Origin of the sequence: Mycobacterium uberis (genome assembly GCF_003408705.1) — a bacterium.
In the GTDB taxonomy this organism is placed as follows: domain Bacteria; phylum Actinomycetota; class Actinomycetes; order Mycobacteriales; family Mycobacteriaceae; genus Mycobacterium; species Mycobacterium uberis.
This window is the reverse complement of sequence record NZ_QAYL01000001.1, coordinates 57,672-288,357: the sequence shown is the minus strand read 5'-3', so window position 1 is coordinate 288,357 and position 230,686 is coordinate 57,672. Positions and strand designations below refer to the sequence as shown.

158 protein-coding genes, 6 tRNA genes and 16 pseudogenes (1 of these 180 running past the window's edge) are annotated in these 230,686 nt (G+C 56.0%); 80 read left to right on the top strand and 100 right to left on the bottom strand.

Features of this window, described 5'->3' with window-relative positions; genetic code table 11:
• Together MUBE_RS01210 and groL are read left to right on the top strand one after the other, a co-directional pair.
• Positions 1-62: the final stretch of a hypothetical protein gene (locus MUBE_RS01210; protein ID WP_116539158.1), read on the top strand. Its footprint begins 253 nt before the window's first position; 62 of the gene's 315 nt are visible here — the last part of the coding sequence; its start codon lies beyond the left edge, outside the window; its stop codon occupies positions 60-62.
• Between the two features lie 285 nt (positions 63-347).
• On the top strand, positions 348-1,973 hold the full coding sequence (gene groL / locus MUBE_RS01205; protein ID WP_116539157.1) for a chaperonin GroEL: 1,626 nt from the start codon (positions 348-350) through the stop codon (positions 1,971-1,973).
• Here the strand turns inward: groL and MUBE_RS01200 are convergent.
• From MUBE_RS01200 to espB, 4 genes are all read right to left on the bottom strand, one after another.
• The gene (locus tag MUBE_RS01200; RefSeq protein ID WP_424399004.1) at positions 1,970-2,404 is read right to left on the bottom strand and encodes a hypothetical protein; all 435 of its coding nucleotides are present in this window, start codon (positions 2,402-2,404) and stop codon (positions 1,970-1,972) included. The genes groL and MUBE_RS01200 overlap by 4 nt on opposite strands.
• 501 nt (positions 2,405-2,905) lie before the next feature.
• Positions 2,906-5,023, bottom strand: a complete 2,118-nt coding sequence (locus tag MUBE_RS01195; protein WP_116539296.1) for a secretion protein EspK — start codon at positions 5,021-5,023, stop codon at positions 2,906-2,908.
• 501 nt (positions 5,024-5,524) lie between these two features.
• The gene (locus tag MUBE_RS01190; protein ID WP_116539156.1) at positions 5,525-5,866 is read right to left on the bottom strand and encodes a YbaB/EbfC family nucleoid-associated protein; all 342 of its coding nucleotides are present in this window, start codon (positions 5,864-5,866) and stop codon (positions 5,525-5,527) included.
• The gene (espB, locus tag MUBE_RS01185; protein ID WP_116539155.1) at positions 5,866-7,257 is read right to left on the bottom strand and encodes an EspB family ESX-1 secretion system-associated protein; all 1,392 of its coding nucleotides are present in this window, start codon (positions 7,255-7,257) and stop codon (positions 5,866-5,868) included. Before espB ends, MUBE_RS01190 begins: the two co-directional genes overlap by 1 nt.
• Before the next feature lie 1,805 nt (positions 7,258-9,062).
• Between espB and MUBE_RS01175 the strand changes: the two genes are divergently transcribed.
• Complete coding sequence (locus MUBE_RS01175; protein ID WP_116539153.1) at positions 9,063-9,266, top strand: hypothetical protein; 204 nt, start codon at positions 9,063-9,065, stop codon at positions 9,264-9,266.
• Positions 9,267-10,433: 1,167 nt separating this feature from the next.
• Positions 10,434-10,710 (top strand): annotated as a pseudogene (locus MUBE_RS16560) (integrase core domain-containing protein); the annotation flags it as partial.
• Positions 10,711-11,222: 512 nt separating this feature from the next.
• Here the strand turns inward: MUBE_RS16560 and eccE are convergent.
• The 3 genes from eccE to MUBE_RS01160 all read right to left on the bottom strand — a co-directional run bounded on the left by eccE (position 11,223) and on the right by MUBE_RS01160 (position 18,073).
• Complete coding sequence (gene eccE / locus MUBE_RS01170) at positions 11,223-12,611, bottom strand: type VII secretion protein EccE (RefSeq protein ID WP_116539152.1); 1,389 nt, start codon at positions 12,609-12,611, stop codon at positions 11,223-11,225.
• Positions 12,611-13,948 (bottom strand): type VII secretion-associated serine protease mycosin, encoded by a 1,338-nt coding sequence (mycP, locus tag MUBE_RS01165; RefSeq protein ID WP_116539151.1) that lies wholly within the window; start codon positions 13,946-13,948, stop codon positions 12,611-12,613. Before mycP ends, eccE begins: the two co-directional genes overlap by 1 nt.
• Before the next feature lie 2,682 nt (positions 13,949-16,630).
• Positions 16,631-18,073 carry a CCA tRNA nucleotidyltransferase gene (locus tag MUBE_RS01160; protein ID WP_116539150.1) on the bottom strand — a complete coding sequence of 481 codons (1,443 nt, stop codon included), beginning with the start codon at positions 18,071-18,073 and terminating at the stop codon, positions 16,631-16,633.
• Between the two features lie 155 nt (positions 18,074-18,228).
• On the opposite strand from MUBE_RS01160, the gene MUBE_RS01155 reads away from it, so the two are divergent.
• The 6 genes and pseudogenes from MUBE_RS01155 (at position 18,229) to MUBE_RS01130 (ending at position 28,981) form a co-directional block, all read left to right on the top strand.
• Positions 18,229-18,963, top strand: coding sequence for an NUDIX hydrolase (locus MUBE_RS01155; RefSeq protein ID WP_116539295.1), 735 nt, complete (start codon positions 18,229-18,231; stop codon positions 18,961-18,963).
• Positions 18,960-21,353 carry a hypothetical protein gene (locus MUBE_RS01150; RefSeq protein ID WP_116539149.1) on the top strand — a complete coding sequence of 798 codons (2,394 nt, stop codon included), beginning with the start codon at positions 18,960-18,962 and terminating at the stop codon, positions 21,351-21,353. Before MUBE_RS01155 ends, MUBE_RS01150 begins: the two co-directional genes overlap by 4 nt.
• Positions 21,350-24,919 (top strand): murein biosynthesis integral membrane protein MurJ, encoded by a 3,570-nt coding sequence (locus tag MUBE_RS01145; RefSeq protein WP_116539148.1) that lies wholly within the window; start codon positions 21,350-21,352, stop codon positions 24,917-24,919. The genes MUBE_RS01150 and MUBE_RS01145 overlap by 4 nt, the downstream gene beginning before the upstream one ends.
• 1,314 nt (positions 24,920-26,233) lie before the next feature.
• A complete protein-coding gene (gene trxB / locus MUBE_RS01140) occupies positions 26,234-27,184 on the top strand; it encodes a thioredoxin-disulfide reductase (protein WP_116539147.1) in 951 nt (316 codons plus the stop codon).
• A gap of 133 nt (positions 27,185-27,317) precedes the next feature.
• A pseudogene (locus MUBE_RS01135) lies at positions 27,318-27,613 on the top strand (thioredoxin domain-containing protein).
• A gap of 147 nt (positions 27,614-27,760) precedes the next feature.
• Positions 27,761-28,981 (top strand): N-acetylmuramoyl-L-alanine amidase, encoded by a 1,221-nt coding sequence (locus MUBE_RS01130; RefSeq protein WP_116539146.1) that lies wholly within the window; start codon positions 27,761-27,763, stop codon positions 28,979-28,981.
• Here the strand turns inward: MUBE_RS01130 and MUBE_RS01125 are convergent.
• The 8 genes from MUBE_RS01125 to rpmH all read right to left on the bottom strand — a co-directional run bounded on the left by MUBE_RS01125 (position 28,978) and on the right by rpmH (position 35,597).
• Entirely contained in the window at positions 28,978-29,757 is a 780-nt protein-coding gene (locus tag MUBE_RS01125; protein WP_116539145.1) for an acetyltransferase, read from the bottom strand. The two genes, MUBE_RS01130 and MUBE_RS01125, sit on opposite strands and share 4 nt — an antisense overlap.
• A 344-nt stretch (positions 29,758-30,101) precedes the next feature.
• Positions 30,102-31,091 carry a ParB/RepB/Spo0J family partition protein gene (locus MUBE_RS01120; RefSeq protein WP_116539144.1) on the bottom strand — a complete coding sequence of 330 codons (990 nt, stop codon included), beginning with the start codon at positions 31,089-31,091 and terminating at the stop codon, positions 30,102-30,104.
• Positions 31,088-31,996 carry a ParA family protein gene (locus MUBE_RS01115; protein WP_243632750.1) on the bottom strand — a complete coding sequence of 303 codons (909 nt, stop codon included), beginning with the start codon at positions 31,994-31,996 and terminating at the stop codon, positions 31,088-31,090. Before MUBE_RS01115 ends, MUBE_RS01120 begins: the two co-directional genes overlap by 4 nt.
• 947 nt (positions 31,997-32,943) lie before the next feature.
• Positions 32,944-33,528: a Jag family protein gene (locus MUBE_RS01110; RefSeq protein WP_116539142.1), complete on the bottom strand. Its 585-nt coding sequence runs from the start codon at positions 33,526-33,528 to the stop codon at positions 32,944-32,946.
• A gap of 94 nt (positions 33,529-33,622) precedes the next feature.
• Positions 33,623-34,702, bottom strand: coding sequence for a membrane protein insertase YidC (yidC, locus tag MUBE_RS01105; RefSeq protein ID WP_424399010.1), 1,080 nt, complete (start codon positions 34,700-34,702; stop codon positions 33,623-33,625).
• Positions 34,703-34,761: 59 nt separating this feature from the next.
• Positions 34,762-35,070, bottom strand: a complete 309-nt coding sequence (gene yidD / locus MUBE_RS01100; protein ID WP_116539140.1) for a membrane protein insertion efficiency factor YidD — start codon at positions 35,068-35,070, stop codon at positions 34,762-34,764.
• A complete protein-coding gene (gene rnpA / locus MUBE_RS01095; protein WP_116539139.1) occupies positions 35,067-35,429 on the bottom strand; it encodes a ribonuclease P protein component in 363 nt (120 codons plus the stop codon). Before rnpA ends, yidD begins: the two co-directional genes overlap by 4 nt.
• Positions 35,430-35,453: 24 nt before the next feature.
• Positions 35,454-35,597 carry a 50S ribosomal protein L34 gene (gene rpmH, locus MUBE_RS01090; RefSeq protein WP_082082461.1) on the bottom strand — a complete coding sequence of 48 codons (144 nt, stop codon included), beginning with the start codon at positions 35,595-35,597 and terminating at the stop codon, positions 35,454-35,456.
• 612 nt (positions 35,598-36,209) lie between these two features.
• Between rpmH and dnaA the strand changes: the two genes are divergently transcribed.
• The 9 genes from dnaA to MUBE_RS01045 all read left to right on the top strand — a co-directional run bounded on the left by dnaA (position 36,210) and on the right by MUBE_RS01045 (position 48,640).
• Positions 36,210-37,739: a chromosomal replication initiator protein DnaA gene (dnaA, locus tag MUBE_RS01085; protein WP_116539138.1), complete on the top strand. Its 1,530-nt coding sequence runs from the start codon at positions 36,210-36,212 to the stop codon at positions 37,737-37,739.
• Positions 37,740-38,266: 527 nt separating this feature from the next.
• Positions 38,267-39,466, top strand: a complete 1,200-nt coding sequence (gene dnaN, locus MUBE_RS01080) for a DNA polymerase III subunit beta (protein ID WP_116539137.1) — start codon at positions 38,267-38,269, stop codon at positions 39,464-39,466.
• Positions 39,467-40,624: a DNA replication/repair protein RecF gene (gene recF / locus MUBE_RS01075; RefSeq protein ID WP_116539136.1), complete on the top strand. Its 1,158-nt coding sequence runs from the start codon at positions 39,467-39,469 to the stop codon at positions 40,622-40,624. It begins immediately after the preceding gene.
• Positions 40,621-41,184 (top strand): DUF721 family protein, encoded by a 564-nt coding sequence (locus tag MUBE_RS01070; RefSeq protein WP_116539135.1) that lies wholly within the window; start codon positions 40,621-40,623, stop codon positions 41,182-41,184. The genes recF and MUBE_RS01070 overlap by 4 nt, the downstream gene beginning before the upstream one ends.
• A gap of 225 nt (positions 41,185-41,409) precedes the next feature.
• Entirely contained in the window at positions 41,410-43,440 is a 2,031-nt protein-coding gene (gene gyrB, locus MUBE_RS01065) for a DNA topoisomerase (ATP-hydrolyzing) subunit B (RefSeq protein ID WP_116539294.1), read from the top strand.
• 42 nt (positions 43,441-43,482) lie between these two features.
• Positions 43,483-47,256 (top strand): intein-containing DNA gyrase subunit A, encoded by a 3,774-nt coding sequence (gene gyrA, locus MUBE_RS01060; protein WP_116539134.1) that lies wholly within the window; start codon positions 43,483-43,485, stop codon positions 47,254-47,256.
• Between the two features lie 102 nt (positions 47,257-47,358).
• Positions 47,359-48,270, top strand: coding sequence for a DUF3566 domain-containing protein (locus MUBE_RS01055; RefSeq protein WP_116539133.1), 912 nt, complete (start codon positions 47,359-47,361; stop codon positions 48,268-48,270).
• 84 nt (positions 48,271-48,354) lie between these two features.
• Positions 48,355-48,428: transfer RNA gene (locus MUBE_RS01050), tRNA-Ile, on the top strand.
• 139 nt (positions 48,429-48,567) lie between these two features.
• Positions 48,568-48,640: transfer RNA gene (locus MUBE_RS01045), tRNA-Ala, on the top strand.
• Positions 48,641-50,209: 1,569 nt separating this feature from the next.
• Here MUBE_RS01045 and cwsA read toward each other — a convergent pair.
• From cwsA to crgA, 3 genes are all read right to left on the bottom strand, one after another.
• Positions 50,210-50,638 (bottom strand): cell wall synthesis protein CwsA, encoded by a 429-nt coding sequence (gene cwsA, locus MUBE_RS01040; protein ID WP_116539132.1) that lies wholly within the window; start codon positions 50,636-50,638, stop codon positions 50,210-50,212.
• Positions 50,639-51,349: 711 nt separating this feature from the next.
• Positions 51,350-51,775, bottom strand: a complete 426-nt coding sequence (locus MUBE_RS01030; protein ID WP_116539131.1) for a PH domain-containing protein — start codon at positions 51,773-51,775, stop codon at positions 51,350-51,352.
• Between the two features lie 154 nt (positions 51,776-51,929).
• Entirely contained in the window at positions 51,930-52,211 is a 282-nt protein-coding gene (gene crgA / locus MUBE_RS01025) for a cell division protein CrgA (protein ID WP_116539130.1), read from the bottom strand.
• A 158-nt stretch (positions 52,212-52,369) separates the two neighbouring features.
• Between crgA and MUBE_RS01020 the strand changes: the two genes are divergently transcribed.
• Together MUBE_RS01020 and MUBE_RS01015 are read left to right on the top strand one after the other, a co-directional pair.
• Positions 52,370-53,113: a DUF881 domain-containing protein gene (locus MUBE_RS01020; protein ID WP_116539129.1), complete on the top strand. Its 744-nt coding sequence runs from the start codon at positions 52,370-52,372 to the stop codon at positions 53,111-53,113.
• 38 nt (positions 53,114-53,151) lie between these two features.
• Positions 53,152-53,850 (top strand): aminodeoxychorismate/anthranilate synthase component II, encoded by a 699-nt coding sequence (locus MUBE_RS01015; RefSeq protein ID WP_116539128.1) that lies wholly within the window; start codon positions 53,152-53,154, stop codon positions 53,848-53,850.
• Here the strand turns inward: MUBE_RS01015 and pknB are convergent.
• From pknB to MUBE_RS00980, 7 genes are all read right to left on the bottom strand, one after another.
• Complete coding sequence (gene pknB / locus MUBE_RS01010; protein WP_116539127.1) at positions 53,828-55,696, bottom strand: Stk1 family PASTA domain-containing Ser/Thr kinase; 1,869 nt, start codon at positions 55,694-55,696, stop codon at positions 53,828-53,830. The genes MUBE_RS01015 and pknB overlap by 23 nt on opposite strands.
• A complete protein-coding gene (locus tag MUBE_RS01005; RefSeq protein WP_116539126.1) occupies positions 55,693-57,015 on the bottom strand; it encodes a serine/threonine-protein kinase in 1,323 nt (440 codons plus the stop codon). The genes pknB and MUBE_RS01005 overlap by 4 nt, the downstream gene beginning before the upstream one ends.
• Positions 57,012-58,490 (bottom strand): D,D-transpeptidase PbpA, encoded by a 1,479-nt coding sequence (pbpA, locus tag MUBE_RS01000; protein ID WP_116539125.1) that lies wholly within the window; start codon positions 58,488-58,490, stop codon positions 57,012-57,014. Before pbpA ends, MUBE_RS01005 begins: the two co-directional genes overlap by 4 nt.
• Positions 58,487-59,896 (bottom strand): FtsW/RodA/SpoVE family cell cycle protein, encoded by a 1,410-nt coding sequence (locus MUBE_RS00995; RefSeq protein WP_116539124.1) that lies wholly within the window; start codon positions 59,894-59,896, stop codon positions 58,487-58,489. The genes pbpA and MUBE_RS00995 overlap by 4 nt, the downstream gene beginning before the upstream one ends.
• Positions 59,893-61,422, bottom strand: a complete 1,530-nt coding sequence (locus MUBE_RS00990) for a PP2C family protein-serine/threonine phosphatase (RefSeq protein ID WP_116539123.1) — start codon at positions 61,420-61,422, stop codon at positions 59,893-59,895. Before MUBE_RS00990 ends, MUBE_RS00995 begins: the two co-directional genes overlap by 4 nt.
• Positions 61,419-61,886, bottom strand: a complete 468-nt coding sequence (locus MUBE_RS00985; RefSeq protein ID WP_054879035.1) for an FHA domain-containing protein FhaB/FipA — start codon at positions 61,884-61,886, stop codon at positions 61,419-61,421. Before MUBE_RS00985 ends, MUBE_RS00990 begins: the two co-directional genes overlap by 4 nt.
• A gap of 122 nt (positions 61,887-62,008) precedes the next feature.
• The gene (locus MUBE_RS00980; protein ID WP_116539122.1) at positions 62,009-63,478 is read right to left on the bottom strand and encodes a DUF3662 and FHA domain-containing protein; all 1,470 of its coding nucleotides are present in this window, start codon (positions 63,476-63,478) and stop codon (positions 62,009-62,011) included.
• Positions 63,479-63,731: 253 nt separating this feature from the next.
• Here MUBE_RS00980 and MUBE_RS00975 point away from each other — a divergent pair.
• Positions 63,732-63,814, top strand: a tRNA-Leu gene (locus MUBE_RS00975).
• A gap of 793 nt (positions 63,815-64,607) precedes the next feature.
• On the opposite strand, the gene MUBE_RS18785 is transcribed toward MUBE_RS00975, so the two are convergent.
• On the bottom strand, positions 64,608-64,742 hold the full coding sequence (locus MUBE_RS18785) for a hypothetical protein (RefSeq protein ID WP_279386647.1): 135 nt from the start codon (positions 64,740-64,742) through the stop codon (positions 64,608-64,610).
• A gap of 2,175 nt (positions 64,743-66,917) precedes the next feature.
• Positions 66,918-67,598, bottom strand: coding sequence for a FadR/GntR family transcriptional regulator (locus MUBE_RS00955; protein WP_243632712.1), 681 nt, complete (start codon positions 67,596-67,598; stop codon positions 66,918-66,920).
• Positions 67,599-67,681: 83 nt separating this feature from the next.
• Here MUBE_RS00955 and MUBE_RS00950 point away from each other — a divergent pair.
• Positions 67,682-68,938, top strand: a pseudogene (locus MUBE_RS00950) (MFS transporter); the annotation flags it as partial.
• A gap of 396 nt (positions 68,939-69,334) precedes the next feature.
• Here MUBE_RS00950 and dnaB read toward each other — a convergent pair.
• From dnaB to MUBE_RS00905, 9 genes and pseudogenes are all read right to left on the bottom strand, one after another.
• Positions 69,335-71,149, bottom strand: a complete 1,815-nt coding sequence (gene dnaB / locus MUBE_RS00945; protein ID WP_116539117.1) for a replicative DNA helicase — start codon at positions 71,147-71,149, stop codon at positions 69,335-69,337.
• Between the two features lie 535 nt (positions 71,150-71,684).
• On the bottom strand, positions 71,685-72,143 hold the full coding sequence (rplI, locus tag MUBE_RS00940) for a 50S ribosomal protein L9 (protein ID WP_116539116.1): 459 nt from the start codon (positions 72,141-72,143) through the stop codon (positions 71,685-71,687).
• A gap of 31 nt (positions 72,144-72,174) precedes the next feature.
• Entirely contained in the window at positions 72,175-72,429 is a 255-nt protein-coding gene (rpsR, locus tag MUBE_RS00935; protein WP_116539115.1) for a 30S ribosomal protein S18, read from the bottom strand.
• A gap of 25 nt (positions 72,430-72,454) precedes the next feature.
• A complete protein-coding gene (locus tag MUBE_RS00930) occupies positions 72,455-72,952 on the bottom strand; it encodes a single-stranded DNA-binding protein (RefSeq protein WP_116539114.1) in 498 nt (165 codons plus the stop codon).
• A gap of 183 nt (positions 72,953-73,135) precedes the next feature.
• Entirely contained in the window at positions 73,136-73,426 is a 291-nt protein-coding gene (gene rpsF, locus MUBE_RS00925) for a 30S ribosomal protein S6 (protein WP_116539113.1), read from the bottom strand.
• A 121-nt stretch (positions 73,427-73,547) separates the two neighbouring features.
• A pseudogene (locus MUBE_RS00920) lies at positions 73,548-74,185 on the bottom strand (DJ-1/PfpI family protein).
• Complete coding sequence (locus MUBE_RS00915; RefSeq protein WP_116539112.1) at positions 74,185-75,858, bottom strand: glycosyltransferase family 87 protein; 1,674 nt, start codon at positions 75,856-75,858, stop codon at positions 74,185-74,187. Before MUBE_RS00915 ends, MUBE_RS00920 begins: the two are co-directional and overlap by 1 nt.
• On the bottom strand, positions 75,855-78,401 hold the full coding sequence (locus tag MUBE_RS00910; RefSeq protein WP_424399003.1) for a transglycosylase domain-containing protein: 2,547 nt from the start codon (positions 78,399-78,401) through the stop codon (positions 75,855-75,857). The genes MUBE_RS00915 and MUBE_RS00910 overlap by 4 nt, the downstream gene beginning before the upstream one ends.
• Entirely contained in the window at positions 78,394-78,828 is a 435-nt protein-coding gene (locus MUBE_RS00905; protein WP_165849638.1) for a DUF5318 family protein, read from the bottom strand. The genes MUBE_RS00910 and MUBE_RS00905 overlap by 8 nt, the downstream gene beginning before the upstream one ends.
• A 592-nt stretch (positions 78,829-79,420) precedes the next feature.
• On the opposite strand from MUBE_RS00905, the gene MUBE_RS18780 reads away from it, so the two are divergent.
• The 9 genes and pseudogenes from MUBE_RS18780 (at position 79,421) to MUBE_RS18775 (ending at position 87,023) form a co-directional block, all read left to right on the top strand.
• Positions 79,421-79,543, top strand: a complete 123-nt coding sequence (locus MUBE_RS18780; protein WP_279386646.1) for a hypothetical protein — start codon at positions 79,421-79,423, stop codon at positions 79,541-79,543.
• Positions 79,544-79,942: 399 nt separating this feature from the next.
• A complete protein-coding gene (locus tag MUBE_RS00895) occupies positions 79,943-80,485 on the top strand; it encodes a PadR family transcriptional regulator (RefSeq protein ID WP_116539110.1) in 543 nt (180 codons plus the stop codon).
• A gap of 97 nt (positions 80,486-80,582) precedes the next feature.
• Positions 80,583-81,698, top strand: a complete 1,116-nt coding sequence (locus tag MUBE_RS00890; RefSeq protein ID WP_116539109.1) for an inositol-3-phosphate synthase — start codon at positions 80,583-80,585, stop codon at positions 81,696-81,698.
• Positions 81,699-81,773: 75 nt separating this feature from the next.
• Complete coding sequence (locus MUBE_RS00885) at positions 81,774-82,676, top strand: alpha/beta fold hydrolase (protein WP_116539108.1); 903 nt, start codon at positions 81,774-81,776, stop codon at positions 82,674-82,676.
• Between the two features lie 41 nt (positions 82,677-82,717).
• Positions 82,718-83,330 (top strand): annotated as a pseudogene (locus MUBE_RS16555) (LLM class F420-dependent oxidoreductase); the annotation flags it as partial.
• A gap of 854 nt (positions 83,331-84,184) precedes the next feature.
• Positions 84,185-85,276 (top strand): annotated as a pseudogene (locus MUBE_RS19635) (transporter substrate-binding domain-containing protein); the annotation flags it as partial.
• Between the two features lie 450 nt (positions 85,277-85,726).
• Positions 85,727-85,942, top strand: coding sequence for an ATP-binding cassette domain-containing protein (locus MUBE_RS15000; RefSeq protein WP_133297011.1), 216 nt, complete (start codon positions 85,727-85,729; stop codon positions 85,940-85,942).
• A gap of 156 nt (positions 85,943-86,098) precedes the next feature.
• Positions 86,099-86,602, top strand: a complete 504-nt coding sequence (locus tag MUBE_RS00865) for a MarR family winged helix-turn-helix transcriptional regulator (RefSeq protein WP_116539106.1) — start codon at positions 86,099-86,101, stop codon at positions 86,600-86,602.
• Between the two features lie 292 nt (positions 86,603-86,894).
• Positions 86,895-87,023, top strand: coding sequence for a hypothetical protein (locus MUBE_RS18775; RefSeq protein WP_279386645.1), 129 nt, complete (start codon positions 86,895-86,897; stop codon positions 87,021-87,023).
• A gap of 133 nt (positions 87,024-87,156) precedes the next feature.
• Here the strand turns inward: MUBE_RS18775 and leuS are convergent, their stop codons facing one another.
• On the bottom strand, positions 87,157-90,066 hold the full coding sequence (gene leuS, locus MUBE_RS00860; protein WP_424399002.1) for a leucine--tRNA ligase: 2,910 nt from the start codon (positions 90,064-90,066) through the stop codon (positions 87,157-87,159).
• Between the two features lie 192 nt (positions 90,067-90,258).
• Between leuS and MUBE_RS00855 the strand changes: the two genes are divergently transcribed.
• Complete coding sequence (locus MUBE_RS00855; RefSeq protein WP_116539104.1) at positions 90,259-91,212, top strand: LpqN/LpqT family lipoprotein; 954 nt, start codon at positions 90,259-90,261, stop codon at positions 91,210-91,212.
• A 462-nt stretch (positions 91,213-91,674) separates the two neighbouring features.
• On the opposite strand, the gene MUBE_RS18770 is transcribed toward MUBE_RS00855, so the two are convergent.
• A complete protein-coding gene (locus tag MUBE_RS18770) occupies positions 91,675-91,803 on the bottom strand; it encodes a hypothetical protein (protein ID WP_279386644.1) in 129 nt (42 codons plus the stop codon).
• Between the two features lie 11 nt (positions 91,804-91,814).
• On the opposite strand from MUBE_RS18770, the gene MUBE_RS16550 reads away from it, so the two are divergent.
• Both MUBE_RS16550 and MUBE_RS19630 read left to right on the top strand, forming a co-directional pair.
• Positions 91,815-92,066: a hypothetical protein gene (locus MUBE_RS16550; RefSeq protein WP_243632711.1), complete on the top strand. Its 252-nt coding sequence runs from the start codon at positions 91,815-91,817 to the stop codon at positions 92,064-92,066.
• Between the two features lie 186 nt (positions 92,067-92,252).
• The gene (locus tag MUBE_RS19630) at positions 92,253-92,429 is read left to right on the top strand and encodes a bile acid:sodium symporter (protein WP_116539103.1); all 177 of its coding nucleotides are present in this window, start codon (positions 92,253-92,255) and stop codon (positions 92,427-92,429) included.
• A gap of 201 nt (positions 92,430-92,630) precedes the next feature.
• On the opposite strand, the gene MUBE_RS00835 is transcribed toward MUBE_RS19630, so the two are convergent.
• Complete coding sequence (locus tag MUBE_RS00835; protein ID WP_116539102.1) at positions 92,631-93,239, bottom strand: YqgE/AlgH family protein; 609 nt, start codon at positions 93,237-93,239, stop codon at positions 92,631-92,633.
• A gap of 1,354 nt (positions 93,240-94,593) precedes the next feature.
• Positions 94,594-94,701: a hypothetical protein gene (locus tag MUBE_RS19625; protein ID WP_424399009.1), complete on the bottom strand. Its 108-nt coding sequence runs from the start codon at positions 94,699-94,701 to the stop codon at positions 94,594-94,596.
• On the opposite strand from MUBE_RS19625, the gene MUBE_RS16545 reads away from it, so the two are divergent.
• On the top strand, positions 94,648-94,908 hold the full coding sequence (locus MUBE_RS16545) for a hypothetical protein (RefSeq protein WP_243632710.1): 261 nt from the start codon (positions 94,648-94,650) through the stop codon (positions 94,906-94,908). The two genes, MUBE_RS19625 and MUBE_RS16545, sit on opposite strands and share 54 nt — an antisense overlap.
• Before the next feature lie 336 nt (positions 94,909-95,244).
• On the opposite strand, the gene MUBE_RS19620 is transcribed toward MUBE_RS16545, so the two are convergent.
• A complete protein-coding gene (locus MUBE_RS19620) occupies positions 95,245-95,361 on the bottom strand; it encodes a hypothetical protein (RefSeq protein ID WP_116539100.1) in 117 nt (38 codons plus the stop codon).
• A 6-nt stretch (positions 95,362-95,367) separates the two neighbouring features.
• On the opposite strand from MUBE_RS19620, the gene MUBE_RS14995 reads away from it, so the two are divergent.
• On the top strand, positions 95,368-95,577 hold the full coding sequence (locus tag MUBE_RS14995) for a hypothetical protein (protein WP_165849620.1): 210 nt from the start codon (positions 95,368-95,370) through the stop codon (positions 95,575-95,577).
• A gap of 1 nt (position 95,578) precedes the next feature.
• On the opposite strand, the gene MUBE_RS00820 is transcribed toward MUBE_RS14995, so the two are convergent.
• Complete coding sequence (locus MUBE_RS00820; protein ID WP_116539099.1) at positions 95,579-95,917, bottom strand: UGSC family (seleno)protein; 339 nt, start codon at positions 95,915-95,917, stop codon at positions 95,579-95,581.
• A 1,526-nt stretch (positions 95,918-97,443) separates the two neighbouring features.
• Between MUBE_RS00820 and MUBE_RS15320 the strand changes: the two genes are divergently transcribed.
• Positions 97,444-97,599, top strand: coding sequence for a hypothetical protein (locus MUBE_RS15320; RefSeq protein WP_165849619.1), 156 nt, complete (start codon positions 97,444-97,446; stop codon positions 97,597-97,599).
• A 64-nt stretch (positions 97,600-97,663) separates the two neighbouring features.
• On the opposite strand, the gene MUBE_RS00810 is transcribed toward MUBE_RS15320, so the two are convergent.
• From MUBE_RS00810 to espM, 16 genes are all read right to left on the bottom strand, one after another.
• Positions 97,664-97,903, bottom strand: coding sequence for a hypothetical protein (locus tag MUBE_RS00810; RefSeq protein ID WP_116539097.1), 240 nt, complete (start codon positions 97,901-97,903; stop codon positions 97,664-97,666).
• A 532-nt stretch (positions 97,904-98,435) separates the two neighbouring features.
• Entirely contained in the window at positions 98,436-99,371 is a 936-nt protein-coding gene (locus MUBE_RS00805; protein ID WP_116539096.1) for a hypothetical protein, read from the bottom strand.
• Between the two features lie 100 nt (positions 99,372-99,471).
• Positions 99,472-101,010, bottom strand: a complete 1,539-nt coding sequence (eccD, locus tag MUBE_RS00800) for a type VII secretion integral membrane protein EccD (protein WP_116539095.1) — start codon at positions 101,008-101,010, stop codon at positions 99,472-99,474.
• Positions 101,007-102,761 carry a MinD/ParA family ATP-binding protein gene (locus MUBE_RS00795; RefSeq protein ID WP_116539094.1) on the bottom strand — a complete coding sequence of 585 codons (1,755 nt, stop codon included), beginning with the start codon at positions 102,759-102,761 and terminating at the stop codon, positions 101,007-101,009. The genes eccD and MUBE_RS00795 overlap by 4 nt, the downstream gene beginning before the upstream one ends.
• A gap of 90 nt (positions 102,762-102,851) precedes the next feature.
• On the bottom strand, positions 102,852-103,139 hold the full coding sequence (locus MUBE_RS00790) for a WXG100 family type VII secretion target (protein ID WP_116539093.1): 288 nt from the start codon (positions 103,137-103,139) through the stop codon (positions 102,852-102,854).
• A 31-nt stretch (positions 103,140-103,170) separates the two neighbouring features.
• Positions 103,171-103,473: a WXG100 family type VII secretion target gene (locus tag MUBE_RS00785; RefSeq protein WP_116539092.1), complete on the bottom strand. Its 303-nt coding sequence runs from the start codon at positions 103,471-103,473 to the stop codon at positions 103,171-103,173.
• A gap of 88 nt (positions 103,474-103,561) precedes the next feature.
• Positions 103,562-104,701, bottom strand: coding sequence for a PPE family protein (locus MUBE_RS00780; protein WP_116539291.1), 1,140 nt, complete (start codon positions 104,699-104,701; stop codon positions 103,562-103,564).
• 201 nt (positions 104,702-104,902) lie between these two features.
• Positions 104,903-106,681 (bottom strand): type VII secretion protein EccCb, encoded by a 1,779-nt coding sequence (gene eccCb / locus MUBE_RS00775; protein ID WP_116539091.1) that lies wholly within the window; start codon positions 106,679-106,681, stop codon positions 104,903-104,905.
• A 49-nt stretch (positions 106,682-106,730) separates the two neighbouring features.
• Positions 106,731-108,971 (bottom strand): type VII secretion protein EccCa, encoded by a 2,241-nt coding sequence (gene eccCa / locus MUBE_RS00770; RefSeq protein WP_116539090.1) that lies wholly within the window; start codon positions 108,969-108,971, stop codon positions 106,731-106,733.
• Entirely contained in the window at positions 108,968-110,413 is a 1,446-nt protein-coding gene (eccB, locus tag MUBE_RS00765) for a type VII secretion protein EccB (RefSeq protein ID WP_116539089.1), read from the bottom strand. Before eccB ends, eccCa begins: the two co-directional genes overlap by 4 nt.
• A gap of 3 nt (positions 110,414-110,416) precedes the next feature.
• Complete coding sequence (gene eccA / locus MUBE_RS00760) at positions 110,417-112,138, bottom strand: type VII secretion AAA-ATPase EccA (protein ID WP_116539088.1); 1,722 nt, start codon at positions 112,136-112,138, stop codon at positions 110,417-110,419.
• Positions 112,131-112,640 (bottom strand): hypothetical protein, encoded by a 510-nt coding sequence (locus MUBE_RS00755; RefSeq protein WP_116539087.1) that lies wholly within the window; start codon positions 112,638-112,640, stop codon positions 112,131-112,133. Before MUBE_RS00755 ends, eccA begins: the two co-directional genes overlap by 8 nt.
• A 45-nt stretch (positions 112,641-112,685) precedes the next feature.
• On the bottom strand, positions 112,686-113,525 hold the full coding sequence (locus MUBE_RS00750; RefSeq protein ID WP_116539086.1) for an ESX secretion-associated protein EspG: 840 nt from the start codon (positions 113,523-113,525) through the stop codon (positions 112,686-112,688).
• Between the two features lie 2 nt (positions 113,526-113,527).
• Positions 113,528-113,842, bottom strand: a complete 315-nt coding sequence (locus tag MUBE_RS00745; protein WP_116539085.1) for an ESX-1 secretion-associated protein — start codon at positions 113,840-113,842, stop codon at positions 113,528-113,530.
• 54 nt (positions 113,843-113,896) lie between these two features.
• On the bottom strand, positions 113,897-115,129 hold the full coding sequence (locus MUBE_RS00740) for an EspA/EspE family type VII secretion system effector (RefSeq protein WP_243632709.1): 1,233 nt from the start codon (positions 115,127-115,129) through the stop codon (positions 113,897-113,899).
• A 234-nt stretch (positions 115,130-115,363) separates the two neighbouring features.
• Positions 115,364-116,473: an ESX-1 type VII secretion system transcriptional regulator EspM gene (gene espM, locus MUBE_RS00735; protein ID WP_116539084.1), complete on the bottom strand. Its 1,110-nt coding sequence runs from the start codon at positions 116,471-116,473 to the stop codon at positions 115,364-115,366.
• Positions 116,474-116,932: 459 nt separating this feature from the next.
• Between espM and MUBE_RS00730 the strand changes: the two genes are divergently transcribed.
• The 4 genes from MUBE_RS00730 to MUBE_RS00705 all read left to right on the top strand — a co-directional run bounded on the left by MUBE_RS00730 (position 116,933) and on the right by MUBE_RS00705 (position 125,385).
• A complete protein-coding gene (locus MUBE_RS00730; RefSeq protein WP_116539083.1) occupies positions 116,933-117,214 on the top strand; it encodes a WhiB family transcriptional regulator in 282 nt (93 codons plus the stop codon).
• Between the two features lie 1,319 nt (positions 117,215-118,533).
• Positions 118,534-118,737, top strand: a complete 204-nt coding sequence (locus MUBE_RS00720; RefSeq protein WP_133297008.1) for a hypothetical protein — start codon at positions 118,534-118,536, stop codon at positions 118,735-118,737.
• A 605-nt stretch (positions 118,738-119,342) separates the two neighbouring features.
• Complete coding sequence (gene gltB, locus MUBE_RS00710; RefSeq protein ID WP_116539080.1) at positions 119,343-123,926, top strand: glutamate synthase large subunit; 4,584 nt, start codon at positions 119,343-119,345, stop codon at positions 123,924-123,926.
• Entirely contained in the window at positions 123,919-125,385 is a 1,467-nt protein-coding gene (locus MUBE_RS00705; RefSeq protein WP_116539079.1) for a glutamate synthase subunit beta, read from the top strand. The genes gltB and MUBE_RS00705 overlap by 8 nt, the downstream gene beginning before the upstream one ends.
• 901 nt (positions 125,386-126,286) lie before the next feature.
• Here the strand turns inward: MUBE_RS00705 and MUBE_RS19615 are convergent.
• The gene (locus MUBE_RS19615; RefSeq protein WP_116539290.1) at positions 126,287-126,418 is read right to left on the bottom strand and encodes an LLM class flavin-dependent oxidoreductase; all 132 of its coding nucleotides are present in this window, start codon (positions 126,416-126,418) and stop codon (positions 126,287-126,289) included.
• Between the two features lie 120 nt (positions 126,419-126,538).
• Between MUBE_RS19615 and MUBE_RS00695 the strand changes: the two are divergent.
• Positions 126,539-126,868, top strand: a pseudogene (locus tag MUBE_RS00695) (hypothetical protein); the annotation flags it as partial.
• 98 nt (positions 126,869-126,966) lie between these two features.
• Here MUBE_RS00695 and MUBE_RS00690 read toward each other — a convergent pair.
• On the bottom strand, positions 126,967-127,611 hold the full coding sequence (locus MUBE_RS00690; protein WP_116539077.1) for a TetR/AcrR family transcriptional regulator: 645 nt from the start codon (positions 127,609-127,611) through the stop codon (positions 126,967-126,969).
• A gap of 77 nt (positions 127,612-127,688) precedes the next feature.
• Between MUBE_RS00690 and MUBE_RS00685 the strand changes: the two genes are divergently transcribed.
• Positions 127,689-129,164 (top strand): flavin-containing monooxygenase, encoded by a 1,476-nt coding sequence (locus MUBE_RS00685; protein WP_116539076.1) that lies wholly within the window; start codon positions 127,689-127,691, stop codon positions 129,162-129,164.
• Positions 129,165-129,275: 111 nt separating this feature from the next.
• On the opposite strand, the pseudogene rraA reads toward MUBE_RS00685, so the two are convergent.
• The 6 genes and pseudogenes from rraA to MUBE_RS00655 all read right to left on the bottom strand — a co-directional run bounded on the left by rraA (position 129,276) and on the right by MUBE_RS00655 (position 134,533).
• Positions 129,276-129,713: pseudogene (rraA, locus tag MUBE_RS20685) on the bottom strand (ribonuclease E activity regulator RraA).
• 24 nt (positions 129,714-129,737) lie between these two features.
• On the bottom strand, positions 129,738-130,118 hold the full coding sequence (locus tag MUBE_RS00675) for an Rv3852 family protein (RefSeq protein ID WP_116539075.1): 381 nt from the start codon (positions 130,116-130,118) through the stop codon (positions 129,738-129,740).
• A gap of 552 nt (positions 130,119-130,670) precedes the next feature.
• Complete coding sequence (locus MUBE_RS00670) at positions 130,671-131,327, bottom strand: DUF6474 family protein (protein WP_116539074.1); 657 nt, start codon at positions 131,325-131,327, stop codon at positions 130,671-130,673.
• Between the two features lie 178 nt (positions 131,328-131,505).
• The gene (locus tag MUBE_RS00665) at positions 131,506-131,904 is read right to left on the bottom strand and encodes a transcriptional regulator (RefSeq protein ID WP_116539289.1); all 399 of its coding nucleotides are present in this window, start codon (positions 131,902-131,904) and stop codon (positions 131,506-131,508) included.
• Positions 131,905-133,171: 1,267 nt separating this feature from the next.
• Positions 133,172-133,705 (bottom strand): peptidase, encoded by a 534-nt coding sequence (locus MUBE_RS00660; protein WP_116539073.1) that lies wholly within the window; start codon positions 133,703-133,705, stop codon positions 133,172-133,174.
• 222 nt (positions 133,706-133,927) lie between these two features.
• Positions 133,928-134,533 carry a superoxide dismutase gene (locus MUBE_RS00655; RefSeq protein WP_116539072.1) on the bottom strand — a complete coding sequence of 202 codons (606 nt, stop codon included), beginning with the start codon at positions 134,531-134,533 and terminating at the stop codon, positions 133,928-133,930.
• A gap of 734 nt (positions 134,534-135,267) precedes the next feature.
• On the opposite strand from MUBE_RS00655, the gene MUBE_RS00650 reads away from it, so the two are divergent.
• On the top strand, positions 135,268-136,317 hold the full coding sequence (locus MUBE_RS00650) for a DUF4328 domain-containing protein (RefSeq protein WP_116539071.1): 1,050 nt from the start codon (positions 135,268-135,270) through the stop codon (positions 136,315-136,317).
• 102 nt (positions 136,318-136,419) lie between these two features.
• Positions 136,420-136,891: pseudogene (locus MUBE_RS00645) on the top strand (glycerophosphodiester phosphodiesterase family protein); the annotation flags it as partial.
• On the opposite strand, the gene MUBE_RS00640 reads toward MUBE_RS00645, so the two are convergent.
• Positions 136,888-137,442, bottom strand: a complete 555-nt coding sequence (locus MUBE_RS00640) for a ferritin (RefSeq protein WP_116539070.1) — start codon at positions 137,440-137,442, stop codon at positions 136,888-136,890. The pseudogene MUBE_RS00645 and the gene MUBE_RS00640 overlap by 4 nt on opposite strands.
• A 203-nt stretch (positions 137,443-137,645) precedes the next feature.
• Complete coding sequence (locus MUBE_RS00635) at positions 137,646-138,827, bottom strand: LCP family protein (protein WP_243632707.1); 1,182 nt, start codon at positions 138,825-138,827, stop codon at positions 137,646-137,648.
• Between the two features lie 537 nt (positions 138,828-139,364).
• Here MUBE_RS00635 and pheA point away from each other — a divergent pair.
• Both pheA and MUBE_RS00620 read left to right on the top strand, forming a co-directional pair.
• Positions 139,365-140,330, top strand: a complete 966-nt coding sequence (pheA, locus tag MUBE_RS00625) for a prephenate dehydratase (protein ID WP_165849637.1) — start codon at positions 139,365-139,367, stop codon at positions 140,328-140,330.
• Positions 140,327-141,022 (top strand): histidine phosphatase family protein, encoded by a 696-nt coding sequence (locus MUBE_RS00620; protein ID WP_116539067.1) that lies wholly within the window; start codon positions 140,327-140,329, stop codon positions 141,020-141,022. The genes pheA and MUBE_RS00620 overlap by 4 nt, the downstream gene beginning before the upstream one ends.
• Positions 141,023-141,288: 266 nt before the next feature.
• On the opposite strand, the pseudogene MUBE_RS00610 reads toward MUBE_RS00620, so the two are convergent.
• Positions 141,289-141,627: pseudogene (locus MUBE_RS00610) on the bottom strand (metallopeptidase family protein).
• Between the two features lie 4 nt (positions 141,628-141,631).
• On the bottom strand, positions 141,632-142,990 hold the full coding sequence (locus MUBE_RS00605) for a septum formation family protein (RefSeq protein ID WP_116539287.1): 1,359 nt from the start codon (positions 142,988-142,990) through the stop codon (positions 141,632-141,634).
• Between the two features lie 128 nt (positions 142,991-143,118).
• On the opposite strand from MUBE_RS00605, the gene serS reads away from it, so the two are divergent.
• The 3 genes from serS (at position 143,119) to MUBE_RS00590 (ending at position 145,719) form a co-directional block, all read left to right on the top strand.
• The gene (serS, locus tag MUBE_RS00600) at positions 143,119-144,372 is read left to right on the top strand and encodes a serine--tRNA ligase (protein WP_116539066.1); all 1,254 of its coding nucleotides are present in this window, start codon (positions 143,119-143,121) and stop codon (positions 144,370-144,372) included.
• A gap of 487 nt (positions 144,373-144,859) precedes the next feature.
• Positions 144,860-145,153, top strand: a complete 294-nt coding sequence (locus MUBE_RS14990; protein WP_133297007.1) for a hypothetical protein — start codon at positions 144,860-144,862, stop codon at positions 145,151-145,153.
• A gap of 53 nt (positions 145,154-145,206) precedes the next feature.
• Positions 145,207-145,719 (top strand): phytoene desaturase family protein, encoded by a 513-nt coding sequence (locus MUBE_RS00590; protein ID WP_116539064.1) that lies wholly within the window; start codon positions 145,207-145,209, stop codon positions 145,717-145,719.
• 125 nt (positions 145,720-145,844) lie between these two features.
• Here the strand turns inward: MUBE_RS00590 and MUBE_RS00585 are convergent, their stop codons facing one another.
• From MUBE_RS00585 to MUBE_RS00575, 3 genes and pseudogenes are all read right to left on the bottom strand, one after another.
• A complete protein-coding gene (locus MUBE_RS00585) occupies positions 145,845-146,090 on the bottom strand; it encodes a hypothetical protein (protein WP_116539063.1) in 246 nt (81 codons plus the stop codon).
• Between the two features lie 186 nt (positions 146,091-146,276).
• A pseudogene (locus tag MUBE_RS16535) lies at positions 146,277-146,566 on the bottom strand (hypothetical protein).
• A gap of 41 nt (positions 146,567-146,607) precedes the next feature.
• Positions 146,608-148,158, bottom strand: a complete 1,551-nt coding sequence (locus MUBE_RS00575; protein WP_116539286.1) for an MBL fold metallo-hydrolase — start codon at positions 148,156-148,158, stop codon at positions 146,608-146,610.
• A gap of 878 nt (positions 148,159-149,036) precedes the next feature.
• On the opposite strand from MUBE_RS00575, the gene MUBE_RS00565 reads away from it, so the two are divergent.
• Positions 149,037-149,813, top strand: coding sequence for a lysophospholipid acyltransferase family protein (locus MUBE_RS00565; RefSeq protein ID WP_116539285.1), 777 nt, complete (start codon positions 149,037-149,039; stop codon positions 149,811-149,813).
• 840 nt (positions 149,814-150,653) lie between these two features.
• Entirely contained in the window at positions 150,654-151,490 is an 837-nt protein-coding gene (locus tag MUBE_RS00555; protein WP_424399008.1) for an HAD family hydrolase, read from the top strand.
• An 84-nt stretch (positions 151,491-151,574) separates the two neighbouring features.
• Here the strand turns inward: MUBE_RS00555 and MUBE_RS00550 are convergent, their stop codons facing one another.
• Complete coding sequence (locus MUBE_RS00550) at positions 151,575-153,236, bottom strand: N-acetylmuramoyl-L-alanine amidase (RefSeq protein ID WP_424399001.1); 1,662 nt, start codon at positions 153,234-153,236, stop codon at positions 151,575-151,577.
• Between the two features lie 167 nt (positions 153,237-153,403).
• Positions 153,404-154,018 (bottom strand): hypothetical protein, encoded by a 615-nt coding sequence (locus MUBE_RS00545; RefSeq protein WP_116539061.1) that lies wholly within the window; start codon positions 154,016-154,018, stop codon positions 153,404-153,406.
• Between the two features lie 265 nt (positions 154,019-154,283).
• On the opposite strand from MUBE_RS00545, the gene glf reads away from it, so the two are divergent.
• The 11 genes from glf to MUBE_RS00490 all read left to right on the top strand — a co-directional run bounded on the left by glf (position 154,284) and on the right by MUBE_RS00490 (position 173,656).
• Positions 154,284-155,531, top strand: coding sequence for a UDP-galactopyranose mutase (gene glf / locus MUBE_RS00540; RefSeq protein WP_116539060.1), 1,248 nt, complete (start codon positions 154,284-154,286; stop codon positions 155,529-155,531).
• Positions 155,531-157,450: a glycosyltransferase gene (locus MUBE_RS00535; protein ID WP_116539059.1), complete on the top strand. Its 1,920-nt coding sequence runs from the start codon at positions 155,531-155,533 to the stop codon at positions 157,448-157,450. The genes glf and MUBE_RS00535 overlap by 1 nt, the downstream gene beginning before the upstream one ends.
• Positions 157,443-158,033, top strand: a complete 591-nt coding sequence (locus MUBE_RS00530) for a phosphatase PAP2 family protein (protein ID WP_116539058.1) — start codon at positions 157,443-157,445, stop codon at positions 158,031-158,033. Before MUBE_RS00535 ends, MUBE_RS00530 begins: the two co-directional genes overlap by 8 nt.
• Complete coding sequence (locus MUBE_RS00525; protein ID WP_116539057.1) at positions 158,030-158,938, top strand: decaprenyl-phosphate phosphoribosyltransferase; 909 nt, start codon at positions 158,030-158,032, stop codon at positions 158,936-158,938. The genes MUBE_RS00530 and MUBE_RS00525 overlap by 4 nt, the downstream gene beginning before the upstream one ends.
• On the top strand, positions 158,913-160,943 hold the full coding sequence (gene aftB, locus MUBE_RS00520; RefSeq protein WP_207801617.1) for a terminal beta-(1->2)-arabinofuranosyltransferase: 2,031 nt from the start codon (positions 158,913-158,915) through the stop codon (positions 160,941-160,943). Before MUBE_RS00525 ends, aftB begins: the two co-directional genes overlap by 26 nt.
• Before the next feature lie 379 nt (positions 160,944-161,322).
• Complete coding sequence (ag85A, locus tag MUBE_RS00515) at positions 161,323-162,339, top strand: diacylglycerol acyltransferase/mycolyltransferase Ag85A (protein WP_116539056.1); 1,017 nt, start codon at positions 161,323-161,325, stop codon at positions 162,337-162,339.
• A 152-nt stretch (positions 162,340-162,491) separates the two neighbouring features.
• The gene (locus tag MUBE_RS00510) at positions 162,492-163,400 is read left to right on the top strand and encodes an alpha/beta hydrolase-fold protein (protein ID WP_116539281.1); all 909 of its coding nucleotides are present in this window, start codon (positions 162,492-162,494) and stop codon (positions 163,398-163,400) included.
• Between the two features lie 222 nt (positions 163,401-163,622).
• The gene (gene culp6 / locus MUBE_RS00505; RefSeq protein ID WP_116539055.1) at positions 163,623-164,642 is read left to right on the top strand and encodes a carboxylesterase Culp6; all 1,020 of its coding nucleotides are present in this window, start codon (positions 163,623-163,625) and stop codon (positions 164,640-164,642) included.
• Between the two features lie 241 nt (positions 164,643-164,883).
• Complete coding sequence (gene fadD32 / locus MUBE_RS00500; protein WP_165849617.1) at positions 164,884-166,773, top strand: long-chain-fatty-acid--AMP ligase FadD32; 1,890 nt, start codon at positions 164,884-164,886, stop codon at positions 166,771-166,773.
• A gap of 11 nt (positions 166,774-166,784) precedes the next feature.
• Positions 166,785-172,106: a polyketide synthase Pks13 gene (pks13, locus tag MUBE_RS00495; protein WP_133297006.1), complete on the top strand. Its 5,322-nt coding sequence runs from the start codon at positions 166,785-166,787 to the stop codon at positions 172,104-172,106.
• A complete protein-coding gene (locus tag MUBE_RS00490; RefSeq protein WP_116539054.1) occupies positions 172,103-173,656 on the top strand; it encodes an acyl-CoA carboxylase subunit beta in 1,554 nt (517 codons plus the stop codon). Before pks13 ends, MUBE_RS00490 begins: the two co-directional genes overlap by 4 nt.
• A gap of 273 nt (positions 173,657-173,929) precedes the next feature.
• Here MUBE_RS00490 and MUBE_RS00485 read toward each other — a convergent pair whose 3' ends face one another.
• On the bottom strand, positions 173,930-174,112 hold the full coding sequence (locus tag MUBE_RS00485) for a hypothetical protein (protein WP_165849616.1): 183 nt from the start codon (positions 174,110-174,112) through the stop codon (positions 173,930-173,932).
• 659 nt (positions 174,113-174,771) lie between these two features.
• Between MUBE_RS00485 and MUBE_RS00480 the strand changes: the two genes are divergently transcribed.
• Together MUBE_RS00480 and MUBE_RS14980 are read left to right on the top strand one after the other, a co-directional pair.
• The gene (locus MUBE_RS00480; protein ID WP_116539052.1) at positions 174,772-175,005 is read left to right on the top strand and encodes a hypothetical protein; all 234 of its coding nucleotides are present in this window, start codon (positions 174,772-174,774) and stop codon (positions 175,003-175,005) included.
• Positions 175,006-176,488: 1,483 nt separating this feature from the next.
• Positions 176,489-176,683: a hypothetical protein gene (locus tag MUBE_RS14980; RefSeq protein ID WP_133297004.1), complete on the top strand. Its 195-nt coding sequence runs from the start codon at positions 176,489-176,491 to the stop codon at positions 176,681-176,683.
• A 276-nt stretch (positions 176,684-176,959) separates the two neighbouring features.
• Here the strand turns inward: MUBE_RS14980 and MUBE_RS00470 are convergent, their stop codons facing one another.
• The 14 genes and pseudogenes from MUBE_RS00470 to MUBE_RS00395 all read right to left on the bottom strand — a co-directional run bounded on the left by MUBE_RS00470 (position 176,960) and on the right by MUBE_RS00395 (position 199,270).
• Positions 176,960-180,145 (bottom strand): arabinosyltransferase domain-containing protein, encoded by a 3,186-nt coding sequence (locus tag MUBE_RS00470; RefSeq protein ID WP_116539278.1) that lies wholly within the window; start codon positions 180,143-180,145, stop codon positions 176,960-176,962.
• Positions 180,146-180,207: 62 nt separating this feature from the next.
• Positions 180,208-183,525 carry an arabinosyltransferase domain-containing protein gene (locus MUBE_RS00465; RefSeq protein ID WP_116539050.1) on the bottom strand — a complete coding sequence of 1,106 codons (3,318 nt, stop codon included), beginning with the start codon at positions 183,523-183,525 and terminating at the stop codon, positions 180,208-180,210.
• 1,276 nt (positions 183,526-184,801) lie between these two features.
• Positions 184,802-185,078, bottom strand: a pseudogene (locus MUBE_RS00450) (ArsR/SmtB family transcription factor).
• A gap of 107 nt (positions 185,079-185,185) precedes the next feature.
• On the bottom strand, positions 185,186-188,401 hold the full coding sequence (locus MUBE_RS00445) for an arabinosyltransferase domain-containing protein (RefSeq protein ID WP_116539277.1): 3,216 nt from the start codon (positions 188,399-188,401) through the stop codon (positions 185,186-185,188).
• 131 nt (positions 188,402-188,532) lie between these two features.
• Positions 188,533-190,440 (bottom strand): galactan 5-O-arabinofuranosyltransferase, encoded by a 1,908-nt coding sequence (locus MUBE_RS00440; RefSeq protein WP_116539048.1) that lies wholly within the window; start codon positions 190,438-190,440, stop codon positions 188,533-188,535.
• A 2-nt stretch (positions 190,441-190,442) separates the two neighbouring features.
• Positions 190,443-191,207, bottom strand: coding sequence for a decaprenylphospho-beta-D-erythro-pentofuranosid-2-ulose 2-reductase (dprE2, locus tag MUBE_RS00435; RefSeq protein ID WP_116539047.1), 765 nt, complete (start codon positions 191,205-191,207; stop codon positions 190,443-190,445).
• Positions 191,208-192,590 carry a decaprenylphosphoryl-beta-D-ribose oxidase gene (gene dprE1 / locus MUBE_RS00430; RefSeq protein WP_116539046.1) on the bottom strand — a complete coding sequence of 461 codons (1,383 nt, stop codon included), beginning with the start codon at positions 192,588-192,590 and terminating at the stop codon, positions 191,208-191,210.
• A gap of 66 nt (positions 192,591-192,656) precedes the next feature.
• Positions 192,657-193,028: a GtrA family protein gene (locus tag MUBE_RS00425; RefSeq protein ID WP_116539045.1), complete on the bottom strand. Its 372-nt coding sequence runs from the start codon at positions 193,026-193,028 to the stop codon at positions 192,657-192,659.
• 133 nt (positions 193,029-193,161) lie between these two features.
• Positions 193,162-193,647: pseudogene (locus MUBE_RS19210) on the bottom strand (GreA/GreB family elongation factor).
• Between the two features lie 411 nt (positions 193,648-194,058).
• On the bottom strand, positions 194,059-194,889 hold the full coding sequence (gene wzm / locus MUBE_RS00415) for a galactan export ABC transporter permease subunit Wzm/RfbD (RefSeq protein WP_116539276.1): 831 nt from the start codon (positions 194,887-194,889) through the stop codon (positions 194,059-194,061).
• An 87-nt stretch (positions 194,890-194,976) separates the two neighbouring features.
• The gene (glfT1, locus tag MUBE_RS00410) at positions 194,977-195,897 is read right to left on the bottom strand and encodes a galactofuranosyltransferase GlfT1 (RefSeq protein WP_116539044.1); all 921 of its coding nucleotides are present in this window, start codon (positions 195,895-195,897) and stop codon (positions 194,977-194,979) included.
• Entirely contained in the window at positions 195,890-196,732 is an 843-nt protein-coding gene (wzt, locus tag MUBE_RS00405; protein ID WP_116539043.1) for a galactan export ABC transporter ATP-binding subunit Wzt/RfbE, read from the bottom strand. Before wzt ends, glfT1 begins: the two co-directional genes overlap by 8 nt.
• An 18-nt stretch (positions 196,733-196,750) precedes the next feature.
• Complete coding sequence (locus MUBE_RS00400; RefSeq protein WP_116539042.1) at positions 196,751-197,290, bottom strand: bacterial proteasome activator family protein; 540 nt, start codon at positions 197,288-197,290, stop codon at positions 196,751-196,753.
• Positions 197,291-197,305: 15 nt separating this feature from the next.
• Complete coding sequence (locus MUBE_RS00395; RefSeq protein ID WP_116539041.1) at positions 197,306-199,270, bottom strand: DUF6541 family protein; 1,965 nt, start codon at positions 199,268-199,270, stop codon at positions 197,306-197,308.
• 125 nt (positions 199,271-199,395) lie between these two features.
• Here MUBE_RS00395 and MUBE_RS00390 point away from each other — a divergent pair, with 125 nt between their 5' ends.
• Positions 199,396-200,592: a cysteine desulfurase-like protein gene (locus MUBE_RS00390; protein WP_116539275.1), complete on the top strand. Its 1,197-nt coding sequence runs from the start codon at positions 199,396-199,398 to the stop codon at positions 200,590-200,592.
• Here MUBE_RS00390 and MUBE_RS00385 read toward each other — a convergent pair.
• Complete coding sequence (locus tag MUBE_RS00385; RefSeq protein ID WP_116539040.1) at positions 200,589-201,575, bottom strand: NAD(P)H-quinone oxidoreductase; 987 nt, start codon at positions 201,573-201,575, stop codon at positions 200,589-200,591. The genes MUBE_RS00390 and MUBE_RS00385 overlap by 4 nt on opposite strands.
• A 44-nt stretch (positions 201,576-201,619) precedes the next feature.
• Here MUBE_RS00385 and MUBE_RS00380 point away from each other — a divergent pair.
• Positions 201,620-201,706 (top strand) — tRNA-Ser (locus tag MUBE_RS00380).
• An 87-nt stretch (positions 201,707-201,793) separates the two neighbouring features.
• Here MUBE_RS00380 and lipE read toward each other — a convergent pair.
• The 5 genes and pseudogenes from lipE to hisC form a co-directional block, all read right to left on the bottom strand.
• Complete coding sequence (lipE, locus tag MUBE_RS00375) at positions 201,794-203,029, bottom strand: lipase LipE (protein ID WP_116539039.1); 1,236 nt, start codon at positions 203,027-203,029, stop codon at positions 201,794-201,796.
• Between the two features lie 9 nt (positions 203,030-203,038).
• Positions 203,039-203,863 carry a crotonase/enoyl-CoA hydratase family protein gene (locus tag MUBE_RS00370; protein WP_116539274.1) on the bottom strand — a complete coding sequence of 275 codons (825 nt, stop codon included), beginning with the start codon at positions 203,861-203,863 and terminating at the stop codon, positions 203,039-203,041.
• Between the two features lie 47 nt (positions 203,864-203,910).
• A complete protein-coding gene (locus MUBE_RS00365; RefSeq protein WP_116539038.1) occupies positions 203,911-204,096 on the bottom strand; it encodes a hypothetical protein in 186 nt (61 codons plus the stop codon).
• 1,038 nt (positions 204,097-205,134) lie between these two features.
• Positions 205,135-205,514, bottom strand: a pseudogene (locus MUBE_RS00350) (GXWXG domain-containing protein).
• The gene (gene hisC, locus MUBE_RS00345; RefSeq protein WP_116539035.1) at positions 205,511-206,602 is read right to left on the bottom strand and encodes a histidinol-phosphate transaminase; all 1,092 of its coding nucleotides are present in this window, start codon (positions 206,600-206,602) and stop codon (positions 205,511-205,513) included. Before hisC ends, MUBE_RS00350 begins: the two are co-directional and overlap by 4 nt.
• An 87-nt stretch (positions 206,603-206,689) precedes the next feature.
• Here hisC and MUBE_RS00340 point away from each other — a divergent pair.
• Positions 206,690-206,780, top strand: a tRNA-Ser gene (locus tag MUBE_RS00340).
• 19 nt (positions 206,781-206,799) lie between these two features.
• Positions 206,800-206,872, top strand: a tRNA-Arg gene (locus MUBE_RS00335).
• 747 nt (positions 206,873-207,619) lie between these two features.
• Here the strand turns inward: MUBE_RS00335 and MUBE_RS16530 are convergent.
• Together MUBE_RS16530 and MUBE_RS00325 are read right to left on the bottom strand one after the other, a co-directional pair.
• Positions 207,620-207,949 (bottom strand): annotated as a pseudogene (locus MUBE_RS16530) (nuclear transport factor 2 family protein).
• 1,140 nt (positions 207,950-209,089) lie between these two features.
• Positions 209,090-209,530, bottom strand: a complete 441-nt coding sequence (locus MUBE_RS00325; RefSeq protein WP_116539273.1) for an SRPBCC family protein — start codon at positions 209,528-209,530, stop codon at positions 209,090-209,092.
• 189 nt (positions 209,531-209,719) lie between these two features.
• On the opposite strand from MUBE_RS00325, the gene MUBE_RS00320 reads away from it, so the two are divergent.
• From MUBE_RS00320 to MUBE_RS00300, 4 genes are all read left to right on the top strand, one after another.
• Entirely contained in the window at positions 209,720-210,994 is a 1,275-nt protein-coding gene (locus MUBE_RS00320; RefSeq protein ID WP_165849614.1) for a glycosyltransferase, read from the top strand.
• Between the two features lie 602 nt (positions 210,995-211,596).
• Positions 211,597-212,283, top strand: a complete 687-nt coding sequence (locus MUBE_RS00315; RefSeq protein WP_424399000.1) for a rhamnosyl O-methyltransferase — start codon at positions 211,597-211,599, stop codon at positions 212,281-212,283.
• Between the two features lie 197 nt (positions 212,284-212,480).
• On the top strand, positions 212,481-213,407 hold the full coding sequence (locus tag MUBE_RS14975) for an acyl esterase (RefSeq protein WP_133297003.1): 927 nt from the start codon (positions 212,481-212,483) through the stop codon (positions 213,405-213,407).
• Between the two features lie 133 nt (positions 213,408-213,540).
• Positions 213,541-214,362 carry a class I SAM-dependent methyltransferase gene (locus MUBE_RS00300; RefSeq protein ID WP_116539030.1) on the top strand — a complete coding sequence of 274 codons (822 nt, stop codon included), beginning with the start codon at positions 213,541-213,543 and terminating at the stop codon, positions 214,360-214,362.
• Between the two features lie 236 nt (positions 214,363-214,598).
• Here the strand turns inward: MUBE_RS00300 and MUBE_RS00295 are convergent, their stop codons facing one another.
• Complete coding sequence (locus MUBE_RS00295) at positions 214,599-215,855, bottom strand: saccharopine dehydrogenase family protein (protein WP_116539029.1); 1,257 nt, start codon at positions 215,853-215,855, stop codon at positions 214,599-214,601.
• 95 nt (positions 215,856-215,950) lie between these two features.
• Positions 215,951-216,672, bottom strand: a pseudogene (locus MUBE_RS16525) (SAM-dependent methyltransferase).
• A gap of 115 nt (positions 216,673-216,787) precedes the next feature.
• On the opposite strand from MUBE_RS16525, the gene MUBE_RS19605 reads away from it, so the two are divergent.
• The 6 genes from MUBE_RS19605 (at position 216,788) to MUBE_RS00260 (ending at position 230,364) form a co-directional block, all read left to right on the top strand.
• On the top strand, positions 216,788-217,051 hold the full coding sequence (locus MUBE_RS19605) for an LLM class flavin-dependent oxidoreductase (protein ID WP_116539028.1): 264 nt from the start codon (positions 216,788-216,790) through the stop codon (positions 217,049-217,051).
• Positions 217,052-218,553: 1,502 nt separating this feature from the next.
• Complete coding sequence (locus tag MUBE_RS00280; protein ID WP_207801624.1) at positions 218,554-220,350, top strand: AMP-binding protein; 1,797 nt, start codon at positions 218,554-218,556, stop codon at positions 220,348-220,350.
• Positions 220,347-220,979 carry a chorismate--pyruvate lyase family protein gene (locus MUBE_RS00275; RefSeq protein ID WP_116539026.1) on the top strand — a complete coding sequence of 211 codons (633 nt, stop codon included), beginning with the start codon at positions 220,347-220,349 and terminating at the stop codon, positions 220,977-220,979. Before MUBE_RS00280 ends, MUBE_RS00275 begins: the two co-directional genes overlap by 4 nt.
• 138 nt (positions 220,980-221,117) lie before the next feature.
• Complete coding sequence (locus MUBE_RS00270) at positions 221,118-223,235, top strand: p-hydroxybenzoic acid--AMP ligase FadD22 (RefSeq protein ID WP_116539025.1); 2,118 nt, start codon at positions 221,118-221,120, stop codon at positions 223,233-223,235.
• 22 nt (positions 223,236-223,257) lie between these two features.
• The gene (locus MUBE_RS00265; protein WP_116539024.1) at positions 223,258-229,542 is read left to right on the top strand and encodes a type I polyketide synthase; all 6,285 of its coding nucleotides are present in this window, start codon (positions 223,258-223,260) and stop codon (positions 229,540-229,542) included.
• Between the two features lie 117 nt (positions 229,543-229,659).
• A complete protein-coding gene (locus MUBE_RS00260; RefSeq protein ID WP_116539023.1) occupies positions 229,660-230,364 on the top strand; it encodes an LppX_LprAFG lipoprotein in 705 nt (234 codons plus the stop codon).
• Positions 230,365-230,686: the final 322 nt, after the last annotated feature.

Genomic DNA, 230,686 nt, shown 5'->3' with positions numbered 1-230,686 from the left:
ACTCGGTACAGGCTGTAGTTGCCGCCGGCGGCCTGTTGGTCGGCCAAGTTAGTGGTCCCTGACTCCGGAGGCGTGCAACTTGGCGTTGAGCGGGTCACTGGTGTCATTGACAAGGGTTTGCGCGCGGCGTGGTAGTCCTCCCAGGGGTGTTCTTGCACTCGGCATAGGCGAGTGCTAAAAATGACGTTGGCACTCGCGACCGGCGAGTGCTAGGTCGGGACGGTGAGACCCAGCCAGGAAGTTGGGGTCGTCCGTCGCGGGCACTGCACCCGGCCAGCATAAGTAACGGGGTTGTCGTCATTCGGTAACTCTAAGTTTCATTCCCAATCCGGAGGAATAACTTCGCAATGGCTAAGACAATTGCGTACGACGAAGAGGCCCGTCGTGGTCTCGAGCGGGGCCTGAACAGCCTCGCCGACGCGGTAAGGGTGACGTTGGGTCCCAAGGGCCGCAACGTCGTCCTAGAGAAGAAGTGGGGTGCTCCCACGATCACCAACGATGGTGTGTCCATCGCCAAGGAGATCGAGCTGGAGGACCCGTACGAGAAGATCGGTGCCGAGCTAGTCAAAGAAGTCGCCAAGAAGACCGACGACGTCGCCGGTGATGGCACCACTACGGCTACTGTGCTGGCTCAGGCGCTGGTTAAAGAGGGCCTGCGCAACGTCGCGGCTGGCGCCAACCCGCTGGGCCTCAAGCGCGGCATCGAAAAGGCCGTCGAGAAAATCACCGAGACCCTGCTTAAGGGTGCTAAGGAGGTCGAAACCAAGGACCAAATTGCGGCCACTGCAGCGATTTCGGCGGGTGACCAGTCGATCGGCGACCTGATCGCCGAGGCGATGGACAAGGTTGGCAACGAGGGCGTCATCACTGTCGAGGAGTCCAACACTTTCGGCCTGCAGCTCGAGCTCACCGAAGGTATGCGGTTTGACAAGGGCTACATCTCGGGTTACTTCGTCACTGACGCTGAGCGTCAGGAAGCTGTCCTGGAGGATCCTTATATCCTGCTGGTCAGCTCCAAGGTGTCTACCGTCAAGGATTTGCTGCCGCTGCTGGAAAAGGTCATCGGGGCTGGCAAGCCGCTGCTGGTCATCGCTGAAGATGTCGAGGGCGAGGCGCTGTCCACCCTGGTCGTCAACAAAATCCGCGGCACTTTCAAGTCGGTGGCGGTCAAGGCTCCTGGTTTTGGGGACCGTCGCAAGGCGATGCTGCAGGATATGGCTATCCTCACTGGCGGTCAGGTCATCAGTGAGGAGGTCGGCCTTACGTTGGAGAACGCTGACCTGTCGCTGTTGGGCAAGGCCCGCAAGGTGGTCATTACCAAGGACGAGACCACCCTCGTCGAGGGTGCCGGTGATACCAACGCTATCGCCGGGCGGGTGACCCAGATCCGCACCGAGATCGAGAACAGCGACTCCGACTATGACCGTGAGAAATTGCAGGAGCGGCTAGCCAAGCTGGCTGGCGGTGTTGCGGTGATCAAGGCCGGTGCTGCCACCGAGGTGGAGCTCAAGGAGCGCAAGCACCGTATTGAGGATGCGGTCCGCAACGCCAAGGCGGCTGTGGAAGAGGGTATCGTTGCCGGCGGTGGTGTGGCCTTGTTGCAGGCAGCTCCGACCTTGGACAAGCTGAAACTGAGCGGTGACGAGGCGACCGGCACCAACATCGTCAAGGTGGCGTTAGAAGCTCCGCTGAAGCAGATCGCTTTCAACTCCGGGCTGGAGGCCGGCGTGGTGGCCGAAAAGGTGCGCAACCTTCCGGCAGGCCACGGCCTGAACGCCGCTACCGGTGACTACGAGGACCTGCTCAAGGCCGGTGTTGCCGACCCGGTGAAGGTGACTCGTTCTGCACTGCAGAACGCGGCTTCCATCGCTGGTCTGTTCCTAACCACGGAGGCCGTCGTCGCCGAGAAACCGGAGAAGCCGGCTGCTCCGGCGGGCGATCCGACCGGCGGTATGGGTGGTATGGACTTTTAAATCCCAGTCCAAGCACGAAAGAGCCCGGTCCCCTTTATTTTGAGACCGGGCTCTTTCGTGCGCGTAGGCGGGTTAGGTCTGAAGTGAGAACAGCACGCAGTCGTGCTTGTGGTCTTTGGCGGTTTCGGTAAGGTCAGGTTCGGCTTCGCGGTGCAGTAGCCGAGCGAGTCAGTCGGAACGATACCGTACCGGGCGGTCTCGTTGTCGGGGTTCGCCTCGGCGTGGCCGTCGACGATCAGTGAGTACTTGCTGGGCTCGGGCGGAGGCCACAGCAGCGTGACGACGTTGCTGTGTTGGGTGAAGTTTGCGTGGGGGTGCCCGCCGATCAAGCTGACATCGATCACTATTCCGGGCACCTCGAGGCTCCCAGGGTCTTCGGTAAGGATGCACAGCGTCGGTTCGACCGTCACAGTGTGCACGGTGCACGCCATAGCCGTTATCGACGGCGATCAGATAGGTGAAGGGGCAGTGGGTAAGAACTGTAGCTAGCCACTTAAATTCTATCTTAAACCCGACAAGAAAAAGAGACGCGAAACGATGGTCAAGCTCATCGTATCCGTACGCTACGCAGTCCCCAAGACGCTCAGGGAGGTTATAACCCTCGGACAGATCTTGAAAAGAATGTCACTCTCTTCGACCGACCAAAAGCTATCAACGGACGACTCGAACACTTCCAAGGCTCCGCCCTCGGGTTCCGCAACCTCACCCATTACATCGCCAGATCACTACTGGACACCGACAGCCTCAGACCCCGACTACATCCCCAAATGTATATATAGAGTCTCATAAAGTGTGACCTAGTCCTGCTCGGACAAGACGGAGCCGACAGCGCGATAGCGGAGAGCTAGTATAGCGTATGTCACCACGGTTCTCATGACCTGCTGCGGCTGAGGCAACCGGAGTTCATCGTCGCGACTGTTGCCTGCCTTGGCTTAGACCATGTCCGACATTGCATTGCCAAGTAACACAACGACGTATTGCCAGTACAGCCAATCAGCCACGGCCGGACGCAGAGCTTGCGCATCGGCCGCACTATACGCCTGGTGCAGTGCGATCTCTCTGGCGTGGGTAGCGTAGGTGCGGAACGCCTTCAGGTGTGCAACCTCGCGGCCAGCGGCGGTGCTAGTCATGAACTTCATCAGGTCGAACCACATCATGGTTCGCCTATCTTCTGGTGGATTGGCATCAGCCGGAGCCGGGGGCAACAGATCAAGCAAACGCACATCACTGGTGTCTGCCAGCCGAGTCGCCATCTCTGGATCCACCACTTCCAGCCGAGACCGGCCAATCATTCTACCGCTCTCGGGGATATCATCCCGCTCTAGCATGATCTTGGCTGCGCCAGGATCAGAGTCAGCTAACTGCTCTTTAGTACCGATTACCGCCCGCAACTTGGTCGCGTAATGGGTCGCCCAGTCCTGGACAGCCATTACTGGGTAGGTAGCAGAACGAGCCCGCTCTTCGGCAGGGATCGCATCATCAGCGCTGGCCATATACACTGCGTTCGGTAACTCCACCCCGCTGGGGATATAGGCCAGCCCGTAGCTGTTGGCCACCACGATCTTTCTGTCAGTGGTCACCGCGGTTATCCAGAAGAATCCGAAGTCACCCAGACCAGGACTGTCAGACGCGTTTAGCGCAGCTAGTATACGTCGTGCCAACACGACTGGATCAGACTTAGCGCTGCGACGAGTGGCTGCGGTCGCAGCGTCGCGCGCGGCCCGCACCGCCGAAACCGGGACCGATACGGCCGCCGCCAAATCAGACGTCTCGGCGTCATGCGTGTCGTTCCTCAGCGCCGCATGACGGGTGAGACGCGTCGACACGTGCTCAGTACTTGGCACCACTACCGTTGACTTGATCGATCCCAACGGCGCCCGGCCAACTCCACCACGCTGGGTCGCGTTCGATGCCGTGGCCGAACCCGCATCCAAGCCTCCGCCCGATTTCGAGCCGCCACCACCCATCGACGGGGCTGGTGCCGACGCCAACCTCGCTGCGGGTACACCTACTCCACTAGCTGCGGTGCGCGCCACCTCGGTTGATGTATCTGATGTGTCGTCTGCTCCTGCCCCAGATTGCAGTTGATGGTCGACATGCTTACCCGAAACTGGCGCATCGGTCGTCGCCGCCACCGGTTTCATATAAGCAGCATCGTACCCAGAGGTGTCTGGCGTCATAGGATGAGATTTTCCAAGGTCCGCCGGCATTAAGAGCTGACTAGGTGAAGGAGATGGGCTTGGGACTGGCTGGGTGCCAGGTGCCGAAAACGGCATGTTGGGTGCTAAGTGTGGCGGTGCCACGAGAGCTGACGTCAGCGTCACCGGGACCGGAGTTACCGGCGTAGGTGTTACAGGTCTGACTGGGGGCGGTGTAACCGGGATGCCGAGCTTGCTCGGGATTACCGGCGAAACTGGCATTGGGATGAAAGATACAGAGGTTGATTTCAGTATGTTCAGCGTAGTGCCCGGGGTCTCGACCACCAGCATCGGTACGTCTGGGTGCGGCGATTTCTGATCAAGCAATTCTTTCAAGGCACTATTCGGCGGTTTCCAGTTCTTGGATGCCAAGACTCGTTCAGCGGCGTCGGAAACCACGCTGACATTGGCCACATATGTCGAGTTGACCAATTGATTAATTACAGTGGCACGCTCGTCAGCGTTCATCTTAGCGTCATTCTCTAGGACTATGATATCTCTATGGGCCTCGTCGACATTATTTCCGATATCCGACTTAGCTTGCGCAATTAACCCAGCGATATGCCTATGCCAGGTAATCGCCGTTGTGAGATAATCCTGCAACATCATTAATTGATTGACATTCATGCCGAGCGCGCCGCTGGCGGCATTGGCGGCACCACCTGACCAAATACCGCTGTCGAAGACTAGGCTCTTCTGATACCGAGTTGTCTCCAAAACATCGGTGACCTTCCACAAAACCTGGCTGAACTCTTGTGCTCGGTCATAGAAGGTGTCTTCATTGGCATCTGGCCACCCACCTGGATCGAGCATCCGCTCGGCATACTCACCCGTTGGCCTTAAAATACCCAACTGTATATTCACCTCCCAGCAACTCGCCCGACCACATCGATCACGTCTATCGACGAACCCCATACCACGATGTCCGGTTGGCTGAGCATCTATCGACGTCCGGAGTAATCTCGCGTTAAATTGGCACACGTGTTGCACAGCTTGAACCATCGGTCAAGGTGTTACCTCCCAAATACGCTGGCGGCCGCTCGGTGTGGATATCGCGCAGATCATACAATTATTAAGCGTAACCAACATTAAGGGCAGCCAACTGCGGCATTTAGCAATCAAAGCGGCGACCTTCTCATACCGCGGTTGTCACTGTGTAACCATAAACGTGCAAAGCCACCAGCGACGGAGTGTCTGCTCACACCACCATGGTTGGACCGTAACCAATTCGTACTCAACGGCCAATAAATGGCCTGCCGATACCGCACCATGACAACTAACTAATCACCAATATCCAGCAATGTCGCTGAAATGCATACTACACCGCTAGACCTTTGCCGTCACAACAAGGCGTTAAGCTAACGGCGGTTCACTGATCGCACGGGAGAGGGCGGACAACTTTGTGGCGAGCTGCTCCCCCGCGACTTCGTTGTAGGCGGTTGCCGCGCCCTGCGCATTCTGTAAAGCTTCGTTGATCCGAGCGGCGACTACTTCGTGGCCCAGCTCACGCAAAGCGCCACTTTCGATACGAATGCCAGTTAGCCACTGATATCCATTGATCGTTACTTCGACGGTCTTTTCTCGATCCGAGGCTTTGAAAACTCCGTCGTTCATTCGGTTGAACTGTCCGTCCAAGGCCGACTGAAATTGCCCTAGCAGAGCTAATGTCCGAGCTTGCGTCGGGTCCAAATCCATTATTTTAACTCCTTGCTGTCTCGGCGACGGCGATTACCGATGACGGCCTCAGTCCACGCCCGATCCTCGGTGTAAAGCGCTTCGTCGTCTTGCTGAGTTCCCTTAGTTTTGGAACTTCCGTACCCCGCACCATAAGCGCCCATCGGCATTCCCATACCACCGCCACCTACCGCACCGACGGTGGAGCCAGCACCACGACCCACCTCTGCGACATCGGACGTTGCAGCGGGCCGCGCCGAGTCCGCGTAGACCTTGGGCACTAGCGGCGACACCGAAGCACCTCCTATTCCACCGCCGCTGAACGACATCGGCTTCATCCCGGCACTTGCTGCCGCCGGCGCATGCGCCACATCGTGTACAGCATTTGTCGACTGTACGCCCGTGGCAGTCGGCACAGAACCACTAGACTCACTCATGGAAGACGAAGACATCGTGGGCGGCATCATGGGCAGCGTAAGGCTACCGCCGGTACCGCTCTTCAAATTTTTCATCACATAACTGGGTATCAGACTCTGTTGGCTCGAGTCTGGCGGCAAATCGATTTTGACTGCGACGGCAGGTTTCGGTGGCTGCACTGCCTCGAGGATACAGCTGCTGCTGTACTGGGACAGGACGTCATCAGACTTTTGCTGGTAGATCGCATAGGTCTGCATGAGTTGCTGTCTGACGTTCTGGTCAGTGGTCGAATTGTATTTCGCTTCGAGTGCCTGTATGTCATATAGCTTCGGGTGGTTTACATAGGCCGTGCGCTGCGAATCCGCTACGAAGTCACCCTGCTTAGCCATCGCGACACTCGTTTTCGCCATCCGATCCAACCATTCACTTTGTTGCTCCATTGAAACCGTAACCGCGGCCGCCGCGTCACCTGTCCAATCCCGGAAGGGCCGGAAAAGCTTTTTCATTTCTTGCAACTTAAGGTTATACTTAATCCAGGCATCCCTAAAGCTTGCGGCTGATGCCCCTTGGTCTGGCTGTTCGATTTGGGTGGCCGCCGTTTTAAGGTCGATGAAATCAGGTCTGCCTAATTTCACGGTCGGAGTACCGCCTAACGCGACCACACTCCCATTCTCTGTCCCGGCCGAATGAGCCGACACGGAACCTTGGCCGTCGTTGTTCATGACTTGCGCCGAATCCTCATCAACCTCCCCATAAGCCTTGGCCGCGTTCCGCATGGACTGCGCCAGCTTCTGCCACTCCTGATAGCCTGCCGCAAGGTAGATCCGCATGTTGTAGGCGTTCAAATTGAGTTGTTGAGCCGCGTTGACTGCGACCTGAAGAGCGCACGCGTTGGCAACTATGTTGGTGGGTGCTGCCGTCATCGCTGACTCTATCTCGGCGGCCCTCGCCAGGATTTCGGTCTGCTCCACCGTCATTGTCTGTGATTGTGTCATGTCGCATCAGCCTCCTTACTGCTACAAAGCATTATCGTCGCTAAAGTCGGTGGTTCTCGCACTAAAATTCTTAGAGCTACCGCGTCATACCTGGTGCAGCGTTAGCTCACCTGGCTTGAGCCACTTTTTCGGTGATCGTCATAGCCATGGACCTTGAACTAGGGGTTTCCGGTGGTGGCGGATAGCACAATGTACGTACTAACTGAAGCCCTTTAGTGTGCGATGGCGGTGTATGTGTGCACTGTGATGACTACCTCAGGAACAACGGCGGTACCGATCGTGTAGTCCTCGCGGAAGAGACCTCGCTAGATCGAGCATTTCGGATCGGCACATAACCAGGCTCGATTGAAGGCACTGAAAGCAGTGACCCAACGCCTGGCTGCCAGCCAGCAGAATCTGGATCCTGAGCACACGGGTATCCGGCGACAACAGATTCCTAGAAATCGTGTCCTCTTGCTTGCAACACTCACGAGAGATGTTGTGCCATGCCCACCGAATACTCAGCTTTGAAGTCACCACCGATGGTGATGGGGGCGTTCCGTGATTTGCTTACTGCACGGATCATCAAACCGATTAGCAGAGTCGGGGCGCCGCACGTGCTTTCCGACACCAATGTGGATTTCCCCGCTTACGGACGCTCAAGCAACACTCACCAATATTCACCAAACCTGAACTTCGAAAATCTATTTCGGATTTCCGGGTGTCACACGGACATCTGGGACTGTCCTGGTGCTTTAAGACGTCGGCACACTCGACAGAACAGGATCTCAGTTCAGTTCGAAGAAAAGACCTACGAAAAGCATTGCGGTCCTGCGTTAAGACGTTGATCGTCATCAAAATCGCAAGCATATATCTGATAGCTTAACTTCGAGACGAGGAATCCAGGTAGTCCCATTACCCTTGCAGAGCAATAGTTTGGTGTAGCCTGCCTTAGACAGTAGTCCCGGTAGTGTTGGCTTGATAGACGCATATGCAACTGTGCCTAGTGATGGCTTCGCCACACCAACAACGTCCGCGATGCTAACCGACACATGAAAGTTGTTAGGTTTTACGTTACCGACCTCGTTGAAAAAGTGGAATTAGAATATCTTTATGTGTCCGTAAACCTCGAGACGTTGAAGATGGTGGCTTTCGCGTTGGCGGAGATTGCTACTGACATGAAGGGGTTCGGTGTTGCAACGTACCCCGCAACGACACATGTTCAGCACCCGGGTAGGCACGTAGTGCCGGAATCGGCAGTAGCATACTTTGCTCGGCACGCAACACAGTGTCACAAAAATCTATCAAGCCTCGGCAACCTTTGAGGGGTATACAGTCGATTTGGGACTTAACTGCCGCAGCATATTCGAGCACCGAAGCAAACAGCGCCAAAACCGCTCAATCAACCTAGATGACGCCAATGTCCACACCGCAAACACTGACACGTGCAACAATAATCATTTCCAGCTATAAAAAATATAAAGATGCTCTACAACGAACCATCACCGCAGAGCAACTCTGACGATTCACTCTCTAGTTGGACACACATGTACAGCAAACTTCCATCAGAGAAGAACTCTGGCAATATGTATATATGACCCTGATAGTGATTCGCTACTAACCGCAATGTGACTGTCGAGCAGCTTGGGACCAGGACTGAAGCACATAGTTGACTCGCTCAAAAACTGACGTACGGAACCGGGAAACGTCTGGTCGAGTCCAACCGCGACACGGATAGCCGAAGCGGCCGAATAGTAGCTCCAGCGCTTCGCAACCTAGGTTGGACAGGAAACCAAACAGAACAACAACGTCAGCGGACGCAGCAGGTGGCGACGAACAAGATCGGGCAATACGCTGCGGAGATCACGGAACTCGATGAGATGTATGACCAGTACACGGCTACAGACGTCGAGGCGATGCAGTGCTGTGAACAGAGCGTGCATGATGTGCTGAGGGCATTGCTTTCGCGGGATGAGCCGCCAAAAGTGAATGTTGGGCTCATGATTGAGGTCGCCTGGCATGATCAATAGAACAGTATCTCGTTCAACAGCCAAGAATAAAACCTCCGAAAAGCATTGTGTGCCTTCACTAAATGTTGACCTTACTCGAAACCGCAAAAATAGATTCGATGACCCGACTTTATCGATTGATCCACGAGATCTGTACCCGTGTTGTTGGTACACGGTTTTGAGAGTCGAGGGCAGGGTAACCATCAGGAGGTCACATGCCCAGTACGTACTTATCATCGGTGCGCCGGTAATTGTTGCTTGATTGCGACCGAGTAAAACGGTTGTCGCAGTAACGGCCGAAATCGGGGATCTGCCAGACCACGCTTTCCCAGTAGATTAAGGTCAAGTGTTAATCGACGCCAGGGTCATCGATGGCACTCCAAGCGTCAAGAGAGACGAACCTGACACCTGCCCGCAATGGGATTGCTTAGCTTGAAGCTAAGCTGGGGTTGCCCTGGGATTCCTCCCAGCTCTTCGATACATAGGAGATGATACTTCCGGAACGCCGGCACGTGATCGCTGAAAGGCTGATCAAATAACAATATACAGCACGATCCTCCTGCCAAGTAACAGGATTGGCACGTTCTCTGTTGCGATATTATCGACGACAGCCCGGGTCGGACGGCGAGATCTGGCTCCTTAACTATGGCCGACACCATCACCGAGATCCACCAACGCTTCCGCAACGTGTGTAGTCGTCGACATGTCCGCACCGCTCTGCTAGCCGACTATGGCATGAACACAACCGTAAATTGGTCACAAAGCGATCGTGTCCAAGCGAGGTCTCTACGGACTACCACGACCAGGACGTTGCATAGATACACCCCACGGACCTGATCACTCGGCAGTTCACCATGACTCACCCAACGAGCTGTGATGTACCGCCATCACCGAGCATCCCGCATGCGACGGCAAATTAGGCCACTGTGCCATCTTGGGTTGCTGCTCCCGAGTGATCGTGGCATGCGCGTTTTCTACAACGCCAGACACGGCTAGCAGACACCGGTGGTATAAGCTGGATCAGATCATCCACAAACTCGCCGGGGTAACAAACTCCTCATGGCCAGGCAAGAATTCAACGAGGTGTGCCGTATCTGGATATCACTAATACGAGTTCACTCGTGAAGCCTTTGCTATCTACGTCGATAGAGCACGTGGTTCTGCACCGAGAAACGGTACACTAAATTCGCTTTTGACAACAGCCCTGAATTCGTAGCACACGCGGTGAGTGATTGGTGTTGATTAAATAACACCAGTTAACTTTTCATCGATCCAGGCTCGCCGTAGCAAAACACCTGGATCGAGTCCTTCAACGGCCAGCTACACGATAGACCGCTCAACTCATGGGGCTCCGGCTCGCTGCTGGAAACCCAAGGTGATCATCGAAGACTGGTGCCGCGACTACAACGCCAATAGACCCAACTCCGTCTACTGTGAACTCACCCCAACGGAATTCACCCTGTAGTGGACCACGACCCACCAACCCCATACCGCATAGCAATTAGACCACAAAATAGGTACCCTTGGGCAAATTGTTTGACGGTTGCGATCGGATGAACTCATCGCAGACGAGATCAGGATAGCTCAGGCCACTCTTTCCAGTGAAAACGTCAGGCGCTGATCAACGCTAACGTCAGTTGAGTAAACTGTCACACAGAACTACAAGGTAAGATAGGTTTTTTCGATGCACGTAGAGACACGGTGCTCCTGCTGCAGATAAGAGTGAATCGCCGTGCGCTAGATCAGCTGGTGGCGTCAAAATGGTTCCGGAAAGACAATGCGTAGATCGCGAACCTCGATGGAACTATGAACAATACTGCACTATATTGCATAGTGCAGTTATTATCTGTCGTTTAAATCAATGGTCCTCAAGCCAAATCCTTGTATCACTATGCTATACCCGATGCAGTTATAGCCCACAACATCGAGGTCGACATCCAGATCATACTGCACAGCAGTGGCTATCACAGCTCATCGTTACTTCGGCAGCGTCATCTGGTAATGGTTTTCCTCGGGTGGAGAAATCCGGCGGATCGGCAACTTGCGATGCCGCGGAGTGCTGATAGTGTCGTGCCCAAGTATCACTCGCTCACTGCCGGGGTGGGGGCCCAGATAGGTCGTCGCATTCGGCCATGTCACTTTCGCCACCGACCCGATATATCCGCCGATCAGCCCAGTAAATTTCTCGAATTGCTGCCCGAGAGTAACTATGCCACCTGCAGCTGCTGCACGTACAGCGAACTGCGTGAACGTTTGAGCGTCACCCAAGCTGATACTTACGTCGACATCGTCGAACGGCATGTAGACTGGGCACCGGTTCACCGTCTCGCCGATAAGCACACCCGCTGATCCGATCGGCAGCTGGCAATGCTGGTAGGCGACGAAGCTGCGGCCCAACAACGCCGGCTGTTGGCCACCGAGCAGGCAATAAAACCCGCGTGGCGTTTTCGGTTTTCCGAGTGTTGTCAGCACCACCATGGCCCGCGGCGTCTTCCCAGGAGTCACCTGGACCCTGGTGATCGTGTGGTCGGCCCGCACCGACCACCATGCATCCGGACCAGCGGGCGCGATATAGGCGACACTATAGGCGTCTCGCCCCTCGATCATCGACCACTTTTCCCGCACGAAGCCAACATCAGTAGCGTGGTCGATGTCATCGAAGCTGCGGCCACAGACCGCGTCCATACCGTGACTAGCCAACTGATCTGCGATACGCGTCGTGGACGCGACCAAATACCGGGCTAGCCCTGCGACGCCGGCGTCACGCCGCTGCGCGGACTTGCGGGTGCACACTGGGTCGGCACGCAGCAGGATCCAGGTCCGGCGATGCGCGGGCGCCGGGTCAGCACCGATTACCTGCTGGTACAGGTTCACAACGTCCGGCGACGCGACATGGCCAACACGATAACCCGCCGACACAACAACCGCCTCCAAATCTGGGCAGTGCACCGACAACAGGTGCTCCAACAGCCGGGTTTCCAGGAAGTCGTCGGTCTGTGCCTCTCCATCCACGATGACTGTTGGCGTAAATGGTCTGGGAATCAGTTCGACAACTGAGACTAGAAACCCGTCTTGCCAACGCACGGCAACGTGGTCTGCTGGTTTCACGGTGGCACCGACTACCGGCTCCGATGGGGTGTCCAGCGGCTTATGACGACGCCGGAAAAATAAATAGAGTGCCATCAGCCAGCCGCTTAACCGGCGTCCGGAAAATTGAACTAAGGTCAGGATCACGACCAGCGCCACCAGCGAAATACCGACCCACCAATATTGCGTTCGGAAAAACAACATGACGCATGACGGGGCCAATACCGCGGCGAGTAATGCACACCCTGTGCTGAAACATAACTGTATCGGATTTCTCATTAGCGTCGTAACGCCCACCCAACCAGTACACCCAGTCCCAACGCCATAAATAAGCCCAAGATCCCCAGCGCCACAAACATGATCGGCCTACGATCAGGGCTCGGCGTGATTACCGGCGGCGGAATTCTTCTGACATTGAACGGCTCTGACACGGGACCCGGCGGAATATCCCAGGTAAGCGCTGCCACGGCATTGACGACACCTGCGCCGACGGCGTCGTCGACTCCACCTCCGGGATGGCGCGCGGTGGCAGTGATCCGGTTGATGATCTGAGTCGGCGTTAAGTCAGGAAATCGCTGTCGCAGCAGGGCCGCCAGACCCGAAACATATGCGGCGGCGAACGAAGTGCCGGCGATTGGGATCGGCCCTTCCTTGCCTTGCAGCGCATTCACCGGCTCACCTTTATAACCCAATGCGACAATGTCTTCCGCCGGTGCTGCGACGCCTACCCATGGCCCGTGTACCGAAAACTGACTCGGCATTCCGTTCTGTGCGACACCGCCGACGGCGAGTACCAACGGTGCATACCACGCTGGTGTGACAATTGTCTGCACCTTATCCCAGCCACGTGGGTCGTTGGGTATTGACGCATCAGGCATCGGGTTCTGCGTGCAATCCCCGCCGATGTTACCTGCCGCGACGATGATCACCACACCCTTGGCGTTGACAGCGTAGTTGATCGCTGCACCCAACGTCGATTCATCGATCAACCTATTCGCCTTATAGCAGGCTGCTTCGCTGATATTGATCACGCTCGCACCAAGATTGGCGGCGTGCATCACCGCGCGAGCCAGGCTGCGAACAGAACCAGCCGCTGGTGTCGAGTTGGGATCATTGGCGTTGAGTTGCGCGTTGATTGGTTGAAAAGCCTCTGAGGTTTGTCGCAACGAGAGCAAACGCACGTCGGGCGCGACACCGATGAACCCGTCGGTGGGTGCGGGTCGACCACCGATGATGGAAGCGGTTAGCGTTCCATGCGCATCACAATCGGATAGTCCATTACCGGCTTGATCGACGAAATCGCCACCGGGTTCCGCTGGGACCTGTGGCGAGGCCTCAACGCCAGTGTCGATCACGGCCACTGTCACCCCAGTCCCGATTGCGAACTTGTGTGCATCACTAACACCTATATATGTGTTGCTCCGGGGTGGATCGTGGAAATTGGAATCCGGCAGCGTTGTGGGCGCCGAACACAGCACCTTCTGCTCGGCGGGCAGATCAGGTCCTGTCACATCGGGCGGCACCGCGCCCGGGTCGATTGAGGGTGGGCTGATCGCCAGCGCGGGAGGCGCGAACAGCAATGTTAGCGCCACCGTCATCAGCAAGATACGGTGCACCCCCGATTACTCCATTCATGTCGCTAGCTGTTGCGCTAGTCTGGCTTATTACGCCTAGCTGCTTGAAACGATCTGCTCGAGCACTGAATCTACGTGACACACCTGAGTGCATTTTAGACTTAAATGTAGTTAAGCGGTCCCTTGTAGTCTTAGCGACGATCTACCGAACTATATGGGACCAACCCACACAGTTCGGGGCGCAACATTTCAATCCGGCATGCATACTACATCCACCATGGGAAATCCTAAATTATGATGTGAGGTGAGCTAGCGTCAACCAGCTGGGTGGTGTCAGTGATGTAAAGGGCCCATTGGAAGCGAAGATAAGCGGGTGATCGTTAAGTACTCCAGTGCCATCAGGGACGAAAACCCGCACGCGGCTCCCCTAAATGGGTTGGTAACAACATCGAGAGATCGTAGGTACTGTTTGTGGCTCGTAGATTGCCGTGGTGTCGCCCCAGACCGATGATCCCACCAACTCTCGTTGGAGAGGTCAATATTTCGCGCAGTGCCACCGTGATTTCTAGTCGAGCTAACGTGGGACCCACGCAACAGTACATAGTGTAGCCGAACGTCAAGGGTGTTAGGTCGGGGCGGCCCAGCCGGAATTTGCTCAGCTCATCAAAGACGGCGGGATCACGGTTGACGGTCGGTAAGACGACGACTGTTTGTTAGCCCCGTGTGATGTCGACGACGCCGATGACATGATCCTGGATAGCGGTTGCGTCCTGCAGTGTGTACGGATGCATTAAGCCTCACGAGCTCGGTGACCAATGGCGGATCGGCAGAGTTAACGTTATCGGCTGATACGGTCACCGTCGCATTGGGGTGTAAGCAGTCGAACCATTGCCGCTCCTAACAGGTTAGCGGTGGTTTTTTCGGCTTGCGACGGCAATGAGCATTATCATGATGGCGACGTCATCAAGCTCGGGATCGGAAGCGACAAGATCGAATAAGTTTCTCATCCTAATAAAATCGACGATCGGCGGCCAGCAGAAGAAAATCCATGCCAACAGAACCGAAAATGGTTGTGCTGTTGGTAACTTTCTCGTCATCAGCGAGGACCTGGGTATTTGGATGTTAGTCGGGACTTGTCATTGTACAAAAACCTCGAGGTACCAGTGTCCAAATCTATCCATTCCTAGCAACAGCTGCTGACATGAGCATGGCGACGTCAGTCATGAAGTCAAATACCAGTGTTAAGTGCAAGATAGTCGATCAGTGCCAATGCGATAATCTTGACTCCAGGGTGCATCCCAGCGACGAATGACAGCATGAAGATATTGTGCACCATCCCACGCAAGCGGGCGTGATGAGTACCTATCGGCGAATAGTAGGAACCGGTTGAGCATCTCGTGTTAAACAGAGAGCGAAATCACTTCGCGTGCAGTGGGATTAACCAGTACATTGCTCGTCCAACCCGACCAGTTGAGTATTTCGCAGGCAGTGTGAAAACCAAGAACAAAAAACTTACAGGTCGTTCTCCCAGATAACACCATATTCACAGCGTTACTGCTCGTAATACGGGTAAGGTTTGGCAGCATCCCATACGACACGTAGAGATTATGCCGATGTCAGCGGTGTTCATTGGAGCTCCAAACCCATATAGCAAACCACGTCCACGTATCTGCTGCTTACCCAAGATTGTGCTTGTTCCGTAGACGCCATCCATTTTATTTACCATTGACCGGACGTTGACGGTGACCTGCAGTGCCGTGCATATTGCGTTGATACTGGGGTTGACTCGCGTCGTGAATATCATGTCTCCAGGCACTGATATATGGTGGAAAACACGATTGTGCGAACGGACATCGATCAGATTACGAATGGCCTGACTCGTAGTGTCTGAAGTGTATGTAACAGGCTGAGGTGTCCGCACTTCAAAATGATCTCGGCGTACCACTCAATGTCTTTTCACTACTGGTGGTGGAATCACGGCTAAAGAAACCAATATCCGCCATCCGGTTACGCAACTCGCTCTTGTGCCCTGTCACCCCCGCGCGAAACAGTGCAACCTCGTTGCAGTGCAATTGATCATGTCTCTCATTGCTCTCGCTGAGCCTAAACAATTAGCGAAGCCACCGGGACGGCAGCCCTAATCACGTCGGCTAATACCCACACCATATTGTGAACGCGGCGATTGTGAGGTGGCGGAAATATTGTCGGCTTGAGCACGCGAACTACAACCGCTACCGGAAGTCGTTTTCCCATAAACACAGTAGTGAGCGCAGCTACTGAGCCTACCACACCACAGACTGACTTTGTTGTTGACTCCGCGTGGCGTATTGTTTGCCATCTACAAAATTCGATTGATCGCCTGCTGGGCAAACAGTACCGGATACTTAGCCCACACTAGCGCTGTGACTTCGTTGACGTAAACCGCTAAAAGCTGATCTTCAGATCGGCATGTTAACCTCACCCGGGTGAATTGGTGGGTAAGCATTCACCGATCCTATTGTTTCGGGTGACCATCCTATTATCCCAATGCCGAGTGCCGTGGCTGCTACCCAAGACCCGATCAAACTCTTGCTGCGTGGTGCGCCCATGCTGTACACGGTAGCCACCGATAGCACGTAATTAAAAACCTGAGACGATGATGACACGATTTTGACTTGATGCCAGTTACGAGGATCCGACGCGCTTAACGACTATTCCGACACTTCGAAAGTGTTACGGATTCCCCTACGACTGCCGGGTTTTCCACCAAGACAGCAGCTCCGCAGTGGCCTCTTCGTTGGTCAACGGCCCGCGGTCTAGTCGCAGTTCCTTGAGAAAACGCCACGCTTCACCAACTTGCGGGCCTGCCGAGATGTCCAGTAACGCCATGATCTGGTTGCCGTCTAGATCGGGGCGCACCCGGGCTAGATTCTCCTGCACAGCCAACTCAGCGATCCGGGCTTCTAATCGATCATAGCTGGCCTGTAGTCGGGCGGCTCGGCGTTGGTTGCGGGTCGTACAGTCAGCACGCACCAGCTTATGCAGCCGCGACAATAGCGGCCCAGCATCAGTGACGTAGCGACGCACCGCAGAATCAGTCCACTTCCCTTCGCCGTAACCGTGAAACCGCAGATGCATATACACCAACTGCGAGACATCGTAAACCAGCTGCTTAGCGTACTTCAATGCGCGCATCCGTTTCCGGACCATCTTGGCACCAACCACCTCATGATGGTGGAAGCTCACGCCGCCGTTTGACTCGTGGCGTCGAGTGGCAGGCTTACCGATATCATGTAACAGTGCCGCCCAACGCAGCACCAAGTCCGGGCCGTCATCTTCTAGCGCGATCGCCTGGCGCAGCACCGTCAGCGAATGCTGGTAGACATCCTTGTGTTGGTGGTGTTCATCGATAGCCATCCGCATGCCCCCGATTTCGGGCAACACTACCTCACCCATCCCGGTCTGCACTAGCAAGTCGATACCAGCCACTGGGTCGTTGGCAAGCAACAGTTTGTCCAGTTCGGCAGACACCCGCTCTGCACTGATGCGGGCCAGCTGCGGGGCCATCTCTTCGATCGCCGTGTACACCTGCGGGGCAACAGCGAAACCGAGTTGGGAGACGAATCGCGCGGCGCGCAGCATCCGCAATGGGTCGTCGCCGAACGATACCGACGGTGCAGCCGGGGTCTCCAACACTCGGGCCCGCAGCGCGGCCAAACCACCCAGCGGATCAAGGAATTCGCCCGGACCATCAGAGGTGATGCGCACAGCCATCGCGTTCACTGTGAAGTCTCGGCGCACTAAATCGTCGTCGAGATGGTCGCCGAACCGTACCTTTGGATTGCGTGACAATTGGTCGTAACAGTCGGTGCGAAATGTGGTGATCTCCAAGCGATAATCGTCCTTGCCGACCCCGATGGTGCCGAATTCAATGCCCACCTCCCACATATTGTCGGCCCATTGCCGCACAATTTGTTGCACCTGTTCAGGGTGGGCGTCAGTGGCGAAATCAAAATCAGGTGAGTTCAACCTACCCAGCAGAGCATCTCGCACCGAACCGCCCACGAGGTATAATTCGTGACCTGCCCCAGCGAACGCCGAGCCAAGGGCACACAACACAGGGGTGTGCCGATTTAGAGCGACCGCTGCTACGGTCAGCAAGTCAGCATCCTGGATGGCTTCAGGCACGTTCGATCAGCCTAGTCGGACGACGATGAGGACTGACACGGAGACCCTGCCCGGTCGTCTAAGCGATCCAACCATGAGCCTGGTGCGCCGCAGTGCATCTGTACTTAGTGACGCGCATGTCCCGAAGATCGGCTCGTGCCAGCTACTATCGCTTGGTGTCGGATGGCGAACAAGCCAAACCGCGTCAGCACCAAGGGCGGCGGCGCGGTCGTAATGCCGCGCGTTTAGCCGAAAACCATACAAACCGGCAAACAGCTAGTGGCACAACTGCGGCAAAACCGCGCCGCAACCGTTCACCACGTCACGTGTCTGAACAGTTACGGACGGTGCACGAAACGTCCGCCGGAGGTCTAGTTATCGATGGTATTGACGGGCCACGCGACACTCAGATTGCGGCTCTGATTGGTCGCATCGATCGGCGGGGACGGATGCTGTGGTCACTACCTAAGGGCCATATTGAGCAAGGGGAGACCGCCGAGCAGACCGCCATCCGTGAGGTCGCCGAGGAGACTGGAATCCGTGGCAGCGTTCTCGCCGCGCTGGGGCGCATCGACTACTGGTTCGTTACTGACGGCTGTCGGGTACACAAGACGGTGCACCACTATCTGATGCGTTTTTCTGGTGGCGAGCTGTCGGATGACGACCTCGAAGTCACCGAGGTTGCTTGGGTGCCGATGCAAGAACTGCCGTCCCGTCTGGCCTATGCCGACGAACGTCGCCTGGCTGAGGTTGCCAACAAACTGATTGACAAGCTGCAAACCGGCGGTCCAGCTGCGCTTCCGCCGCTGCCGCCTAGCTTACCTCGGCGACGGCCGCAAACGCATTCCCGCACCCGTCATTCCAACAACTCCGCAGTCAACCGGAAAAACAGTCACGGACCGGGACCGTGACTGCACCAAGACTTTGGTTGGCCAGTTTGCTGCACATTGCCGTAGTGGTCGGCATGGTGGCTAGTTTTGCGGTGCTGCTCATCGCACCCGCTGCCACACCGCAGGCAGCAGCCGACGAACCTAATTCAACCCCGTTTGTCCGTGTCCGCATCGACAAAGTAACCCCGGACGTCGTCACCACCTCAAGCGAACCCGTCGTCACCGTTAGCGGCATAGTCACCAATGTCGGCGATCGCCCAGTTCGCGACGTGATGGTCAGGCTTGAACACGCATCGGCCGTAAACTCGTCGGTGGCGTTGCGCACTTCCCTGGATGGTGACACCGACCAGTTTCAGCCTGCCGCGGACTTCGTCACGGTAGCTGAGGAATTGCAGCGCGGACAAGAAACCGGTTTTACCCTCTCAGCCTTCACACGCTCGACCACCAAGCCGTCGATGGCCATCGATCAGCCTGGGGTCTACCCAGTCCTGGTCAACGTCAATGGAACGCCCGACTATGGCACACCGGCCCGGCTCGACAACGCGCGGTTTCTGTTGCCCGTTGTCGGCGTGCCCCCTACCAAACCCGATACGTTGGACTCCGCCGTCGCGCCAGACACCACGAAACCCGTGTGGATCACCATGCTGTGGCCATTGGCCGACCGGCCTCGATTATCTCCTGGCATACCCGGTGGAACCATTCCGGTCCGGCTAGTCGATGATGACTTGGCGAGTTCACTGGCTCCCGGAGGCCGGTTGGACATTCTGTTGACCACGGCCGAGACCGCCACCGGCCACGATGTTGACCCTGACGGTGTTGTCAGCAGGGCACTGTGCCTGGCTGTCGATCCAGATCTGCTCATCACTGTCAACGCGATGGCCGGCGGCTACGTCGTGTCCGACTCGCCTGACGGCCCAGCGCAGCAACCTGGCACCCCGACACACCCGGGCACCGGTCAAACTGCCGCGGTCATCTGGCTGAACCGGTTGCGTACACTGGCACACCGGATATGCGTGGCGTCGCTTCCCTACGCACAAGCCGACCTGGATGCCTTACAACGCGTTAACGATCCAAGACTTAACGCGGCGGCCACCACCAACGTTGGGGACATCGTCGATCACATTTTGGATGTCACTTCTATCCGTGACGTCATCATGCTGCCCGACGGCCCGTTGACCAGCCGTGTGGTCGACCTGCTGAACGCCAACAATAACGCTGTCGCGATAGCAGCCGCCAATTTTCCGACCCAAGACTTCACCAACGAGTCCGTCATCGATGTCGACACCACACCTCGACGGTTGTCTCCGCGGGTGGTGATCGCGCCATTCGACCCGGCCGTCGGTGCCGCGCTGGCTGCCGCGGGAACCAACCCCATCGTTCCGACCTATCTGAACTATTCGCTAAACGTTCGGATCGTCCATGATTCGGACACCGCTCGCCGCCAAGATGCTCTGGGCTCCATGCTGTGGCGCGCCTTAGAGCGAGATGCCACACCGCGCAGCCAGATACTGGTGCCACCGGCGTCGTGGCAGCTGCAGGCTGACGACGCCCAGACCATGCTGACGACGCTGGGGACTGCAATCCGCTCCGGTCTGGCAGTGGCACGACCGTTGCCAGCGGTAATCGCCGACGCTGTGACACGCACCGAGCCACCCGAGCCAGTAGGCTCCTACTCGTCGGTACGAGGCCGGTTCAGTGACGACATCACCGCCGACATCGCCGGCCAAGTTGACCGACTGTGGGGACTAACCTCGGCATTGACCGCTGACGACCGTACCGGGCTAACCGGCGTCCAATACACCGCACCGCTACGCGAGGACATGCTGCGTGCCTTGAGCCAGTCTGAACCCCCCGACACTCGCAACGGATTAGCTCAACAACGGCTGGCTGTCGTCAACAAGACGATCAATGATTTCGTTGAGGCAGTAACAATCGTCAACCCGGGCGGGTCTTACACTCTGGCCACCGAACACAGTCCCCTCCCCCTGGCGCTGCACAACGGTCTGGCTGTTCCTATCCGAGTCCGGCTACAGGTCGACGCACCACCCGGTATGACCGTTGCTGACGTCGGTAAAATCGAACTGCCGCCTGGATACTTACCGCTGCGGGTACCGATCGAAGTCAACTTCACCCAACGGGTCGCTGTCGACGTCACGTTACGCACCCCGGAAGGCATGCGACTAGGCGAGCCTGTGCGTTTGTCGATACACTCCAATGCCTATGGTAGAGTGCTTTTTGCGATCACTCTGACCGCGACCACGGTGTTGATGATATTGGCCGGAAGACGGCTGTGGCACCGCTTCCGCGGACAGCCCGATCGCGCAGACTTGGACCGACCCACCCCGCCCGCCGCAGACACCCACCTACGGCACCGGAATGACGACCAAGTCGATGAAGAGAATCAAGTATGAAACCCGCTCCCCAGTGGACTCAATCACAACCGGCGCAGCAACTCCCCCCTGCAGTGCGTCCGGGTTGGGAACTGTCCACGCGACAGCCCGAACTGTCTGACGCTGCACTGGTTTCGAGGTCGTGGGCGATAGCATTCGCAACATTGATCAGCCGGATCACCGGCTTCGCCCGGATTGTGCTGCTAGCAGCCATCCTGGGCGCCGCGCTGTCCAGCGCCTTCTCAGTGGCGAATCAGTTGCCAAATCTAGTCGCAGCACTAGTGCTAGAAGCAACGTTCACCGCGATCTTTGTTCCTGTGCTGGCCCGCGCCGAGCGGGGCGACCCCGACGGCGGCGTGGCGTTCGTGCGGCGGCTAGTAACCTTGACTACCACGCTGTTGCTGCTTGTCACGGCACTCTCAGTGCTGGCCGCACCACTGTTGGTGCGGCTGATGCTCGGCAAAAACCCACAGGTCAACGAGCCTTTAACCACCGCTTTCGCTTACCTGCTGCTGCCGCAGGTGCTCGCCTATGGTCTGTCGTCAGTGTTCATGGCAATCTTGAACACCCGCAACGTATTTGGGCCGCCGGCATGGGCACCCGTCATCAATAATATCGTCGCGATCGCAACCCTAGCAGTATATCTGGCGGCCCCCGGTGAGCTTTCGGTCGATCCCGTCCGAATGAGTAACGCCAAGCTGTTGGTGCTAGGGATCGGAACCACCGCAGGAGTGTTCGCACAGACCGTGGTGCTGATGGTGGCGCTTGGCCGCGAGCACATCAGCCTGAGCCCACTATGGGGATTCGATCAGCGGCTCAAACGTTTCGGTGCGATGGCCGTTGCGATGGTGCTTTACGTGCTGATCAGTCAACTCGGCCTGGTGGTCACTAATCAAATCGCCAGCACGGCAGCGGCTTCCGGCCCCGCGATCTACAACTATACCTGGCTAGTCCTGATGCTGCCGTTCGGCATGATCGGAGTAACAGTGCTGACTGTCGTGATGCCACGACTAAGCCGCAACGCGGCCGCCAACGACACATCCGCCATGCTTGCCGACCTGTCGTTGGCTACCCGACTGACGTTGATCACACTAATCCCGACGGTAGCATTCATGACCGCCGGTGGGCCGGCGATGGGTAGCGCATTATTCGCATACGGCCATTTCGGCAAAATCGACGCTGGGCACCTCGGTACCGCAATCGCGTTGTCGGCGTTCACTTTAATCCCGTACGGGCTGGTACTGTTACAGTTACGTGTATTTTATGCTCGGGAACAACCCTGGACACCGATCACGATCATCGTTGTCATCACGACCGTTAAAATCATCGGTTCAATAGTAGCACCTTATGTTACCAGTAACCCTGAGCTGATCGCCGGTTACCTCGGGATAGCAAACGGCCTCGGATTTGCAGCCGGCGCGATCGTCGGTTATTATTTGCTGCGGCGCGCACTCTTACCCACCGGTGGGCACCTGGTCGGTGTCCAGGAAGTGCGGACTGTCTTGGTGACGATCGCTGCTTCGTTACTGGCCGGTTTGGTTACCCATGTAACCGATCGGATTCTGCGGCTCGACGAGTTGACTATGCATAGTGGCAGTGCGGGCTCGTTGCTGCGATTAACGATGCTAGCAAGCATTATGCTGTCAATCGTAGCCGCGGTGATGCTTACCGGACGCGTACCCGAAGCTTATGCAGTACTGAACACCGTCAAGGATCAGATCACGAGCTGGACGGTACGGCTACGAAAAGCAACTGTGCCAGATAAGTCTTCTCCATCCATCTTAGTCACGTACTCTGGAGAGAACAATGTATTACTGCCGGGGGTAAATGCAATCCAGGAGCCGATCCGCAGACCTCCGGAGTGGGTAGCCAACGCCCAGATAGTGAAAGGACCGGAGGTGACCGACCACCCTGTGGAGAGCGCCTCATCACGTTCTGTGTCAGACACCGAGCTATCCTCTGAGCTGCCCAGACTGGCTGCTGACAACTTCCAGTCCAATATTTCACCTACCCTCGAACCTGAGCATGTCACACCATCACATCCGTCCAACCAGCCAAATGCCGATTTTCCGGCTGATCCTACTCGCGGGCCAATTCAGAAGCTCGATGACGTTCACTTGGTACCTGGTGCCCGCATCGCCGGTGGCCGCTACCGGCTGTTGGTTTTCCACGGCAGCGCGCCTCCCCTACAGTTCTGGCAGGCGCTAGACACTACGCTAGATCGGCAGGTAGCGCTAACTTTCGTTGATCCGGACAGAGCTCTGCCCGACGACGTCCTTCAGGAAACTCTTTCCCGTACCTTGCGGCTCAGCCGAATCGACAAGCCCGGTGTCGCCCGAGTGCTCGACGTCATTCACACCAGTTCCGGCGGCTTGGTGATCTCAGAGTGGATCCGCGGCGGTTCGTTGCAAGAAGTTGCCGACACCTCACCGTCGCCCGTCGGTGCCATTCGGGCGATGCAATCATTAGCTGCCGCCGCTGACGCGGCGCACCGCGCTGGTGTCGCTCTGTCGATTGACCACCCCAGCAGGGTGCGTGTCAGCATCGAGGGCGACGTCGTGTTGGCCTACCCAGCGACCATGCCCGACGCTAACCCGCAGGCCGACATTCGCGGAATCGGGGCTACATTATATGCCTTGTTGGTTAACCGGTGGCCACTGCCAGAGACCGGGGTGTGCAGCGGCCTGGCGCCAGCCCAACGAGATGTCACTGGCCAACCAGTCGAACCCGCTGTGATCGATCAAGATATTCCCTTCCAGATCTCCGCATTTGCTGTCCGCGCGGTTCAAGAGGATGGTAGGATACGCAGTGCATCAACACTTTTGAACCTGCTGCAGCAGGCGGCAGCAGTAGCTGATCGCACTGAAGTGCTCGGTCTGACTGACGACGAATACTCGCCACCAACCGCTTCCCACCCCACCTCCCCACAGGACTCTGTGGTTTTTGCCCAACGTCGTCGCAATCTGCTGATCGGTATCGGCGCGGGAGTCGCTATCTTGGTGGTGGCCCTGCTGGTGATAACATTAGTAGTCAGCAAAGTCTTCGGCCATCTTGGTGATGGCTTCAATAATGATAAACTTGGTCTGAACACGTCGACATCGTCGGCATCGTCGCCCACTGATTCGGCACCAGCAAGCAACATGGTCAAGCCCACGAAAGCGACAGTCTTCTCTCCTGACGGCGAAGCTGACAATCCGAATGACGCCGGATTGGCAATTGATGACAACCCGGCCACTTCGTGGCAGACCGATATCTACAGTGATGCTGTTCCATTCCCCGACTTTAAGAACGGAGTCGGATTGATGCTGCAGTTGCCTAAACCCACGGTGGTCGGCGCAGTCACCATAGATATTGCAAGTATCGGGACCAAGATAGAGATTCGCTCGGCCGCCACGCCTACACCGGCAAAACTGGAAGATACCACCGTACTGACTCCGGCCACCGCACTCAAACCCTGCCATAACGTTATCGAGATCAACCCCGGCTCGCCGACGTCAAATCTGCTGGTATGGATTTCGACGTTGGGAAGCACCGACGGCAAAAATCGCGCCGCAATTTCGGAGATCACAGTTCAGGCGGCATCTTAACAAAGTCGTGACCTAAAGTCAGGCCAGCCCAACCGGGTGAAGTGCCGTATCAGGATCGATCAATACCTCTGGCGTAGCTGTTTTAGTCATCATCGACGGCAGTTACACCAGTTCGCGTGGCTCAACCAGAAAACACCAGCCCATATGTCGAAAACACGCTGGAGGACGCAATGCTGTCAGTGCATCCCTCCGCCAATATTTTTCTATACGATGCCACAGTGCATAGTTTGCTATGTTATATTATATTATGGTAATATACTTGCTTGAAATGATCGTAACATTCTCAAGCCTATCCGACTAATCACTAGACGACGTCTATCTGGTGAGTTAACCAAATCGTGATATGAATACAACGATTGTTGTGTAATAGACACTAATGTGGTTATCAATTGAGCAGTGCGCTGTGTTAGTCATTATCGGTATGTAAGGACTACTCGACCGCAGACACCGCCTAAATTCTAGGTGTTACTGTGTCCGCGGAAATAATGGCTGTTTTCGCGGACACATCTGCCTTGTCAAACTACTAGACTACCTCGATACCGGTTGTCCACGTCAGGATTGACGGCTCCGCCAATTACGACCGGCCCAAAATTAAATCTCCCCAGTCAAACGTGCACTAAACTGGACTTGTAATAATCTTGCCCCGTTAAGCACTGACTTTAGCATCAACGCCGGACCCTCCCCAGACCGCAACCGCCGACATCTCCGTGGCATTTAAATAACTCAGTATACACAGGCGACACGTCGATGTGTGTCGCTCTACCCAGTACAATCACATTTCGGCCACACGAAATTGATCGTGCCCGTCATCAGTTTGAGTACAAGGGTTGCTACAATCAGTATCGGTGTGATAACTCCATTGACGTGTCTACATTTACCCATAAAGAACCGACATTACATACTACCACAGTACTGGCCTCTCCACATTGATACCGTTATCGGAATCACAGGACCTTGACCTGCCTCCGAAGCGCCCTCAAATTTGGTTCTTTCGGTAACGTTACACGAGATGCATTATACCTCAATAGTCTTAGTTATCCAGCGTTCGTATCGATATGGGGCGTAAGCCAGATCAAGATCAAACCCATGTCCTGCCGTACTGTCGGTACTCTACCGGCGATACGCTCGATAACCTGGCTATTTTCACGGTGACATTATACTACAAATACGGTGGATACTGGACTACTGGTCATCACCGAAATCTCGCGACTATAGCGGATACATATAGCGTTGGAACGCGCACAGAAATAGCGATGCTTACGCTAATGTTCATAACCACCTATCAGACCCACTTGATATACGTGAAAGGCTTGTATGGTCGCCGTCTCCTCTGCTCATGATACCGTCCACGAAGTAATCATCATTGGTTCCGGTCCAGCCGGCTATACTGCTGCTATCTATGCTGCTCGCGCACAGCTGAGACCGCTAGTGTTTGAGGGCACCTCGTTCGGCGGAGCTCTGATGACCACCACTGAGGTTGAAAACTACCCTGGCTTCCGCAACGGCATTACAGGCCCGGAGTTGATGGGCGAGATGCGCGAGCAAGCGCTACGGTTCGGCGCAGACTTGCGGACCGAAGACGTCGAATCGGTATCGTTGCGTGACCCAGTCAAATCGATCGCTACCACTGAAGGACAGACTTATCAAGCTCGCGTTGTCATTCTCACCATGGGTGCTACGGCGCGTTATCTACAGGTCCCTGGTGAGCAAGAATTGCTGGGCCGTGGTGTGAGTTCGTGCGCAACCTGCGACGGGTTCTTCTTCCGTGATCAAGACGTTGCCGTCATTGGCGGGGGTGACTCAGCAATGGAAGAAGCCCTCTTTTTGACCCGGTTCGCCCGCAACGTCACACTCGTGCACCGCCGCGACGAATTCCGAGCTTCCAAAATTATGCTTAATCGCGCCCGCGACAACAACAAGATAAAATTTATCACCAACTATAATGTGGTCGCGGTAAAGGGAGACACAACAGTGACCGGATTGCGGTTGTGCGATACCGTAACGGGATCAGAAATCACATTATCGGTAACCGGTGTTTTCGTCGCAATTGGTCATAAGCCACGTTCAGCACTGGTACGCGATGTCGTTGACGTCGATCCAGACGGTTACGTTCTGGTAAAAGGACATACAACGAGTACATCACTCGACGGGGTCTTCGCGGCCGGTGACCTGGTGGACCGTACCTACCGACAGGCGGCCACAGCCGTGGGTAGTGGTTGTGCCGCAGCGATTGACGCCGAGCATTGGTTGGCGGAGCATACTTGATCAGAAGCCGATGCTGCAACAACAGCGACAACCAAAAAACATTGACGGTACCGACACGTTGATTAAAACACCACGATGACTGACACCGAGGACATCGGGGCCATAATGGAAGTTTTCCGATGCATCCTTCTCCATAAACGTCTTATCTAGCAATAATCCTGTGTTAGTTAACTTTTAGACAACATGGCGTGGACCCTGCAAAATAGTAGCGCCGATACTCGAAGAAGTTGCTGCTGAACAGCGGAACTGGTTAACCGCCGCCAAGTTAGATGTAGATACCAACCCAGAAACGGTACACAAATTCCAGACCGTATCAATACCTACAATAATCCCGTTCAAGGATGGTTAGCCCGTGAAGCGCATCGTCGGTACTAAGAGTAAGGCACTTTACTGCGTGAACTTTCCAGCGTGGCGCCTAACCTCAATTAGCCTTATATAGTTCGTTACAAAACACAGTTCGTTGCAAAACGGCTGCGACTAGCCTGGGGTTTCCCGAAATCTACAAAGATCTGCGACAATACTGATTAATTGTTGTGCATCTGTCAACATGTCAGTTAGCCTCGGAGGGCCTTTGGTATGTCGAGTCTGCGCCGCAAAGACGACGACGCGTTGCGCTATGGTGACCGAAGCGCCGCTGTCACCGAGATTCGGACCACGCTGACTGCTCTGGGGCTCCTGGACAGTGCCAACGACGACCTGACAATTAGCAAGCATGTAGCACTCGATTTGTTCGATGCGCAGCTCGATCGTGCAGTGCGTGCCTTCCAACAACATCGTGGGCTACTGGTGGACGGCGTTGTTGGCAATGCCACCTACCGAGCGTTGAAAGAGGCTTCCTACCGACTTGGTGCTCGCACGTTGTATCATCAATTTGGCGCTCCATTGTACGGCGATGATGTTGCCACGCTGCAGGCCCGACTACAGGACCTCGGTTTCTATACCGGTATGGTCGACGGACACTTTGGATTACAAACTCACAACGCATTAGTTTCCTATCAGCGTGAATATGGGCTTGCTTCCGACGGAATTTGCGGCCCAGAAACCTTGCGTTCCTTGTATTTTCTGAGTTCGCGGGTTACCGGTGGTTCGCCGCACGCTATTCGGGAGGAAGAGCTTGTTCGTCTATCCGGGCCAAAACTGTCAGGCAAGCGGATCATCATTGATCCAGGTCGCGGCGGCACAGACCATGGTCTGATCACTCAAGGACCAACTGGATCTATTAGCGAAGCAGATGTATTGTGGGACTTAACATGTCGACTCGAAGAGCGAATGGCCGCTATTGGGATGGAAACATTTCTCTCTCGGCCGACTAATCGCAACCCATCGGACTCGGAACGTGCTGCCATCGCCAATAACGTTGGCGCAGACTTGATGATCAGCTTACGCTGTGAAACTCAAGCCAGTCCTGCTGCTAATGGTGTAGCTTCTTTCCACTTCGGCAACTCGCATGGGTCGGTTTCCACTATCGGCCGTAATCTTGCTGATTTCATTCAACGAGAGGTGGTGGCTCGAACGGGTTTACGGGATTGTCGGACGCACGGTCGGACCTGGGATCTACTGCGACTGACTCGAATGCCGACTGTTCAAGTCGATATTGGTTACATTACTAACCCACGCGATCGTAAAATTCTAATCGGAACACAAACCCGTGATGCCATCGCCGAAGGTATTCTCGCTGCGGTTAAACGACTTTACTTACTCGGCAAAAACGATCGACCTACCGGTACATTCACCTTCGCCGAGTTGCTTGCCCACGAACTATCAGTGGAACGAAGAAGCAGACTTGGCGGCTCCTAACATTCGAAGCCTATGTTTGAGCCTTTTAAAGCCTTGTTGACCGTAACTCCAGCCACGACCAACTGTTGTAGTTGAACGTTCACTAGTAAACGCTCCAAAGCAGCTTCAACCTCGGCTTTCCATTCAAGACCCTTATCCAGCTCAAGGCGCAATCGAGGGAAATAATAGTGCGGCGCAACGACAACGAAACCGACGTCTTTTAAAACGTCGGCGGCGATGATGCAATGGTTGACCGAACAGTTACCAAGAGTCTCCAGTACTGGCTGGATATCGGAGGTTACTGTTCGAGGATCTTGTAACTCGGTGACCGCTTCGGTGCGACCGAAAGCCTCCAATGCCCGGACTCCACGCCGAACCAACTCATCGATAACCCGGCCGATAAGACTCTGCGACAAATCGGCGGTGACTTGCCCAGGTTCAATACCCATCGAAGTCAAAAGCACGGCATCAGCAGATACCGGAGCAGTAGGAAACCGATGTGCCCGTGGTACCATCTGTGGTGGAGCATAAAGCACATACCCTAAGCACTGCAGCTCTAAGTGGCTGAGAATGTCTGACTGGCTACGTTCATCCGGAATTGCCATTGCAACCTGACCACACGAACCCCACTCCAACATCACCATCGATAACCAGGCTTCCTTTTCGAATTCAGGATCAACAAGGTGGTCTCGGTTGCCCAAAGTCGTAGGATCGACTTCCCAAAAAACACAGTGGCGTACGTGCTTGGGGAGTTGCTCGAAAGCTTCAAGTCGTAGCGGTGCAATTCGAGCAGACACTAGTCTCTTGACCTCCGTGCGCTACTGCTTTCACTAATTCCGCTTTTATACGGGCGACCACTTGACCCGCATCGTCGCAAAGCGCCAACACTCAGTTTTCCTCCGGCTGATATACACGAACAACCTTTACAGGATAAAAGAATCTGTTGGTATCGGACTAGTGTTGACGTCATTAGTTGAGTTGATGCGCCAGAATAATTTTGGCATTATCACAGTTAACAACTGGTTTTCGAAATAACTTACCACACAAAAATTTCTACTGAACTACACTACCCACGACAAGTTGTGCACAGCGGAGAATCATTACGGTGTCGCAGTAACATAATTATAAAGCACATGCTTATTTATGTCTTATCTGCGATCATCACGTTGATAATGCGCTGTAGATCATCAACTGAACCAAACTCCACCACAATCTTCCCTTTACGTTTACCAAGGTTCACCGTCACCTTAGTGTCGAAAACATTCGACAACCGCTCAGTGATATCTTGCAGACCCGGCATATGAATTGATTTACGTCGCTGTGGCGCTGACGTAACCACTTTCTTGGCCTCATGATTAGCCAACGTGACCGCTTCTTCGGTGGCTCGTACCGATAAGCCCTCAGCAACGATCCGACTGGCCAATTCTTCTTGGGCTTCAGGACCAGCTTCTAAAGACAGCAGTGCGCGAGCATGACCAGCAGACAACACACCCGCCGCCACTCGACGCTGAACTGGGATTGGCAGCTTGAGTAACCGAATCATATTGGTGATCAACGGTCGAGAGCGGCCGATCCGAGACGCCAACTCGTCATGAGTTACCTCAAACTCATCGAGCAGTTGTTGATAAGCCGCTGCCTCTTCCAACGGGTTTAATTGTACCCGGTGGATGTTCTCTAACAGTGCATCGCGCAGTAGATTTTCATCGCCGGTCGCGCGTACGATAGCTGGGATAGAGTTTAAACCCGCTCTTTGGGCCGCTCGCCAACGTCGTTCCCCCATTACGATTTGATACCGCACACCAGTCTGAGATCTGTCTACTGTCCGCACCACAATCGGCTGCAGCAAGCCAAATTCGCGAATGGAATGTACCAATTCGGACATCGCTGCATCATCGAATACCTGCCGTGGTTGACGAGGATTCGCCTCAATGTCGCTCGGTGCAATTTCGCGATACACTGCACCCATCGCATCGGTATCTTGCGTAGCTCCCCCAATTAACACATCGGCGGCCGTATCCCCAATCTGTGGGCCATTAATCGCCGGTCCAGAATCAACACCCGCGGGACTGGTAGGAATCAACGAAGCCAAACCCCGCCCAAGACCACCTTTCTTACGCAACGGTTGAGTCATGTTCGTCCCATTACGGATGGTGGCTGATCGCGATTGGCAATTTCTCGGCTTGCATCAAGATAACTCATTGCCCCACGTGAACCAGGATCATAATCAATGATAGTCATGCTATAACCCGGGGCTTCCGAAACTTTAACACTGCGCGGAATTACTGTCCGTAACACCTTTTTTCCGAAGTATCGACGAACCTCCTCGGCCACCTGATCAGCGAGCTTCGTCCGACCATCATACATCGTAAGTATTACAGTGGTCACCTCCAACTGAGGATTGAGGTGGGATTTGACCATATCGATATTGCGCATCAACTGCGATACACCTTCAAGTGCGTAGTACTCACACTGAATCGGAATCATCACTTCCGGTACCGCAACAAGTGCGTTTATCGTCAATAATCCCAGCGATGGTGGACAATCAATAAAAACATAATCAAAATCAAAATCGTCGAGCTCAGCCAAAGCAGTACGTAATCGATTTTCCCGCGCTACCATACTTACCAATTCGATCTCGGCACCTGCTAAATCAATTGTGGCTGGAACACAAAACAACCGTTCGCTATGTGGACTATGTCGCAAAGCGGTCTGCAACGGGACTTCACCGATAAGTACCTCATATGATGATGGTGTACCTGATTTCCGGTCATTGATGCCAAGTGCTGTACTGGCGTTACCTTGGGGATCTAAATCGATGACGAGTGTCTTAAGTCCTTGGATTGCTAATGCTGCAGCAAGGTTAACGGCAGTGGTGGTTTTCCCTACTCCACCTTTTTGGTTTGCAATAGTGAATAATCGCTGGTGTGGTGGACGACGCAACGGGTCATGTGTGGTGTGCAAAACCCGCATGGCTCGTTCTGCTGCAGCACCAATTGGGGTGTCAAGTTCGTCCGTTGTTTCACATGAAACATTCATTCTGATAACACGCTTGGCGTTATAATGCGATCTTTGTCTAAACACCGTTATCGACGACGTCCCCCGTACTTTATCCGACAACAAAGTCGATTGTTCAATAAAATTAGCCGACGGTAAAGCCAACAAATCAACCCGACTTCGGAGAGGACTCATCGCATCCTCCTGTCTTTCACGCGTGCTGCCTTACATTATACCAATCATTCACATCCTGTCAGGATTTGAATTATGGATACACGCAAAAACTCTGCATCACACATTATCTTGACATCAATAACGCTCGATACAACTATCACACGCCGGTTTTGATGTATCTCGTTAGAAACACACTACACTATCTTTAGATTGCAAACATCCATCTACCCAAATTTAACGACGATATACTCCACTGTGCCAACTTATTCAAGACCGCCACTGCTCATAGCATTACAACATCTTTCTCATCAAATTCAATCACACATCCACAACTCTGTAGTATTATCATGGACAACCTTTAATTTGGATTTAAACCTAGGTACTACATTAAAGAATAGCCCTACATTACAATACTCACCCTGACTCCAATATTGACTATCAGACCACCAGGATCAAGAAATTTCAATCACTGCTGTGCTATTAATATAGATATTAATATAGAAACTAATTTAGTTTCATGAAATTCAATTACTTTACAATTAATTCTTTATCTTTACAAATTATATCAATATACTGCTAAGCCATAACAAAAATAACTTGTTAAGGTGATACCTAACAGCTTTCTAACTAAACCCTAAACCCACCACTAAATTACGTCCACGACAAAAATATCACACTATAGATTTAGAGATCGACACGTTTCACGTGAAACACTCTACTATAGATTTAGAGATCGACACGTTTCACGTGAAACACTCCCTGAAACCCAGACAACGATATCATCGCACCCAGCTCAGCCAAACCTACAATCACCACTAATCATGTAGAACCACCACCCGGCGTGTTGGTTCCTCACCTTCACTTTTGCTATGTACTCCAAACACCGCAGCGACAGCATCGTGCACGATCTTCCGCTCAAACGGTGTCATCGGAGTCAATTCTTCACGTTTGCCAGTCTCAAGTACCCGTCGCGCCACCTTACTGCCCAATTCAAACAATTCTTCCCGACGTCGACGTCGCCAACTCGCAATATCAAGCATCAATCGACTCCGAACACCAGTTTTCTGGTGTACCGCTAACCGGGTAAGTTCTTGCAAAGCATCAAGCACTTCCCCAGTACGTCCAACTAATTTATTCAAGTCGTCACTTCCATCGATGCTAACCGCAGCCCGAGTACCCTCGACATTTAAATCAATATCACCGTCAAAATCTAATAAATCCAATAATTCTTCCAAATAATCACCAGCAATTTCACCTTCTGTAACTAACCGCTCTTCAAGATCATTTAACTCATCAAGATTAACACCTACCGTTAGCTCATCCTCTGAAAAACTCTCCACTAACGTTTGTGTATCCAGTTGTACATCAAAATCATGCTCGGTAATTTCAGCGTCAGTCATAACTTTACTCTCTCTCATCCACGATCCATACTCTATTTAAGTCACTCTACGGATCGAAATCACTCTACAGATCGGTAAAGCTCTAACATCTTAATCAACGTTTACGTCTTTTCGGTCGTACTCCAGAACGCAAAGTGCGAATAATCGAACTATTACTGCAACTGACCCGATCTGACTCATCCACTGGAACAGCCGTCATCTCTACTTCAACCACCCGATCGGTAGCTTTCATCTTTCCAGACTCAGATTCTGTATTATCACCGGTTACCGTACTACCCTTTAAAGAACCGTTAACGCTTGTCGGCACTGTTTTAGTGGTGCGTTTCGGTTTAACACCTGGCATTGGTGCGTTGGCAGCCCGACGCTGAATAGTCTGCAGTTTCCTGATCTCATCTTCTTTCTCAATCATAGCAAACACGTAATGTTGTTGACCAAAAGTCCAAATGTTGTTGGAAAACCAGTATAAAATTATTGCTAACGGAAGAAATGGGCCACCGACAACCACACCGAGTGGAAACACATATAACGCAAACTTATTCATCATCGCAGTCTGCGGATTCGTCGCCACCTCCATGCTTTGCCGTGCCACCGAAGCGCGACTATTAAAATAGGTAGCAATACCAGCCAAAACCATCACTGGAACACTAACTAAAATTACTGCCGGGCGATTGAACTCGGTGAACGCATCCAACCCAGAACGTTGCGTCATATATGCTCCAATTGGAGCACCCCACAGGTTAGCGTCCAGAAAATACCCCACGTCAGCTGGGGTAAACATATAATTACCGGTCATCCGGTTCTCAATCACTGACATGTAGGACTGGCCAAAACCTCCAGTCGTGCGGTTAAAAGACCGCAAAACATGATAGAGTCCCAAAAATACTGGTATCTGCGCAAACATCGGCAAACATCCTAAAACTGGGTTGAATCCATGCTCGCGTTGCAGCTTTTGCATTTCAAGCGCCATACGCTGACGATCTTTGCCATACTTTTTTTGCAGCACTTTAATCTGTGGCTGTAATTCTTGCATCTGCCGAGTGGTACGGATCTGACGCACGAACGGTTTGTAAAGCAGTGCTCGCAAGGTAAACACCAGAAACATAACCGACAGCGCCCATGCGAAAAAATTCGATGGACCTAACACCGCGGCAAACAGCTTATACCAGACCCACATAATCCACGACACTGGGTAGTAGACGATATCGAGACTGACAGGATCAAATGACAACAAACTCACCCTTCCCTAGAGTCGTCCCGGCAGTTCAGCCGTTCCAGTCGACACCCCGGTATTGGATCCCATCCTCCTCGATACCACGGCCCGCACTTGGCCAACCTGGCCATTGCCAACCAACCACCCCGAATCAAGCCATACTCAGTCAAAGCATCAACAGCATATTGACTACAAGTTGGAACAAAGCGACATGTCGCCGGTCGTAGCGGCGACATTACATACCGGTAAAATTGAATCAGGAAAACCAATCCACGCACCACAGTCCTACTCGTGCCACAAATCCCCTTGTACACTGGTGCCAATCGGGTCACCGGTCTGTTCCTGCCATCTCAAGAGCACGTCGCAAACCATTTCGCAACTGCTGTGCTAGCCATGCCGATGACACATTCCGACTACTCGGCAATGCACGAATCACCATCTGATCGGTTTCGCCCATTTCCTTTAATATGGCCCGAGAGACATGCCTTAGTCGACGCGCCACTCGATGGCGCTCAACAGCGGAACCCACTGGTTTAGCGATAATCAACCCAACGCGGGGAACTCCCGCCTCACCCCTATCACACCCTCGCCGAACATGAACAATGACGTCAGGCTGTACCGTACGCAACCCATACTTCACCGTCGCATTGAACTCTGATGACCGCCTCATGCGGTTGCGCGCAGGAAGCATCGCTAAAAAACCTGTCGTTCAAACTCAGGCAGTTAACACACGGCGACCCTTACGACGCCGATCCGAAACAATCGACCGACCAGCGCGAGTACGCATCCGGAGCCGGAAGCCATGAACACGAGCTCGACGCCGGTTATTTGGCTGGAAGGTCCGCTTGCCCTTGGCCACGGTACTCTCCTCGTTGTGTCCGGCATCACTTCTAGCAATGCCATACGACCGCCCGCACTTCGCAAGCACATTTCAGTCGCTATATAATCTTACTGCTGGCCTGTGCAATCGCCGGGAACACAAACCTGGGTTGCACAACCACATCACCGACTTTCGCCGCGACTGTTTGAGGGTACTGATGAGCCATCGCCGGGTCAAACCTAACTTGCCTCAACGAGCAGACTCAAACGTTGAGTAAGCCATTTCTCACCCTATAAAGAGCTACCGCACAATCTTGGCTGTAACCTCAACAAACCCCCCAAGAACCGGACTCAAATACAACACAACGGTTGGCAGCCAGACAGAAAGCTGTTAACTTCAAACAACGCCGTTTTGAGATCGGGACGACTAGCGACAACGAAGTAAGGATGGCCGATCGACTAGCTACCTAAACAACCTGCGCGGGTTATCTCCGGTACGGAGATCACGAGCCGCCGGCAATAGACCACAACCCGCTTGCCATCGTCATGTCCACACTTGTGTGTAAATTATGTGGACAGTTGTTTTGCTGCAGACTGCTTTTATGCCTCGACCCGGAAAGCCCGAAATTACGAGAACCAGAGAGATACGTCGTTGGTCGATGACCCTGGTCTAGGCTTCAGTGCGGTCTGGAACGCTGTTGTCTCCGAACTCAACGGCGAATCCAACGAAAACAACGGAGTCAACAACGACAACGTCCTTGTCACTCCACTAACTCCTCAACAAAGAGCATGGCTAAACCTTATTCAGCCACTCACCATCGTCGAAGGATTCGCTCTTTTATCGGTACCTAACAGCTTTGTCCGAAATGAGATTGAACGTCATCTGCGCACGCCGATCACCGACGCACTCAGCCGTCGACTCGGACAACAGATACAACTCGGGGTCCGCATCGCACCGCCCTCTGCCGATAACGTTGACGACAATTCCATCTCACGTACGGAATCCATCCCACCAACCGAAATCGCTCCAGTTGACGATTACACTACAGACGCCGATAAAAGTTACGGAGAACCACTTGCGAGCAGACACCAGAGTTGGCCGGCCTACTCCACCGAACGTCCACGTCATATTGAATCAACCGCCGCAGGAGGCGCCAGTCTCAACCGCCGTTACACCTTCGAAACATTCGTTATCGGCGCCTCGAATCGATTCGCACATGCCGCAGCGCTAGCAACCGCAGAAGCACCAGCCCGAGCTTACAACCCCCTCTTCATTTGGGGTGAGTCAGGTCTCGGCAAAACACATCTGTTACACGCCGCTGGCAACTACGCACAGCGGCTGTTTCCGAGCATGCGAGTCAAATACGTCTCCACTGAAGAATTCACCAACGACTTCATCAACTCACTTCGTGACGACCGCAAGGTTGCGTTCAAACGCAGCTACCGTGACGTCGATGTGCTACTCGTCGATGACATCCAATTTATCGAAGGCAAAGAAGGTATCCAAGAAGAATTCTTCCATACCTTCAACACCTTACATAACGCCAATAAGCAAATCGTTATTTCGTCTGACCGACCACCAAAACAGCTCGCCACCCTCGAAGACCGATTAAGAACTCGGTTCGAGTGGGGGCTTATTACCGACGTGCAACCCCCTGAACTGGAAACCCGCATCGCCATCCTGCGTAAAAAAGCACAAATGGAACGCCTCGCAGTGCCTGACGATGTCCTCGAGCTCATCGCTAGCAGCATTGAACGCAACATCCGCGAACTTGAAGGAGCTCTCATCAGGGTCACCGCGTTCGCCTCGCTAAACAAGACTCCAATCGACAAGGTATTAGCGGAGATCGTGCTGCGTGACTTAATTGCAGACGCCAGCACGATGCAAATCAGCGCGGCAACCATCATGGCAGTCACCGCTGAATACTTCGACACCACCGTCGAAGAACTTCGGGGACCCGGAAAAACCCGAGCGCTGGCTCAGTCACGTCAAATCGCAATGTATCTGTGCCGTGAACTCACCGACCTCTCACTGCCCAAGATCGGCCAAACATTTGGCCGTGACCATACCACAGTTATGTACGCACAGCGGAAGATTTTGTCCGAGATGGCCGAACGGCGCGAAGTATTCGATCACGTCAAGGAACTCACCACCCGCATCCGACAACGGTCCAAACGCTGACTCTCGATACATAACATGTACATCTTCCAGAAAAAAATTTCTTGTACGCAACGTCACACCAGTCACATCCCCAAAGATGTGTACACTACTGTGGATAAGCCGGGTATACCAACATACAATAATCCTGATTCCGTGCACACACCATAGTTGATCCACAGCAGTGAATCGCATACTCCTCAATGATTAACACTAACATCCACACCTACTCAATCTGCTAGCTGCAACAAGATTCACTATCCCCAACATTCACACCCCTTAATACTGATACTGAAATCTTTACATTCTTCTCAGTTGAAAAACGATGTTGGGGATGTTGCGGCGTACAAGATGTCCCAACACGACAACAACCGTAGTTGTCACTACCGTTGTTTAACTTTTAAGTTGGAGCTCGAAGATCTATGTTGTTCTTCGACTGTCGTTGCGAACGTCACGACACACTACGTGTCACCGACGCTCACTGCGGGGGCCCACGCTAGCGGGGAGAAGCTAGCCGCTAAATTTCAATGATTCTTAAGTGAAGGGACTCCATGAACCCAGCCACGACCGATACGGGTTTCAACGGCTTAAAATTTCGTTTAGCACGCGAGTCATTCGCCGACGCAGTATCGTGGGTAGCAAAAAATTTACCCACCAGACCAACGATACCAGTATTATCCGGCGTACTATTAGCCAGCTCTGGTAACATCTTAACGATTGCCGGGTTTGATTATGAAGTCTCTGCCGAAGTACAGATCGCTGCCGAAATCATTTTTCCTGGAAAAGTTCTAGTATCTGGAAGACTATTATCAGATATCACTCGAGCACTTCCAAATAAACCGGTTGATTTCTATGCGAATAATAATAGGGTAGCGTTAACTTGCGGAAATGCTCGGTTTTCATTACCGATGATGGCGGTTGAAGACTACCCCACATTACCTATATTACCAGACAAGACTGGAACGTTACCGTCAGATTTATTCGCCGAAGCAATCGGCCAAGTTGCTATTGCTGCCAGCCGCGACGACACACTACCAATGTTAACCGGCATTAGGGTCGAAATCTCAAATAACACGATGATTTTAGCCGCCACCGATAGATTCCGTTTAGCTATCCGTGAGCTAACATGGTCGGCATCATTGCCAGATCTCAACGTGGCAGTTTTAGTGCCGGCCAAAACATTAGCAGAAGTTACCAAAGCTGGAGTAAATGGCTCTGATATTTGTTTATCATTAGGTTCTGGAATTGGTGTCGGGAAGGACGGGTTGCTCGGTATCAGTGGTGACGGAAAACGCAGCACCACTCGACTTCTTGACGCTGAGTTCCCAAAATTCCGACAATTATTACCAACTGAGCATACTGCGGTAGCCACCATCAACGTAGCTGAGTTAACCGAAGCTATCAAGTTAGTGGCGTTAGTTGCTAATCGTGGTGCGCAAGTGCGTATGCAATTTGGTAACGATATGCTGCACCTTTCCGCCGGTGCCGACGATATAGGCCGAGCCGAAGAAGATCTTGCCGTAGATTTTGTCGGTGAACCAGTTACTATCGCATTTAACCCCAGCTATCTAATCGACGGACTTACATCGATACATTCAGAACGAGTATCATTTGGTTTCACAACACCGGGTAAACCCGCATTGTTACGTCCAGCATCTAATGATAATATTCATTTAACACAAAGCGGTCCATTCCCCGCGTTATCAACCGAATATGTATACTTACTTATGCCAGTTCGGTTGCCCGGATAAGTGTACGTCCGACATTTAGGGCTACGTGACTTTCGGTCTTGGGCTCATACCAACCTTGAACTGTGTCCAGGACGGACAGTTTTCGTCGGTTCTAATGGTAACGGTAAGACGAATCTTATTGAAGCACTATGGTATTCAACTACCTTAAGCTCACACCGAGTGAAGACTGATGTACCGTTAATCAGAACAGGTACAATCCGGGCCATAGTGTCAACGATCGTCGTAAATGAAGGTAGAGAATGCGCAATTGATCTAGAAATTATGGCCGGGAAAGCAAATAGAGTACAATTAAATCGTTCACCAGTGCGTAGTATGCGCGAGGTAGTTGGAGTATTACGAGCGGTGTTATTTGCTCCCGAAGATTTGGCGTTAGTTAATGGTAATCCTGCAAGCCGACGTTGTTATTTAGATGATTTAGCTACTGTACACCGACCAATGATTGCTACAGTGCGTACTGATTATAATAAAGTGCTGCAGCAACGTACTGCATTATTAAAATCTATCACGGCAACACGGTATCGAAATAATCAAAGTGCGCTAGACACTCTCGACGTGTGGGACGCTCAGTTAGCTAAACATGGTGCCAAGTTGATGGCTGCGCGTATCAATTTAGTGAACCAATTGACACCAGAAGTAGAAAAAGCATATCAGTTGTTAGCACCAGGATCGCCTGTTGCATCGATCAGTTACCGCACTAGCCTAGAAACCAGAGGTATGGTAAGTATTAGAGACAGTGACTGTAGTTTGTTACAAGCTGATCTGTTAGCCGCGTTAGCGACGTGTCGGAGCATAGAGTTGGAACGTGGTGTGTGTCTGGTTGGTCCACATCGCGATGACCTTGAGTTAAGACTCGGTGACCAACCTGCTAAGGGTTTCGCCAGCCATGGAGAATCATGGTCGTTGGCGGTGGCGCTACGGTTAGCAGCCTATGAGTTATTGCGTACCGATGGTAGCGAGCCCGTGTTATTACTTGACGACGTGTTTACTGAACTTGACTTCGCCCGTCGTCGAGCATTGGCAACAGTAGCAGAATCGGCAGAACAAGTATTAGCAACCGCAGCAGTATTGGAGGATGTTCCCATGGACTGGGACGCTAAACGGGTGACTATCAATTTACGTGACAGTGATTCAGGACGAGTATCAATGGTGCAACCATGACTAAATTTGACGAATCGCAAGACTGTATGAACACTAAACCACCGAACACGTTAACAAACGTCGACTTGGTTAAACATACTTTTGAAAAAGCTCGTGCTGCAGCCCATGTACAGGGAAAAAACGTCGGTTACAGGCGCGTATTATCTCCCGTTCCGCGTCATATTGCAAGTCAACGTTGGAGCTGGTCGGGGTCGGGACCTGATATTCGTGACCCACAACCTTTCGGCAAGATAGTGCGTGACCTAACGAAAAAGCGTGGTTGGTCTGCGCAGGTTACTGAGGGCACAGTATTTGGTCAGTGGGCATCTGTGGTGGGTAAACAAATTGCCGATCATGCGTCCCCTATCGAACTTAACGATGGCGTACTCAGCATAGTAGCCGAGTCAACAGCTTGGGCTACTCAATTACGGATAATGCAGACACAGCTTTTAGCCAAAATCACAACAGTTGTTGGTAAAGGTGTGGTAGTTGCATTAAAAATTACTGGTCCAGTCGTACCGTCATGGCGGAAAGGACCTCGGCATATCGCGGGTAGAGGGCCACGCGATACTTATGGTTAACTAAGTACCGGCTCAGAGCCGTCGAAATGAAACGGATATATATATATAGCTGATGTCGGATAGGTACGTTCCATGAATAAAGATGTTAAACACATAATACGACCAGATAGGCAGAGACATCTTTGGAAAATCGATGTTAATAATCGATCACGGTAGGATAGATGGAGTGCGGCCGCTGTAGTGACTGAACTACTCGAATGCAACCCCAAGGAGAGTGTACAGACCGTGGTTGTTCAAAAGAAAACCCAAAAGGAGTATGGTGCTGCATCGATCACCATTTTAGAAGGGCTGGAGGCCGTTCGTAAACGTCCCGGTATGTACATCGGGTCAACTGGTGAGCGAGGTTTACACCATCTGATATGGGAGGTAGTAGACAATTCAATAGATGAAGCTATGGCTGGTTATGCCACGCAAGTTGATGTGCGTTTACTTGACGACGGTAGTGTCGAAGTCGCTGACAATGGTCGTGGTATTCCAGTGGCAATGCATGCCACGGGGGCACCAACTGTTGATGTTGTTATGACCCAATTACATGCTGGTGGTAAATTTGGCGGCGAAGATAGTGGATATAATGTCAGTGGTGGTTTACACGGAGTAGGCGTGTCAGTGGTTAATGCATTGTCTACTCGACTTGAAGTTGATATCAAACGTGACGGGTATGAGTGGTCACAATTTTATGATCGTGCTGTACCAGGAATTCTCAAACAGGGTGAGGTTACTAAAAAGACGGGAACGACGATCAGGTTTTGGGCAGATCCTGATATTTTTGAAACTACTGAATATGATTTCGAAACAGTGGCACGTCGGCTTCAAGAGATGGCGTTTTTGAACAAAGGTTTGACGATTAATTTCGTTGACGAGCGAATAAAGCAAGACATAGTTGTAGGCGAAGTCGTTAGCGATACGGCTGAGGTGCCTAAAACTGCAAAAGAAAAGACGGCAGAGTCAAATTCGCTGTATAGAGCCAAAAGCCGAACTTTTTACTACCCCGGTGGTCTAGTAGATTTCGTCAAGCATATTAACAGAACTAAAAATCCGATTCAACAAAGTATTATTGATTTTGATGGTAAAGGCGCTGGTCATGAGGTCGAAATCGCAATGCAGTGGAATGGTGGTTATTCGGAGTCGGTACATACCTTTGCAAATACGATTAACACCCATGAAGGGGGTACCCATGAAGAAGGTTTTCGCAGCGCTTTGACTTCGGTAGTGAACAAGTACGCTAAAGATAAGAAATTACTTAAAGACAAAGACCCTAACCTAACAGGTGACGATATCAGGGAAGGCTTAGCAGCAGTTATTTCAGTTAAAGTCAGTGAGCCGCAGTTCGAAGGTCAAACTAAGACCAAACTAGGTAACACCGAAGTTAAGTCATTTGTGCAGAAGGTTTGCAATGAACAACTTAGCCATTGGTTTGAAGCAAATCCTGCAGATGCTAAATTGGTTGTTAATAAGGCGATATCTTCTGCGCAAGCTAGAATTGCGGCACGTAAAGTACGAGAATTAGTGCGTCGTAAGACTGCTACCGATCTTGGTGGGTTGCCAGGAAAGTTAGCCGATTGTCGTTCTGCTGATTCGCAAAAATCGGAACTTTATGTAGTAGAAGGTGATTCGGCTGGAGGTTCAGCAAAAAGCGGACGTGACTCGATGTTTCAGGCAATCCTTCCGTTGCGTGGCAAGATTATTAACGTAGAAAAAGCACGTATTGATCGGGTGTTGAAGAACACTGAAGTCCAAGCGATTATTACGGCATTGGGTACCGGGATTCATGATGAGTTCGATATCGCTAAATTGCGATACCATAAAATTGTATTGATGGCCGACGCTGACGTCGATGGTCAGCATATTTCGACGTTATTGTTAACCTTGTTATTTCGGTTTATGCGACCGTTAATCGAAAATAGACACGTATTCTTAGCGCAGCCACCTCTTTACAAGTTAAAATGGCAACGCAACGATCCAGAGTTTGCCTATTCTGACCACGAACGCGATGGCCTACTAAATACTGGATTAAAAGCTGGCAAAAAAATCAACAAAGAAGATGGAATCCAACGTTACAAGGGTTTAGGTGAAATGAATGCTAAAGAGTTGTGGGAAACCACAATGGACCCGTCAGTACGAATCTTACGTCAAGTTACTTTAGATGATGCAGCAGCTGCCGACGAGCTGTTCTCCGTCCTAATGGGTGAGGATGTCGATGCACGCCGTAGCTTTATTACCCGTAACGCCAAAGATGTTCGTTTTCTAGATATTTGATCGATCCAAAACAGAAAAATTCTAATGCAAACAAGGAACTAGATGACTGATACTACGTTGCCACTTAGCGATGAAGCTGGTAACCGCATTAAGCCAGTCGACATTCAGCAAGAAATGCAACGCAGCTACATTGATTACGCGATGAGCGTGATCGTGGGCCGAGCGTTGCCTGAAGTTCGTGATGGTCTCAAACCGGTGCATCGTAGGGTATTGTACGCGATGTCCGATTCGGGATTTCGTCCAGATCGTAGCCACGCTAAGTCAGCACGATCGGTCGCTGAGACGATGGGCAATTATCATCCGCACGGTGATGCATCCATTTATGACACTTTGGTACGAATGGCTCAGCCATGGTCGTTACGATATCCGTTAGTGGATGGACAGGGTAACTTTGGTTCACCAGGTAACGACCCGCCAGCGGCTATGCGTTATTGTGTTTCTGGAAATACGTTAGTGCGGTTGCCTTTTGGTAAGTCGATGAAGATTAGTGACATAGTTGCGGGTGTTCAACCCAATTCAGACAATCCAGTTGAGTTGAAAGTTTTAAATCGACATGGCAACCCTGTTGTGGCTGAACGTCTGTTCCACTCAGGCGAACATCAAACTTATACCGTGCGTACCACTGAAGGTTATGAGGTTACCGGTACGTCGAATCATCCTTTGCTGTGTTTAGTAAATATCGGTGGAGTGCCGACACTATTGTGGAAGTTAATTAAGGAAATTCGATCCGACGACTACGTCGTTTTGCAACGGACCCCTCCGGTGGAGTTCGGTTTGGTGGATTGGAACGACGTAATACAAACATTATTGTTTGTAGCTGCTATCAGAGAAAGTTTAGTATCTGAGTTTTATGTTGAATTCAATAATCTCGATTATGGTTGTTTTATCATAATCGTTAATGAGTATGATGTGGTTTTGTGTGGTCAGCATCATATATTATCTTGGACCAACGCTTCGAGATCGAAACAACTCAAGTTCGACATTCATAGTATTATTGAATCTAAGAAGACAGAATCTAATGACTTGTACGGACAACAGTTTGCGGACAAGTTGGTTCCCGATTGGTTGTGGTACTCTTCCGCAGCCATTAAACGAGTTTTTCTTCAAGCATTGTTTGAAAGTGACGGATCATGTTTTAAATTACCGTGTGATACAGTTCAGATTTCTTACTCAACGTGTAGTAAGCAGTTAAGCATTGATGTTCAGCAAATGTTACTTGAGTTCGGGGTTGTGTCTGAACGTTACCGTCATACGAACGGTGAGTGCGAAATCATCATCACTAATCGTACCCAAGTCGAAATGTTTGCTACCCAAGTCGGTTTTGGCGGTACTAAGCAAACTAAACTCATTAAAATTTTGGATTCCATGCCTCCTCATACCGGTATAGACACCGATCATGTACCAGGTTTGGCCAATTTTATTCGTAAACATTGTGTTAGCAATCATTGGGTTGACAAAAAGTGGTTCAACCAACGTGGTATCAACCATATCCAGCGCTGGCATACGAACAGCACTGAAATTTTATCGCACATCGTAGATCCTGATGTACATGCCATCGTGACCGACCTTACTGATGGCCGCTTTTACTATGCGCACGTAACTTCGGTAACTGACGCTGGTGTGCAGCCTGTGTATAGCTTACGCGTAGATACCGAGGATCACGCATTTTTAACTAACGGATTTATCAGCCACAACACTGAAGCTCGGCTTACTCCGTTAGCGATGGAAATGTTACGCGAAATCGACGAGGAAACAGTCGATTTCATGCCTAATTATGACGGCAGAGTACAGGAACCGACTGTACTACCAAGTAGGTTTCCCAACCTATTAGCTAACGGTTCTGGCGGTATTGCAGTCGGTATGGCAACTAATATTCCGCCACATAATTTACGTGAGCTTGTTGATGCTACATCTTGGTGTCTGGAACACCACGATGCTGATGAAGAAACAACGTTAGCTGCCGTCATGGAGCGGATCAAGGGTCCCGATTTCCCCACCGCTGGATTGATCGTCGGATCTCAAGGTATCGTCGATGCCTATAAAGCCGGCCGCGGTTCCATCCGAATGCGTGGAGTCGCTGAGGTGGAAGAAGATTCGCGTGGTCGAACATCGTTAGTCATCACTGAACTGCCATATCAAGTCAACCATGATAATTTTATCACCTCAATCGCTGAACAGGTCCGCGATGGCCGGCTCATTGGTATCTCCAACGTTGAAGACCAAGGCAGCGATCGAGTAGGTGTGCGTATCGTCGTCGAAATCAAGCGCGATGCGGTAGCTAAGGTTGTGTTAAACAACCTCTACAAGCATACTCAATTGCAAACTAGCTTTGGTGCCAATATGCTATCGATCGTCAATGGCGTGCCACGCACATTGCGGTTAGACCAGATGATCCGTTATTATGTTGAGCACCAATTAGACGTCATCATCCGGCGTACGACTTATCGACTACGCAAAGCTAACGAACGGGCCCACGTTTTGCGTGGATTAGTCAAAGCACTGGACACATTGAATGAAGTAATTGCGTTAATTCGGGCATCACGAACTGTGGATATCGCCCGGATTGGATTGATTGAATTACTCGACATCGATGACATCCAAGCTCAGGCTATTTTAGACATGCAGCTTCGACGTCTGGCAGCGTTGGAACGTCAACGTATTATCGATGACCTGGCTAGAATTGAAGCTGAGATCGCTGACCTGAAAGACATCTTGGCCAAACCAGAACGACAGCGCGGCATTGTACGCGACGAATTGACCGAGATCGCAGAAAAGTACGGCGATAACCGTCGTACCCGAATTATCGCAACTGACGGCGATGTTAACGATGAAGATTTAATCGCTTGTGAAAATGTCGTTATCACTATCACTGAAACTGGATATGCCAAACGCACTAAGACTGATCTTTACCGCAGCCAAAAACGCGGGGGGAAAGGTGTTCAAGGCGCCGGACTAAAACAAGACGATATTGTCCGACATTTTTTCGTGTGTTCAACCCACGATTGGATCCTATTTTTTACTACTCAAGGTCGGGTTTACCGAGCTAAAGCCTACGAGTTGCCGGAGGCCTCTCGGACAGCACGTGGCCAGCACGTGGCTAATTTGTTTGCGTTCCAACCCGAGGAGCGCATTGCCCAAATTATTCAGATCCGTGGTTATGAAGACGCTCCATACTTGGTACTCGCCACGCACAACGGTTTGGTTAAAAAATCCAAATTGACTGATTTCGATTCCAACCGTTCAGGTGGGATCGTGGCGATTAATCTGCGAAATAACGATGAACTGGTCGGTGCGGTATTGTGCGCGGCAGATGATGACCTGCTACTGGTATCAGCTAACGGCCAGTCTATCAGATTTTCGGCTACTGACGAAGCGTTGCGTCCAATGGGACGGGCCACCTCCGGTGTCCAGGGTATGCGGTTTAATGCCGACGATCGGTTGTTGTCGTTGAATGTGGTTCGTGCAAATACCTACCTGCTTATCGCAACGTCCGGAGGCTATGCCAAACGCACCGCGATCGAAGAATATCCAGTACAGGGTCGTGGTGGGAAAGGTGTCCTTACTGTCATGTACGATCGCCGACGTGGAAGTTTGGTCGGTGCCGTCGTTGTAGATGAAGATAGTGAACTGTACGCGATCACTTCTGGGGGAGGAGTTATTCGTACAACAGCACGCCAAGTCCGGCAAGCAGGACGCCAAACTAAGGGTGTTCGATTGATGAATTTGGGTGAAGGTGACACATTGTTAGCTATTGCGCGCAATGCTGAAGAAAGCACCGGTGACAATATTGAGGATGGTGATAATGTTGAGGAATAGAGCATCTAATTTTTTTGGAGGCTATAGCAATGCTTAATCTGACTAGACATAATGCTACTGCCATTGCCCGGGCGGCCAAGGCAGCAATGTTAAGGAGTCAGAGTGACGTCATCAAATGAGTGGAAAGCCCTCAACCAGAACGACAATCTGATCAAAGATAGTTCAGTCAAGCGAACCGGCTTACACCGCGCAACATTCACGCCGACAGAGCCACAGGGGAACCTCCAAGCGAATCGTGACCAGGAGCATAATGACTCACCACCTTGGCAGCGCGGAACCGCCCGAGTTTCTCACTCCAGTCATCGTACATCAGAATCATATGCCGATGCGCAACTGCTTAGTCATATAGCGAACGCAGAAGTACGTTTGAATCACTTTATCACTGGCACGGCTGAACCGCCAATGGGTGTTAAGCTGTCTGAAAAAAATTACTCGACACAGGAATTAGATCCTGTTCTGACACGCAACGAGAGTACACCTGCTGAAACTTACACCAGTGAATTACCCGATTTGTCCAGATCACTTCCCCGGTCCAAAATGTACAGACCTACGTCTGATAGTAGTTCGGGAGTTCCAGGAGCAGTCCGTTCAGTGATCGCCGAAGTCCGAAAAACCAATGAAGCCCAAGTACAAACATCGCGCCGAAGCCGTGGTCCGGTACGAGCTAGCATGCAGATTCGACGGATCGATCCGTGGAGTACGTTGAAGGTGTCTTTGTTACTTTCAGTCGCGTTGTTTTTTGTATGGATGATCGCAGTAGCGTTCCTTTACTTAGTGCTCGGAGGTATGGGGGTATGGGTCAAGCTTAACAGTAATGTTGGCGATCTACTCAACAGCACCAACAGCAACAGTGGAGAACTTGTTTCTAGCAGTACCATCTTCGGTGGCGCTATCTTGATCGGCCTGGCTAACATCGTGTTGATGACTGCTATGGGAACTATCGCTACATTCGTCTACAATCTGATCACCGATCTGGTTGGCGGTATCGAAGTCACCCTCGCAGATTTGGACTAGACGGTAGAGCTTTTGGCCTGATGCCCGTTTTTGGAGGTGATGCGTGCATTGCGGTAATCTCATCGGTCGATCGTATATGAGTAGGGGCCTATAGCTCAGGTGGTTAGAGCACTTCGCTGATAACGAAGAGGTCGGAGGTTCGAGTCCTCCTAGGCCCACAATTATGTGCACGTCAGGATGTTGTGTCAGCTTCGCGTTGTCGTTGGTCTTGATCGCTATTGTAGCAATAGTGGTGTGGTCACGACACAATGTTGAAGTCTGGTATGTGGCGGCAGTTGATATGCCTGAACATGAGGAGGGGCCTTAGCTCAGTTGGTAGAGCACTGCCTTTGCAAGGCAGATGTCAGGGGTTCGATTCCCCTAGGCTCCACAAATCAAAGCCGGAAGTCGGACACTAGTCTCCTGGTCGTGGTATCGTTGGTTGACCACGATCACAGTTAAAAGGTGTTTGTAATTATCTTGAATGCTTCTATTTTTGAACTGTACAGATATCCGTAGCAGTTTGGTGGTATGTTCTCGTACTTGTATATAATTATATTTTATAACACTTTGATATTCGTTCCAACATAGATTATCAGAAACGTAATAAAATTTTTCAGTTCATATAATTTTGAAGTCGTACATCACTATTTTCAAGAATAGCTATACAGTGCTGACCACTTTCGACTATTACTGATATTTTATATTCGTAATATCTTGTCGAATTCAGAAACACCAAAGCTGTCTAGTTCATCAGGCAACAACAAACATGCGACAAACTTTATTAAGTATAGACTCGTACGTTACGATTACCGACAACACAATATAAAATATCTTGTAATTTCATTAATTTCTCGTGATCTGTGATACTTGTATCAGGTGAGATTGTAAAAATTCGCGCCCATACTAGTACTGTTGTTGATCACAATCAACTGTAATTATGAGAACGTACAAACTTACGATCAAACCAGTATGTTTTAGTAAGCATTTTGAATTCGGCTGTAAAACAAATTCCTGATTCAGAACTGTTAGTTTAGTCAGCGTTGTAACATGAAGTACATAATACACTTGTTATCAAAGGAACTAGAAGAAGTACTTGTGGATAACTATGGTCGAAGAAATGAACCACAGTGCAGCGACTTCGTAATGTACATGAACTATATACGCGCCGCAGAACAGGTTTCTGAAACATGTTCAACCCGAAAAAATTTCCCTAAATGCAATCGCACTACTCCAAATTATTCTGATAGATAAGAAATGCAGTGAATGCTAGGATAAAAAATTAGGGAATCAAAAATCTGTGTCGAGAAGAAATCGAAGAGAATAGAAAATTAGGTTTGTTCCACTCTTGACCAAAACTAGTGATAGCTGGTTATTATTTTGAGATTCTTTATCTGTTTTCAGACGAAAACAATTTCTTAGACCAGCTCATCGTAACGTTGCAACTAGTTACCGAGAGAACATGGACATATTTGTCTTTAATTACAATCATGATTAAAGCTACAAAAAGACAAACATAAAGATCTTCTCTTAGGAGTCAATAAAATAAATGACTTCGACGCGTAGATTAGGCTTTTCTGTAGGGTCATATATTAACGAGTGGAGAACCAAAGTTAGATTACTTAGGCAAATTCTAGAACTTTTAATTACAATTTCAACATCATGGATAGCTTTCTCGGTAATCCAAATTTATTCTCAATCTTCCAAAAGTTATCAAGCTTACCAGCGTTACTCCATTCACCTACGAAAGAATGTGACACACCTCTTGGTTGAGTTCAGCAGACTCCGAGCAATTCCTGACCAGTATTGCATATATGCCATAAAAAATAAAGACACAGTTTCATTATACCGGTTCTTAACTGTTTATGACTTGATCGTACCTCGGTCACAATTTGATTATAGTCAAACTGTTGACTTACGGCGTAATTCACCTTATGCAACACAAATTTCAGGAGTCCGCTTATGGACGCGGTTGCACATCAACACTGGGTGGACGAGGTGACGGCTCCGGTCGCGATGAATGCCGGAAAATGCTAAAAATCATTGCGCCGCCAACCAGGACTACCATGCTGATTCCAGCGATGATCCACGAACGCTTTGCGTGGCGGCATTGTGATCGGCGTGCCTGTCGCAGGCGCTGCGACAGGCTTGCGACTACTTCCTGCGCGGCCGCCAGCTCCTGAGCGATTGTTTCCTGGGTAGCAGCAAATTCGGAAGCTGGTCCGCTCTGCCGATAATGGCGACGCAACACCGATGCGGTCGATCGCGCAGAACGGATACCAAGTCCAACAACGCCCCGTGTAACGTCCACTGGTCCCAATACCGAGTAAGTCAGGCCCCGAGTTAGTCGTTGCCGAGGGGTTAACCGAGTTTCCGTTTGTACGCTCATTTGCCACCTTTCCCTGTTTCTTGCAAGTAGTATGATTTCACAGTTTGCCACTATCAGCATGCCTACGGGCATAGTGCGGGTACACCAGGCTTAACATGTTTTGATCGTCCAACATCTATACGAACGACACCAGATACGAGCGGGCTGGCGGAGATTCCTTAGTCGCACATTGTGGTTTCGTGACAAACCACACTATTCAGATCGCCACTTTCGCGCTGTACACTAATTATTGTGATATTAAAGTCGCCTTGTTTAGAAACCGCACGCCCAAGACTGTCACTAACTCGGCCGGACTGATATAGGGTATCAAGGGGTACTCAATGTAATCTGTACCAGATAGTCTTTCCAGACGGTTCTGCGATAGGATTGTTTTCCATCAGGTGATCTAAGGATTTATGATTCATAGAGATACGATCTGGACAGATTGTCGAAGTCCAAGCTGTAAGTTCGTTAACGAATTGCACTTTAAGTTCCAGATTGACAAATTGGTGAAGACCAATGCAAGTCCGGACATCAACGATTCCTAGTTTCTCATCACCTTTGTTGAGACTTCGCCACCTGAATTGGTGGTACACGATCTTTGATGAAACAACCAATCCTGACTAGCCACGGCTTGTCAACATGATTTTGATCACGGCCACCGATGGCAACAACTGACCTATCGGTTAGACTGTGATCGAGTGGATCACCATTTTGAGCACTGCGCATCGTTTATCGTCTTTTCCGGCCAGTATAGCCAGCAGCGGTGAGTGCGTCGAGCACCTCCAGCGGTTCGGTCCCGAGATCCCAATGGGATAAGATAACCAGATCACTGTTAGCAGTTTCAATTTCGAGTAATCGCACTTTGCGGCCAAACCGACGGAACTCGGTAATCCGGATAGTTGTAATGTCGGCTGGCTTGAACGACTGCGTCCGAAACCAGCCCCGGATCGTTAAACCGTCGGGGGTGATCGCCAGCTTCACGCGCGCACGCAACGACACGCCCGCAAACAAAATCAGACCTAATGCGGCAATCCCGGTTAATACGCGCCCCGGTTCATCTGTAACCAATGTCACACACGTGATAGCCATCATAACACCGACGCCGCCACAACTAGCGATTCCCACCATGCGCGGTCCCCATACTGTTTGTTGCATGCGCTATTTAACCCTTCCGCCATTGCTGATGCAGTTATCCACAAGCGTTATCAACAGTGGGGATAAATCACACGCGTGTGATTGAGGCACCAGAAAGTTACTGGTTCAGTCAAAGATTGACGGCAAGGCGAATTCGTCACGTTCGCAGGTTCTGCTAGTGCCAACGCATCGTGAGCAGCAAACCGGTGATCATGAATGCAAACGCGATTGCATAGTTCCATGGGCCGAGTTGAGCCATCCAGTGAAGCGCTATTGGGGCCTGGGTTCCTAACGCGGCCAACTGAAACACCATCAACCAGACGAGGCCGGTTAGCATCAGACAGACGAACAATGTAACGAACCACACACTGGACGGTCCGACTTTTACTTTGATCGGTGTGCGACTAACTGAGTTAACGGTGAAGTTGTTTTTCTTGCGGATCTTGGATTTAGGCATCTTTACCTCGGGGTTACCTCGTAGATACTTGAGTTGTTCGAGATTACCTAGACAACACAGTTAACGGGACGAATGCAACGATAACGGCGGCAACTCTGACGCATAATTTGGCTATGAGTCAAACTCGCCTGACATCATGATCAAAAAACGGAGGGCCAATGATTCATAAGCGCTGTTCACCGTGGTGTTTAAGTGTTCCTTTGGTCAACGTGTTAGCCGGGTTACTACTAGCCACGACACACGGAGTTTCTGGCGGCACCGAGATCCGCCGCAGTGATGCCCCGCGTCTGGTGAATCTGGTCCGTGCAGCACAGTCGTCGGTGAGCCATCTAAGCAATGAACGGGATGCAATGACCAGCAAGATCGACACAACACACAACCGGTTCTCTGATGCCGCGTTGGCAACGGTACTGCGACAGTCGGGTGAGTTGGTCGGGGAACCGGATATGGACCCTGTGCACGGACCTGGTCTAGTGGTCACCCTTGAGGACGCGCAGCGTGACGCCAACGGTCATTTCCCACGTGACGCGTCACCTGATGATTTGGTAGTGCACCAGCAGGACATCCAGGCCGTGATGAACGCTGTATGGAGTGCCGGCGCGGAAGCGATTCAGATGCAAGATCAACGCGTTATCACAACCTCGGTAGCACGCTGCGTCGGAAACACTTTGCTGCTCAACGGGCGTACTTATAGTCCGCCTTACACGATCATCGCGATTGGTAATGCCGCAGCTATGCAAGCGGCCTTAGCCGCCGCTCCCCGGGTGATCCTCTATAAGCAGTACGTGGTCCGATTCGGCCTTGGTTATCACGAGGAAATCAAGCTTGACGTGCAGGTAGTCGGTTATTCCGAACCGGTTCGAACACACTTCGCACAACCCATGGACCCATTCGGGCACTGAACAGGATCCCAAATTGAATCAGACGGTAGCCTGACACGATGCGGATTTTAGTCGTCGACAACTACGACAGCTTCGTATTCAACTTGGTTCAGTACCTCGGGCAGCTCGGAGTAGACGTCGAGGTGTGGCGCAACGACGACGCCCGACTATCCGACGGATTTACCATCGCCACAAATTTCGACGGAGTTTTGCTTAGCCCAGGTCCGGGTACTCCGGAACGTGCAGGCGCATCTATCAATGTAGTCCGCACGTGCGCCACGACACACATCCCATTGCTAGGAGTCTGCTTAGGACATCAAGCTATCGGCGTCGCGTTCGGCGCCACTGTAGACCGTGCACCCGAGCTGTTGCATGGCAAAACCAGCAGTGTATTTCACATGGATGTCGGTGTGCTGCATGGGCTTCTGGATCCATTCATGGCTGCCAGATATCATTCATTGACTATCCTGCCGGAGTCACTGCCGCCGGTACTGGAAATTATCGCGCGCACACATAGCGGTGTGATCATGGCAGTGCGTCACACCGAGTTGCCGATCCACGGTGTCCAGTTCCATCCGGAGTCGATCCTGACCGAAGGCGGGCACCGAATGTTGGCCAACTGGCTGGCGTATTGCGGATGGCCACGCGACGACGCTCTGATCCGCCGACTGGAGAGTGAGGTTGGCGCCGCGGTCCATTCGCATTTACTGGCGACTACAAAACATGCCGCCACGACTACTGCCCGAATTTCAGCGTGATGATCCCGTCTTGGTTGATTCCGGCACCGGCCGGTGGGCTCTGATACACCACCCGATTGTGCTGGGAACCACCAGCATCCACATCGGGACCTTTGTCCAACACTCCTGTCCAGCCCAATGTGCGTAACCGTGGTTCGGCGTCTGACCAGAACATGCCGGACAGGTCGGGCATCACGAACTGGTTGCCCTTGGACACCTGCAGTTCGATGACCGAGTTCACCGGAATCGCCGCACCTTCAGGCGGATTAGTACCAATCACCTCACCAGCTGGGCGAGGACTATCCACTGACGCCTGGCTGAACTTTGTGAAGCCGTAGACGTTCAGATTTTTCTGTGCGACCTCCACGGTTTGGCCCGTGACGTTAGGGATCTGTTTAGCTTCTGGCCCAGAGCCGACGATGATGGTAATGACATTGGTGATCGCCGAGGTCTGGTTAGCTGGCGGGTTTGTCCCAATGACCTTGCCCAACAATTCCGGCGTCGACGGTGAATTGGCCTGTCTAAAGCTTTTGAATCCGGCGGCAGTTAGCTTCTTAACCGCGTCGGCATAATTGAGCAAGGAGACGTCTGGCACTTCGCGTTGCTCAGGTCCGGTAGAGACGTTAATTGTGATTTCGTCGCCCGCACTCACCGAAGCGTTGGCGCTGGGGTCGGTACTGATAACATGATCGGGTGGGATTGTCGAGTCCGGTTTTTGCAGGGTTCGAGTCTTGAAGCCTCGGTTTTGCAGTGTGGCGATGGCATCAGCGGACACTTGACCGCGTACGTCGGGCACCTGGACGTCGCGGGTATTACTACCGAATGTATTGAAGGCAACGACGACGGCGATCGTCAGGATCGCCAGCACAGCAACCACGACAACCCAACGCTCAATCGAACCACCACGTTTGGTTTCATCCAGAGATCGACGAGATAATGCGTCGTTACGTGGACTACCGAAGTTTCCAGTCCCGGATGACAGCAAGGAGCTCCGATCAGCGTCAGTGAGCACCTTGGGTGCCTCAGGTGGCTGACCGCTGTGCACTCGGATCAAGTCAGCGCGCATCTCCGCCGCAGTTTGATAGCGGTTTTCTGGATTTTTGGCAAGCGCTTTAAGAACGACGGCGTCGAGGTCGACGGGAATACCCTCATGCCGCTGCGACGGTGGAATCGGGTCTTCGCGGACATGTTGGTAGGCCACCGAAACCGGTGAGTCACCGGTGAAAGGCGGTTCACCAGTGAGGATTTCGTAAAGCACACAACCCAATGAATAGACATCTGACCGAGCATCGACGAAATCACCTCGGGCCTGTTCGGGAGACAGATATTGGGCGGTCCCGATCACCGCTGCGGTGTGGGTGACACTGGTGCTGTCGGCAATCGCGCGTGCGATACCGAAATCCATTACCTTGACCGCATTAGTGGTGCTGACCATAATATTAGCCGGCTTGACGTCACGATGAATGATGCCATTCTGATGGCTAAAGTTTAATGCTTGGCAAGCGTCAGCAATGATTTCAATAGCCTGCTGAGGTAACATCGGGCCATCATTTTGCACGATATCACGTAGCGTTGCCCCATCAACATATTCCATGACGATGTAAGGCAGCGGGCCTGTGGGCGTTTCTGCCTCGCCAGTGTCGTAAATTGCCACAATAGATGGATGGTTCAGGGCCGCGGCGTTTTGTGCCTCGCGTCGGAAGCGTAGGTAAAAACTAGGGTCGCGGGCTAGATCTGCACGTAATACTTTGACCGCGACATCGCGGTGCAAACGAACGTCGCGGGCCAGGTGAACTTCAGACATACCACCAAAACCGAGGACTTCGCCCAGTTCGTAACGGTCAGACAAGTGTGGTGGGGTGGTCATGCTAGCGTCTCATGTCTGGCCAGCAACGAGCGGGGTGTCAGTGATAACAGCAAGCTGAGTTTAGATGGCATACTTGGGAGTTCAGAATTACCTATTTCTCCGTGGTCCGTCCTGTTGGCGTGATATTCGCGATAAGCAGTTGAAGAACCACCGGGAGTTTTGATGGCTGGTGATGTCTCGGTGTTGGTAATAGTTGGAGCGGGCTGTTGCTGCTGCTCGTTTTCAGCGCGGGAGTTGATCACGATCAGGACTGCGACGACGATTGCGAGTGCTCCAAGCACCCCAGCGGCCCAGAGTAACGCGCGCTGACCAGACGAGAAAGAACGTCGAGCTTGCGGCGGACGATGTCCGCTCGTTAACGGCCGGGATTGGCGAAAAGCTGGAGTCCTCGATCCGACAGCAACGGACCTGGCCTGTGTGCCCGACGGGATGGTCTCCGGGTAAGCTCGCCCGGCAGGAGGTGCTTGGCTAGGTCGTGGAGGCCGACGGCCGGCCCGTACCGCGGCGACGGCGTCGGCGAATGGCCCGCCGCTACGATACCGTACACTGGGATTTTTGACCAGTGTGATCTCGATGAGTTCTCGCACATTGGGCGGTAGGTCTGCTGGTAGCGGCGGCGGAGGTTCTTTGATATGCTTCATTGCTACCGTCAGGGCACCGTCGCCGATGAACGGTCGCTTGCCCGAAACCACTTCGTACCCAACAACTCCCAATGAGTAGACATCGCTGGCTGGAGTTGCCTCGTGACCTAAGGCTTGTTCGGGCGCGATGTATTGCGCGGTGCCCATCACCATGCCAGTCTGGGTTACCGGCGCGGCGTCGACTGCTTTGGCTATACCGAAGTCGGTGATTTTCACCTGGCCGGTGGGGGTTATCAGGATGTTGCCTGGCTTGACGTCGCGGTGTACCAGGCCGGCAGCATGAGCAATTTGCAGGGCACGACCAGTCTGTTCCAGCATGTCTAATGCATGCCGCAACGACAGTCGACCGGTGCGCTTAAGAACCGAATTCAGCGGTTCGCCGTTGACCAGCTCCATCACCAAGTAAGCGGTGCGGCCCTCCCCGTCCATCTGGCTTTCGCCGTAGTCATGGACGCTGGCGATTCCGGGGTGGTTGAGCATTGCGGTGGTGCGTGCCTCAGCGCGGAACCGCTCAATGAATTCCGAGTCCGAGGAGAACTCTCCCTTGAGCACTTTGACCGCAACGTGCCGGCCCAGCCGCCTGTCCACTGCTTCCCAGACTTGACCCATACCACCGGTGGCGATGAGTCGTTGCAGGCGGTATCTACCAGACAACGTCACACCAATTCGTGGACTCATGGTCCCCCCTGCAGTGCGGCCTCGATCACGGCCCGCCCGATCGGTGCAGCGAGCTCACCTCCTGTCGCGGACAGGCGGTCAGCACCATTCTCCACCAACACTGCGATGGCAACTTTTGGAGCCTGCGCGGGCGCAAAGGCGATATACCACGCGTGCGGCGGCGTGTGACGCGGGTCGGTGCCATGCTCTGCAGTACCAGTCTTGGAAGCAATCTGCACCCCAGGAATGGCCCCCTTCTGTTGTGCGACTTTCTCGGCGCCGACCATCAGCTCTGTCAGCTTAGCGGCGACTTGTGGTGACACTGCGCGGCGCTGCTGATATGGGGAAGTGGTGCAGATGTTAGCCAGGTTTGGCCCTTTGAGGCTATCAATCAGATAAGGCTGCATCGTTACCCCGGCATTGGCGATGGTCGCGGCGACTTGGGCATTTTGCAGTGGCGTCAGTGCAACATCCCTTTGGCCGATGCTTGACATCCCTAACGCGGCGGCGTCCGGGATTACCCCGACAGTCGATTCGGCGACCTGTAGCGGAATGACGTTGGGGGTAGTATCCAAGCCGAAGGCATGTGCTGTACTCCGCAATGCGTCGGCGCCGGTGAGCAGTCCCAGCTGGACGAATGCGGTGTTGCATGACATGGCGAAAGCCTGGCTCAATGACACTGTCGGATCAGGGCCGCAGGCAGCGCCGCCGTAGTTTTCCAAAGTGGCCGTGCTGCCGGGTAGCGGAATTGTGGGTGCCGTGGTCAATTGCTCGTTCGCGATGGTGCCGGCCTGCAGCGCCGCCGCAGTGGTGATCACCTTAAATGTGGAACCAGGCGGATAGGTCTCGGAGATGGCACGGTTGACCAACGGTGAGTTGAGAGCGTCACGCAGACGTTGCCAGGCTGCCGCTTGTTCCTCAAAATTATGGGACGCCAACAGATTGGGATCATACGACGGTGCTGAGACCATCGCCAGAATCTTGCCGGTGGATGGTTCTAGGGCTACCACAGCTCCATTACATGGCGGTCCACCGCAACCCTGCTGCATTGCGTCCCATCCAGCTTGCTGGACACGTGGGTTGATCGTAGTATTGACATTGCCACCGCGTGGATCACGACCGGTGAAAAAGTCGGCCAACCGACGCCCGAATAGCCGCTCGTCCGATCCATTCAACAGCGCGTCTGCGGCTCGCTCCAAGCCTGTGCTGGAATACCGCAGAGAATAAAAGCCGGTGATTGGCGCGTACACTCCAGGATTGGGATATACCCGCAGGAAACGGAAGCGGTTGTCGGTCGCTACCGAATACGCCAGTAGTTGACCATTTGCGGTGATCTGGCCACGTTGACGTGAATACTCGTCGAGTAGAACCCGTTGGTTGCGGGGGTCGGCACGCAGTCCGTCGGCGCTGAATACCTGCGTGATCGTGGCGTTGAGCATCAGGAGCACGATCAACACCATCACGGTCACCGAGATTCGGCGGAGAGAGGCGTTCATACCTTTTCGATTACTTCGGTGCCCGCTGCCGCAATCAGGGATGTATTGCGTGTGCGGCTGCGTAACGGACGTCGGGCACTGTGCGAGATGCGTACTAAGATGGCCAGCAGTATGTAGTTCGCCAACAGTGACGACCCACCGTAGGATATCCATGGTGTGGTCAAACCGGTCAACGGAATGAGTGCGGTCACGCCGCCGACAACGATGAAAAGTTGGATAGCCAGCGTCGATGCCAGGCCTGCGGCCAACAGTTTGCCGAAGCTGTCGCGTGTGGCAATCGCCGTACGCAGGCCGCGGACGATGGTGATCGTGTAAAGCATGAGAAGAGCAACTAGGCCAACTAATCCAAGCTCTTCACCGAATGCGGCGATAATGAAATCAGTCGAGGCCGCAGGTACGGTGTCAGGTTGACCGTTGCCTAGGCCGGTGCCGAAGATACCACCGGTAGCGAAACTGAAAAGCGACTGCACGATCTGATAGCCGCTGCTATCGGGATTGGCGAAAGGATCCCACCACACCTGCACGCGAACCCGAACATATTCGAAAATGAAGTACGCCACAATGCTTCCCGCGGCGAACAACATCAGACCGATGATGACCCAACTGAGACGCTGGGTGGCAAGGTACACTATTACTAAAAACGATACGTAGAGCAGTAGCGAAGTGCCAAGGTCTTTTTCGAAGGCCATCACACCCACAGAGATCACCCAGGCCGCCAGTAACGGTGCGAGGTCTCGTGGGCGAGGCAGAGTCATACCCATTAAGTGTTTGCCGACGGTGGTGAATAGGCTATGTTTAGCGACTAGTACTGCTGCGAAAAATATCAGCAGCAGAATTTTCGAAAATTCGGCGGGCTGAATCGAAAATCCCGGAAAGCGGATCCAGATCTTGGCACCGTTCTGCTCGGACAGCTGTGCTGGTAGCAGTGTGGGAGTCGCTAAGAAAACCAAACCCGTTAATCCAGATATGTAGCCATAGCGTGCGAGCTGGCGATGGTCTTTCAATACGGTTACCACCAGTGCGAATGCGGCTACCCCGACGAGGGTCCACAGCATCTGTTGGATCGCGCTGAGGTGATGGTGACCAGTGACGTCGTTGTCGACGAGGTCAAGTCGGTGAATCATCACTAGACCAAGTCCGTTGAGCAAAGCCACTGTTGGCAGTAGTAACGGGTCGCTGTAAGGAGCGGAATGCCTAATGACTAGATGCGCGGATGCAAATAATGACCAGAAGATCAGCCCGTAGCCAGCCAGGTCCCAACGAAGACTTTTCTCCTGGTTGGCTTCCACGATGGCCAACGCGATAACAGTGATCACAGCAGCAAAGCCAAGCAGCAGCAGCTCAGCGTTGCGCCGCGTGGGCAACGGAGGCGTCATCGTGACCGCCGGCTGGAGCTGCGTTGTCATACCACCGCCCGGCAGTCGATGCCCGGCTGGGGTGGGGGTGGTGGCAGAGCGGTCACCGTCTGTGAGGTGCCCGCCGGCGCTGTCGACGTAGTAGTTGCGGGGCTGCTAACGGGACTTGTACTGGCTGGTACGGCGCCCCTGGAAGAGGTGGTCGTAGGTGGTGCAGTGGACATTGGCGATGCCGTGTTGCCTGGCTGAAGTGTCCCGCTAATGGTGGGCGTGGTCGAGGGCCCCGATGGCGATGTCACACGAGGTAGTGGACAGGTAGGTAATAGAGAGTCGGCCAACAATTTTCGTAGCTGAGATTCGGCCTGATCCAGGTTGCCTCCTGGTAGTCCAGTTTGAACCTGAGCCTGTCCGGAGGGACGCAGATCTCGCAGAGTCATTATCTGGCAATCGAGATGACCGCCGGATTGGCTGTAACTAATCAGGGATAGCTCGTTGCGGGTGTTCAGACAACCCACTAAATAGGGCTCGTGTAAAGAGATTCCGAGCAGAGACTCTTGAATGCCCCGCACGATGGACACCTTGCCACTATATTCGGCGACGTAGTAGTTGTTCCGGATGACCCTTCGCCCGATAACCACGCCGGCGAGTACGAGCAGAACTATCAGCATGATTGTGATGCCCGTTTGCCGTTGAGACCACCGTGGTCGCGTTATTGCATCGACTCGTGGAGCAACATGCTTGGTGATCTCTTTGCATGAGCCAATGGCTGAGGCGCGGCCCGCGGCGGTATTGGGCAAGATCACCTGCTGGTCATCTTCGCCTGACACCGCACCGGCGAGAATAGGCTGAGTCTGACCATAGTCGTAGTCGACGACGTCAGCAACTACGACTGTCACATTGTCGGGGCCACCACCGCGCAACGCCAATTCGATGAGGCGATAGGCGCTCTCGGCGACATCGGAGATCTGCAGAGCCTCGAGGATAGTCTCGTCACTCACTGGATCGGATAATCCGTCCGAGCAGAGCAGGTAACGATCACCAACGCGGGCTTCTCGCATGGTTAGAGTGGGATCGACTTCGTGGCCGGTCAACGCCCGCATAATCAATGAGCGTTGTGGGTGGCTGTGCGCTTCTTCCGCAGTGATCCGACCTTCGTCGACCAAGGTTTGGACAAAGGTGTCGTCCTTGGTGATCTGGGTCAGCTCGCCGTCACGCAGTAGATAGCCGCGCGAATCACCGACGTGCACCAGACCAAGTCGGTTGCCCGCGAACAGGATTGCGGTAAGTGTGGTTCCCATGCCCTCGAGATCGGGTTCCATCTCGACTTGTGCGGCGATTGCCGAATTGCCAGCACGCACCGCGGCCTCGAGCTTGCCGAGCAGATCACCCCCAGGCTCGTCGTCATCGAGATGAGCCAGCGCGGCAATCACTAATTGGGACGCCACCTCACCAGCTGCATGACCACCCATGCCGTCGGCGAGGGCGAGTAGGCGTGCGCCGGCGTAAACTGAGTCTTCGTTATTGGCGCGTACCAAGCCGCGATCGCTGCGGGCCGCATATCGGAGGACCAGGGTCACGGGCGCAACTCGATTGCCGTTTTGCCAATTCGAACCGGTGTTCCTAGTGGAACTCGTACCGCAGTTGTCACCTTCGCCCTGTCGAGGTATGTACCGTTGGTCGATCCTAGATCTTCTACGTACCATTCCGAACCGCGCTGAGACAGTCGGGCATGCCGGGTTGACGCATAGTCGTCTGTCAGTACCAGGGTAGAGTCATCAGCACGGCCGATCAGCACTGGCTGTCCGCTGAGGGTAATGCGAGCACCGGTCAGCGACCCTTCAGTCACCACCAGGTAGCGCGCAGCGTGCCGGCGCTGGCGCGACGGCAACAGCGTGCCGCGCAACGCCAAGCCACGCCGTACCATGACAGCACCGGTCGGTGCGTAGATATCAGTTTTCAAGATCCGCAGGACTGACCAGATGAATACCCATAGCAACATTAAAAATCCGGCACGCGTCAGTTGCAGTACTAGTCCCTGCATCCGGCGTCCTTTCCGTCCTGGTGCTGTACTCACGCACCTGTGAACCGAGCACACAGCAACGTCACGATACTTGGGCGGTGGTCGACGCAGGGTGAAGCACGGCAGTTTTCAACCCAGTAGGTTCAGTGGATGCGAACGATGATCTCTGAGTGGCCTAAATGGATCACGTCGCCATCGGCCAACTGCCATTCTTGTACCGGCGCATTATTAACGGTGGTGCCATTCGTGGAGTTGAGGTCGGAGAGCAGCGCAACATGTCCATCCCAGCGGATTTCCAGATGTCGGCGAGAAACACCAGTGTCGGGCAACCGAAACTGGGCATCCTGTCCGCGGCCCACGATGTTAGAGCCCTCACTCAGCTGGTAGGTCCGGCCGCTGCCGTCGTCGAGCTGCAGGATGACCGCGCTTCCTAGTACCCCGTAGCCTCCATATCCACTGCCTGTCGGTTGATTATAGTCACTAGCGGCTTCTGGCTGGCCGTAATTGTAATCACAACCGGCGGATTCGGCATACCCACCGCCGGAAGGCACATACACTCCCCCCGGCGGATTTTCGGCGTATTGGGTGTAATCCTGTTGTCCGTAATCTCGCCTGCCGTATCCAGGGCCGCTGTACTTATAGCCTTGCTCGTATCTGCCACCCTGGCCGGGGTAAGCCGGACGTTGTTCAGGCGGGGCGAAGGGGCCGGCTGGAGCAGGCCCGCCTTTTTCCTGATGAACAGGCCCGCGACCGTAATCTTCGTACCCACCGTAGCTTGGCTGGCCACCACCTAACTGACCACCGGGAGAACCGTAGCCGCTCGGGCGATAACCTTGGTCGTGACCTTGGCCGCCGTATCCACCAGGAGTTAACGGACGCTGTTCATAGGACGGCGGGTAACTGCCTTGCCCCTGGTCAGGGTAGCTGCACTGATCTTGGTATCCACGTTGGTCGGAATAGCCGCCCTGAACTGGATGGTGAGGCGGCGGATATACAGGCTGCGATGGATAGCCTCCTCGAGGGTCCTGTCCACCCTGGGGGTTCACGCCGTGCGGATCGTCTTGCAGCCGGCCGTGGCAGTCGTTGTAGTAATCATAGCCTGGGCACCCCTGCCCTTGACCTCCGCGGTAACTCGAGTTGTCAGTCATCGGTGGTACTCCTGGTTCTGCACTGAACGCACAATTAGATTGTGGCCGGACGGGATGGTTAACCATCGGGCGGGGCTCGGCATCGGGGTTGACAGCACTGCGGGCGCGGAACTGCCCGGTATGTATATTCGACGACTGCTCGAACCGGACGACCACATCACCATACGTTTGCCACCCCTGTTCATGGATATAGTCAGCCAAGTCGTTAGCGAAAGCGCTCGACGTAAAGTACGGGTCAGCTTCCACCTTTTTAAGATCGTGCACACCGAGGGTAATGATGTATTCGTTGGGCGCCAAAAAGCGATTTCCTTGTAGCGACCGGACGCCGTCGGCGGCTTCGCGGCGCAACAGGGCTTCAACCTCTTGCGGAACGATCGATCCCCCGAATATCCGGGCAAACGTGTCGCCCACGGTTGATTCGAGCTTGCGTTCGATGCGCTGTATGAGCCCTTTTTGGTTACCCATCGTTTAGTGCTAGGCTCACGCTTGTTCTGGTATATTGCCTGCACAAGGCAAACACCACTCCCGTATATTGTACCATCCAAGCATGGTATCGGTACACCACGACACTGCGGGACCGTGGGAAGTCTGACAACCGCATTGGGCCAACTCAGAAGTGTCTGGACAGCGGTGATCCGATGCCGAAAGTTCTGGCAGATGTGTGAAGGCAGTAGGGGCGTGCGGCTACTAGAGTGGTAAAGTTGGTCGACTGCCTTTCGGGCGAGTGGCGGAATGGCAGACGCGCTGGCTTCAGGTGCCAGTGTCCTTCGGGACGTGGGGGTTCAAGTCCCCCTTCGCCCACACTTGTGAAGAGTTTGAGTCTTGGGTATAAGAGCTGCGGCACTATAGGGTTACGAACCTCAAAGGAGTCGTGAGCTTTGCGTTTGGCAGGTAGTTCTTGGGGAGAGATCAGCACCGGCGAGTAACAGGGCTGCTGCTGTACGATCCCCATTTTGATCGTTGCGTGGTTGTCAATAATTGAGACATACGTCAGGTTCGGTGAAGCATGTCCGGCACATAAAGTATAGCTTGGCCGACGACTGGGTTAGATTGGACAAGCCTAGTCGGGGAGTACGGTTCGAACTAGGGGCTCTCGCTGTGTCCATCGGGACAGATGGTGTTATTTTAAATCGTTGATTTGTGAGAGCTGCTCGGCCAGCACATTCAGTCGAGGGTGGTTGAGTAGATTGAAAGTTGTCGCAAAGAAGACGCCACTTTTTGGTTCTGCCATGTGCAACGTAGTTTCACGCCTAGACCTTCTAGAGTTCGCCGATCTTTAGGAGCTGCAGGTTCTCACGGACGAACGACCATTGGTACAGCAATCCAAAGTGCGGAACGCCACTACGATTTCTGCGAAAACCCGGCGGTGACCTGACTACGTCAACACCTGTGCATGATCGTCGATAACGTGTTCTCCACCGCGCTTGATGTGATCATGAGATCTGTTGCCGCAGAAAGCATCGAGCAGCACCACAAGAAGAGCCTCCCGAGGCTGCGACCAAAGGCCAAAGAGCCTACAGAACCGACTATAACTGTGAGCGCCCTGTTGGTCGCGCGTTCTTGGTGCGGTTTCTTAATGAGGCGTCTTTAACAATCAGTAGACACCCTCGGTGAGTTCAGTTATAGCTAGCTGCTCGACGCCGTCAGCATGGCCGGACAAGACTGCACGGCCACCTGCAGCGATGCCGAAACCGAATAGCGACGTTTCCATCGCTTCTGAAGCCCGCACATGTAGCCACTGAACCCCGATTTCGATCTATCGTCACAGCGGATGACCAACGCTGAATTTCACGCCCGCCTACATAGACGCAATAAAATGGTATAATATCCGTAGCACTATTAGCAGCTTAACGCCTAATAATGCTGATCAATGAGTTGCTGTATTGATCGGTGCGCACAGCAGTCCCAGCCAACTACGAAGGTGACGTTGTCGATAAAACTGTCAGCAACAACCGCAAAACTGGACGGAACACTGCGCAGAGGCTCCGAACGCTATCAGAGCGCTTCTTCCATAGCATAGTTCTAAGTACGTGACGAACGCAGCTAAATCAACGATCTTGAGCACACCGGAGACATCAAATCAAGTGGCTACGATATCGGCCACCATCTTTGTATCCCGTATGGCCCGCTGTGACAGCTTATACGCCGTGAACTAACACCTAATTAAATGGATGTGCACACATCGACCAGTGGCAGCGGACTGGTAACAGCCCTGACCTATGCTTACCGCACCAGCATTCACGCCCAACGCGGCGGACGCATCCGCCGATTCTTAGCGACTGTCGATATGGGCTAAAATCCCCAAGAGCGGCTTCGCAAGTTACTTCTCGGCACCGACTATGCGCGAGTGGTGCGTTACCCCCGAGTACTGAACAGTAGCGTTCTCGAGCATCAACACACCCGGCACCCCAGAGGGACCCCTATCAATACCGCTACAATATATTAGCATTTTTTATTCTGCTACCATCAAAAATAATTCAGCATAGCTGACGCTACTCTCGGTATCAATGTGGGCTGGACCATCGGGGCTAGTTTGCATCCGTGTTTTCCATCGGACAAAATTCTGTGAAATTTGGGCACTCAATTCTTCAGAGTTGTTGAATCTCAATGTGTCGTACCAACGAACAGTCATCTTCTTGCGCCACTGGTTGTGATCATTCCGAATAGAATTCTGAATTAGGAATACGGAGGTGATCATCACGCCGCAGAGGCGCCTGTCAACGGCAACTGAATTCTGGTAATTTGTCGACGAGTGAATTTGGACCAGCCAGGTTCATTACGAAGCCTTTGGTTTCGGGATCGTCCGGGTTTGCAGATCACCGCCTTGGCTGCCATCGTTCCACGGAACGCCTGATAAGCCGCGATCAATTTGGGCACCCGCTCCTGCCACTGTCCGACTAGATTTTCACCATCCCAGATGAAAACTAGCGGCACCGCATCCAATAACGCAAGATATTGCCACCTACACGGCATACAGATTTTCAGTACTGCGCGTCAGAATCAACGCCGCTGATGCCCATCGGGAATACCCGCACACCATCGTTATCACCTGCAGCGCAGTAGCTATGCGTACCCGGCTGTAGTCGACGGGAACCTGTACGTTAGGAAACTACAGGTAACGTAGGGTTATTTCCCCGACCTGATAAATTGTATGCGACACTGGATCTGGTGGCAGGTACAGCCGCTGTAGCTCGCGCACTTACTTGCTGAGCGTGTGGATCGAGTACTTCCGCTGATTCGCTCTGCGATCACCGTCGCCGGCCTACTCGAATAGGTCACGAGCAACTCCCGGATCCGCGCTGTGGTCAATACTCAGTTGCTGCCGACATTGCGCCTGGGTCGAAGTACAGGGTGACATCGAGAATTATGAGGCGATGATGCAAAACCTATTGCCAACGGATGTCCAACAGTTCCGAGACAGTGGCATTCGCAGAGACATAAACTGGCCGAAACCTTGAGTATATGATGTTTTTATGAAGGCAGTCTTACTGCCATATTATCAGGGATATTTTACAACAAATATTGCCTTGGAGATAACAGTTACTGTGGTGCCTACTTTCACCGGTGAACCCACCACCGGCCATCGGAGACAACTGGCAATATACTTGATGTTAATCGCATTCTGACTGGCTTTAGCCGTAACTGTATCAAGGTGCGTGAAGTCTCTCTGTATCGGGGGATTACTTTCCGATGAGTAGCGCACCCCTATGTATTGAGCTCAATAGCGTTAATTACAGCACGGCGAGTTTTAGCATGCCGTTCGGGTCAGCTGCTAAATCGCAGGCCTGACTGAAATGATCATCGTCAGTTCGTAGACGATCTTTGGCACTTACATTAAAGATGAACTGCCCCTCTACGCCACTAGGTCAGCTGAAATTAACCAGCCACCTCGAATCAGGTTCTTTCAATCCTGACTATGGTGCAGTGTCGAGATTAACACCCGCACGGCTGTCTCGGCTCGCTGCGGGTCACCGGCTACCACCGCTTCGACCAATTCGGTGTGCTCATGTTCGTACAATCCGCAGGTTTCGACGGAGCGGGCCTGCATAGATCGCTGTACCATTGGTAACAATAAGTCGTAGAATTGTAGATACACGTTATTATGACTGGCTGCTATAATCGCACGGTGTAGCGCCGCGTCAGCCGAAATCATCTCAGCGCATGCACATTCCGTATCGGAGCTGCTGCTCCTCAACTCGTTTCGTCGGGCGAGCACGGTTCGCAACTCACCGATATCGGCAGCGTCACGTCGCTGCGCTGCCAGTGCAGTGGCGGTAATCTCTACCGCTTCGCGTAATTCCAAGAGGTCACGTTCACGAGCAGCAGCGAAATATCCAGCAAGCGCGTTACCGTGCTCGTCATCGGTGATGACGTACGTGCCTGATCCTTGCCGTCGCTCGAGCATTCCAGCTTGTACTAGAGCCTGCACGGCCTCGCGCACCGTGTTGCGTGCAGTCCCGGTCATCTCACACAGCGTTGGTTCGGCCGGAATGCGGTCACCAACTACCCATCGTCCGGATATGATCTCGTCGCGCAGCTGGTCGCTAACCTGCGCAATAAGCGTCTGACGGCGGATAGTCTGCATGCACCCATCCTAAGCCGAATTTGACTAATACATCCATTCATACAATGATTTGACGAGCAATATTGCAAGAGGAGTTCATAATGATGACTGCCACAACGACTGCGGCGGTCCACGACTCAAACACACAACAGTCACTTTTTACCGGACGAGTCATGATCCTCCTGGCAGTCGTGCTGTCCTCGCTTCCTCTGCGCTCTGCGATCACCTCGCTAACACCTCTACTTTCACGAGTGTCAGACAACATGGGTTTCGGCAACACCATCATCGGCATCTTTGGGATGCTGCCGACTGCCGTGTTCGCATTAGCCGGGTTCATTTCCCCCGCGCTTGGTCGCCGATTCACGATCGAACAGATGGCTTTAGTCGCTGCCGCAACGACGGCAGCTGGCATCGTCGGCCGCTCAATGATGTCCGGCGTGACCGGACTGTTGGCGCTAACAACGCTGGCGCTCATCGGCATGGGAATTGGCAACATTGTGATCCCTCCACTGGTCAAGAGGTATTTCGGTGATCGTGTCGCGCTAATGAGCACCGTTTACCTCACCTGCATTCAGCTCGGCACCCTTATACCCGCCGCCGCCGCGGTGCCGCTCGCCGACACACACGGCTGGCGCGTGTCGCTTGCCGTGTGGGCGCTAATTCCATTGGCCGCACTGGGGCCATGGACCGCGATCATCATCACTCGTCGTGGTGATGACATCGGTCATCACGTTGTTGAACCACCGAAAACAATTGGGCCGGTGTGGCGCTCGCCAATCGCGTGGAGCCTGACCATCATGCTCGGCATGACATCGTTGATTACGTACACGTTGTTCACCTGGATACCAGAGATCCTGACATCGGCAGGTGGCAGTGAATCGCTCGGTGGTGCCATGGTTGCGGTCTTCTCAGGTGTCGGGTTTGTCGCAGCGCTCGTTGCGCCCGCATTGTGCGTTAGGTTAGCGAACCCTTTTCCGATTGTCATCGTTTGTGCGTGTTGCTATCTCTTTGGTTTCGCCGGATTACTGTGGGCTCCACTGACAGCAACTATCATCTGGGTGCTCTTCCTCGGGCTTGGTCCGACCACCTTCCCCGCGGTGCTGACCCTGATCAATCTCCGTTGCCACACTGGGGCCGGCTCGGCTGCGCTATCCGGCTTCACCCAGGGTGTCGGATATCTGATTGCCTGTGTTGGACCACTGCTGTTCGGCGTCCTGCACGATGTCACTAAAGAGTGGGTGTTGCCGTTTGGGTTTCTACTGGTCACTATCGCAGCACTGCTGGTAGGAGGGTACTATGCATGCAAGCCGCGTTACCTCGAAGACAGCTGGGTAGCACAGAGGTCCTGCGCAACGTCAAGCCGAAAGCAGACCTACCTCAAAAATGACCACTGTACGGCGAAATACGTTGAAACTAAACAGAATCAAACCCCATGGAGATTCACTGGCAAGGATACGTCGGAGCGAGATTTGTAGATGACATGCGCCGAGATGCTTCAATCTGGTCTAATGTAACCTACATGCCAGATTGTCTAATGGGCACATGCGGTTTTTCAGTCATAGATACCAATGTTCTTGGTGTAAAGTCAAATTCGCGAATCAAACAGACTAGATCCAAACGAGTGGTCGTGACTAACGCGACCGTCTAAAGCTTAGTCCCACTAAATCAGAATCTACATCTTTGTGGCGGATTTGCCATTTTCGTTTCACGGAGATGAGGATTACGCCATGTTGGATGAGAAACTACACCGGCGGTCGTTACCGTGCCATGTTGGTGAATCGTGACAAGTGTAGTTGATGGGCAACAGTGACCGTCTTGGTTGGGCCGTTGCGGTGCTTGGCGAGAATCAAGTCCGCCTCGCCGACACGTGGATCGTCACGGTCGAAGGCATCCGGCCTGTGTAGCAAGATCACGACGTCGGCATCCTGCTCTAAGCTTCCCGACTCTCGTAGATCGGACAACATCGGCTTCTTGTCGGTGCGCTGCTCGGGACCACGGTTCAGCTGGCTGATCGCCACCACAGGGATCTCGAGTTCTTTGGCCAACAATTTGAAATGGCGGGAGAACTCCGAGACTTCTACCTGTCGCGACTCGAATCGTTTGCCTGATGTCATCAGCTGCAGGTAGTCGACCACGAGCAGCTGAAGGTTCGTCTTTTGCCGCAGCCGGCGCGCTTTGGCGCGGATCTCCATCATGGTCAGGTTTGGTGAGTCGTCGATATACAGTGGCGCCTCACTTATTTCGCTCATCCGTCGCGCCAGCCGTGTCCAATCATCGTCGGTCATCCGGCCCGAACGCATGTCAGTAAGCTTAATTTTCGCCTCCGCCGAAAGCAGCCGCATCACGATTTCGGACTTACTCATCTCCAGCGAGAAGATGACGCTGGCCAGGCGATGTTTGATTGAACAAGACCGCATGAAGTCCAGCCCCAGGGTCGAGTTGTGAGTCGGTACCATCCCAGGACCAGCCAGATACAAATGAGCGGCATTTTCTACCTGGACACATCGTACCGGAACACTGTGCACCTGCCGCACCGATTCGATGCGCAACACCGGGGTCATTAGTGTGGTGGCGGCCGATCGTCCGGTGCGGTGCTGAGTTGACCCGGCCGCGGCGATAGTGTCCAGTCCGCAACGCAACTGAGCCGACGTCCGGATGCCATAATTCGTCGGCCATTGATGCTTGGCGTCGGCGACAATGACGGTGCCGTTGGAAAACTTGATCTCATAGCACGGCCGGCCCAACATGACCTCGGTCGCGGCCACCACCCGCGTCGGTGTTCCGTCAGCGGCCAGCAACTCGTCTCCGACGTCGACATCACCCATCGTCGTCCAACCGGTCGATGTGGGCAGCGGTGTGTCCAACGCGAGAGCCTTGCCTACACCTGGACGCGCCGCCACGATGATCATCTGTCCCGGATGCAAACCGTTGGTTATTTCGTCGAGTTCAGTGAAGCCGGTCGGCGCGCCACGTGATATGCCCCCGTTGGAGGCGATGGCGTCGATCTCGTCCATCGTCGGCTGTAGCAGATCCTCGAGGGAGACATAGTCCTCAGAAAGCCGGCGCTCGGCGACGTCGTAGATTTCTGCCTGCGCGCGGTCGACCACCTCCGCCACATCGGCGCCCTCAGCGCCGGCGTAGCCGTACTGCACCACCCGCGTGCCGGCCTCCACCAGTCGACGCAGTAGCGCCTTTTCGGCGACGATGCCCGCGTAGTAACCTGCATTGGCGGCTGTCGGCACCGTCGAGATCAGGGTGTGTAGATATGGCGCGCCACCTATCCGGCGTAACAATCCGCGGCGATCTAATTCGGCGGCCACCGTCACCGCGTCGGCGGGTTCCCCGCTTCCGTAAAGATCCAGGATCGTGTCGTAGATATTCTGGTGTACGGGACGATAAAAGTCGCCAGGTTGCAGTCGCTCGAGGACGTCGGCAATGGCGTCCTTGCTTAGCAGCATCCCACCTAGCACCGACTGTTCCGCGGCAAGATCCTGCGGTGGCTGGCGGCCAAAATCTTCACTAGGCGGAACAGGATCCATGTTGATCTGCGCCAGATCATCGACGACCGCCATCGACTCTCACCTCCCCTGACACGAGCACCCTGACACAAGCATTCGAACGGGCATTCGATAGCCAATATTTCAGAGCGTAAGTCAAGGTCCCGACACCCGCGCCCCAACGCACCCACAACGTCGCGCCGGCACGACGGTAGACGTTGCTGGCGAGTACTCCAAGCGGCTGTCGTTCATGAAGCTGTGCATTGTGTGTGCATACCCGTCGACACTGTGTGAAACGGGATGTGAAAAACCTGTGGATCAATCCGGATCGTTAGTACATAGCTGCAGATAAACGTCCCACAACACGACAGATATTGTGTGGATAAGAATCTCTTCGGCGTGTCGGATCAAGTTACTTCACCGGGCGTGTTGGATTTCAGCCAGATTTTGGAAGCGTTACGTATTGGTAACGATGGATGTTCTCACAGTTGCCGGAAATAGTTCGCCAGGAGCAACCAAACCAGTACTTTCAAAGAACTTTCAACGTACGAACAAAATCCGGTGGTTGCTGATCAGTAGCCGCCACCGGAGGTCAGCAAACGCTGCGTTCTTAGCTCGCTGCGACGACGTTGAGTGACACCACGACATCAATTTCAGGGTGCAAGTGCACCGATACCGGGTGTGTGCCGATGGCCTTAATATGGGTTTTAGGCAGCCGCACGATCCGTTTGTCGAGGTTTGGCCCGCCCGCCTTTTTGATGGCGGCGACAACATCACTGGCGGTCACGGAGCCGAACAGCTTGCCGGAACCAGCCGCCGTCTTCACTGACAGTGATACCGAGCCCAGCGTCTCGATCGCTGCCTTGATTTCGTTGGCGTGCTCACGGTCGCGCACCGTTTTCATGTCGCGGGCCCGACGGATCTCGTCAACCTGCTTCTGGGCACCCCGCGAGGCGACGATCGCCAGACCGCGCGGGAGCAAGAAATTTCGCCCGTACCCGTCCTTGACCTCGACTGTGTCGCCAACGGAACCAAGGTGGTCGACGTCAGTCGTCAGAATCAGCTTCATCGTTTTTGTACTTTCCGTTGGGCTTATCCGGTTATCGCGCCGAAGAGGTAAAGGGCAACAGAGCTACCTCGCGGGCGTTCTTCACTGCTATCGCGATGTCGCGCTGGTGTTGCACGCAGTTGCCGGTGACCCGACGGGCCCGGATCTTGCCCCGCTCACTGATGTACGTGCGCAGTAGCGCGGTATCTTTGTAGTCGATCTGATAGTCTTTCTTCGCGCAGAAGATGCATTTACGCGCTTTAACCGGCTTTTCAGGAGCGGGACGCCGCTTGCTGGACTTGGCCATGTGTGTATTTCTTTCTGTTTTCTTGTTAGAAGGGGGGTTCTTCGTCACCGCTGCCGAAGGAGCCCGATGCTGGGGCACTGCCCCACGGGTCGTCGCCAACTTCGCCGCTCACTTGCGCCGACGCCTGACGGGGTCCACTGCCGAAGCCGCCGCCACTGCGGCTGGCCTTGTTGACCTTGGCCGTGGCGTATCGAAGCGACGGGCCGATCTCGTCGACCTCAACCTCGACGACAGTGCGCTTTTCACCCTCACGGGTCTCGAAGGAACGCTGCTTAAGTCGGCCGGTGACAATCACTCGTGCCCCCCGAGTGAGGCTTTCAGCCACGTTCTCCGCGGCCTCCCGCCAAATATTGCACCGGAGAAACAGCGCTTCACCGTCTTTCCACTCGCCGCTCTGACGGTCATAAATCCGTGGCGTCGACGCCACGGTGAAATTCGCCACGGCAGCACCGGACGGAGTGAACCGCAGCTCGGGGTCAGCAGTCAGGTTTCCGACAACGGTGATGGTTGTGTCACCAGCCACAATTTCCTCCCTAATTTCGCCCTACTCCTCGCCTTGGCGCGGGCGTTGGTCATGAGCGTGTTTTCGGAGAGCTTAAGCAAGAGCGTCGACCGCGGACGGTCGTCTGCACTAATGCTGTGATGCCCGACGCGCCCCTGAAAGCGGAGGGAGCCCACCTAGCTCTGCCGGTCACCGTCGTCAGTGCTAGTGCTTATCGGTGCGCATCACCTTGGTGCGCAACACAGACTCATTGAGGGTAAGCTGGCGGTCGAGCTCGGACACCATCGCCGGCGTGGCCTTTAGGTCGATGACAACGTAAATGCCTTCGGCATGCTTAGCGATTTCGTATGCCAGCCGGCGCCGGCCCCAGATGTCTACTTTGTCGATGGCTCCACCATCTTTGCGGACGACGTTTAGAAATGCTTCCAAGGATGGGCCAACGATACGTTCGCTGAGCGTGGGGGCAAGAATCACCATAATTTCGTATGGACGCATGGAAACTCACCTACCTCCTCTGGTCTATGCGGCCACGGCTGACCCGTGGCAGGAGGGTTGCCTCGCTCGGCAACGCCCTCAGGCTACTGAATATTGATTCTACCAGAAAAATTTTGGGTTATCAGCCAACCGGTCGGTTTCGGCTGCGCCGGTATTCGTCGACCTTGGCCTTCGCCAATGTACCCGAGCCGAACGGAGGGCTGCAGGTCGTAATTTGATGAGCAGTTGAACGGCCTGTGCGGGTGGTCGATCGACAAGGAACTCAACCAGCCGCAAGGCCATGTCGACACCGCTAGAGACCCCGCGGTGGTGATGATCCGCTGCGGGAGGTGTTTGACGACACGCTCCAGCACGTAGTGCGTAACCCAATTTATTGAGCAGGTCCGTGGCACTCCAGTACGTCGTCGCGGTGAGTTCCTCACAGCAGGCCAGCGGCGGCAAACAATAGTATACTGGTGCATGCCGAGGTTAGGTGAACTTGGCATGAAGATGCACCGATTGCAGCCAAGCGCAGAGAGCGTCGTTGTGGGTTCTCTGACGGGTTCTGCCACCGCCAGGGAACACTACCACATTGGGTGCGCTGACTTTGTCGAAAGGCGCGTCGCAAGTAAGGCCGAGCATCCCGTTTTCGGTGCGCACCTCTCTTTCCCGGTGTCTGACAAACACTATGTCAGTTGACGGAATGCGTTGCAGCACTTCGTAAGGCCCGATGGAGTCGAGCGCCGTGACCCGTTCGAACAGCGGAATCGCTACCCGCATTATGGCTGTCCGGGATCAGCAGCTGTTTCAGCGTCGGCTAGCTCGGTTTTAGTTGCTGGTGGTGTTGTCGGTGTGACCGCCTGCGGCATCCTGGCTGGATGTAGCCAGTCTGGCAACCAGCCTAGCGGGGCGTCTGGGGCGCGATCGAAGGGACCGCCCGCCGGATCGTCCACCCATCCACCCCTCCGCGCCAGATCCTCGTTAGGCCGATAAATCTGACGGATCACCAGTGCACATAGCGCCACAACCGCGATGTCGCGCAGCAGCACTGTTGCGGTGAACCACTGCTCCGGGAGTGAACGGCTCGGATTGCCATACAAGTAATACATTCGCGGCACCCAAACTAGGGCATCGATCGTCATCCATGTCAGCAGCACACGGCGGTGCAGCAGGGCCAGCACTGCCAGCGGCACCAACCACAGTGAGAACTGAGGGCTCCAGACCTTGTTGGTCAACAAGAATGCCGCCAACGTCAAAAACGCTAACTGCGCTACTCGTGGCCGCTGTGTAGCAGTCAGCGCGATGTAAGCTATTGCTGCACAAAGCAATATGAATAACACTGCTACTACGATGTTTAGCACCAGGGGTGGCTCCCAGAAGCCTAGCTTGGGATCAAAACCGCGCCAGCCAGTGAACGATTTCACGATGAAATACACTGAATCTATGTCGTCGCCGCGACGGGCGTTGAGCCGGAAAAACTCCGACCAACCCCGCGGGAAGAGCAGTAGCACAGGAAAATTTACCAATAACCAGGTCACTATTGCGGTCACTGCGGTGCGGGCCACACTCTCGAGACGCCCAGTGCGAATGCTCAATACAAACAACGGGACCAAAAACAGTAGCGGATAGAACTTGGCTGCAACGCCTAACCCGATCAGCACACCAGCAAGTACCGGTCTGCGCCGTGCCCACGCAAGTAATCCAGCAGTCGCAAATGCGGTTGCCAACGCGTCGAAGTTGGTGAATATTTGAAAAATTACTAGCGGAGACGCAGCGACTAAGGCCCCATCCCATATCCTGCGGCCCGCTAGCCCTGCGGTGGCCCAGATGGTCGCTAGCCAGGCCAGCGCCAGCCCGAATGCAGCGACATCGAAAAATGCCACTACCTCGGCAATCACCGGAAGGGCGACGAGCTTGCTTAGCGCCGTGTAAGTCTTGGCCACCGCCATCGATACATACTGATAGATACCGGTGAGTACCGGATATTCCATGTATCGCACCGTGGGCTTACCGTCGTAGCGAATCTGCGGTGTGCCGCTGCTGTCGGTTTCGATCCAGCTCGATTTGTACGGAAACTTGCCCTGGTTCAACAATTCTGCGCCGTAAAGTGGCACGATATCCGAGTAGCACAGCTCGTAATATGCGCGTTGGTTATCCCAGTTGGCAACCCGCTGGTCGGCCGGTCCCGTTCCGGTAGTTTGCAAGCAGGCCGCCTTTGTTGACCAGCCGAGCGCCAGAAACACCAGCCCGATGAGAAACATCACCCGGAGTGGCGTCATTAGCCAGCTACGGCCGATCAGCGCATGGCGACCTACCGGTCCACCGATTACGTTTGCTAGAGCGGCCCCCAAATAGTCGGTGCGGCTGGGGCAATCGCGGTTGTCGACGTTCCGGAGATCAGTGGCCAACAGTCCCGGCGAGATAGTGGCGCTGTGTGTCGCAGTGTTGATCACGGCGGCGTCGTTGAAGTTGTTGTGCCGGGTGATGTCGGCGGCGGTGTAATAGTGATCGTGGTAGGCGGACCGATCGGGAAAGTAATGCCTGGCATCACCTCGACAGTGGGCTGGATGACAGTCTTCGAAGGTGGCGGCGGTGTCGCTGACGGCAGTGGAGGCGGGGGCGGTACACCCGCGTAGCCACCTATCTCGGTCGGCTTGGGGAAGCTTTCGTTGGCAGTGCCTTTTAGGGCGCCATCCATCGTCGACTTCCAGATATCCGCCGGCAAGCCAGAACCGTAAACCGCTGCGCCTGAAGCGGTTATTAACGGGACATTGTCTTCTACGGTGCCTACCCACACCGCCGTCGACAACGACGGTGTATAGCCGACCATCCAGGCGTCCTTGTTGGCTGTGGTATGGCCTAACTGCACTGTGCCGGTTTTGGCTGCCGAAGGCCGCCCGCCGGCCAAGTTATGGCCATGTGAATAACCGGCGATCGGCTGCATCGCCGCGGTGACGTTATCGGCGACAGCTTTAGTGATACGTTGGTCGCCGTTGTCGTCCGCCGTGCTGGCGTCGAAAAGGACACGGCCCTCAGCATTAACGACTTTTTGCACAAAGTGCGGTCGGTGGTAGACACCAGACGCAGCCAATGTAGCGTATGCTGAGGCCATATCGATCACGCGGGTTTCATACTGGCCCAGCACGATTCCGTTGTTAGGCGGTCCACCGTTGCCATCTTCAGATAATGTGTGCGATACACCAGGGAAACTGTTCGCGACACCGGCTTGGTGGGCTGCGTCCGCGACGGTCTGTGGTCCATTCTTGAGTTTGAGCATCAATCGATAGTAAGAAGTGTTCAACGAGAGCTTGAGCGCCTCAGCGATATTGCAGGTCCCACAACTCTCGCCTTCGTCGTTGGTGATCTTGATGCCATTGATGGTAAGCGGGGAGCTGTCGACCTGGTAGCCTAGACCGATGCCTTGCTCGAGCGCAGCGACGAGCGCGAACACCTTGAACGACGAGCCAGTTTGTAATCCAGCCTGAGCAAAATCAAAGCCGTTGGCATCAGCGCCGCCGTAATAGGCGCGTATCGCGCCATTATGTGGGTCGATCGAAACGATAGCGGACCGCATGTCGGGATCCTGATTGTCAAGGTATTTTGACACCGCTTTCTCGGCCGCTCGTTGAGCCTGCGGATCAATAGTAGTGATGACTTGCACCCCCTGGGTGTTCAAAGTCTGTTCGTCGATGTCGAACAGTTCGAGCAGCTCGTTGGTCACCTGACGTTCGATGAGCCCATTGGGTCCGGTGGTCTGATTCTGCGCACGGGCCTGATCTGGCGGCACAGTTACGGGAAACCGTTGTGCTGAGCGGTCACTCGTCGACAGAGCCTTGATGTCCACCATGCCGTTCAGCACCCAGTTCCAGCGGGCCGTAGCACCCTTGAGGTCGATAGCTGGGTCTAGGGTGGACGGCCGCCGAATTAGTGCCGCCAGCAGTGCCCCTTCGGAGACGGTGAGCTGCTCCACAGGCTTGTCGAAATAGGCTTTGGCGGCGGCCGAAATTCCATAGGCGCCTCTGCCGAAATAAATGATGTTCACATAGGCCTGCAACACATCGTCTTTGGACCACTCACCCGACATTTTGGTGGCGATGACCAGTTCCTTAGCTTTACGCATCAAACCACTAAATCCGTGTTGTGCAGAACCGACTAACGCGTTCTTCACATACTGCTGGGTGATCGTTGACCCACCCTGCAGATCACCGCTGCCGAAGAGGTTGTTTTGCACCGCTCGCGCGAAGGCTCTGAAATCGAACCCCGGATTCGAATAGAAGTTACGGTCCTCTGCAGCAATTACCGCCTGGCGTACATGCACTGGCACTTGGCTCAAGTTTACATCGATCCGATTACCTTCGGGCGGAACAATTCTGGCGATCTCCGAGCCATCACTGGCTAGGATCGTCGAGATCTGGTTGGTACGGATGTCACCCGGCCTGGGAATGTCAACCATGAAGTAGGCCAAGATAAAGGTGACGATCGGCAACGACATCGCCACTACGGCGAGATACAGCAAGCGCCGCACCCAACGCCAGTTCACCTGCTGGAGCCAGGTCCAGTTCGGCTCCGATTTGAGTGCTCCCCCACCAAGTCCAACAGGGTCGCCGGGTGGCTTGGGTGGAGGTGGCGGACCGCCCAGCGGGCGGCGTCCGTAAGCCGGTCTGCCACCGCTTGCGGTTGTTGCTGACCGACTGTTTGGCGCCGCTGTGACTTCGTCAATAAGGTCGCGCCGCGGGGACCAGGGTGTCTGAGGTACCGAGCGGAAAGGCGTAGCAGACGGCGGACCGTCCAAGGCGGCTTTGACGGCCTCAAGGGCGTCCATCTGCCCTGCTGTTCGCTCGTTGGTGACGGACGGGATTATTGTTGTCATCCGGTCATCGGGCGGAACTTGACGACGCTGGCCTGGCCGATCAGGACTTACACGCTCCCCCGCCCGCCTAGTCACTGGCTCGCTTGTGTCTCTAGGCGACCGATCGTGGCGTCTTTTGTTATTCAATGGCCGTGCGGGCGTTGTTGCGCGTCGTCCGGGTAGCCCGACTCCCCCGGGGAGGTAGTGCTGGTCGTGTCGCACCGAGCACATACGACTTGACCAGGTGATTCCAACTGCAGGTGCGACATACTTCCACCACATGGACCGCGAACTCCGCGTAACGTGTAGCCAGCACGACCAACTCCTCGGCGGTCCGCGCCGATCCCGAAACCGCACCCAAGTTGTCGCCAAACACCCATGACACGAGTGTGAGTTGTTCCTTCCTACAAATTGGGCACATCGCTTGGCCCGGTTTTCCGTGAAACTTTGCCGCACGCAGTAGATAGGGGTTTGCGTCACACACTTCAGACAAATCGGTACGTCCCGAGTACACCTCGGCCAGCAGTGAACGCCGCCGAAGTGAGTAATCCACCACCTGACGTTGCAGTCGCACGGTAACCAGAGTACGTGCCCAACCGCACCACCGAAACGCAAGCCTGACACCGTTGCCCACCCGTTTCCGTTTCTGAGCTGCGGGTAATTTGCCACCACCTTGGCCGCTGAGCTTCTACCCTTAGTCCGTGACTAGATCGCTCAGAAGCCTCCCGGGTGGCGGCAGTAGCAGGAAAACCAGCGATCGCCAAGAAACCTGCCAGATCCTCAATAACGCTCTATAAGGATGGTAAGCTCTCAACGGAAGAGCACCGGGAACGTGACGGTGCCGTTATCAACGCCGTTACTTCCGGCTATCGTAACCTTTTAGTGTGGCTGATCTGCAGACCAACAGCACCTTGGTCCATTTGGCTTACCCCGTACACCACCCACATTACTTTCGAAGTTGCCGAAATTGCGCGGGTAGGACATCTTGGCGACTGCCTTCGTGGTGTAGGTGTTGCTGGGCGTCGGCATCAGCTGAGGCCTGTATGGCCATAACGACTGGCCGTTGGATTATACCACCGATCCCGGTGCCAAGCGCGACAGGGTCTTATCCAGAAGAGCTGACCCCACCGAGGCAACTGTAATCGCTTGGCGGACTCACCGGCCTGATGGAGCAGACTCGCGAAAGACGCGGCGACACCATGGGCTTCCGGTTGGTGACCTACCCTGATTACAGTGTGCTTGCTTACTCCGACTTGGCTGACAACCGCCGGATGCCGAGTTACACCTAATCTGTGGTAAATGAGGCTATCCGACCAGCGCCATCAAAAGCAGTGACGGCGGTGCCGTACCGGTTCACTTAAAGCTTTTGACTCGAAGACGATCGTGGGTATTTTGCGAAGTGCTCCGGAGACCCTCGGCATCAAGCCGGTCCGACGTCAAAACCAGGTGCCTGGTCGTCGAGCTGGCCACAGACCTGACCAAACCCGTGGTGCTGGCGCTATGGCTGTATGTTTCTAACGATTACGACGACTCTCTCATCTTAACCGGTGACGGCACCGTCAAGACAGGCGAATTATCTGCTTTATGGCAGCTTATACATCGGGTGATGTTGTCATAAATATATCGAAGCGATACTATAGTGCGAGGCGTTGGAGCGTCGTAACTAGACAAGCCAAGGGGGTGATTCGATGCTGGAGCTCGCCATCCTCGGTCTCCTTATCGAATCGCCGATGCACGGTTACGAGTTACGGAAACAGCTGACCGGATTGCTCGGTGCATTTCGCGCGTTTTCGTATGGTTCGCTTTATCCTGCTCTGCGTCGAATGCAGGCCGACGGGCTGATCGCCGAGAATGCCGCACCGACCGGGACTCCGGTGCGGCGCGCCCGGCGCGTCTACCAACTGACGGATGCGGGCCGTCGACGCTTCGGTGAGTTGGTGGCCGACACTGGCCCGCACAATTACACCGACGACGGCTTTGGGGTGCACCTGGCGTTCTTCAATCGCACTCCGGCAGAAGCGCGGATGCGCATCCTGGAAGGCCGTCGGCGCCAAGTCGAAGAACGCCGAGAGGGCCTACGCGAGGCGGTGGCGCGAGCCAGCAGCTCGTTTGACCGTTACACCCGCCAACTGCATCAACTTGGGCTCGAATCCAGCGAACGCGAAGTCAAGTGGCTCAATGAACTCATTGCTGCCGAACGGGCACTGCCCGGCTGCGCCGAGCAGATGTAAACCGCTGGACGACCCAACCCCAATTGAGCAATACCCAAGATTATCCCGAAACATTCGAGACATGAGGTTATGAGTTATGAGGTTAGGAGAATGCCCTATGAGTGAACACAAGCCAGCAGGGGCGCCAGGGGCGTCGACTGAGGTAAGAGTCGCCATTGTCGGCGTGGGCAACTGCGCGTCCTCGCTGGTTCAAGGCATTGAGTACTATCAGAACGCCGACGAGACATCGACGGTGCCCGGCCTCATGCATGTCCGGCTCGGTCCCTATCACGTCCGCGACGTTAAGTTCGTGGCGGCCTTTGATGTAGACGCCAAGAAGGTCGGCTTCGATCTGTCGGACGCGATTTTCGCTTCGGAGAACAACACTATCAAGATCGCCGACGTGGCGCCAAGTAATGTAGTGGTGCAACGTGGCCTGACATTGGACGGTATCGGTAAGTATTACGCCGATACCATCGAGCTGTCAGACGCCCAGCCTGTTGACGTAGTCCAAGCATTAAAAGACGCCGAAGTCGACGTGCTGGTATCCTATCTGCCGGTGGGTTCCGAAGAGGCCGACAAATTCTATGCCCAGTGCGCCATCGACGCTCGTGTGGCGTTCGTGAACGCGCTACCGGTATTCATCGCCTCTGACCCGGTGTGGGCCAAAAAATTCGCTGACGCCCAGGTGCCGATCGTTGGTGATGACATCAAGAGCCAGGTCGGCGCGACCATTACCCACCGGGTGATGGCCAAGCTATTCGAGGATCGCGGTGTACAGTTGGACCGTACCATGCAGCTCAATGTGGGTGGCAACATGGACTTCTTGAACATGCTCGAGCGCGAGCGGTTGGAGTCCAAGAAGATTTCCAAGACTCAGGCCGTGACGTCGAACGTGCATCGAGAATTCAATGCTAAAGATGTTCACATCGGTCCGTCCGATCACGTCGGCTGGCTTGATGACCGCAAGTGGGCTTACGTGCGGCTAGAAGGTCGTGGTTTTGGTGATGTGTCGGTGAATCTCGAATACAAGCTCGAGGTGTGGGATTCACCGAACTCAGCGGGTGTCATCATTGACGCAATTCGGACAGCCAAGATCGCCAAAGACCGTGGGATTGGCGGGCCGGTTATCCCCGCGTCCGCCTATCTGATGAAGAGCCCGCCGAAGCAGTTGCCCGATGAGATCGCGCGTGCCCAGCTTGAAGAATTCATCATCGACGCCCGGTACCGGTAAGTAGTTTCGCGTTTATCGAGTGGAGGACTTTTCAGTGGTCGCACACAGTTCGTAGTTTCAGGTATCCTAGCCAAGATGTCTGAGAACGGACTAGCGGAATTGTCTGAGTTTTCGTTGTTGTCCGAGAACGCCGAGCAGGCCGGCGTGACGGGTCCGCTGCTCCCCGTACAACGGGTCAATGCAGACACGGCCGCTGGTAGAATCAGCGCGTTGCGCTGGGGTGGTATATCTCCGCGTATCGTTTTTTTGCACGGCGGCGGACAGAATGCGCACACCTGGGATACCGTGATCGTCGGAGTTGGTGAGCCGGCGCTGGCGATTGACCTTCCCGGGCACGGCCATTCCGCTTGGCGTGCGGACGGTGATTATTCACCGTGTAGCAACGCCACCACCTTGGCGCCGGTGTTGCACGAACTTGCATCAGGTAGCGAGCTGGTTGTCGGCATGTCGCTGGGCGGGTTGACCGCGATACGGCTAGCCACAGTGGCGCCTGATCTGGTGAGTGAGCTCGTCCTCGTCGACGTCACCCCTTCGGTGTTGCAGCGACATGCCGAGTTGGCAGCCGACCAGCGCGGAACGGTAACGTTGATGCATGGTGAGCGCGAGTTTCCTAGCTTTCAGGCCATGCTGGACCTTGCGATTGCCGCAGCGCCGCACCGCGAGGTGAAGGCGTTGCGCCGTGGTGTGTTCCATAACTCCCGCCGGCTAGACAATGGCAACTGGGCATGGCGCTATGACGTTATCCGCACGTTTCCGGATTTCGCCGTTCTGTGGGATGATGTCGAGGCATTGTCCGTACCCGTCACGCTGGTGCGCGGCGGTGCATCAGGCTTCGTCAGTGACCAAGACGCGGCTGAACTCGGCCGGCGTGTCAAACAATTCCGAGGTGTGCACATGGTGGAAAACTCGGGGCATTCAGTGCAAAGCGACCAACCTGGCGCGCTGATCGAGATCGTTTGCGGAATTCTGGCCGCATAACTGTATAGCTCTTTGCCACGCCTATTCACATCGGTGTGTAGCTGCAGCTTCAGCACGCTCTGCAATACCGCAATATCCGCGGCGCCGTTCACTGTTGCGAGGACATCGGCGTCGATGTCGTCTTTGCTTAGGATCGCTTCTTCCCGCTTGACGGGGATCCCAACGGCCCGTAATTCGAATGCCGGACCATCCTCCCAGCCTGGGCTGAGCAGACGTTGCGCACCGCGATTGACGCACTGGTGACGTGCAGCTCCTACCGCAATTTGAAAGTGCTAATCTACATTGCCCGTACAGTAGACCACATCTTTGACGGTAGGCTCATTTTGGAAATCGGGTCAGGCTGGAAAGCCTAAGGACTACCTTGAATACGGCTACCAGTTCGGCACTGTCAGCAACCGCTTCTACGACCTAGCCGCCGCGCTGCCTCGGATCAAAACGCGGTTGAATACGGTTGACTCCAGCGTCGATCTGCTACATCCCGGTGTTGATCGGTGGTGCCGGTCTGTGCAAGATCCTGTGCATGGTCGCCGAACACGCTGATATACGTCACAGCCCGACCACCGCCAAAATCTACTCGGCGGTTAAGGCGATATAGACGACCCGTGTACTATTGTGGGACGGTACCCAGCTACTATTGAGCTTTCCAACGGGGTGCAAAGCATCAGCGGTGTGTGTCGCACTCAAAACACCGATTGTGCTGATCACCTATTTTAAGAGCCTGACCGCCGTTGGCGCGACATTATTGACGATCGATTCTACAATAGTCTAGATTGCGATTATTATCGCTGCCGAAACGTTGTATCGTTGGCGCTATGGTCGGTGGGATCTAAGCCACTTCATCCGCTAAACGGCGTATAAAACCGGTGCCACTCATGTTGAGAGGATTGTCAACGTTGATGGCTGTCGCGGGAGCTGCAAGAGGCCCGAAGAAGCTATGCCAAAACGTACGGATTAAAAAGGATTAAAAGAAGATGACGAAGACAAGAAAGGCACAATTCACCGGCGTGACTCGGAAGTAGTGCAGGCCGCGTGTGTCGGTCGCTACCACCGGATGGCCCAGACGATGCTGACCGAATTGATGTGGCACCGAGTATTTGTCTTACCCGACAAATCCCAGAACGGGATTATCGATCCGCTTCGGGTTCGATGCGGCCTACCGTCTGTTGTCGATCGCGCTATAAAACAGGCCAAGCTGCTGTCTGCTCGATAAGGTGGCAATGATGTGTTTCTGCGATGAGGTGCGCACCACAAACCACCAAAAGCTGCTTTGAGTGACTGCCGCCATGCTAACGGTGTGCAGTCCTGGCGTTAACTGCACCGACTCCGCCCGCATACGCCGATAGAAACCGGTACGTGCCGACCCGGTATAGACAAGCTCGAAAGAATCTCACCAGAGGCGCAGTCATTGGCCAAGATCAGCAGGACACGATAGCCTACCGATACGCCGCTAAGTTTGGTGCGCATCGACGCACTGGAACTCGGCACGCTAGGTCTGCTGATTTTCGGACACTCTGTCCGATGCCCCGCCGAACATCTGCACTACTCCCACTGGCCTTCAGCGGCTTCGACAATCAACTGTTGTGCGTCATCGTCGGCGAGATAGGCTTGTACGTCCGCTTCGTCGGTAACGACTTCCCCAGGCTGCTAGCACAGGTGGCATTCTGGCGTTTCGACGTCAGTTCGGCGTCGATCGAAGTCACTCCGGCGCGGCGGCGCACCGTGACCTTTACCAGCGGCTACAACTTCGGCTACTACTCACTTGTGGTTCCCCGCGACTCAGCGATCACAAAATATAGTAGGTTGACCACCGGACAACGTATCGGCGTTGTCTAAAGCACCGTAGATTCGTTGCGGTAACCGTGAGTTACCACCACAAGCAGGTGGGTGTGACCGCGTCGAAATCCGCGTTGGCTCAATTGCACTACTCCTTCTATGACCAGGATGTCTACCAGAAAGCCATTCTCACCCTGCTCACCAGTTGCCTAACACGTTGATCCTGATCGGAAGTGACAGTGTCATCGAGCTGCCCCTCGACAGGACGCTGGCAGTCGTTGGAATTTCGCATTCACGATGCTGGCTGCGCTGGCGGGTGCAGGTCTACACCGATGTCTTTAGTGGTCTTCTCGAAGTTGTGACTATCTTCAATCATCGGGCTGGGCGTTGGACCGGTGGTGGGGACTGACGAGTAATAACCTCTACCCGCTCGGCATTACGCATTGGGGCTCATGGCTGCTGCCTACATCGGCGAAATTTTGCGCTCGGAGACCAAAAAGTCTATCGCAGGCAGCTCGAAGTTTACTGTGCGTTCGAGTTCAGCTACTCGTTTGCAATGCGACTGGTTTTAGTACTGTAGGGAATACGGCTGGTGCTGCCGGCACTGGTCAATCAATTCATCGCACTGCTAAAGGTCATTGCGCTAAATGTATTTTTTGGGTTTGATTGCCCAACAGCGAGAGCTGTTTCAGATGGGCCGAAACCTCGACGCACAGAACGGCGACTTATCGCCACTGGTGGTCGACAACGCCTTCTATCTAATATTAAACGCCTTCTATCTAATATTAACTGTGCCGTTAACTCATTTAGTACACTACATCTACGCATGACTTTGCCGCGGCCGTGCCGCAGTTGCGCCACAAGATACCCCAAACATGCTCGTGTCGTATGCTATCACTGCCCTACCGCACACAGCGGTAAGTATTCTTGATAACCAAAGATATTAACCAAGCTCTTGGTAGGACAGCTATGCTCTGCGATGTCGATACCGATGCCACCGCGGGCAGCATAGCAGCAGTCATCGGATCTTCTGGGTCAGGCAAGTACACGCTGCTTAGCATGTTAAACTGATTGCACGATCCCGATAGCGGCGACATTCTGTTCGCTGGACGATCGATGCTGCGCGACGACCCGAACGAGCTATGCATGCGTATTAGCATGCTGTTCCAGCATTTCAATTTTTACTGCATCTCACTGTGCTCAACAACGTTGCTTTCGCGCTGGGCAAATTACGACAGCTAACCACGGACGCAGCATAGGCGCTGGCGTGAGCGAAGTTGGATCGAGTTGATCTGAAGCACAAGGTCGATGTTCGACTCAACCCGCTGCCGGGAGGCCAACAACGATTCGTTATAGTCCATACTCTGGCTATGCCTCCGCAGGTGATGTTTTGCGACGAAGTAACTTTGACGCTGGATCCCGAAATGGTCAAGGGAATTCTGGAATTTATCAGTTACATTGGTAATAGCAGAATTCTAGGTACTGTAGACTAAACTTCTATAGTGGTTTCTTTCCCAAGTATTTTGACGGGCTGGATTCGATGTGTGGCGACCTGCTGCGCCCGGCTCCGCCGCCCTTGTAATCGCCACTAAAACTGGCGTGTGCGAAGTTCCGTCAACGCTCAACATATCGCGTTAGACTGCCGATTTATGGCGGATAGCGAATCCACCGCGCTCGAGGTGACGGAATTGGCGGACGGGCTGCACCGTGCACTGTCCAAACTGTTTTCGATCCTCCGCCGCGGAGAACTCAACGGGGCGGCGACCGGTGACTTGACGCTGGCGCAACTGTCTATCCTAGTTACGCTGCTCGATCAAAGCCCCATTCGGATGACTGATCTGGCCGCCCACGAACGGGTGCGGACTCCCACCGCCACCGTGGCGATCCGCCGGTTAGAAAAGATCGGACTGGTAAAGCGCTCACGTGATCCATCTGATCTGCGGGCTGTACTTGTCGATATCACTCCGCGCGGACGTGCGGTTCATGGTGAGTCTCTGGCCAACCGGCGTGCTACCCTGACCGCTATGATCAGTCAGCTTTCCGCCACTGATATGGACACTCTGAAGAAAGCGCTGGCGCCGCTGCAGCATCTGGCTTCCGGCGAACCGGTATCTAGCTCTGCCGGCGACTTGCCCGTGTATAAGCAGGAATGACAATAGCGCATTCTCGGTGATTGGCCGTATACGTGAACTCGAGTGCATGCCAACTGCACTCATCGCTGGCGCTGGTAGTGGTATTGGTATCATCGATGTGCTGATCAACAACGCGGAGTTGCCTATTCCCAGCTACGTCGCGCAATCATGCGTCGACGCTTGGCGTGTTATTTTAACGTCAATGTCTTTGACGAAGTAGCACTTAGACTGGCGCTATTGCCAGCGCGGCGACGTGCTCGCGATTGAGTGATGTTTCGTCAACTCTGGGGAAGATCGTAACGTTTTGGCGGACATGGCCTCTCACTCAACCAACAAGTTTGCACTGTGCGCATTTGCCAGCCCGCTACGCACTGACGAGGTGGAACTGCAGGTGACTATAATCTATCTGAGCCACATCGACACCACTATACAGTCCATATAGTGGCATATGAGAGTAGGTACATACTTCTTCGCCAATTACTTTGTGGCCCACTGCTATAGTGGCTGTTGACGTAATGGCAACTCCTCCCGACGTTAACTTCTAGTATATTTGTGTTTCGGCTCGGATGCCGTTTTTAGACAACTAGGTTAACCAACCGGCCCGCGACTACGATCACTTTACGCGGTATGGCACCGGCCAAAAAATTTTGGACCTTATCGTCAGCTAACGCGGCAGCTTTAAGGGTGTCGTCATCCGCGTCTGCAGCAACCACTACCCGACTCCGAATCTTGCCGTTCACCTGCACCGGATATTCGACGGTGTCGTCAACAAGGTACGCGAGATCAACCTCAGGGAACGGGCCGTGCGCCAACGAAGTGGTGTAGCCCAACCGCAGCCATAGCTCTTCTGCCAGATGTGGGGCCAGCGGCGCCAACATCAACACAAGAGGCTCAACAGCAGCCCGGGGCACCGAGTCACGGTGTTTTTTGGTTAGATGGTTCGTGTACTCAATCAGCTTCGCCGTTGCGGTGTTATTGCGCAGTGCCGCATAGTCTTCGGATACTCCGGCGATGGTGCGATGTAACACCCGTAGCGTTTCGTTATCCAGCTTCTCTGCTGTGTCGGCCACCCGGGTTTTTCCGGTATATTCATCGACCACTAGTCGCCACACCCTCTGCAGGAAACGGTATGCGCCAACGATGTCCTTAGTGGCCCAAGGTCGCGAAGCTTCTAACGGACCCATCGACATCTCATACACCCGCAGTGTGTCCGCGCTATATTTATCGCAGATCTCGTCAGGTGATAATGAATTCTTCAGGCTCTTGCCAATTTTTCCGAACTCTTGAAAGACCTCAATTTCGCCGTCGGGTCCCGAATAAACGAACCCGCTGTCGCGTTCGAAAACCTGGTTCGCTGGTACATATGAGCCGCGAGCATCGGTGTAGGCGAAAGCCTGAATATAGCCTTGGTTGACCAGCTTGCGGTAGGGTTCTCGAGAACTGACGTGATCCAGATCATAGAGAACTTTGTGCCAAAACCTTGCATACAACAGATGTAGCACCGCGTGTTCGGCGCCTCCTACGTACAAGTCAACGCCACCGGGATCGTCAGGACCGTGTTCAGCGGGCCGTGGACCCATCCAATAAACCTCGTTTTCCTTGGCGCAGAGCCGTTCTGAGTTGTGTGGATCGGTGTAACGCAGTTCGTACCACGAGCTGCCAGCCCACTGCGGCATGACATTGGTGTCGCGGCTGTAGGGCTTCAAACCGTCCCCCAGGTCCAGTTCGACGTGCACCCATTCGGTCGCCTTGGCTAGGGGAGGTGATGGTTCGCTGTAAACGTCATCTGAATCGAATAGTACCGGCGAATAATCCGGCACGTCGGGCAGTTCAATTGGCAATGCGGCCTCGTTGAGCGCATGTGGTCTTCCGTCGTTGTCATATACGATCGGGAACGGCTCACCCCAGTATCGCTGCCGAGCGAAAAGCCAGTCACGCAGCTTGAATTCGATGCGAGATTGGCCGCGACCTTCAGACTCTAAGCGGGAGGCGATGGTTTCTTTGGCCGTTGCTACATCCATACCGTCGAGATAGCCTGAATTCACCAGCACCCCATCGCCCACATAGGCGGCCTCTGAAATGTCGCCTCCCGAAATGACTTCGACGATTGGCAGTTGAAACTCACGAGCGAAGTCCCAGTCACGCTGGTCATGGCCAGGCACCGCCATGATAGCACCGGTGCCGTACCCTACCAGCACATAGTCGGCAACGAAGATCGGCACTAGTTTTCCGTTGGCTGGGTTAGTGGCGTAGTTGCCTAAAAAGACGCCGGTTTTCTTCTTGCTCTCCTGACGCTCGAGATCCGACTTGGCAGCGATGGCGTGGCGATAAGCAGCAACAGCTTCACCTGGTGTAGCGGCGCCACCATATGTCCACCGAGGGTCTGTCCCGTCCGGCCAGGTGGTAGCAACCAGGTCGTCGACCAGATCGTGCTCGGGAGCCAGCACTATGTAAGTGGCGCCAAACATGGTGTCGGGCCGGGTGGTGAACACCTCGATATCGACTGCTTCGCTGCAGTTTAGGGTCGCCGAGAACAGTGCACTAACGCCTGTAGAACGGCCGATCCAGTTACGCTGCATGGTTTTAACCTGCTCAGGCCAGTCCAGCAGGTCAAGGTCATCGAGCAGCCGCTCTGCGTAGGTGGTGATGCGCATCATCCATTGTCGCAACCGCTTCCGGAATACCGGGAAGTTGCCACGGTCACTGCGGCCTTCGGAAGTGACCTCTTCGTTGGCTAATACCGTGCCCAGCCCCGGACACCAATTGACCATCGAGTCTTCCCGGTAGACTAGTCGGCAGTTGTCGATCACGTCGGCCCGCTCTCCCGCCGACAATTCGGCCCAGTCCCGACCGTCTGCAAGGTGGCGCGTGCCCGAATCGAATTCAGCGATCAGCTCGGCGATCGGTCGTGCTTTGTTAGCTGCAACGTCGAACCAGGCGTTGTAGATCTGTAGGAAGACCCACTGAGTCCACTTGTAGAACTCGACATCAGAGGTCGAGAAGGTGCGTCGGCTATCGTGGCCCAGACCTAGCCGGCCCAGCTGGCGCTGGAAGTTGGCTATATTAGCCTGGGTTCGGATGCGTGGGTGGGTTCCGGTTTGCACCGCGTACTGCTCGGCGGGCAGCCCGAAAGCGTCAAACCCCAAAGCGTGCAATACGTTATAGCCAGTCATTCGGAAGTATCGGGCGTAGACATCGGTAGCGATGTAGCCTAGCGGATGTCCGACATGTAGTCCGTCACCCGACGGATAGGGAAACATGTCTTGCACAAACAACTTGTTGGCAGGGACTGCGGAGCCGTCCGCTGGAGCCAGTGAGCCGACCGGGTTGGGCACATTGAAGGTCCCGAGCCGCGTCCAAGTGTCCTGCCAGAAGCCTTCGATACGGTCCGCCAGCTCTGCAGTGTAGCGGTATCGTGGCGCATCGGAGTTCATCTGAGCAACAGTAGAGTTCCGCCCAGAGACAGCGGTTGGAGATTCGGTCACGTAAACTAGAATATTAAGGGCTTCCTCAACGGATTTGGGTGACCACAGGTTGGTATCGGTTCCATTGCACACTTATCAGGGCTTCATCCCAGCTAGATTTCGAGCCTGTTCATGGTTTCTGACCGCTAGTTATTGTTAGCCACGAACGACGACGGGTGCCGGTGCTCGTGTGATACGGAAGGACTAACGCAGATGATTCAGTTCGCACAAACATGGCGAGTGCTCGCAGGGGGTCTGGCCGCCGGTGCGATCGGTATCACTGTCTTCGCAGGCGGCACCGCCTCGGCAGATCTTTTGCCTCCAGCACCACCACCGAATATTCCCGGTGTACCCGCTGTTTCCCCGCCGACATCATTGCCGCCCATACAGAACGCCACGGTCGTTCCTGGGGGGATCACTACCAACAACAGAGTCTTCGTAGCGACTCCGCAATCGCCTGGATCTACCGCCTTGGGACCTACGCCACCAACAATAGCTACCCCAGTCTCTGGGACTCTGCGAGATTACTTCAAGGCAAAAGATATCACGTTGGTGGCGCAAAAGCCGCAAGACTTCAAGGCGCTCGACATCACACTGCCGGTGCCTACTCGCTGGACTCAGGTTCCGGACCCGAACGTGCCTGACGCATTTGTGGTGATCGCCGATCGGCTGGGCAACAGTCTCTACACCTCAAACGCGCAGTTAGTAGTGTACAAACTGGTCGGTAATTTCGATCCCAGGGAAGCCATCACGCACGGTTTTGTCGATACTCAGCAACTGCTAGCCTGGAAAACCACCAACGCCTCCCTGGCGGATTTCGATGGCTTTCCGTCGTCAATTATCGAAGGAACATACCGCGAAAATGATATGACGCTGAATACCTCACGACGCTATGTTATCGTTAGCTCTGAACCTGACAAATACCTAGTATCATTGTCTGTGACCACTGCGCTGTCGCAAGCGGTCGCCGATGCACCAGCTACTAATGCCATCATTAGCGGGTTCCGAGTGTCCACACCCACGGCGTCCACCTCGACACCTGTCGGGCTCACGGGGCAGATGCCTGTGTCCGGGATATCGTCTGGCCAGCTACCCATACCCAACCTGCTGCCCCTGGTACCCGGGCTGCCGCCACTGCCGAATCTGATGCTGACCCCGTCGCACTAAGTTTGGTGACTACACTGACTCGAGGTGGCTGATCGTAGAGCCAAACAAGCGAACCCACCGGTGAATTCGTATTGTTGACACATGTTGATAATGGGCCCACTCGCCATGTATGCCGGCGATGGTGTCTGCTAACTAACACTATTGACCCCATGCAGCTCGCGCTGTGCGTCATGACACCAGCATAGTTGATCGCCGTGATAATGCTTGTCGCCGGTGGTGCGACGGTTCTGTTCGTCGCTGCGCATACCGCTTTAGTAGCGATCACCGTCTGCGTCACCGGGACTGTGTTGACACTCTCGTTACCGGCTCGTGGCAGAGTGCGCGATATGCGTAAACTGCCAAACAGCAATAGCTAGTTGCGGTGAGAATTGCTCCGGCTGTATCCAGCCCTGCTGTTGAGCCCCCTGTTGTGAACATTAGTAAGGGCTCCTGGTCGATGCTTTTTGCTGGCAGTGGATGCAACTACAGCACTTCTTGGCCTTTTACCAGACTCACGGTGAGGTGGCTGAAACCGTGTTTTTCGCCACGAAAGCGGTCGTCGCCGTGCTGTTTTAATACAGCACCCAGGCGTTGCTGCAGCAAGTCTGGCACGATAGCCATTAATGGCGGTTGAACTGGTTAGTGCTGGCCGCCACGTTCGTGATTTTCCGGTTCTGGGGTCGGCTGCTCAATCATCGGTGTCCTCGGTACTGGCCATTGACCTGTACAATGAAGTATTGTTTATTATTTCTAATGTCGTCGACGGTGTGGTCTTCGATTGTGTTTATGTCGATCGTATGAGGCTATATCTCGGCCATCATCATGAGCGCATTATTGTCCAACCTTTTGGGCGTATTGCTGACCCCACTGCTTAATGCCAGCGGCATGCCGCTTCTTGATGGTGCTTCATATCCACGACTTTGTGCTGCAGCTATTATTGCCATTTGATGCCGGTAAGCTAATGTGGCTATGGACCGCGGCGACTGTCGATCGTCTATGTGCCGTTGTTTAAGGTGGTTGATCGTGGCTCCATCCTGCTGGTGGTGTAAACGGCCTTCTCGGTGGGTGTGGTCAAAGGAATCTGGGTTCAAATTGATTCGCGGCTGTTAGTCTTGGTTGTCGCTATTAAGACTGCCCTGCTTGCGGTAATACTGGCTTGCACTGGGGTCATCTGTCAACTTGCTCAGCTCGATCGACAGGACTCGATCGTACTGTTGTTCTGCGGTTCAAATGTTTAGAGTCCGGCACTCGGCCTCCCGATGGCGCCGGTGCTTTTCTCTGCTGTCCTGGTTGCGTTGATCATTTTGCCGTTCATTATTTTATTTTTACCAGTTCAACTGGTGGTGGGCGCGTTGATCGTCAGTAGATTGACACGAAACCAAGTCGAAGAAACCGATGTGGTAGCAGTGCCGGCGTCCGCACTAGGGGAGAGAAACCCTTTAGTTCCGACTGACGTCGATCGGATGGGTCGCAAGCAGCGACAGCGGTAGCGGTTGCCGACGCAGCACCTGCCCCCACAGATCTGCTCGCTGTCCAACCAGGATGTCAGACGGCAATGCCGACAACACAATCCAGTCGTCACGTTCAATTTCACCTTCGAGCTGACCGATGGTCCAGCCTGAGTACCCTGCAAAGATCCGTAGCCCCTCCACCAGCGGTGCGATTAGATCCGGTTCGACATCTAGATCGACCATCACCAGCCGGCCCGTCACATGCCGTAGACCCGCGACGCCGTGTGGATTAGCACCGCCCCGCAGCACCGCTAAACACAGGGCCGTGTCACGCTTTACTGGTCCCCCGATGAACATCGTTTTTGGTTTGGCCGCAAGTTTCGCCCACTGCGGTAATATATTGTAGATTGCAGTTTCGCTTGGCCGGTTAAGCACTACACCTAAGGTACCACTATCGTTGTGCTCGACGATGTAGATCACACTGCGCCGAAATGTCGGTTCAAAAAGATCAGTGTTAGCTAACAGCAACACACCCGCGCGCACCCGCTGCGCGGCGGGTGCAACGTAGTCTTCGGGATCTTCGGGCTGCGGCACCACACTATCATCGCACCATCCACAACATCACTTGGCATAATGTTAGGATAGGTGTAGACTGAAGTGAGTTCTGATTGCGTAAGTGGATTTAGTGATTCAACAAATCCGGATATATACGCGCACTGGTCAACGTGTGGCCGACGAGGTTGATTATGTCCAGTCGAGCCCTCAGTCGTCGACCTATTCTTCCAGTTGGTGTCTTCTCACCTGGCGAGCTTGGACGGTGAGTCGGTCGCAGGTTAGGAGAAGAACCCGGATCTTGTAGCTATAAATTCTGCGATAAACTGCTACATTTTATAGCGCTGTAGAAGTTTAGGCCTAAGCGAACAGCGCATCAAGCATGGATGGCGACTCGTTCTGGAAAGTAACATCGATTAGTCAGTCACCGATGTTGAGTTCCGATACGTGGATGGCCGGGGCAGTCCGTTTTTACATTTGTTTTGCTTGTTAATAGAAATGAATCAACCGCTATCCTTCCCTCCGTGCGGGACGTGGTTTGCTTTCTCGTTCGTACTTAGCAGTCGTCGACTTCAGCTCTGTGGTTATCACGTGAACGAACTCGTGCGTACTGGTAGTTAGGTCGATCTGAAACGTTTTGAGGAAAAACTAACCGGTGATGAAGGCGGATTGTTTCGATACTGGGAACATGTGGCGGGGCTGCGTTGTGTACGGTCAGTGAATGCAGGAATATCTGGAGGCCGTTGCATCTAGTGAGGCCTAGGACCATCGGAATCTTGAAGAATTACCGCAACAATGCAGGCTGCCTGCATTGTTGATCGCCCGTGGGATTTGCTCGGCGAAAGATAACTGGTTGATTGGTTGGCCAGGAAACCGGGCAGTAGATGATGGCCATTGGACTATCAACTCGATACCAGTTCCTGGTCTCAGCGCAGTTGGCGTGCAGAGCAACGAGTAACCGACGTGCTCGGCAAAGTGTTGTTTCGCCGAGGTAACATCAAGTCGGCTGCTGGTGAATCTTCAGGTCGAAGTAGTCGCCCGGCCTTCGTTAACTGTTGAGAAGCGTGGTGAATGCGCGTATAGCGTAAAGCGCAGTAGTATTATTAATCGAAACTATCAGTATAGTGGATACATTGTCTGGGTATGCTCACTGAGTGGTTGTGTAAGCCAATTGAGAAGCTGCGATCGATTCCTGGTAGCTGCTGGCGTACAACTGCATCGCTGAATGCTGGGGGAGTTAAGAGCGGGAATGGCATCGGTGGCGCTTAACAGAAATTCGGTGGTGAACCCGTTTGAACCCTCAACAGTTTGGTGATTGAACGACCACCGGTGGTAAGATGGGGAAGCCGCCTAGCTCGATGGAGGAATGAGAGACGTTAGTGGTCGGCGACGCGATATCCTAAAGTGCCTTGATGTGTTTCCTGCAGCAGCCCGTGTTCGTTAATTCAGGACCGTGGACACGTTCAAAGCGGGCGCAATAAGGACATTGGAAGTCCTCGTACACCATGAGGTTTTTGGCGCGTTGTCGTTGCCCAACTTCAATGGTCACCCCACGGGTGCCATGCGAGTCGGAAGAGAGGTCAAGCTATCTTCGGCCTTGGTTGGTAATCTCGGCGGTATGGATGCCGACGGCGAGCAGCCAACCATGATCGCGGCCAGGCACAACACCGCCATTGCCCACGCCAATCGACACGCATCTACTCTTTGTGTCTAGTTATGTTGACCTGAACAGTCGGCGCTTGATCCATGGTTGGGGGTGGTGGACAGGACGGACATAAAGTTGATTTCAACATGTTGGTCGTGTCCGGATAGGTCGCCGTTAAAGCAGCGCTGACAAGACGCCGACCGTGGCTAACAACTCCACTAAGACATCGACGAAGGCTACTCGGACCTTAGTTGAGGTGTTAGAATTGGGTTTAGTGACGTTTATTAATCCGCCGAACGTATGGACTAGTAGGTCATAGCCGACCAAGGTGGCAGCCCTCGGCAGTACTGAAGGTCGATATACTGCACTACCTTAGTGGAGACTTGAACCTTGCAGATTAACGGTTCATCCAGGCTGAATCGTTCCATAGTGACAGGGGTGAAAGTTGTCCACCAGTATATCGGTAAGCTCGACTAAGATTTGGGTTACTCGTAGGTCTGCTGCGTTGTGCAGGTCGACCATGATGTTGTGTTTATTGCGATTAACGTTAAGATAGCACGTATTTTCGTCATCGACGGACGGAGGGGTCCCTGGGCTTTGGTGTCATTGCCGTCTGGTCGTTCTACCTCGGAGGTCTCTGTGTTCAAGTCATTTAGGGGCATTGTGCAGAACGACCCGGTAAGTCCTCGGGAGAAATTGGTTGCCAACATGCGCGAAACCGGCGGAAGTGAAATCTGATTTATGATTTTCCGGCCAGCTCGAACACCGTTGCTTGCACGAGCTGTTTTCGCATGGTTCGGTGGACGGTCTCAAACCAGATCCAGCGAGCTTGTGGCGTGATTTCGGCGGCGCGGCCGTAGGGCTGTTCGAGGGTCAGATTGCTGATCGGATAGGTGACGATTGCAGGTTCGAGGCCAATCATTCTGCGCGACTCACACTGCAGTCGGGCCTCATTTTCGAATTCGTTCGTCACGATGACCACGGTCGGTAGTCCAATCGCATCGTTGGTGTACGCAGAACAACAGGACCCGTAAGCTATTACAAGGATGCTGGCCTCGCGGATCTGAAGCCACGCCATAAAAATATCACGGCAGTCCCGTAGTGGATTCGGACTCACGAGTCAGATTGAATTCATCACGCCACCGACGTGCAAGATCATTGGCGGCAAACTTAAAGACTGACCAGTGCACATCGAGCCAACCTCCGATATTGGTGATTGGCGAGCTTGGTATCAAGGTCGATAACGATCGTCAGCGGCGGATCTTTGCCAAGGACGTCCAAAATCCGCTTGACGATCCTATCCGGAATTTGTAATGGCCAGCGGTCGCGGACAAGCGATGACAGAGAGCTTTAATGGTATGTAGCTTACCTGCCGCATGCAGATCGTCGAGTGTCGCACGGTTCTAGCCAACCTCCGGGATCGGTTTGCCGTCAGCGTATTCGAGCGATATCATCTGTGTTGTAGCAGCATGATGCTCCAGTACTCTGATCACTTCGGTTGCTTGTGACCGGATGGGTTGATGTCAGTTACACTGGGCATGTCCTTCAAGCCGTAAATTTGCTGACGGGTCTTGCAGAAGATGCGGCTGACCGGCTGATAGCACGGGGCAGGCCTCTTTATCGACGTCGCCGATTCCCTAGTGACCCTATGACGTTGTTGTCCGTCTGCTGTGCCGTAACAGTGCTGATCTCCGCGTCGCCATGGTTCGGGGCACTTCTCTCTTTGATTGGGTCTTTATTGGGCATGTTGGGTGGCTAGGGCGTAATTGAGGCGACGACGGACAGGTATATTATTACATTGTCGCTGGTAGTGATGGTGCGCTGCAAGGAATTTGCCACCAACACCGTCGCACTCGACAACAGGCAGCCGGTAGCGCACTCTCTGCGGCAAAGCATCGGGAATAGACAACGATCAGCAATCAGATCGAGGACGTGTTGTGTCCGGTCAGTTGCCCCGGCAGCACTACCCAACCGTGCCAGGGTTTCGAGTACTACGGTGGCTGGAAAAGCGCTTGCGCATTGCATTGATAACATGCCGTGGTGAATCAACTGACGACATGCTCGACCGGCTAGTCGTTGAGCGGGTGCCGGCGGTGCGACTCCAAACATGAAGCGGAGGCCCGAGAGACAAAGTTAACGTTATGGCACCTCCAACGATTCTCGATGTTATCCTGGACGATTGTTAGTTGTTGCACGTGCAATCGGGATGACTACATGTGCAACCGGATGTATGGGTACATTCGGAGTCGTTACACATGCAGCTAGTGGATTTACAATAGCATAATTCAGTATTGTTCACATTAACAATACTACCCTTGTAGGGTATATATGTCAAATTATGCAAAACTCAACTCAAATGCGTGGCGTCGACCTACTGTAATCCATTGTCGGAGAGAGACTTCTCAACAGTACTATCGGGTTAATGTTTGCAGATAGGTTTCTTCGTCACTGCAGTCGAAACCATCGTTTCGCGTCTCTTTTTCTTGTCGGGTTTGCGGTAGGCAGTGATCATTCGCTGTTAGATTTCCAGGCGGCTTCGACCTCGACGTGGGCGTCGCCGGCGAACGGCACGGCTTTTACTTATCGGCGAGCAGGTCAGCGTCGGTGTACAGGGAGGGTACGTTGTGCCGCATACAGCGGGTCGGTTTTGCGACCATGGCACCCACAGATGGCCTGTTGGACGTGGCGACGACGCTGGTCCAGCGCGTCACCGGCCAGCCTTACGTGGAGGGGGTCCGTGACCGCGAATGCATCCGGTAATTCGCTCAGTAGCGGCAAGTAGATTCTTCTAGCGCAACAATTTCTACATCATCATGTCAGGATTTCAGTAGGCTGGACAGCCACTGTTGGAACACTGTCTTGAAGCGGTCTTCGACCATGTCGAGCAGGCGTGCCGGGTCAGTGCGTCGCGAATAGTGGTCACGCTGACGTTGATCACCGTGACGTGCTTGTCACCGCGACGGGTGTGGAACCATACGTATTCATCGACCTCGATCACTCGCACGTTGTCGAAGTCGGTCCGGATAGTTGATGTGAGTTCGCTTGCTTTCGACCAGGACCGCATTGTTGGCAGTATTCCATTGCACCCCAAGGCCTTTAGCCACACAGATAACCGTCAGGTGCTGGCACACAATAGTTTCTAAAGCTCACCGGCAGACCCTGGTGCGATAGTTTTTCTCGAGGCAGCGTGATACTGCTAGTGTTTTGATGCCACACGGCTCACGCCCAGCGCACCGGTAGCGGCGCTATGGTAACCAGCAGAGTTGTGTGGAACGCCACTGCAGCGGTTCATGATCCAATTGCCGTATCACAGTGTTACGACAGGTAGCTTCCTGACCGGAGCGGCGAGACCACTAGGCCAACTTGACGATACAGCACGCAAAACCGTACAATCTCGAGTTGAGGCGTTGATCAGTAACTTCAAGCCCGAACTCATCAAAGTGGCAGAACTTTCTCAAATCAGCACAAGCTTAAAATAGCGTCAGGCACCTCAAGGTGTTGGCGTAGGAACCTTCATCATCGGAAGATTTCGATCTCTACCTGGCCAACGACGTATCAATTTACTTTACTACCCGCGACTGCGAAAATCTGTCAAACTATAGGGACGTTGGAGCGAGAGTATTGGGGCTGACTGCTGTGCCGGTCTCGGTCCGCTGGCTCCCAGCCTCTTCCGATGATGCCTGGCTGACTAAACGCTTCGATGCGGTGCTGCTCGGCGTACTTTCCCTGACTTCATGCGACGCGCTCGGGGAGCCGCCCAGCGTAGCGTTTGTCGGAGTGCCACCAGCTGCGCCAGCACCGACCTGTATGGAAGCGGTTCCTACACTTTTCGGACGAGTGTGGTGTCCTTTAACGCCCAGCGGGGACTCCAAGCTGGACTGTTGCAACGAGTCTGTGTCCTCGCTGTCTTTTCGCGTTTCGCTGACCAGTTGTACCGGCGCGGAACCGCCCTGGGCGGTGCTCTGAGAGCCCGTTTGCTGCACAACTGGAATGACGGTTTGCATCATCGACGATATCTGTTGCGCCATTTGATCGGCCTGCGATGTCATCTCAGCTAGTTGCGGCACGGTAGCAGCGAGTCTAGGCGCTAGGACGGACAAGTTCTGTTGAATCTGACTGCCTATCTGAACGAACTCCGGCGAGAGTTTTGATGGCAGTGATGCGGTCATCATCCCCATCTCGCCTCCGCCGAGTTGACCGGTCGGTTCTGATGCTGCGCTGGTTCCAAACGTGTTACCAGCCGAACCGAAGAGGAATTGCTTCAAATTGTCGCTCAGGGCCTGATCAGCTTTTATATATACATTTGCCGCAGCGGATATGTTGGACGCCGTCCTGAAGAGTGCAGCTTTAACCGCAGTTAAGCTGTCGAATACCAGTGCTTCAATCCCAGGCATCGTGGTGTTAATTGCTGACGACAGTGAATCGGTTCCGGTCGCTCTGATCGGTGACGGAGGCACTGGGAACACAAGGTTGCCCAGTTTGGCCCCTGCTGTAGTCAGGACGGAAGGATCGACAGCCAATGATTCAGACATCGCCGGACACTCTCTCTAGGTTTCCTATTGTGGAAATTTTACCGGACTTGACACCTCTGAACTGTGGCAATCTAACCGAACCAGAACATTACGGTTAGCGCTAAAAGCGTAGGTTGCGGACCATGTCGTAAACGCCGGTAATCCACAGCAGCAGCGGAATGATGGATGCGACCACTGCGCCGTCGATCAATTCCATAATCCGTTTCGTTACCGGTGAAACGCGACGAACCCTAATTGTTGCCCCAAATGCCACCAACGCAATAACCGCTGCCGCCAAGTAGCTGGTCAGCAATAGCCAGGCAATCTGCGCATGCCAGATGCACAGCCTGACGGTCAACCCTGTCGGAATAACGACGGTGGCTGCCAGCAGTGCCCACGCGCACCAACGTTCGGCGTAAAGCCGCGACCGAAACGCACACACCACCGTCAGCAGAGACGCCACCACCAAGCTGTGTACGAAGAAGTGCCCACGCACGACCACCGCGATAGCGCCGGCACACAAAATTAAGGTGCCGGATATGACGTAACCAATCAGCAGGAGCTTGGCCAGAGCGCTGCGCTCGGTGAGACGCACTGCGGAGTCCGGCACGGAAGCGATAATGGCCTGCCAGGTCGGCGTTTCCTCATTAGTAGCCTCATGCGGAGTGACGACGGGATCAAGCAATTCCTCATTGTCTACGGTCTCGCCGGGAACAGGTATTGGTGGCAGGGCAATTCGGGCGACGGCTACGGTCAGTTTGGCCGCATTCGTCACTATGAATAGCCCGAAGGCAATCGCGCCGGCCGGCACCCAGCGTTGATAGCCAAAGCCGTATGCAATGGCGGCTCCGACGATCGCAATTGTGGTGATCACGGTAAACGAGGCGTAGTCAGAATGCCGCCGAGTGCCACCTCGGGTCAGCAGGGTCAAAAACAGAACGGCCGCCGCGGCGGCCGCAAGCTGCGGTGGCCCCAATGAGTTGACTCCACTTGGCAGCGGGGTGGCCAACGCCGCAGCGCTGGCGATCAGCGGAAACGAAGTAAGCAGCAGGCTCTCGGAAAAATCCAGATTTTTGTAGAACTTACTGGCGACGAAGCTTCCGGTCAGCACAATGATGCCTAGGATGCCGATTGTCAGCGACCAGAACGGGCTGCGCCCCGTTACCCACCACGCCCACACTGCGACGGCAGTGATCGGAAGGCTCAAGACGGGGATTGCTACCCCGATAAAACGGTCCACCGCCTTGCGGTTAAACTCTGGCGATTCGTCAAGCACCGCGATAGCGTCGATGACGTCTTCGACCAACGGCCGATACCGCTCCGTTCGACTCGCTGATACCAGGGTCAATAGCGACCCGTCGACAACCCCGGCATCGTCAAGCGACTGGTCGAGTTTCAGTGGCGGCGCACCGGGTCGGGCAAACGTCCATACCCCTTGGGCGGAAAAGTCGAAACCTGCCAGTATATCCGCTGGTGTGTCTTCGAGTAGGTCGGAAAGTACCGCGACGGTGTCATCAATGTAGGCTTCGATCGGCACCACTGAGGGCAGCACCAGGTCGGTCATCCGTTTGCCAGTAAGAATCGTCACCCGAGTGGCAGAAGGTCGCGCGGGAGTGACCCCAGCAGTGGTTGGAACAGCAGTTACAGCAGGTGCACTCAATGGCGTACAGCCCTCTCAAAATCGTCAGACAGTGCTGCGGCCAGCTCGAGGACCCGACGCCGGTAGAGGGAGTCAAGTTGGCCGAGCCGAATTTCCGTCCCGGCAGCGATGTGCTTATCCCAGGGCAATACCACAACCCGGCCGGGTTGAACTTGTTGTTCGAATTTTTGCACCAAATCTTTGCCCGCGATGTTAGGCTCTTCCGGCATGATGTGGTTGATTACCATACATGCACGATTCAGTAGGTCGTGATAGCCGTTATGATGTAGCCAGTCTAAAGCGACCGTAGCTTGCCGTGCGGCATCGATTGACGCGCTGGCAACGATCACCACTCCAGACGCTGTCGAAAGCACGCCGCGGGTGACCGGGTCGAACAAGCCGACCCCGCAGTCGGCCAACATGATGTTGTAAAACTTCGATACTGCTGTGGCAGCGAAGTTCCAGTCCTCTTGGCTTAGTGCATGTTGAGCTGTGCTATATTCCGCTGCGGGGAGGACTTCAAGATTGACTGTATTCACGCTGATGTGCGTGCGGATATCGTTGTAATGTGTCAACTCTTTAGCTGCTAGCAGGTCGGCGATAGTGGCCTCTGAGGAACGGCCCGCCCGGTCGGCGAGGTTTCCACTGCCGGTATCTGCGTCAACCACCAGGATCCGGTCGTTACGCACCTGAGCCAACATCGAGCCCAAAGTGACCGTAACGGTCGTCTTACCGGTCCCACCTTTGAGGCCCAAGATCCCGATCTGATACGAACCGCGGGGAGCCCGACGTACCCGTGTACGCAAATCTAGCTCGTATTGCTCGTCTGGTGACATGCCCAGGTTTATCCGTGTCACAGTGTGGACCCAATGTCGCCAGCCTCGTTGAGCCACTATCTTGCGCGACTTTTTGGCCCTGACGTTTTGTCCTGACCGCGCGCCGATTATAGATGTCGCAGTCGAATCGGACGGCGCGGTACGGCGACCGGTCATGCCATCGGGCTTGGTAAAAGGCTGCGCCAGAGCCGGCCTGGGCCGGGTCGGCTCAGCCAGGTTGGGTGAACTGTGCTGCAGCGGTGCCGCCGATAATGACTCTGCTTCGGTGCTGGGCGTCCGCAGCAGTTCCGTCGTCCGTGGGCACGGTGGTGTCGTCGGATCAGTTATTGATGTCAGGTTGTTCGGTTGGGTTTCGTTGCGATACCGACGGCCCCGGCGAGCACGTCGTGAATGTTGGCCCGCAGATGAATGTCGAACTTCGCGCGAAGGTTGTGGTGGGTCGGTGATGGGTATCGGCGGTATTGGTGGTGCGGGTTTGGCTGGGCCGGGGCCGTTACTCAGTATGGGTGCCAATGGGGGCTCGGTTTCAGCTAACTGATGTTCAGGTTCCGCGGGCAGGCATTGTTGGGGCTCGCCGATCGGCATCGGCGATACCTCTGGCGTGCAAGGGGGTTCGCTAACTGACATGGGGGCCCACAGAGATTCGGGTGAGGCCGACGGGGGTTGCAGTGGGCCGCCGATGGGCATCGGGGGCAAAGGCGGCTGGGGTGCAGCCGGCGAGGGTTTTAGGTGATCGGCAGCCCGGGGTTCCGGCTTGAGTTGCGTCGACCAAGTCTGCGTTAAGAGCGCAGTCTTATCATTGGATGTCGGAGAGCTGCCTGGCGTGGTGGGCGGCGGATAAAATGGAGCATCATCGAATGGCTGCTCCACTGCCCTATCTGGCATAACGTTTGCCCCCTCGGCAGGCCGAAAGAGTTTGTCATAGTCGGCCGCCATGAGAACCTTTCAGGTGCGTGGTCCACTGCATAGGAGAAAGGGGCGAGATCATCTGAGTTAGAACTCGCCCCGATCTCGTGCCCGGCCATTCTACCCTCCGAACATACCCGCAACGCCTGTCTCGGTCTGTTGCATCGCGTCAGCCGAGTGACCGATTGCCTGCGATAGGTCTTTCAGTGCACTATTTATGTGTTCGGTGTTCTGGTTGAAACGCTGCTGTAAAGCAGAGTAGGAATCATTACCGGAACCAGTCCACGAACTCCGCAACGTTGTGAGCGCACTTTGGCATTCATCGAGTAACCCATTGATTCTGGTGTGACTTGTTTGCAGTTCGTTGACGGCGTTCTGCAAATTGTTGAAGTTCCATACCTGTGTCATCTTTTTGCTCCGTTCTTGGTGGTTGTTTAGATCAGAAGTTCATCTTCGAGGACAACGATTGCTGTGCCTCCTCGTCGGTATTGGTGTAATTGGCACCTGACCGGTTCAGGTTCTCGACGATGCGTTGCAGCTCGCTGATCTGGGTAACGATGGCGTCGTCGAAGCGCTGCAACGCACTAGTGGCTGCCGTGGCGGCCTGGCCTTGCCAACTGCCCTGAAAGCCAGTTCCGACGCTATCAACGGCGGTCCGTTCTTGGCTCAGCCCCGACGCAATGTTGTCGAACCTCGCGGCCTGCTGGTTGAGGATTGTGGCCGCGGTCGTCATCTCTGCCATGTTATTCTGCTCTCTTTCTTTCTGTTTCTCGCCAGATGTTGGCAAGTCTTTCCGGCCCGGGTGCCGGGAAGTCTGTAATGGTGACCGTTCACCAGTCGTCCTTGTCGTCGTCCCAGTCCTCTAAGTCGTTTTCGTCGAGTACCTCTGATTGCTGTGTCGGCGCTATCAGAGCCGTTCGGGTTGTTCCGCCTGCTTGAGTGCCGTGATTCAACGAGCCCACGCCTATGGGGGCAGCACCACCGGTTGCTGCCGCTCCGGCACCGGCGCTGGGAGTGGCCACCGGAGCCGGTGCCGTTGGCTTATCGATCAACTCGGCCAGCAGCGGTGTGCGCGCCAATGACCCACCCGCACCGGGCAGCAACTCTGCGCGCAGCAGTCCCGCTCCGGTGGTTGGGCCCGTTCCACCTGCCAACGGGTGGTTGGATAGTGGACTGGCACCGAGCAAGCCAATCTGGGGGCTTTCCGTATTGCCTAGGTGACTGTTTGTGCTACTACTGGTGCTGCCCGTCGAACTAAACAGTGATGTCACCTGTTGCACCGGCTGGGTCAGCTGCTGCATCTGGCCGGCCAGCTCCGCGACCTGCCCAACGGTTTGCTGCACCGCCTGGGTTGGAGGCAGAGCGGATGGAAAGCTGGATGTCATCTGGGAGAACTGGTTCATCCCGCACGTCATGGCTGACGACAGGGATTGGTTGCCTGCGGGATTCAGGATCGCGGCCATTGGCTCGAGTTTTTGGAAAGCCGTATTCAACAGAGTTTCCGCCTGGTAGGCGTCCATCGCCAGAGCTGCCTGAGTCCACATGCGGATGAAGTAGTCTGCTTCTGTGAAGGCAATCGGCACTATATTGATGCCGAGGAAATTGGTGGCGACAAGGATTGCTTCGGTGATGTGGTTTGCCGCGATTTCGATCAACGTAGGCATGCTTGTCATTGCCTGTGTGTATGCTGCGGCCTGCGCCGTTGCCTGTGCGGCACGCGTCTTCGCCTGCTCTGATGCGGTTTGCAGCCACCCCACCATGGGCTTGGCAGCATCAATCGCACGCTCACTACTTTCCCCGGTCCACACCTCGCCGAGGGAGTTCAGGCGCGCCAGTAGCTCGATCGACTGAGCGTCCATTGCCGCTGACAAGGCCTCCCATCCAGCGGCCGCCGCGAGCATCGGAGCCGGCCCAGCCCCGACCATCAGCCGCGCAACGTTGATCTCAGGTGGTAGTGCGTACCACAGCATCGGCGAGGTCATTTTCAACTCCCTCTGTCTGCGATGTCTTCTCGGGTCAGACGGCTATGCCAAAATCGGGCGGTGTCGTCGTCGACTTGCGAATACGCATGAGCGATATGGAGCGCATCACCCAAAGCAGCCCAACAGTTCGCTCTCTTCCTGGCTCGATCGTTGAGCCTCGGTCCAGGTTCCGCTGGGACTGAAATTATCTTAACCGCCTGCTGGGGGTGCTGCGAGCACTTCTTCTGGAGGATCGACGTAGACTGCCTGGATAACCTCTTTGGCCTCCGGTGAGACCATAAATGCTTGGCCAGGAGGCCGTCGTTTGATTTTGATCTCGGAGGATGGGAATTCCTGTTTGTCGCCGGAAAGGAAGATGGTCGGAGCTCCCGCCCCGAATGCACTGCCGACGAACTTGTCCATAGTCGCTTTGTATGCCTGACTCATCAGACAGGTGACAATGATATGCAACCCGATATCCGGAGCCGCTGGCAATAACGGAGCGAGTGGGCTCATAGGTGGTGCACCGCCAGCGGCGCCGACGATCATGTGCCAATCGTCGACCAGCAGCACGACATCAAATCCGCTCCACCATGACCGAGACCGCAACTGCGCGGTTGTCAGGTCGGCCGGTGGCAACCGCTTTTTCAGGTTGATCGTTAAGGCGCGGATGGCCTCGTCCAAGCTCGCGCTGTTGCGGTTGATCGCGCCCGCATCGAGCAAGTGGCTGTCTGGAACCGCGTCCAGCAGACCCGACCGGTAGTCGGCGAGCATAAACCGCACTTTTTGCGGACTGTTGCGGGCACAGATGGCTCGCGCGATCGCATGCGCGGTACGTGTCTTGCCCGATTTGGAGTTACCAAAGATCAATAAGTGTGGATTTGAACTCATGTGAGCGTAAGCAACTGACAGGTCGGTTTCGCGTACTCCGACCGGAATCGTCCAGCGAGTGCGGTAGTCGGAATCCGGTCCGGGCGGGTTCGGATCGATCTCGTGTAGGTATACGCGTGACGGTAAAACCCGGACCTTGGGTGCCTGTTCAGTGGTTTGAGCCGCGATTTGCGTCACCCCGGCTGTCATTGCGTCCACCAGGTTGTCGGTGTTGTGCACACCGTCGAACCTAGGAACCCCCATCATCAGATGGTGTTTCTCGACTGAGATTGCTCGGCCTGGACGATTGGCGGGGATATCCCGCGCAATGCGGTCAATCTGGGTGTCGTTGACGTCGCCGAGTCGGAACTCGATTTTGGTGCCTAGATAGTCGCGAACACGTGACTTTAGTTCTGTCCAGCGTGGTGTGGTAATTATCGTGTGGACCCCGAACGAAAGCCCTTGTGCAGCTAGATCTTGGATCGTCGCTTCGAGGTCGGAAAACTCACTGGTAAACGCTGACCAACCGTCGATGATCAGAAACACGTCGCCAAACGGATCGGCCGCGACGGGATGGTTGCGGTCCGCACGTAGCTGCCGATACGCTGCCATTGAGCCGACCCGGTTTTCTTTGAAGATGATTTCTCGTTGCCGCATAACAGCTTGCGCTTCGGCGATTACTCGGTTAACTCGGTCGGGCTCTGATCGGTTCGCTATCCCGCCGACGTGCGGCAGGTTTTCCAAATAGACCAATCCGCCACCACCGAGGTCAATACAGTAGAATTGGACGTCCCGCGGTGAGTGCGTGGCAGCCGCCGACATCACCATGGTCTGCAGAAGTGTAGTCTTCCCGGTTTGCGGCGCGCCCCCGATACCGATATTGCCGCCTGCCCCGGAAAGATCGATGCTCCAGATGTCCTGGCGGTGCCGACGCGGCTCATCCATGATGCCCAACGCAAAGCGCAGCGGATGTCGGTTGCTGTCACGCTCGATTAGTTCGTTCAGTGGTACCGGATCGAGCAGCGGCGGCAGCCACATCTTATACGCACGGGATTCACCGGTGCCGAGTTGCTCGAGCACTACCTCACGAAGCGCGCGTACCTTCGGCTCAGTAGTCATCTGCGCCGCTCCTCTTCATCGCTTTGCTTTGCATCGTCGCTGGCACAGATCATGACGTCGTCGCGGGTTCCGCGATTGGAGCGGCGGTGAACTGGTGGATATGCACTTTTTTCCGGCTAGCCCGCGGGCTGGACGGACTACCGTTACTGTTGGCTTCCGCTGCGATAGCCGGAACGAATGGGATACCGGTGTACAAGGTACTGAACTTGACGGGGTCTTCCATACCAACCCGGAGAAACCCAACGCCGCTTTCCTTATTGGTTATGTACTGTGCTTCCGGGGTTCCGATCACAGCCTTGGACTCCGCCGAGCTGGTGGTGCGCAGCGCAATGCGGTAAGTGAGGTTGGGCTCGAGTTTGTCGATGCGCACCCCCCCAGTTTGCAGCGACTGGGTGGCCAGCAGCAGATGCACGCGGAGTGACCGTCCGACGCGGCAGATCCGGTCAAACAGTCCGATGAAGTCGGGGTGACTTTGCAGCAACTCGGCGAACTCGTCAACGACGACGAAAAGCGTTGGTAGTGGTGCGAGGTCGGCGCCCCGCTCCCGGTACTTCTCGTATTCTGCTACCCCGGAGAGTGCGCCGGCTGCGCCGACCAACGTGCCGGCTTGTCGAAGGATGTTTTGTCGGCGGTCGAGTTCTCCGGTCAACACCTCATTCATTCTGCTTACCAGTTCGGCTTCCTCGGCCATGTTGGTTACCACAGCAGCGGTGTGTGGAAGTTTCTCCATTCCCAGGAACGTCGAACCACCTTTGAAGTCGGTAAGCAAAAGATTCACCTGGTCGGGGTGTGTCATTGCTACCAGTGACAAAATCAAGGTCCGAAGGAATTCAGACTTTCCCGACCCTGTGGTTCCGATTAGCATACCGTGTGGCCCGCCACCAAACTCGGCGCCTTCCTTGATGTCTAGGTACATGACGTTGCCGGTTTTGAGTTCATGACCAAACGGGATCTTGAGACGGTTCCGATCAGTGTCAGTATACATCCGCCAGCGGCTCGGTAGCACCTCTTCGACGGTGTTGGCACCTACCAGCTGGTGCCATTCAGTAGCCACTTTCTTCTGCACGCGCGACGTTTTATCGAGAATGGCACCGGTCATCGACCATCCGGCTAACTTCCGAGCGATGCGGGTGGCTTCTGTTGTAGAGAGACGGTCGGCTATCGAGGTTACCTGACGGAAACTCTGGCCAGGCAGTCGGTCGTCGGCGGTCCCGTTCTCGCTGACTCTGATGCGGTAGGTTGAGCCGCGGTGGTTGCCGAGTGTGATTACCGTGACGCCGGCCCTGCCATCGGGCGGGAACCCCGCCTTGCCGCCGGTCAGATCTACGAGGACGACGTAAGGGCCGCTGGGCAGTGAATCAGGTGCGTGCGGACCGCGTGACATCAGATCGGCCAGACCGTCGCTGCGGGTGAAGATTGTACGGGTTGGCCCGGCGGCGTCGGTTTCCGTCGGGTGTTGAACGTGCGGCAGCCATTTTAGCCAGGACCAGTCGGGATCATCTGGGTCCTCGGCGAGAACCCGGATTTGCAACAAGTCCGGCGGATGGAACACCGCCAGGTGACAGATCATCGCGGTCAATAATCTGGCTGCCCCAACCGGGTCTCCGCCGACGGCGATTGTCGGAAATGTCCGCAGTTGCAGCAGTTTCGGGCAGTCATGAACCAGTCCGTGGGTCCGCAAGAACTTGACTACCCACATATGGCTAACCGGTTCCAGGAATGGTTGAGGCGCTGCACCACTAGCCGTCAGTTCCCCGCCGACAGCCGGTTTCAACAATCGGTCCACGGCAGGCTGGTCGCCGACACCGATGCGGGTAGCCGCGTAGAAGTCCGTGTTCGCCGGTCGTGACCACTGTCGTTGTGTGCCCACGATCGACAGCAGATCTTGGGGATGGGGCGCATGATAACTGAAAAACGCTACCTGTGAGGCGGCCGAAGAGGTCACACGGGCGCGTAGTCCGGCTAGATAGCGCAGGTACTCCTTGCGGTCGGCATTGATTTCAGGCACCTTTTTACTACCGCCACCGCTGCCGCCGGCCATACCACCCACCATCATCATAACCATCATCATTGGCATCATCAGCATGTACGGCGAGAGCTGCTTGGTGCCACCAACCACCATGATTGCGATCATGCCGACCATGCAGCCGCCCATTACATAGGGCAGAATCTTCTGCATACCTGATGGGGGGATCTCAAGACCGAGGTCATCGGGAGGTGTGATGTTGATCTCACCCGGTGTCAATCGCGGGCCGCGGGTGATAGTCGGGGTGAATTTTTTCGTTGTCATGAACTCGTTCCAGAGGTGCCGGCTGGTACTTTCCGGGGGCTTGGGTCAGCGGGCAGTGTGTCGTGCTCTAGCAGAGCCGCGTCTCTAGACAGTACTGGGCCCTCTACCAGAAGACGAACGATCTCCCAGGGTGCGGTCTGCGGCGACACTAGGCTCAGCGCCTTCGCCGCCTCCGCATCCGCCAGACCGTACCGTATCCCTTCTGGGTCCACGTAGTACAGCGATTCGCCATACCGGGGATCTGGAGATTGCAGCGCTATGTATTTGCCGCCATCGATATAAACGGTTGCTGTCCCACGAATCTGCTTGATGCCTGTGCCCATGGCTGATGTCGGTAACGGCAGATGCCGACCAATCAACACAGTTCTCTTCGGCTTCTGATCGCCGGCTCTGCGTTCCCATGCCCAACACAGCGTGGGCTGGTCGCCCCGGACTACCATCTTGAGCGGTTCATCGGGCAGCGGTGAGTCGTAGACTCGCTCGGGAATTTGGACGACCACGCTTGGTACCAGTGAAGGAGGCGCTATCAGTCCGTGCGACTGGGTGGCGCGTAACGCGGCAGCAGTGGTGGCATTCACCTGGGCGATGCCGTCGGACAACACCACGTAGTACTGTGGGCCCTTCTCGGTGTGAATTTGGAATACCGACCCGATCACAAGGTCTGGGGATAACCCCAGCGAGTTAGGGGCTCCAGTGTCAGGAATCGGCGGCAGCTCCCACCTGCCGACGTCGGGTAGTGCGTTGAACAGGCCCTCAGAGAGAGGGGTCGGTTTAACGCTTACCGGTATTCCCACGGCCGAGGTGAGGGCCCGGTCGGTTAGATCGATGGAGTGCCGCCCCCTCGCGTTAACGAGCCACGTTTTGGCCCGGTAGGTCGCCAGCAGCGCCTCGCTGGGTTGTAGTGGATCGATCGTAGGATCGATCTGTAGTGGTCTAGCTATAACCGACGTTTGCACTGACGGTGACTCGCTCTCGGCCCTGGTGACGGTGTCGCACATTGTCCAGGTTGACGAGGAGTCCTCTGAAACGAGCGTGGTATAAGGTGCACCGGGGATTCCGATGGTCTGACCCATGGGCAGCTTGGTCAATTCGCTGGACTTCACGGCAGCGGGGTTGGCCGGGTTGCCCAGCGCCAGTCGCGCCGAGGTCAAATTGTAGACGGGATGTAACTGTCCGGACAGGAGCACGTAGAGCTGATTGGTCGCCCGATCAGTGAACAGGGTGCTAGTCCCCAGCTTGCCTTGTGGTTTGAAGTACGCCAGCAGTATGGCGCCTAGCAGGAGCGCAACTGCGACGACGATGCCAAGCGCAATCGAGCGACTGTAGAATTGCAGAGGATCGTCGAACATCCGTGTGTCGCGCCGCACGATGGCATGTTCAACTCTGCGAAGCAGGAAGCGCCAGCCGCTGACCTGAACCTTGGTGGTCAGGCGAAGCCCCATGGTTCACTCTCTCATGTTAAGGTGCGCGTGCACCGTGGTGATCGCCTCGGCCATGTCTGAGCCGTTGATCTCCTGCAGTCGGTCCACGTCTAGTTGCTCGATGTCGAGGCCCTGAGCCAGTCGCATGTCACGACACTGTTCAGCGGCTTCCACCAATTGTCGCGCGTAACGACCATTGCCGGCAACGTCGAGGGCAGGTCTGCCGCGCAATGTCCGCTGGGCTAACTGCTTTGCTGCCTTCAGCATATTCTCGCTGGCTGCCGCGCTCAACGATGAATCAGCAGCATTTGCAATGACTTTCGCGATATCGAGAAGCTCTTCAGGGGAGTAAGTATCGAATTCGATCCGAGTCGCGAAGCGCGATCGCAGACCTTCGTTGGTTTCCAGCAGTCGATCGATATCGGAGCTGTAGCCAGCGATGATCACCACCAGTCGATCGCGGTCGTTTTCCATCCGCGCCAGCAGGGTGTCTAGCGCCTCTTGTCCGAACGGGTCCGTGCGCCCGTCCCGTTCCTGCACCAGCGCGTAGGCTTCGTCGATGAACAACACGCCACCGAGGGCTAAGTCGATTGTCTTGGCGGTCTTGACCGCCGACTGTCCCTCGTATTCGGCGACAAAATCTTTGCGCGACGTTTCGACGAGCTTTGGTTCTGAGATAACGCCCAATCCAGCCAGGATATTGGCCACCACTCGCGCGATAGTGGTCTTGCCGGTACCGGGTGGTCCGGTGAAAATCATGTGTTTACTCGGCTGTGCTACTTTCATGCCTTTGGCCGTGCGGACCTTCGCCATCATCGTCGCAGCACGGTATCTCTCGATTTGGGTTTTAACCCTGGTCAGCCCAATCTGTCGATCCAGCTCGGCCTGCGCCTGAGCAAGCAGTCTTTCGCGATCGGAGTTGTCGGTCACAACACTGCCCGGATCCCAAGGATCTGCGCGGGCGTCTATCTGTTCGGCAGTCGTCGTCTTCAGGCGATATGTTGGGTCCTTTAGCGCCGCTGACACTTTGTTGTCCGGGTGGGTGGTCTGCAGCCACTCCAGCAGCGCCACTGCAGCTTCTTCATTGCCCTGACTGCGCCGCGCCATTGCGAGGTACCAAGCGATGGCACGCGCACATGCTTCACCGGCCGGCGAATCATTCGCTTCGGTGAGTCGACGTTCGGCCTCGGTGAACAAGCCGAGATTGGCCGCGGCCACCCCGTGCGCGACGCCAGCGGCGCCAGCCAGGAACTTGTCCGGCCACTTCCCGGCGCCCTTGACTTCGTCGATCACGTCGGTCCATCGTTCGGCTGTGCCGTAGACCACTGCCTTGAGCCAGGCCACTAGGTGTTCGGAGCCGGTGACCGAGGTGGCCTCAATCGCCTCTAAGGCGTCGGCGAAGTTACCTTGCGCTGCTTCGCACGTGGCGAAACCCATGGTGATCGCCAGCGGCGAAGTGACCGGGTAGGTGATGTCGCCATATAGGCCCCCGATGGGGACTCTGGCGTTGAGAGTGGTCATCGGGATCTGGACTGACCCTGATAACTGCCCGAAATTCCTGCGTGAATACCAGGCGCGAAATAACGTCACCCGGTCAGTGTCACCGCAGCGGATCCGGCCGATCCATGCGTCACAGGCAGTTTCGTCATAATTCGTGATCTCGGTGAACAGCTCTAACGATCGCGTCTCTGACATGGGCAACATACTGGCGGCGCTTTCGAAGAGGCCGCCCAGGCGATCAATCATTTTCGCCGAAGTATCGGGTGGCGAACACCTCTTCTTCCGCGGCAGCCTGTTCTGGCGTTGGCAAATTTAAAGTCAGCCCTACCAGTTCACGTATGGTATCCGTGCTTTCTTTATCGCCTTCGAGGTTGTCGAGTATGTAAGTGTACTGGGCGGCTCGTGCCTTCTGTCGAGCCAAGTTCGCAAGGACAAATATTTCTTTCGCGAGCTTCGTTTCGCCCATACGAGTCACTTTGTCCGTTAGCTGGACCTGGTGGATTCTGCCGTCCATGAGCGCCGACACCGATACCGATTTGGTGGGATTGCCCACCGTGAACAGGTCAACCCCGACCTCTTCCTCCGGCTCAGTCAAAGATCGGAGGACATCTAGGTCGTCGGCTTCGCGCTCAGTTGGCGCGTAACCATCGAGCGCATCGAAAGACGACAACTCGTAGTCGCGGTCGACGCTGTAAAAATCCAGGGTCGACAGGTCATTGTCACCGTCGTCATTCCCGGGAAGGTTCACTGTGACGTCCCTTTCTGAAATATCGTAGCACAAGGAAAAGTAAAGTTAGCTTCGGAAGGCGACGTCAGCGCGATCTAGCCAGGAGCCCGCTGGCAGGAGCTCCATCAGGCTGTCTAAGGCGACCTGTAGATTTTGTTGACTGCCCGGCAGGAAGCTCCCGTACAGTTCGCCGCCAACACGGCGGGGCAGCGAAACCAATCTCCCCTGCGCTGAGTCGAGGACTCCTGCGGCCGCGTCTGTGTGTGTTGTCGTGCCCCCCGGGTGACGTTGAGTAGCGATGACTTCTACCCAGCTAGATGGGTCGGCGACGATCTCCGCGTAGATACGGGCTGATCTCGGTTCGATACCTTGTCGGACTAACTGTGCTGCGGTTCTGCACTCGGCCAGTTTGCTGGCGATACCTGTTAGCGGTTGAACATTTGCGGGTTCTGCGGGGCCCAACACGGTGGTCACCATGCCCGCCAGGCCGACTTTTGGAGCTACTAGCTGTAGTACCAGCATGTCACCGTCGCGCGCGGCGATGACGTGGCAGTCACCCTTGCGGCACACAACAAAACGCACCATGATGTTCCCAACATCGCGCCGCCACCACCGCGCTTCCAGCGCTCGGTCCGGCCGGCTAAGCGTATCTACCATCGCCGCAACCGTCGGGTGAGGTTGGCCGTGAGCGTCTAGAATTCCCTGGTCGGTAAGATCGCGTTGCACCTGGTCCCAAACGACGTCCCGCAGTTCCTGTTGAGGAATATTGATTCGTATCCCGAGCGCCGTAGGGAAATCTACGAGGTGCAAACGGTCCGCGATCACCAACATACCGTCGATAGTCACCCCGGCGCCGACCACATCATTGACGAGGCCCGCGCGACTGGAAGCCAGCGGACCGAACATAGTTACATGTTAACCGTCTTGTCGAGCTTCTGGCCGCTAAATATATCGGTATTCAGATAGGCAGCGGCGGCCTGTAGCAGACTCGAGCCAAGTGAACTAGAAACTCCTGCGACGCCTATGCCTGCCTGGCTGCGGGTGGTCTCTAGCGTAGCTAGTACATCATTAAATTGTGAAGTATATGACCCGTGCGTCTGCGAAACCCGCTGACTGATCCCCGTGACCTTATCAGTCGCGGTTTTGACGTCGCTCGCGATGGTGTTTTGCATCCCACCCAGCGTCTGCAGCCACGACGGAATGACGCTCAGCATCCCTGTCATGAGTTATCTCCTTCCTCATAAGTACGTTTTCTACTTGCTTATGGTATTAACCCGCTAGGGTTTTAGCCCATTAGGTGTGAGGTTACTGACGGTGTCATAAGTAAGGTGCCCACCCGTCTCTCCGGTGGTGTCTCCACCGGTCGTCTGGATAGGAGCGCGCTCCGCACCAGCTGTCCCCGTACTGGCGCCTTTTTCTTCGTCGTCCTTTTTGACATCGCTGACGAGGGCGCCTTGCTGCTGTCCCCCTTGCGAAGTCTGTGAGATGAGCGAACCAGCCTGTGAACCGGCTGTTTGGGCAAGTTGTACACTCCCCCCGCTCCCGGTGAGTTGAGCCAACTGACCCAGAGTTGCTGCCAGCTGGCTCATCGCTGGCAGCTGATTCAGTGGGATTAGGCTGCTAAAACTCAACGAGGGCATACCGAGTATGCCACCCAAGAAGTCGGGCAACTTGGTGAAGTCACCCCACAGCGGCAACTTTCCTATGTTGCCGAACAAGTCTGGCAAGCTCGGCAAGCCAGGGAACAAGTCTGGCAAGCTGGGCAAGCCGGGCAAGCCGGGGAAACCGGGGATGAGAGAGCTCGGGAACTCGAAATCAGATAAACCCGGGAGGTTAGGCCACTTGAATTCGGGGAACTTGGGTATCCAGTCTGACCAGTCGGGGATGTTGAAGTTCGGTGGCCATATGCCGGGAATGTTGGGTATCAAACCACCAATCCGGTCGATCAGCCCGGGAATAAAGTTGAGTAAGTCCTTCGGCAAGCTCGTGATCATGTCGAGCAAGTTGCCGAGTACTCCCTGCAGATTGGTCGTATTGGCCAATGTCATGATCGTCAAATAGAGCATGGCGCCACCGACGACCGCCATCGCAAGGCCGCAGGCGGGAATGGCAATCGCATACGAAAGCGCATCGCCGATGAGCCAAACTATTTGAAGCGAGGCGCAGGCTTTCCGTACTCCCTGGACCATGTTCTTCATGGCGTTCAGGACGTCGCGCGTGTTAGAGACGTATTTGGCCTGATTAGAGACAAAGTTGTTGGTCAATTTGTCGAGCTGACTCATCGTCTGTGTACGAAGCTGGTTGGCAAGGTTTTGAACGGAATAGGCATCCGCGGCCTTGCCGACCCAGTCCAAGCCAGGAACGGCCTTGCCGATTTCGGTGGCGATTGACGTGAACATAGACGAAGGGGCTTGGAATATATCGCCTGGGTCAGGGATGCCCTCACCAAGCAATAACAACAAGCTGGAAATAGTACCAATTGTCGAATCGCAAATTCCGGTTCCTGACATTTAAGCGTTTCCTCACACTCGCTGATACTGTTCATTGTGATTTGATGTGTATCTTTGTACCGTACATTGAGCTTAGCAGTGCACTCCGGAGGTTCGTGCACAAATTTTGAGCTAAACAGACGATTTCGACGGCTCGGCATGCGGAGGCCACATAAGCATCACTACGACATCGACGTGGGTGGCGAACCATTGAATCCCACGGTCTCGGACTATTCGATGTTTCCGGAATCCTCCTCAATTGATCTGACTAAGCAGGGCTTCGATGGCATCGACAACGCTGGCGGGTAAAGCTTCCTCTGCTTCTGCGAGGACGACCAGCTCCTCTGCGATGCCGGCTGCTTGTGCAGTCTCGCGGGCCGAAAGATTGGCTCGCCGCCGAGCGGCATATAGGCGCTGCGCCAAGGTGGCGCCTGGGGCGGTCGCCCCACGCCGCATCAGTTCGTCGTGGTGACAGCGGACCGCGCCCAGCGCTTTGATCAATTCGGGGGTAATCCGACTGATGCGAGTTGCGCGGATGGCAATCGCCTCAAGCTGGCGTAAATCAGCCAGGATTGGGGCTGCTCGCTCGGTGAACTGTGGATCATCGGTCGGCGGCAACGCGGCGATAGCCAGGCTGCAGCCATCTACGGCAGCGATGACAGCCTGCGCGATCAACGACGCCGGACCGTCAGGTGCCGGGACATCGGAGGTTGGGTCGTCAGGACGCGGCGATAGGGTGCGTGCTTCACTGGTGGCTGGCTCGCCCTGCCGGATCCGCGCGATCGTCCCGGCGGGCCACTGCAGGACCGCTTCAAGCTTGGCCCGGGTTCGTTCACGAGGCCAACTACGACCCTTTTCGAAAGCGATGAGTGCACCTGCGTTGATGATCCCGTCTGCTGCGAGACTGCGCTGGCTGATGTCGAGTTCACGACGACGTGCGGCGGCAGCAGCTCCAGCCCGAGCTAAACCCAGATCCTGCTCATTGGCTGCGGAGTTGCTCATGTCGTACGAGTCCTCCGCAGGTTGGCCATCATATATGGGCGGTTTTACGAGTTCAAATGTCAGCGCCTTGCCGTAATTGGGGTCCCCAAACCGGACGACGGTCTTGTCAGTGACCGTCACAGATGTCTTCCGTAATCCGTCGACGAACATGCCATTCGGGCTACTGTCGACGATCCGCCACTGCCCATCGAAAGATTCCGCCCGCAGATGTTTTTGGGAAATGCGTGGATCATCGATCTGCACGCCAGCCTGCGGCTCGCGTCCTATGGTCACGACGCCACGGCCAGGCTCGATCGCGTGCGACCTTTCGCCGCTGTGTACGACCAGTACTGCCGGTTCGGCAGGTGATTTGGCATTGGCCATTGGCGTTTATTCCTCGCTGGCAAGTGTGTGAGGCGGGGCATAGACGAGTAGCGGCGGGCATCAAAGCGGGCCTTCGGCCATGCTGATTCTAACCGTTGCATTCGCTCGATGGTAATGTTCTGCTATATTTGTGTCGTGCAGGACCGACACGTTGACGGCGAGTCTTGTTCCAGGTGAGCCGTGTCAGCGCTACGGTTTACTGTTTAGATCTAGATAGATATGGTTTATTAGCGCAGCGCCGCTGGAGCCGTCTCGCTCGATACGCCTTCGTGCACTGTGATAAGGCCATTTTCCGGCAGATTGACCCCGAGAAACTAGGATGGTCTCCGGGTGTAGTTACGCGGTGCCTGCGAGCCCTGGGACTGGCATTCCATATAACTGTTGCACTGCGATGGTTAATGCTATAAGATACTAGACAGTAGTACGCGAAACTGCGATAATTTCTGGAGGAACGTAGCGATGACCGCAACAGCTCTCTACGACATCCCGCTGGGCGTTTGCACGCAGGATCCTAACCGCTGGACAACCACTCCTGATGATGAGGCCAAAGCACTTTGCCGGGTTTGCCCGCGTCGTTGGCCGTGTGCCCGAGACGCGTGTGAGCTGCCAGGTGCCGAAGGGCTATGGGCCGGGGTTGTGATTCCTGAAGCAGGTCGGGCACGGGTGTTCGCGTTGAGTCAATTGCGATCCCTGGCCGAGCGCAACGGATACCCAGTGCGCGAATTCGCGAAATCGGCATAGCCAGCTGGTTGCTGGGTCACTGATTCGATGAGTCAGCGGTGGGGGTGTTTGGTGGGAAACTGCTACGCAGTTTCTTATGTGTGTGAGCCTGCGATCAATGGGTCCGACCGATGTCGAAACAACGTGAGAAATTAATTGATTTATTGCATTGTTATATGTCCGGCGTCTTTATGGCCAATTAGTACTTAACACAGGCCAAAAGATTGGGAAAGTTACAGTTGGCAAAGGTAACTTTTCTCAGCATCAGGGCATCCATGATCCGTGGACCAATTGCAGAAAATTAGTGACCAGATCGGTGATGCTTAGTGTTGTCATCACCCGTATCTAGTCACTCTTGGCTACCAACTGTTCGGTGATGTGGACGACGCGGAAGCAATTGCGCAAGCGACCTGTCTACGGTTAGAATGGGCCGACTCGAATGAGTTCTAGACGATATCCGCGGTTGGCTAATAGTGGTTACGAGCCGACTGCGTCCGGATTAGGTGCGTTCGGCGCGATCTCGCTATGAACGCCAAAGAGGTTTCGGCCAGTAGGCCGTGCTTGACGACTCGTGACCACTGGACCCAGCTGATCAAGTCACCCTCGACGACGAGATCCGCACAGCACCCTATAAAAATCCTACGCAGGCTCAGTCCCGCTGAACAGATGGCTTTCGTGCTGCATTTGGAACCTGTCGCTAACTGGCCCCGACGGGAGCGGACCAAGGTTCACTGCGGTGCAACTGAAGCTGAGCTAGGTGGTCTCCGCCGAGTATCAGCTCGTCACCAAGAAGTTCCTCACCGCATGCTCCAACGGTGATATTGTGGTCTTAGATTCGACGGTCTAGCTGGAGCGGGCACAGTTCTCGCGGATCCTTTACTGCCTCCACATGTCAACTACGGGCCGTATGCCGTGGCTACTAATCTGCTGCGCTATCGGGGGTCAGCAGTGATACTGGTTAACAATCCGATCGGGCAGCCGATGATGCTGGCTTTTGCCGCTAGCGGCTGTTCGCTGTCGTTGTGCTGACCATCCGCGAACACCGCATCTGCAAGATCGAGGCGACTGTTGACCCGGCAGCACAGGTCGTGGCGGTACCGGACACTCGTGGTGGGCTCGCCCAACCTGGTTAGTGCGAACAGGTGGTGCGGTGAACGGAGATGACGGGTGCGCTATGTGCTACAAGAAATCATGCACGCTCCCCCTGCTCGGTTATGACAGTTGCTGGTTGACGTGGCAGGTTGGTCGGCCTGGACGGAGTCAACGCGCGCGATAAAATGCTTGGAAGAAGGTCCATTGACCATGGGCAGCCGATCCCGCGTGACTCAGCCGAAGGATCGATGGTGTGGATGGTCACCGAACTTGAGCCGCTGCGAGTGTGCACTTGGATAGCTGCGAAACCCGGCCTTTTGTTTCAGGTAATGCCTCGGATCGACGACGCCGGGATCGATGTGCGGACGACGCTGGAGTGCACCGTTACCGGATCGTTGGCGTGGATGATGGCCTCGATCGCAGGGCCACGGATTCAGTTCCTACTTAGTTAGAGATGGAAAGCGTGGACCTCATGCCCACCGAACTCCTCGGGTGCTAAGCTGTCGACCCTGTGCCGTGCACCAGCTGCGGGCCGCTCCTGATCGATGAACCCACAGATCAACCACCAACGCTTGCCGTGCAACTATTAATGTCTCTCCAGTAGTGATCACCGACTGGTTTGCTCAGCAACGGTGCGTCACTAAAGTTATCTTAGCAAGCTTTATAGACTTTAATATTTTTAGCATTGCGCAAACTCGGTGGCGGCACATCGGAGTGTCGCCGGTAACTTCTTCGCCGAGTCCTGCTGTACAGCGTGTCGTAATAGTGTTGATCGGCAGTCGCAACGAATTTACGCTGTTGTCCGTAGGCAGGTTAGTATTAGGGAAGTTGGCATGTCAGGCGGGTTTTGTCATATCGTTTTACGATTTGTCTAGATCGGTCGCAGGGCCACCGTTCAGTGTTGTTATGGACGTATCGTCAATCGGATTTTCTCCGCCTGACGGGCAGCTTATCGACAAGACGGAAGGAGTCGAGCCCGCAATTGCCGGGTGGGGCTCCGCTGGGTTCGCTGATGAGGGTCCGCACAGGATGTTTTATAGTGAAGGGTTAGGTGGGAATGACAGCCAAGCACGTTGGGCTGTATAATCCTGCATTTGAGCACGATTCGTGCGGAGTAGCCATGGTCGTCGACCTGCATGGTCGGCGCACCCGTGACATTGTGGACAAGGCGATCACTGCGCTGCTCAACCTTGAACATCGTGGTGCGCAGAGCGCCGAGCCGCGCAGTGGTGACGGCGCAGGCATCCTGATTCAGGTCCCGGACGCGTTCTTGCGAGCAGTCGTGGATTTTGATCTGCCTGCCGCGGGCAGCTACGCCACTGGCATCGCGTTTTTGCCACAGTCATCCAAAGACGCCGCGGCGGCCTGTGCCGCGGTGGAGAAGATCGCCGAGGCTGAGGGGCTGTATGTCCTGGGTTGGCGAAACGTACCCACCGACGATTCGTCGCTAGGTGCGTTATCTCGCGATGCAATGCCCACCTTCCGGCAAGTGTTCATGGCGGGGGCCACTGGCCTGACGCTAGAACGCCGCGCCTACGTGATCCGCAAACGTGCCGAGCACGAACTCGGCACTAAAGGCCCTGGCCAGGACGGGCCGGGCCACGAAACCGTTTACTTTCCCAGCCTGTCGAGCCAGACGTTCGTCTATAAGGGCATGCTTACCGCCCCGCAGCTCCAGGCGTTCTATTTAGATCTGCAAGATGAGCGGTTGGTTAGCGCACTGGGCATCGTGCATTCCCGGTTTTCCACCAACACCTTCCCGTCTTGGCCGCTCGCGCATCCTTTCCGTCGCGTCGCCCACAATGGCGAAATCAACACCGTCACTGGTAACGAGAACTGGATGCGGGCGCGTGAAGCGTTGATGAAGACCGACATCTTCGGGTCGAGAGCTGACCTGGGGAAGCTGTTCCCGATCTGCACACCAGGTGCTTCCGACACCGCGCGCTTTGACGAGGCACTTGAACTGCTGCACCTGGGCGGGCGTAGCCTGGCCCACGCGGTGCTGATGATGATCCCCGAAGCCTGGGAATGCCACGAGTCGATGGATCCCGCGCGCCGGGCATTCTACCAGTATCATGCCTCTTTGATGGAGCCGTGGGATGGTCCGGCGTCGATGGCATTCACCGACGGTGTTGTGGTGGGCGCTGTGCTTGACCGCAATGGCTTGCGCCCGTCGCGGATCTGGATCACCGACGACGGTTTGGTAGTGATGGCTTCCGAGGCCGGCGTGTTGGATCTTAACCCGTCGAAGGTGGTCCGTCGGATGCGGCTGCAGCCGGGCCGAATGTTCCTGGTGGACATCACGCAGGGACGCATCGTCTCTGACGAAGAGATCAAGGCAGAGCTGGCGGCCGAGCACCCGTACCAGGAGTGGCTCGACAAGTGGTTGGTCCCGATCGAGAAGTTGCCGGTGGGCAAATACATGCGAATGCCTCATGATCGACTTATCATACGGCAATTGGTTTTTGGTTATACCTATGAAGAACTCAACTTGCTGGTGGCTCCGATGGCCCGTACCGGCGCCGAGCCGATCGGATCTATGGGCACGGATACCCCGGTTGCGGTGCTGTCGCAGCGTCCGCGGGTACTTTATGATTACTTTCACCAGCTGTTCGCTCAGGTGACCAACCCGCCATTGGACGCCATCCGCGAGGAGGTGGTTACCAGCCTGCAGGTCACCACAGGAGGAGAGCGTGACCTGCTTTCTCCGAACGAGTACTCATGCCATCAGATCGTGTTACAGCAGCCGATTCTGCGAAACTGTGAGTTGGCTAAGCTGATTCACCTCGACCCTAACGACAAAGTCAACGGGTATCCGCACGGCATGCGGTCCAAGGTGATTCGCTGTCTGTACCCGGTTGCTGAGGACGGTGCCGGGCTGGCTGCAGCCCTAGAGGAAATACGCGCGCAGGCTTCTGCGGCCGTCGCTGACGGTGTCCGGATGATAATCTTGTCTGACCGCGATTCCAGCGAAGAGATGGTGCCGATACCGTCGCTGCTCGCCGTTGCAGGGGTGCACCACCATTTGGTGCGTGACCGCACCCGTACCCATGTGGGTTTAGTGGTGGAATCCGGTGACGCCCGCGAGGTCCACCACATGGCCGCCTTGATCGGTTTTGGTGCAGCGGCGGTCAATCCCTATCTGGTGTTCGAATCGATCGAGGACATGCTCGACAGGGGTGTCATCGATGGGATAGACCGTAAGACAGCGTTGAGCAATTACGTCAAGGCTGCTAGCAAAGGCGTGCTGAAAGTGATGTCCAAGATGGGCATTGCGACATTGGCTTCCTACACTGGTGCGCAACTGTTTCAGGCAGTCGGCATTTGTCAGGATGTGCTGGATGAATACTTCAGTGGGCTGAGCTGCCCAATCAGCGGAATCGTCCTCGACGACATCGTTGCTGACGTCGCAATCCGCCATCGGCTGGCCTACTTGGACCGGCCAGATGAACGTGCGCATCGTGAACTCGAAGTTGGTGGGGAATATCAGTGGCGCCAGGAAGGCGAATACCACCTGTTCAACCCAGAGACTGTCTTTAAGCTGCAGCACGCCACACGTAGCGGGCAGTACAAGATCTTCAAGGAGTACACTCGTATCGTTGATGACCAGAGTAAGCGAATGGCTTCTCTGCGTGGACTACTTAAGTTTCGCACGGGTGTACGCTCACCAGTTCCGCTAGATGAGGTCGAGCCCGCCAGTGAAATCGTCAAGCGCTTTTCGACGGGGGCAATGAGCTACGGTTCAATCTCCACCGAAGTGCACGAGATTCTTGCCATTGCGATGAATCGGCTGGGTGGCAGATCAAACTGCGGTGAAGGCGGTGAGGATGTAAACCGATTTGAGCACGACCACAATGGCGATTGGCGACGTAGCGCTATCAAACAGGTTGCCTCGGCACGGTTCGGTGTAACTTCGCACTATTTGACGAACTGCACTGACATCCAGATCAAGATGGCGCAGGGTGCGAAACCTGGTGAAGGTGGCCAACTTCCGGGGTATAAAGTGTACCCGTGGATTGCTAGGGTCCGGCACTCTATCCCGGGTGTCGGTCTGATATCACCCCCACCGCACCACGATATTTACTCCATCGAAGACCTAGCACAGTTGATATACGATCTGAAAAACGCGAATCCGTCGGCAAGGGTGCATGTTAAGCTTGTTTCTGAGAACGGGGTGGGTACGGTGGCTGCAGGGGTATCCAAGGCGCACGCCGACGTGGTCCTCATCTCGGGGTACGACGGTGGTACCGGTGCAACCCCGCTGACATCGATGAAGCATGCGGGTGCGCCATGGGAGCTGGGATTAGCCGAGACTCAACAGACATTACTGCTCAACGGATTACGGGACCGAATTATAGTTCAAGTAGACGGTCAACTCAAGACCGGTCGCGACGTAATGGTCGCTGCACTACTCGGCGCCGAAGAATTTGGCTTCGCTACGGCACCACTGGTAGTTGCCGGCTGCGTCATGATGCGGGTATGTCACCTGGACACTTGCCCGGTTGGTGTGGCTACCCAGAATCCGGTGCTGCGCGAGCGGTTCACCGGCAAACCCGAGTTCATTGAGAATTTCTTTATGTTTATTGCCGAAGAAGTCAGGGAATACATGGCGCAGCTGGGCTTCCGTACGTTCAATGAGGCAGTCGGCCAGGTGGGTGTACTGGACATGACGTTGGCGCGGGCGCACTGGAAAGCGCACCGGCTTGATCTGACACCGGTGTTGCACGAACCGGAGTCGGCGTTTATGAACCAGGATCTGTACTGCAGCTCGCGCCAAGATCATGGTCTGGACAAGGCGCTCGATCAGCAGTTAATCATGATGAGCAGGGAAGTGTTCGCTTCCGGTAAGCCGGTTAGGTTCTCCACGACCATCGGCAACGTCAACCGGACGGTGGGTACCATGCTCGGCCATGAGCTGACGAAAGCCTATGGTGTTCAAGGTCTTCCAGATGGAACCATCGACATCACATTCGAGGGATCCGCGGGTAATAGCTTTGGCGCCTTTGTTCCCAAAGGGATTACGCTGCGTGTCTATGGCGATGCCAACGATTATGTCGGCAAGGGTTTGTCCGGTGGACGAATTGTGTTGCGGCCGTCTAAGAATGCGCCGAAGAACTACGTTGCTGAAGACAATATCATCGGCGGCAACGTGATTCTGTTTGGCGCTACCAGCGGGGAGATTTACTTACGCGGAGTGGTCGGCGAACGGTTCGCGGTTCGCAATTCTGGTGCCTACGCGGTGGTCGAGGGCGTTGGTGATCACGGTTGCGAATACATGACCGGCGGCAAGGTGGTCATCCTTGGCCGCACCGGCCGTAATTTTGCGGCCGGAATGTCCGGAGGTGCTGCTTATGTCTATGACCCCGACGGCGAACTTCCGGTCAACCTGAACTGCGAAATGGTTGAACTCGAGACTCTTGACTCCGATGACGCGGACTGGCTCCGCGGCACAATCCAGGCACACGTCGACGTTACCGATTCCGCTGTTGGCCAGCGGATCCTGACCGACTGGTCCGAGCAGCAACGACACTTCGTCAAGGTAATGCCGAAGGACTACAAGCGGGTGCTGCAGGCGATCGCATTAGCCGAACGCGACGGTGTGGATATCGACAAGGCGATCATGGCGGCTGCACATGGCTGATCCGATTGGCTTTTTGAAATACACACGGCGAGAATTACCAAAGCGAAGGCCTGTTTCATTGCGGCTGCGCGACTGGAAGGAAATCTACGAAGAATTCGATAAAGAGGCCTTGCGGCATCAGGCGACTCGGTGCATGGATTGCGGTATTCCATTCTGTCACAATGGATGTCCGCTAGGAAACTTGATACCGGAATGGAATGATTTGGTGCGTCGAGGGCTTCAGCGCGCTGCGATCGAACGGCTGCATGCCACAAACAACTTTCCAGACTTCACTGGTCGGCTATGTCCGGCGCCGTGCGAGTCGGCGTGTGTACTCGGCATCAATCAGGATCCGGTAACGATCAAGCAGATAGAGCTGGAGATCATCGACAAGGCCTTTGAGGAAGGTTGGGTGCGACCACTGTCACCGCAACAGCTGACCGGAAAGACCGTTGCTGTAGTGGGTTCCGGTCCGGCGGGCCTGGCCGCTGCTCAGCAATTGACCCGTGCAGGTCACAGCGTGACTGTCTTCGAGCGCGACGACCGCATCGGTGGGCTGCTTCGGTATGGTATCCCGGAATTCAAAATGGAAAAGCGCAACCTAGAGCGACGGCTAGATCAGATGCGAGCTGAGGGCACTAAATTTTGGCCTAACGTCAACGTCGGAATCAGTATTACCGTCGAGCAATTGCGTGTCGATTTCGACGCGATCGTCCTGGCCGGCGGCGCGACCGTTTGGAGAGAGCTGCCCGTTCCCGGCCGGGAGCTAGATGGCGTTCACCAGGCGATGGAGTTCCTGCCGTGGGCCAACCGGGCGCAGGAGGGAGACGACATCTTGGGGGACGATGGACAGCCGCCCATCACCGCCAAAGGCAAAAAGGTGGTTATCATCGGTGGAGGCGATACCGGGGCGGACTGCCTGGGCACGGTGCACCGGCAAGGTGCGATTAATGTGCACCAGTTTGAGATCATGCCGCGTCCACCAGACACCCGCGCCGTATCCACACCGTGGCCAACCTACCCACTGATGTATCGAGTGTCAGCGGCGCACGAAGAAGGTGGCGAGCGAGTATTTTCGGTTAACACCGAAAAGTTCGTTGGCAAGGACGGTCGGGTGTGTGCGCTTAAAGCTCATCAAGTGGCGATGCAAGACGGTAAATTCGTTAAGGTTGAGAACTCTGATTTCGAGCTTGATACCGATTTAGTGTTGTTGGCGATGGGATTCGTTGGCCCGGAAAAGCCGGGCCTGCTCACCGACCTTGGGGTGAAGTTCACCGACCGCGGCAACGTCGCTCGCGGCGCAGACTTCGATACATCGGTTCCCGGTGTTTTCGTTGCAGGCGACATGGGGCGTGGCCAATCGTTGATCGTTTGGGCTATAGCCGAAGGTCGGGCTGCAGCGGCGGGCGTTGATCGGTACTTGATGGGGTCAACCGTGTTGCCAGCACCGGTCAAGCCAACGACTACACCGCTTCAATAGTAACATCAATCACACTAAAAACAGGCGTATAATTCTTGGCGAGTCTTCCGTCGTTTGTCAGATAAAAGGTGTTTAATTATCTGTTGTGGGCTTCGTCATACAATAGGTTGCGGTGGAGTCCGTCTGGACGGGCCGATCGCAGAGGTGACCACTGTGTATATCAAGCCAGTACCTCAGTCACGGATAGGGCGAATCGCCTGGTCATGGCTTCGTCATCCAGTGAAAAGCCGCGAGTTTCCCGCCAAACACGAGCGTTTGGTAACCGCTGAAGAGCTACAGCTACTCGGCGTATGATCGCCTGCGTACTACGCTCGTACGTGTACAAAATGTTTCCTTATTTGTATTAATCTGTTATCTGAGCGATACTATTGCGGATCGCATAGCTTTAGGCGACTATGACTTGGGTTGCCATAGCATCGAATCCTCGGATCGTCTCCGTCCGTGGTTCCAAGATGGCGAGGTCGTGCGGCAGAGCGATGTATACGGTGTTCAGTTCGTCCAGATCTTTGGCTGCCCGCGTTGGACGAACTGTCCTTCGTTGCATTCTGGTTCCAGTCGAAGGTGGGCTGACAATGTGACCTCTTGCGAGTCACACCCAATGCCTGCACAGTAGGTGGCCAGTACTTCTAGCTCGTGCGCGAACATCTCGGAGTAGGCCGCTGACAAAATTCCAGTGCTGGGCCATAGCGCGCTGTAATTTGCACAAGGTAAGGTGCGTTTCTACTCCGCTGCTGCCGATGCAGACTGGTGTATGCGGGCGTTTGGGGTTGTTGCGGGCCGCGGTAAGTTAGTAGGGTTGCCGTTGAAGTTGATTGCTTCTTAGCCTCGGCAGGTTGGTCAATGTTTGGCAAGTTTCCTCGAGCTGGGCAAAGCGTTCCTTGATCGTGTCCAACTCGATGTCTTATACGTTGCACTCCTGTTCGTTCCAGCCCGCACCAGTTACTAGCTCGAGCCGTCCGTTGAGGATGATGTCAAGCGTAGGAGCTGTATTGGCCAGTAAGGTGGGATGGCGGTAATGAATTCCAGTAACCAGTGTACCCCAGGCGCAGCTGGGTGGTGATCTGAGCGAACGCGGTCAGCGTGTATTCGAAACTGTCATGGATTCGGCCTCGAATGACCAGCTGCATGGTGCGTGTCGTCTGCAACGATCACGTTCGACGTTCAGGTGGTATTCACCGTATGCCGCGACCATGGCACCGTGGTGGAAATCAATTCCTGTCCCGAGCATCGCAACCTGCTCACCCGGCTGCTGAAGTTGGCGCTAGACATCGGCTGTGTGTTCGGCATCAATACGGATGCGCACGTTCTCGGCCAGCCGGCTTTTCTTGATTATGGCGCCCAGCGCGTGGTGGACACGGGTGTTCCCGCGGATATGATTGTCCACATTCGGCCTGTCGAGTGGTTATGTCTTACTAGGTGCAGTAGTTCGAAATTGAGACCACGGTCGACCAACATCTTGCGTGTGATCGCTGACTTGCCATAGTGATGATGTGCCTGGTCCACGACCGTGTCAAAATAATCTGAGGCCAGACGGCTGCCGATTCCCCCGAATGGCAGCAGGAGAGTGTGACGGCTAGATAGCTAGCGGGCTTCGCCGTAGATACTGTTGACCCAGATGTGTATCAAGGTGTCGAGCACTCGGGACTCCGGTACGTAAGGCTGTTCGGCGGTGAATGAGGCGAAAAGTGCCCGTTCGTTCATTAGGTTGAGCGCAGTGGCTAATTCCTTGGCGGGCAAGGTTTTTGGTGCCGCGCCGCGTTCACGTTCAGCCTCGATCACGGCGGCGGTGTAAGCTGTCCACTTTTGTATGAAGGTCGACCATAATTCCCGGACTTCGGCATTGTCTCTGGCTACTTGGCCCGCGCGGGTCACTGCCTTGTGGGATCCGAAGGTTTCAAAGAACACGTTGATTCCGGTGCGCCACTTATCATCACGTTCGGCATCTGGATTCTCGATGAGGGTTTTTAGGGCAGCGTCCGCCTCGTTGAACACGCGGTCTAGCAATGTTAATAGTACAGTTTCCTTGGAAGCGAAATAGAAATAGAACGTAGGCCTCGAGATCCCGGCGCCTTTGGCCAAGTCATCGACCGAAATGTCGGTCAGTGGACGGTCCTCGAGAAGTCGCTCAGCGGTGGCCAGGATAGCTAGTTCACGGTCGTCACCGGACGTGCGGGTGCTGCGTCGGCCTCGGCTTTGCGAAATCTGGTTGGCAGTGGAAGTGGTCACGGCAGACAGTCTACATTATGTCGAAAATTTCGACATAATGTTGACTACTTCGACGAAGTGTTGATAGTATAGCTGCCATGACTGAGACCGAGCACCTGGATGTCGTTGTCGTGGGCGCCGGTATCTCCGGTGTGAGTGCGGCCTGGCACCTGCAGGATCGTTGTCCGACCAAGAGCTATGCAATCCTGGAAAAGCGCAACGCCATAGGTGGCACCTGGGACTTGTTTCGGTACCCTGGCATTCGTTCCGACTCTGATATGTACACGCTGGGGTTCCGCTTTCGTCCATGGACCGAGTGTCAAGCGATTGTCGATGGTAAGCCCATCCTCGAATATGTCAAAAGCACCGCGGCCATGCACGGCATCGACAAACATACTCGGCTCAACCATAATGTCATCAATGTTGATTGGTCAAGCATAGAGAATCGCTGGACAGTACAGGTTGAAAATAATGGTACGCCATGTACGTTTTCCTGCTCTTTTCTGTTTTTGTGCAGCGGCTACTACAATTATGAGCAGGGTTATACTCCGACCTTCCTTGGCTTGGAGGACTTCACCGGCCTGATCATCCATCCGCAGCATTGGCCGGAGGATCTCGACTATACCGGCAAGAACATCGTTGTGATTGGCAGCGGCGCCACCGCAGTCACGTTGGTTCCAGCTCTTGCGGATTCGGGCGCCAAGCATGTCAAGATGCTGCAACGCTCACCTACCTACATCATCTCCCAGCCGACTAAAGACAAGATTGCTGCTAGACTCAACCGATGGCTACCCGATAAGTACGCGTACAGTGCTGTGCGCTGGAAGAACATCCTGCGGCAATTGGCGCTGTACGGGGCATGTCAGAAATGGCCGAAGCGGATGCGAAACATCCTTCTGGGCTATGTGGAGCATCAGCTTCCCGAAGGCTATGACGTGCAGAAGCACTTCGGTCCGCACTACAACCCGTGGGAGCAGCGGCTGTGTCTGGTCCCTAACGGTGACTTGTTCCGAGCTATTCGCGAGGGGAAGATCGATGTAGTCACTGATGCCATTGACCGGTTTACTCCGACCGGCATCCGGCTCAAGTCGGGAAACGAGTTGCCGGCCGACATCATTATCACCGCAACCGGATTGAACCTGCAGCTGTTTGGTGGCATGACCGTAACCGTTGACGGACAGCTGGTGAATCTCGCCAAGACTATGGCCTACAAGGGTATGATGTTGTCCGGCTTGCCCAATACCGTTTATACGGTGGGATATACCAATGCGTCGTGGACTCTGAAATCCGATTTGGTGTCGGAATTCGTCTGTCGGCTTCTAAATTATATGGACACCAACGGTTTTGACACTGTGGTAGTCGAGCATCCGGGTGCCGGCGTCGCAGAGCGGCCGTTCATGGATTTCACCCCTGGCTACGTGCTGCGCTCACTTGATATGTTGCCCAAGCAGGGTTCCCGCACGCCGTGGCGGTTACACCAGAACTATCTGTGTGACATCCGACTGATCCGGTTTGGGAAGATCGCCGACGAGGGTCTCCGGTTTGCTAAAAAACCTGCTTCTTATACGGTTTAGTGGCGACCGCAAGTGCGGCGGAGCCGGACGAAGCGGATCGCCACCATCTAACCGTGGTAGCAGAGCTGGAGTAGTTCACTTCAGCTAAATGACGACAATACCGTCGTCGTTTTAGGCTACTTCTCCCGGTACAAATGTTACACCGCCGAGGTTGACCTTGACGTTGCGTTCTCCGGCGCCAGTCTTGGTGCTCTTGCGAGGGTTGGCGTTTAGCGCTTTGATGTCGATATTTATGCTGCACAGCGCGGCCACGTCTAGTACCGCACCATTGATGACCAGGCCAGCCCAGTCGTTATAGCGAGTCAATTCGGCGATCACGTCACCGACCAAGGCGGTGTGCAGGGAACCGGCGCCGTGTCGATCACTAACACGTCACCCTACACCCGGTTGGGAGAGTACTGATTTGAATAGTGCATTGTCTTGGAAACAACAGACGGTACTGATTGGGCCGGCAAACTCCGAGTGGCCGCCGAACTGGCGGAACTGAAGATCGCAACTGCGCACGTTGGTCCCGATGCTGTCGACGGTTGGCCGAAATGACACGGTCACTGGGATGCTGGTCTGCGGTAACGGTCAGCGACGTCGCAGTTGGCGGATTAGTAGCAGGGCTAACAGACCGAGCGCCAGAGCGATCACTAGGACCGCCGGCGAATTCTTCGTTTCTGACGCCTCAGCACCGCCGGTAACCGGGTTGCCGGCATCCTCTACTGCTGACTTCGCTTGTGCCGCAGTATTTTTAACAGCATCAAGCTGGCCGTTGGTTTCGATCCGCTGCTGCAGACCAAATGGCTGGCCAGCCGTTTGCGGTGGCGTAGGACAAGGGTTTTTAGATGGGGCTTTTTTGACGGGTGCCTTTTGGGGAGACGCTTTAGCGGTCTGGGCGGGTGCGTTCTTCACCGGCGGTATCAACGCTCCGTCAGATTCGCTGTTGGGTGGATTGTGCGGGTCTGGCATGCGGCCGCTCCTCTACAGCTTTCTCATCACATATCAAGGTTGCAGAAATGCTTTCGAGTCCCATTATGCCAGCTAAATGCTCGGGTGTATTGGTTATCAGGCTTGTCACCGCCTGCGCCGCGCTACCCACAGTACCCCCGCAGTGACAAGCGCCATAGTCGCACTCCAAACGCCCAGTCAAGGATATCGCTGCCGGCGTTGGTGGCAGCGGCGGTGGGTCCGGCTGTGTCGGTGTCGGGTGCCGTTCGTCTAAACGACCCAGAAACCACATGACCATCGGCGGGATGTCACCCGGTAGTGCATTGGGGAGCTGCTGGCCGGCCCACGCGGTCGCACACGGATGCTAGAGACCGCGCTCCGTACGGGGTCGGTTCGCGCCGGTAGACCACTATGCCCGACGACCGTCTCCTGTGCTAGTTAGGGATGTGGTTAACGCCATGGTGACCAAGCAATAAGCTGACCCACGTCGTGATGCGTATCACAAGGGGGCATGTCAGGCTGCTGCTTTCTATGTCGGAAACGGTACGCAACGGCAGTCAGCTGTGGCCGCGGTCAGGTCAATCCCAGCCGCGCCATCAGGTCAGCTTCAATGCCGTCGAGTTGTGATGAGATCGCGGAGTGCGCCGCTCGGCGACGCGCGGCCGGCATAGTCTCTGCGGCGGTGACAGCCACCGAAAGATCGGTGAGTCGTTCGGTGATTGCAGAGACGAATTGCTCGGTCTCAGCGTCTTTCGGCTTTTTCTGTTGCACCACCAGCAGCGATTGCTCGGATCCGGCGATGCGTGCCGACAGCCGCGCGCCGGGTCCGGAGAACTGGCCGATTTGAGCTAGCGGAACGCCAAGTTTGTCCGCCCAGCGTTGGTCGATCAGCGCACGGGCGGCTATGGCTGCGCGGTATATCAACGGTGTCAGGACCGGGGCTAGCAACCGAGTTACCGTCAGCACCCGGCTGATTCGAGTCGGCGATAGCAACTTGCCTTCCTTGGCTGTCTTGAGCTTTGTCTCGGCAATTTTTAGCGCTACACGGTCGCTGTCTCGCTGGGCTTTAAGTCGGGCTTTGAGGGCTTTGTCGGTGGTGCGCTGGGTGCTCCTGAAGAGGCGTGCCTCGTTTTTGGCGGCCAGCCGGGCCTCAAGTTTAGCGCGGGCCTTAATCGCACGGGCTTTCGCGCGACGTGTCGCGCGGCTCTTTCGCTTGCGGAACAGGCCCATGCTCCCACCACCTCTCGGTATCTCGTGGACTATTGCTGTGCGTGAGCGGTCAGCCAACCCTAATCGGAATGAGCCGACGGTAGGTCGTTAGGTCGCGCTAGTAAAGAAATACAGCACGCAACGACAGGCCGGTCGGCGAGTTGCAGGGGGTGAGCGTCATGCCGTCTGCCCAGGTGACTTAAATGTCAAGATGTTCTGCACGCCGCAGCTCTTCTACTCGATCCACGATGTCCTGCTGGGCTTGAGCAGACAACCCGAAGGTCCGTATCGCAATACGGCGCACACCTTCGTCGCGCATCGTGGCTAGCCACGCTAATTCTTGGTCGAGTTTTTCGTAATATTCGTCGTCGGTGAAATAGGCCGATTTGATGCGAAAGAAGTTGGCAAGGGCGGCCATCGTTGCTGACGATGGGTTCGTTCGATTGCCAGAGCGTAGCTGTGACAGGTAAGGAGCCGACATGGTGATGCCTTCCGCCTTAAGCGCCGCGATTACTTCAGCGGAGGTGTGCGGCCCGCGTCCGGGTGGATACACCGTGTCGAACAGGCGGTTTAGGCGGGCAGCGAATGTCGTGTTCATCGATGTGACCTCCACCGAGCTAAAAGAACGACTAGTCGTCAATTAAGTGTTTGCTGATCATGGTAGCTACAGTTGTGTTCCCAACCAAGCGCAGACTCATAATAGATTCCATAATGGTGTTTCAAGTAGGTAGCGACATGACTCCTGCAAAGTAGGCAACTGAGACACTGAGATGTCTATAGGGTGAAAAGAATTCACAGGTTATCTACAGAAACTACCCCGGGAACTTGCGTGGCATTTACTTTTCTTCTTGATTGACGCAAGGTTCGGGCAGACCGTGAAGATGAATCTGCTTGATATTAAGTAACCAGCAGACAACGGGAGTTTGCTAGGAATTGCTTTTAGTGCTTGGCCTTGGTCAGTTGGTTTCGAACGAGCCAGGATGAACTTAGTGGACCGGGCTACCGCTGCGTTACTCTCGGTTGGGATTGTCAAATACGGCCGGGTGATCGGTTTTGGGTGCCAACGACATCTCAGACAGTGCCTGGTAGTCTCCCCACAATTATGCAATTAGGGCCACCAACGCCATCGCTGCAATCACGCCGATCGCCAAGCTGTTTGGTTAAAATCATGCTCACAGTGAGGCCACTAGTATACGTCAGTCTAGTTGTGGTTGCTGGTCAATGTAACCAGTTAACCTGTCGCTAACGTCGTCTTGTCGCTCACCTCGGAGAACACGTACTGGCGACATCACGGTGAGTAGCGCGAATCACGGTTCTCGGTTAGCCAACACGCTACCTCGGTTGGCTTGGCTTTCCCGCCAAGCCCGCATCGTAAAAACCAGAAAAGCTGGCCGCAGACACTAAGGCCATCGAACGTTCCGGCCGTATTGTGTCCAGGAAATGGCTGATCGACACCGATGCGTTGTGCACCATGGACGCGATGATCGCCACCCTAGTTAGCGCCACCTATTATCGGTAGCGCAGTATGTAGATCATGGTGATCAGCTGAGGTCTGTTGCCGAGTTCGGTGAGGAAGATTTTCCCTGAGACTTAGCGGCGTGGCGACAAGCAGAGAAAGTGACCCTTTGATGTGTCGTCGCTAAATATTCAGTCGTCAAACATCGGCAACAGTTCTTGTTCCTCCCGGATTTGACCGGTTCGTTGGACGAACTTTCTGCCAGTATGTCAACTCCACAATTTGTGGCTATTGCTCTTCGCTACCGTTTCCAGATTAGTGGGAAAACGTAGTGTGCGTTAGGAAGGCGATGAAGTGAGGGCATCTGAATTCTGTGATTCGGTGCCCAAAACGTTTCGTTTGAATTTTCTTATGCAGCAAGCAACATTGCTAGAATCGCCGTGTCGGGATGGCTGATTGGATCGACGCCGACGCGGCTAACCATCGAAGTGACAGTGCCGTCGGCTTCTGCCTCCACCCAAGCCGCCCGATGTTCTAAACCTAGGTATGGCAAGCCCGGCAGTAAGACGCATCCTGACGCTGCCCCTGCGCATTCGGGCAATGATGGCATTGTTTCTGAGGGCGGATGTAGTATTAGCAATGCATGCGGTTGGTGTTTTGCGAAGTATCCTGGCTGAATAGCTGATTCACCGAAGACTGTGCCCTCGGCTAATACCAGGCCGACGGTGCCCGGTTCGGGTTCGTCAGGCAACTCTTCGCGGGCACCAAAGACAGTTGTGGTGGATAGCAGTCCTGGTAATGATGCGATTCGTACTGCGACCATCAACAGTTGGGTCCATTCTTTTGTTGAATCAGGCCAACGCCCGGAGATTACAAACCCTTTCAGGGCACCACGAGAATGGAAGGGGGCAACCCCGATAGGCAGATCTGACCCAGTTTCCATCGCGCCCTCCGCCGGACTTTGCTTAATCCTCCGTCTGAGTAACTACACTGGTTCTGAACAATTCAGCATGCCTTCTGTTTCGGCGGTGTGCAACTTGACACGACAACCTGTTCTCGCGTTTGCCCAGCACCTGAATTAATAGGGTCACTAAAAGCTTGGGCGTCGCGCGAATCGCGCGACGCCCAAGCTTGACTGAGATTGGGGTCAGCCAAATATCAGCCTTTATGTCTTAGATGTTGCGGCCGCGTAACGTGACTGCACATCCGCCCAGTTGACGACGTTCCAGAACGCCTTGACGTAATCCGCCTTAACATTTTTATATTGCAGGTAGAAAGCATGTTCCCACATGTCGACCTGCAACAGGGGAATGATGCCGAGTGGAATATTGGCCTGTTGGTCATACAGCTGGAATGTCAGCAGTTTACCGCCGAGCGTGTCGTAGCCGAGTACCGCCCAACCTGACCCCTGCAGGCCATTGGCGGCTGCGCTAAATTGAGCACGGAATTTGTCGAACGACCCAAATGTCTCATCAATGGCTGCGGCGAACTCGTCGGTCGGCTTGTCGCCACCGTTCGGGGATAGGTTCTTCCACCAGATGGAGTGATTGACGTGGCCGCCCAGATGAAAGGCCAAGTTTTTCTCGTTCAGGAAGATCGCGGAGTGATCGTCTTTGGCACGTGCTTCATCCAGTTTGGCAAGCGCATCATTAACGCCTTTGACGTAGGCGGCGTGGTGCTTAGTGTGGTGGATTTCATTGATCTCACCGGAGATATGTGGTTCTAACGCCGCGTAGTCCCAGTCTAAATCAGGTAGGGTGTATTCAGTCACAGTGTTCCTTTCGTTGGTGATCGTCTGACGCTCACCCGCACAGCTTCGTCGTGCGGCGACCTAGCGTAGTTAACGTTGCTCCATGACCACGCGCGCCGCAAGAACGATCGCTATGAGTAGTTACTTCGGGTACCCGGTGGGGTGAATTCAAGACAAAATGATGAGAGCGAGAATCGCCAGCAGTGCCAGGGCAATGAGTCCGGCTCGTAGTGCGGCAATGCTGTAGGAATGGTTCCACGCAGGCGAGCCTGAATACGAATTCGCCGGGGCGGTCGAGCTTGGGCCAAACGACGATGTGATCATCAAACACCCTTCGCCAGCACACTCACCACTGAACAGTGAGATGTATCACAACTAACTGTGGTGATCTTGATCATAATGCCTTTGGCACCGCTTGAAAAACCCACCCGGAAATCAATGCACTGCGAGGCAATTGAGCTGCGGACTCTCGTTGAACTAGTGTGGTCGGCGGCTATGCTATGAACGGATGCATTTCCGGGTCATCGATGACGTGTCGGCGGGTGGCTAGTACAGTACACTGCTTTTGTTCGAGCGACTGGCTGGGGCTGTGAATTGGTATCGTCCGTGACGGCCATATGGTCCACAGTAGGAATGCAGCGTGCCGACTAAAGTGGGCTTCTGGTGGAATTTCTTGTTGTGGATAACTTGTGGAAACTGTGAATAGCCGCTCCTAAGCGAGCGTGACCCGGGTAGGTTCCCATTAAGCTAGTCCGGTGATCCAGGTGTGCTCTCAATGCGGCACTCGGTGGAACGTTCGCGAACGGCGACGTGACTGTTGTCCCCGTTGTCATGGGGCTCTAATGGCGCCTCAGGCAGAGATGCTCGCGGCCGTGCCGCAGTGGAATTATATAAATAGTCGCTTGCCGGCGGGTAATACGCCAGGGGTTCCCTGGTGGCAGCGCACCCCGCCGCGCCTGCCGCCGGGCTTCCGATGGATAGCGGTACGCCCCGGCGCAGCACCGTCAGATAAACGTCAGCCCCGGCACCGCGGCTCGACCCCGCGTTACGCCGTAATGCCGCGTTGGGGCCTCGCTGACCGGGTCGACCCGCATCTCACCTCGGTGCAGGCACCGGTGAAATCAGGGCCGTCGTCAACGACGGTGCGCATCACCCTGTTTGTGGGAATGCTGGTGTTTGCCCTTTCAGCATTGGTGTACGTCGTGCGGTATGTGTTGCTGACCATCAACCGGAATATGTTGCTGGACTCCTGGGTGGCGGTTGCTTCGGACTGGTTTGGGGTGGTCGCTAGCTTGACCGCGATCGCCGCGGCGCTGGCGTGTGTTGGGGTGTTGAGCCGGTGGCTTATCGCACGGAGGGCGGCCGCATGTGCACATCACGCCGTACAGGAGCAGCGTTCTGCCCGGGAGTTGTGGACGGGTTGCCTACTGCCGCCGGCCAATCTGCTGTGGGCTCCGGTGTACGTCGTCGAACTGGCTCTGATGGAAAATCGCTACACTCGACTGAAGAAGCCAATCGTCGTGTGGTGGATCGTGTGGGTTTTTAGCTACGTCATTTCGGTTGTCGCTATCGTTACCAGCTGGGCTAAGGATGCTCAGGGCATCGCGAACAACACTGTTGCGATGGTGTTTGCATACCTGTTGGCTGCAACGTCGGTTGCCGTTGTTGCCCGGGTCTTTGAAGGATTCGAGCGCAAGCCAGTCAAACGGTCCGCACATCGCTGGGTGATGGTAGTCTCAGAGCGCCCGGTTGTATGTACATCTGCAGACCCAGTTGAATTGGAAGGGCAAGAAGCAGCAGTGTAGTGGTCATGACATGGGCCAGCAAGTTGCTTACCGGGCACCCACTTGTAGTGTACTACCGCGGTATGCCGGCCACTCTCCCAGAATACATTTCTGTTGCCATGACTTCATCTCCTTGTTTCGCTGGTTCTGGACTGGCGCCGACCGGTGAAGATCTTCGTCGAGACCAAACACCCGGTGTCCGGTATGGCGCGCTGGTGGAAAACGAACTACGGGCGCTCCTGCATCGCTTCAGCGTTGCCGCGCCCGCATCCCGCTAACCGATCCCGCGCGGTTGTGATGTCGTTTTCGGCGGTCGTGGTCTGGCGGATTTGGAGAATCGCACCGCTGCTGCTTAACAGGATCAGCCGTTACTTTCCTAGCAGCGCGGCGACTACCGTCGGGCCTTCGTTGTCAACGTTGAATGGAGTATCTGCAACTCATGGATCGTGCTGGGGCCTAGGGCCGGGCGGTGTGTTGCTGGAACGTGGACGATTACGATGACATCGATTTTTGCCACGATATCGGTGTAGCTCGGATTGCTATGCACTACCCGGGTCACACGAAGACGTGGTTGCAAAACGGCCGCATCGGTTAGTTCGGCGACAGGTGGCCACCGGCAGCGTTCGGTGTGGTTACGCTGGCTGACGCCGAATCCACCTCACGGGCGACGAAGTTCTCGAGGTCGAACAGGTTGGCTCCGGCGCGATCGGCGACTCGTACTAGGGTGGTCATGAGGGCGACCTCTTTGATCTGCTCTTGGAGGAACCACTGCATGAACTGTTCGCCTAAATAGTCGGTCTCGTCGCGCGCCACAGCAGCGAGTCGACTCATCTGCTCAGTGACCGCACGTTCCTGATCTAGCGCTAGCGCTAGTGCGTCGCGCGGCTTGTCGAATCGATTGCGTACCGTCTCCACTCCGGGTATTTTGACGTGTATATCACGATCGAGCAGATGCTGTACCAGCATCATCGCATGATTGCGTTCTTCGACCGCTTGGCTGTAAAAGTGTTTCGCTAATTGCGGCAAGTCGGCGCCATCGAAATAAACCGCGATCGCTAGGTATTGCTGCGCGGCCGTGAATTCGTTGGAAACCTGTTCTTGTAATAATTCGTGAAACTTAGTCATAGATCCATCATAATCACCCATGAGCGCATACTAGCGCAGTTAGAAATGGTATGCAACGAAGATATCACTTACTCAGGAAAGGTTTTCCTAACCACTCCCGCGCAGTCTAGAAAATTGCCCAATTACAGGTTTTCTCAGGTAAAGCAAGGCTACGTTAAATATGCTAATTTCTTGGGTTAAGTGTTTGGTGTGATGCCGATATCGGTGTGGATCGCCGGTTACTATTACGGCCTGTCTACTGTGGACGTCGGTACGGGGGCATCGGAAGCCAGCGCGTCGAATAACTCGCGGGCCGCGTCATGGTTCCACACCACCACCGAGCCGGCATCGTTGGTGGTGAATTCACCAATCGGCACGGTCAGTGTGGTAGAGGATTCGCGCAGCATCCAGCCGAGTTGGGCGAGATCCCAAACATGATCGCCGTGGTCAACGGTAAGCGCGTCGGCAGAAGCTCGCGGTACCGAATGCCAGTACCACGGATTGAGCCACACCGCTGGGCTGGTGGCACGATTCAACAGCCTCGACAGGAACTGTCGTTGGTTGACCATCCGATCCAAATCTGCCCGCGGTGTAGCCCGGGTTCTAACGTAGCCTAACGCATTTCGGCCGCCCAGTTGCTGGCAGCCAGCTGGCAGATCGAGGCCGGCCAACGGGTCGGTAACCGGTGCGGCCAGGCACACGGTGGTGCCTCCGAGCGCGTTGACAAGACTGGCGAAGCCGCTGAAGCCGATCTCGGCGTAGTGGTCCAAGCGCAGTCCGGTAACCTGTTCCAGTGTCTGGGTCAGGAGGAGGCCCCCGCCTATCGCAAATGCGGCATTGATTTTGTCGTGGCCGTGGTCCGGGATCGACACATACGAGTCGCGTGGTATCGACACCATCGTCGCTCGCCTATTTGATCCCAATCTTGGTATGTGTACTAGCAGGATTGTGTCAGTGCGGCCATTGCCGATGTCACCGCCGGTGGTTAGATCTTTCTGTTGCTCAATGGTCAGGCCTTGGCGACTATCCGAACCGACGAGCAGCCAGTTGGAGCCACGGCCGGCGGCTGGACGGTTGGGATAGTCTGTCAGTATCGGCTCACGGTGCAGTGATGTATCGAACCAAAGAGCTCCGGCAACAACGCCGCCGGAGACGAACAGCGGACTGATCAGCACCATGAGCGCGATGATCCGGCTCCAGCGGCGTATACGGTGTTTGCGGCGTGTTTTTGGGGCGATCGGTCGAGGCGGGGGTGCCGGTGGCCGTGATCGGCTTGACGGACGACGGTGCCGGTGTAGCGGCATGGCCTGATTGCCCACCGGTGTACTGGTTTCGCGGCGAATCACCTGCGAAGGCTCCAGACCGGCTTCTGGCGGCGAGAGCGGTCTTCGAAACCGTCGAATATTCGGTGATCGGTTGCCGTTCACCCGGATAACTTAAGTGGTTTTGGACCCGCTGCCCAGTAACTTTGTGTCCAACTGGTCAAGTACCGGTTATCGTTGGACCCATAGTCCGTTGCGAAACGAGCAACCCAATAATACCCGGATGGTCTAGTTCAGCCCGGTCATGGCGGCTGAAGGGGCGTGCTGGAGGCGGCCTCGGACCCACACCAGTGATCAGACTGGTTCGCGCACGGGAAGTGGCGCATAGTCGGTCAGCTTTAGCAGTGCCTTACTTTTGGAAATCGCGTCCCGCGGCCGGGTTTGATTAGCTGTAACTGCTATCACGAAGGATCCGTCGTGCAGGAAGTGGTGGACTGTGGTAGCTGTCGGATTTTCGTTCGTGACGGTCAAAAGTGCGCTACCGGCTAGTGCGCAGGTGTTATGAATACGTTCGGCTGTTGTTGATGCTGGACTAATCATCGGAACCATCACCATCTTTTAATTCAGGTAAGCCTCAGTTAATTTAGATCATGAGGTGTCACAAGGAAGGTTGGTCGAGTTAGCGCCGCTATGGTTATGGGTGTGGCCCGTATTGCTTACCTCGGTCCTAAAGGAACCTTCACCGAGGTAGCGCTGCTCCGGATGATGGCTGCCGGCCTGGTTCCCGACTGCGAATCGGATGGCTTGCGATTGTTGTCGATTGAGAGTACGCCCGCCGCGCTAGACGCTGTCCGTAGCGGCGTTGCCGATTACGCGTGTGTACCTATTGAGAACTCCATCGACGGGTCGGTGGTGCCCACCTTGGACAGCTTGGCCACCGGTTCGCCGTTGCAAGTGTTCGCTGAGACAACGTTGGATGTGGCGTTCAGCATCGTTGTCAAACCTGGCATCAACGCCGCCGACGTACGCACGTTGGCGGCTTTCCCGGTAGCGGCGGCACAGGTGCGGCAATGGCTCGCTGCTCATCTGTCCGGCGCTGAATTGCGACCGGCATATTCCAATGCCGACGCAGCCCGGCAAGTTGCCGACGGCCAAGTCGACGCTGCAGTGACCTCGCCGTTGGCCGCCACCCACTGGGGGTTGGCGGCTCTAGCCGATGGCATCGTCGACGAACCCAACGCCCGCACCCGCTTCGTCCTGGTCGGCCTACCGGGGCCACCCCTGCCGCGCACTGGGACTGATCGCACATCGGCGGTACTGCGCATAGATAACGCGCCCGGCGCGTTGGTGGCCGCACTTGCCGAATTTGGCATTCGCGGCATCGACCTCACCCGAATCGAATCTCGGCCGACCCGGACCGAACTTGGCACCTACTTGTTCTTTGTGGACTGCATCGGACACATCGATGATGGTGTCATCGCCGAAGCACTCAAGGCGCTAGATCGTCGTTGTGCGGATGTGCGTTACCTTGGCTCCTGGCCGGCAAGCTTGTCCACTGGCCCAGTGACGCTAACGCCGCTGCCGGCGGACCAAGTTTCGCTCTTGTTGGCCGGGTTGTGGGCAGGCAAACTAGATTGGGCTGCTGAGCCAAGGGGGAGGCAGCCATGAGCGGTCGTTTAGTGCTGATGCGACATGGTCAGTCTTATGGCAATGTTGAGCGTAGGTTGGACACACGGCCGCCGGGGGCAGCGCTGACGCCGTTGGGTCGTGATCAGGCCCGTATGTTCGCTCAGGTGGTTGCGCGGCCAGCATTGCTTGTGCACTCAGTGGCCATCCGGGCCTCGGAGACGGCCGCGGTGATCGGCACCGAATTCGATATGCCAACTCGCGAGGTTGCCGGCATTCACGAAGTTCAGGTCGGGGAGCTCGAAAACCGCAACGATGACGACGCGATAGCTGAATTTAATGCCATCTACGACCGTTGGCATTGCGGCGAGCTCAATGTGCCATTGCCTGGAGGCGAGACCGCCAACGACGTGTTGGGCCGCTATCTGCCGGTACTGGTCGACCTACGCATGCGCTATTTGGACGACGACGACTGGAGCGGAGACATCGTCGTCGTCAGCCACGACGCAGCAATCCGGCTCGCCTCTGCAGTACTGGCCGGGGTGGACGGCAACTTTGCGCTGGACAACCATGTGAATAATGCGGAGTCGGTGGTGTTAGCACCCATCACCGACGGTCGGTGGAGCTGTGTACGGTGGGGAGCTCTGACGCCCCCATTCTACTCCCACCCACCCCAACTTGATGCCACTTTGGTGACCGACGCTGTGGCATCGGGTAGGGACTCGCTGAACTGACCGGACCGGCTCACATCGCAACCGCGACCAACTCAGCGTATCCACAGCCGACCGCATCGCAGTCGACGACGAAGCTGTGCGGCATTGACTCGGGGCTGACGCAGACCCCCTCGATGCATTCCGATCAGCCTGGCAACCACCGATTGAATGACGAACGATTAGTGCTGTGGCAGTGATCTGAGCCTGCCCTGCAGTCGAAGCAATCGACGCTTATAATGCCAGGTCCCGACCACTCCGGTACACCGCGCCCATACGACGGAGTGTGATCAAGCCCAGTCCCGTTGATCGTCATCGATGCTGAAGTGGTGAGTGATCTGGTGGATCACCGTGATCGCTACCTGGTCGACGACTTCTTTGTCGGAATCACAGACATCCACTAACGCGTCACGATAAATCGTGACGGCATCAGGCAGTGCTCCAGAGTAGTCTAGAGTCCCACGTGGTCAACGCCACCCCTTCGTACAGTCCGAGCAGAACAGCGTCCTGCGGGCGGCGATAAGCACAACCATGTTGTTCATCGCGGCCATCCGCTTGGGCGAAATCAGGTTCAGTGCATCGGAGACCAGCCTGTCAGATCGCTGTAGGTCCTCTCTCCGCACGGTCATCCGGCTAGCCGCCCGGGGCTGGCTCGGCCGGCCCGGGGGCAGTGCCTACCAATTCTTGGTCGGACGACCGCGGTGCTCCGTCATCTGCGTCATCTACTGGGGGTGGGGGTTTAGTTATCGGCGTAGCCGGCGACGGTGAGGCGGTGGGCGTCTGCGATACTGGTGACCGTGGAACGGTCATAGCCGGCTGTTGCTGGAGGAGATGCTGATTGCCCGGTGGGATCGGGTCTACTGAGGCGTTAGAGTGGTTTGTTGGCACCTGAAGCTGGAGGGGTATCGGGGGTGGGCTGAGTCGTTCTTCAGGGATATCGGGTGGTGATATCGGTGGCTGACCATTGATCAGCAGTAGTCCCTTAGCGCTGTTCACTAGTGTGGCCCAATCACCGTTGCCCCGTGTCGCGCCGATACTACACGCGACCTCACGGCTGCCTGCCGCCCAACTGGACAGCGAGAGGGTGGGATAGATCAGTGTCAGGGTGGTGGTACGCAGCTTGATTGTTGCCAGATAGCTATCGGTCAGCCGAGCGCATGCGTCTTTGATGAATCTGTCCTGCTCAGATTCGGCCGGTAAGGCATTCGGGAATCTCTCGGCCAGATTGACCGTTCCAGTGACCTCCATTGCATGCGGCGCTGCGCAGTCAACTGGAACATCGACCGGTTGGTTGCTGGTGAGGTCGATGCTCAAGCAGGTGCCGGCCGGCCAGATCTTGGACTGATCGATGTTGGCGACCTTGCCCTTGAAGGCGACTTGCTGGTTGTTCGTGCCGGGCAGCTCCAAGCCGCACAGCATGCGCCGCTCGCCGCCCTGGCGCCACGCCCGGTCACCGGACCATAGCATGCTGACGGTGTATTTGCTGTTGGGATCGAACTTGGTGCCGAGATAGTGGCGGACGGCCGCCTCGCACTGTTCCTCACTGATCTGTTGAATGCGAGCCGGTGACGGTGGAGCGGCATTGGGCCCGTATTCCGAACCGGGGAAAGTCCGCATATCGATGGACTCGGCGATTTCAAACCGGTGATTGTCGGCGCAGTCGACGATCCTCGCCGCATCCGGCAGGCCATCTGGCCACATAAGGCAATCACCGCTGGTGGCGCGGTTGAACACGGAGTTGCTCTTGACGCCGGTGCTGGGCACCGGATTGCTGTTGATGTAGGTGGCTAGTCGCCCAGGACCGATCCTCACGGTGGGAATCGCGGTGATCAATCCGCTGATTAGCAGGCCACCAAGAGCGGTGAGTAACAGCCCTCGCCGGGTGGCTCTGGCTTGTACAACACTTGGCCACTGGAACTTGACGGGCGGTTGTTCGTTCTCGCCGGTCAGGTCATCGGCGAGTGTGGGTTCCTCTTTGGGCGAATCCAACATTTCATCCATTCTGGCAGGGCCGACAAAGTGTTGTGACAAACGTTGCAGATGTGGCATCGTTGGGTTCGTTCACGAGGGTGCTCCGGTATGTGCGTGCGCCATTAGTCGCTAAAAGTAGTCTTCAGGCCGTGATCGACTTGAAGTTGCTCCGGGAAGACCCCGACGCGATACGTCATTCTCAACTGAGCCGTGGCGAAGATCCTGCTCTGGTGGATGACCTGCTGAGGGCCGATGCCGCCCGTCGGGCCGCGATTTCGGCTGCAGATTCGCTGCGCGCCGAACAGAAGATTGCCAGCAAACGTGTGGGCTCCGCATCTGCCGAACAACGTCCGGCGTTATTGCAGCGCGCCAAGGACCTCTCCGAACAGGTGAAAACCTTAGAAACCGCGCAGGCTGAGGCCGCGACGGCGTTCACTGCAGCGTATATGGCAGTCTCGAACGTCGTTCTGGATGGAGTGCCCGCCGGCGGGGAGAACGACTACGTGGTACTCGACGTCGTGGGTACTCCACCGCCGTTGAACAATCCAAAAGATCACCTGGAACTCGGCGAATCGTTGAGTCTGATCGACATGCAGCGTGGTGCCAAAGTGGCCGGTTCGCGTTTCTACTTCCTCACCGGTCGGGGCGCACTGTTACAGCTAGGCTTGCTGCAGCTCGCATTGCAGCTGGCCGTCGAGAATGACTTCACCCCGATGATTCCGCCGGTGCTGGCACGCCCAGAGATGATGGCCAGCACCGGATTTCTGGGCGCCCATGCCGAAGAAGTATACCGAGTGGACGATCTTTACCTGGTGGGCACCTCTGAAGTGCCCCTGGCCGGCTACCACTCGGACGAGGTTCTAGACTTGTCTGGCGGACCGCTACGGTACGCGGGTTGGTCATCGTGTTTCCGGCGTGAGGCCGGCAGCCATGGCAAGGATACCCGCGGCATCATCCGGGTGCACCAGTTCGACAAGGTAGAGGGCTTCGTCTACTGTGTACCCACCGACGCCGAGGCCGAACACCAACGGCTGTTAGGCTGGCAGCGTGAGATGTTGGCGCTCATGGAGGTTCCGTATCGGGTAATCGATGTGGCCGCAGGCGATCTCGGGTCGTCGGCGGCTCGTAAGTTTGACTGCGAGGCGTGGGTCCCGACACAGGGGACCTATCGCGAGCTGACTTCGACGTCGAACTGCACCACATTTCAAGCGCGTCGGCTGGCCATACGTTACCGAGATGCCAACGGCAAACCGCAGATCGCGGCCACGGTCAACGGCACACTGGGCACCACCCGATGGCTGGTCGCGGTTTTGGAAAATCACCAGCTGCCCGACGGCAGCGTGCGGGTACCTGACGCGCTGGTCCCGTTTGTGGGGACTCAGCTGCTGGAGCCGATTCGCTGAGGTGCAACTAGCGAGGGATTGTCTGCCTCGAAGGGCATGCAAGCGTTACGCGCGGTGAATGCTAGGAGGTGTCGTGATGTTCCGGTTGTTACACAGCGTGTCAACAGCGCGAATCAGTAGGCAATTTCGCTGGGTAATCTGGTACGGATCGTCGGTGTTGTTCTGGGTCAGGGAAGCGGTTTTGATCTTGATCCAAACGTGCTCGTAGTGTGAGAGAGGCGATGTGCAAGGCCTAAGTTCATAATCACAGTGACAGCGATCGCAGGTTCGGTCAATGACGGTCTCGCGCTCAAGAAGGGTTCACTGCTCCTGTCGACGTGGTCACTGACGCCGTGGACGACGTGATCAACGCCTACGTCATAGATGTGGCCGGTATTCCGAAGTCCGATGGGAACGATCGGATGCTGGACGGACTATTAAGGAGACAAGTTGGGGCTTTGTTGTCCCATCAGGTCTCTGCCAGAAGGACCGCAAACTTTCCGAATCTTTGGCATCGAGCGCGACCAGCACAATCGCCTTTTTTGGTAACGCCTACTCCTGGGGAGGCGTTGGTGGCGGCGGGATTCGATATATTTTGCCGACGGTCGACTTAAAGGTTATGGCGGTAGCGCTACGTGGTATCGGTGGCGACCCGCTGATCCAGTACACCGATTCGGTGAAGATGTTCGCCTACCTCAACGAGGTGCACGGGGCAAACGTTGTTAGCGGAATAGTGGATGCTGGCATAGGGCTAGATTCCGACGTGAGCGCTAGGCCCGGCACACTACCCAAATACCTTTGAGCAGGTGTAGTAGGTGTGCCACACATGAATTTAAGCACTCTACTGTCGATGACATGTTGTTTGGTTCAGTCACTCACGTGTCGGACCTTTACTTTCCGGACCACGAGAAGCATGGCGCCCTGAGTAGCTCGATGATGATGTTGATCGTCAACATCCTCTATTGTGGTCCTGCTCCACCGGACAGCGCCGCCGCGATCGTCTTTGGACCGGGTATTCCTGATGGTGAGTTCGTGCAGATGAAGAAGTTGTGTGGCGGCATCAGCGCGCTTACCACGCATCTGCCCCAACTTCTAGAAAGCAACGGCGGCGAAATTTGGTTGTGTGCCACGGTGACCGATGTCCTCGTCGTTGGCAGGGTGCATGAGGTGCACACCGAGTCGAGAGCTACCTGGATCGCTCTGATTATTGTCTCCGCGGTCGTGTCCGACATCACGGTCAACGAGTTGATCAATCCTGCGGTGCTGCCTGCTGATAGTACGTGCGGATCAACCACCACGGCAGTTACTTACAGATACGCTTTTCTCTGGACGAGACTCCTAACTTCGCGGCACTCTGCCCGATGCTGAATGATCTTAATATGTAAGCCATCGATTGGGCTCTTCTGCACACCGGGAAAGTCCAGCAGCAATGGGCCGATTGCCGTCGGGGTGTCATGTCGGCTGGTCTTATGGTTGTTTTACAGATCCCGTAGTTACATGATCCGGGCTTGACGTTTGAGGGTAAGCATGCCGGGCTGGCGTTTGCATTGTTCTTCCCGGTCGACGGTGGTCCAGGCGGTGCAGCCTATAGGACGGTGAAAAGCTAAATAGGTCAACGAGTGATCGATAAGGTCACATGATTGGCGCTGAACTGCGAAGGCAACACCATCCAGCATATCACCTTTATACCCAAGAATATAGGCGTAATGTTCGGTTCCCCGAGTGACGATTACTGCCATGAGCTACTGCACTTAGATCAGATCAGCATCAGCCTGCTCAGCTTGAAAGGCTATTTGTGTCAGCCGACCCAGGTCAATGGCTTCTATCTGGGTAGTTCGGGATGCCATGGTGGACTTGTGATCACGTTTATTTCCGGTGATACATGCCGGTCATGTGGCGCTGGCCGATCTGTGCCGTTAACCACACTAATTCATAAGCTTATCCAGAAGTGCGAGAAATTCGTCGACGTGTGTCGGCGTAAAAGCCAGGCTCGGTCGGACCCCGGGTATGACCAAGATGATCAAGGTCGACTTGAATGGTTGGTGTACGTCAAGTGGTAGCCAGCGACAGAGATCCGAGGTGCCCTATATGCGAAACCGTTGAATGGATCAGGTCAATCCATCAGATTTGTATCTGCGGATCACGTCCAGCGCGATAGCTTCGATTTGCCAGAAGGAGAGTGACAGCAGTGCAATGTGATTGCCGCGTGATCCAGCTGGACAGGGTCGTTGTCGTAAGATTACTGCGTAGCTGAAATCATTTTCGGGAACTTCGTAACTGATGGCCTCGTGAGGTGAGGCAACGTCCGTCGTCCAATCGCCACTGCCACCCATGTAAATTGCAAGTCAGTGTGTTACCCTCCACCACGCCAAACTTCGATAAATCGGCTTTGAGGTGAGGGCAGCGGCGCTGAATCTCCCAGCCGTCCAGGGTGATCGATGTGGAATCATCATGGGTCTCAGCGAACCAACCTTCAGTATAGGCGATGCGCTCATCGGTCAGACACTTGAAGAACGTGTACAGATATTCGTTGTAGCCGCCGACTCGCCGAGCCTTAAATCGCATGGACAAGAAGATGGTGTTGACCCAGTCCGGCTCGTGATCGCGTACTACGGTACGTACCAACTCCGGCGCTATCTCGAAACCGTAGCGCATTTTCTCATCAGAAATCCGTTCGCGTACAATCCGTTTTGGAAAATCCAAAACAACAGTTTCGGGCCCGATCACCAATTCGACTGGGTAGCCGATTCCATCGCAGATCGCATTGCTTTGCAGCATGATTGGTTCGAACAGCGCGCGTAACTGCTCTAGTAGCGGCTCACCGTCGGCGGGTGCCCAGCCGGCCCGTTCCGCATTCAGGGCGGGGGTCATCCTTTCGGCATAATCGGCGATGTACGCTGGCTTTCCAGTGCCGAATATCGCCTTAACCTGTTCTGTAGTGAGTGGATGCCTCAGCGAATTCAGGGCATTCCCTGTGAAGTCAGCGATCGACCCGGGAATCATCAGCAAACCGTTGTTGTGTCCGTGGGTGCGCATCTGATCTAGAAACACCATTTGGTCGGGAAAGATATTGTCTGCTTCCCCGCGGTCATCGTTAAGGTGGCGTAAGTCAGGGTCCAAAAAGCACGGCGGTCCCGCTGACGGCACCACCCAGCTGGCCCCCACCTGAGTGATGTATTGGCGGGCGCGGTCCATCTGCCGTTGGCGTTTTTGGGTGGCGAACGCCTCTTTGGCGCGGGCAGGCATGTCGTATACCATCGGATACCAGATCGCGCCGGAATACTGCAATAGATGCACATCAACGTGGCTGAACTGAGATGACAATAACTCCAGATCGACCGGCCGAGCGTCATTCATGTTGAAAACCGTTGTTGTACCATCGGAAACCACCAACGCAGAGTCGCCGATCGGACCATCGGCGGGGGACCGAAGGGCGATGATCATGATGTCGAGCTTGCCTTTAGGTCCTGTCAGGCGGTGCTTGACTGAGTTGGTGGTCTCGAAAAATCGGCGAAACCCTAACTTCTGCAGTGCATTTCGCAGGTCAGGAACTGGATAGTCGGGCAACAGTACCACCGCGTTCTTATTGACATGGGCGCGTAGGTGCTTGGCGTCGAAGTGGTCCTTGTGTAGGTGTGAGACATACAGATAGTCGCAATCACCCAAGGTGTCCCAATCTAGTGTACTATTGTCAGGAAATGGGAACCATGATGTGAAGTATGCTGGATTGACCCAAGGGTCGCACAAAATGCTGCCCGCGTGGGTCTCCATTCTAAAGCCGGCGTGTCCTACGCTGGTGACTTGCACAACCACCTTCCAGCTGTCTTTGTATGACCGTTTCGCCGATCAGGTCTGTGGGTACGCACTACTTTGAGCTTAGCCCAAGATATCAATTTTAGGCCTGCTACAGACGCCGGTAGTAATCAATGCATGATGGGTCTGGCTCGATGCCGTAGACAGCAAAAACTCCGCGTCTTATACCCGATCGAGGTAGTTCCAGCTTAACGACAGCGAAGCTACCGTGAGGTCGGTTCACCGGTCGGCCACACCGGGACCACCGAAATCGATGTGTCCACAGCATCCACAGTAGTGGCCGTCGTCGTAGATATAAGGTGTCAGGTGAGCAGGGATCATCGTGACAGACCACCGGTTGGTTTACCGGGCGGCGGCTAGTCCAATTGTGTTTGTTGTGAAGGCGTCAGCGTGTCCAGCTGGCTGGTCACTTACCAGTCAAACGGGCATGATCGTACTGGCAGTTGGCCGTGCAGCGTACGCAACTCCGCACCGATCTCACCGTCGCATCTGGATCTGTGACCCAGCGTGGGTGTACCGCCTACCGCCGCGCAGCGCACGGATTTGCAACTACACTTAGCCCCCCTGCGCCCACGCCAGACACCTGCGGTGCCGTAATGTAGTGCCTCAACCAGTGCAGACGGCGCGCTACATCGGCCAAGTCGGCTGCCCCTGTTTCCGCTATTTTGATGAACTAGCTGTCCGAGCTGTTGAACTCCACCCGAAAGATGACACCGCCTAGCTCGTTGACCCAGACCGTATGCATGGGACCTACCGGCAGTAAACCGGTTGACGACGACAGGTACCTGCGGCAAGTACATCGAGAAGGGCAACGCTGCCTCTTGTTCGGAATTTGAGGCGGCGCACCGCCAAGAGCGCTAGGCTAAGTGGCTGTGGAACCGGCATACGGGACTGTTATTCAGCTCGCTCGCCTGGTCTGGCGTATTCAGGGTCTGAAGATCAGTGTCTTGGGTATAGAAAACTTACCTACCAGCGGCGGTGCCGTCATAGCCATCAACCACACCGGCTACCTTGACTTCACCTTTGCGGGTTTGCCCGCCTACCAGCAAGGCCTCGGGCGCAAAGTGCGGTTCATGGCCAAGCAAGAGGTATTCGTCGGTAAAATCACCGGACCGATTATGCGCAGCCTGCGGCACATTCCGGTGGACCGGCAAAACGGGGCGGCGTCTTACGAAGCTGCTGTCCGAAACCTCAAAAATGGTGAGCTTGTAGGCGTCTACCCCGAAGCGACGATCAGCCGAAGCTTTGAGATCAAGGAATTCAAAGGGGGAGCGGCCCGGATGTCAGTAGAGGCCGGGGTACCGATCATTCCGCACATCATCTGGGGCGCCCAGCGGATCTGGACCAAAGACCACCCTAAGAAGCTCTTTCGCCCTAAAGTGCCGATCATAGTACTCGTTGGCGAACCGATTGAACCGACGCTGGGCGTAACGGAATTGAAAGGCTTGTTGCATTCCCGGATGCAGCATCTGTTGGAACGAGCCCAAGGGCTGTATGGGCCGCATCCGGTTGGGGAGTTTTGGGTGCCGCATCGGCTAGGTGGAGGTGCCCCTTCGCTAGTCGAGGCAGCCCGCCTTGACACCGAGGAGGCAGCCGAAAGGGCGGTGCGGCGCGCCCAGCGTGCTGATCGGGCCGATGCGGCGGAGTAGTTATCGATAGCGAAACCGAACCTTTTACACGCTCAAGATCCTGGCTCAGTTGGTTATCCCGACCAGTGGAAGCCAGGTTACCTATATGGACGAGAATAATGTCTCCGACCACGGTGGTGCAGTGATCGCAATCAACCACACCAGCTGTGTCGGCCGACTGCCTGTCGTCTTGGTGATATTGCATTGGTGGCATCGGCTTTGATTTATTAAGCAAGACTGCGATGCAACAAATATACTTGATCAAGCATATTTGCACTATATCCGGTAGGTCGTGACGTCGGGGCAGGTGCTTTTGCTGCAGCCGTCCAGCGATTACGGTGAAAGGGAGCTGGTTGGAATCCATCCGGAGGATATCATCAGCCGTGGCTTCGAACTAAAGGAATTCAAGCTCAGCCCCGTCCAAATGACTATCCAAGCTGATATCCTGATCGTGTCCATAGATTGTTTGGGATCCGCAACGGATCTGGACCAAGGACCATCCTAAGAACATCGGTCGCAACAAGGTCTCAATCACTGTGCGAGTAGGGTCCCGTTGTATGCCGCAGAGGTCAGATTGTCCGGTGTTGCGCTGCGCGGATCGATGACTATGTTGCTATACCTGACGCAGGAACACTATCCGCATCGCATGGGCGATGCATTGGGTACTGTGACGGCTGGGTGGCAGCACGCGGACTCAGGAAGACTCTCTGGTGATCCATTTGGCTGAACTGCAAGGCTGGGTTCGAAAGTACGGGACCGATGGTGTGACGCCATCGGGCCAGAAGAGCCAAAGTGGCTCACGCTGGCCATTTCGATCTGGCTGTGAGAGCAGCTCGTTTCGGTGACGTCGCAGTGACCAATCTGACTAGGCCCACTCCACCGCCGATCCAGCCAACACTCATCGCCTGCGATATCGACGGCACGTTGCTCGATGAGCATGAAACCGTAACCTCGCGTACCCGCGACGCAGTGCGCTCCACCGTGGCCGGTGGAGCGCATTTCGTCTTGGCCACTGGCCGCCCGCCGCGTAGGGTGCGGCCGGTTGTCGACGCACTTGGTTTCCCGCCGATGGCGGTATGTGCCAACGGGGCCGTGATCTACGACCCTGCGACCGATAGAGTGGTGTCGGCGTGCACGCTGGCTGTCGACATATTGGGTGAGCTGGTCGAGATCGCAACGCGTGTCATCCCTGATGTTGGTCTGGCTGTCGAGCGTTTAGGTGATAGCGCCCATGACAGCACGACCCCACAGTTTGTCAGCTCAGTGGGTTATGACCATACGTGGCTCAACTCGGACAACACAGAGGTGTCGGTCGAAGATCTGTTTAGTGTTCCAGCTATCAAGTTGCTGATCCGCAAGGCCGGTGCTCGTAGTGCGGATATGGCTGCCGAACTGGCTAAACATGTCGGGATCGCGGGTGACATCACCTATTCCACCAACAATGGGCTAGTGGAGATCTTGCCGTTGGGAATCAACAAGGCCGCTGGTGTCGAAAAGGTCGGCCGGCCGCTAGGGATCGGTGACGGCAACGTGGCGGCTTTCGGTGACATGCCGAACGACGTTCTGATGCTGTTACGGGCAGGTCATGGCGTGGCGATGGGTAACTCGCATCCCGACGTGCTGGCTGCTGCCGACGAGATTACTGCTCCCAACACCAATGACGGTGTTGCCTGGGTGTTGGAACGCTGGTTGCGCTAACCTCTGCGAGAGGTGTTGTCGAAGCCTCTTGCTGATGAACACCGCGATTTCTTAGAGTATCGTCGCCACGCGACAATAGCCACGTTAGGGCGCCCGATACGTTGGCAGCGAGAAATGCTCGGTCGATACCGCTGGTTCGTTGAGGATCTGTGTTGCCAGCGGCGTCGAGATCCCGTCGACAACTTGGGTTAGGTTGCCGGTCAACCGCTCGAAGTTCAACGTTCCATGCTGGAAGTTCTGCGTGATCTGCAGCGGCTCTTGTATCTCCGCGCTAGTTGGCAGCCCGAGCGGACCACGTTCGTAACTCAGTGAGGCCCAGGCAGCGTAGATCGCACCGGTTACTGGCTCAGCACCAATCTCGGGCGACCAGTACATCGCGCCCTTGGCGAAGGTGACATAGCGGGCCGCACCCTCGGCACTCGCCTCTGGTGCGGTCGGTGCGCCCAGGACGCTGTTCATGCCGCCGATCGCTTGCCAGTGTTCGTAGATCGCGCCGCCCTCAAGTGCTTTTACCAACTCCTCTGGCGGATCGTTGAAATGCGAAGCAATGTCCCGGATTTCATCCGTCAGTGCATAGGCGATGTTGCCCGGGCAGTCGGTGTTGCTGACGTCGCGATGGGTGAAGATGGCGGGCAAGGTCGCGGTGGCACCAGCCGGAAAGAGAGTGTAGTGGCTTCCCGCCGATTCCAGTGCTACCATCCCTTTAGGGTCGACGCCGTCCAGGCCTAAGCGCCAGCCGAGTAGTCGGCCCACAGTTCGGATCTGGATCGGTGTTGGCGCTACGTCGTCAAAGTTGCCAATCATGGCTACACCCCAGGTGCTGCGATTGAAACCACCAGTGTGGAAAGCTTCAACTGCTTTAGTGAGCCCCCCGGCGCTGCCCTCAAATACCTGGCCGTATTTATCGACCAGTGCGTTGTAGGCGATGTCACACCAGCCCAGCGTCTTGCTGTGGTAGGTGTAGATAGCCTTGACGATCTCGGTCGATTCCAACGGTGAATAATCATTGCTGCCCGCAGTGTGGTGCACGACTGCGGCGTGAACCCCGTTATCGTACTGTGGAGTACCGCATCGTAGCGACTCGTCGGCTCCCCATTCAGCGCGGCTGATGATGTTGGGCGCCTGGCCCGGTATAAGTACCTCGGACGGCATTGTCGATTGCGTTCGGGCCGGCGCGTGCGGCAGCGAAATTAGGATTGCGGAGATGTTCTGGGTGTTCGGCCTTAGGGGCAGTTCCGTGGTGACCGGCTTATAGCTTAGGTCATGTTTATTGGGCTTATACAGTCTTTCCGGTTCAGCACTTCGTAGCTGGTTCATTGGCGCATCGGTAGGACGGGTGATTGCAATCTGCACGGTTCTGGTGCTGCCGATGAATACCGGATCTGTGCTGCGGTGGCCTTCGGTCGACCGGTTCGACGCATCATAGGCTGCCGGGTCGGGTGGGGCGGTCTCATGTTCAGTCTGGTACCAGGGCCCCCACGAGCCGTCGGGGCGTTGTGCGCGTACACGGGTAGAGGTGCCGGTCAGGTCACCGGTCAATGCGACCAATGAAAACGGGGTGTCCTGGGTGAGTTCGTGAATCGTGGCACCTCTGCCGAGCCCGATCAGTGGCTTCTCGGTGAATTGGGTGTCGCGAATTGGTGGGAAAGCGGGAGCGCTTTCGTGTGTCGGATCCGCGATCCACGAGACGATGACGATCGTTGTCGCGATAGCGGTGAGTGACACCGTCAAGCTGCGGAATGGCACCAGTCAATGTTACGTGTGTTTTTATTGTTATCCATGAGGCAGTACGGTATCCGTGTCTCGAAACTTGCCGAAATCCTGTTCGACGTCACCGCAGAGGTTTATTTGCTGAGGCAGGTTTGTTTGGCCATTGGGTCAAATGCAACTCTACGGTGCGGTTTTTAGGGTTGCTATGTGACAGGCACCAGTGACGTAGCGGGCGGCGTTACTGCGCTCGACACGTTATTGGCTGCGTTGCTGTTCTGCACGCCCTGCGCGATTGCTGGCATCAACACATCCTTGATTAGGTCCATGACCTGGTTGGTGCCCAGCTGGTTCGCGACTTGCATCACGTCATCGACGATCCCACCACCGCCGGTGCTGTTGTTGCCAATACCGCTTGGGCTGGTCGGCGATAGCCCGCCTAACGTGGAGGGATCGCAGAGTATTGGATAGGTGTCGTCGGCGCCCGGGTTCAGGTCCGGTGCGGTGAGTCTGGGTGTTCCTAATCCTGGATTGATCGAATTGGGAGTGCTCAAGCCGTTGCCAGCATCGCCGGTGCCAGTTAGCGCAGGCACTGACGGCATGTTGATTCCAAACTGCGACAGTCCCTGGAAGAGCGCGGACATCACCTCTCCGGACAGGTCGGCAATTGCTGCCGCTTGTTTGAATTCATGGTGCTCGGGTATGGGTTTGGCGCCGGTGGTCGATTCGTAAACGAGGAAGTATGCGCAAGGACTCGCGACTGCCAGGGCGGCGACTGCGTTTATGACTGTCGAGAGCTTGCGTCGGCGTCGGTTCGGCACGGAAGTCTCCTCAATCTGGACTGCTTGTGTTGTCGGGCTTGCCTGCCTTCGACGTTCTCGAGTGTGCAGGATTAGCCTCGTCTGATTGATGATACGAGTGTGGCCAGTGTTGCCAGAGTGGTTATATCGAATCGTGAGGTAATTGCGATCTTGAGTTCGCCCCGCGATTACCGCCGCCGTTAGCTGTTCCGGGCCGGTTGAATCACGACCAACTCGAGCCGTCAAATGGGGTTATGTCCAAAAAGTCAGATACCCTAGGCAACCGATGACCGCTCGTTTCGATCTCCTCGTTGTTGGCTCGGGGTTTTTCGGCCTGACAATTGCCGAACGCGTGGCGACCCGGCTGGATAAGCGCGTCCTTATTGTCGAGAAACGCCCGCACATCGGTGGCAACGCCTATTCAGAAGCCGAGCCGCAGACCGGCATTGAAGTCCACAAGTACGGTGCCCACTTGTTCCATACCTCTAATAAGAGGGTATGGGACTACGTGCGGCAATTCACCGAGTTCACCGACTACCGACACCGGGTTTTCGCGATGCACAAGGGGCAGGTATACCAGTTCCCGATGGGACTCGGCTTGGTGTCGCAGTTCTTCGGTCGGTGTTTCACTCCCGACGAAGCGCGACAGCTGATCGCCGAACAGGCCGCTGAAATAGATACGGCAGACGCGGAGAACCTCGAAGAGAAAGCGATCTCGTTGATTGGCCGACCACTCTACGAGGCGTTCGTGAAGGGGTACACAGCAAAACAGTGGCAGACCGATCCCGCCAAACTTCCGGCCGCCGTCATTAGTCGGCTACCAGTGCGATACACCTTTGACAATCGATACTTCAGCGACACTTATGAGGGCTTGCCGGTCGACGGTTACACGGCATGGTGTACGAAGATGGCCGCCGACGACCGTATCAAGGTGCGACTTGACACCGACTGGTTCGAAGTCGCCGATCAGTTGCGTGCTGACAGCCCGGGAGCCCCGGTTGTGTACACCGGTCCGCTGGATCGTTACTTCGACTACGCGGAGGGCCGTCTCGGCTGGCGCACCCTGGACTTCGAGATGGAAGTGCTACCGATTGGCGACTTTCAGGGTGCGCCGGTGATGAACTACAACGACCTTGATGTGCCTTTTACGCGCATCCATGAGTTCCGCCACTTCCACCTCGAGCGCGACTATCCGACCGATAAGACGGTGATCATGCGGGAATACTCCCGCTTTGCCGAGTACGACGATGAGCCCTACTATCCCATCAACACCGAGGCTGACCGCGCTATGTTGACCGCCTATCGAGCCAGGGTTAAGTCCGAAACCGCGTCGTCAAGGGTCCTGTTCGGGGGGCGATTGGGCACCTACCAATATCTGGATATGCATATGGCTATTGCTAGCGCGCTGAACATGTACGATAACATCCTTGCGCCGCACCTGCGTGATGGTGATCCCTTATGGCAGGAATCAGCGGGAGCTGCGGTTGCTGCACGGCCTGCATCAGTGGTTACTGGGTGGGAGGGCGACGCGTAATGACCGCCGTGAGCCTGCTGGCCCGCGTCATTCTGCCGCGTCCGGGTGAACCTCTCGATGTCCGTAAGCTGTATCTCGAGGAGTCAACCACCAATGCCCGGCGCGCGCATGCGCCGAGCCGCACTGTGCTGCAGATCGGCGCAGAGTCCGAGGTGTCGTTCGCCACGTACTTTAATGCGTTCCCGGCCAGCTATTGGCGCCGCTGGACGACCTGCGAGTCGGTGGTGCTGCGGGTCGAAGTAACCGGAGCTGGACGCGTCGACGTCTATCGCACCAAGGCTACCGGAGCGCGAATCTTCGTTGAAAGCCGCGAGTTCACCAGTGTCGAGAGTGACCCCAGCAAGGCTCAAGTCGTGGAGGTTGAGGTGGGACTGCAGCCGTTCGAAGACGGCGGCTGGATTTGGTTCGACATCACCACCGACACCAGGGTTACTCTGTGTAGCGGCGGCTGGTATGCCACCAGACCGGTTCCAGGCAAGGCCAACATTGCGGTCGGTATCCCGACCTTCAATCGGCCCGCAGCCTGTGCCAACGCGTTAGCTGAACTCACCGCCGACCCATTGGTGGACGAGGTGATCGGTGCGGTGATCGTGCCTGATCAAGGCGTCCGCAAGGTACGCGATCATCCGGACTTTTCGGCTGCGGCTGCCCGGCTTGGCGATCGGCTCTCCATTCACGATCAGCCCAACCTGGGCGGATCCGGAGGCTATAGCCGAGTGATGTATGAGGCGTTGAAAAACACTGACTGTCAACAGATCCTGTTCATGGATGACGACATCCGCATTGAGCCGGACTCGATTTTGCGGGTATTAGCGATGCACCGCTTCGCTAAGAGCCCAATGCTGGTGGGCGGCCAGATGCTCAACCTGCAGGAGCCGTCGCACCTGCACATCATGGGCGAAGTGGTGGATAGGTCGAACTTCATGTGGACCGCTGCGCCGCACACCGAGTACGATCACGATTTCGCTGAATATCCGTTGAACGACAAAGAAGACAAAAGCAAGCTGCTGCACCGGCGCATCGACGTTGACTATAATGGCTGGTGGACGTGTATGATCCCGCGGCAAGTCGCCGAAGAACTGGGGCAGCCACTGCCACTGTTCATCAAATGGGATGATGCCGACTACGGTCTGCGGGCCGCCGAGCACGGCTACCCGACGGTCACACTGCCCGGCGCAGCGATCTGGCATATGGCCTGGAGTGACAAAGACGACGCCATCGACTGGCAGGCCTATTTCCATTTGCGCAACCGGTTGGTGGTCGCAGCTATACACTGGGACGGCGATGTTACCGGCTTGGTTCGCAGTCACCTGAAGGCGACGCTGAAACACCTTGCTTGTCTTGAATATTCAACGGTGGCAATCCAGAACAAGGCCATTGATGACTTCCTGGCCGGCCCGGAACACATCTTCTCGATTTTGGAATCGGCGCTGCCGCAAGTACACCGCATGCGCAAGGAGTACCCCGACGCGGTTGTTCTGTCGACAGCAACCGAATTGCCGCCTCCGGTGCACAAGAACAAGGTTACGAAACCGCCGGTGAACCCATTGTCCATCGGCTATCGACTGGCGCGTGGGATATTCCACAACCTCACCGTGGCTGACCCCGACTGCCACCAACGTCCGGAATTTAACGTGCCAACTCAGGATGCGCGCTGGTTTCGACTATGTGTGGTTGACGGGGTCACCGTCACTACCGCCGACGGGTGCGGCGTGGTCTACCGGCAGCGTGACCGGGCCAAGATGTTCTCGTTGCTGTTTTCCTCGCTGCGTCGTCAGCGGCAGCTGGCGCGCCGGTTCGACGAGATGCGCAAGATCTACCGTGACGCCTTGCCGGTGTTGTCTAGCAAGCAGAAGTGGGAGACGGCGTTGTTCCCGGCCGCAGACCTCCCCACCACCCAAGCCTCCGAGCATGCCTGAAGCACCTCTTTTTGAGGCGCCTACTGGTGAACTGGCAGTGGTGGTGGCCGTACAGTCGGCATTGGTTCACCGCACCGGTGTGTTGCCGATGACGCGAGGAATGTCGCATTTCGGAGAACACAGCATCGGCTGGCTGGTGGCATCATTGCTCGGCGCCATCCTGGTGCCGTGCCGCCGCCGGGACTGGTTAGTGGCTGGAGCTGGGACGTTCGTCGCACATGGAGTCGCCGTGCTGATCAAACGGATGGTCCAGCGTACCCGGCCGAGCCATCCAGCCATCGCGGTGAATTTTGACGTACCCACTCAGCTGAGCTTTCCGTCGGCGCATGTAACTTCGACCACAGCCGCGGCCATCTTAATCGGCCGGGCCAGCGGACTGACCAAAACAATAGCCGCCGCGGTGCTGGTGGCTCCGATGGTGTTGTCGCGGATAGCGCTGGGGGTGCACTATCCCAGCGATGTGGCCTTCGACGTCGTGCTCAGTGCTGCGATTGCAGGCACTACCGCTCGTTTTGAAAGCTGGTTGTTACGCAAATGGCCGACCCACTCCGGCCCCAGCACGGCGGGAGGTGCGGCCAAATGAGTGAAGATGTGCTGATTGGGCCTCCAGGGAACCTGGTCACCGGGGTGGCTCGGGCGATTCGTCCGCGGCAGTGGGTGAAGAATGTACTGGTTTTGGCCGCGCCGGTGGCCGGATTGGGCGGCGGCATGCACTATAAGTATGCCGAACTGCTGGCCGACGTGTCGCTGGCCTTCGTAGTGTTTAGCCTGGCAGCCTCGTCAGTGTACTTGATCAACGACGTGCGCGACATTAAGGCGGACCGAGAGCACCCGACCAAGAGGTTCCGGCCGATAGCGGCCGGTGTGGTTCCCACGTGGCTGGCCTACACCCTCGCAGCGGTGCTGGGGGTGGCTTCCCTGATCATTGCCTGGCTACTGACCCCAAATCTGACGCTAGTCATGGCGATCTACATTGGTATGCAGTTGGGCTACTGCTTTGGTCTTAAACACCAAGCCGTGGTCGATATCTGCATAGTGTCGTCGGCGTATTTGGTCCGAGCCATCGCTGGCGGTGTGGCCACCAACATCTCACTGTCACAGTGGTTTTTGCTGACTGCGGCGTTTGGATCGCTATTCATGGTAGCCGGTAAGCGATACGCAGAGCTGCAGTTGGCCGAACGCACCGGCGCGGCAATCCGCAAATCGCTGGAAAGCTATACTAGCACCTACTTGCGGTTCGTTTGGACGTTGTCGGCCACCGCGGTGGTTATGTGTTATGGGTTGTGGGCCTTCGAACGTGACCGTCACTCGGGGTCCTGGTTTGCGGTGTCGATGGTCCCGTTCACTATCGCGATCTTGCGTTACGCGGTAGATGTTGACGGCGGGCTGGCCGGGGAACCCGAAGACATCGCGCTCCGTGATCGGGTGCTACAGTTGCTGGCACTGACGTGGGTCGGAACAATTGGTGCCGCTGTTGCCTTCGGCTAATATCGATCTGACCGGCTTCACGGACCCAAAGGGCTCCAATGGGTCGATGATTTGGCGCAGGCCGGTGATCAGGAAGGTCGGTTGGCCTCTGTTTCCGTACCATGTGGTAGCCCGGGTCAGCCTGTGGGTCAGCGTCGTGGTTATGGCTGTGCTGTTTGGTTGGGGGGCCTGGCAACGACGTTGGATCGCTGATGACGGGCTGATCATCTTGCGCACCGTGCGCAATCTGTTGGCTGGCAATGGACCGGTATTCAATCAAGGTGAACGGGTGGAGGCCAACACCTCCACGGCATGGACTTATCTGCTGTATGTGGGGAGCTGGGTCGCCGGGCCGATGCGTTTGGAGTATGTGGCATTGGCCGCGGCTCTAGTGCTTTCTGTACTCGGCGTTGTGCTACTGATGCTGGGTACAGGCCGATTGTATGCACCTAGTTTGCGTGGCCGTCAGGCGATCGTGCTGCCCGCCGGAGCGCTAGTTTACATTGCGCTGCCGCCAGCGCGGGACTTCGCCACATCCGGCTTGGAGAGCGGCCTGGTGTTGGCGTATCTGGGGCTGTTGTGGTGGATGATGGTCTGTTGGGGGCAGCTGCTGCAGAATCGTAATCGTCCGCAAAGCCGGGGATTCATCGGCGCATTGGCCTTCATGGCGGGGTGCAGTGTTCTGGTACGTCCCGAATTGGCGTTGATGGGCGGGCTTGCGCTTATTATGCTGATGATCGCGGCCTGGACCTGGCGGCTCCGCGCGCTGATCGCGGTCGCTGGAGGATTTCTGCCGGTTATCTACCAGATATTCCGGATGGGCTACTATGGCCTGCTGGTACCGGGTACCGCTCTGGCCAAGGACGCAGCGGGTAACAAGTGGTCCCAGGGGATGATCTATTTATCGAATTTTAACCAGCCTTACGCATTGTGGATGCCGGTGGTGCTCTTAGTGCCATTGGGGTTGTTGCTAATGCCGATTCGTCGTCGGTCATCATTTGTGTGCTCTATGGAGGCCCACAACTACGGCCAGGTGACTCGGGCGATACAAAGTCCGCCAGCTGTTGTGGTTTTCGTCGTCGCCAGCGGATTTTTGCAGGCATTGTACTGGATCCGGCAAGGTGGCGACTTTATGCACGGAAGAGTGTTGTTGGCGCCGATATTTTGTTTGCTGGCTCCGGTGATGGTAATCTCGGTGGCGCTTCCTGACAGGGCGGACTTCTCGCGACAGACCCGCCATTGGCTGGTTGGTGTGGCCGGCCTACTGTGGCTGGGGATCGCAGGCTGGTCGCTGTGGGCAACCAACTCGCCGGGGATGGGTGATGATGCCACCCATGTTAGCTACTCGGGGATCGTCGACGAGCGACGTTTCTACGCGCAAGCTACCGGCCACGCCCATCCGTTGACCGCGGCCGACTATCTGGATTATCCGCGGATGGCTGCGGTCCTGGTAGCGCTCAACAACACCCCTGACGGTGCGTTGTTGCTACCGTCTGGCAACTACATTCAGTGGGATATTGTGCCGATGATTCAGCCATCGCTACCTGCGCCGGGAAATCCTCTGGGCAGTGCAGTGTCGCAAAAGCCCCAGCACACGGTGTTTTTCACTAACCTCGGTATGCTTGGGATGAACGTCGGACTTGATGTCCGGGTGATCGACCAAATCGGGTTGGCGAATCCACTGGCGCAACACACCGAACGACTGCAACGCGGTCGGATCGGGCATGACAAGAACCTTTTCCCGGACTGGGTTATCGCCGACGGCCCATGGGTGAAGCGGTACCCGGGCATTCCCGGCTATCTCGACCAGACATGGGTTGCGCAAGCGACAGTGGCCTTGCAATGTTCCGGGACTCAGGCGGTGCTGAACTCGGTGCGCGCCCCGATGACCCCGCATCGGTTCATCTCCAACCTGTTGAATTCGTTTGAGTTCACTCAGTACCGGATTGACCGTGTTCCGCTCTATGAGCTCGCCAGGTGTGGGCTTCCAGTACCCGACGCGCCCTCCGCTACCCCACACGAATGAGCACTCGGCTTAGACGACTCGCGAGTGAGGTGAAGTCAGCCAATTTCGGCCGCTGTGCCGTCTCAGATGGCATGAAATCTGCGCAGCCATAGGACCGATCCTGCAAATACTGACAGCAAAATCACAATTTAGCCCTCAACTGCGCGGTGGTACCCGTCAGACACGTGCAGAAATGCTGTTTCCAGGGCTGCGTTTGATGTGAAAATCATCGAAATATAGCCTCCGGATAGCGGTTTGAGCAATTCGTTCGATGCCAGCGAATGCCTTAAGTTGTGGTTGACTAAACGGGCACTGCAGAGTCTAGCGTATGCAGTTCTCTCTAAATTTAAGGATGTGTCAAAACGTAACAATGCATGTAAAGGATGATGAGGAAGCAAGAATGAAGTTGTTTGAGAGGTTTCGACGCGCTGTGGCGGGTATGCCACGTCGACTCGCGGTTGGGGCCGTAGGAGCGGCTCTGCTGTCGGGTCTGATCGGCGTCGTCGACTCGGCAACCGCGGGGGCGTTCTCGCGGTCGGGACTGCCGGTAGAGTATCTGAAGGTTCCGTCGGTGGGGATGGACCGCGACATCAAGGTCCAGTTCCAAAACGGAGGTGTCAACTCGCCCGCACTGTACCTGCTAGATGGGTTGCGCGCGCAGGACGATTTCAGTGGCTGGGACATCAACACTCCCGTTTTCGAATGGTACTACCAGTCGGGCCTTTCGGTAGTAATGCCGGTCGGCGGACAGTCCAGCTTCTACAGTGACTGGTACAGCCCGGCTTGCGGCAAGGCCGGCTGTCAGACCTACAAGTGGGAGACCTTTCTGACCAGCGAGCTGCCGCAGTACCTGCAGAATAACAAGCAGGTCAAGCCGACTGGCAGCGCGGTGGTCGGTCTTTCGATGGCCGGGTCGTCGGCGCTGACGCTGGCGATCTACCATTCTCAGCAGTTTATCTACGCTGGCGCCATGTCGGGCTTGCTGGACCCCTCCAATGCAATGAGCCCCTCGTTGATCGGCCTGGCTATGGGTGACGCCGGTGGCTACAAGGCCACGGACATGTGGGGCCCGAAGGAAGACCCGGCGTGGAAACGTAACGACGCGACGGTGAACATTGGTGCTTTGATCGCCAACAATACCCGCATCTGGGTGTACTGCGGCAACGGCAAGCCTACGGAATTGGGCGGCAATAACCTACCCGCCAAGTTCCTCGAAGGTTTCGTGCGTACCAGCAACATCAAGTTTCAGGATGCGTACAACGCAGGTGGCGGCCACAACGCCGTATTCAACTTCCCGGACAATGGGACGCACAGCTGGGAGTATTGGGGCGAGCAGCTCAACGCCATGAAGCCTGACCTGCAGCAGCATTTGAGTGCCGTGCCTAACACTGGCGGTGAGGCCACTCAGGGCACCTAGCCAATCCCGCCTCACGGTGGTCACCTTTCGTGGTCGCCACCGTTAGCTATTTCCAGGCAGCTCCAACAAGTGTGGTGTGGTGCACTACCCTGCGGGCATGGGTTCGTTATGCCCTGGATAGCGTGCACACAGCGACGGCGATGGAGGTAGGCATGCGGGGTCTGTCATCGGTTCTGTGTCTGCGGGTGCTCTGTGTTGTTGCACTGGCAGTGGGGGTAGGTGCTGTGTCAATGCTGGCGGGAACCACTGGCAACGTCAAGGCTGCGGGTTATGAATCCTTGATGGTGCCGTCGGCAGCGATGGGTCGTGGTATTCCGGTCGCTTTCATGGCCGGTGGGCCGCACGCGGTGTACTTGCTTGATGCCTTCAACGCAGCGCCTGATGTGAGCAATTGGGTGACTGTGGGCAATGCGATGAACACGTTGGCCGGCAAGGGTATTTCGGTAGTGGCGCCCGCCGGCGGCGCTTACAGCATGTACACCGACTGGGAGAATGACGGCAGCAAGCAGTGGGATATCTTTCTGTCCAGCGAGCTTCCTGAGTGGCTGGTCACCAACAAGGGCCTGGCGCCCGGCGGCCACGCGGCCGCCGGTGCTTCGCAGGGCGGATATGCCGCGATGGCGTTGGCCGCTTTCCACCCTGACCGCTTCGGCTTTGCTGGTGCGTTGTCCGGGTTCGTGTACCCGTCGAGCACGAACTACAATGGCGCAATCTTGGCTGGTCTGCAGCGATTCGGCGGTATCGATGGCAATGGGATGTGGGGTGCCCCACAGTTGGGTCGGTGGAAGTGGCATGATCCTTACGTGCATGCCGCGCTGCTGGTTGAGAACAACACCCGCGTGTGGGTCTACAGCCCGACGAATACGGGGGGCGACGACGCTGCAATGATCGGCCAGGCTGGTGCGGCGATGGGCAGTTCCCGGGAATTTTATAAGCAGTATCGCAACGTCGGTGGACGCAACGGTCACTTTGACTTTCCGGGAGACGGTGACAATGGCTGGGGGACGTGGGCACCGCAGTTGGCTGCTATGTCGGGCGATATCGTCGGAGCCATTCGCTAGGGAGGCGCCAGCCAAGCCGTCTAGCGGCGCCCGCAGCGTGTGGGATATGTTGTGCGACGAGGGGCCCGGTACCGTTTAGGTGAGGTGCAGCGTAGAGCGCACGTAGCGTCACCGTGCGGCGTGGGTGCGTTCGGGTGGGTAGCGGTGTGCGTTACTACCGTCCGCTGTATGTGCACCGGAGCCTTCTGAGCGACCTACCGACTCTGCTAACAGGAGACCCCGATGGCCGAGAAGGCCAACAACATGCCGCGTAAACACCATCGACTCCTCGCCTGGACAGCCGCTTTGTCGATGGCGGCTGTTGTGGTGCTGGTTATTGTGACTGTGACGATCATGCTTCGCAGGACCAAACTCCCGCCTAGTGCGGTGCCGCCCGGCGTGCTGCCTATTCCGTCTACCGCACCTCACCCGCGGAAGCACCAGCCCGCCTCTCAAGACGCGTCCTGCCCCGACGTGCAGTTGATCGTTGTCCCCGGAACCTGGGAGTCTTCTTCGCAGGACAATCCACTTAATCCAGTGCAGTTTCCGAATGCGTTGCTGCGCAACGTGACTACGAAGATCGGCCAGCAGTTTCCCGCCTCCCGAGTTCAGGGGTACACGATTCCGTACACTGCGCAGTTCCACAATCCGCTCAGTGGCGACAAACAGATGACCTATAACGACAGTCGTGCAGAAGGCACCCGTGCGCTGGTTCAAGAGATGACTAACGTGAATAAAAACTGCCCGTTGACCAGTTACATACTGGTGGGTTTTTCGCAGGGCGCGGTGATCGCTGGCGACATCGCCAGCGATATTGGCAACGGCCGCGGACCCGTCGATGATAGCCTGGTGCTCGGTGTAACGCTGATTGCCGATGGTCGTCGCCAACCGGGGGTGGGCAATGACATCGGGCCCAATCCGCCGGGCGAGGGCGCCGAGGTTACCTTGCACGAGGTGCCGATTCTATCCAACCTCGGCATGACTATGACGGGCGCGCGGCCCGGTGGTTTTGGCGCGCTAGACGGCAAGACCAATGAGATCTGTGCTCTCGGTGACCTTGTTTGTGCTGCTCCTGCGGAGGCATTTAGCGCTGCTAACTTACCGGCCACGTTAAAAACGTTGGCCGGCGCCGCCGGCCAACGGATCCATGCGATGTATGCTACTTCCCAGTTCTGGAACCTAGACGGGTTGCCCGCGACCGTTTGGGCATTGGATTGGGTGCATCGGCTTATCGAGGATGCGCCGCATCCTAAACATGGATGACATGGCTTAAAGTAGGCCGCTAGTGGGCGCGATCAACGAAACCTTGTGATTTGGTCTGCTGAGCACCGCCGTTTAACATTAAGAGGAATTTAAGAGCATGTGGTTGATCCGTTCGAGTCGAAGCTAGCACTAGCAGTGGTCAGCACAAGCCTAAATGTGCGCCGTGCGAAGGCTGGTTCGCGCGCAGATGGAACTGTCGGTGAAGCCGACCGAGAGATGTGTCGTTACAGGAGAGAGTCGCATGGCGTACCACAACCCGTTCATCGTGAATGGAAAGATTAGGTTCCCGGCTAATACCAACCTGGTTCGTCACGTCGAAAAGTGGGCAAAGGTTCGTGGCGACAAGCTGGCCTATCGATTCCTGGACTTCTCCACTGAACGCACTGGTGTCGCGCGCGATATTCTGTGGTCGGAATTCAGTGCTCGCAACCGTGCGGTGGGGGCCCGTCTGCAGCAAGTCACCCAGCCAGGCGACCGCGTCGCTATCTTGTGCCCGCAGAGCCTGGACTATCTGATCTCCTTCTTCGGCGCCCTATACTCTGGCCGGATTGCGGTGCCGTTGTTCGATCCGGCCGAGCCGGGGCACGTCGGCCGATTGCACACGGTGCTCGATGACTGTACCCCCTCGACGATCTTGACTACCACTGACTCCGCCGAAGGTGTCCGCGAATTCATCCGCACTCGTTCGACCAAGGAGCGACTCCGCGTCATCGCGGTAGATGCGGTGCCCACCGAGGTAGCCGCCACCTGGGAGCACCCCGAGGCTGACGAGGAAACTGTCGCTTACCTGCAGTACACTTCGGGTTCCACCCGTATTCCAAGCGGCGTGCAGATCACCCATCTGAACTTGCCCACCAATGTGGTGCAGGTGTTGAATGCTCTACAAGGACAGGAAGGTGACCGAGGGGTCAGTTGGCTTCCGTTCTTCCACGACATGGGTCTGATTACTGTGCTGCTCGCGTCGGTGCTTGGCCACAGCTTCACTTTTATGACGCCCGCGGCGTTTGTGCGTAGGCCCGGTCGCTGGATCCGCGAACTCGCGCGTAAGCCCGAAGACACCGGTGGCACCTTTTCAGCCGCGCCGAACTTTGCGTTTGAGCACGCCGCGATACGTGGACTGCCCCGAGATGATGAACCGCCACTGGACCTGAGCAATGTCAAGGGTATCCTCAACGGCAGCGAACCGGTATCTCCGGCGTCGATGCGCAAGTTCTTTGAAGCGTTTGCACCGTACGGTTTGAAGCAGACCGCCGTTAAGCCGTCCTACGGGCTGGCCGAGGCGACCCTGTTCGTTTCGACTACTCCGATGGACGAGTCGCCCACCGTGATCCATGTGGACCGTGATGAGCTAAACAACCAGCGGTTCGTCGAGGTAGCCGCCGGTGCATCGAACGCGGTTGCCCAGGTCTCCGCGGGCAAGGTCGGGGTCAGCGAATGGGCGATTATCGTCGATCCCGACACGGCCAGCGAACTACCGGACGGGCAGATCGGTGAGGTTTGGCTACATGGCAATAACCTCGGTACCGGTTATTGGGGTAAGAGAGAAGAATCTGCCCAGACTTTTAAAAATATCCTCAAATCGCGGATTAGCGAGTCACGTGCCGAGGGAACCCCCAGCGACGCGCTGTGGGCGCGTACCGGCGACTACGGCACCTACTTCAAGGACCATCTCTACATTGTGGGTCGGATCAAGGACCTCGTCATCATCGACGGACGCAACCATTACCCGCAGGACCTGGAGTGCACGGCACAGGAATCGACTAAGGCGTTGCGGGTGGGCTATGTGGCCGCCTTCTCAGTGCCGGCCAACCAGTTGCCCCAGACAGTGTTCGACGACCCGCATGCCGGCGTGAAGTTTAACACCGGGGACATCTCCGAGCAGCTGGTGATCGTCGGTGAACGCGCCGCCGGCACGTACAAGCTCGACTGCCAGCCCATCGTTGACGACATCCGCGCGGCCATCGCTGTGGGGCACGGGGTGACGGTGCGTGATGTGCTGCTGGTACAGGCTGGAACGATTCCCCGCACCTCTAGCGGCAAGATCGGGCGCCGTGCCTGTCGCGCCGCCTACATTGATGGCAGTCTGCGCAGCGGCGTTGGCTCCCCAGCGGTCTTTGCTGCTGGATCCTGAGCAAGGCGCACATGGCTGACTCGGTTGAGTTTCAAGAGAACGGCGGATTTCAGGAGAACTTACCCGCCCAGAAGACCGATATGCGTGCCGGCGACGATGATGCAGAACGAAGCGAGGAGGAGCGCATAACAACGGTCCCCGAAATGCGGCAGTGGTTGCGCAGCTGGGTGGGCAAAGCCGTCGGGAAGTCGCCTGACGATATCGACGAATCCGTGCCGATGGTGGAATTGGGTCTGGCGTCGCGGGATGCCGTGGCGATGGCGGCCGATATCGAAGAAGTGACCGGCGTGACGCTATCGGTCGCGGTCGCTTTCCAACATCCAACCATTGAATCGTTGGCGACCCGGATCATCGAGGGCGAGCCAGAAACGGCAGACGACAAAACCGACGCTTTCGACTGGTCGCGCACAGGCCCTGCAGAGCGCGTTGACATCGCGATTGTGGGCTTGTCGACGCGGCTACCGGGTGACATGAACTCCCCGAAGGAAACCTGGCATGCGCTGCTGGAAGGCCGCGACGCCATCACTGACCTACCCGAGGGCCGCTGGTCCGAATTCCTCGACGAGCCACGGCTGGCCGCGCGCGTCGCCAACGCCCGTACCCGCGGTGGCTATTTGAAGGACATCAAGGGTTTTGACTCTGAGTTCTTCGCGGTAGCCAAGACCGAAGCCGACAACATCGACCCGCAGCAGCGGATGGCGCTAGAGCTGACCTGGGAGGCTCTCGAGCATGCCCGCATCCCCGCGTCGAGTCTACGTGGCGAGGCCGTCGGCGTATACATTGGCAGTTCCACCAACGACTACAGCTTTCTGGCGGTCTCAGACCCGACGGTCGCTCACCCATATGCGATCACTGGTACCAGCAGCTCCATCATCGCCAACCGGGTGTCGTACTTTTACGACTTTCGCGGACCGTCAATCACCATCGATACCGCGTGCTCAAGTTCGCTCGTAGCAATTCATCAGGGCGTGCAGGCGCTGCGGAATGGCGAAGCCGATGTCGCGGTGGCCGGGGGTGTTAATGCCTTGATCACTCCGATGGTGACCCTTGGTTTCGACGAGATCGGTGCGGTGCTAGCTCCTGATGGCCGGATCAAGTCCTTCTCATCGGACGCCGATGGATACGTTCGCTCTGAGGGCGGCGGCATGCTGGTACTCAAGCGGGTGGACGACGCCCGCCGCGATGGCGACCAAATTTTGGCGGTGATCGCCGGCAGCGCGGTCAACCACGATGGCAGGTCCAACGGTCTGATCGCACCCAACCGGGACGCGCAGGCCGATGTGCTGCGCCGAGCCTACAAGGACGCTGGCATCGATCCACGCACGGTTGATTACATCGAAGCACACGGCACCGGCACTGTCTTGGGTGACCCGATCGAGGCTGAGGCGTTGGGCCGCGTCGTCGGTAGGGGGCGTCCTCCCAACCGGCCGGCGTTGCTGGGCGCGGTGAAAACCAATGTGGGACATCTGGAGTCGGCAGCCGGTGCGGCCAGCATGGCCAAGGTGGTGTTGGCTTTGCAGCATAACAAGTTGCCGCCGTCGATTAACTTCGCCGGACCCAGTCTGTACATCGATTTCGATGCGATGCGGCTGAAGGTGATTGACACGGTGACCGACTGGCCACGCTACGGTGGCTACGCGCTGGCCGGGGTGTCCAGCTTTGGCTTTGGAGGTGTCAATGCACATCTGGTGGTGCGTGAAGTGTTGCCGCGTGACATCGTGGGCACGGAAGGGCTGCACCCGGAGTTTCAAACCGAGCTCATCGCAGCGAGCGCGACACATACAGTAACGTTCGAAGGCCACGCGCTCCGGTTCGACGAATGCGGCGAGGTGATAACCGACGCTCCCGGGGCCGAGAACATCGAATCCGAGCTGCCGGGCCTCACCGAAAAGGCACTGCAGCTCAAGCAAGCCGCCCTGGAAGAGCTTGCGGCGCAGACAGGCACGACACCCTTGATTCCGCTTGTGGTGTCGGCATTTTTAACCTCCCGCAAAAAAGCTGCTGCTGCCGAGCTGGCGGATTGGATGGATAGCCCGCAAGGCCGGGCGTCGTCGCTGGAGTCGATCGGTCGATCGCTGTCGCGGCGCAACCACGGTCGTTCCCGCGCGGTGGTGCTGGCTCATGACCATGACGAGGCGATCGAGGGTCTGCGAGCGATCGTCGAGGGTAAGCGGCGGCCGCACGTGTTCAGTGTCGACGGTCCGGTGCCCAGGGGCCCGGTATGGGTGCTAGCCGGGTTCGGTGCGCAGCATCGCAAAATGGGCAAGGGCCTCTACCTGCGCAACGACGTCTTTGCTGAGTGGATCGAGAAGGTCGACGCACTGATCCAGGAAGAGTTGGGCTATTCGGTGCTCGAGCTGATCTTGGACGACTCGAAGGACTACGACATTGAAACCACTCAGGTCACCATCTTCGCGATCCAGATCGCACTCGGTGAGCTACTCTGCCACCACGGCGCCAAACCGGCAGCGGTGGTCGGCCAGTCGCTGGGTGAGGCCGCTTGCGCCTACTTTGCTGGCGGGCTGTTGTTGCGCGACGCTACCCGCGCAATCTGCTCGCGTTCGCACTTGATGGGCGAGGGCGAGGCAATGCTGTTCGGCGAGTACATCCGGTTGATGGCACTGGTCGAATATTCCGCTGACGAGATCACGGCGGTGTTCTCTGACTTCCCTGATCTTGAGGTGTGCGTCTACGCCGCACCCACCCAGACCGTCATCGGAGGTCCGCCCGAGCAGGTGAACGCGATCATCGCCCGCGCTGAAGCTGAGGGAAAGTTCGCCCGCAAGTTTCAGACTAAGGGAGCCAGCCACACCCAGCAGATGGATCCGTTGCTCGGTGAACTTGCCGCGGAGCTGCAGGGCATCAAGCCAATGAGTCCGACGGTAGGCATCTACTCGACGGTGCACGAGGGCAGCTATATCAAGCCTGGCGCCGACCCGATCCACGACGTCGATTACTGGAAGAAAGGGCTACGGCACAGCGTCTACTTCACCCACGGCATCCGTAACGCCGTCGACAGCGGCCACACCACGTTCCTGGAGTTGGCGCCCAACCCGGTGGCGCTGATGCAGGTAGGTCTGACTACGGCTGCGGCCGGCTTACATGACGCCCAGCTGATCCCGACGCTGGTCCGTAAGTTTGACGAAGTTGAGTCGATGATCTCGACCATGGCGCAGCTTTACGTTTATGGTCACGACCTGGACATCTGGACTCTGTTCACGCGTGCCAAGGGATCCGAGGACTACGCGGACATTCCACCAACTCGATTCAAGCGCAAGGAACATTGGCTTGACGTCCATTTCTCTGGTGATAGCTCAATGCTCATGCCAGGGAACCATGTCGCATTGCCGGACGGTCGGCACGTTTGGGAATTTGCGCCGCAGGACACCAAGACAGATCTCGCGGATTTGGTGAAAGCTGCTGCGGCGCAAATTCTTTCGGACCCGCAAATGACTACTGCCGAGCAGCGCGCGGTGCCTGGTGAGGGTGCACGGCTGGTGACGACGTTGGCTCGGCACCCTGGTGGCGCTTCAGTTCAGGTGCATGCCCGCATCGACGAATCCTTCACGCTGGTGTACGACGCGTTGGTGTCCTGGGGCGTTCAAGAATCGGTATTGCCGACCGCCGTTGGTCTCGCCGCGACGATTGCGCCTACTGAAGTGTCCGCAGCAGTGCCTGCTAAGGAGTCGGATGCAGAAACTTTGTCAGACAGCCTGACCAACCGTTACCTGCCGTCCGATATCGATAGGTGGTCGCCCGACTCAGGTGAGACCATCGGCCAGCGACTGGGCATGATTGTGGCGGCGGCGATGGGGTACGAACCCGAGGACTTGCCGTGGGAGGTACCGCTACTCGAGCTGGGTCTAGACTCGCTGATGGCGGTGCGGATCAAGAACCGTGTGGAGTACGATTTTGATTTGCCGCCGATCCAGTTAACGGCGGTGCGTGACGCTAGCCTTTACAACGTCGAGAAGCTGATCGAATACGCGATCGGGCATCGCGACGAAGTTGAGCAGTTACACGAGTACCAGAAGACTCAGACGTCAGAAGAGATCGCCAAGGCGCAGGCGGAGCTGTTCAGCGGCGTGACATCGGAAGAGTTACCCCCCTCCGGGGTGTCGATTCCGCTGCCCTCCGACCCCGTTGGCCAGTTAGGCCCGCCCAATAACGGGATACAGGACGATCTGGCTGTGGCTGCGGAAACATTCAACTCCGAAGCGGTCGACAAGGCGCTCAACTCTGACGTGCCGCCGCGCGATGCTGCCGAACGGGTTACTTTCGCTACTTGGGCGATCGTCACTGGGAAGTCCCCTGGCGGCATTTTCAATATATTACCCAAGCTGGACGATGGCACTGCTACTAAGATAGCGCAGCGGCTCTCCGAGCGCGCTGAAGGGTTGATCACCGCCGAGGATGTGTTGACGTCGGAGAACATTGAGGTGCTGGCTGACAAGGTGCGCAACTACTTGGAAGCCGGGCAGATCGATGGGTTCGTCCGCACTATCCGGCCGCGGGCCGAGGGCAGTGTGGAGGGCTCATCGCGAATTCCGGTGTTCGTTTTCCATCCGGCCGGTGGTTCGACTGTGGTGTATGAGCCGCTACTCAAGCGGTTGCCAGCTGATACCCCGATGTACGGCTTCGAGCGGGTTGAAGGTTCGATCGAAGAGCGCGCGACGGCCTACATGCCGAAGCTGATTGAGATGCAGGGTGACGGGCCTTACATTCTGGCCGGTTGGTCTCTGGGTGGCGTGCTGGCTTATGCTTGTGCGATCGGGCTGAAACGCGCTGGTAAGGACGTCGCGTGGGTGGGGCTGATCGATGCGGTGCGTGCCGGCGAGGAGATCCCGCAAACCAAGGAGGAGATCCGTAAGCGCTGGGACCGCTACGCGCGGTTTGCCGAAAAGACCTTCAACGTCACCGTTCCGGCGATCCCTTACGAACAGCTGGAGGAGCTCGACGACGAGGGCCAGGTCCGGTTTGTGCTGGACGCCATCAGCCGAAGCGGTGTGCGGATTCCGGCCGGGATCATCGAGCACCAACGTACCTCGTACCTGGACAACCGGGCGATCGACACAGCCCAGATCCAGTCTTATGACGGACATGTCACCCTGTACATGGCCGATCGCTACCATGACGACGCGATCATGTTCGAGCCGCGGTACGCCGTCCGTAAACCGGATGGCGGCTGGGGTGAGTATGTTTCCGATCTTGAGGTGGTGCCGATCGGTGGCGAGCACATCCAGGCTATCGACGAGCCTATCATTGCCAAGGTGGGCGAACATATGAGCCAGGCATTGAACAAGATTGAGGCTGAGCAGAAGGCTCCCAAATGACTCCGAAGACCACAGCCGAGAGCCTGGCCCAGCTACATGAAAAGCTGGACTTAGCCAGAGAGCCCGGAGGTGAGAAGGCTGTCGTTAAGCGCGACAAGAAGGGCATTCCAAGTGCCCGCGCCCGCATCTACAAGCTGGTCGATCCGGGTACGTTTCTTGAGATCGGCGCACTGGTGCGCACCCCGAGCGACCCCAACGCCCTCTACGGTGACGGTGTTGTCATCGGGTACGGTCTCATCAACGGCCGGTCGGTCGGAGTGTTCGCACACGACCAGACAGTGTTCGGTGGCACGGTTGGTGAGATGTTCGGCCGTAAGGTGGCCCGGCTCATGGAGTGGTGCGCAATGGTCGGATGCCCGATCGTTGGCATCAACGATTCCGGCGGCGCACGCATCCAGGATGCGGTCACCTCGCTGGCGTGGTACGCTGAATTGGGTCGTCGGCACGAGCTGCTGAGTGGAATTGTGCCGCAGATCTCCGTTGTTTTGGGTAAATGTGCTGGCGGTGCGGTCTATTCGCCGATCCAGACCGATCTAGTAGTCGCGGTGCGCAACCAGGGCTACATGTTCATCACCGGTCCTGAAGTCATTAAAGACGTGACTGGCGAGGACGTCAGCTTGGACGAGCTGGGTGGCGCCGATTCCCAGGCAAAGTACGGCAACATCCACCAGGTGGTGGAGTCCGAGGCGGCTGCATTCAGCTACGTGCGGGCCTTTTTGTCGTTTCTCCCGCCCAACTGTTTCGACCAAGCGCCGATTGTGAACCCCGGGTTGGAGCCTGAGATCACGGCGCACGACCTCGAGCTCGACTCGATCGTGCCGGATTCGGACAACACAGCCTACGACATGCACGAGATTCTGCTAAGGATCTTCGACGACGGCGATTTCTTGGACGTCGCCGCACAAGCTGGACAGGCCATCATCACCGGCTATGCGCGTGTTGACGGCTGTACTGTTGGCGTTGTGGCCAACCAGCCCATGCATCTGTCTGGGGCGATTGATAACGAAGCCTCCGATAAGGCTGCGCGGTTCATCCGGTTCTGCGACGCGTTCAATATCCCGTTGGTTTTCGTGGTGGACACACCCGGATTCTTGCCTGGGGTGGAGCAGGAGAAAAACGGCATCATCAAGCGCGGCGGCCGGTTCCTGTATGCTGTGGTGGAAGCCGATGTGCCGAAGGTGACTATCACAGTTCGCAAGTCCTATGGCGGCGCGTATGCGGTTATGGGATCCAAGCAACTGACCGCCGACCTCAACTTTGCCTGGCCAACTGCGAGAATCGCCGTAATCGGTGCTGACGGTGCTGCGCAGCTTTTGATGAAACGCTTCCCCGACCCAAATTCGCCGGACGCGCAGGCGATTCGCAAGATCTTCGTCGATAATTACAACCTCAACATGGCGATCCCGTGGATCGCCGCCGAGCGCGGGTTCATCGACGCTGTGATCGAACCTCACCAAACCCGATTGTTATTGCGCAAGTCGCTACATCTGTTGCGTGACAAGCAGCAGTGGTGGCGGGTGGGACGTAAGCACGGACTCATCCCGGTCTAGGGCGATTTCATTGTTGCCTAGCCTTTTCTTTCATCTGTGTGTTGATGTTCCATAACTTAACAACCCGTTACGGTTTTGCCCTGGGAACTCGCGCACTGTTGCCACCAGCCGTGAATGTCGTGTAAATTAAATATAGGTTCCTTTGTGCGTATATTATTGGTCGTTACGCTCGTAATTGTAATTGTGCCGGTGTGGATGGATACAGTTACGGCAATCTTATCCCTGGTTCTCGGGAGTCGCTGTTTTGGAGACTGTGGTGTTGATGCCGCTGACTTAGCTAGCGATGATGGTTTTCTTTTGGGTGTAACCTTGCATCGGCGAATCCATGTTAGTGGCAACGCGGATTGTGCCAGTAATCGCGTGGTTACCCTTGGCAGAGCTGGCCTGGGTCGTGGTGTCAAACTTTTTCTTGCTCATCGACGATGTTGCCATCAGCCGGACGTTGTTAGCAAACATCGTTGCAATTTTCATCGCGAGTATGATCGACGCGGTAATCCTGTTAACCTGTTGGCTGCAATGCCGATCGGGTAGCTTACCCAATCAGCATCGACTCCTGCTGCTCATAAGGCATTGAGTGGCATTGTCTAAGCCGGCGCGGCACCGGTACTAGCGTGACGCCGATGTGGTCTGCCTGCACGGTGGCTGAAGTGAATGTTGCCTTGACCGCGCCGGAAACTGAACAGCGAATCGTCACCAGACAGGTCACCGCAGTGTGGAAGAACGCACCCCGACGTTATTGGACATATTAAACGTCTGCGCGCGCTTGCGCCGACCGCCTGTTTCTGGTGTATGACGGTCAGCGGGTTGTCTATCGGCAGTTCGCGCGGGCGATGCCGGCGTTGGCCGATGCCCGGACCTGTGACGGGGTTCGAGTTACAGTGCGCCATAGAAGGCAAATAACCGTAATATCCGTTTTCCTTTTATAATACACTGCTTGCCGGTGCAAGTGTGGTATCGCTCGATGCCTGGTCGGCTATCCCGGAGTTGGGATACGCGCTAGCGGATTGCGATGCGTGGGTGGTCATCCTGAATCTGGAACAGCTTGCCCGTCTTAGGTATCCGACAGATATCCAAGACGGTTTTACGTTACCAAGACAAGGCCGAATTAGGTCACTATGATCACGCTGACCTCGCTATTGTGGCTACTAGAGAAGGTGATCGGTGACTGCTCGGCTTGGGACGAGCTACCCGACGCGTTGTCGCATGACCTGCGGCTGGATCCAGATGCCAACATGACCATCTTCTACACTTTCTGGAACCACCGGAAAACTCAAGGGGGTCACTGGAAACGCATTGCAACGCTGTCACAGTCGCATTCGGGTCAAGATTTGGGCTCACTCGCACAGTAACTGCGCCGCGGCGAACAGACCACAATGCGCAGGAGAAATGAACTTTGTTGTCAGTGGTGTTGTTTCATGTGACTGGGTGATTGATGCTCTTCGATACCACGATTCTAGCCGGCGACCGTATCGCGCTAACGCCGCGTTGGGATCCCCTTGCGGCCCTCGGCCTGATTGAACGTGAACAGTGCACTACCATCCGTAACGTACCAATCATTGTCTGATAGGTCGTGCACCACCGTAACCATGCATAGTTAAATCTGTCATCGATCGAAACGGCCCACTACGGCGATACCGCGACAGTAGCAACGCTAGCACACCGGATTATCAACGCCTGGCTACACATCATATCCGCTTAGGATTAGGGGATGACTGCAACGTCTGACATCTTGACTATGCACGGTGAGCAAGACCATCTTGCTCACCTCGGTAGCTGTAGTCTAGCGTCACCGACCGGTGAGATGATTGTTGTTGATTCCAACGGAAAACTGTTGGGCCCGAACAGGTTGGCTAACTACGGGTACACGGGGCAAAAGTGGTTGCCGGCTACTGGAATAACCTTGTCACTACTGCTGATGCGTTCACCGATAGTTGACTGCAAACTGGGGATTTGGACCAAATAAGCCCCGAGGAGTATCTAACTAGCGTCGATCGCAGAAAAGACGTGCTCATCCCCTTTGAGGAGGCACCCGCCACGGTGATCCGCTTGACCCTCGACGCCGATATCAGTGATGCTGAACTGCACGTTCACCTCACTCAGCGGCTGGCCTGCTACAGGCTATACATATGTGTGTGATCTACAGAACGGGTACTGCGTGTGCGCCCAGCACCAGGGCCGTGAATACGTTCGCGTTGCTTCAGATACTCGAGTTTAGGACGGTGCCGATCTGCTCTCCGACTGCGGTGACGATGTCAACCAGGGAATCAGCTTCCCCGATGAACGAATTAACTTGTTGTACAAAATGGTTTTATACGTCGATGTCTTCAACACCGAAGGCATCGGCTCGACGGGCATCGTATGGATACAGGATTCTCTTCAGTAAGATCAGCAGTCGAGTCCCTTTTCGTAATTCGGCGATGTTGTCTCAAGTTCAGTTACGATGCGAATTAGGTGTACAAAAACGTTTCCACGCTGGCATGGAGAACCGGTGACACCAGGTTGTCGAGGAAGCTACCGAGTATGCGGCGGGTTAGGGAAGTCAATGTCCGCAATAACCCGAGCGTTAGCTATACGTCGGGTTGTCGGGCGGACCGGTGCTCCTGGTGTATACACTCGTGAATCTACTGGGAAGGTGCGGTGTCATAATAGTACTATGCGATGTCGGTAGCTCGGGTGAAGGGAAGGGATCCGATATTGAGATAACTTGGTAGTCAACCCAATTGAGTTTGCTCAAAGTGACTACCAGGGCATCACAGCTGAGAGTTTCGGCGCGTCGGATTAGACTGATCGCGACCGCGTAGTTAGTGAACCAGTACAGCTGAAATCAGTGCGATGTCTGTTCGCGGTACGCTTTGCCGGGTAATGCTATCCATCTTTGCCGCGGTGTTTTCCGTCGACTCCGAACTTTGCTTTGAGAAGACATATGGCACCTTGACAGCAGTAGCGGCTGAGCCGATCTCCACGTCTGTCTGGTTGCGTACCAAGTCGGCTGCTCCGACCAGCGTTACCAGGGTTGGTACCGGGTAGGCGCCAGCAGAACAACTTGACGGTCAGAATACGGTCGGAGGTATCGCGCAGTATCCTTTGGTAGGAGGTTCACTGATACAAGGCGGTTCGGTTGCCGGTAAGTCCGATGCCTTCGCCAGCACTGCCAGTCACATATGCTCAGGATTGTTTCGATATGTGTTGTTGAGCAGCATGTTCCAACTCCGAGAAGTTCGCCGGAGCACGGTCAAACACGTTGCCGCGATAGATCGCGTCTTGGTGATGGTGACCTTCGGCTTGGGCGGGGTGGTGGCGAAGTCACGGTTTAATTCGAATTTTGCCCGGCGACCACCATCCCTTGCGGATAACGGTGCCTAAGTCGAGCTGTGCAGGATGGGCATCCACGAGGGTGTCGAACTTACGCAGTGAACCCCAGTCACGACCCCAGTCGCGAGACAGATACGTCGACATCACTTGGGCTCGCAGCAGCAGGTCGGTGATGCCCAGCGGACCGCCGTTGGTACCGTCTTCCCAAGTGTCGGTGTCCATTTTCTTGGCCGAGTAGTCCGGTGTGATACGGAATTTCGGTATATCGGTGACGCCGTTAGCGTGCAGCATCGGCTGTTGACACGGAAACGCCAGCCCGACAGCCCAATCCAGTAACACCGGCTGTGACGAGCCAACGTACTCCTGTAGCGAGCGTAGCTCCGGCACCCGCGGTGGGGTCACCGCGATCCAGTCTTCTGGTGTCAGGGACAGGTTCTCGGCGACGACCCGGACCGCAACGGCATCGATAGGCATCTTGGATCGAGCGAAGCGCAGATTGCGCCACGCTTTTGGCTGCTCCCCGTATAGATCGTCAGGAATTAGCTGTCCCGCCGGCACCAGGCCGCCGTCAGGACCGGGTTTGCTGTATTCCAGCACGACGGTCTGCCCAGGCGTGTACCCGTGCAGCACGCTGTTACCAGCGATTTTTCCGGCAGCGGTCACCACCACCAGTGGATGTCTGTCGTCGGGTTTAGGCAGCTGGTACCACGCGGAAGTAAGTCTGCTCTGCTGTTGCGCACCGGCGGTGTAGGTGCCGGCCAGCGGCACCTGATTGGGGTTGAGACCGTAGGGCAGCGGGATTACAGACCCGTTAATGCCCGGTACTTGCAACTTCGTCGGGGCATCCCAGTCATAGTCAGTGCCAGGCTGATTAGGTGTTATTCGAATCGCCTCGGCCACCGTGTATTCTGGCACCCCGTTCGGTGTGAAGCCGATCGCGTTGACCCCACCTAGCGGTCCCAAAGGGCCGTAATTGCCGGGTAACGCAGTCAGATAGCCGGCGTTACTGTCCGGCTCGACGAGTGTGTCGTCGGCCAGGCCGCAACCGCCGGTTAACGCCCGTATGTTGGCCCACCCGTTGGAGTAGGTGGGGTACTGACGCACGATCCCGGCCACCATTGACGCGATGAACACCAGCGTCATGAACCCAGCCGCGAGCGGTATAGGCGCCCACAAAGACACCGTCAATACCCGGGTTAGCCGACCTTCCCTATGCTCGTTGGTTGCGAAATGCAAATAGGTTGCGTAGAGAGCGACAATCGCAAAAAGTATGAAAAATATTGTGCTTACTGTGATTCCACCAATGTGTGGCATGGTGCTGTTGAACGGAACACCATAGCTGGAGACGTACCACCAGCCATTGGTGGTTGCCAAACACAACGCCATGATGGATAACAACGCTGCCAAGAATGCCATCCGATTACGGGACCAGCGCAGCACTTTATGCGATACTAGCACAGTCGTCAGCGCGGCCATCGCGGCGCCCATCGTGGCGAACAGCCCGAAGTGGTGCACCCACTTGGTCGGGGCGAACGTCAAGAAGAACATGGTGCCTAGGATGGTGCTGATGAGCCGCCACGCCGGACCACATGCTACACGAGGAATCTGCTTGCGCCGCAATGTGATTAACACTGCAGTGAACAAGCACAGCGCGGTGATCAAGAAGCCGAATCGGCGTGACAACGAACCGTCTACGGTGGGCAGGATAAGATAGTAGTAGCGTAGATTCTCTGTGTACCATGCCTGCGCAGGTCCGATTGCGGTCCGAACCTTGGTGGCTTCCAATACCGTTGCTAGCGTCTGATCGGCGAATACCACCGTGAGAATGACGGTGCCAGCGGCCAGTAGCGGCGCAACCAACGGCCAGGTTCCTATGACCCGGTTCCTGCGCACCAAAACGCGTAGCATCGGCCGGCCGCCGGCAAGCAATGCTGCCACCGCGATCAGCCCGGTTGGCTGTATGCCTAATGTGAACGCCGCAGCCAGCACAGCCAGTGCTGCCGGTGTCATGCGGCCGTAGATGATGGCTCGCTCGATGAGCGCATAAGTGATTAGTGCGCCCAGTGCGATCTGCCCTTCAGGCCGCAGCCCATTGTTGAACGGCATCCACGCCGCCAACAACACCAACCCGGCGGCCCACAACGCGGGCTTGGAGCCTGCAACCGCGGGACCTAGTCGTGGCAGGACTTCGCGAGACAGCAGCAGCCAGCACGTCACTCCGCAGATCAAGTCGGGTAGACGGATCCAAATGCTGGCGTCGCTGACGTGGGTCATCAGCGCGAGCAGGTTGTAATACCAACCGAACGGGTCTTCCGGGCTGCCGAACCAGCGGAAGTAGTTCGCCATGTACCCGGAGTGGTCGGCGGTGCGCGCCATCTGCATCTGATAGCCGTCGTCGGAGGAGTTTGCGCCGATTACATGCCACAGCAGGAACCCGAATATCACCGCGGCATCGACTAATGTGAACGTGTGCCATCTGGCCGGAATCAACCTGTGCATCCGTCGGCCATCCAGCTGGTCTATGCGCCACAACGCTACCAGCGCGACGACGGTAGCCAAGATCGCCGCCACCATAGCAAACAGTTTTAGTGTCGTCGGCGTGCTGGAGAACCGGGTGTCGATAGTCGCCGAGAGTTGCAATCTGGGTGGCGCGGCACCGGTCAGATCGGTGAACACCCCGACAATTTGTGGACGAAGGTTCGGATCTGGAAAGCCGCCACGCAACGGATTGCCGGCTGGATCGGTGAGTCCGACGAAGGCGGCGAAGGTTCCGGCGTGCGTCGACGTGACTTTGATGCTGGAACATCTGGGGGCACCTGCATCTCCGATCACCTGATCACGCGGCACACTGAGAATCACTACATTGCGGTCGGTGACGTTTACCCACTGATTGCTGACTACGATGAACAACGCATTGAGGTTAGCGTCTTTACCCTGTTTGGGTGCGGTACCCAAGATTACCCCACCACTAGGCGGCAAGGCGGCGACCATAGCGCACGGCACGGTGGCGGTCATGTCGACTGGCGTCAACGAAATCAACGGTGCCGTCACATTATTTAATTGTCCGTTCTGTGGCCAGTTCAGTGTAGCGGTTGTCTGTACCACCGGTAGCAGCGGTGTCGCGACCGACAACACAAAGCCAACTAACCCAGCGATAGTGGCAACCCAGCGCGTCATCCACGCCTGACGGCTAGTATCCGTGACTGCGGTAACCACCTGGTCTTTGTGGTTTATCACACTCACGGCAGCACCCTAATCGGTCCTTGTCGGTTCCAGCCGGGCACTGTGATAACGCCATGCTCCACAACGGCCTCCGGCGCCTGGTCGGCGGGTACCAGCCGGTAATACTGTTCCACAGATCCCCAGTCCCGGTACCAGTCGCCACGCAGGTACGTCGAAATCGTCGAGGTTCGTAGTAACGCCTGTAGGAACAGGAACGGCCCACCAGCCTTGTTGGATTGCCACAGGTTCGACGATGCTGCTGTTTGTTTGCGGTCGGGCAGGATGCGGTACTGCGGGAGTTCGGCCATGCCCAGATGTTCGGAGAACGGTCGCTGGCAGGGTAGGTTTGCCGCGGTTGCGATGTCCATCAGCACCGGGGTCTGCGACCCGAGTAACTGCTGCAGAGTTTGCAAGACTGGTACCCGTGGCGGCGTGAATGCCAGCCACTGCTCTGGGCTCAGGTTCGGATCGTCAGCCACAATGCGTGCCACATTGGCTTCCTGCGGTGCCCAGGTCAGCGGGAACCGCAGATTGCGCCATGCCGGCTGTGGCCCGATGTCGATCGGCATTACCTGCGTGAGCGGCTGGATGGTGCCGTCGGCCTGGGTGACACCCCACTGCAGTTTGAGCGACTGTCCGTAGATGAAGTTGCCGTCCTCTTTGTAGGACCAGATGGCGCCCGCGGCAGAGACCGTCACTAGCGGTCGGTCCGCGATGCTCTCTTTCCAATGGAGAGGCAGCTGATACCAGGCCGAGGTGGCCGAGGCAGCGAGTGTGTTTTCGCCGTAGCTGCCCATCACCGGTGTGCGAGCCGGGTCCAGACCGAACGGCAGTGCCACATGCGACCCGTTCACCCCCACAGGACCTTTGCCGCCGGCGGTGCCTGCAGAGTCGCTGAAGGTGACGTTGGGTCTGTTGGGGGAGGCGTCGGAGTTGACCAATCCGGGTTTGCTCACCACTGGATCGGATTTCAGGTCGTACTTCACGCCGTCGGGTTTGAAGCCTATGGGGTTAATCCCGCCTAGCGGCCCGGCAGGACCGAAGGTTTGTCCCGGAACCGGTTGCAGCAGACCGGCATTGGGGTCAGGCTCAGTTAGTATGTCATCGGCCATCGCGCAGACGCGGGGTGCGAGCCCGGAACTGAGTGCAGCCAGGTTGGCCTTGGCAGTGGTGTAAAGTGGGTAACGGACCGCGGCCCCTTTGGCCAGCGAGCCGACTTCGCAGATGACCATTATCGACGCGACCGCCAGCAGCGGGGTAGTGGTAAGGAAACGGTTGCGTCGGGTGTTTTTGACTTCGGTGTGTTCGGCATAGTCGAGCCGGAAGTGTTGCCAGGCGGCCAGCAGCCCGGTAACGATTGACAACGTCAGGAATATCGACGTCACCGGGTGGTTAGCGATGACCGGCTGGATATCAAACCACGGAACTCCGTAGTTGCCGACGTAGAACCAGCCGTTTATGCCGGATGTGGCCCACGCCAGTACGAACAGCAGCGCGGTGATGTACAGCGTCAGGTTACGACGGTTGTTCAGGCTGATCCGGGCGAAGGCGAGTGTGGCGACAGCACCGAGCGCACCGGACAGTCCGGCGAACGCACCAAACTGGATGGCCCACTTGGTCGGCGTGAACGTTAACAGCAACAAGCCGACTGCGGTGGTGCTGATCAGTCGCCACGTCGGGCCGGTGGCTAACCCCGGTACACGGCCACGGCGCAGTACCACCACCAGCACGCCGAACAGGCACAATAGCAGCACCAGTACCGCGAACCGTCGGGTCATTGACCCGTCGGCGTTGGATTCCACCGTGAGGAAGTAGTAGCGCAGGAAGTCTTGATACCAGGCGATCGTCGGACCGACCTGGTACTTGATGCGCGCCGACTCCCCGACTGTGGCCAATGTTTGACTACGAAACACCACCAGGGTGATTAGCGACAAGGATGCCGCCAGCACCAGTAGTGGTGCCAGCAAGCCGTCGGTCGTCTGACGTCGCAGGATCGCTGTGCCGATGGCCCGCGCCCCGGTCAGCAGCGCGGCGACGGCGATCAACCCCTGCGGCGCTAGGGTGGCGGTCAGCATAGCGATGATTACCGCCACCGCGGCCGGAGCCAGTCGTTGCAACGCGATAGCGCGTTCCATCAGCACCCAGGTGACCAATCCGCCCAGCGCGATCAACGGCTCGGGCCGCAGGCCGTTGTTGAACGGCAGCCACGCGGCCAGGAACACCACACCCGTGGTGAGTACTGCCACCCGATTGGTCGACAGGCCACCCGTTCCGGGGCCTAGCCGCTGTAGCATCCAATGGCTGAGAATGAGCCAGCACGCGATCCCGGCCAATGTGGCCGGTAGCCGCATCCACACGCCGGCGGTGCTCACTGACGCCAATTTGGCTAGCACCGTGAGATACCAGTCGAACGGCGCCTCCGTCGTACCGAAATATCGATAGTAGTTGGCCACGTAGCCGGCTTTCGGCGCGATCCGCGCGACGGTCAGGTTGTAGCCGTCGTCCGAGGAGGTGGCGCCGATGATGTGCCACAACAGCAGTGTCGCGGTCACTCCCACGTCGGCGATAGTGGTCGTTAGGTCGGCACGCCACCGGGCCAGCCAAGCCATCGGGGCCCGCCACCGCCAGGTAACCAGGCGGTGGTTGCCCCGGCTGCGACGATCCAGAGAAGCCAGCCCGAGAATCCCGATCAGGACCGCCAGAGCACCCAACGTCATCGCGATCTGCTTGATTATGGTAGGCGCTGTGATGAATCGGGTGTCGATGTCGATGCGGGCCGACAACCCGGGCTGTACGGGCACCTTAAGATCGGTGAAAATCCCTCCGAACTGGGGTTTTTTTTCGGCAGGCAGAATTCCGGTGGCGCCTGGTATGCCGACGAAATTCACTCCTGTGTTGCGGGCGTCGGCCCAGATGTGCAACACGCTACAGGCGCCAGCTGCGACCGTTGAACGCGGCGCTAAAGCGGCGACCAAATCCCGGAACGCGACGGCGACCACATCTTTGTCGGCACGCACGAAGAGCCCGTTTTTACCATTGTCTATACCACCGGCGGGCAGTGTAGATAGTACCAGTCCGCCACTGGCCGGCAAGGTGGCTATGGCCGAGCAGGGGAGGGAGATATCCAGCGCGCGCGGCGCCCCGGACACCAGCGGAGCAGTGATCTGGGTGATGCGGCCATCCGTGGTGGTGCCTTGCGGCCACAGGATTGTCGCGGTGGTTTGTTTGACCGGAAGCAACGGAACCACGGCGCACAACAGTAGACCCGCGGTTCCCGCAACGACGGCGATCAACCGGATGATTCGCTGTGGTGGTTGATGACCGTCGTGGGGCACGAGGGTCGATCGTAAGCGACATTGCTATGTCCTATGAGGATGTGGTGTGATGCGGGCCTTAGCGGGATTGACTCAGTTGGGCAGCCAGTGCCGCCTTTCTGGCACCGACACGCTCCGGGATAGTCGCCGACCAGCCAGACATCGCTATCAAGAGTGCCTCGCTGGCGCCGGTGATCTCCGAGCTACGGCCGTGTACCCAATCGCAATTGAGGTCGGTGACGCATAGTCGTAGCCTCTGATCCGGCACCACGCGCCGAATCGGCGGTTATTTGGCACCAAGCCGAGAACACGGCTCAGCCGATCGGCGGAAACGATGCGGGGTTGGCCCAAAGCGCACCGGATGTCTTGGTGATGGATTTGTGCCATCGACGAGTCCGGTTATTCCGTCGAAAACCGCGGTAAACCTCTTGCGGCTCGAGGTGATTAATCCAAGAAGTCGAGCAACTTCTTGGGAAGGAATAGTGTAGCGCATTCATCGACTCCACCTGGTTAGCTCGCGCCAGCCAGCCTTTCGCGAATCGCTTTAGCAGTCTCGTCGCGCCAAGTCCTTCATAGTTTGGTCATATGCGCGACAGCATCTTCGACACTTCATCCGACGCCGAAGCTAGATGCCTGTCATTGTTGCGGCAACAAAGTTACCAGGAACGTAGCGAGGTTGGTTCACTCGGTGCGAGTCATGTTCGTCAGAGTGGATTCATTACGGATCTCGTTTGCTGCCATCATCGCACTTAGACATCGAACAGGTGGGTGTAGCGATCCAAAGCACAGCGGCCATCCCGCCTCGTCTGTCGATGTTGTCGACAACCGGCTGTCAGCTCGGCTCGTGGTGGTCCAGATGGCAGTGTGTGAGGTTGACGCGCGTGCGTTGGTTAGACACTGCGGTAAGGCGCACTTCGACTCCGCTAGTCTTGGGCCAATCAGTTCCAAGCTGCTAGATTGTTAAGTTAAACACCATCTGGTGGGGAGACTCGTAGACCACTACCTGTGCCCATTGTCATATGTTGCCGCCACCGCCGCGATCATAGAGAAGATGTGCTTCTCCACCTGACAGTCAAATACTGTTTCATCGATCAGGATGGCTGGTAAGTTGTGTTATCGATCAGGATGGCTGGTAAGTTGTGTTAATGTGGCTTTGAGGTCGCCGAACTGGTCGACGAAGACCAGCAAATGTGCGCTCGATCAGAGCGTTGAGATAGCCTGGTGCTGGATGGTGGGAGTTCGCAGTCCTATTTGATTTAGTTTTGGTGAACTGTGGGCGCTCCGCGTATATCCGGGTCTAGGTGTCCAGGGCTTGCGTCCAGAACCGGTCGAGATTGGTACGTAACGCTTCAGGACCGGTTGGATCGAGCTGGTATACGCGACGTATTCCCGGACGCGGTAGTGTGCGTCAGTCCGGCAGACTTGAGTATTTTGAGGTGCTGCGACACAGCTGGTCTGTGGATTGGCAGGTTGCGGGCCAATTCACAGACGGCCAATGAGCCATGCGCAAGGTGCTTGACAATCTCTCGTCGTGTCCCGTCGGCCAGGGCTAGCCACCTCACCATCTGGGCCATTTCTCGGTGAATGACCACCATATAGTAAGTCCATAAGGTCATAGGTTTACGGGTAGTGTTCCTCAAATAATACTCAATTATGTCCGGCGGTTCTCCGGGTACCATTACTAATGGCGAAGTGGAGCGGGGTTCCACAGACTGCTGCGCGTGGTTGTGCCTAGCGACAGACGAGCGGGCTGAGCTTTGGGGTAGTAGGGCGTCAAGCGTTGCAATGCACCCCAGTCGCGGGACCAGTCGTCTTTGAGATAGCTGGCTACCGTGGTCGCCTTTACCAACAACTCTGTGACACCTAGCGGACCGCCACCGTTGTTATCCATCACCGGTGAGTTGGCTTCGGCGCCGAACCGGTCCGGCAGAATGCGCCACTTCGGCGTTTCGTCGACACCATATTGATGGTCGAACGGGCGCTGGCAGGGGAATGCCAGACCCACCAGCCAGTCCAGGAACACCGGGTCCTGGGAGCCAACCACATCCTGCAGAGTGCGTAACTGTGGAATCCGCGGCGGAGTGAGGGCAATCCAATGCTGTGGCGCTAAGTCCTCGTCGTCGGCGACTAAGCGGACCTGGGTCGCAGTGTTTGGGATCGCCGACATAGGCAGCCGGAGGTTGCGCCAGGCTGGCGACGCTCCGACATCGGAGAATTGCAATGACCCACCGGGCTGTCCGCTGGCCGCTCCGCTATCGGTGGCCCATTGCAGCTTCACCTCGTGTCGGTCGAAACGGCCGGCCGCACTCACGACCAGCAATGGCCCGACCTGTTCCAGCGTTGGTAGTCGGTACCAGCCTGACCGCAGTCTGGCGACCACCTGAATGCCGGACTGCCAGCTGCCCAGCACTGGTGTGCGAGCTGGATCTAAATTATAGGGAAGCTGGGCACGGGAGCCGTTGATTCCTGGTGTGGAGTTGGTGCCGCCTTTGTTGCCGGCCGCATCGCCGGTGATCGCCCCGTTTTCGTTGACGAAACTGTGGTCGCCCGGACGTTCCATCACCGGGTCTGCTGACACGTCGGCGGGAATTCCGTTGGCCGTGAAGGCTTCCGATAAGCCCACCCCCAGTGCATCGGCTACCGGAGAGGACACCGGGAGCAACATGCTGGCGTTGGGATCTTGCTCGACCAATACGTCTTCGGCCAGTCCACAGGTCTGGCCGGTTAACGTCTGTAAGTTGGACCGGCCCACCGTCCATGCCGGGTATTGGTCGATCATCGCCAGGGTCAGTGATGTCACCTCGAATATGACCAGCGCCCAGGTCGCAATTGCCAACGGGGACTGAACGATTCTGGCTATTCGTGCTCCGAACCGAGTTTTGGCAGGTCCGTTAGTGGTAGCAACGAAGTGAAACCAGGCCGCCAGTAACAGTACCATCACTGTGAGATCGAGTAGTGCGGTGGTTAGCGAGTATCGCAGCCTCGGGAACGAGTTTGACCATGGCACACCAAAATTGGATACATACCACCAGCCGTTGACGCTCGCAAACGACAACGCCACCACGAACAGCACCACAGCGGCGAACACGGTGCGGTTGCGTCGTGACCGCAGTGCTGCACTGGTCGCCGCGACTGCGGCCAGTGCTCCCAGTGAGCCGGCCAGCCCAGCGAACACCCCAAAGTGGTGTGTCCACTTGGTTGGGGTGAACATCATCGCCAGAAAGGAGATGACGGTGATGCCGATAATGCGGCGGCTCGGCCCAGCCGCAAGGCCCGGAATTCTCCTCTTGCGCAACGACATTGTTACCGCCACCGCGAGCGCGACAAGCAATGCCAGCACGGCAAAGCGGCGGGCGACCGACCCGTCGGGGCTAGCCATGAATAGCCGCTCGTAACGGATGTGCTCGTCAAACCATCTCAGGCTGGGGCCGACGGCGTGCTTAAGCAAGCTGGCCTGGCTCTCGCTGGCAAACGTCTGGTCTCGGAAGATCAGGATTGTGGTGACGGTGGCCGCAGCCAGGATGGGTGCCACCAACGGTAACGCGCCGAATTGCTTGGAGCGACGGTGCAGGATGGTCAACAATGGCCCGATGGCGACCAGCAACGCACCAATGGAGACGATACCTGTTGGTCCGGAGAATAGGGTCAGCGCACCGACGATACAGGCGACCGCCACCGGCAGCAGGCGACTGGTGGCTACCGCACGTTCCACCGAACACCAGGTCAGTAGAATACCCAGGGCGATGATTGGCTCCGGCCGCAGGCCGTTGTCCAGCGGTAACCACACCGCGAGGAACATGCCCGCCGCAGTCCACGCCGCGGCCCTGCTGGTCTTGGCGGCGTGTCCCAGTCGGGGAATGATCTCCCTGCTGATCAGCCACCAGCAGGTCAGCGCCATCGCCAGGGTCGGTAACCGCATCCAGATGCTGGTGGTAGTAACGTGCGCCCACAGTGCCAGCAAGTCGTAATACCAGCCGAACGGTGCTTCGGGAGTGCCGAACCACCGATAGTAGTTGGCCATGTAGCCAGCATGCTCGGATACTCGAGCCATCGTCAGGATGTAACCGTCGTCGGATGTGTTGGCACCAACGAAATGCCACCACACTAGTACGGCGATGACCAAGGCATCCAGACCGCCGATGGACCACCAGCGGGAGGGTAGGAACCGTCGATGCTGGGTGCCATCGGCGGTGTCAAGCATGTGCAATGAGACCAGGGCAGCACCAGTCAGCACCACACCGATGATCATCGCGATCATCTTCAACGGTGTCGGGCTGCTGCTGTAACGAGTGTCGATGGTTGCAGAGAAACTTAGGCCCGGCGGGACCGGCCCGGATAGATCAGTGAACACCCCGACGATCTGAGGTCGGAAATCGTAACCACTACGCTCACCACGTAGCGGGGAGCCAGGATGTTCAGCATGGGGCCCTTGAGTCGTCAACCCAACAAAATCGGCATTAACCCGATCAAAGTGTGCGGTGAACGTCAAGCGTTGGCAAGCCGGGCTGAGCACTTGGCTCATTGGGGCACCGACCACCGGGACGTTGCGGACCACGAGTACCAGGTCGTCGTTGGCGCGTTGGATAAGTAGCCCCCGGTCGACGGCCTTCGGGGCTTGCTTGGGCACGGTCGATAGCAGCACGGTCCGACTTGCGCTTTGTGGTCCTGCCAGCCCAGCAGCGGCCGCACATGGCACGGTGACGTGCAGTTCGGTGGCCACATACCCGATCAGTGGCGCTTCGACACTCTCGAACGTGCCGTTCTGCGGCCAGTTCAATTGGGCGGTAGTTTGGTTGACCGGCAGAAATGGGGTTGCTACTGCTAGTAGGGCCCCAAGCAGGCCGGCGATCACGGCAACGAGGCGGGCGATACGATGGTTTGCTCCCGCGTCGTTCACGGAGGTTGATGCTAGCTTTACATCGGTGCGTGCTGCGCTGCGGCGCGAGGTGAAAATACCACCTGTTTGTGGGGGAGAACAGGGCGATTGGGCTAGTTGTTGGACCGCATCAGGCGCAGTTTCGGTAGCCATCAGGTGTTACCCATCGGCTTGCGGATGGCCAGCACAAACGGTCCGATGTTTTGCACGGCGAAACGTTGGTCCCCGAAGAGGGCCGACGGTAGATCGACAGTGTAGCGACGGACGTTGGGCTGGTTGGGGTATACGTCTTTGGCTAATCGCAAGGTGTAAGTGTTGCCTACGCCGCGACGCATGATGAATACCGTCGGCGGCGGCCAGGGCAACGTGTCCAGCGCATAGATGAGCTCGTCGGCCGTCGTGAACCTGGACCATTGCTGAATGTGAGCGGATCGCAAGTCAAACTGTGCCAGCGGGTTGGCATAATGGGACGTCAATCCCTGAAAGCCCCAGTAGGGGTAGTAGGACAGGAAGCTGTAGTCGGCGGTGAGCACGACGGTCTGATCGCGTGGTTTGCCGGTAACACGCAGGACGGCCTCGTCGATGGCACAGTAGTATTTTTCGGAGCCCGCCGGTCGCCGATCGCCGCGTTGGCCGTGGCCGTCGGTGTCGGTGTAGGCGATGGTGAGATCTGGTCGCAGCACGCCGGGAATATCCTGGCTGAACGCGATTGCGCCGGCCAATCCGACGGCGCCGGCGACCGGTAGTACGGCTTGGTTGCGCTTGGCCAACGTCTGCACGGTTTCGACAAAGCCGAATACTCCGGCGGCAACCAGCAGCACGGTCAGTGTTGGCTGCAGTCGGAATGACAGCAGCGTGGTGTGTGCCAATGTGGTCAGCATCGACAACAGTGACCATAGGTAGACGGCCAACACGCCGATCGCTAGTGCACTTGCCTGCACCGACGAGCTCGTGCGTCCTACCAGCCACAGGGTGCCCAGCAAGCAGATCATCCCAAGCAGAGAGAACTGCAGCATCGGGAAGGTGAGTTTGGCGCCGTCGGCTGGCAGGTAGTGCTGGGCGCTGCCGGTGTCACTGATCGGGGCATGGGCTGCCCGCACCAAGAATGGCAGCCAGGTGGTGGCTCCGATGGCCGTCGCGATGACGACGATAACGGCAAGCCGGCGCAGTGGGTCGAAGGTTGCCCGGACATCCGCGCGGTACCAGCGCGCCCCGGCTAGTAGCAGGGCCATCAATCCCACGGTGAACGCCGTGTAGGCAAATAACAGAGTATACCAGGTAGCGGCGAAGCCCAGGAATAGGCCGGCGGCGATGACCGCAGCCCATCCTGCTCCGCCTGGTGTGAGCGTGTGGACAGCTGCACGTTCGCGGTCAGTAGCACGGAGACCCGACCACGTCAAGACCAGAACTGGAGGCAGCAACACCGTAATCATTGCGGCGTAGGGTTCCGGCGAACTGTAGGCTAGCGTGACCGCCGTGGTGGCGATGGTGACAAGCACGGCGTACTCGAAGCGGATCATCCGCCACCACATCACCAGCGCAACGGCGACCGCGATAGTTATGGACGTGATTGCCCACGGCTTGAAAATCTCCCAGGCCGTGGTTCCAGTTAGCGCCGCGGCGCGTCCGCCGATCCAAAACCAGCCTGGCGGGTAGAACGGTGGGAGCCCTATATAAGTCATGTCTTGCAGGGCGGCGCTGTCAGTGAGCCTGGTCAGATATTCGGTGCGGAACTGTTGGTCGACGGAGATGCCGAATAGATACAGCTTGGTGGCTCCTAGCGGCATGCCCAGCGTCACTACAGTGAAGGCGGATACGAGAACGAGCCCACCTAATTGGGCGAAACGCCGGAATCGCCCAGCCCGCCACGCCCAGACGACGGTTAACAGCCCGGTCAAGCAACCGAATTGGCCGACTGTGATTAGCGCATGCAGCTGGTTGGACGATGGAAAAGCCGGCCATTGCACCTGAGCAATGGCAATTAGCGACACCACGGCTACCCCGCTAGCCACCAAGACAGCCAACGCCATCTGGCCGAGGCTGGCCAGTGCATTACGCATGGTCAGATTGGCAGTTTGCGGAAGATGCTCCGCGGAATATGTCGCAACACCATCATCACATAACGGAATGTTGCTGGTGCCCAAACTAATTCCTTACCTTTAGCGGCTGCGGTCACCGCGAGGTTGGCGACGTACTCCTTGTCGACGGTCAGCGGGGCTTTCTTGACGTGCGCACTCATTCGGGTACGTACCTGGCCGGGACGGATCACCAGAACGCGAACGCCGTATTCGTGTAAAGCCTCTGACAATCCTAGATAGAAACCGTCTAAGCCGGCCTTGGTGGAACCGTAGACGAAGTTGGATCGGCGCACTCGTTCAGCGGCGGCAGAACTCATAGCGATAATCTGGCCGAACCCCTGCGCACGCATTTTCTCGCCTAGCAGAACACCTACGGAAACTGCTGCGGTGTAGTTTATTTCAGCGATTTGCACAGCCTTGTGTTGGTTCTGCCATAATTCTTCTGCGTCGCCGAGTAAACCGAACGCGACAATGGCCACATCGACATCGCCTCCGGTAAAGGCCTGCTTGATCATCTTTGGATGGCTGTCGGTGTCTAGTGCTTCGAAATTGAGCAGCTCTACCGATCGCGCGCCTGCAACTGTCATCTGTGTTACTGCGTCGTCACGGCCCGGGTCGTCAGGCATAGCGGCCAGCACGATCCGAGCGGGGGCGTTGCGCAGGTAGCGCTCGCAAATGGCCAGCCCGATCTCGGAGGTGCCGCCGAGCAGTAGCACCGTCTGGGGGTTTCCTACGGCGTCGAGCACCATTTAGAGTAGCTCCAAACGTCGGGCCATGTCGGAGGCGAAAACCCGCAAGGGGTCGACCTTGCGACGTACAGCGATCCACTCATCGATGCGCGGGTACATGGCGTGAAAGGTGTCAGCGGTGGTACGGGAGTCCTTGGCAGTGTAGAGCCGGCCGCCGAATTCCATGACACGGCGGTCCAGTTCGGTGACAAACTCATTGAGTCCGGGTTTGATCGGGAAGTCCACGCAGATATTCCAGCCTGGGATAGGGAAGCTCAGCGGTGCTTGGTTGCTGGGACCGAACAGCTTAAACACGTTGAGAAATGAATAGTGGTCACTGGCTTGGATTTCACCGATGATTCTCTTAAACTCGTCGATTGCTTCGGTAGGTATCACGAACTGGTATTGTAGAAAGCCTGCTGCACCGTAGGCACGGTTCCATTTGCCGAACATGTCCAATGGGTGGTAAAATTGCGTCAGATTTTGGATCTTGCCGCGATAGGTTCCGGATTTGCGATGCCAGAGTGCACTGATGGGCCCGAAGGTGTATTTGTTGGCCAGCCCGTTCGGAAAAATATCGGGCAGAGTAAATAATTGTGGAGCATCGAATTTCAGTGGGTTGCGCCGCAGTTTTGCGGGCAACTGCCCGATGGTGGCTAAGCAGCCGCGTGATACCGCCGCACGGCCCAATTTCGGAGAAGCGCTGATGGTGTCAAACCAAGCGCTGGAGTAAGTGTAGTCTGCTTCACTGCCGTTGCTATGCAATGCGATGGTTTCGTCTAGGCTGGTGGTGACGTCGCCGTCGGCAAGGAAATAGGCCGTTTCGGTCGGTGTCATTTCGATGGTAGCTCGCATGATAATGCCAGTTAGGCCGTTGCCGCCGACGGTGGCCCAGAACAGTTCGGAATCCGCACCTACTGGCATGAGTCGGTGCACCTCTCCGCTGGCGGTCAGCAACTCCATGCTACGCACGTGGTTGCCAAAGCTTCCCGCGCTGTGATGATTCTTGCCGTGGATGTCGCACGCGATCGCACCGCCGACAGTGACCTGCCGGGTACCCGGCAGCACCGGGATCCACAAGCCGAACGGCAGGGCCGCCTTCATCAGTTTATCTAGGTTAACGCCGGCGTCGACGTCGACCAATTTGGTGTCGGCGTTAATGGAGTGGATGGTGTTCAGCGGGGTCATGTCGATCACCAACCCACCGCCGTTTTGCGCGTTGTCGCCGTAGGATCGGCCCAGCCCGCGAGCGATCACCCCTCGACCGCCAGCGTCGGCGACTCGGGCCACTGCCTTGGCGATTAGTTCGGCATCAAGAGTGCGTAGCACGTTTGCTACCGATGGTGCGGTGCGTCCCCATCCGGTCAGTCGGGTTGGGGTGGTGGAAACTTCCATGCTCAACATCGTCAAAGAGAGTACCGCTTGGTCCGGCGACGATACAGGACACTTCCAGTCGGTGGCTAGGTTGGCTTAGCGGATCCGGAAGATTACGGTTCGTTGCACGATGAAATTGATCGCTGTGGCGATACCCTGTGCAATCACGAAGGCGACAGATATTGCCCACGGTCGTTGGTAGTGGAACAGGAAAAGGCAGAAATGATTGAGCCCAACCTGCACAGCGAAAGTGATCCCGTAAAGAGCTATGACCGCGGCAAACCGGGTGGTGCTCGGTGAAGCTTGGAACGTCCATCGACGGTTGATTAGGTAGGCGGTGATGGTGCCAATGACGACGCTGGTGGATTTTGCCAGATCGACCTGCAAGCATGCCCCAAGATAGAGCGTCACGTAGACGCTGAAGTCAACAGCCGCCGCCAAGACGCCGGTAACGATGAAGCGTAGCATTTGCGTCGTTAGGCTCAGATGTGGGTGCGAAGCAGTCGTAGATTCTGGGGGGACCATCAGGGGTTCCATTGGAGGTGAGTTTAATGGGGTCTCGGGGTTATTTTCCGGGTTTTGAATGATTCTCGGCGCAACGTTAGGTGGGTAACTTCACCGCGATTAGCTGGATCCGGTTTGTTCCCTGCGGTGTGGAGTCGGTCGTTGTATCCTCCGGTTGGTGTTCGGCCAAGTCCTGTCCTAACGGACTGCGTGTGGTCAATGTCTGGGCTTCATGGCTGACGGAGTCTACTTCCACGATGGAGATCACGTGTATGACGACGACCTCTCCGTCCGGGAAACCGCAATGTCATCTCGGCATCGTTGGGCAGCACTGGTTCTATTAATCGACCCACTACAGGTCGGCCTGCAGTTGACGGTCCAGTCCGTTGATCCGGTCGCTGAGGACGACGAGTTCATCAGCTTGTTGTAGCGTTTCAGCCGCATCTCTGTGATCGCCGATAATACCGCAGTCGTTCTTGACCTCAACCTCGAGCCGATCGTGGCGCTGCCGCAGTCGGTCTAGCTCTGTGGCGAGGTAATCTCGCGACGCATTTGTCAGACCCCGTTGTTTGTACTTCTTCATTAACGACTATCGGCCTTTCGCGGCGCGCCGGTGACTGTCTTGTTACCGAGCGTCTAGCTTGCTTTGCTCGGTCTTGGGTTGCCCGATTACTTATGTGTGCAGCGAATTCGATTCGTAGTTTTGCAGTGTGACATCATTACGGCGCAGTCTCCATGAACATTCGACAAGCAGTTTGCAGTCGGTTATATACCGGGATACCTACTTGGTCGGCGGTTCTATCATCTGTTGCGACGTTGGTAGCAGCACAGTCATTCGGCCGTTGCCTGTACGCTGAGTGTGGGTCGCGGTGCGATCACGCGAGCAAGGGTTGTTATACAGCATCTTTCATTTTCCCGGCGAACCACGGCTCATCCTGGGAGGCCAGCCTGCTGGCTAGTTGGGTTAGGCCTTCGTCGGACGCGGCAGGCCGGACTACACCCAGTAAGGCACTCGAGCACGGTATTGTCGCATCGCGAACACTGCCAGTAGCCATCCGACGGCTGTTAGTGCCACCACCACTGCCCAATGCCGCAACTCCTGGTGAGCACCCAGCAGTGGTGCACGCACTATATCAAGGTAGTGCAGCAGTGGGTTGAGTTCGACGATGCTCAACAAGTGTCCCGCGCCCTGCTGCTGTAGCGTGTCGTCGTTCCAGATGATTGGCGTCATAAAAAACAGCAACTGTACAACGGAGAACAGCAGGGGGCCGATGTCGCGGTAGCGGGTTGCCAGGATACCGAAACATAGTGACACCCAAACACTATTGAGGACGATCAGCGTCAGCGCCGGAAAGACCGATAGATCGGCCCATGACCACGGTTTGGGGAAGATGATCGCAACAACGATATAGATGACGATGTTATGCGCGAATAAAATCATCTGTCGCCACATCAGCCGGTAGACGTGCACACTCAACGGCGTGGGTAACTGCTTGATCAGGCCCTCGTTGGCGACGAACACTTCGGCACCCTCTAGTATTGCGGTGTTGATCAAATTCCAGATGATCAACCCGAGAGTGACGTACGGTAGGTGCACAGCCAGTTCCAGGTGAAACAGCTTCGAATACAGCCCGCCCATTGCAACGGCGGTAGTCCCGGTCGCGATGGTGATCCAGAATGGTCCTAGCACCGAGCGGCGGTAGCGCTGCTTGATATCCTGCCAGCCCAGGTGTAACCACAGTTCGTGGCGGTGGAAGCCCTCGATCAGATCACTTCGAGCGCGAGCAAGGGTCCGTGACTGTGTCGCTGCATCGATAGACGTTATGTGCACCGCTCCTCCTCGTTTTGTCTCCTGCAAGCGGGCGGGGTGTCTTCCTCTGAGGATGCCCCACTGCATGGTCGCCGGTGCGCATCATGAGGATATTCTCATGTCGGGATTGTAAAATTTTTCGCGACGTCCCAAGCGACGCAAGCGGATCCACTCCCGTAACCCCTTGAGATCGCGGCGGGTCACCAGGAAGAACCAGCCGAACCGAAGCCATTCCTGGGCCAGCAGCTTGCGTAGACCCGGTTGTGCCAGCAGATAACCGCGATTGCGGTAGGTAAAGAACCGCTTAAGGGGATCGTCGGGATACTGAGTGTGCATGCGGCCGCCCAGGATCGGCCGGAATTCATCGGATCCGCCGGGATGCAGGTAGATCGTATCCAGGCAGGTCCCGAACGGTAGGCCGGATCGTGCGAGCCGGCGATGTAACTCCACCTCGTCGCCGCGAATGAAAAGTCGCATATCCGGAACGCCGATCGAGTCTAAGGTGGACGCCCGGAACAGCGCGCCATTGAATAGCGACGCGATTCCCCGCAGTAGATCCTGTCCCTCTTTGGTGCGTAATTCACTTGTGCACCTTCGCCATACCAAGCCACTTCGCAACGGAAAAGCAAGCTGTTCCGGGTCGTCGGAATTGCACACTATCGGCGACACCTCGGCCAGGCCGTACTTGTTGGCGCAAGCTAATAAGGTCGCCAGCACCCGAGTGTCCTGTGGGCGCCCGTCATCGTCGGCTAGCCAAACCCAATCAGCACCCTGCGCCAATGCGTGCAATATGCCGAGTGCGAAACCTCCTGCCCCGCCAAGGTTTCGGCGTGATCTTAAGTAAATGGTTGGGATTGGTTGGTCGGCAACAAGATTGCACACTCTGCTATCTCCGGCATCGTCATTATCCACCACGATCAAGTGATCAGGCAACCGAGTCTGGGTGCTCAGCACATCCAGTGATTTGGCCAGCTCGATGGGACGTCGGCGGGTAACCACGACAGCGAAGACGGATTCACTCATTTCTGGAAGTTTTTTGCACAACAGTGTTATTAGCTAGAGTCGTGTCCAAGGTTTCGGCCATCACTTCACGCACATGTCGGGCTGCATCCTCGCCTTCGTAAGCGCGCACTACATCTTCGATACCGCCGGACAGCTTGATAACTCCGTGGTCGATCCACATCGCAGTCTTGCACAGTCGGGCCAGAAACTCGTTGGAATGGCTAGCGAAGACCAGGATTCCAGAGCGCTTCACCAAACTCTGCAGGCGGAACTGTGCTTTCTTCAAGAAGTCGGCGTCCACCGCACCGATCCCTTCATCGAGCAGTAAGATTTCGGGGTCGATACTGGTGACCACGCCCATCGCTAGCCGAACTCGCATCCCGGTGGAATACGTGCGTAGCGGCATGGACAGATAATCGCCGAGTTCGGTGAACTCAGCGATCTCGTCCACTTTGCTTAGCATCTGCTTGCGGGTCTGCCCAAGGAACAGGCCGCGGATGATGATGTTCTCGTAGCCAGAGATTTCGGGGTCCATGCCAATCCCGAGATCGAAAACCGGTGCTACTCGGCCGGTGACCTTCGCCCTACCGCGGGTGGGCTCGTAGATGCCCGAAAGCAGGCGCAGCAGTGTCGATTTACCGGCGCCGTTGTGCCCAACCAAACCCACTCGGTCACCCAAGCTCAGCGACATCGTGATGTTCCGCAATGCCTCGATGACGACGACGTTGGAGTTGTTGCGCCCGACGGTGCCACCCGCCTTACCCAGTACGGCTTTCTTCAACGAACGCGACTTGGCGTCAAAAATAGGAAATTCTACCCACGCATTGCTTGTCTCGATACGAGGAGCCGACACTATGAGCTACTTTAAGTCTGCTTACAGGTATTGTCCGGTGTTGTGACCGCCTGTTTGGCCCGCTTTGCCTAGTCCCGGCGGTAGTGCGCTGTGGCGTATCTGCTCCAACTGCGCGCGGGCGGCCATCTGTTGAGCGAACAATGCGGTCTGGATGCCGTGGAAAAGCCCTTCTAGCCAGCCGACCAGCTGAGCCTGCGCGATGCGCAATTCGGCATCCGAGGGGACTGCACCCGCGTTGAAGGGCAGGGTGAGTCGATCGAGTTCCTCGCGTAGTTCGGGCGCTAGGCCGTCTTCCAGCTCCTGGATGCTGGTAGCGTGGATTTCGCGCAGCCGGTTGCGGCTAGCTTCGTCCAAAGGCGCGGAGCGCACTTCCTCGAGAAGCTGTTTGATCATGGTGCCGATACGCATCACCTTGGCGGGTTGCTCGACCAGGTCGGTCAGGGCCGGTTCATCGGAGTCCCTGCTCTTATCTGCGTCGCGGATCGCCATGGTCCGCGGATCGATTCCACCGATGATTTCGATGCTGTCGTCATCATTGCCGGTACTCAATCCAAATACCATTCTCTTGCGTACTTTCTAGGTATGAACCGCTGCGGCGTTCCCGCGCCACTCAAAGATGCGGGCTGCGCCGTTATCGTAAATTTTCGTCCACGACTTTGATTTCTCTAAGGAGACTAGTCCGTCGGGTACGGCAAACCCTCGCACCGTTGGGCTGGTGGTCAGAATGTAGCGAATATTGAGCACTCGGACCGCTTCGACAACCCACGGATTGCCGGTGTGCGCGTAGACCCAAAAAGCATACCGGAAATAGCCAGGGCCCGTCTGCTGCGGGAAGTCGTAGTGGGTCCACAGCGGATGTAGGTCGGCCACCGCGTACATCCAAGAGCTGCCATCGGTATTGGCATTGCCAATGATGGTGTTGTGTGCACCTGGCAGGGATGCCAGGTAGGCCATAGCGTCGAGGTCTTTCTGGTTGACCATCACCGAGTCGTATTTGTCGCCGAACAAAACCAGATGTCGAAAAAGATAGTGCTGGGCGATGAACACGGAGGCAAGCACCAGCAGCACCGCGCTGACTGATTTCCAGACCGGTCCGGGCAACGGTGTGAACCGGGCAGCGACTCTCTGAGCGCTGGTGACTAACAATAGCACCGCGGCAAACAATGCGATGCCCGCCATCGGCGTCAACAGCATGGTCACCACTGCCGAGAGTCGTCGCGGGTCGTTGTAGAAGAACTGACTGAACTCTTTAATAATGTTGCCGACTGGGCCGCGAAACGGCGTCCCCGAATAGACGGTCGCCACGGTCAGTATCAGCCAGGCCACCGGGGGCCACCAGATTTTCTTGTACAGCAGGATTGTCATGCCAATGGCGGACAACGCCATGAGACCATATTGCGTCGGGAAGTCGTTTAGGTGTCGGGTGTGCAAAAGGAGAGCATCGATCACGCTCTGTTGCACGCCCTTGAAACTGGGGAATGAGTGCCCGGTGATGGTGTCGACCTGTTTTAACACCCCGATGAACTGTGGTGCCAGCATCAACGCGGTCGGCACGACAACGGCGGCCAGGGTCCGCGCGTCTGCTGTCCGGCTGCGCACCGGATGCAACAACGCGTCCAGTGACCACCAACTCAACAGGAAAAGGATGACGACGAACCCGCCGGTGAGATGCACCGAGAAGGTGCCCACCAGCGCCAGAATGGCCACTGGGATGCGGTCGCGGTGGCGCAACGTCGAGGTGATCAAGGCCATCGTCGGTACCGCGACCCCATAAGCAGCCAAGTTCGGCATTGCAGCGACACCGAATTCGACATAAGGGACGGAGGTTAACGACGCCGACAGCGCGGCTGTGGTGGCCGATGCCCCGGCGGCGCATTGTTGCGCCGTCACTGGACGCAGCAGACGCCAAGTGAGGACGGCTGCGCTGATCGGAAACAGCCACACAGACGCCGCCAGCGAACTGACTGTGTAGCTAGTGGTGGGCGCTGCCGCGGTAAGCTGACAGTAGACCGCTGCCAGGGCATGAAACACTGCCGGGTAGTATAGCACTGCATGTGTTTCGACGTTGCGTAGCTCACCCATGTGAGTGGACGACGCTTGACCGGTATCTAGGATGAAGCGCACTGTGTTGGCGTGCCAGACTGCGTCCCAGGTGCTGGGAACGGATTGCCAATGCAGCAGGCCGCGATAAGCCGCCCAGCTAATCAATAGGGCGCCCAACAACACTCCAGACGCCACTGTAACCGCTGGCCAGCCACTGATTCCTCGGGCTTCGGCCGCGGTGTCGCGGTAGCGGGCGAGCAACAGTTGAAAAACAACTATCAGTATGCTTACAGCGACCAAAGTGGCCAGCGCTGTCCAACCGTTCCACGGTATTCTGAGCGCGCCGCAGGGAATGATCGCCAACGCAATCACGCCGTACGTCAATGCCGGACCAACCGCAATAGCGATCGGCCATGTTAGTGCAGCGGCACGCGCGACGATTGTTCCGGGCGCGATCAGTAAAAACAATGTGATCAGCATTCCGAAGCACAACCCCACTCGACTAGTATGGCTGGCCGGGTGACCTTGCTCGCGACGCTCGACTGGTCGGAACGGCTTGGATGATTCTCGGTAGCCGCTACCGTCGCGAATTCGCGGAATAGCGGAACTCTAAGGTGGCTGGTATGGCATACGACGTCGCCCGGGTGCGCGGTCTGCACCCGTCCCTGGGTGATGGCTGGGTGCATTTCGACGCGCCAGCCGGTATGCTCATTCCGGATTCTGTTGCGACCACTATGTCGACTGCATTCCGTAGGTCTAGCGCAACCACGTTAGGTGCGCACCCGTCTGCACAGCGCAGTGCAGCGGTTCTTGACGCGGCGCGTACTTCTGTGGCCGATCTGTTCAATGTTGACCCGGCCGGTGTTGTGCTGGGTGCTGACCGCGCAGTCTTGCTGTCATCGCTGGCCGCAGCGTCGTCCTCGCGCGCCGGCCTGGGGTACGAGGTGATTGTCAGCCGGCTCGACGACGAGGCTAACATCGCTCCGTGGCTGCGGGCTGCACACCGCTATGGCGCGAAGGTGAAGTGGGCCGAGGTCGATATAGAAACCGGTGAGCTGCCGACGTGGCAATGGGAGAGCTTGATCGGCAAGTCGACCCGACTGGTGGCGGTCACGTCCGCGTCGGGGACATTGGGTACCGTCACCGACTTGCGGGCAATGACCAAGCTTGTCCATGATGTCGGTGGGCTCGTCGTGGTCGACCATTCCGCTGCCGCCCCCTACCGGCTGCTCGATGTCAAAGAGACCGAGGTAGACGTGGTGGCGGTGAACGCTCACGCATGGGGCGGTCCTCCGATCGGGGCAGTAGTGTTTCGCGACCCGGGGTTGATCAACACCTTTACCTCGGCGTCGACGGACCCCAACGCTGCGGGCCCGGCGCGTCTCGAGGTTGGTTTGCACCAGTTCGGACTGCTGGCTGGTGTAGTAGCAAGTATCGAATATCTTGCGGCACTTGATGAGTCGGCTGGTGGCAGCAGGCGCGAACGGTTATCGGTGTCAATGCAATCTGCCGGCTTGTATCTGAGCCGGATCTTCGACTACCTGATGATGTTGTTGAGGTCGTTGCCGCTGGTGATGGTGATCGGCCGTCCGGAGGCACGGATACCGGTCGTCAGTTTTACACACCAAGGGGTTCCTGCCAACCGGGTGGTGCAGCGCTTGGCGGACAACGGAATTCTGGCGATTTGCGACCCGAAGTCGCGCGTGCTCGACGTACTTGGCGCCAATGATATCGGCGGCGCGGTTACCGCCGGATTGGCGCATTATTCGACGACAGCCGAAGTCGACCAGCTGGTGCGCGCGCTGGCGTCGCTTGGTTAACGGTGTGAATTCGCGACGGTCAGCACGATCTTCCCGGATACTTTTCCTGACATCAACAGTTGGTGTGCGTCAGCCGCCTGCTGGACAGCCATGCGTGCTCCGATGATGGGCTGCACAGCCCCGGTGGTTATCATCGGCCAAACCGACGCTGTCACGGCGGCCACGATTTCGCTTTTACTGTTCGGGCCGTTTGCCGGCCGGGACCGCAGTGTGGTGCCGATAATACGCGCTCGTTTGCTTAGCAACTTACTGAGGTTGAGCTCGCCTTTTATCCCACCCTGCAGGCCTATGACGATCAGCTGTCCATTAGCGGCCAGCGCGTCGATATTGCGGTCCAGATACGCCGCGCCCATGATATCGAGGATGACGTCGGCACCGTCGGTCTGCTGCCGCAGCCGCGCGACGAAGTCCTCATCGCGGTAGTTAATAGTGATCTGGGCGCCTAGTTCGCGACAAAATTCCAGCTTTTCTGCTGATCCGGCGGTGACCGCCACCTTGGCGCCCAACGCTCGTGCCACTTGGATTCCGTGGCTTCCGATGCCGCTGGCTCCGCCGTGCACCAGCAGCAGCTGTTTTTCGCTTAGATGAGCTGCCATCACTAGGTTTGACCAGACCGTGCAGGCCACTTCGGGGAGTCCTGCTGCGTCGACCACCTCGATACCCTTGGGAATTGGCATCACCTGACCGACGGGAACGGCGACGTATTCCGCGTAGCCGCCTCCGGCGAGTAAAGCGCAAACTTCTTGTCCGACAGACCATTCGGTTATACCTGAGCCGACTGCTGAAATGATGCCGGCTACCTCCATGCCGATGATCTCGCTGGCCCCTGGTGGAGGCGGATATTTTCCAGCTGCCTGCAGCACGTCGGCGCGGTTAACACCGGCCGCGGAAACCTTGATCAGGACCTCGCCGGGGCACACCGCAATATTGGGAACTTCTCGCCATACCAGTTGCTCGGGTGGTTCAGCGACAATGGCGTACATGCTGTTACGATATACATATAGTACTACCCCCTACTCTTGTTAACGGTGGCGTGGCAGAGCGGCCTAATGCACTTGCCTTGAAAGCGAGAGACGGCTAAACCCGTCCGGGGGTTCAAATCCCTCCGCCACCGCCGTGGCGTGCCAATGCCGCGAGCGCGCGTGTCTTTATAGCAACACGACGGTGCCGTTGTCATTTCGTTGACGCTCAGGCAGCGATTTTAGTGCGGCGGGATCTCGGCGGTGATACTGTTCATCAGTGCGTCGTAGCGGCTCGTGTGGGGATCACGTTCAGGCTTTCCGCTGCTGATGACACCGGCAGCAAGGCTGCGCTGAGGGTCAACCCAGATGGCGATGTTGACTAGGCCGAGGTGACCGAACGCGGCAGGCGCATTGCGTCCGAATGGTCCGAACTTGTTCGTTCCCAGGATAAATCCGGTACCCCAGCGAGCTAGCATCAGCCCCACCGCTAAATCCGGCCGTAAACGTCGGCATTCGGCCACTGCACTGTGCAGGGTTTCTTGGCTTATCACCCGTATACCATCAAGTTCGCCACCCCGGCGCCAGATTTCAGCGAACCGCGACATCTCGTAGGCGGTCGACACGGTGTTGGACGACGGTATGATGGTGGTGAGAAAAGGTGGAGTGTTGGTGTACGGGATGACTTCGTGCACGGTTCCCCCAATCGCCTTACGGAAAATCTGGGCGGCCACCGGCGGCAAAGGCCTTCCGGTGGCATGACTCGGCGCAACCGATGGGACATCTTTCTTAGGGACACCGAAGTTGGTCCACCGGAAACCCAACGGGTTGAGGATCTCCGTGGCGAGGATTTCGCGGATTTCTTTCCCGGTGGCTGCATAGACGATCTCACGCATCAATGGACCCCATGTTAGGGCGTGGTACATGTGCATTAGCCCCGGGCGGTAGAGCGGTCGCAGTTCGCTTAGCTTACTTTGCGCGTACTCGTGGTCGTCGGTGCGGGTCACGTCTGGCCGGGCTCCAGTGAGGAATGGTAGTCCAGCGCTGTGTGTCATCACGTGGCGGATCGTGATCCGATGTTTGCCGTGACTAGTGAAGTTGGGTAGGTAGTCGCACACGCGATCGTCGAGTGATAGAACCCTCCGCTCGACGAGCATGTGTACTACGGTTGCAGTGACAGCTTTGGCTGCAGAGTATACGCAGAACGGGGTATCGGTCGTGACGAGGACCTTTTCGGCTTCGGGCGGATCGGTCGGGGCGTTGCCCCAACCGTGGCCGATTGCGCGGTTTAGCACAACCCGCCCGTGTTGTCGGATGCACAATTGGATTGCGGGGTGCATGCCGGCTTGGTACCAGTGGCGGGCAGCCTGCCAAATTCGTTCGACGGCAGCGCTGTTGATGTCGGTATGGTCCTCATCGCCAATAGTCGTCACGGTGTCGAGGTCAGTCGGGACCTGGATTTTGTTGCTTGAAATCAATGTATTGTCCTACTCCCCGATGAACTGCGGCGTCCGCTTGGCGAATGTGGTCGAAATACCTTCGGTCAGATCCTTGGACGGCAGAAAAGCTGTGTTCCATGCAGCGACATAGTGCAGGTTCTGTGAGACAGCAGAGATGCGTTGCTGGTCCAGGACATTCTTTATACCGTAGACCGTCAGTGGCGGATTGACGGCGATCTCGGCGGCGGTGGCATGGGCGGCAGCCAGCGTCTTAGCGGCGTCTTCATAGACGTCATTGACAAGACCAATTTTTTCGGCGCGGGCAGCATCGATGTCTTTGCCCGTCAACGCCAATTCACGTAGATGCCCGTCGCTCAAGATCAGCGGGAGGCGGGAGAGACTGCCCAGGTCGGAGACGATGGCCAGTTTGACTTCCCGCACCGAGAACTTAGCGTTGACACTAGCGCAGCGGATGTCGACCGCGGAAATCAGATCGACGGCGTCACCAATACACCAGCCGTGAACCGACGCGATCGTGGGAGCACGGCAATCAGCGACGGTGTTGATAGCTTTCTGCATCCGCAGCATCTCCGCATGGAAGTCGGTGCGGGGGCGGGCCAACGCGCCGTCAGCCAATAACGGGGCGAACGTCCCGCTTATCGCTGATAAGTCGAGGCCGTAGCTAAAATTATTGCCCGATCCGGTGATGACGATGGCCCGTACCTCATGGTCGGCATCTAGCTTGACAAACACCTCGGGCATTTCCGACCAGAAGGCGGGCCCCATCGCGTTGCCCTTGCCCGGTCCGATCAGTGTCACCTGTGCGACCTGGCCTTTAGTTTCGACGGTGACAGATTCATATGTCCGATTTATGTTTGAGCCCATATCAAGACCGTAGCGTGTTAGCGGTCCGCTGATGTTCACGCTGTAAGGGCGAAAGCTTCCACCAGCTTCGCTTTTCCACGCAGGGAAAGCGTGTGTACCGGCACCTGACTCACCAGCTCGTCTGCGACACCACGGGCGAAGTGTAATACGTCGCCGACCGTTTGTTGCTGCATCCACACCGCAACATTGACCGGATCGTCAAGCGAGGTGAAGTCCACCACAGCTTCGCCAACCTTGCCTACCTATACCACGCTGGTATTGGATGTCACACCAGTGTTCAGTCAGGAATCTTTCTCTGTTCCGTAGCCTAATGGTTTAGAGCAGATCGCGTTCTGCATTAACCGCTGACGATCGATATTCGGTTCCGTTGATGCCTTTAACAAAAGCGTCATGACTTCGTCGCCAATCAGTTTGTCAATTACCGTGTCTCTGCGCAGCAGCGCCCGTGTCGCAGCTCTGTAAAATCGGTTGAGCAACACGGCGAAATCCGAAACAACGGTGGCTTAACCTGTGGTGATGGCCTTGCGCACGTCGGCGAACAGCACCGCAATGTCAATTGCAGCTTCGCTGGGGGAATCCTTATTATCGCAAAGGACACACAGGTTGGGGTTCTTGCGTGACTGTGCGTAGCCTGCGACAGCAAAAATTCGTCCTACCACGCCGCCAAACGGGTTACTGCAACCTTGCACAGCGCGGTTCCGACGGTCGTAGTCGGAACAGGCGCAGCTTTCTATTGTAGCTAGCGTAACCTTCGGTTAGCGGCAAATGTCATAAATTCAGGAATGGGCTCCGACGAACCCGGAGACTATGGGCGAGACAGGATCGGAATTGTCTATGCTGTTCCTTCATACGCTCTTGCCGCTATGGGCTATGGGCAGTTACTACAACGGTTTTCGTGTTGTCACCGTTACTACGTCCCGTTTCCTTACGATGCCGCCTCGAAATCCAGGCCATGGATCTGGAGCGATGTAGAGCGGTATGTACCGTCACAACAAGAGGCGATGCCAGAACCTGGCTTGCCGGGCTCAAGGCAGTACCATGGAGTATGCCAGCCCAGCTGGATACATTGATGAGCCATTGCAGCCAGCGACTTTTTGCTGTTCCTGAACGTTATGGGGATAGTTGGCGACAGCAGAAAGCGATCCCAGAAAAATGCGAAGCTCGAGGTCACTTTCCTGAAGCTCGGCGCATCAGGTGCCCATAACTATACTACATGCAGTTACAGTCATTCTAAACATTAAGATTAGATGTAGTGTAGATTATATATAGTACCGGTTGTTATCCAAGGCGTCTTTGTCGTTTATGGTGCACATCACCAGGTTGTCGTCGATCTACTTGAAGTAGTTGTGCATAGGTTGACTATCGTGCGCCATGGTGACGGTGACTTCACCGAGGAAGTAATCAGCCACACCAGCGGATGTACGTTACTGGCTTACGCGAAGGTCTTGTTGAACCAGCTCGCTTTCTCCAACTGGCTGTTCATCTTGTGTCCGGTGCGGAATTCGCTGGCCTTTCACTCGTTGACCATGCCGTAGATAATCGCGGGCGTAAGGGCTGCCCAGAAGTTGTCGAACTCGGCATCGGCAGTGTTGTCAGTGCTTTCCTCGAACTCGGTGAACGTAGTGTGCACCAAACTCATCGGGTAGTCTGTGGTTCGGTATCTGCAATCCAGTCAGTGGCAAACCGCAGTAAGGCGTCGTTTTCTTCCGGCGCGCCGATAGTGACTCGGACACCATCGGTGCCATACGGGCGGACCACAATGCGCGCATTTGCGGCCTGCTCCACGAAATCCTGTGTACGAGGTCCCAGCGGCAGCCAAACGAAGTTGGTTTGTGTCGGCGGCAGCGTGAACCCGGCTTCGCGCAACGCGGCGCTGACCCGGGCGCGCTCGCTGACTAGGGCGTCAGTGCGGAGTATCAGCTCGTCGGCGGCGTCAAGCGAAGCAATGGCGGCGGCCTGCGCGACGCTCGACACGGTAAACGGCACGTAGACTTTGTCCAACGCGGTGATCACGTCAGGGTGGCCGATCGCATAGCCGACCCGCAAGCCGGCTAGCCCGTATGCCTTTGAAAAAGTGTGCAGCACAACGACGTTTGAGTAGGATTGGGCTAGCTTCAGGCTGTCCGGCAGCATACCGTCGCGAATATATTCGACATAGGCCTCGTCGATGACGATCAGGATATGCGGCGGAACCTTTTCCACGAAGTGGGCCAGTTCGTCTGGATCTACGGCAGTGGATGTCGGATTGTTTGGGTTGCAGACGAAAACTAGCCGGGTGCGGTCGGTGATTGCGGCGAGCATCGCGTAAAGGTCGAAGGTGTGGTCGGTCAATGGCACTTTAACGGCGGTTGCACCGGCAACCTGGACTTGCGGGGGATAGAGTTCAAAGCTGCGCCATCCGAAAACCACTTCGTCGCCGGGTGAGGCAGTGATCTGAACCAGCTGTTGGCACAGGCTGACTGAACCGCAACCGATGGCCACTTGTTCGGGGGTGAAATCTTGGGAGCTCACCGAACCGAGGTGCTTGGTCAGCGCCGCTTTGAGCTGCACGCAGCCGTTATCGGGATAACGGTTGATGGTGTTGGTGGCTTGCTGTATCGCTGCGCGCACGCTGGGTAGTGGTCCGAACACGGTTTCATTGCTGGCCAGTTTGATGACGCCCGACACCGTTTTACCAGGTACATAGACTGGCAGCCCGGCCAGCTCGGGTCGCAGCCGGACAGTCACTGCGCCAGTATATGTTGCGGCTGTGTATGCTATGCCTCCGGCGGTTCAGGGATTCCGGGAAGGGGTCGGGTACCCTCAGGGGTCAAAGGAGGCGTGCCAGAGCGGCCGAATGGGGCTCACTGCTAATGAGTTGTCCCCTTCAAGGGGACCGGAGGTTCAAATCCTCTCGCCTCCGCCATGAACATAACTAAAGACGGGCGCCCGTAGCTCAACGGATAGAGCATCTGACTACGGATCAGAAGGTTAGGGGTTCGAATCCCTTCGGGCGCGCTTTTATGAGCGTATGATCTCGGTCGATGCTTGACAGTTTATCTTCGGGTAATGCCTGACAGTTGCTCCGGTTGATCCTTGACAGATTCCTAGCTGAGGGGGTTGAGCGTGGCTGAGCAGAGGTATTTCGGCCGTGACTGGTGATGGCCTGTTGGTCTTTACAGGTCGCCGAAAGAGTCGAGGTGTCGTGCCAGAGGCTGTGCATATGGTTTAGCTTTTTACGAAGCTTTGGGCTTGGGATTGGTGGACGGTGTTGCTAGATCGCACCTAGCTTCACTAAACTCATCGGCCATTGACAGTCCCACCTAGAACCGCACACTGGGATCACCCGCGGGTATGGATGGTGGTGGTTTTTTGTTAGCGTTGAATCCGTTGAGTGGCCCCATAAGGTAAAGCAATGATATCACCACTGCACAGTGGGGTTGGCGCAGTTCGCAATTGTATGGGGTGCGGCATATCGAAATCGGTCAGTGCGGCAGGGACACTGGTTTCGCGCAGGATCACGCTGTTACTATGGGGATGCAGGTGCCGTGGTTTGTGCCGCAGCAAGTAGGGTTGCCCCGACTAGCTGAATCGCAAAATGACATTTGGTATTTAACCGGTGACCTCAGCAACATCGTCTAGTGGGTCCTTGCCTAAATCCCTGTTGCGATATCCGTTCCGCGACGGTTGTCAAGTCCACGTTGAGATCCAGGTCGCCCACGGGACCGAACCTATTTGGCGGACGACAGAGCTTCGAGGGAGACGTCAGTTTTTAGGAAGCGGGGTGTATCGAATAGTTTGTACCCGGATTATGCCATCCCAAAATACGGATAATGTCGACGCCATTGTCAACGCAGTTGACCACTGAATCGACGGCATACTCGAGGAACAATGGATCGCTGTTGATTTAAGTCCCAGGCTATATTAGTCAGATTGTTGAGTAAGCCGACGAACACCTTTCGGACACCGTTCTTGCTAAGTAAGACATCCGGTAGACGTGATTATCACGAAATTATTGGTATAATCGGCGATAATTTCGTCGAGATCAACTGTGGCGAGTGCCCGCCCGTGGTAGGCGAAGATTTCCTGTGGCATATGTGTCGGCGTTTATCTCACGGTGCTACTCTGAGAACTGTACACTGTCTGGAAGAAACGTAGGCCATTCTTGATGCAAGGCCCCGGCTATCAGCAGCTGGAAGAATGAAGCGTAACTAATTTTCTGGCTGGAAAAGCATGAGGCGATGCCGTGTACCAACAATGATTCCTGGGGTATTACCCAGAGCGTGGAAGCCACCGTACTGGGTGTCGCTGTGGTGCGCGCCGCGGAGACTGAAAGCGAAATCCGCTCGTAAACGACCTATTCGTGCGTGTGTTTGCGGATATGGCGGGCGACGGGATGTGGAGAATCTGTGCCAATCGCATGCTGCAGCATCGAAACTGGACCCGACGGTACTAGGTGGCGATCCAACTGACGATCGACTGCATGGTTACTTGTACCGCGTCCTTTTACGAATTCTTTACTTCGCGGCGACGACCTTGGTGTCCGTCAGGTAGTATATTACAGCGACTGGCTTGGACGCACGGTCATAGCGGTTTCCATTACCCGACAGTATCGTTGTCTGCGAATTTGACCAGAACAAATGTTGGAATTCAAATCCGCCACGTTGTGAGAATAGGATGTATATTTAACAGTATAGTTGATGCGAATTCCGATTAGCTTCCGTCAAGATTGACAAAAGGCTTTGCAGGAGAATGGGTTTGATGTAGCATGACTAGGATTTTGGTCGACGGAGAAGCTAGTGCGTTATTTCCCGGTGCAAGCGCAAGAACTTTTGTTTAAGCGTATGTATATGTTTAGCTCGGATGGCAGCTAGCTGGCTTCCAGCATTTCTGGCGAGAGGTCTCCTCGACCCCAAGTTGGGGGTGATACCGGCGTGAAGAAATGCAGCGCATGCGGGCTGTGGCGGCCAGGCCGCCTACACTAACGTCACGTGTTATGAAGACCTCTGGTATTCCAAGGAGTGCACAGCCGTGGCCGGTTAGACTGAGCGATCATGGTCGGGACGTCTGGAGGCAATTTGCATGGAGCTTGATGGCTCAATTATGATCGCAGCATTCCGCATAAATGTTTAGGGTACAATTCTGCCAACGCTTTTTTGCATCCGTTCAGCTAACAACAAAATTAAAGCCGGGATCGCAATAGCTGCGCCGTGTGAATTTTGGACTGCGTTTGGTCTAACTGGCGGCCAACTGTTCGGCGTGCTGCTTGAGTTTTTCAGCGAGGCGATCGAGTGCGGTGTTAAGTAACATTTTCACCATCGGTGTGGGTACCGGCATAGTGAGCTCGATATCGAGATCGACCGTCAGCATGCTGCCTGCCTCGGCCTCCGTCACGCTGAATAGCTGTTCCTGTTTAGCATACAGGTCGCCTTGCTGCATGACGGTTTGGATCTGATTCATGCCCGGATAGTATACGGCCTGGATGTAGGTTCCCTGCATGCCTTGAAAGTCGATGTCGATGCGTAACTGGCTGGGACGACCGTCGTCATAGCGCGCCAGCACCCAGACGCCTTTGATCCACTCATGCCACTGTGGGTACGACTCAAAATCGGTGACGATGGACATGATCGTTGCAACGTCAGTACCGACTTCGACGGTCTTACTTAAAACTGGCATTGACGAAGCATAGCCGGGGTGCTCGATGGCCACCGAACAAGCAGTCTGGCGGACCATCGGGTACCATCCCCATGGATTCTGTTTGTTTTTGCCCGTATTTTCTGAGTTCGCGTGTCGTGCGTGTAGGCTACGGCGTCGGGGTGGCAGGTAGCGATTGACGTTGTCAGCGATGTGAGAAGGGACGCCGGCATGAGTACGGCACCGGACGCCGCAGCTAAGCCTCAGTCCCGCAGGCTTCGGATCTTGTTTATCGCGGAAGCAGTGTCTTTGGCTCACGTCGTCCGCCCGTTTGTCCTGGCGCGATCGCTGGACCCCAGCTGCTATGAGGTTCACTTTGCCTGCGACGCGCGGTTCAACAAATTGTTGGGTCCGCTCCCTTTTACCCACTATCCGATCTACACCGTGCCCACCGATCAACATCTCACCAAAATGTTTCAGGGTCGACTGTGCTATACCCCGAAGATTTTACGGAAGTATGTGGAGGAGGATACTAAGGTGCTGGCTGAGGTCGCGCCGGATCTCGTGGTCAGTGATCTTCGCTTGACGTTGTCTGTTAGTGCCCGACTGGCGGGCGTTCCCTATATTGCCATCGCGAATGCCTACTGGAGTCCCCAGGCCCGCCGCCGCGGTTTTCCGCTGCCGGACGTGCTGTGGACCCACTTGTTCGGCGTCAGGCTGGTCAAACTTCTCTACCGCCTGGAACGCCCGTTGTTCTTTGCCTACCAGTGCCTGCCGTTCAACTGGGTCCGCCGCAAGTACGGGTTGCCGAGCCTGGGTTGGGATTTGTGCCGCCATTTCACCGATGGTGACTATACTCTGTATGCTGACGTACCCGAGATGGTGCCAACGGACGGTCTGCCGGCTAATCACCAATATCTTGGTCCGGTCTTGTGGTCGCCCTCCGTGCCGTTGCCCGCCTGGTGGGATTCGTTGCCGACAGACCGGCCGATTGTCTATGTGACCATGGGTAGTTCCGGTGGAAAAGGCCTGTTGCAGGTCGTGTTGAACGCCCTGGCGGATTTGCCGGTGACGGTGATCGCGGCCACCGCCGGCCGCAGCGAACTACAGAACGTACCGGCCAATGCTTTCGTGGCCGACTACTTGCCGGGTGAAGCAGCTGCGGCCTGCTCGGCGGTGGTGGTCTGCAACGGCGGCAGCCCGACAACCCAGCAGGCCTTGGTAGCTGGGGTACCGGTGGTCGGGATAGCAGGTAATCTGGATCAACACCTGAACATGGAGGCCGTCGAGCGTGCCGGTGCGGGCATGCTGTTGCGTACGGAACGGCTCAAGAGTAAGCGGGTCGCCGATGTGGTAAGCCAGGTGCTCAGTCGGGCCGAGTACCGACAAGGTGCCCAACGACTCGCTGAGGCCTTCGGACGGGACCGCCCTGAATTCCCGCAACACTTGGAGAATGTGTTACGTTTCGCCTTGGAAAACTTGCCCTCAACATCGTTGGCCAGCTAGCAGACAGCACGACAGATCTAGCGGGGGACGAATAATGTTGTGAACAGCGTTGATTCGGTTCGGCACGAATATGAGGTAAAAAATCAGCAGCACAGGCAATGACGATCCTGCGGGTCAGGCGTCTTGTTGATTAGCAATCAGGATAGCAGAGCAGCGATGTTGCTATTATGGCAGCGATGGTTTTGGCTGTTACACTGCTAGTGCGTTAGCTGGACTAGACGATATACTGTAAACGTTGACTCTAGTGGCTGGTGCGTGGTGGTATAATTTTTGCGTGGTCGTTCGCTAAACGGTAGCTGTTAACTGTGAGGTGAGCGAGTACAAGCGTATACTGATAGTATTCCTGTGGGGGCGGTGGCAGCGTCAAAAGGATGCTGGAGCGAAACCCGGTTATATACATCTGGCGTTGGTTGCAGAGTGATGGCGCGCGGAGTGAGCTTAGGTGAAGCGGATCGTGAGTCTGCGAATTACTGCGATCATAATGTGAGTGCGTGTCGGTGCTATCGGTTCTTTTAAAGAGGCTCGCTAGATCAACATGTGAGTGACCACAGGATGAGCAGTGAGGAGATGATGAGGTGAGCTCAATAAGTCGACTGATCACTTTGATCAGGCAAGCATTGAGTTTTTTCCCCACCTTAATTTACCGACCAACCGATGCGGTTGCGGAGGAGTACCACAAATGGTACTACGACAACGCCGTGTGGACTACGACCACTTGGGCGGGGATCAAATGCTGGAAGTCAGTCAGTGATATGTGGAATTATCAGGAAATTTTAGCTGACTTGAAGCCATCACTGGTGATCGAGTTCGGCACTCGCTACGGTGGTTCAGCAGTGTTTTTCGCCAATATTATGAGGCAAATCGGTCAACCATTCAAGGTGCTTTCCGTGGACGTCTCTCATAAGATGCTAGATCCAGCAGCACGACGTGAGCCGGATGTCTTGTTCATTGAATCGTCATCCACAGCCCCGGCTATTGCCAAGCAGATTCAAAGTCTCAAAGAGGAATACCCTGGCAAGATCTTCGCCATCTTGGACAGTGACCACTCAATGCACCATGTACTGGAGGAGATGAAATTGCTACGTCCTTTACTGTCTAGTGGTGATTATGTGGTAGTGGAAGACGCCAACGTCAACGGACATCCTGTCCTTCCTCTGTTTGGGCCCGGTCCGTATGAAGCCATTGAGGCGTACGAGCGTGAATTCCTAGGTGACTATAAACACGATGAGGCGAGGGAACGCAAATTCGGCTTTACATTTGCGACCAATGGATTTTTAATCCGCAACTAGTGATTCATTTTGAAGTGGCTTATGGTGGGCTATCGGCGCCTCATCTGTGGTGAACGGTCGATGACGTATTCCAAAAGTTATGATCAAATGGACCATGCGGGAGTTTCGTTGTTCACGCGGACTAACATGCAGGTTGGGCTCTTGGTGCACCATGGTTCTAAGTCTGTTCCTAACCACGTTCTAGGGTATTTACCATAGTGACTGAGCAGGCATCTATACCCGATTTTGTGGTATCCCTTGCTGTTTCTGCTACTGGGGCACGGCCGCGATTTTCGATCTGTACGCTGGTCACCCGCCCCACTGAATATGCAGAGATGATAGATTCTTTTGTCAGTCACGGCTTTACTCCTGCTGACTGTGAATATCTTTGTCTTGATAATAGTGAATCAAATCGATTCGATGCCTTCTGTGGCTACAATCTGTTTCTTTCCGAAGCGCGAGGCGACTTCATTATTCTGTGCCATCAAGATATCCTACTTGTCGACGACGGGCGAGCTGAACTTGAACAGCGGCTTGATGAACTCACAGCGCACGATCCAAAATGGGGATTGTGCGGCAATGCAGGTGGGGTTTCATTTAATCGTCTGGCCGTCAGAATTTCTGATCGATTTGGAGTGAACCAATCCATTGGCTCCTTCCCGGCGGCTGTCACAGCTCTTGACGAGAACTTCATTCTCGTGCGACGCGAAGCCAATCTGGCGATGTCGCATGATCTTTCTGGTTTCCACTTCTACGGTGCTGATTTGTGTATTATAGCAGATTTTCTTGGACGCAGCGCTTGGGTGATTGATTTTCATCTACGTCATAAGGGTGTCGGTACAACCGGTGCTAGTTTCTATAGATACCGCAAAGACGTTGCACGAAAATATCGGAAGGCCTTCCGGTGTCGTTTCGTAGTGACTACAGTTACACACTTCTTCCTATCTGGATCGCCGATTTTAAACCGCATATTAACTTCACGCGTCATTAGTATTCGGAAATATTCGATTGACTTGGCGATCAGCTTTTATGGAATATTAACGGATGATCTGCGCTACCCGATTGACATGGTAGTTCGTTGGTACCGGCGTCGGGAGCGTGCCCGCGCCTTAGCAGGACCGAAAAACATGAAGAGCATACGGTGAATGACTCGCAACTGCACTGCAACATTTACTCAGCCGAAGCCGCTTAGCTCATATGTATTGTTTGTATTGTTCAAACATTAGTTCGATGTTGTGTGCGGGCTAGGGTTGTTCGTCTCGGCGAAAGGAACCTGCTATGGGAGTAACCGAAATTGCGAATGCGTTCATCTGGCGCATTATCGAAGAAAGTTGGAACAACGTGCAGTTCCACCTTAATCGTCGCATGAACCGGATCAGGGTCGTGCGACGGGCGCTTGAGGGGCGGACGGCGCCTTTTTATCTTGAGGTCGGTGTTTCGCATGGATTCGCGTTTCGGCATATTGCTGCCGATGAGAAAGTGGCTGTCGACCCGGCTTTCAAGCTCTCGGCGCGCTCTCGTAGGTTGGCTGCCGCGCAGGCGCGTGCTACCCACTACTTTGAGACGACTAGCGATGCCTTTTTCGCGAACGAGACAGCGTTGCTGGAGCGGCACGCTATCGATGTCGCTCTGATTGATGGGCTGCATGTCTATGAACAGGTCGTGCGTGATGTCGAGAATACTCTGCGCTATTTGCGCGACGACGGCGTCATTGTGCTGCATGACTGCAACCCTAAGTTGGCATCGGCTGGCTTTCCGGCGACATCTTACGCTGACTTTCGTGCGCAAAACCATTGGTGGGAAGGCCTGTGGTGCGGCGATGTTTGGAAGGCGATCGTGCACCTGCGCAGCACCCGGACCGATCTACGAATTGCTGTGCTGGACTGTGATTTTGGCGTTGGAATCATACGAAAGGGATCGCCGGAACAGCCATTGTCCTACTCGGTTGAGCAGATCGCGGCACTCAGTTACGCAGATCTTGCCGCTGACCGTGAGCATTTGCTTAACCTCAAGCCGGCCGCGTACCTCGACGAGTTTCTCGGCTCGGAGCGCCGAATCCCACCGAATCCCCACGATGCTGCACACACAGACCATACTTGACTGTCATCATGTCAACTCGGCGCTCTTGTGTTCTGGGGGACTGGCTCGGGGAAGTTCGCTGGATTAGATACAGCAGCTTTGGTAAGCCGATGATTGTTGGGTTCTGTAGGTATTAGAACCGGGGGACTTTGGCGCCGTAATGCTTGTAGCGCTAAGGGAAGGGAGGCTTTGTCGGTCGCGTCGCGCAAAAGAAATCGGCTCAACGGCGCGGCTTAGGGGTGACTGGGGGTTTGCGGTTAACACAGTCGGGTTGTCCCAATGGTTACACCTGCTTCGGGAAGCCGTGTCAGCAGCGCATCGCCCATCGCCGCGGCGGGAGTGAGCACGCCCCGCAGCTCAGAGAGTCGATCACGATCGAGCGCCAGGGCCAGACCACTTTCGGCGAATAGCATCGCCGTAGACTTATACGCGTCAACGTTATGCGCGAAAGTCGCCATATAGCGCGCACCGGTCGTTGTCGTGGTGTATGTCTCGAATGCGTAGTGGCCCCGCTTCTGCGTTTTCCGGCTTGGACCGGTACCTGGTTTGGGGGTGACGTGCTCCACCAACCGTTGGGGTAGTCGGCTGAAGTGCCTATTCCCTAAGCCGATGGCACCAGCTACGACACTGGTGACAGCCGCGGAAGCAACCGGTGCTGCCCACGATTTCCCTAGACTCATCGTTTCCGAGTAGCGGAATTGCCGGCCGTAGGCCCAGTCTTGTAATGCGTTGCTACGCCGGACAATTCGAGTGTTAAATGGGCTCTGCGCAAATCCTCCGGTCCAGAAGCCGGCAAGTTCAGGTGCCAAATCGCTTCCTCGACGCCGAGAAAAATCCGGCTGCGGACCGAGTTCAGGTTCAGCGTCTCGGTCTGTGGTCAGTGTGTATGGGTCAGTGACGAACCGAAGAGCCTCGGGATCGCTAGATGTAGTCCGCATTGCCTCTGCAAATGTGGCAACCGAGCCACCGGAGACCCAGCGCTGAGAGAACGAACGAAGCACAAGATCAGTGTCGCAGAGTTCACCGGCGCTGTCGTCGATCGCTCGGCGGTACAGCTGGTAGACGTTCAGATCGGAAGGGACCGAATTAAATCCGCACGCGAGGATTATTCGGGCACCAGTGTCGGCGGCTTGTTTGTGGTGCAAATCGATGCTGTTTCGGCAGAACATCAGCTCGCCGGTCAAGTCAGCATAGTCCGTTCCAGCCTTCGCGCAAGCCGCCACCAGCGGCAGGCCGTAGCGCGTATAAGGCCCAACAGTCGTCAGCACCACCCGAGTTCGGGCGGCTAACGCTTCGAGTGTCGATGGTTGTGACGTGTCGGCGACAATGAGTGGCCAGTCCTGTGCGGTCGGGCCCAACATCATCTGTACGGTACGCAAACGCTCGCTTGACCGGCCGGCCAGCGAGATCCGTGCTGTAGATCCACTACGTGCGAGATGTTCGGCGGTCAACTTGCCAGAGAAGCCGGTGGCACCGTACAAGACTATATCGAACTCGCGCTCAGCTGGGCTCATGCAAGCGACACTACCTGAGCGCGAGACACTGATGCAGCTTCAGTCCTTAGTTAAAGTAATACATCACGATAAGTAGGGGCCTCACTACTCCAAGATTAGGGGGCCAGCTGCGTGCCTTGCACGCCAATGAATTCGAGGCTCACTAAGAGCAGGAAAATTGGCAGATGGCGATCGACCAGGTCTTGCGACTTTTGTGAATTGCTCGCAATGCTGCGCAGTACTTCGGCATTGATTTTTCTCTGTGACAGTTGCTACAGCGGAGAAGCAGCAAAATCGGTATACTATGCGGCGACCGCATTGCCGGAGCGCAGGTCAGCGTAGGGGAATACTCCCTGGCCGCAGCACACGAACCACCCCGATGCGAGAACTAAAGTTCGGGCAGCAGTGCGAAGCTCCGACATCGAGCACCACGTCAAAGGGCAAGTTTTCGGCATCGCCCTCGCGTGAAGTCCAAAACAGACAGCTGATGTCACTTAAGGAGGTCAGATGTAGGGTGCGGGTGAGATATGCTGTTGTTCCCGCTGTGGTCGCAAAACGAACCGCATAGTACTCGCTCGCCGCTCACATCGGCCTGGGTTGCCATATGGTGGTACAGGTTGATGTGAGTCCAGTTCGGTTTGTAAGTTCCCTCGCAATAGCAAACCCTTGTATAAGGGTTATAATCGGTCCAGTTGATGAAGCCAATTTCGTCCGGTACTGAGCTCACGCGTAATGAACGGATACCAGAACCTCCAAACCCTACTTGTATGTCTAAGGTACTGCCTGCGCGGATGAGAAAACTACGGGTTCGTAGTAAAGGCCATGGGCAATGGCATATGGCAAAAAACTCTGGGTCGCTTGCCTATGGCACGTGTTGCCGGGATGTCCGAGCGTAGGAGACAGCTGCAACTGTGGTAGTGTCACCGGCATAACATCTAGGTCGGCGGCGCACAATGAGGGCAATGAGAAAAGCTCAAACCACCGCGACTCTGCATTTACTTACCCAAGACAAAGCCATGCTTGGTATCAGCGTGGGGGAGTGTGAAGTCAACGAGCCTTACGGCGTAAAATACGCAAACTCGGTTGCGCGGTTTGAAGAAGTGTCGGTTATCACTCGCGCATTGTGGGATTCAAGCGGGGAGTTGGTTTCGCGCGAATCCCCATTCTTTCCCCTGCATAATGCCTTGTGTGACCTTACCGCTATACCAGGAAAATAGCACTAAATCTGGGACGTGGCACACAGTCCGTGGATACTGCGGGCCACGCGATGCTACGGGTACGATGCTTAGATTCCGATTGTTTTGATTCGTCTTAACCGAATACAGCCGTACATTCGAAGCCGTGTGTACCGTCGGTGTCCGACGCTAAACCATGACCCAATCATAGATTACCCCTGCGGCAGTGTGTGGCATACTAACAGGTCGGACTCGCGATGACATGGATTGGATTCTGTCCTCGTAAAAATAAATGCGCTCGGAGTATCTGGGAAGCCCAGGAATATCATAGTGTTGAGCATACAATTAGAAGCCGATTTCGCGGGCGTTCAGGACATCATTCCACAAACCAGAGATCATAGATGAGGAAACGGTTTGATCGTATGCGGCTGAAATCCCAGCCGTGATTATGTAAAAATTTCTTTTGATTAGGACTTCCGACGAAATCATCGATCAAGTAGTGAAATGGTGCAATAACGACTTAAAATATCCGGTCGTTAGCAACTGGCAGTTTGGTTAACCTCAGCTTGTGTAAAATTGTTTTAGGCACTTCTGCCAGATATCTAAAAGTACCTCGCAGACTCAAGAAGTCGTGACTTACGTCACTATCAGAAAACGCTGGCGATCCAATCTAGTTGTTGGTGCAGCAATTGAAGCCAGGACAAGCAGTTTCGCTTTCCCGAGCCTAAATGTGAAACCTTTTCTTTTCAAGGATAGCATAAGACTTCGACGTTCGTAATTACAGTCTAGTCAGGGTCAGGAGACCAAATCTATTGGGTAACTGGCCTATGAGTACTTGCGTTGGTAAGCGTTTGCTCCGACCTGACGAGGTTATGAGCTTGGTCACTTCTGTTGGGCGAGTGGTTAACGGCAGGCAAGGACCCATTGTCCCCTGCCGCAACGGATTTGCTGCGATTCGTGCGAGTGCAGGACACACAGTACCGTGTGGACTTGCCAATCACGATTTTGGCACCATGACTTGTCTCGTGACGCGTGTTCCGCCAGAATAAGCCTCAAGACCGGAGCGAAAGGGTGTCAGTGTAGACGCCACTTGGTCTTTGGTGCGATCAACAGATTGACCTTGAAAGCCAGATTGCTAGGATAGACTAAGCTGTACCCAAGTCCTGCATCGCGCAAACCTACAGGTCCTGTCAGCGCTGACGCTGCGCAGGATATATAGGATATATAGAGTTTAATTTTTTCGACAACAGGATATATAGAGTTTAATTTTTTCGACAAGAAGCGCAGCCTTAACCTGATATCCTAGGGCCTTGTCGATTTCGCGTGGTGGGCCCGGGCGAGATACGAATCGTCTATGCGTCGACTCGGATTCGAGGACACGGCAGCGAAACAGTCGTAATTCTATTGCCGTCAATAGCCGAAGGATCATCATGAAAACGGACTTATCATTTCGCGTTGGGGGTGAGGAGGCGACGCAACCTACGCAGGGCACGGCTAAGCAACAAACGGGACAACTGGTCAACGGGACTGTAATGCGATTCGCGATGAGCGAGGTGACGCTCACTGATCTGTTGCAGAAAGCAGCCAGCCAGTTCCCCAATCGCGCTGCGTACAAGTTCATCGACTATGACGTGGATCCAGCGGGATTTACCGAAACTCTCACTTGGTGGCAGGTCTATCGACGTTCGATGATTGTGGCGGACGAGCTCAGGATCTACGCGTCGGATGGCGATAGGGTTGCGATCTTGGCCCCGCAGGGGCTCGAATACATCGTTGCTTTTATGGGGGTGCTGCAGGCTGGTCTCATTGCTGTTCCTCTTCCAGTGCCCCAATTCGGCATTCATGACGAGCGAATTTCTGCAACATTGCTGGATTCCTTGCCCAGCGTCATTATTACGACCTCGGCGACAGCCGCTGAGGTCGCAAAATATGCGACACATGCGCGCTCTGCGCAGAGTCCTGTGCCGGTCGTTGTGGCGGTGGACGCGCTGGACCTGGACTCTACGCGAGAGTGCGATGCGAGTCGGTATGTGCGTTCGAGCACGGCCTATCTGCAGTACACATCGGGGTCTACTCGTACCCCTGCTGGCGTTATTGTTTCGCACAAAAACGTCATTACCAACTGTGTGCAGCTAATGTCTGATTATTTGGGGGATGTAGAGAAGGTTCCGTCAACTGCTGTTTCATGGCTGCCGTTCTACCACGATATGGGGTTGATCCTGGGCGTCATTCTACCGATGGTCAATCAAGACACCGCAGTGTTGCTAAGTCCGATGGCATTTTTGCAACGTCCGGCTCGCTGGATGCAATTACTGGGCAAATATTTTGGACAGATTTCCTGTGCACCGAATTTCGGTTTTGAATTAGCGGTGCGCAGAACGTCGGATGACGATATGGCCGGACTTGATCTCGGGCACGTGCGGGCGATCGCCACAGGTGCCGAACGTGTAAATGTCACGACGCTTCAGCGTTTCACCGACTGGTTTGCCCGCTTCAACCTCAACGAGACAGCAATCCGACCGTCATATGGACTTGCCGAGGCAACGGTGTACGTGGCCACGGCCGGGCCAGGACGGCCACCTAAAAGCGTCTGTTTCGACTACGGGCACTTGTCTGCTGGTAAAGCGAAGCGTAGTAACAGCGCTGTCGGCGATGGCGCCAACTTGGTCAGTTATGGCCCGCCGCGGGCATCGATACTACGGATCGTTGACCCCGATACCAGGATTGAGGTCCCGGAGGGGACTGTAGGGGAAATCTGGGTGCAGGGGGACAACGTCGCCAGTGGTTATTGGCGTAACTCCGAAAACACTGCGCGGACGTTCGGTGGTCAGCTTGTCAATCCCTCGCCCGGCACATCAGACGGTCCGTGGTTGCGGACTGGAGATCTCGGTGTCATTTTTGAAGGTGAACTGTTCATCACAGGCCGTATCAAGGATCTCCTGGTCGTGGATGGGACAAATCACTATCCGGATGACATCGAGGCGACGATCCAGGAAATTACGGGTGGTCGGGTCGTGGCGATAGTCGTGCCGGATGAGTGCACTGAGAAGTTGGTAACCATCATCGAGCTGATGAAGTGGGGTCATGCGGATGGTGATGTGATGGACAAGCTCCGCACGGTCAAACGTGAGGTCACCTCCGTGATATCCAAATTGCATCGGGTACGCGTCGCGGACGTCGTTATGGTGGCGCCGGGTTCAATTCCCGTCACCACCAGCGGCAAGGTTCGACGTGCAGCCTGCGTTGAGCGTTATCTAAACCACGAGTTCAACCGCCTGGACGGTTACGGTATGACCGTACGCGTATGTGGGCTGTCTACTTTATCCCGGGATGAGATATGACCAATAGTGCTTTGTCTAAGGAGGAAATCCGAAAGTTCGATCGTGATCTTCGGATCCTTGTCGCAACGAACGGCACCCTCACGCGGGTGCTTAGCGTGATGGCTAACGAAAGCATAGTTGTCGATATTATCAACCAGAAAATTCTCGATACGGTACCGAAAATACCTGAATTAGATGATTCAGAAATTGGCCAGGTACTTCAGCGTAATATCTTGCTTAAAGGTCGTAGATCAGGAATAGTATTCGTAGCTGCTGAATCGTTGATTGCTGTTGATTTATTGCCTCCTGCCATTACGGAGTCTTTGACAAAGACGCACCGTCCTATTGGTGAGGTTATGGCGGCGAGCTGCATCGAGACCTATAAGGAGGATGCTAAGGTCTGGATCGGAGATTTGCCATGTTGGCTTGTAGATAATGGATATAAAAATTCGCTAGAGAGAATTGTCGGCCGCCGGTATCGACTCATTGCCGGAGGTCGACCGGTCATTATTACCACCGAATATTTTCTTCGAAGTGTATTTCAAGATGCTCCCCGTGAAGAGCCCGATCGTTGCCGGTATTCAAACGACATCGACACCAGGAGTGGAGATCGTTTTGTCCTTCATAGTCGAGTCCTCAAAAGTCTCTAGTGTTTACAATGTCAGGTCGCAGTCTTCGAGTCTGTGGACTGACAGCGCTTTGCGTATAGCGTCGCCAAGCAGATGTTTGTTCGATTGCCAAGTTAACAAGGATATCAACTTATGGCGGGCTAGGACGGTCGTCCAATAATGCGGCATGAGAATCTGGCAGCACTGCTCGCTTACCAGGCAGCAGAAGCGGGGTGGTACGACAAGCCTGCCTATTATGCGCCGGAGGTCGTGACTCACGGCCAAATCCATGACGGTGCGATACGTCTTGGAGAAGTACTGAGAAACCGTGACCTTTCGGCAGGAGATCGCGTCCTGCTGTGTCTCCCCGATTCGCCGGATCTAGTCCAGCTATTGCTGGCGTGCCTGGCTCGCGGGATCGTGGCGTTTCTGGTTAATCCAGAACTGCATTGCGAAGACCACGCGTTTGCTGAGCGCGACACCAAAACGGCGCTTGTTATCACAACAGGTCCGCTCCGCGATCGATTTCAGCCGTCGAATGTGGTCGAAGCCGCTGAACTGTTGTCCGATGCAACCCAAGTTGAGCCGAGCGACTACGAACCGGTGAGTGGTAATGCAATTGCGTACGCTATGTACACATCCGGTACTACGGGTCCACCGAAGGCGGCGATCCATCGGCACGCTGATCCATTCACGTTCGTCGAAGCGATGTGTCGTCAAGCGTTGCGACTCACTCCCCAAGATATCGTGCTATGTAGCGCACGCATGTATTTTGCGTACGGCCTAGGTAATTCGGTCTGGTTTCCGCTCGCGACAGGTGGGTCAGCTGTCATCAGTCCGGTGCTGGTCAATGCAGAATCTGCTGCCACACTGAGTGCGCGGTACGAGCCATCGATACTTTATGGTGTGCCGAGTTTCTTTGCAAGAGTTGTCGACACATGTTCTCCAGATTCCTTCCGTTCCTTGCGCTGTGTGGTATCAGCAGGAGAAGCCCTTGAACTGAGGCTTGCTGAGCGGCTCATGGAATTCTTTGGTGGTATACCTATTCTGGACGGAATTGGATCTACAGAGGTTGGCCAGACATTCGTATCAAATAGCGTTGACGAATGGCGTGTGGGGACTCTAGGAAGGGTACTTTCGCCCTACGAGATTCGTGTTGTGGCGCCGGATGGAGCAACTGCTGGTCTTGGAGTGGAGGGGGATCTGTGGGTTCGTGGACCATCGGTTGCACAGACCTATTGGAATAGTTTTGATTCACTCCTGGAAAATGAGGGTTGGCTCAACACACGGGATAGGGTATGTATCGACGGTGACGGGTGGGTTACGTACGGTTGCCGTGCAGATGACATGGAAATTGTCGGAGGCGTCAACGTTAATCCGCGGGAGGTTGAGCGGCTCATTAGTGAGGTTGACGCCGTGGCGGAGGCTGCAGTTGTTGGAGTAAAGGAATCCACCGGAGCGTCCACGCTGCAGGCGTTTCTGGTGCCAGCGAGTGGCGCGTTTATTGATGAATCAGATGTGCGAGACGTCCATCGGCGATTGCTTTCCCAACTGTCTGCATTCAAGGTGCCACATAGATTTGCTATTGTTGAACGGCTCCCAAGAACTGCGAACGGTAAGTTGTTACGTAATGCGCTTCGCAAGGAGAGTCCAACGAAACCGATTTGGGAACTTTCGTTGACCGAGCCTCGATCTGACGCGAACGCACAGCTTAAAAGTCGGCCGGTGTCGAACACGCAGGTTGCTGTGGGAAATGCCGGCGCAGCAACGTTCAAGCAGCGGTTGTACGCGTTGCAGCAAGAACGTGAACGGCTGGTAGTCGAGGCTGTCTGTGCGGAGGCCGCTAGGATGTTGGGTGAATCGGATCCCGGATTGATAAATCGGGATCTTGCCTTTTCGGAGCTGGGTTTCGACTCACAAATGACAGTCACATTGTGCAATCGATTGGCGGCAGTTACTGGTCTGCGGTTGCCTGAAACGGTCGGGTGGGATTACGGCTCGATATCGGGGTTATCCCGATATTTGGAGGCTGAACTGTCGGGCGGACAGAGACAGCCGGGGACGCCCGTTACCGCGAATGCTGGCGCGAAAGGCTTCTCACCGATCGATGAGGAGCTGAAGAAGGTCGAAGAAATGGTGGCGGCGATTACGGACAGCGAGAAGCAGCGCGTGGCAGACCGTTTACGTGTCCTGCTGGGGACCATCGCTGCCGGTGAAGCTGGCTTGAGCCAACGGATCCAGGCTGCCTCGACTCCCGACGAGATTTTCCAGCTAATCGATTCTGAGTTTTGCGAGTAATGATGAGGAGTGGTAATTGACCATGACTGCGAGCGTTGAAGGCGCCGACCAGCAGAGCGAAAAGCTCGTCCGCTATCTCAAAAAGGTTGCTGTCGAACTTGATGAAACACGCGCCCGGTTACGGGAATATGAATACCGTGCAACTGAACCGGTGGCGGTTGTTGGGATCGGGTGTAGGTTCCCAGGCGGCGTGGATAGCCCAGACAGGCTGTGGGATGTCGTTTCGGAGGCTCGTGATGTCGTGTCGGAGTTTCCGACGGACCGAGGTTGGGACGTCGATGGGCTGTTCGATCCAGATCCAGATGCGGAGGGCAAGACTTACACGCGGTGGGGCGCATTTCTAGATGATGCGGCCGGCTTTGACGCCGGGTTCTTTGGTATCGCCCCCAGCGAGGTGTTGGCGATGGATCCTCAGCAACGGTTGATACTGGAGGTTTCCTGGGAGGCGTTGGAGCACGCGGGGATTGACCCGTTGTCGTTACGCGGGTCCGCGACTGGGGTGTTTACTGGGATTTTCGCGCCGAGTTACGGCAGCAAGGACACCGGGGGTCTGCAGGGTTACGGGTTGACCGGTACCGCAGTGAGTGTGGCCTCGGGGCGTGTGTCGTATGTGTTGGGGCTGGAGGGCCCGGCGGTATCGGTGGATACGGCGTGTTCGTCGTCATTGGTAGCGATCCATTGGGCGATGTCGTCGTTGCGTTCAGGCGAGTGCCATTTGGCGTTGGCCGGTGGGGTGACGGTGATGGGGTTGCCGTCAATTTTCGTGGGTTTCAGTCGGCAGCGGGGGTTGGCCGCTGATGGGCGTTGTAAAGCGTTTGCGGGAGCGGCCGACGGGACCGGCTGGGGTGAGGGTGCCGGGGTGGTCGTGCTCGAACGGCTTTCGGACGCAAAACGATTGGGCCATACGGTGTTGGCGGTGGTGCGTGGCAGCGCGGTCAACCAGGATGGGGCGTCCAATGGGTTGACCGCACCCAACGGGCTTGCCCAGCAGCGGGTAATCCAGGCCGCGTTAACCAGCGCAGGGCTTTCCTCGGCTGACGTGGATGTGGTCGAGGCACACGGGACCGCCACCACGTTGGGTGATCCTATTGAAGCGCAGGCATTGCTGGCCACCTATGGGCAGGAGCGTCCGGCCGACCAGCCGTTGTGGGTGGGCTCGATCAAGTCGAACATGGGTCACACCCAGGCCGCTGCGGGGGTGGCCGGGGTAATTAAGATGGTGCAAGCGATGCGTCACCAGGTGATGCCGGCGACGCTGCATGTGGATGAACCGTCCCCGCGGGTGGATTGGACTACCGGTGCGGTGTCGGTGTTGACCGAGGCTCGGGATTGGCCGGTGCAAGGGCGTCCGCGCCGGGCGGGGGTGTCTTCATTTGGGATCAGTGGTACCAACGCGCATGTTATCTTAGAAGAGGCCCCGGCTCCGGCTGAGGTAAGCGACATCACCGGGGACCAGCCGCGGTTGTCGGTGGTGCCCTGGGTGGTTTCGGGTAGATCGGCTGAGGCGTTGATGGCGCAGGCTAGTCGATTGACGTCCTATGTACAAGCTGATCCGGAGTTGGATCCGGTCGATGTGGGATGTGCGTTGGCGAGTCGATCGGTGTTTGAGCATCGAGCGGTGGTTATTGGCGATAGCCGTGAGCAACTAATAGCGGGGTTAGCTGGGCTTGCAGCGGGCGAGCCGGGCGCTGGCCTGACTATTGGTCAAGCAGCGTCGGTGGGTAAGACGGTGGTCGTATTTCCCGGGCAAGGTGCGCAGCGTATCGGGATGGGGCGCGAGTTATACAGCAAGTTGCCAGTGTTTGCTGAGGCGTTCGATACGGTGACCGGTGAGTTGGATCAGCATCTGCGGTTGCCGTTGCGTGATGTCGTCTGGGGTGCTGACGTGGGGTTGCTTGACAGTACTGAGTTTGCTCAGCCGGCGTTGTTCGCGGTCGAGGTGGCGTCATTCGCGGTGTTGCAGCACTGGGGTGTGCGTCCGGATTTTGTGATGGGACACTCTGTTGGGGAGTTGTCGGCGACTTACGCGGCTGGGGTATTGACGCTTGCCGACGCGGCAATGCTGGTGGTGGCGCGAGGAAGGTTGATGCAGGCGTTGCCGGCAGGCGGCGCGATGTGGGCGGTGGCTGCCTCGGAAGACGAGGTGATGCCGCTACTAGGTGAGGGTGTCGGGATCGCTGCAATCAACGCGCCCGAATCAGTGGTGATTTCTGGTGCGCAGACCGCGGTGAGCGTTATTGCGGATAAGTTCGCCGTGCAGGGCCGGCGGGTACATCAGCTGGCAGTCTCGCATGCGTTTCATTCGTCGTTGATGGAGCCGATGCTGGAGGAGTTCGCGTGCGTCGCGGCTCAGGTTGAGGTGTGCGAGCCCCAGATTGGGCTGGTGTCAAACGTGACAGGTGAGTTGGCCGGTCCTGATTTCGGTTTGCCGCAATACTGGGTAGAGCACGTAAGCCGGGCGGTCCGTTTTGCCGACAGTGCGCGTCATTTGCAGAACCTGGGGGCGACGCACTTCATTGAGGCCGGCCCCGGCAGTGGTTTGACTGGCTCTATTGAGCAGTCCTTGGCTCCGGCTGAGGCGGTGGTGGTGTCGATGCTGGGTAAAGACCGGCCCGAACTCGCTTCGGTTCTCGGTGCTGCCGGTCAGTTATTCACAACAGGTGTGCCGGTGGATTGGGCTGCGTTGTTTGCCGGCTCGAGTAGGCGACGGGTGACGTTGCCTACCTATGCGTTTCAGCGACGGCGGTTTTGGGAAACTCCGGGCGCCGATGGGCCTGCCAATACGGTCGGTTTGGGCCTGGGTGCGACTGAACATGCGTTGTTGGGTGCGGTGGTGGAGCGGCCTGATTCTGGCGGGGTGGTGCTGACCGGCAGGTTGTCGCTGGTGGATCAGCCGTGGTTGGCCGATCACGTGATTGGCGGGGTCGTGCTATTCCCTGGAGCGGGTTTTGTGGAGTTGGTGATTCGTGCCGGTGATGAGGTCGGTTGTGCGGTCATCGAAGAGTTGGTGCTGGCGGCACCGCTGGTGTTGCATCCGGGTGCGGGGGTGCGGGTGCAGGTGATCGTGGCGGACATTGATGAGTCGGGACACCGGGCAGTGTCGGTGTATTCCCGGGGTGATCAAGCCGACGGGGGTTGGTTGTTGAATGCCGAGGGTATGCTTGGGGCAGATGCTGCTGCGGCCCCCGCGGATTTGTCAGTGTGGCCGCCGGAGGGTGTCGAGAGTGTCGATATCTCGGACGCTTATTCGCAGTTAGCCGAGCGTGGTTATGCCTATGGCCCGGCGTTTCAAGGATTGGTGGCGATATGGCGGCGCGAGTCAGAGCTGTTCGTCGAGGTGGCCGCTCCCGCCGGTGTGACTGTTGACGGGATGGGGATGCACCCGGCGGTGCTGGATGCGGTGCTGCATGCCCTGGGACTAGTGATTGAGACCACCGAGACGAAACTGCCATTTTGCTGGCGCGGAGTGTCGTTACATGCCGGTGGTGCAGGGCGGGTCCGGGCGCGCTTCACCTCGGTAGGCGCGGACGCGATTGCCGTGGATGTCGCAGACTCCGCGGGATTGCCGGTGTTGACTGTGCGTTCCTTGGTCACTCGTGCGATGACCATCGAACAGCTGCATGCTGCCGTGACTGCAGCTGGCAGTGCGCCCGAACAAGTACCGTTGGATTTAGTGTGGTCGCCTATACCGGTGCGCAACAGCGACGCTGACGGTTCTAGCCAGCCTTCCGCGGTTTCTTGGGCTGACTATTGCGACGGCAGCGACAATGACGCGGGCGTCGTGGTGTGGGAATTCGGGTCTGTCGATGCCCAAGCACCCGTGGACTCAGTATCTGCGGTATACGCGGCCACCCACGCCGCCCTTGAGGTGCTGCAGTCCTGGTTTGGCCAGGATCGAGAGGGCACGCTGGTGGTGTTGACCCATGGTGCCGTGGGGTTGGTCGGTGAGGATGTCAGCGATCTAGCCGCTGCTGCGATATGGGGCATGGTGCGGTCGGCGCAGGGCGAAAATCCCGGCAGGATCGTGTTGATCGACACCGACACACCGGTGGACGTGGCTGTGCTAGCTGACGTTGGGGAATCTCAACTGTTGGTGCGAGGCAGCACCGTGCATGCCGCTCGGCTGTCCCCGGCTCCGTCGCTTCTGGCGCTGCCGGTTGGGGAGTCGGCGTGGCGTTTAGCCGCCGGTGGAGGCGGGACGTTGGAAGATCTGGTTATCCAGCCCTGTCCAGAAGTGCAAACACCGCTGCAGGCGGGGCAGGTGAGGGTGAAGGTGGCTGCGGTTGGGGTCAACTTCCGCGACGTAGTGACCGCTCTGGGAATGTATCCCGGCCAAGCCCCGCCATTGGGTGCAGAAGGTGCTGGGGTGGTGATCGAGATCGGTCCCGAGGTAACCGGTGTGGCGGTTGGTGACGCGGTGATGGGATTTCTCGGTGGGGCGGGTCCGCTGGCGGTTGTACACCAGCAACTAATTACTCGGATGCCGCAGGGTTGGTCGTTGGCTGAGGCCGCCGCCGTGCCGGTGGTGTTCTTGACGGCCTTGTTCGGATTGGCGGATTTGGCCGGGATCCGGGCCGGGGAATCGGTGCTTATCCATGCCGGGACCGGTGGTGTGGGCATGGCGGCAGTCCAGCTTGCTCGCCACTGGGGTGTGGAAATTTTCGTCACCGCTAGTCGCGGTAAGTGGGACACGTTGCGCGCCATGGGTTTTGACGACGACCATATCGGTGATTCCCGGACTTTGGAGTTCGAGCAGAAGTTCTTAGCAGTCACTGAGGGGCGCGGGGTTGATGTAGTACTCGACTCGCTAGCCGGTGATTTTGTGGATGCTTCGCTGCGCTTGCTAGTCCGCGGTGGGCGTTTTCTTGAGATGGGCAAGACCGATATCCGCGATGCGCAGGAGATCGCCGCCAACTATCCCGGTGTGCAGTATCGGGCGTTCGATCTGTCTGAGGCCGGCCCAGTGCGCATGCAGGAGATGCTGTGCGAGGTGCATGAACTCTTCGACACCCAGGTGCTGCATCGGCTGCCAGTCACTACTTGGGATGTGCGCTGCGCGCCGGCGGCCTTCCGGTTTATGAGCCAGGCCCGCCACATCGGCAAGGTTGTCTTGACCATGCCCTCGGTGCTGGCCGATGGCACGATTCTGATCACCGGCGCCACCGGGGCGGTCGGTGGGATACTGGCCCGCCACCTGGTTAGCGCCTATGGGGTACGCAATCTGGTGTTGGCCAGTCGACGGGGCGATCGCGCCGAGGGAGCGGCTGAGTTGGCTGCCGAATTGGGTGAAACCGGCGCCAAGGTGCAGGTGGTGGTCTGCGACGTGGCCGATCGCGATGCTGTGCAGCGGTTGTTCGCCCAGCTGATGCTGGAGTTTCCGCCGGTGCGCGGTGTGATTCATGCCGCCGGCGTGCTTGATGATGGGCTGATTACTTCGCTGACACCGGATCGCGTCGATACCGTGTTACGGGCCAAGGTAGACGCGGCGTGGAACCTGCATGAGGCCACTCGCGATCTGGACTTGTCGATGTTTGCGCTGTGTTCCTCGATCGCGGCCACGGTGGGCTCGCCGGGGCAGGGCAACTACTCCGCGGCAAACGCGTTCCTCGACGGATTGGCTGCTCACCGACGGGCCGCAGGGTTAGTCGGGGTATCGTTGGCGTGGGGGTTATGGGAGCAGCCCGGCGGCATGAGCGCTCATTTGAGCAGCCGCGATCTGGCTCGGATGAGTCGCAGCGGACTGGCTTCGATGAGCCCTGCCCAAGCGCTGGAATTGTTTGACGCCGCGCTAGCGATCGATCATCCTCTCATGGTCGCCACCCTTTTGGACCGGGCCGCACTAGATGCTCGAGCCCAGGCTGGCGCGTTGCCGCCATTATTCAGTGGGCTGGTACGCCGTACACGGCGACGCCAAATCGAAGACGCTGGGGACGCCACCCAGTCGAAGTCGGCGCTGGCTCAGCGCCTACAGGGATTGGCTGCGAACGAGCAACTCGAACTGCTGGTAGGGATCGTGTGCATGCAGGCAGCGGTGGTGCTGGGCCGGCCCTCTCCCGAGGACATTGACCCCAACACCGAGTTCCAGGATCTCGGTTTTGACTCGCTGACGGCTGTCGAATTGCGCAACCGGCTCAAGTCGGTGACTGGGCTGATGCTGCCTCCGACCGTGATCTTCGATCACCCCACTCCCGCTGCAGTTGCCGATTATGTTGCTCGGCAACTGCCGGGAAGCCGCCTAATGGAATTCGGTGAGGGCTCGTCGAAGACCACCGAACTCGATACCGAGGAAGTGTCGGTCCATGTCTAGCTTGGCGGCGAGTACAGGAACGGTGCGAGTGAAGACTAGGGTAATCAGGCCCAGCACGATTCGTATATAAGACCATTCGGGCTGTGGGCCCACCAAACAGGTCGAGGTAGTGGAATAATGAATGATCGGAAACGCACGGCGATGTCCGCTGTTCTGGTGGCGTTGAGTACTTGCCTTACGCTATGGCTATCCGGATGTTCTTCGAAGAAACCTGATGCCCAGGAGCAGAGCAGTTCGACTAGTCCAACGGTGGCCTCTGACCCCGCTCTCCTCGCTGAGGTCAGGCAGTCGCTGGATACGACTAAGGCTTTGACCAGCGTGCACGTCGCAGTCCGAACGACTGGAAAAGTTGACGTCTTGCTCGGCATCAGTAACGCTGATGTCGACATCCGGGCCAATCCGCTCGCAGTAAAGGGCATATGCACCTACAATGACCAGGAGGGTGTCCCGTTCCGGGTAGAGGGCGACAACATCTCGGTGAAGCTGTTTGACGACTGGAGCAATCTAGGCTCTATTTCTGAGCTGTCAACTTCACGTGTACTCAACCCCAATACCGGTATGACCCAGTTGCTGTCGGGTGTGACCAACCTACAGTCGCAAGGTACCGAGGTGATCGACGGAATTCCGACCATCAAACTCACCGGCATGATCCCTCCGAGCTCGGTAAAAATACTTGATCCTAAAGCCAAGAGTTCGAAACAGGCGACTGTGTGGATTGCCCAGGACGGTTCGCACCACCTTGTCCGGGCAAGCATCGACCCCGGATCCGGAGCTATCCAGCTTACACAGTCCAAATGGAATGAACCGGTGAACGTCGACTAAGAGGTGGCCTGTAATGGGGTGCGAGTTTCGATGTTTCAGAGTCCTGCAGCGATTTGTCATTATTGGCTACTGACGTGGCCGCAGTGACGGTACTGTGGTCTGTCCCCGATCGCAATGCCATTTTGGCGATGTTCGCAATATGCGTCAGTTTCATCGACACGGGTGGCCTGTGCACCACGCGGGTCAACTGACAGGATGTCAAAAATTGACACTATAGGACTACAGCAAACAATAAGAAACTTACCTACGCCCTGTGTACGTGGCTACCCTTCCAGCATATACACATATACAAGAGATTCCAGCACATAAGAATCAAGTAAGT

Bases quoted from the DNA above. Each gene is read 5' to 3' on its own strand.
- groL (WP_116539157.1), top strand. From the start codon at position 348: ATGGCTAAGACAATTGCGTACGACGAAGAGGCCCGTCGTGGTCTCGAG.
- MUBE_RS01200 (WP_424399004.1), bottom strand. From the start codon at position 2,404: ATGGCGTGCACCGTGCACACTGTGACGGTCGAACCGACGCTGTGCATC.
- MUBE_RS01190 (WP_116539156.1), bottom strand. From the start codon at position 5,866: ATGGATTTGGACCCGACGCAAGCTCGGACATTAGCTCTGCTAGGGCAA.
- espB (WP_116539155.1), bottom strand. From the start codon at position 7,257: ATGACACAATCACAGACAATGACGGTGGAGCAGACCGAAATCCTGGCG.
- eccE (WP_116539152.1), bottom strand. From the start codon at position 12,611: ATGAGAAATCCGATACAGTTATGTTTCAGCACAGGGTGTGCATTACTC.
- MUBE_RS01145 (WP_116539148.1), top strand. From the start codon at position 21,350: ATGAAACCCGCTCCCCAGTGGACTCAATCACAACCGGCGCAGCAACTC.
- trxB (WP_116539147.1), top strand. From the start codon at position 26,234: ATGGTCGCCGTCTCCTCTGCTCATGATACCGTCCACGAAGTAATCATC.
- MUBE_RS01130 (WP_116539146.1), top strand. From the start codon at position 27,761: ATGTCGAGTCTGCGCCGCAAAGACGACGACGCGTTGCGCTATGGTGAC.
- MUBE_RS01120 (WP_116539144.1), bottom strand. From the start codon at position 31,091: ATGACTCAACCGTTGCGTAAGAAAGGTGGTCTTGGGCGGGGTTTGGCT.
- MUBE_RS01115 (WP_243632750.1), bottom strand. From the start codon at position 31,996: ATGAATGTTTCATGTGAAACAACGGACGAACTTGACACCCCAATTGGT.
- MUBE_RS01110 (WP_116539142.1), bottom strand. From the start codon at position 33,528: ATGACTGACGCTGAAATTACCGAGCATGATTTTGATGTACAACTGGAT.
- yidC (WP_424399010.1), bottom strand. From the start codon at position 34,702: ATGTGGGTCTGGTATAAGCTGTTTGCCGCGGTGTTAGGTCCATCGAAT.
- rnpA (WP_116539139.1), bottom strand. From the start codon at position 35,429: ATGCTTCCTGCGCGCAACCGCATGAGGCGGTCATCAGAGTTCAATGCG.
- dnaN (WP_116539137.1), top strand. From the start codon at position 38,267: ATGAACCCAGCCACGACCGATACGGGTTTCAACGGCTTAAAATTTCGT.
- MUBE_RS01070 (WP_116539135.1), top strand. From the start codon at position 40,621: ATGACTAAATTTGACGAATCGCAAGACTGTATGAACACTAAACCACCG.
- gyrA (WP_116539134.1), top strand. From the start codon at position 43,483: ATGACTGATACTACGTTGCCACTTAGCGATGAAGCTGGTAACCGCATT.
- cwsA (WP_116539132.1), bottom strand. From the start codon at position 50,638: ATGAGCGTACAAACGGAAACTCGGTTAACCCCTCGGCAACGACTAACT.
- MUBE_RS01030 (WP_116539131.1), bottom strand. From the start codon at position 51,775: ATGCAACAAACAGTATGGGGACCGCGCATGGTGGGAATCGCTAGTTGT.
- crgA (WP_116539130.1), bottom strand. From the start codon at position 52,211: ATGCCTAAATCCAAGATCCGCAAGAAAAACAACTTCACCGTTAACTCA.
- MUBE_RS01020 (WP_116539129.1), top strand. From the start codon at position 52,370: ATGATTCATAAGCGCTGTTCACCGTGGTGTTTAAGTGTTCCTTTGGTC.
- MUBE_RS01015 (WP_116539128.1), top strand. From the start codon at position 53,152: ATGCGGATTTTAGTCGTCGACAACTACGACAGCTTCGTATTCAACTTG.
- pknB (WP_116539127.1), bottom strand. From the start codon at position 55,696: ATGACCACCCCACCACACTTGTCTGACCGTTACGAACTGGGCGAAGTC.
- MUBE_RS01005 (WP_116539126.1), bottom strand. From the start codon at position 57,015: ATGAGTCCACGAATTGGTGTGACGTTGTCTGGTAGATACCGCCTGCAA.
- pbpA (WP_116539125.1), bottom strand. From the start codon at position 58,490: ATGAACGCCTCTCTCCGCCGAATCTCGGTGACCGTGATGGTGTTGATC.
- MUBE_RS00995 (WP_116539124.1), bottom strand. From the start codon at position 59,896: ATGACAACGCAGCTCCAGCCGGCGGTCACGATGACGCCTCCGTTGCCC.
- MUBE_RS00985 (WP_054879035.1), bottom strand. From the start codon at position 61,886: ATGCAGGGACTAGTACTGCAACTGACGCGTGCCGGATTTTTAATGTTG.
- MUBE_RS00980 (WP_116539122.1), bottom strand. From the start codon at position 63,478: ATGGGTAACCAAAAAGGGCTCATACAGCGCATCGAACGCAAGCTCGAA.
- MUBE_RS00955 (WP_243632712.1), bottom strand. From the start codon at position 67,598: ATGCAGACTATCCGCCGTCAGACGCTTATTGCGCAGGTTAGCGACCAG.
- dnaB (WP_116539117.1), bottom strand. From the start codon at position 71,149: ATGGCGGTCGTCGATGATCTGGCGCAGATCAACATGGATCCTGTTCCG.
- rplI (WP_116539116.1), bottom strand. From the start codon at position 72,143: ATGAAGCTGATTCTGACGACTGACGTCGACCACCTTGGTTCCGTTGGC.
- rpsR (WP_116539115.1), bottom strand. From the start codon at position 72,429: ATGGCCAAGTCCAGCAAGCGGCGTCCCGCTCCTGAAAAGCCGGTTAAA.
- rpsF (WP_116539113.1), bottom strand. From the start codon at position 73,426: ATGCGTCCATACGAAATTATGGTGATTCTTGCCCCCACGCTCAGCGAA.
- MUBE_RS18780 (WP_279386646.1), top strand. From the start codon at position 79,421: ATGGAGCAGACTCGCGAAAGACGCGGCGACACCATGGGCTTCCGGTTG.
- MUBE_RS00895 (WP_116539110.1), top strand. From the start codon at position 79,943: ATGCTGGAGCTCGCCATCCTCGGTCTCCTTATCGAATCGCCGATGCAC.
- MUBE_RS00890 (WP_116539109.1), top strand. From the start codon at position 80,583: ATGAGTGAACACAAGCCAGCAGGGGCGCCAGGGGCGTCGACTGAGGTA.
- MUBE_RS00885 (WP_116539108.1), top strand. From the start codon at position 81,774: ATGTCTGAGAACGGACTAGCGGAATTGTCTGAGTTTTCGTTGTTGTCC.
- MUBE_RS00865 (WP_116539106.1), top strand. From the start codon at position 86,099: ATGGCGGATAGCGAATCCACCGCGCTCGAGGTGACGGAATTGGCGGAC.
- MUBE_RS18775 (WP_279386645.1), top strand. From the start codon at position 86,895: ATGGCCTCTCACTCAACCAACAAGTTTGCACTGTGCGCATTTGCCAGC.
- MUBE_RS00855 (WP_116539104.1), top strand. From the start codon at position 90,259: ATGATTCAGTTCGCACAAACATGGCGAGTGCTCGCAGGGGGTCTGGCC.
- MUBE_RS16550 (WP_243632711.1), top strand. From the start codon at position 91,815: ATGGCGGTTGAACTGGTTAGTGCTGGCCGCCACGTTCGTGATTTTCCG.
- MUBE_RS19625 (WP_424399009.1), bottom strand. From the start codon at position 94,701: ATGGTGTACGAGGACTTCCAATGTCCTTATTGCGCCCGCTTTGAACGT.
- MUBE_RS19620 (WP_116539100.1), bottom strand. From the start codon at position 95,361: ATGGTCGACCTGCACAACGCAGCAGACCTACGAGTAACCCAAATCTTA.
- MUBE_RS00820 (WP_116539099.1), bottom strand. From the start codon at position 95,917: ATGGCGTGGCTTCAGATCCGCGAGGCCAGCATCCTTGTAATAGCTTAC.
- MUBE_RS00810 (WP_116539097.1), bottom strand. From the start codon at position 97,903: ATGCGGTCCTGGTCGAAAGCAAGCGAACTCACATCAACTATCCGGACC.
- MUBE_RS00805 (WP_116539096.1), bottom strand. From the start codon at position 99,371: ATGTCTGAATCATTGGCTGTCGATCCTTCCGTCCTGACTACAGCAGGG.
- MUBE_RS00795 (WP_116539094.1), bottom strand. From the start codon at position 102,761: ATGGCGGCCGACTATGACAAACTCTTTCGGCCTGCCGAGGGGGCAAAC.
- MUBE_RS00790 (WP_116539093.1), bottom strand. From the start codon at position 103,139: ATGACACAGGTATGGAACTTCAACAATTTGCAGAACGCCGTCAACGAA.
- MUBE_RS00785 (WP_116539092.1), bottom strand. From the start codon at position 103,473: ATGGCAGAGATGACGACCGCGGCCACAATCCTCAACCAGCAGGCCGCG.
- MUBE_RS00780 (WP_116539291.1), bottom strand. From the start codon at position 104,701: ATGCTGTGGTACGCACTACCACCTGAGATCAACGTTGCGCGGCTGATG.
- eccCb (WP_116539091.1), bottom strand. From the start codon at position 106,681: ATGACTACTGAGCCGAAGGTACGCGCGCTTCGTGAGGTAGTGCTCGAG.
- eccCa (WP_116539090.1), bottom strand. From the start codon at position 108,971: ATGACAACGAAAAAATTCACCCCGACTATCACCCGCGGCCCGCGATTG.
- eccB (WP_116539089.1), bottom strand. From the start codon at position 110,413: ATGGGGCTTCGCCTGACCACCAAGGTTCAGGTCAGCGGCTGGCGCTTC.
- eccA (WP_116539088.1), bottom strand. From the start codon at position 112,138: ATGATTGATCGCCTGGGCGGCCTCTTCGAAAGCGCCGCCAGTATGTTG.
- MUBE_RS00750 (WP_116539086.1), bottom strand. From the start codon at position 113,525: ATGTTCGGTCCGCTGGCTTCCAGTCGCGCGGGCCTCGTCAATGATGTG.
- MUBE_RS00745 (WP_116539085.1), bottom strand. From the start codon at position 113,842: ATGACAGGGATGCTGAGCGTCATTCCGTCGTGGCTGCAGACGCTGGGT.
- MUBE_RS00740 (WP_243632709.1), bottom strand. From the start codon at position 115,129: ATGTCAGGAACCGGAATTTGCGATTCGACAATTGGTACTATTTCCAGC.
- espM (WP_116539084.1), bottom strand. From the start codon at position 116,473: ATGGCCAATGCCAAATCACCTGCCGAACCGGCAGTACTGGTCGTACAC.
- MUBE_RS00730 (WP_116539083.1), top strand. From the start codon at position 116,933: ATGACCGCAACAGCTCTCTACGACATCCCGCTGGGCGTTTGCACGCAG.
- MUBE_RS00720 (WP_133297008.1), top strand. From the start codon at position 118,534: ATGGTGTGGATGGTCACCGAACTTGAGCCGCTGCGAGTGTGCACTTGG.
- gltB (WP_116539080.1), top strand. From the start codon at position 119,343: ATGACAGCCAAGCACGTTGGGCTGTATAATCCTGCATTTGAGCACGAT.
- MUBE_RS00705 (WP_116539079.1), top strand. From the start codon at position 123,919: ATGGCTGATCCGATTGGCTTTTTGAAATACACACGGCGAGAATTACCA.
- MUBE_RS00685 (WP_116539076.1), top strand. From the start codon at position 127,689: ATGACTGAGACCGAGCACCTGGATGTCGTTGTCGTGGGCGCCGGTATC.
- MUBE_RS00675 (WP_116539075.1), bottom strand. From the start codon at position 130,118: ATGCCAGACCCGCACAATCCACCCAACAGCGAATCTGACGGAGCGTTG.
- MUBE_RS00670 (WP_116539074.1), bottom strand. From the start codon at position 131,327: ATGGGCCTGTTCCGCAAGCGAAAGAGCCGCGCGACACGTCGCGCGAAA.
- MUBE_RS00665 (WP_116539289.1), bottom strand. From the start codon at position 131,904: ATGAACACGACATTCGCTGCCCGCCTAAACCGCCTGTTCGACACGGTG.
- MUBE_RS00660 (WP_116539073.1), bottom strand. From the start codon at position 133,705: ATGGAAACTGGGTCAGATCTGCCTATCGGGGTTGCCCCCTTCCATTCT.
- MUBE_RS00640 (WP_116539070.1), bottom strand. From the start codon at position 137,442: ATGGGTGATTATGATGGATCTATGACTAAGTTTCACGAATTATTACAA.
- MUBE_RS00620 (WP_116539067.1), top strand. From the start codon at position 140,327: ATGAGCGGTCGTTTAGTGCTGATGCGACATGGTCAGTCTTATGGCAAT.
- MUBE_RS00605 (WP_116539287.1), bottom strand. From the start codon at position 142,990: ATGTTGGATTCGCCCAAAGAGGAACCCACACTCGCCGATGACCTGACC.
- MUBE_RS00590 (WP_116539064.1), top strand. From the start codon at position 145,207: ATGTTGTTTGGTTCAGTCACTCACGTGTCGGACCTTTACTTTCCGGAC.
- MUBE_RS00585 (WP_116539063.1), bottom strand. From the start codon at position 146,090: ATGGCAGTAATCGTCACTCGGGGAACCGAACATTACGCCTATATTCTT.
- glf (WP_116539060.1), top strand. From the start codon at position 154,284: ATGACCGCTCGTTTCGATCTCCTCGTTGTTGGCTCGGGGTTTTTCGGC.
- MUBE_RS00535 (WP_116539059.1), top strand. From the start codon at position 155,531: ATGACCGCCGTGAGCCTGCTGGCCCGCGTCATTCTGCCGCGTCCGGGT.
- MUBE_RS00530 (WP_116539058.1), top strand. From the start codon at position 157,443: ATGCCTGAAGCACCTCTTTTTGAGGCGCCTACTGGTGAACTGGCAGTG.
- MUBE_RS00525 (WP_116539057.1), top strand. From the start codon at position 158,030: ATGAGTGAAGATGTGCTGATTGGGCCTCCAGGGAACCTGGTCACCGGG.
- ag85A (WP_116539056.1), top strand. From the start codon at position 161,323: ATGAAGTTGTTTGAGAGGTTTCGACGCGCTGTGGCGGGTATGCCACGT.
- MUBE_RS00510 (WP_116539281.1), top strand. From the start codon at position 162,492: ATGCGGGGTCTGTCATCGGTTCTGTGTCTGCGGGTGCTCTGTGTTGTT.
- culp6 (WP_116539055.1), top strand. From the start codon at position 163,623: ATGGCCGAGAAGGCCAACAACATGCCGCGTAAACACCATCGACTCCTC.
- fadD32 (WP_165849617.1), top strand. From the start codon at position 164,884: ATGGCGTACCACAACCCGTTCATCGTGAATGGAAAGATTAGGTTCCCG.
- pks13 (WP_133297006.1), top strand. From the start codon at position 166,785: ATGGCTGACTCGGTTGAGTTTCAAGAGAACGGCGGATTTCAGGAGAAC.
- MUBE_RS00490 (WP_116539054.1), top strand. From the start codon at position 172,103: ATGACTCCGAAGACCACAGCCGAGAGCCTGGCCCAGCTACATGAAAAG.
- MUBE_RS00485 (WP_165849616.1), bottom strand. From the start codon at position 174,112: ATGTTTGCTAACAACGTCCGGCTGATGGCAACATCGTCGATGAGCAAG.
- MUBE_RS00480 (WP_116539052.1), top strand. From the start codon at position 174,772: ATGATCACGCTGACCTCGCTATTGTGGCTACTAGAGAAGGTGATCGGT.
- MUBE_RS14980 (WP_133297004.1), top strand. From the start codon at position 176,489: ATGTCTGTTCGCGGTACGCTTTGCCGGGTAATGCTATCCATCTTTGCC.
- MUBE_RS00470 (WP_116539278.1), bottom strand. From the start codon at position 180,145: ATGACGCGCTGGGTTGCCACTATCGCTGGGTTAGTTGGCTTTGTGTTG.
- MUBE_RS00440 (WP_116539048.1), bottom strand. From the start codon at position 190,440: ATGCGTAATGCACTGGCCAGCCTCGGCCAGATGGCGTTGGCTGTCTTG.
- dprE2 (WP_116539047.1), bottom strand. From the start codon at position 191,207: ATGGTGCTCGACGCCGTAGGAAACCCCCAGACGGTGCTACTGCTCGGC.
- dprE1 (WP_116539046.1), bottom strand. From the start codon at position 192,590: ATGTTGAGCATGGAAGTTTCCACCACCCCAACCCGACTGACCGGATGG.
- MUBE_RS00425 (WP_116539045.1), bottom strand. From the start codon at position 193,028: ATGCTACGCTTCATCGTTACCGGCGTCTTGGCGGCGGCTGTTGACTTC.
- glfT1 (WP_116539044.1), bottom strand. From the start codon at position 195,897: ATGAGTGAATCCGTCTTCGCTGTCGTGGTTACCCGCCGACGTCCCATC.
- MUBE_RS00400 (WP_116539042.1), bottom strand. From the start codon at position 197,290: ATGGTATTTGGATTGAGTACCGGCAATGATGACGACAGCATCGAAATC.
- MUBE_RS00390 (WP_116539275.1), top strand. From the start codon at position 199,396: ATGGCATACGACGTCGCCCGGGTGCGCGGTCTGCACCCGTCCCTGGGT.
- MUBE_RS00385 (WP_116539040.1), bottom strand. From the start codon at position 201,575: ATGTACGCCATTGTCGCTGAACCACCCGAGCAACTGGTATGGCGAGAA.
- MUBE_RS00325 (WP_116539273.1), bottom strand. From the start codon at position 209,530: ATGCCAGTTTTAAGTAAGACCGTCGAAGTCGGTACTGACGTTGCAACG.
- MUBE_RS00320 (WP_165849614.1), top strand. From the start codon at position 209,720: ATGAGTACGGCACCGGACGCCGCAGCTAAGCCTCAGTCCCGCAGGCTT.
- MUBE_RS00300 (WP_116539030.1), top strand. From the start codon at position 213,541: ATGGGAGTAACCGAAATTGCGAATGCGTTCATCTGGCGCATTATCGAA.
- MUBE_RS00295 (WP_116539029.1), bottom strand. From the start codon at position 215,855: ATGAGCCCAGCTGAGCGCGAGTTCGATATAGTCTTGTACGGTGCCACC.
- MUBE_RS19605 (WP_116539028.1), top strand. From the start codon at position 216,788: ATGAGGGCAATGAGAAAAGCTCAAACCACCGCGACTCTGCATTTACTT.
- MUBE_RS00280 (WP_207801624.1), top strand. From the start codon at position 218,554: ATGAGCGAGGTGACGCTCACTGATCTGTTGCAGAAAGCAGCCAGCCAG.
- MUBE_RS00275 (WP_116539026.1), top strand. From the start codon at position 220,347: ATGACCAATAGTGCTTTGTCTAAGGAGGAAATCCGAAAGTTCGATCGT.
- MUBE_RS00270 (WP_116539025.1), top strand. From the start codon at position 221,118: ATGCGGCATGAGAATCTGGCAGCACTGCTCGCTTACCAGGCAGCAGAA.
- MUBE_RS00265 (WP_116539024.1), top strand. From the start codon at position 223,258: ATGACTGCGAGCGTTGAAGGCGCCGACCAGCAGAGCGAAAAGCTCGTC.
- MUBE_RS00260 (WP_116539023.1), top strand. From the start codon at position 229,660: ATGAATGATCGGAAACGCACGGCGATGTCCGCTGTTCTGGTGGCGTTG.